Raw genomic sequence first — 212,777 nt, forward strand, 5'->3', positions numbered from 1 at the left:
GATCAAATGAAATAGGCTTTAGGTTGGTTTCATTTACTTCTTTTAGAGCCGTCACATTACCTTTTTGATATTGATTCCCCTACAGGATTTAGGATTAGGAAAAGGGCTATAAATAGGAAAGCGAAGCTGACCGGTTTATGCGCCCGCTAATACTCAATCCTGTTCTTTTGAGATCAAAAAGGTAAGGCTGTAATATTTTAAGTAAACTTATAACTATGCAATGTATATCGGTCAACCATACCGGAATGTTGCTAAAGCGAACGTAAGGCGAAAGCAAATTTTCTGTTTCAATCAATTAAAATTTTTGTTTGCTTTTGGCTTATGTTCAAGACCATTCCAACGAACTGTTTTGACTGCAACATAGTGAAAAGAAATAGGGTGAGGAATGTTGGATTTACACTTAAATTTTCCATTTTACGTCAAATTTGCTGCAATAAATTCCCTATTTATAGGGCTTCCGAGAGCCTTTGCCGAAATTTGCGTCAAATATGTCGAAAAGAATATTTTTTAAATTCCTAAATATGAGTATGTTATAGAACAACAACACCGCTTTGCGTGTTAGCCTCTTGCTATTCATTTTTTCGATTTTATCTCATAAATGAATACTTCTATTTTGTAAATCTATTTTTTAAAATTTGATATTTAAGCAAAATCAAAAAGCAGCTTTATTATGTAAACTAACAAAGAATAAGCTCTTATCCTGGATTGTACTAATTTACTGTCATTGAACTCTTATGGATATTAATAAAAAGGCTCATCCATTAGGTTGAGCCTTTATGTAAAATTAAAGATTATTCAGATCGCTCTAGTTGACCTACTTTCTCCCAATCAGGATCTACCTCCATACTAATAGTTATAGACAGCATACCATTGTCCGTTCTATAAGTAGTCCCTTTTTTAGGTTGTCCATTAATTTCTTCAGGTTTTAATTTAAACATGGCTCCGGTAATAGGATCTACAACAAGCCCAATAACGCCACCAATCAATACATTGCCTAAATACCAAGCATTAAATTTTTTTTCTAAAGTTGTTTGATAAGGTTTATACCCCTCAAGATTGAGTATGACATTATATTCCTGATTTCTTTTCAGTTTCTTTTGAATCGGTGTTTGCCCCATTTCTATTTCATTAATAGATACCAAGGCTTTTTTAGGGTTGGAATTAATTAACACTTCCTGTCTTGATCCGGAAATAATAGTTGCGCAACTGTTAAGTATCAATGCTAAGCAAATAGCTACTACTTTTAAAAAATTATTCATGTTATAATTAATCAAGTTTTAATTCATATTGTTCTAACTTTGAAACATCACCCTTATAGTTATAAAGGTCTATTTTAAGCCGATAACAAGAGCTCCATAAATCAGGTTTCTTCTTATTAGTTACTTTTACGATGTTTGCTCCATTTTTTCTAGCCTCTATTCGTGCTTTATTTAATAGGCTATTAAAGCTACAATCTGTGGAAAATCCTGAATCTTGGAATCTCAATTCTCCTACTTTTACGAGGTTTTCAGGCAAGGGATGTTCGATGTCTAAAAAGGCTACTTCTTCATTGGACGATAATGTTGAATTTGGATTAGTAATATTTGATGAGATTTTTGGACTACAACCGCTTAATCCGATTATAATCGTGGTCATGATAAATAAAATTTCTTTCTTCATAATCATTAGTGTAAGTATTGACTAATAACCGGTTATATACTTCTTAGAAGTTGTTTAATTGAGCGAATATATATAATTCTTCGATTGAAATTTCAAAAAAATGATGTCAGTACTAAAAAAATATTTGATTTTATAATTTTGAAAATCAGTCTTTTAAGCGCTTTGTTTATTTAAACAATGTCCATGAAAAGAATTGCTCTCACGTATTCGTATAAAATACTTAAGAATTAAAGCGAACGTAAGACAAAAGCAAATCTTCCGCTTCAATCCATTAGTATTTTTGTTTGCTTTTGGCTTATGTTCAAGACCATTGCGACGAACCGTTTTGACTGGAATGTAATGAAAGGAAATATGGTGAGGATTACTCGATTTACACCTTCAATTTCATTTTTTACTAATTTTTACTGTAAAAAATTGCCTGTTTATAGGGCTTCCCAGAGGTTTTACTGGAAATTTAGTAAAAAACATTACATAAACAAACTATAAATAATTGAATATCAAGTAAATGAATATTACAACACCGCTCTGCGTGTTATCCTCTTGCTATTCATTTTTTAGTTTTCATTTCTCAAATAAGGGGCTTTCTCTTATCTAGGAATTAATATGAATGCCAATTATCCATACTTTAAAAATAGTTTTAGTCATTCCAGTTTGGTACATAATCAAAAAGAGGAGAAATATCTAATTTTGGTTTGAAAGTAAATAGTTTAAAATGTCTGGCTGGTAAAGATTTTTTTCTAAGAATTAAATTGAATTTGTCTAGATTACCTTTACTGAATTGCTTTTTATACTTCTTTTTATTCGGGACATGAAAGAGATTATCTATTAATTCGAAGTCTTTAACTAAAATTTCAAAAAGGTCTCTAGAGTCTTTATTTAGCTTATTTTTTAAGGTCTCATAGTTTACCTCAGAAAGGTTAAGTTTTTTAAAAGTATCAAATTGTAGATTCGTGTTATATTCCCAAAAGTTAGCTTTGATATTAGATTCAAATTCATTAGTCATGAAAGGAGAAAGAAATACTATTTTTTTAAATTTCTTGAAATTCTCTTTAAATCTTGTACTTTCACTTTTATCATTATATTTGAAATATCGTTCTTTTTTATAGTCTACTGACTTTCCATCAATTTCTATTAATTGATTATCTCCTTCATACTCACCATAGGAAATGTAGAACTTTAATGCTTTAGATGTCTGACCACCTGTAATACATATATCAGTTACAATAATTAATTTTTTTCCTTCTAAGTTTTCTTTTCCAATTCTTTCAAAATTGCTCAACCAATCGAAATCTCTTTTTTCATTCAATTCCAAATGATTCATCAACCTTAAAAAACCATTTTCATCATGGTTATTTTTAATTGGTATTATGATATTTTTAGTTTTGTCTGAGTTATAATCTTTAATTTTCTTTTCAAAATATTCTACCTGATTTTGATTTATAACTTGATGCAACTCAATAACATCTAAGAGAGCGTCATAAAGTCTGGCTATCTTAAAATCATTTTCCATCATAAACTTTGCAAGTTTACTACCTCTAATACTATTCTCATTAAAAATAGTCAGCCAGTCAATTATTCTATGTTTTTGATAATGTAAATAATGGTTTTCGAGTTTACTTTGAAAGTCATGTCTATTTATTGTTGAGAAGCGGCTATTTGCAAGCTTTAGAATTTCTGATTTCGGAAATAATGGAGTAATTTCTTCCATACCATTTAAGTTTCCCTCAGTCTTCTCAAGATTAGATAAATCATTTAAAATAGTTTTTCTCTTCTCTATTTGTTCATGACATTTTAAAATTTCATTTGGTAATCGAATGATATAGAGGTCATCATTTTTGTGGTATAGAAATAGTTTTCTATCAATAAAAGAGGTACTACGAAGTTGGTTTTTAGATACTTTAATAAACTTCTTTATGGGAAGGTCTAAAAAGTATGCATTCTCAAATTTAGTAGTTACATCATCTAGCAAAAAATCAATTTGTTCTTCATCCGTTATATGATTTCTTTTGATTTTTAAAGAAAATTTAGTTGCTCTGAATTTTTTGAGAATATCAACTAATAAAAGTATACTCTTTGGCCTAAACTCCTCTTTTAGACAGTCATTCAAATGAATATCGAATAGTTCCTCAACCGAATTAGTAATGTTATTTTTAGAACGTCTCAGCTTACTATTAATTTCATTTTTGAAAAGTCTCATTGAGTTTTTCAGTATGTCCTGAAATTCTAGTAAATTGCTGTAATCTGTATTAGTCTTTTTATCTACTGCAAAGAGAATATCAAGTTTTTCAGAACTATAGAATTTTTGATGTATTGATAAATAATTTATTAAGGTGTTGTAAATATTTTCTTTTCTAATTTTCAATAATTTCAAAACTGCGGAACTCCAAATAAATTGATAATTGAAGATGTCAAAATCATTTTCGCTTATTTCATCTAAAATTTCAGCGAACTTTAAAATAAATTCAAGTTCTGTAATTTTATCAGAATATAATAATGCAGATGAAGGAATAAATCGATTTTCAATGTTTTTCAATTCAAAATCGAATGCAGTATTTTTCTCTAGAAAATTTGTTTTAATTGATTTTTGTGCTGCAATTTCTATTATGAAAAAAATCTGCTTTTTAAAGTTTTGATAGTTATTTTCTACAATTTCTCCATTGTAATTTATAAACTTTGAATAATCCGAATAAAAAGGAATAATTGGAAAAAGTGAAACGCCAGAAGACTCAAAATTCTCATAGAAAACGGGGTATCCAGTTGAATATTTATCTTTAAATTTAATACTATTTCGTATTACGTCTGAGATGCGTATAATAAAGTTGTAAAAATTTAGAATTTTAATATTATCCAATAAATCTCTAACATTATTCTCTATTTCAAATCCTGACTCTAAATATTCTTCTGTAGAGTATTCTAAATAGTCATATTGCTTTTTTGGTTTTGTTTTTGAAACATTTTTGATGAAAAATTTCTCACCATCTCTCAAAACAATTAATCCATTCATCCCAATAATTTTTAATGGAATAGCAGGATTGGATTTTGGATATAAAACTGCATTTTTATTTTGAACCCATTTATAGAATAGGCTATTCTTATCAAGATTTGATGCCTTTAATACATTTTGTTTTTCCCTATATTCAATAACAGATTCCTCCCTGTTTGATTTGGAAAAAACTAGCATCAAAACAATATCTTTAAATCTAGATAATAAGTGATTTTTGCAATTAAATGTGGAAAGTGGAGAGCCTTGTTTTTCAGCAACTAAAATACCATATAACTTGAAAGAAAGATCAGAATTTTTAAACTTCAGGACTTTGTCTGTCCATCTGAATTGATGATCAAAATTTTTAATTTCACCTTTTTTCGATGAAGCTGAAAGTAAATATTTCCAAACTGTTATAAATTCGCTTTCAGACCTATCAATTACAAAAAGTGTCAAAAACGATATACATTTATAATATCTCTCTAAATTATTTTCGGAATTAAGTAAATGAGCTACTTTATCTTCATCCGCAACACTAAATCTTAAAATGTAATAATCTGCCAATTTATTTAGAAATCTCAAATCATGATTTTGAAGATGAATGATATCATAAATTTCTATAAGTGCTCCTTCCAATTCCAAACGTTCTAATTTTTGAAGTATATCACTAAAATGTGAATGGCTTAGAATAATTTCAGGAGTTTTCAATGCTTTTTCTTTTAATATTCTATCAAATGGAAGCTCAAGATCGATTTTGTATTTATATTTCAAAATGGCAATTAATAATTGATCTACTTTTTTAGTGTTATTTAAATGGAGAAAATTTATGATCAATTCACGCACCCAATCCTGGGATAATTCTAAAGTATTTTGATAGGTTAAAATTGCGTTTAAATAGTTACTAAGTGATAGCTCAGGAAGTTTTGCTAATTTATTTTTCAAATCAAGAAAAATATCAGGGGAATTAGCAGCAAGATCTGTATAAAATAGATAATATAAGGTTCCTCTTCCATCAGGATTGAATGGTAGTTTGTTTGATAATTGACGTTTTATAAATTTTAATCTATCGTCTTCTTCAAATTGACGATAAAAAAACCTTAGATTGTCCTTAAGGCCTAAAGAGCTACTTTCCGCCAAATCAGTCAATTGCTTGATAATCTTTTCAATCTCAATTTCGGAAAGTGAATCTTTTTTTTTGTTCGCTTTACTTAAATCATATTTAGCATCATCTTGATAGCGGCTGTATTCACCTGATTCGACATAATCAGATACCTTTTGTATAGTTGTCTTCGAGTTGTTTATCTCTAGATTGTTTAGAGATAGCCATTGAGTTATATCTGAATTTAGAACTAAAGCTCTTTCTTTAGATTCAACAAAAACGAAGATATCGTCAACAAAACGATAATAAAATTCCCTCTTCTTATTTTTAATAAAATTCTGCTCTATGATCTTATCAAGGCTATTAAGGTAGATTTCTGCAAGATATCTTGCGTAAGCCGGACCTTGTGGAAGTCCTGTTTTGCTATCAGTAGCAATTTTTTTTGATATGAAGATGAGATAATCAACTATTCTCTTGTATTTATTTTTCTCATCGGTATTTAAACTGTTGATTATTGTTTTAGTTGAATGTGGTAATTCTTCAAATAACTTTATTTCCAATCTATCAAGATCAATTCTATCATAGAATTTACTAATATCTAATTTTACTAGATAGTAACCTGAATATTCTGAAGAGAAAAGTATGTTTTCTATATTTTTACTGAACTTCGCCCAATTGACAAACCAATTTTCAAAAAGATTATCCTTATAAAAGTTCCCTTGGAATATGTAACCAAATGAAAAGTCAGATAATTCAGGATAGTATAGTTTATTTAGAATATAGGTGAAGTAAACACTGATAATTCTTATTTGGGTTTCTAAAGTGTATAAAGTTCTTACTTTTTCTTTTTCTTGCCGGAAAAATTGGTAATATTCAACCGTTCCGTAATTTTCATGATTTAAGATTTGGTCAATATTCTTTGAAATAGATTTAAAATTTGCGTTGGATAATTCTAATAATTGGAAGTATAATCTAACTTCATCTTGAGAACTATAATTATAAAGTCCGCTACATATTTGTTTGAATAATTTCTCGTCGAAAGATTCAATGGTGAACTTAGGAATATCAGTTAGAATTATTTTATCGTCTAATATCTCAATAGGTGAAATTATATTGTTTTCTGAACAATATTCACATTTTTCCCCAAACATTTCGCAGGTTACTGGATTAAGAAAGTCTAAATTTTCAATTAACTTACGAGTAATTTCTGGATTGTAATTTTGAATTCTTGAAAAGAATTCATGGAGTAAATCTTTTCCATAATTCTTATTTTCTCTTGTTTTCAAGTGAATTAATAGACCAACCATTATCAATCGACTCTTGTTGTTGAGTCCTTTTTCATATTCTGCCAATAAGGATCTTATATTAGAGCAATTTCTAAGTTTACTCAAAACTTTGTTGAGCTCAATCTCATAAGAAATTTCAGATTGACTTACCTTCAAAAAGTTAGTTTTTACACTTTTTTTAGCAACTTTTTTAAAATCTACTATGTCATTCTCGAACCTTTCTGCGGTGTATACCTCAATGGAGTTCAGGATTTTTAGTTGCTCAGAATAGAAGTCTATCGGGGAATTTTGGTTATAAAGAGGATTATAATTATTCTGGATAAAATATGATCTTACTCCTAATCTATGATAAGATAGAGGTAGTTTTACACCATATCCTATTCCCTTTGATTTGTAGGCTGTTTTCGGTATTTTTGGAAATATTTCAACATCTACGTAATTTGGAATTTTGGGTTTTATAGAGGTCTTAATATAGTTTACAAAATAATATGCGTTTTCCTTAGAAATCAAATCTTCGAATATTACCCATATATGATAACCTCTTCTACCGCTAAACTCTTTTACAAATGGTATTTCTAATCTTTGAAGAAGTATAGCAATTTCTTCAGTAGCGAATTGAACTTTCTCTAGAGTTTCTTCCGTTACCTTTTTGTCTTGTTCCAATTTAGCTTTTACTATATCTATGTCAAAGCAAACCCATTTTACAAAAGCTCTACCGCTTATATGTAACTCTTGATAAGTTAAAAGACTTTGTTTTTCTCCTAACATAGTATCAATCATATTAGGTGAAATTTTGTCTTTTAAAAGATGATATTTTCCTTCCTCATTCTGTACTCCATATTTTTTATCATCAACGAAGAAGAATTTCAGAAGTTTTTCTGAAATTTTTTCTTTTAATTCAATAAGTGAATTATTCATTTTCGAATTCAGATTTTTTTCAAGATAAAACAAAATAATAAATGCTAATATAAAATTTGGAAGGGTTTGATAGGTTAAATCTAATTTTTTCTAACAAACCTTACTTGCTTCAAGGTATAGTTTTCCTATTTTAAAATTTGAATTTAAATCAGAGGAATGGAAAAACTTCTAATAATATAAAAATCAAGCGCCCATTTTTACACGGGCGTTTTTTATTTTATCTAGGTTTATTTAAAGGTTTCTATGAATCAATTCATTTTAATCGTGAGTTAATCGTGAGTTCCAGTCAACGTTAAAATTAGATTTTCAGATTGATAAAATTGGTTTAGGTATATGATTCTTTTAGTACATTAGTGAAAGATGAACTAAAAGCAACTAATCTGATGTTTGATCTTGGAAAACTCTATATCCCTACCATTCTTTCGTTTGATCCATCAAGCAAAACAATATCTTTTACATTACCTGATTTCTTCACTAAAGAGCATTTTGAGCATATTCAGTACTCACTAGAACTTAATATTTTAGGCTCTGATGCTATTATTTACTACTACGGTGAAGATGATACCTATTTATCTCAGGTGCTAGATTTGGATGAAGAGTATATTGCTGCTGGTTCTTTAGAATATGAAAGTTTCGGAGCAATTCAGGAAAAAGCCTTAAAGCAGCTAGAGCATTTTATGCTCGATCCAAAAACAGAATTACTTGATCTTTTTAATCAAAGCGAAGAAGAATTTCCATTGGACTAAAAAAGGCTATTGAAATAGTTCAATAGCCTGTGAATAGGGTATATTATTTCTCTTTTCGTCGCTTTGTTTTGTCTTCTTTTTTTTGTGCCATAAGTTCTTCCAGGTTATTCATATCACTACTGATTTTATTTTCCATCACTCGTGCATAAATTTGAGTGGTCGATAATTTGGTATGTCCTAAAAGCTTGGATACCGTTTCAATCGGCACTCCATTAGATAAAGTAACTGTTGTCGCAAAGGTATGTCTTGCCGAATGAAACGTAATATGTTTTCGAACTCCTGAAGCTTTCATCACTTCTTTGACGTAGCTATTCATCTTTTGATTGGATAAGACCGGAAATAAACATTCATCCATGAGATCATATTGATGATCTTTATATTTTTTTAAAATGCTAGCAGCTTTACTGAGTAGGGGAGCTTTTACAGGCTCATTGGTTTTTGCCCGCCTGGTATAAATCCAATCTTTACCATCCATCCCCTTTACGATATGGTCTTTGGTGAGTTCTTTCAGTTCAGCATAGGTGAGTCCGGTATAACAGGAAAAAAGGAACATATCTTTTACACGCTCCAAAGAGCCACTTTTAAAATAAGTTTCTTCTACTAATTTTAATTCCCGTTCCGATAAAAACTGACGTTCATTCTTTTCAAACTTCATTTTATAGTTCTGAAAAGGATTTTTCTGTATCCATTCCAGTTTAATGGCAAGGTTGATCATCTTTTTAAACCGTTCCAAATGTTTCATTACGCCATTGGTAGAACAGGTTTTTCTTTTTTTACTCGGGGAATAGGTGCGCAGGAAATGTTCGAATTCCGTGATAAATCGGTAATTGATATGTTTTAAGTAGATATCATCTACTTTTCTTTTTTGCTTTAGAAATTCGGTTAGGTATTTAGCAGTGGTATAATAGTTTTTTAGCGTACCCCACTTTAACACCGATTGAATCTGTGAATTGTGATAATCTACGATATCACTCAATTTTTTGTGATCTTCATCAAGTCCGCTGTAAGCAGCTTTAACGGCTTTAGCGCTAATAAGGTTGTCTTTTTCCAACAAACGCTTGTGCGTCTCTAATAATTGGTAGTAAACCTGATCTAAATAACGGTTCATTTGTTTGATGCGTCCGCTAGATCCTCGAAGCCGCCCTTTGGAAGAGTCCCATTCATTCACTGAAGTTTTACGTTGGAGGCTCATTTCGGCTGATTTACCATTGACGGTAATACGGGCATAAATAGAAAGTTTCTCAGCATTTTTACTGATCTTTCTGGTAAAGAATAATACGGAAAAGGTGGTAAACTCTGGCATAAGCTGGTTTTTTAATGAAACAAACATGACTATAGACGAAAATCAAATCAGCCGTTATGCACTCTTAAGGTAAGAAATAAATGAAGAAAAAGCATTCACCGAATCATTCACTGAACAGAACCATAAACTTTGGTTTTAGATGGTATATCCTAAAACAAAAAATCACCGAAAATACTTGATTTCCAGTGATTTTGCTAAAGTTTGGTACTTAGTTCGTCGGGGTGGCAGGATTCGAACCTGCGACCTCCTGCTCCCAAAGCAGGCGCGATGACCGGGCTACGCTACACCCCGTTTTACAATTGTTATTCTCAATTGCGGGTGCAAATATAATAATTCTTTTAGCACCACAATGGAAAGTTTAGATTTTTTATATATTAGTTCATTAAATAGCTTTTAATCCCTTAAATTACAACCAATCTCATAACACCACTCATGAAAAAAACTTTTATTCAATTAGGAATTGTTTTAAGCTTAATCTCTTGCGGCCAGAGTACTGAAGAAAAGGATACTGCAGAGAAGCAGGAAACCCCAAAAAATACAGAAGAAACTCAACAAGAAGTACCAGAGCCAATCCCGGCCGAGACTAATGATAATTACGACACAGAAGTTGTTGTAGAAGGCATTGCTATCCCATGGGGAATCGATTTTCTTCCAGATAATAGTATGCTAGTTGCGGACAAATCTGGTGACATCTATCATTACAAAGACGGGCAAAAACAAAAACTTTCTAATATTCCTGAAGTTTATGTGCGTGGCCAGGGCGGATTACTTGATATCGCTGTACACCCAGATTATGCAAATAATGGTTGGATTTATTTTACCTATGCGTCTTCTGAAGGTGAAGGCGAAGGTGGAAATACTGCAATCGCCAGAGCTAAGATCGACGGTACTCAACTTACCAATGTAGAAGTATTATATAAAGCTGGTCCAAATACTACTAAAGGACAGCATTTTGGTTCCAGAATTAGTTTCGATAAAGAGGGTTACTTATATTTTTCAGCCGGAGAACGCGGCGCTCGTGATGAAAATCCACAGGATATTACGAGAGACAACGGTAAAGTTTATCGCTTAAATGATGATGGTAGCATCCCGCAGGACAATCCATTTGTTGGAGAAGATAATGCTAAAGAAGCTATCTATTCTTATGGGCATCGTAATCCACAGGGAATGATCTTAAATCCTGAAACTGGCGAAATTTGGGTTCACGAACATGGCCCACAAGGCGGTGATGAAATAAATGTTGTAAAAGCAGGTGCTAACTACGGATGGCCGGTTGTTACCTACGGAGAAAATTACGATAGTACTCCTATCACAGACGAGCGTAGCCGCCCAGAATTTGAAGATCCTATTTTTTATTGGCTACCTTCAATAGCACCAAGCGGATTCGCATATGTAACTTCTGAAGAATATCCAGAACTTCAAGGGAATTTACTAGCCGGCTCCCTTAAATTTCAATATTTAGAACTTTTAATTTTAGACGGAAAGAAAATCACCAAAAGAGAGAAATTAGTCGAAAATGTTGGAAGATTAAGAGAAGTTGTTGAAGGACCCGATGGAAATATCTATCTTGGCGTGGAAGGAAAAGGCGTATTGAAATTAGTAAAAAAAGCAGAATAATTAGATTAAACACAAACGATAAACAATGAAAAAGTTATTAAGTATTGCCGTGATTCTGGGAGCTATGGCTTGCAAATCAGACAAAAAGCAGGAAACTACCGAAGAGGAAGAAACCTACACTATCCCGGCAGATAACAGTTCAGCAGAAAAAACACCTTTAGACGAAAGTATCGCCAGAGGTAAAAAAGTGTATTCTCAGCTATGTGTTACCTGTCACCTTCCTACCGGAAAAGGAATCCCGGGAACTTATCCTCCACTAGACGGTTCTAACTGGTTAACAGAAAAAAGAACTGAAAGTATTCGTGGTGTAAAATACGGTATGCAGGGACCAATCACCGTAAACGGTAAAGAATACGATAACGTAATGACTCCTATGGGATTAAGTGACCAGGAAGTTGCAGATGCTCTTAACTATGCAATGAACTCCTGGAGCAACAAAATCGACGATATGGTAACCGAAGAAGAAGTTGCCGCAGTAGAAAAATCTGAATAAAATTTAATTTTTGGGGTAAATAATTAAATTTGCCCCAAATTTTCTCAGATGCTTATAATTGGAATTGCCGGAGGTACAGGTAGCGGAAAGACTACCGTTGTAAATCAAATAATCGACGAGTTAAAGAATGAAGAAGTAGATGTAATCTCTCAGGATTCCTATTATATGGATACCAGCCATCTTAGCTTCGAAGAACGTAAAAAGATCAACTTCGATCATCCAAAATCTATAGATTTCGATCTATTGGTTTCTCACCTAAAGGAATTAAAAGCCGGTAACAATGTAATGCAGCCGGTATATTCATTTAAAGAACATAATAGGACAGGAGAATTTATAGAAGTTCATCCTCGTAAAGTGGTTATCGTAGAAGGCATTCTTATCCTTGCTCACGCCGATATTCGTGATATGTTCGATATCAAAATTTATGTACATGCAGATAGTGACGAGCGTTTGATTCGTCGTCTTAAACGAGATATTGCAGATCGTGGTCGTGATCTGGAAGAAGTGCTTTGGCGTTACCAAACAACATTAAAACCAATGCATAACCAGTTTATAGAACCTACCAAAGAATTTGCAGATCTTATAATCCCTACCAATCGTTACAATACGGTAGCTGTTGATATCGTTCAGACAATTATAAAAGATCGCTTATCCTAATTTTGTATATTTAAGCACATGAAATTAAAAGAACTTCGCAACAAAAGATGGTTTAAAATACTTAGCAATAAATATGTATTGCTGGGGCTTATTTTTGCGATATGGATGTTCTTTTTAGATAGTAATTCCTGGTTTATCCACCACGAACTTAACCAGGAAATTAACGAGCTTAGAGAAAACAAGGACTATTATCAAAAAGAAATTTCTCGAGATAAAGCCATCATTGGCACTTTAGGCGATTCTATAGAATTAGAAAAATTTGCTCGCCAAAAGTACTATATGAAACGCCCCAACGAAGAAATTTACATTATCGAGTACGATACTGTAGATTAATATTGGGCATTTTTTCCCTGTTTTCTTAAAACCACACGATTATGGAGCAATCATTATTTCAGGATTTTGATGAAGTTTCTGGAAAACAATGGAAACAGAAAATTCAGTTTGAGCTAGACGGTGTAGATTATCAAAACCTGGTAACGCATACTTTAGATGGCGTAGACATTAGGCCATTTTATCATCAGGACGATCAAATTGAAGCTTTACAGATAGATTCTTGTAAAGATTGGTCGATTTGCGACCAGATTTTTGTGGTTTCTGAAGAAAAAAGTAATTACCGCGCTTTAAAATTAGTTGAAAAAGGAGCTGAAAGTATCTGGTTTATCATTTCTTCGGAAGAAACCGATCTAAAAAAGCTATTCAAAAACTTCGATTTTCAGTCCACTCCTATTTACCTGAAATTCACTTTTTTTTCTGAAGATTTTCTAAAAGGTTTGCGTAATTTCTTTCAGGATAAAAATGCGAAAGTTTACTTGCAGATCGATATTATTGGGAATTTAGCGTCTTCAGGAAACTGGTTTACTAACTTAGAAAGTGATCATAAAATTTTAGAAGAAATTCTTCAAGATTCGTCGAATTTCGAGTCGGTTATTTCCGTAGATACCATGCTGTATCAAAACGCCGGCGCCACGATTCCGCAGCAATTGGCTTATGCCATAGCACATGCAAACGAATACCTTAATTATATTAATAAAGTAGATTTTCTTTCTTCGGAAGTAAAAAAAGCGCTCAAATTGCAATTTTTAGTGGCCGTGGGGCCAAATTACTTTTTCGAGATTGCTAAAATTAGAGCTTTACGATGGCTTTTTTCAAGTATCGCTGAAGCTTACGGATTCAACAAAGAAGTTTTTATTCTCGCCCAACCTTCAAAACGTAACAAAACACTTTACGATTACAATGTAAATTTATTGCGCACCACTACAGAAAGTATGAGTGCAATTCTTGGTGGTGCAGATGCTATTTTTAATCTACCCTACGATGCGGTTTATCATAAAAATAACGAGTTTGGGAATAGAATCGCCCGCAATCAGCTTTTGATTATGAAGCATGAAGCGCATTTAAATAAAGTAAAAAATGCTGCGGAAGGTGCCTATTATATCGAAAATCTAACCGAACAATTTGCTGAAAAAGCCCTGGCGATCTTTAAGGATATTGAAAACGGAGGCGGATTTTTAAAACAACTGAAGGAAAGCATTATCCAGAAGAAAATAAGAGAATCGGCTGAAAAAGAACAGGCGAAATTCGATGCCGGGGAACTAATTTTAATTGGAACCAATAAATATCAAAATCCGGCAGATAAAATGCAGGATGAGATTCAGTTATATCCTTTTTTAAAGAAAAACCCACGAAAAACCTTGATCGAACCGATTTTAGAACGTCGATTAAGTGAAAAACAGGAAGAGCAGCGATTAGCAACCGAAAAAACTGTAAACACATAATTATGGGAAGAAAAGACCTTAAAGATTTACAGTTGATCGAAAAAAAAATAGGCGAAAAATCTACAATTTCGACCTATAAAACACCGGAAGAAATAAACATCAAATCTTCATATTCCAAAGAAGATATTGAAAATTTTGAGCATCTTAATTTCGTTGCCGGTACACCTCCTTTTTTACGTGGACCTTATAGTACAATGTATGTGCAGCGCCCATGGACGATAAGGCAATATGCAGGATTTTCCACCGCTGAAGAGAGTAATGCTTTTTATCGCAGAAATTTAGCTGCCGGGCAAAAAGGCCTTTCGGTGGCTTTCGATCTGGCAACGCACCGCGGTTACGATAGTGATCACGAGCGTGTGGTTGGCGATGTGGGAAAAGCCGGTGTGGCAATCGATTCGGTTGAGGATATGAAAATTCTTTTCGACCAGATTCCGTTAGATAAAATGTCGGTTTCAATGACCATGAACGGCGCTGTATTACCCATTTTAGCTTTTTACATCGTCGCCGCAGAAGAACAAGGCGTAAAACCTGCGCAGCTTTCAGGAACGATTCAAAATGATATTTTAAAGGAGTTTATGGTGAGAAACACCTACATCTATCCTCCTACTCCTTCGATGAAGATCATTGCAGACATTTTTGAATTTACTTCGCAACACATGCCGAAATTCAACAGCATTAGTATTTCTGGCTATCACATGCAGGAAGCTGGTGCGACAAGTGATATCGAATTGGCATACACACTGGCAGACGGATTAGAATATATTCGTAAAGGTTTAGAAGCCGGAATGGATATCGATAGTTTTGCACCCCGACTTTCATTCTTTTGGGCAATTGGAATGAACCATTTTATGGAAGTTGCTAAAATGCGAGCAGCACGCATGCTTTGGGCAAAACTGGTAAAACAATTCAATCCTAAAAATCCAAAAAGCTTATCGCTTAGAACCCATTCGCAAACCAGCGGATGGAGTTTGACAGAACAGGATCCTTTTAATAATGTAGCGCGGACTTCCATAGAAGCGGCGGCAGCGGCATTTGGTGGCACGCAAAGTTTACACACCAATGCTTTAGATGAAGCGATTGCTTTACCTACAGATTTTTCAGCAAGGATCGCAAGAAATACACAATTACATCTTAAGCAGGAAACATCGATCACTAAAACGGTAGATCCCTGGGCCGGTAGTTATTATGTTGAAAGTTTAACAAATGATATTGCTGAAAAAGCCTGGAAACTAATTGAAGAAGTTGAAGATCTTGGCGGAATGACGAAAGCCATTGAAGCCGGAATCCCAAAAATGCGTATCGAAGAAGCTGCGGCTAGAAAACAAGCCAGAATTGATAACGAAACCGATGTTATTATTGGCACCAATAAATATCGCTTACAAAAAGAAGAAGAATTGCTTACTCTTGAAGTTGATAATCAAAGTGTACGCAAGCAACAAATAGAACGCCTCGAAAAAATTAAGGCAGAAAGAAACGAATCTGAAGTAAAAAAAGCACTCGAAAATCTTACAAAATCGGCTCGAACCGGGCAAGAAAATTTATTAACTTTAGCCGTTGAAGCGGCGAGAAAAAGAGCTACTTTGGGAGAAATAAGCGATGCGCTAGAGGAAGCTTTTGGTCGATATAAGGCAAAAATTCAATCTTTTAGCGGAGTTTATTCTAAAGAAATGAAAGACAACGAAACATTTTTAAAAGCCAGGGAACTTGCCGATAAATTTGCAGAGCAGGATGGCCGCCGACCACGAATTATGATCGCCAAAATGGGACAAGACGGGCACGATCGTGGAGCAAAAGTCGTGGCTACCGCTTATGCCGATGTAGGCTTTGATGTAGATATTGGTCCGCTTTTTCAAACTCCAAAAGAAGCTGCAAAGCAAGCGGTAGAAAATGACGTTCATATTCTTGGGGTTTCGTCTTTAGCAGCCGGGCATAAAACTTTAGTGCCACAAGTTTTGGAAGAACTTAAAAAACTAGGCCGTGAAGATATAATGGTGATTGTTGGGGGCGTGATCCCATCCCAGGATTATCAATATTTATTTGATACCGGTGCCGTAGCTGTTTTTGGCCCTGGCACCAAAATAAGTGATGCTGCAGTACAATTATTAGAGATCTTGATTGACGAATAAGAGATAATTTTAGTTAATTGGTAAACTACCTCAGGACAAGCACGTAATGCATTTTTTGAAAATCGTCTTTGTATCGAGGCAAGCCTCGGAGCATTTAATCTCGATTATCGAGTTAAAATCCTGTATCTCCACAGGATTTTTTTGATTTACAGTAAACTACACATCATTTTTCTTACCTTTAGGGATAAAATTTCATCAATCTATATCCCATGAGAATTCACAAAAGCCTCTTCTGTACATTCTTCTTATTATTTTCGATTTTAAATATATCTGCTGAAAATTTGGATTCAGTTATTGAAGACCCTTCGTACGAATTTGCAAATACCAAGCAATTCAAAATTTCAAAAATCGAGCTTTCTGAGAAGGAAACTAAAATACACTTAGATTGGAATATGCCTGAAGGATCATGGATAAAATGTGGTAGAGATGCTTTTATTCGAAATTCAGAAACAGGCGAAAAACTTTCAATTCTCAGCATAGAAAATGAAGAATTTGATACCAGGATCACTTTCGATGCCTCAGGTGAACATCACAGCGTATTTATATTTCCTCCACTAAAAAATGACGTAGAAAAGATCGATTATAATGATCAGTTTTTTGGGCTTTCTTTACATGAGAAAAAAAAGGAAAAGTCTAAAGATATTCCTTCTGACGTACAAGATTGGATCAATGCCGCTTTGGCACAAGTTAAGGATGAACCTATAGAAAACTATGAATCAGACGAATTTTTCAGTAAAAAACCAGCAAAAATCATTGGGTATATAAAAGGCTACGATCAAAGAAGTGGTTTTGATACCGGAATTTATTACGCTTCTAACGTATTAACTAGAGAAGATTATCCCGTAACCATTGAAATAAAAGAAGACGGAAGGTTTGAAGCTGATATTCCTTTAGTGCATCCAGTAAAATCCAATTTTTTTATTAACGGAAAAGTAGTTAAGTTTTATTTGGAACCAGGACAGACTTTGGGTTTAATTCTTGATTGGGAAGGATTTTTAGAAGCTAATTATAATTATTCCAGAGCTTACCCAAAAGCTTTTATTAAATATCAAGGAAAATTAAGTAGAATAAACAAAGAAGTAAATACTATTGAATTTACCGAATTTGACTACTCCGATTTTCAATCTTCTATTTTAAATAGTGAACTATCGGACTTGGAAGCCATTGCATTAAATGAGAAAGCCGAAAACGAAAAGATTCTTCAGAATTATTTTTCTAATACCGATCTTCTTGAAAAATCGAAGGAAATATTAAGTAACGAAAAAGATCTTATCACAGCTACGAGACTTTTTAATTATGTAATGTCCAGAAAGGAACTTAGAACACAACACCCAGATAATGACTATATAAAAGAAGATGAAGATATCGATTTTTACACGTTTTTACAAGATATAAATCTTAACAAACAAGCTCTTCTAGTGAATAGTAATTTTTCCGAATTTATCAATAGATTTGAATACTCGGATCCATTAAGATATCAATTTAAATATAACAATTTTGTTCCTGAAATTAGTTTCTTAGATTATCTAAAATCGATGGATATCAATCTTTCAGAAGAAGAAGAATATCTTTTAAAAAGTAAAGCTTTAAAACCAGAAGAAATTGAAGAATACAATAAGAAAATAAAAGTTTTTTTCAAAAAATACGCTAAAGAGAGTGAAGCGCATAGAAAAAAATACGTTACTCCATATATTGAAGATCACGTCTTTATCGATTTTATGGAACCCTGGCATAAAAAAGACTCGGTATTACAAAATCAACTTCACCTAAAAAATGATTTGATTTATGACATTACAAAAGTAAGATCTACCAAATTTGATATTCAAATGATGAATGAATCTAAAGTAGCTTACGACTACCTAAAAAATCAAAGTGCTACCATAGAAAACGAGTTTCTGATAAAAGAATTCACCAGAATAATCAAAGAAAAATTTCCAAATCAACCAAAAGAAAAACAAGTTGTAGATGGTGATCCAACTGAAACGACTATAGCTATAAACAATAAAATTATCACCTTACCTGATGGCAAACCAAAGCAGCTATTCTATGATATTGCTAATAATTATAAAGGTAAGATCCTTTTTATAGATTTTTGGGCAACAACATGTGGGCCATGTGTTGCAACCATAAAACATATGAAAGAAACCAGGAAAAAATATAAAGACAACCCAGATTTTGAATTTGTATTTATTACAGATGAGGCACAATCTCCCCTTAAAAATTATGAAAGCTTTACTAAAGAACAAGAATTAGAAAACCTTCATCGCGTAGATACAGATACTTATAATCGCTTTAGACAACTATTCAAATTTAACGGGATTCCTAGATATATTGTCTTAAACAAAAATGGAGACTTAATCGACGATGATTTCGAAATGCATAATTTTGACTATAATTTACCACTAATTCTGAAAAAATATAAGTAAATTCATTTCTGAACTTACAAATTCAGAATAATGGACTTCACAAAAAAAATGCTGCGTGACGATGCTTTAGCCGGCAAAACTATTGTTGTAACCGGTGGTGGTAGCGGTCTTGGAAAATCAATGACCAAGTATTTTTTAGAGTTAGGTGCTAATGTGGCGATTTCTTCCCGGAATTTGGAGAAACTTCAGAATACAGCTTCAGAACTAGAAAACGAAACCGGCGGAAAGTGTTTACCTGTACAGTGTGATGTTAGAAATTATGATGAAGTAGAGCAAATGCTTAACCTAGTTTTGGATGAATTTGGAGAAGTTGATGTTTTGCTGAATAACGCTGCCGGAAATTTTATATCCCCTACCGAGCGACTTTCAGCTAACGCCTTCGATACCATTATCGATATTGTACTTAAAGGAAGTAAAAACTGTACGCTGGCATTTGGGAAGCACTGGATCGATAAAAAAACTATAAATACCTCTATCTTAAATATTGTTACCACCTACGCCTGGACGGGTTCTGCTTATGTAGTACCAAGCGCCACCGCAAAAGCTGGAGTTTTAGCGATGACAAGGTCTTTAGCGGTTGAGTGGGCTAAATACGGCATAAGATGCAATGCGATTGCCCCAGGGCCATTCCCAACCAAAGGTGCCTGGGATAGATTATTACCCGGTGATTTAAAAGATAAATTTGATCTGGCTAAAAAAGTTCCGCTAAAACGGGTGGGCGATCACCAAGAACTAGCAAACCTTGCCGCCTATCTGGTATCCGACTTTTCGGCGTACTTAAATGGAGAAGTAATCACCATCGATGGTGGTGAATGGTTAAAGGGTGCCGGGCAGTTTAATTTGCTGGAAGCGATCCCTGAAGAATTGTGGGATCAGCTGGAAGCAATGATTAAAGCTAAAAAAAGAGGTTAAAACTTTTGCGATTGTTAAAGTTTTTGAAAAACCTGTTAACAAAATGATTTTATAAACCTATAATAAATTGTATTTTTACCTTCAAAAATTGATAAAAATTAATGGGTAAAATCATCGCTATTGCCAATCAGAAAGGTGGAGTAGGAAAAACTACAACTTCAGTAAATCTTGCTGCTTCCCTTGGTGTTTTAGAAAAAAAGGTACTTCTTATTGATGCCGATCCCCAGGCAAACGCCACTTCAGGATTAGGAATTGATGTTGAAGAAATAGAATTGGGAACCTATCAGCTTTTGGAGCATTCTATCACTCCAGACAAAGCGATAATGCAAACCAGTTCACCAAATCTGGATTTGATACCTGCCCATATCGATTTGGTTGCCATCGAAATTGAATTGGTTGATCAAGAAAATCGTGAGTCGATGCTTAAAAAAGTAATCACTCCGCTTAAAGATCAATACGATTACATTTTAATCGATTGTGCTCCTTCCCTGGGATTATTAACTTTAAATGCCTTAACTGCTTCAGATTCTGTAATTATCCCTATTCAATGTGAATATTTTGCATTAGAAGGTTTAGGTAAATTACTGAATACCATAAAAAGCGTTCAGAAGATACATAACAACAAGCTTGATATCGAAGGTTTATTGCTTACGATGTACGATAGCCGTTTAAGACTTTCTAACCAGGTGGTTGAAGAAGTTCAAAAACATTTTGATGAAATGGTTTTTGAAACAATCATTCAGCGAAATGTTCGTTTAAGTGAAGCGCCAAGTTATGGAGAAAGTATAATTAATTACGATGCGTCTAGTAAAGGGGCTACAAATTACTTAAGTTTGGCGCACGAAATTATTAAGAAAAACAGTTAGAGGATGGCGAAGGCTACAAAAAAACAGGCACTTGGTAGAGGTCTTTCTGCGCTATTGAAAGATCCTCAAAACGATATAAATTCAGCCGAAGATAAAAATGCAGATAAGTTAGTGGGTCATATAGTTGAGTTGGAATTATCTTCAATAGAAGTCAATCCATTTCAGCCAAGAACCAGTTTTAATGAAGATGCCTTACGTGAACTGGGAAGTTCTATTAAAGAACTTGGGGTAATTCAGCCAATTACCGTTAGAAAGTTAGAATTCGATAAATATCAGCTAGTTTCTGGGGAGCGCCGTTTTAGAGCTTCAAAATTAATTGGCCTAGAGACGATCCCTGCCTATATTAGAATTGCCAACGACCAGGAAAGCCTGGAAATGGCTTTAGTTGAAAATATTCAGCGCCAGGATCTTGATCCTATAGAAATTGCGCTTTCTTATCAAAGACTTATAGACGAAATTAGCCTTACACAAGAACAGCTTAGTGAACGTGTGGGTAAAAACCGTTCTACCATTGCCAATTATTTACGCCTTTTAAAATTAGATCCTATTATCCAAACGGGAATGCGTGATGGTTTTTTAGGAATGGGACATGGTAGAGCCTTAATTAATGTTGACGACCCTCAAAAACAATTAGAGATCTACGAAAAGATCTTAAAGAATTCGTTATCTGTTAGAGATACTGAAAAACTGGTGAAAGAAGCCAAAAACGGACCTGAGCAAAAATCAGCTTCAAAACCTTCAATGCCGGTAACCTACAAAAAAAGTATTAAGGAGTTTACAGATTATCTTGGAACAAAAGTCGACGTGAAGGTGCAGAAAAACGGAAAAGGAAAACTTACGATCCCTTTTTCTTCTGAAGAGGAATTTAACCGAATTAAAAAATTAATCCAGGGTGAAGAGTAAGCAGCTACTTCCTGTACTGTTATTGCTTTTGTTAACATTTCAGCTTACCGCTCAGGAAGATTCGCTTTCTGTACAAAATCCAACGGTAATTAGAAATCCTGAAGATGCAAAAGATTTAGAAGAAGAACAGGATTATAAACCATATAATGCTTTGGCTCCTGCTAAAGCAGCATTCTATTCGGCTATATTACCAGGATTGGGCCAAATTTATAATGGACGTATCTGGAAAGTGCCATTAGTTTATGCAGGAATAGGTATTCCTGTTTACTTTTATATTGATAACGACCGCCAATACAATCGCTATCGCGATGCATATAAGCAACGATTAGCCGGCCGTGAGGATGAGTTTGCCGGAAGAATATCAGACCAAGGCTTACGAAGCGCACAAGAACTTTACCAGAGAAATAAGGAAATCTCAATATTAGTAGCAATAGGATTTTACGCACTAAATATTATCGATGCCAATGTTGATGCTCACTTACAGCAATTTAATGTTAGCGAAGACCTTAGTTTAAAACCAAATTATAACCTAGATAAATTCACAGGAAAATCGAATTATGGTTTTTCACTGAATTTTAAATTTTAGAAATGAAAATAGCACTTTTAGGATACGGAAGAATGGGACAGGCAATAGAAAGTATTGCCATAGAACGCGGACACGAAATTGTACTGAAAATCGATAAAAATATTGAAAGTTATAATTTGGAAGAAATAGGAATCGATGTAGCCATCGATTTTAGTATTCCAGATGCAGCTTTTAAAAATATTACATCTTGTTTTAAGGCGGGTATACCAGTAGTTTCTGGAACAACAGGATGGTTAGACCAATATGATGAAGCCGTTGAAATTTGCAATAAAAACAATGCTGCATTTATTTATGCCAGTAATTTCTCTTTAGGAGTTAATATTTTCTTCGAGCTAAATAAAAGATTAGCCGGAATGATGAAAAACTTGGATGAGTATGGCGTAGAAATTGAAGAAATTCATCACACCAAAAAATTGGACGCTCCTAGCGGAACAGCAATTAGCTTAGCTGAACAGATCATCGAGGTAAATGACCGTAAAAATGGCTGGCATTTAGAAACCGCTAGTGATAATGAAATCCCGGTTTTTGCAAAACGAATTGAGGATGTTCCAGGGACACATACTGTAAGTTACACTTCAAAAATCGATGATATCGAGATTATGCATACGGCACATTCTCGTGAAGGCTTTGCAAAAGGAGCAGTTGTAGCTGCAGAATGGCTAAATGGAAAAACAGGTGTACATACTATGAGAGATGTTCTTTCTAGCCTTTTTGAATAAAATTGCCGCTTATTTTATCGAATTTCAGCTAAATTCATAAACAAATTTTGTTTAGTTTTTAGATTATAAATAAACTACCTCAGGTTAATCCCATGAGGCATTTTTTAGAAATTATTTTATTTCGAGCTAAAGCTTGAAGCATTTAATCTCGATTATCGAGTAACGAATAGCCTTTTAGGCATACTAACAGGGAAATAATAAGATATGACATTTACAGCGTGGTTTATTTTCTTTCTGGTTGTGCAAATAATTCATTTTGCCGGAACCTGGAAATTATATCAAAAAGCAGGTAGAAAAGCCTGGGAAGCTTTAATCCCAATTTATAATGCGGTGATTTTAATGAAGATTATTCATCGTCCCTGGTGGTGGGTTATCTTGCTTTTTATTCCGATTGTAAATCTTATTATGTTCCCGGTAATTTGGGTGGAGACCCTAAGAAGTTTTGGAAGAAAAAGTACCGCAGATACCTGGTTGGCAATTCTTACTTTGGGATTCTATATTTATTATATCAACTACACTCAAGATGTAAAACATATTAAAGATAGAAACCTAAAACCTGCCACTACAGCCGGAGAATGGGTTAGTTCTATTTTATTTGCTGTGGTAGCGGCAACAATAGTTCATGGGTATTTAATGCAGCCTTTTACCATTCCTACTTCTTCCTTAGAAAAAACACTTTTGGTAGGTGATTATCTTTTTGTGAGTAAATTTCATTACGGTGCTAGAATTCCACAAACACCAATTGCTTTTCCAATGGTTCACGATACAATCCCAGTTGCGGGCATAAAATCGTACACCAACAAACCTCAAATTCCGTATTTTAGATTACCAGGATTTGAGGAAGTTAAAAAGAACGATATTGTAGTTTTTAACTGGCCGGTTGATACCGTAAATGCTTTTCAGCAATATGGCGATGGGAAATATTATTACAAGCCAATCGATAAGAAATCGAATTATGTTAAGCGCTGCGTAGCCACACCAGGAGATTCACTGGAAATTATAGCTGGTAAAATTTATATTAACGGAGAGCAACTTCAATTATCAGAAAGAGCTAAAGCTCAATACTCTTACCAGGGAACCACAAATGGGCAGGAACTTACGCCGCAGTATATGTACCAAATGTATGATATTACAGATGGTTTTTATTACAATAAAGCAACCAACGAGTTTATTATTTCTGCTCTTCCTGAAGAGTCTGAAGAAAGATTAAAAAACAATCCTTACATAAAAACGCTGGAAAGACGTATTTCTCCGGAAGATCAAAAAACGGCAAGCTTATTCCCTAACGATAAGAAAAAACGCTACAATTTAGATTATTTTGGGCCAATCTATATTCCTGAAGAAGGTAAAACAGTAGAAATTACTCCAGAATCTTTACCATTTTATCGCAGAATTATTGAAGTATACGAAGGTAGCGAGATGGGCATAGAAAATAGAATTAGCCTAAACGGAACGCAAGTTCTTTTAAACGGGCAAGCATTGGATTCTTATACCTTCAAGCAAAATTATTACTGGATGATGGGTGATAACCGCCATAACAGTGAGGATAGCCGTAGTTGGGGATATGTTCCTTACAACCATGTAGTAGGAAAACCTGTGTTTATCTGGTTTAGTAAAGATAAGTATGCTTCAGGATTTTTAAATGGTATTAGATGGGATAGAATGTTCACCACCGTTAAAGGTGAAGGTAAACCAATATCCTATCTGCCTTATTTCTTTATTCTATTGGTAATAATCTTCGGATTTAATTACTTCAGAAAACGTAAAAAATCAGATTCTTAAAAAATGAATACTGTTTTATTACATCCGGCCTATTTTGGCCCTGTTTCGCAATATGCTGTGATTACCCAATATGAAAAGATTGTTTTAGAGAACTTTGATAGCTATCAAAAACAGACTTATCGTAACCGAATGTATATTTATGATGCTAATGGTAAATTATTACTAAATATTCCTATAAAACATAAATCCTCACTTACAGGTAAAGCCTCAGATGGAAATCAGCTATACAAGGATGTTTTGATTGATAACTCTTTTGAATGGCAGAAGCAACATTGGCGTGCTTTAAAAGCATCTTACCAAACCTCTCCGTTCTTCGAGTTTTATGAAGATGATATCATATATTTATATGAAAATCAATTTTCTCATCTAATGGATTTTAATTTAAAATGCCAGTCTTTTGTTTTTGATGCCATAAGAATTGAGGCTGAAATTATACAAACTGACGAATATTTTAGAAATCCTACAGCAATGGATAACGGAAGGCATCTTATTTCAGCAAAAAAAGATTTTAATTTTTTATCTGAACGCTACCAGCAAGTATTTGAGCCAAAACACGGATTTTTAAATAATTTAAGCATCCTAGATTTAATTTTTAACCTTGGTCCCCAAAGCTTAGATTTTCTGGAAAATCAAAAACTTCCCGACTTTAATTTTTGAATGAAAAAGTAGTTAGAATAGGATAATGATCTGAATACGGGACTTTAATTCGCTCATAAGAGTTGATTTCAAACACCGTGTCTAAAAGATGAAAATCTATTCTTAAAGGGAAATAATTCAGATTATAAGTACTGCTAAAACCTGCACCTTTTTTTACAAAAGCATCCTGAAATCGATCATTTCTAACATGTTTATAGGTATGAGAAAACGCAGTATTATTAAAGTCTCCACTAATAATTACTGGATAAGCAGATTCCCTGATGGATTGATATACTTTTTCAGCCTGGTTTTGCTGTCTTACAAAACCACTAGAAATATTCTTAACCACTTTCTTCGATTCTTGCTTATCTTTAAAATTATCTACTTCCTGAATATCTTCGGTAACTTTTAAGCTTTGAAAATGGATATTGTACAGTCTGATTGTGTCCTCTTCAATAATTACATCTGTAAAAATCGCATTATTATTATCCCCTGTAAAATCATCTACATTAAAATCTAAAGAGGTTTTACCAATTAATGGAAATTTTGAAAATATAGCCTGACCAAAAGATGACCTTTCAGATCGATATTTGATAAATTTAAACGGATATTTTTTTTCCAGATATTCATTTTTATAATATTCTTCAATCGTTAGTATATCTGGATCTGCTTCATCTATTATCGCATTTATTTTTTCAGGAATATTTTCTTCCTCTGTCCAAACAGATTTATTAAACATCCTAACATTATAATTCATAATAGAATACTGCCCAGCCCCATCTTCACCCGTAAATGGCCATTTATAAAACTTCGAAGCAAAACCAAAGCCAATGATCATAATCAATAAAGACAAAACCATTTGACGTTTCATCCTTAATAGCCAATAAAGAAAGAAAACAAGGTTAGCTATAATTAAAATAGGAACACCTAAGGTTAAAACCGAAATTAAAGGATAACTTTTTGGAGGAATGTAAGGGAGAAAATAAGCTACAATTAAGGCTATAGCTAATAATGAATTTAAAAAGAAAATGAGTTTATCAAACCAGGATAATTTTTTCATCTAGTCTTCTTTGCCTGCCTGAAAAAGAAAATCTTTTTCTGCTTTAGTTAAACTTTCATAGCCACTCTTACTGATTTTATCTAAAATTGAATCAATTTTTTGTTGTTTTTCAGATTTAGACATTGATGAATTTCTTGAAGATGAAGTAGTACCTGTAGTTCTTTTTTTCGATGTGCGATGTACTGTTTTCATATTTGCTTTCTTCTCTTTCTTTTTAAAGAGATTTACAATCCCATCCATCAAACTTTCCCACCACGCTCCAATATCATTACCTTTATGCAGTTGCGTTGTATATAAATAACCTAAGCCGGCACCACCAAGATGCGCTAAATGTCCACCAGCATTCCCCATAGGGATTTGAATAATATCTATTGCAACTAAAGCTGCGGCAATCCACCAAAACTTCAAATTTCCAAAGATCAACAAACGAACATACATATTTGGCGCCTGGGTAGCTACACCAATCAAAACAGCCATTACTCCGGCCGAAGCTCCTACAAGATAAGATTTACCTCCAGCAAAGGCTGGAAATAAATTGTAACTCAGCATAAAAACCAATCCACCAATAATTACTCCTAGAAAATAATAGTTTAAAAGGCGCTTAGGTGAAAAGAAATTCAAAAAATATATTCCAGAGAAATACAAAATCAGCATATTGGAAGCCAAATGAAAAATTCCACCATGCAGAAAAGAGTAAGCTATAATCGTCCAGGGTTTCAGGATAAATTCTGCCGGATCTGATGGTAATACAAACCAGTCATAAAAATCTGCAAATCCAGGAATTTCAAAAAGAGAAAATACGGTATTGATAATTCCAAAAAACAAAAATACGATCACATTTACAGCGATAAGTTTTTCTGTTATTGTGGCCGTATTTATTTTATATCTTATCTTATCTGATGTTCTCATCTAGTTCCACCTATTTTGGTTAAACTGATTTTTCTTCCAGTACCACATTGTTATGAATCCGATAATACCTCCACCAATATGTGCCCAATAGGCTGTATTTGATGGTCCCAAGAGAGTATGTCCTGTTACAGCTGAATATACATTTAAAAGGAAATATCCACCTATTAAATACTTTGCTTTTATAGGAATGGGGATAAACATGATATACAAAGGTAAATTAGGATAAATTACTGCGAAAGCAGCAGTGACTCCAAAAATAGCTCCCGATGCTCCAACCATAGGAACCATAAAAGAGCTTGCCAGATCATTTACAAGAGTGTTTCCGCCATTATACATCATGCCATAGGGCTGGCCATCAAATTGATTTAATAATTCATTGATTTGAGAAACACTCGCTCCGTTTTCGATTAATGCATTGTAAGCCGAATTAAAATCGAGATAAGCGAATAGGATCTGAAGTCCGGCTGCACCAAGACCGGCCGAAAAATAAAGAAATAAAAAACGACTTTGCCCAATACTTTGCTCTAAGAAACTTCCGAAGATATAAAGAGCAAACATATTAAAGAAAATATGCGAAATTCCACCATGCATAAACATGTGGGTTATCACCTGCCAAAACTGAAAATTTTGATTTTCTGGAAACCATAAAGCAAATAAATCATAAGCCCTGTCTCCAATTACCTGGCTTCCAATAAAAAATAGAATATTTGCTATTAAAATTACTTTTACAGATTCAGAAATTCTTCCCATTTAGGTAAACTTTTTATCTAATTCGTCTACAGTTAACGTTACAAATACCGATCTATTAAACGGACTAACATCTGGTTCTTTGCAGGCGAATAAACGATTTACAATATGTTGCTGTTCTGTACTATTTAATAATGTTCCAGATTTCACAGCCATACCCTTTGCCAACGATTTTGCAAGCAAATCTGTTTGTGAAAATCCATTATCTGGAACTTCATTCTCAAAGTCGGATAACAGCTGTTCTAATAAAATACCAACCTCACTTTCACTAATTAAAGTTGGTATCCCAGTGATCTCTACATTATCAACTTCAATATTAGAAAAAATAAAACCAGTTTGTTCTAAAGATTCCTTAATTTCTTTGAGCATTTCCATTTCGTTTGTGTTGAACTGCAACTGTAATGGAAAAAGAAGCTGTTGGCTAACCGCCGCAGAGATCGTAATATTCTTTAAAAGCTCTTCATATAAAATCCTGGTATGGGCACGATTTTGATCGATTACCAAAATTCCACTTTTTAAGGTAGAAACTATATATTTTTTTTGAAGCTGAAAAGTGCCTGCTTCTGGCCCTGAATGATTATCATCAAAAAGTTTCCCGGTTACCTCTTCACTTTCAAATTCTACCTGTTTAAATTGATGTTGATCGTTTTCTGGAGCTGCATTTAATCCTGCATATAAACTTTCCCAGGATTGTGTTGTTTCTTTTTTGAAGCTATGACTTTTCCCTGAACGAATTGAAGTTGTATTTAACTCGTTTTCGAATGGGTTAAAACTACGATCTACTTCGATTTTAGGTATTTCTGCCTGCTTATTTTTATATTCGTAGGGTGTATCTAAATTAGAATCGCGATCAAAATCCAGTACAGGTGCTACACTAAACTGGCCCAAACTATGCTTTATAGCACTCCTCAACATCGCATAAAGTGCGTGCTCGTCGTCAAACTTAATTTCAGTTTTAGTAGGATGGATATTAATATCTATACTCTTCGGATTTACATCCAGATAGAGAAAATAACTTGGATAAGTTTTCTCTTTCAGTAAACCTTCAAAAGCTGCAGAAACGGCATGATTTAAATACGGACTTTTAATAAACCTGTTATTAACAAAAAAGAACTGCTCTCCCCTGCTCCTTTTCGCAAATTCTGGTTTCCCAACAAAGCCTGAAATTTTTAGAATCTCGGTATCTTCATTAACAGGAACCAGCTTTTCATTGGTTTTACCACCAAAAATATTAGTAATTCGTTGCCTATGATTGGTTGCTGGTAACTGAAAAAGTTCGCCACTATTATGAAAAAGTGAAAAAGCAATCGATGGATGCGCCATTGCCACACGCTGAAATTCGTCGATGATATGGCGTAATTCTACAGCATCAGATTTTAGGAAATTACGTCTTGCAGGAATATTATAAAAAAGATTCTTTACACAAAGTGAAGTTCCTTTAGGAGTAACACATGGTTCTTGAGAAGTTACTTTACTACCTTCTATCTTTATACATGTACCAACTTCCTCGTCTTCTGGCTTCGTTTTTAACTCTACATGTGCAATTGCAGCTATAGAAGCTAAAGCCTCTCCCCTAAACCCCTTGGTATTTAAACTGAAAAGATCTTCAGCAGATTTTATTTTTGATGTAGCATGACGCTCAAAACACATACGAGCATCTGTAAGGCTCATCCCGGCACCATCATCTACCACCTGTATTAAGGTTTTACCGGCATCTTTTACTACAACCTGAATATTTTGAGCATAAGCATCTATAGCGTTCTCCAGTAATTCTTTTATAACAGAAGCTGGCCGCTGAACTACCTCTCCCGCTGCAATTTGGTTAGCAACGTGATCTGGTAAAAGTTGTATTATATCACTCATTTAACGAGGATTCGAGAAGATAGACAAATCGAAATCTATAATCCACAAAAAAATAAATATAAGGACAATCGCTACGTAAATAACTCGTTTGTTAATTTCTCTATTTCCTCGATTTCGGCTGGCCTTTCTATCTCTAGACCATTGTGCACCAAAATCTATCGCATTTGTAGCTTCCTTATACTTATTAAATTTCGAATCAAAATCGTAAATATTTCCCGTATCCTTACCGTTGTAGTAACGTGGAGTATAATTATAACGGGCGTTCTTCTTGGTTTTTAAAAAATTGACTCTCAAAATTATTGCTTTAAAACGTGGTACATCAAATTTACTTAAAAGCTTTCTAAAATAGAAGAGCACTTCTATAAAATATAAAAAAGCAATAATAATGCCGCTTTAAAAAAAGCGGCATGTAGATTATGATAGGATACTATCTAAGATTATTAAAATCTGGATTCTTTTCTTAACTGTGCCATTTTAATGGCAGCAACTGCTGCTTCAGTTCCTTTATTCCCGTGTTTTCCACCAGAACGATCTAAAGCCTGTTGCATATTATTATCTGTAAGTACACAGAAAATTACAGGAATATCATTATTCACATTTAATTGAGTAATCCCGTTAGATACACCCTGACATACAAAATCAAAATGCTTGGTTTCTCCCTGGATTACACTACCAATGGCTATAATACCGTCTAGCATATCGTAACTTTCCTGCATTTTTTTGCAGCCATAAGTTAACTCAAAACTTCCCGGTACATTCCAACGTACTATTTTTTTCTCTAGTACACCATGTTCCTTTAAGGTTTCAAAAGCCCCCTGAAACAAACCTTCAGTTACTTTCTCATTCCATTCTGAAACAACAATCCCAAACCGAAATTCTTTCGCGTTTGGGATTGAAGATTTATCGTATTCCGATAGATTATTTCCTTCGGTTGCCATATATGTTTATATGTTAGTTCATCGCCTGAGCCTGACCAATAAATACAGGAGCTTGCTCTGCTTCTTCAGACTCTGGATATTCGTTTTCTAATTTATTAAGATACTCTAAAGCATCCTCAGCATTTCCTAATTCTAGCGCTGTAACAGCAGCTTTCAATAAAAATTTTGGCGTTGTAAAGCTATTAGATCTCATATTCGCAGCTTTAACGTAATAATCTAAAGCCTCTTCTGGTTGCTCTAATTGCATAAAAGCATCACCAATACCACCAGTAGCTAAAGGAGCTAAAACTTCATCATCACTTTTAAAGTCTTCTAAATAATCTATAGCTTCCTGATATTTACCTGTATATAAGTAAGCAAAACCAGCATTATAAGATGCTATATTGGCACTAGGAGTACCTCCATAATTATCAATAATATCTAGGAATCCATACTTTCCTTCACCTCCGTTTAATGCCAGGTTATAAAGTGAATCACTTTGTGTAGCACCTGCATTCATAGCAGCCTGCATGTAATTTTGCGCCTGTGCCATTTCGTTGGCAGCTTCAGCCTTTTTTGGCTCTTGGATAAACTGCTCGTATCCTAGATATCCTAAAACAGCAATTACAACAACACCTAATACAATATAAATGTATTTTTGATTGTCTGCTACCCAGGTTTCTGTACGGCTTGCACCTTCGTCTAGACTATTAAAAACGTCTTCAGTAGTAGAATGTCCTTCTACGTATTCGTTTTCATTTGTTTCTTCTACGTCCTGGATGTTTTCCTTTGGTGGTTTATATCCCCTTTTCTTATATGTTGCCATAAGATATTTTTAATGCGTGGCAAAAATATAATATTTTGTGAAAATTAAAAGGGAATTTATTTGTATTTTTTCAATATTTTAAGCTCTTTCGCTTAGTAAATTCAAGTCTGGCCGACCATTCAAAACCTCATTGATTTTCAATAAATTATGTATTTAAAACAGCTTTCCCTCTTAAATTATAAGAATCTGGAATCATCTTCTTTCGACTTTGATCCTAAGATTAATTGTATGGTTGGGCATAACGGTGTGGGAAAAACAAACGTTTTAGATAGCATTTATCATCTGGCTTTTGGGAAAAGTTATTTTAACCCGATTACCAGCCAGAATATTAATCACGATGCCGACTTTTTTGTGGTAGATGGAACGTTTGAGAAAAACGAAAAGGAAGAGCAGATCTTAGTGAGTGCAAAGCGTGGGCAAAAAAAAGTGATCAAGAGAAACCAAAAGCCTTACGAGAAAGTTAGTGAGCACATTGGTTTTATCCCGGCGGTAATCATTTCACCTGCGGATCGCGACCTTATTATAGAAGGTAGCGAAACCCGTAGAAAATTTATGGATGGCGTAATTTCACAAAGCGATAGTACTTATTTAAATAATCTTATTAATTATACCAAAATCGTTTCACAGCGAAACTCCCTTTTAAAATATTTTGCAGCCAATCATACCTTCGATCGAGACACCTTAGAAGTATACAATCTTCAGCTTAATGACCTTGGATCGAAATTGTATAAAAAACGACTAGATTTTTTAGATGAATTTGTTCCCATCTTTAATACCAGATATGCCGAAATCACTAATAATAAAGAACCAGTTAGTATAGCCTATAAAAGTCAACTTGCAGATAAACCACTATCGAAACTCTTAGAAGACCAACTTCAAAAAGATATGGTTTTGCAATATACCAGCGTTGGAACGCACAAAGACGACCTAAGTTTTGAAATTGAAGGTCATCCTATTAAAAAATTTGGTTCCCAGGGCCAGCAAAAGTCATTTTTAGTAGCTTTAAAGTTAGCTCAATTCGATTTTATTAAAAAAATAAGTGGCGTAAACCCAATATTACTTTTAGATGATGTTTTCGACAAGCTAGACGAACAGCGAGTAGCGCATATTGTAGCTTTGGTAGCCACAAAAGATTTAGGCCAAATATTTATAAGCGATACGCATGCCGAGCGTACCGAAAAAGTGGTAAAAGAAAGTAATCAAACCTATAAAATATTCAAATTGTGAAAAATTGCGGTATATTTTTTTTCATTTTCAGCTTCATTATATTAAGTTGTAATAAACAGGATCCAAGAGAACAGATCCAATTTTTAGAAGGCTACTGGGAAATCGATAAAGTTGAAGTAAGTCCAGATTCTACCATCACTTATAGAATGAGTGAGAATATCGATTATTTTGAACTAAGCGATTCATCCAAATCATCAGGACAGCGTACAAAACTACGGCCGCAGATGGATGGTACATATAAAACCACCAATTCTGCTGAAAAAATTGATCTTAAAATTGAAGAAGATAGCCTTCGAATTTATTATAAAACGCCTTATGATAACTGGAAGGAAACTGTTCTTGAAGCTTCAGAAGAAAACCTGGTTATAAAAAATGATCAGGATAAAATATATCATTACAAAAAATACAGCCCCATAAATATCGAAACCAATGAAGAGGAATAACGAAAATCTAAGTTTAGGAGACGTTTTAAAAGAATTTGTTGAAAAGAACAATCTTGAAAAGGGCTTGGATAAAGTCCATGTTCGGGATGCATGGAACCAACAAATGGGGCCAGCGATCCAAAAATATACCACTGCAATAAAATTACAGGGAAGCACTTTGTATGTTCAGTTAAGCTCTTCTGTTTTGCGCGAAGAATTAAGCTACGGGAAAGAAAAGATCGTTAAAATGCTAAACGAAGAATTAGGGAAAGTACTTATAGAAAAACTAGTTCTTCGGTAAATTAACGAAGTAAGTAAACTACCTCGGCGCGAGCCTCAGGGTATTATTCCCTTTGGCGGCGCCAATAACTTCAGAAAAAAGCATAAAAAAAGCTATCCAAAACCGGATAGCTTTTCTTTTTATTACAAAAAATATTCTTAGAACATTTCTCTACCTGCAAAGTGAAAAGCACCTTCGATAGCAGCGTTCTCGTCGCTATCACTACCGTGAACTGCATTTTCTCCTACAGAAGCAGCGTATTTTTTTCTAATAGTACCTTCAGCAGCATCTTCAGGATTTGTAGCACCAATTAAAGTTCTAAAATCTTCAACTGCGTTTTCTTTTTCTAAGATCGCAGCAACGATTGGTCCTCTTGTCATAAATTCTACTAATTCACCAAAGAACGGACGCTCTTTATGAACCGCGTAAAAAGTCTCTGCATCTGCTGTTGTCATTTGCGTTAACTTCATGGCTACGATTCTAAAACCTGAAGCATTGATCTGATCTAAAATTGCACCAATATGCCCATTTTCTACAGCATCAGGCTTAAGCATGGTGAAAGTTCTGTTTCCTGCCATTTCGTGTTTTTTAAATTTTCAGCAAAAATAATTAATTCTCTTCCAAATACAAGGTTATTAAAACTTTATATCGATTTTCTAAAATTTGACGCTTGTTTCTTGCAAAAGTGCATTTTCTACGCCTCTCATTTGCATATTAACTTCCTCATTTTCAAAATCAAAGTTCAAAACACCAAAACTTAACTGAAAGATCACCTCTCCTTCTCGATACATATTAGGTTCTCCATTAAAATTTTCATAGGCATGCGTCATTCCGCTAGATGTAAAATCGTAAAGCGGAGCTTCTAAACCATCAATATCCATTTTCGAAAATTCTGAAATATGGCGATCACCACTAATAATGATCGGGTTTTTAATTTCTGAACTTACAATTAGATCCAATAAATGCTCCCGTTCTTCTGGGAAATTTGCCCACTTTTCAAAGCGATGTTGGCGGCTTAATACCTGGATGCTACTCATTATAATATTGTAATCTGCCGTGCTATTATTTAATTCATTCTCTAACCAACTCCATTGTGCTTCACCTAAAATTGTACCTTCTCGCCCTTCATTAATAGGATCTCTAAAATAACGAGTATCCAGTAAAATCACTTTTATGGTTTTCCCGTCAGCATTTAAATCCTGTGAATAATAAACGCCTTCTCGATCTCTACGCGAATCATCTTCAGGCACATTCATAAAATCAAGAAATAATTGCTGACTTTCAGCTTTCTTATCCCACTCCTTCCCGGCATTATTACTTCCAAAGTCGTGATCGTCCCAAGTTCCCAACATGACTGTAGAATTTACCAACTGCTGATATTCTTCAACATTATTCTGAAAATCATACATCTCTTTCATCTTCTCCATATCTGGCGTATCGGCATAAATATTATCGCCACCCCAAATAAAAGCATCGGGATTATTGGCCAATATCGGCTGCCAAAGTGGTTGCGGATTTTCCTGATCGTTACAACTACCAAAAACAATGGTATAATCGTACTCTTTTGGATCAATTTCCTGCTCGTCGTTATTAACGACGTTAGAGGTAGAATTACAACCTAAAAGAAATAATAAAACTGAAAATCGTAAAATTTTAAGCATTTTTGTTGTTTTGTGTCCAATAAAAATAAACATTGACCGCCAACTTTTAAAGACCGAAGTTAAGTTTAACGAAATGGTAAATTACCCGTAATTAAACAAACGCTGATCTAGAAGAAAATTATAGTTGAAATAGGTTAAAAAGGATTAAATCTTGATTACAGAGCAAAGCCTAATAAGACATTAAATTGTATCTTTACCAATCTTATGATAGAGCAATATATTTTAGAAATTACTGCGGAATTAGCTAATGCTAATAACATAGTGATCGTGCCACACAAAGGCCCAGATGGCGATGCCATGGGAAGCACCCTGGCCTTAATGCATTTCCTGAAAGATAAAGGACATAATGCTACCGTAATTGCACCTAACGAATATCCAGACTTTCTTAAATGGCTACCTGGCAACGACGAGGTAATTATTTACGAAGAGGATAAAAAAACAGCAGACGAAATTATCGAAAAAGCCGAGATAATTTTCACCTTAGATTTCAATGATCTTTCCCGCTGTGGTGATATGCAGCAGGCCTTAGAAGCAAGTGAAGCGACCTTTATAATGATCGATCATCACCAGGAACCTGCAGATTATGCAGATTATACATATAGTGACACAAGCATAAGCTCTACCTGCGAGATGGTATATCACTTTATTGAGAGACTTCGAGCTAAAAAGAAGATCACTCCGCAAATTGCCAGTTGTTTATACACCGGAATAATGACCGATACCGGATCTTTTAGATTTTCCAGCACTACACCAAACACGCATCGTGTGGTAGCAGATCTTATTGAAAAAGGTGCTAAAAATAGCCAAATTCATCAGGACGTGTATGATACTAATTCTGAAAGCAGATTGCAATTACTGGGGGTAGCTCTTCAAAATTTAAAGGTTAACAGACAGTATAGAACCGCTTATATTAAAATTTCTCAGGAAGAATTAGATACGCACAATTTTAAAAAAGGAGATACTGAAGGTTTTGTAAACTACGGACTTTCTCTTGATGGAATTATTTTTGCTGCTATTTTTATTGAAAATAAACAAGAAGGAATCATTAAAATTTCATTTCGTTCTAAAGGAGACTTTTCAGTAAACTCATTCGCTCGTGCACATTTTAATGGTGGTGGCCATAATAATGCGGCCGGCGGAAGAAGCGAAGTTTCTATGAACGACACCATTGTAGAATTTAATCGATTACTTCCTGAATATAAAGAACAACTTCAGGCATGAAAAAACTAATTTTTAGTTTCTTAATAATTTCAGCAGCAATTTCCTGTAAATCTCCAGAAGCACGTTATCCTGTGAGCCAGAATTCAGGTAGCTACATAAACGAATCTGTAGCACGAAATAAAAAGCTACTGGCGCAGGAAGAATCTTTAATAAAAGAAATTATTGCAAAAGATAGTACCACGAATTACATTGCCAGCAACGGCGGATTTTGGTATTTCTACAATAAAAAAGTAGCTGATTCTATCTCTACCCAAAAACCAGAATTTGGCGATATTGTAAGTTTCGACTATCATATTAAAACTCTGGATGACCAAACGATTTATGCTGAAGGGGAAAAGCCAACAAAGGAATACGCTATAGACCAGGAAAATTTATTTAGTGGTTTAAGGAATGGCTTAAAACTTATGAAAGCCGGAGAAACTGTTACCTTTTTATTTCCTTCGTACAAAGCTTTTGGATATTATGGCGATAAAGATCGTATTGGAACCAATATTCCCATTAAAACAACCGTAACTTTACATAGTATCCAGAAGATAGATTCTATAAACTAAAAATCTTATTTATTTTTACCCAAAATTAAAATTTATATAATGAAGAAATTTAGCCTTTTACTTTTAAGCGCTATTGTTTTGGCTTTTACAGCCTGTAAAGATGATTACCCAGATCTAGAAGACGGGATGTATGCGAGATTCGATACTTCTATGGGACCTTTTATAGCTGAACTTTATTACGACCAAACTCCGATTACTGTTGCTAGTTTTGTTTCTCTTGCTGAAGGAACCAGCACCATGGTAGACAGTACTTATAAAAACAAGAATTTTTACGACGGAATTATTTTTCACAGAATTATTGATGGTTTTGTGATACAGGGTGGTGATCCAACAGGAACCGGTCGTGGTGGTCCTGGATATCGTTTCCCAGATGAAACCATCGATAGTTTAAGCCATGATTCTAAAGGAATTCTTTCTATGGCAAATGCTGGCCAAGGTACAAATGGAAGTCAGTTTTTTGTAACCCTAGCTCCTACTACCAATCTAGACGGAAGACATACCGTTTTTGGTAAAGTAGTAAAAGGACAGGATGTTGTTGATGCCATAGGAAAAGTAGAGACAGATCCTCGTGATCGTCCTGTAAAAGATGTTGTGATCAATGAGGTTGAAATTATTAGAAAAGGAAAAGCAGCTAGAAAATTTGATGCGCCACAGGTTTTTGCAGATGAACTTCAGAAAATTAAAGATGCTGAAGAAGAAGCTGCCAGAAAACTTGAAGAAACAAAAGCCGAAAACAAAGCCATGTTCGATAAATATCGTGAAGAAGCTGAAACTTTAGATAGCGGACTAGGAATTTATATTCTTGAGGAAGGAGATGGCCCGAAACCTAAAATTGGCCAAAAAGTAGGTGTAGATTACGAAGGTTACTTCTTAGATGGTGGCATCTTTGATACCAGCAAAGAAGATGTTGCGAAGAAATTCGACATCTTTAATGAAATGAGAAGTATGCAAGGTGGTTATGCTCCATTAAATATTCCCTACGGTCCAGATGCACCAATGATCGCCGGGTTTAACGAAGGTATTGAACAAATGAAAGTTGGTGATAAAGCTATTTTATATATCCCAAGTCATCTTGCTTATGGTGAAAGAGGTCGTGGACCAATCGAACCAAATACCGATTTAGTTTTTATTGTTGATTTGGTAGATATTAAATAAAAGCTTTTATTTAATAATATAAAGCCTGCCACTTGGCAGGCTTTTTGCTTTTTAGGTAAAATGTTTCATCAACTATCATCTAAATGAGAAAATTTTTCTTTGCCCTTCTTGCGCTTACTTTTGTATCCTGCAATCTATTAAATACAAATAACCTAAATAATGATTTTAGGTGGAAGAATAGAAAGTTTAAAACTCAGAAAAACACTTCGTTAAACTTCAAACCAGAATTGATTAAGATTTATAATGAAGATTCTTATTTCCTGAAAAAATTCTTTGAAAAAGACTCTCAAAAAATTGCAAATAATTTCAATAAAATTCTAATTAAAGATCTTGAAGAAAGAAATTTCAATTTCTCAGCAAAAACTCCAAATTATAAAATTTCAGTAGACACTTTGATTTTTAAAGAAATAGTTAAAAACGAAAATGTCTATACCTATGAAGAAAGAGATTTCTTAGGAATCTATGAGAGATATGCGGTAAATTTCAAAGTAATTGGTAAGGTAGAAACTGTTGATACTTCTGCAGTTATTGAATCTGACATAAGTTTTGAAGCTACACCAAGAGAAGGTATGATTATCAAAAAGTATGTTGCTTACGATAATAAAAACACAAATTTAAACAAGGTATGGAAAAACCTTCTGAACAAATTCAGCTATCGCTGTTACGAACTTATTCAGAAGGAAATTTTATAATCCCTATTTCTTCGGAATATTTTTAAGCACCTCTAGTGTAAAATCCCAAAACTTCTGAGTTGAAGAAATACTTGCTCTCTCATCTGGTGAGTGTGCTCCTCTAATTGTAGGTCCAAAAGAGATCATATCCATATCTGGATAATGATTTCCTATAATTCCACATTCTAATCCTGCATGACAGGCAGCGATATTAGCCTTTTCCCCATGCTGTTTTTGATAAATTTCATCTAAAACCTTAAGAATTGCAGAAGCTGGATTTGGCGCCCAACCAGGATATTCTCCAGATTGTTTCACTTTAAACTTCGCTAGCTCGAAACTTGCCTGCAAGCTATGCGCAAGATCACTTTTTGTAGACTCTACAGATGATCTTGTAAGACATTTTATTTTTGCCTTTCCGTTAGCGACCACTACGTTAGCGATGTTATTTGAAGCTTCAACCAAACCTTCGATCTCTGGACTCATTCTATAAACACCATTATGTGCAGATGCGATCGCTTTTATGATCTCCATCTGATCTTCAACCTTCATTAGTTTTCCACTAATTTCAGCTTCAGAAATACTAATATCCATATTAGGCTCCAGGCTTGCATATTCTTTTTTGATCTCATCGATCCAAACCAACATCTGCTGAACAAAAAAGTTGGTATCTTCTTTATCTACTGTTACAAAAGCTTCACTTTCACGAGGGATCGCATTTCGAAGTCCGCCTCCGTGCAATTCAGATACTCGTAATCCAAAATCACGATAAGCAGTATATAATAATCTGGCTATTAATTTATTGGCATTAGCCAAACCTTTAATGATATCCATTCCAGAATGTCCACCTTGCAGGCCTTTTACTACGATCTTATAGCCAACACTGTTATCAGGAACATTTTCTTCTTCGTATTCACGCAAAGCTGTAATATCGATACCACCGGCACAGCCAATACCTATTTCATCATCTTCTTCGGTATCTAGATTCAATAAAATATCACCTTTCAATAATTCTGAAGAAAGCCCTTTTGCTCCTGTCATTCCTGTCTCTTCATCTATCGTAAACAATGCTTCGATCGCTGGATGTGCAATATCTTCACTTTGTAAAATAGCCATTATCGTAGCAACCCCAAGACCATTATCGGCTCCAAGTGTTGTGCCATCTGCTTTTACCCAATCACCATCTACATACATTTTTATTCCCTGAGTATCAAAATCGAACTTTGTATCGTTGTTTTTTTGATGCACCATATCTAAATGGGATTGTAAAACAACGGTTTTTCGATCTTCCAAACCTGCAGTTGCCGCTTTACGGATTACAACATTACCGGTTTCATCAACCTGGGTTTCCAGTTCTAACTGTTCCCCAAAGTTTTTGATAAATTCGATTACTCTGTCTTCTTTTTTTGACGCTCTGGGCACTTCGTTTAGATCTGCGAAGTTATTCCAAAGTGCTTTGGGTTGTAAATCCCTTATCTCATCATTCATTTTTATATTTTTTGATGTATTTTCAAAAATAACGCTATTTAATTGAGAATTAAAGACAAGAATTATAATAATATCTTAATTTAAAGACTAAAATCAAAAATGGGATCCTTACGAATCCCATTTTTGATGATTTCAGAATAGATTATTTTAGCTTTCGAAAGATAAGATAGGCTTTAGAATTAGTCTTAAAATCATCGATTTTCGAGTAGAATTATTCAATAGTGATATTGAAAGTGATCGTCGCCTGCGCAAACTCATCCGTTTCGTATTCATAAATTAAAGCCTGACTAATCGTATAAGTATCTCCTGAAACAGAATGTCCCGGATATTGACCAATTTCAAAATTAAAATTGCTTTCAGTAAATTCTGAATATACTACCGCATTATCTCCCCAGCCAATCACATTTCCTGCAGCGTCAAACCAATGTCCGTAACCATTCGCTGTAGTTTCAGCAATTAGGTCTCCGTTGCTATTTACCGCATAAAACTGAATTGAATTTCCTATTTCCTGCGCGATTTGATTAGGCTGCATTAAGAAAGCTTCCGCAAGTGCTTCAGTATTTAAAGTGACATTTGTTCCGGTATAATTTTCAGTATCAGCAGGGAACGAAATATCATAACTTAGATCAACATTTTGTGGTTCACCATCTTCAGGAAGATCTACAATTCCCAAAATATTTGTTTCAGCAAAAGAAACCTGATAGGGCCATTGATCGTCATTACTATTATCATCGTCCCATGCATGCGGTGAATATTCGCTTGGAGCACCGGTCACCACAAACCATAGATTTGTTGTATTTTCTGGCACGACAAAAGAAGCAGATCCATCACTATCATTATTCATCTCGCCATAAACACGAGTTCCGTTTTCTTGAAGTGCGACAAAACCATAACGCCAACCAGCGATCGAAGCATCTACAGTATTAAAACCAGCTGCATTGGGAATCCCAGTAAAATCTACGCTAACTTCAGTATTTGCTTCAGGCACATTTAAAGGAATAACATTGTAGCCTGTTGTTTGCGGAGCATAATCTGGACTTACAATATGGCTACCATCTGGTTGACTGGTATAATTATAATTTTGAGCGCCGATAAAGTCTTCTCCATAACTTCTGAGATCGTCCAAATCCCAGGTTACAAATTTTGTTGCTGCATCGTAAATTTCAGCATTTAGATCATCTACGCTTATGCCTGTAATTCGCATATATGCCTGAATTGGATCTTCTGGCTCCTGAGCTTCTCGCCATAAACGACCAATAAAATCCCTACCGTGTAAAGAAGTCCAGTAATAATGAATAAAATAACTGGCGTAGCGATAATCTTCGTGATGAATATGCTTATTATAATTTTCAATATACACGCCAAAATCACCCACGGTAAATGCAAGTTCTGGATACGACTGAAATCCCTGCCATTGTGCGGTTTGCTCCCAGAAAGCATTTCCGCCATTTCCGCCAAAACCATATCTAAAGCCATGACCATTTGCTATATCTGAAAACACCTGGTATTGAAAACTATGACCAATCTCGTGCGCAATGGTATGCCCTACAGGTTGCGCGGTATTAGGACTTATCCATAAAGCACCTATCGTATCATCGTAACCAGATCCTGTAGCCAGCCACTCATCCTGGTAGAATAGAAAGATCATCATTTTATACTCATCAAGATTAGAGTTTCCTACGCCAGTTTCTGCGAAACCTAATTCCCCAATATTTAGCGCATAAAAATCTTCAGCTCGCTCTAAGAGGTCGTCGATATCTACGCGATACGATGCAGGCGTATCTGCAGATCCCGGAGCATTATCACCATAGCCTGCTCCCCAAAAAACTATAAAATGCTCAGATTCACGGCTTCGGTTATAAGTCCACGTGCTTTCAGGATCTTCAAAATCCATTTCGCTAAACTCATTAGGAATGTAAATGGAAAGTTCTCCTTCTTCTGGAGCTGGCTCTTCTTCAGGTTCTTCAACAGGAGTTTCTTCCTCTTCTCCTCCAACAGGTTCTTCAAAAGATTCATCTGAAGAACAATTCACAAAAAACAGATTCAAAAGCAATAGAATCATTAGCTTTTTAAGTAATCTCATAAAAATTTATATTAAGTAGGTTAGAATAAACATCAATATTATAAAGTCTGTTCATTTTAAATTCCTATTATTTTCCCCCATCCTTCGATTAAATTAGCATTTAGAAGAAAACAATTTCTTTATACTACGCTTAAAAATCCTATTTTTGAGATTGTGAAAAAGAAGTCCCAAATAGTATTGGCCATTTTATTACCTATTCAGGTTATCCTTATAAAGTTTTTAGCAGGAAATGAATGGTTTATTGAAATCTGGTATAGTCGCGGAATTTACCCGTACATCTCTAGAATAATGCGTTGGTCGCTTGGTATTTTACCATTTTCCTTTGGTGATGTTTTATATACGCTTCTTGTAATCTTTATTCTTCGCTGGCTTATAAAGAGATTTAAAACTCGGTTTAAAAAGCCGAAAGAATGGATTGTAGAAATGTTTGCGAGTCTCTCTATAGTTTACTTTTGTTTTCATCTATTTTGGGGTTTCAATTATTATCGGCTGCCACTCCACCAGTCTTTAGATATCGACAATGAATATTCTACGGAAGAATTAGTTTTATTAACCGAAAAACTAATTGAACAGTCCAATAAAACTCATCTTGAAATTGTCGAAAATGACTCAGCAAAAGTTGAAATTCCATATTCTAAGGCTGAAATTTTTGACTTTACCGTTAAGGGCTACGATCACATTAAAAATGACTTTCCTGAACTTACTTACACAGGGCGTAGTTTAAAGCGATCTATTTTTAGTTGGCCACTTACGTATATGGGATTTAATGGATATTTAAATCCGCTTACAGGAGAAGCCCAGGTAAACACCACAATATTACCTTTTAAAATCCCAACAACGGCAAGCCACGAGGTTGGGCATCAATTGGGTTTTGCTAAAGAAAATGAAGCGAATTTTATTGCCTGCCTGGTCACGATCAATCATCCAGATCAATATTTTAGATATTGCGGCTTTACCTTTGCGCTTAGATATTGCCTAGCAGAACTTTTTAGAAGAGACCGCGAATTGGGTGAAAAGCTGATAAAAACACTTAATCCCGGCATTCTAAAGAACTATCAGGAAGTTGAAGATTTCTGGCTTCAGCATCAAAATCCTTTCGAGCCTTTATTCCAGACCTTTTACAATCACTTTCTTATCGTAAACAATCAACAGGAAGGCTTACGCAGTTATAGTTATGTAGTTGCTCTACTTGTTAATTATTACGATGACCTGGAAAATGCTTTCTAAATTCATTAAGGGTTTATTAATTTTTTCTTAATTTTCTGCTTTTTAAAATTTCAACCACATTTTAATCAAACCCCTAACATTTATGAAATATAAATTTCTACTATGTTTTCTATTTTTGGGAATTACCAGTTTATCTGCCCAGGAATATTTCCCCACCAACTCGGGAGTAAAAACAACCAACACCAATTACACAGTTTTTAAAAATGCAACTATCCATGTAGACCCCACATCTACCATAGAAAATGGAATGTTTGCCATTAAAAATGGAAAAATAACCGCTGTTGGAAAATCAATTTCTACACCAAAAAACAGCGTTATTATCGATTTAGAAGGAAAAGACGTTTATCCATCTTTTATCGATCTTTATAGCGAATTTGGAATTAAAAAACCAGAGCGTGAAGCTGGTTTTGGAAGATCGGGACAATATGAAGCTACCAGAGAAGGTTTTTACTGGAACGACCATATTAGACCAGAGCAAAATGCTGTAGAAAGTTTTAGCTACGACGCCAGAGAAGCCGGTAAATATCACAATGGAGGTTTTGGCGTTGTAAATACACATGTTGCAGATGGTATTATGCGTGGAAGCGGTGTTTTAGTTGCACTAAATCCAAACGGAACTGAAGGTGATCGTATCTTAAACGACCGCTCTGCCGAATATCTTTCTTTTAGTAAAAGTGTAAAATCTCAACAATCTTATCCATCATCTATTATGGGAGCGATGGCATTGATAAGACAGGTTTACCTGGATGCTAAATGGTATGCTGCAGGAAATACAGATAATAAAGATCTTGCTTTAGAGGCCGTAAACAAAAACAAAAATCTTACAAAGATTTTCGCAACAGATAATCTTTTAGATCAATTAAGAGCCGATAAAATTGGTGATGAATATGGTATTCAATATGCTATTCTTGGTAGTGGTTTTGAATATGAAAAACTAGATGAAATTAAAGAATCTGGGGCTACTTACTTAATTCCTTTAACTTTCCCGGCAGCTTACGACGTAGAAGATCCTTTTATGGCTGAATATGTAAGTCTTGCTGAAATGAAAAGATGGAACCAGGCTCCTGCAAACTTAAAAATGCTTGCTGATGCAGATGTTCCTTTCACCATTACTACAAAAGGTTTAGATCCTGCGAAAGATTTTAAAGAAAACCTATTAAAAGCTATTGAATATGGCCTTTCTGAAGAAGATGCGCTTGCTGCATTAACTACCACTCCGGCTAAAATTATTGGACAGTCTGGAAAATTAGGCGAAATCAAACAAGGGGCATGGGCTAACTTTATTATTACCTCTGGCGATTTCTTTAAAAAAGACTCTAAAATCTTCGAAAACTGGATTCAGGGAGAAAAAACCGTTATAAACACGATGAATACTACTGATATTACCGGTAAGTACGATCTTAAGTTAGACGGGAAAGAATATACTTTAGATATTACAGGTTCTGCTGAAAGACCAAATGCAAAAGTTGAAGCTGAAGATGTAAAAATAGGATCAAAATTAAGCTTTGAAGATAGCTGGATGACCCTATTAATTTCTTCTCCAGATACTACAAAAACTGAATTTATAAGGTTATCTGCAAAAGTACCTTCTGATTCAGATAAAATTAGCGGTAAAGCAATATTAGCTAATGGAGATACTACTTCGTTTACCGCAACTAAACAATCTTCAGAAGAAAAAGCTGATAAAGACAAAAACGATAAAGAAGAAGACAGTAAATTTCCAGAAGTTTTACCTGTTACCTTCCCTAACCAGGCTTATGGTTTTGAAGAAATGCCAGAAGCCGAAGATATCCTTTTTAAAAACGCTACTGTTTGGACAAACGAAGAACAAGGAATTATAGAAAATACCGATGTTCTTGTTAAAAAGGGGAAAATCGCTAAAATTGGTAAAGATTTAAAAGCAGGTGGCGCAACTGTTATAGATGCTACCGGAAAACACCTAACCTCTGGAATTGTAGATGAACATTCGCATATCGCACTTTCTTCAATTAATGAAGGTGGCCATAATTCTTCTGCTGAAGTTAGTATGGAAGATGTAATCGAACCTTCTGATGTTGCTCTTTATCGTGATCTTGCCGGCGGGGTTACTACCGCACAATTATTACACGGTTCTGCAAATCCAATTGGTGGTAGATCTGCAATAGTTCGTTTAAAATGGGGAGCATCTGCACAGGATATGATCTTTGAAGATTCTCCTAAATTTATCAAATTCGCTTTAGGTGAAAACGTAAAACAATCTAACTGGGGCAGCGGAAATAGATTCCCTGTAACCAGAATGGGTGTAGAGCAGGTTTATATGGATTATTTTAGCCGTGCTAAAGAATACATGAAAAATAAAGAAGCAAATCCAGATACCTACCGTAAGGACATCGAAATGGAAACGCTTGCTGAAATTTTACGTGACGAAAGATTTATTAGCTGCCACTCTTATGTACAAAGTGAGATTAACATGATGATGCACGTTGCAGATAGCATGGGCTTTAGAATTAATACATTCACTCACATTCTTGAAGGTTATAAACTTGCCGATAGAATGGCTGAAAGAAATATTGGAGGCGCTACATTCTCAGACTGGTGGGCGTATAAATATGAAGTTGAAGATGCTATCCCTTACAACGCGGCTATTATGCACAGCCAAGGAGTTGTTACCGCTATTAATAGTGACGATGCTGAAATGAGCCGTCGTCTTAACCAGGAAGCTGGAAAAACGATGAAATATGGTGGATTAACCGAAGAAGAAGCCTGGAAACTGGTTACTTTAAATCCTGCAAAATTACTTCATATCGATGATAAAGTTGGAAGTATTAAAGAAGGAAAAGACGCCGATTTAGTGCTTTGGAGCAACCACCCACTATCGGTGTATTCTAAAGCTGAAAAAACAATGATCGAAGGGGTTGTTTATTTTGATTTAGAACGTGATAAAGCTTTAAGAGAAGAGATCAAAAAGCAAAAAAGTGAGCTTATTACTCAAATGCTTCAGGCTAAAAACAAAGGAATGAAAACTCAGCCTGTAGTTAAAAAAGAGAAAATTGAGGCACATTGTAACACTATGGAAGCAATCCGATAAAAATTCAGAAAAATGAAATTATTTAATATCACATTTATACTTGCATTTATTTCTGTTTTAGGATTAAATGCACAACAAATGCCTGCTGCCAAACAATCTGAAGCTGTTAGCATCGTTGGCGCTACCGCTCACATTGGTAACGGTGAGGTAATCGAAAACAGCCTTATCATTTTTGAAGATGGTAAAATCACATCTGTAAGTAAAGCTTCTTCAGCAGCATCGCAAGCAAAAGGCGAAATTATTAATGCTGAAGGAAAACATGTTTATCCTGGATTTATTGCTCCTAATGCCACTTTAGGTTTAGTTGAAATTGACGCGGTAAGAGCTACAGACGACGAGGATGAAATTGGCGAAATGCTACCACATATTCGCAGTTTAGTTGCTTACAATGCAGAAAGTCAGGTAACTGAAACCATGCGTCCTAATGGTGTTTTATTAGGACAAATCGCCCCAAGAGGCGGATTTATCTCTGGAACTTCTTCTATTGTACAATTTGATGCCTGGACTTGGGACGATGCAGCTGTAAAAATGGACGATGGATTGCACATTAACTGGCCAAGCAGCGTTCGTCGTGGACGTTGGTGGATGGGAGAAGATGCCGGCATTAAGCCAAGCAAAGAATACCAGCAGGAGATTATCAAGTTAAGAGGCTTTTTTGCTGAAGCTAAAGCTTATCTGGCCGGAGATCTTAAGGAAAACAACCTTCCTTACCTGGCTATGAAAACTGTTTTTAGCGGTGATAAAAAAGTATACGTTCATGTAAATGGAGAAAAAGAAATCCTAGACGTTATTCAGTTTAAAAAAGATGAAGATTTAAAAGATCTTGTAATTGTTGGAGCTTACGACGGATTAAAAGTTGCAGATGAACTTAAAGCAAATAACATTCCTGTTTTAACAGGAAGACCGCACAGCTTGCCAAATCAGGATGACGATGATTATGATTTACCATACAAATTAGCAGCCGAATTATCTAAAAAAGGTATTCTTGTAGGAATAGAAGGTAGCGGTAGTATGGAACGTATGAATTCCAGAAACCTTCCTTTTTATGCCGGTACAGCAGTAGCTCACGGTCTTGATAAAGAAGAGGCCTTAAAGCTTATTACCAGTAATACGGCCAAAATCCTGGGAATCGATGATTTTGCAGGTACGTTAGAAGAAGGTAAAGATGCTACGCTTTTTATTAGTGAAGGCGATGCTTTAGATATGAGAACTAATATTCTTACCGATGCTTTTATTCAGGGAAGAAAAATTAGCCTTGAAACCAGACAAACTAAGCTTTGGAAACGTTATATGGCAAAATACAAGAGACAGGAAGAAGGAGAATAATCTCTAAAAATTTCCTTTAAATTCAATTAAAAGCTGCTCGAAATCGGGCAGCTTTTTTTGTTATTTTTGTCTTTATGAATACAGAAATTTCGAGCACTCAGAATAAACGCATCAAAAACCTTTTACAGCTTCAGGAAAAATCCCGAAATCGTAAAAAAGAAGGTAAATTTGTGGTCGAGGGATTGCGAGAAACAGGCCTGGCGCTAAAAGGTGGTTTTGACCTTTTAGAAGTATATTTTTGTCCCGAGTTCTTTTCTGAAAATGAATTTAAATCCATTCCTAATTTTGAAAATTCTCATGCCGAGATCATCGAAATCTCTTCAGAGGTTTATCAAAAATTAGCGTATCGCCAAAGTACTGAAGGTTTAATCGCTGTATTCGCTTCAAAAGAAAATGGTCTAAAAACTCTTAATTTCAGTAATAAGAATCCGCTTATTTTAGTTGCTGAAGCTCCCGAAAAACCAGGCAATATTGGCGCAATCTTAAGAACGGCAGATGCGGCAAATGTAGATGCGGTTTTCATCGCCAATCCTAAAACAGATCTTTACAATCCTAATATTATACGATCTAGTGTGGGTTGCGTTTTTACCAATACCATCGCCACGGGAACTACCGCTGAAATTATCGATTTTCTTCAGCAAAAAAATATTTCCATTTACGCTGCGGCATTACAGGCTTCAGAAATTTATACAAAAATAGATTTCACTCAAGCTTCAGCCATCGTTGTGGGTACTGAAGCAACCGGACTAAACCAGGAATGGCGCGATGCGGCAAAGCAAAATATCATCATCCCAATGAGCGGTGCCATAGATAGTATGAATGTTTCTGTAGCGGCGGGAATTCTTATTTTCGAAGCCAAAAGACAACGATCATTTTTGTAGATTCGGCATTTAATTTGCTATTCAATTTTTAAAATTCTCGATTTGAATCCTGAAACTTTATTTTACATTATTGTCGCGCTTATTTTGGCCGACTTTATTTTCGATAAGATCCTGGACACTTTAAATGCACGGCATTTTGACGATCCTATCCCGGCAGAACTATCTGACGTTTACGAAAAGGAAGAATATGAAAAATCACAGCGTTATAAAAAAGAGCGCTATAAATATGGAATCTTAACTTCAGCTTTCTCACTAATTTTAACCCTAGCTTTCCTATTTTTAGATGGTTTTGAATGGGTAGATACGATTGCTAGAGAATTTTCTAAAAATGAGATTGTAATTGCACTTATTTTCTTCGGAATTATAATGATTGGAAGTGATATCTTAACTACGCCATTCTCCTACTACTCTACTTTTGTGATCGAGGAAAAATATGGCTTTAATAAAACCTCAAAATCGACATTTTTTATAGATAAAATTAAAGGATGGCTTTTAATGGCGATTCTTGGTGGAGGAATCTTAGCACTTATCGTTTGGTTCTATCAATTTGTAGGTTCAGATTTTTGGTGGTACGCCTGGATTTTAATTGCTGCTTTTTCAGTATTTCTGAATATGTTTTATGCCAAACTTATTGTACCGTTATTCAATAAACAAAGTCCGCTTGAAGATGGCTCGTTAAGAACTAAGATCGAGAACTACGCTAAAAGTGTAGGTTTTAAGCTGGATAATATTTTTATCATCGATGGTTCTAAACGAAGTACCAAGGCGAACGCCTATTTTTCTGGTTTTGGCAGCGAAAAGAGAATTACGCTTTTTGATACTTTGGTGAATGATCTAGAGGAAGAAGAAATTGTTGCCGTACTGGCACACGAGGTTGGCCATTACAAGAAGAAACACATCATTTTTAATCTATTTGCTTCAGTATTAACTACAGGATTTACACTTTGGTTGTTGAGTTTGTTTGTTGGAAATCCGCTTTTATCGCAGGCTTTGGGTGTAGAAACTCCAAGTTTTCATATTGGTTTAATTGCCTTCGGAATTTTATACAGTCCTATTTCAGAAATAACCGGACTAATCATGAACCTTATCTCCAGAAAATTTGAATATCAGGCCGATAATTACGCGAAAGAAACCTATAATGCAAAAGACCTCATTAGCAGTTTAAAGAAACTCAGTAAAAATAGTCTAAGCAATTTAACTCCGCATAAAACCTATATTTTCTGGCATTATTCACATCCTAGCCTTTTACAGCGCTACCGGAATTTGATGAGTTAGTCTGATTAGATTATTAGACATGAGATTTTAGATGCTAGAGATAAAGGAATTTAAAAATTGGACAGTTTGGTAATTTTAAGACTCTTTTATTAAACAGATTTTTGTTCCCCATAAAGGTTTTTAGCGATTCACCTGAACAGATTCTAAGGAAATTGGTGGAAGAATTAAAGTATATAATGAATCTAAATATTGAACATTGACAGTTAAAATAAAAAAAGCTAAAGCCTGAATATCAATATTGGATGTTTTTAGGACTATATTTTTTTATTGATTATTTGATAACTGATTGTTGTTTATTGCTATGTGAACGTTGTTTATTGAAATTTGTTTATGTATTTTTAAAATATGACAGAGGCAGCTATAGAAAAAGAAAATAAAGAGATCGCACAGCAGTACAAAGAACTGCTAAGGATTAGCTATCAAACTTTGACCGACGAGGATAAAAAACTCATTCGATCGGCGTTTGATACAGCTGTTGACGCGCATAAAGATCAGCGACGAAAATCTGGAGAAGCGTATATATTTCATCCAATCGCAGTAGCTAAAATTGTAGCTTCGGAAATTGGATTGGATGCCACTTCTATTGCCGCTGCCCTACTTCACGATGTTGTTGAAGATACCTCTTATACGCTAGATGATCTTGAAAGAATGTTTGGGGAAACCGTTGCCAAAATTGTAGATGGTTTAACCAAAATTTCAAGCCTTAAAAAAGATAAAGATGTTTCCCTGCAAGCCGAAAACTTCAGGAAAATGTTACTGACGCTTAATGATGATATTCGAGTAATTATCATCAAAATTGCAGACCGTTTGCACAATATGCAAACTATGGACGCAATGCGCAGGGATAAACAATTGAAGATCGCTTCAGAAACGCTTTATATTTATGCCCCTCTAGCACATAGAATAGGCCTTTACAATGTAAAAACCGAGCTTGAAGATCTGGGATTAAAATATACCGAGCCAGAAGTTTATCAGGATATTTTAACCAAGATCAAAGAAAGTAAAGAAGAGCAGGATGCTTATATTACTGAATTCTCTAGGGTAATTCAGGATTCTTTGGATAAGGAAAATCTTGATTACGAAATAAAAGGGCGGCCAAAATCTATATTTTCGATTCGGCGTAAAATGAACAATCAAAATATTAGTTTTGATGAAGTTTACGACAAGTTTGCCATTAGGATTATTTATAAAAGTGACCAGGCAAATGAAAAGTTTTTAGCCTGGAAAATCTACTCGGTCGTTACAGATCATTTTAGGCCAAACCCCACCCGTTTAAGAGACTGGATTTCTTCACCAAAATCTACCGGATACGAAGCTTTGCACATTACGGTAATGGGACCAAAAGGCCGATGGGTAGAAGTGCAGATTCGTAGTGAGCGTATGCATGAAATTGCAGAAAAAGGTTATGCAGCGCACTATAAATATAAAAATGCCGACGAGAAAGAGGAACAGGGAATTGAAGAATGGTTAAATCGTCTTCAGGAAGTTTTAGAAAATCCTACGGTTAATGCTGTAGATTTTGTAGAGCAATTTAAATTGAATTTATATTCAAAAGAAATCTTTGTGTTCACTCCTCAGGGAGATTTAAAATCACTGCCAAAAGGTTCTACTCCGCTCGATTTCGCATTTAGTATTCATACTGAAATTGGAGCACATACACGCGGAGCAAGAGTGAACAATAAACTGGTTCCGTTAAGTCATGTATTAAAAAGTGGTGATCAGGTAGAAATTATTACTTCAGATAGCGCAAAACCTAATATAAACTGGCTGGATTATGCCACAACTGCAAGAGCAAGGGCAAAAATAAAATCTTCATTAAAAGAAGAGAAAAAACAAATTGCTGAAGAAGGAAAAGCTATTTTAACCCGTAAGCTAAGAGCTCAGAAAATTCCGTTCAATGAAAAAACGGTAAACGAGCTTGTGGTGCATTTTCATCTAAAAACAAGTCTGGATCTATTTTACCGTGTTGGAATTGGGAAGATAGATAACCAGGCACTAAAAGAATTTGCTGCTTCCAGAAGTAATGCACTGGTAAGTTATATTAAACGGAAAATTAGTAAGAAGCCAGAGATAAGTCAGGATCTTAACAAAGATGAAATTACCGCTAACTACGATCAACTAGTTTTTGGTAAAGAAGAAGATGAACTGGAATATAAACTGTCTAATTGCTGCAACCCAATTCCTGGTGACGATGTTTTTGGATTTGTTACTGTAAATGAGGGTATAAAAGTTCATAAAATAAATTGTCCCAACGCCATACAATTACAAAGTAATTATGCTTACCGAATTATCCAGGCAAAATGGGTAGATAGCTCTCAGCAAGATTTCAAAGCCGTAATTAAACTAAATGGTATAGACAATATTGGTCTTGTAAGTGATGTAACCCGCGAAATTTCTAGTAACATGCATGTTAATATGAAGAATATTAATTTTGAAAGTGACGACGGAATTTTTAGCGGAAGGATTACAGTAGTGGTTAAAAACAATGCTGTTTTAAATAAAATTATAGACAGGCTGAAAAAAATTAACGGGATAGATAAGGTTACCCGTGAATAATCGCATACCTTTGTGCGGCAGTAAAAAATTATGAGTAAAAAAGTTGTAAATAAGAACGACCAGGCAGTAGTTAAAAACGTATTTACCAAATTTTTGGAAGAAAAAGGGCATAGAAAAACCCCTGAACGTTTTGCCATACTACAGGAAATTTATGATAACGATGAGCATTTTGATATCGAATCTTTGTATATCAAAATGAAAAATAAAAAGTATCGCGTAAGCCGTGCTACTTTGTATAACACCATCGAGCTATTATTGGAATGTGGCCTGGTACGTAAGCATCAATTTGGGCAAAATCAGGCTCAGTATGAAAAGTCTTATTTTGACAGGCAACACGATCATATAATTCTTACCGACACCGGGGAAGTAATTGAATTTTGCGATCCTCGAATTCAATCTATAAAACAAACAATAGAAGAAGTGTTTGATATTGAGATAAACAAACATTCTTTATATTTTTACGGTAATAAAAAAACAACCAATTAAGTATAATTTTCATGGCGGTAGATTTACTACTCGGGCTTCAATGGGGTGACGAAGGCAAAGGAAAAATTGTCGATGTTTTCACTTCAAAATATGATATTATTGCACGTTTTCAGGGCGGTCCTAATGCAGGCCATACGCTAGAATTCGACGGGCAAAAACACGTATTACATACAATCCCTTCAGGAATTTTTCACGAAAACACTGTAAACCTTGTAGGTAACGGCGTAGTGATAGATCCTGTAATTTTTAAAAGAGAATTAGACAATCTTGCAAAACATAATGTAGATTATAAAAGCAAGTTGGTAATCTCTAGAAAAGCACATTTAATCTTACCAACACATCGCTTATTAGATGCAGCTTCAGAAGCTTCTAAAGGTAAAGCAAAAATTGGTTCTACTCTTAAAGGTATTGGCCCAACTTATATGGACAAAACCGGAAGAAACGGAATTAGAGTTGGAGATTTAGAATTAGACGATTTTAAAGATCGCTATCAGGCGCTTGTAGATAAACACGTAAAAATGATCGATTTTTACGACGTAGATGTACAGTATGATCTTTGCGAATTAGAGAAAGAATTCTTTGACGCGGTTAAAGCTTTAAAATCACTTAAGTTTATTGATAGTGAAGAATATTTACAACAAGCGCAAGCCGAAGGTAAAACTATTCTTGCTGAAGGTGCACAGGGATCATTATTAGATATCGATTTTGGTACTTATCCTTTTGTAACTTCATCAAACACTACAGCCGCCGGTGCATGTACAGGTCTTGGTGTTTCTCCTAGACAAATTGGCGAAGCTTTTGGTATTTTTAAAGCATACACAACTCGTGTAGGTAGCGGGCCATTCCCAACCGAACTTTTTGATGAAGATGGTGAAACTATGGGACGTGTAGGTAACGAATTTGGAGCAACTACCGGAAGACCAAGACGTTGTGGATGGTTAGACCTTGTAGCCCTTAAATATGCGGTTCAGGTTAATGGTATCACTCAGTTAATTATGATGAAAGGTGATGTTTTAAGCGGTTTTGATACTTTAAAAGTTTGTACTGCTTATAATTATCGCGGTGAAGAAATTAAGCATCTTCCATATAATATTGAAGAGCAAAATGTTTCTCCTGTTTATACTGAATTAAAAGGATGGTCTGCAGATCTTACCGGAATGACTGAAGCTTCACAACTTCCAAAAGAGTTTAACGATTACGTAGACTTTTTAGAAAAAGAACTAAATGTTCCTATTTCTGTAGTTTCTGTTGGTCCAGATAGAACACAAACTATTACAAGAAAATAGATCGAAATTATCGATTTTTAATACTAAAAAAGGCTGTTGAAAAACAGCCTTTTTTTCTTAATCTATATGGAAAGAACGAAACACTAGGATTCGTTTACGATAAATAAACTTGCAATAGCACTAGCTGTTTCTCCCGTCATTGGCTCGTCAAAAGCCTGAGTAACGGCAGCGGTAACATCTCCAACAATTGGTGAATTACCATAATTGTAACCTACAAGATCTATCCCTGCCTGAGAAGTTACTTCTTCACCAGTATATACATCCTGAGTAACTGCTGGCATTCCATCTCCTCTTTCGCTTCCAGAAATCCATCCTTTAAGACCTCTAATTCTTCTAATTTCTGAAGCGTGCTTAGCCTCTACAGAATGAATTTGAAGCGCAGGCTCTAAATATGGAGTTCCCATTAAAGCTCCTGCCTGGCCTTTATATGCTCTAACGCCTGTATCTTCAAAAGCCTGTGCTAAAACTAACAATTGCGCTCTACTTGTTTCCATAGGTGTGTCTCCTTCATTAAAAGGATCAAATGCACCACCGGCAGTAAAATCGAAGGTTGGAGAATCTATAGAATCTTCAGCTAAAGCAGCTATTAGAAAGTCTACGTGTGCCGACTCATGCTTAGAAATTTGCATAAAAGCAGTTTCTGATCTAGATCCTCCTTCAAGAACTCCAGACTCTAAAGCTTTCAAGTAAAATTCGGCTTCTAAATATTCTAAGGTTAGTGCTAATTGCAGCGGCCCAACATGATCAAAAAACATTGATGTTGCAGCAGTAGCTTTTGTGCTTTTTGAAGCTAATCCAAAAGGTACGGCAGCGATGGCTGCTTTTTTACCAAAAGAGCTTAATGTTCCAAACATGTCTCTTCTGGATGATTTTTTATTCATTAAATTTTCAGAAGAAAATTCATTTAACATCTTTATAATACTCATAATTTTTTCGTTTTAAGTTAGTAGTTTACGATTCGTGCTGTGGTGCTGGTAAATTGTTTGCTGTAAATGGTGTTGCCACAACATTTAAATCTACCACTGCAGAGTAGATATCTGCTGGATCTGCAGCTGGATCTAAACCATTATCATCGATAACATCATCTCCTGCAAAATCTGCAGAATTTACATTTAGTAAAGATCTAATTGCTGAAGCATGTCTGGCTTCTACAGATACTATTTTCCCGGCAATTACTAAATAATCTGCCAGTTCGATACGATCTCCTGCTCCGTTATAAGCACTTACACCTGTATCCTCTAATAACATCGCGGTTGCTAAAACGCTTTCACGACTATCTATATCTATACCGGCTCCTTCTAAATCGAATTCAAGATCGGGCAACATAGCTTCAGGAGTGTCTGCTGTTGCAGCTCCAATCGCTGTTCTAAAAAATTCACGATGAATCACTTCATGATTATAAAGATCGTCGAATAGCTCCTGCTCTTCAGCAGGTGCACCTGCATAATATGCCCCAGATCTTACCGCTGTATAAAATGCGGCTTCAAGCTGCTCTAAGGCGTAAGCATAATTTAAAATTCCTAAATCTCCGCTTCCAAGGTCAAAAACCTCTGGATCTGGATCTGGTTCCGGTTCTGGTTCCATTCCGGGATTAAAATCATCGTCTTCACTACAAGCGTATAAAAGTGTAGATCCTGCAAAGGCAAGGCTACTCATCTTGATAAATCTTCTACGGGAGCTTCCAGATCCTTTATTGTCCTGAAATTCCAACTTCACTACTGGTTTTTTCATAATTAAATCTTATTAGTTTACACTAAACATACGGAGCGAAATACGCTATGGTTTTAATACAATCGTTAATGTTTTATTAAAGCCATTTTCAAAAACCTAATAATTCCCAATTTTTTGAAAGATTTATTAATCATTAAGAAATCATTTCAGCTTGTTTAATATCAAAAAATGAAATATTTTGAATTTCAAACGTTATCATAACTACAAAAGTCATTCTAAGCGATCCAATCATTTTCGCTATTTTTGCACAAATTTTTGAATGTTGAGAAATCTCCTTTATATATTATTTTTACTTATTAGCATAAGCTTAGCACACGCACAGGAAACTGGCCGAAAAATAGATTATGAAAATGATCGCCAGTATCGTGATGAAGAAAGATATCCTGGCGCATTGGTAATGAGTAAAGTAAATAATCAGGTTCATTTTATTCATCAGGGAATTGAAGTTTGGTGCAATAATGCAGTTTTTTATGAAAGTGATAATTTCTTTAAGGCTTATGGGGAAGTTAGAATGAAACAGGGCGATACCGTAAGCATGAACAGTGATTATGCTGAATATAATGGTAATACTCAATTTGCATTTGCCAGCGGAAAAGTAAAAATGGAACGCCCACAAACTACTTTAGAAACAGACACCTTGTTTTTTGACCGGATAAAACAGGAAGCTTATTACAGAAGCGGTGGTAAAGTGACCGATACAGCTAGTGTACTTACCAGCACCATTGGAAGATATTTTTTTGAAGAAGACAAATACACCTTCTTATCGAATGTAAAAATAACAAACCCAGATTATATTGTTAATTCAGATCATATAGATTTTTATTCTGAAAGCGGACATGCCTATCTATACGGCCCCTCTACCATCGAAGGTGAAGAAAGTACCGTGTATTGCGAACGTGGTTTCTACGATACCCGCGGTGACACAGGATACTTTGTAAAAAATTCTAAGATCGATTATGATAATCGAACTGTTCTAGGAGATAGTCTCTTTTTTGACCGGAACAAAAGTTTCGCTTCAGCTACCAATAATATTCAGGTTATTGATACGGCAAATGATAGTAAAGTCACGGGGCACTATGCCGAAGTTTTTAGAGAAAAAGATTCGGTTATTATTACAAAATGGCCTGTTGCTGCAAGCCTTCAGAATCAAGATTCATTATTTATACACAGTGATACACTGCTGGTTACCGGAAAACCAGAAAATAGAATTTTACGTGGCTTTTACGACGTAAGAATGTATAAAACTGATATGAGCGGTAAAAGTGATTCTATCTTTGTGAACCAAAGAGATGGAATTACCAAGCTTATCAATATAAACCCGGGCGAAAACTCACCAACTTCAGTAAAACGAAATCCCGTGTTATGGTCTGGATTCAACCAAATGACGGGAGATACCATTCAAATTATAAGTAATAAGGAAACCGAACAACTAGATAGTTTAAAAGTTTATAATAATGCGTTTCTTATTAATAAGGACAGTATAGATGGTTATAACCAGATTAAAGGACAAATTCTAATAGGTTTATTTGAAGAAAATGAGCTGTACAAAGTTGATATTGATAAAAATACAGAGACTTTATATTACAGCAGAACAGAAAATAGCGACCTTATTGGAATTAGTAAAACCCTTTCCAGTAGAATTGAGGTGTACTTTAAAGAACGGGAAATTGAAGATGTCTACTATTACCAAGCTGTTGATGGTGACTTAAAACCCGAGGAGCAGGTATTAAAAAGCAATAGAACGCTGCAAGGTTTTAATTGGCGTGGCGACGAAAGATTAGAAAAAAAACAGGATTTGTTTAAAGGAAAAGAACCACCTGAACTGGTAAAGATACAGGGTATCCCTTTACCCCAACAAATTGAAAATTTCTTTGAAGAACGTGAAGACGGAGATATGTTGTTAAATGAAAACTCGAGATTAAAACCACAAGATTTAAAAGATAAAGTTCAGGATAGTATTCCTAGCGTACAACCTATGATTCCAGAAGGAGTTAAGGTAGATCCTAATTCGATTACACCATCTGAAGCAAAAACTAACGCAACTAAAAAAGAAAAAGACAGTCTGCAAACCCCAAAAGCCACTTTAAAAATTGAATAAGGATTTTATACAATATCAGGCACAAACATCACTACACCCTTTAGGTTTAGAAGTTATCGATGCCAAAGGATCTTACATTTACACATCAGATGGAGAAAAACACCTGGATTTTGTAGCTGGTGTTTCAGCAACAAGTTTAGGACATTGTCATCCTACTGTGATTAAGGCCATAAAAGAACAGGCAGATAAATATTTGCACGTTATGGTTTACGGGGAATATGCACAAGCTCCGGCAGTAGAATTCTCGAAGCTTTTAGCACAAAATCTTCCAGATCCTTTAAATAAAGTTTACCTGGTAAATTCGGGTACCGAGGCTATTGAAGGCTCCTTAAAACTTGCCAGGCGCGCCACCGGAAGAACAGAAATCCTGGCGGCTAAAAATGCCTATCATGGTAATACGATGGGTTCTTTAAGTTTGATGAATTTTGAAGAACGCCAAAAACCATTTAGACCATTAATTGGGGATATCGATTTTATCGAGTTTAATAACGCCGATGATTTAAACCGAATTACAGAAAAAACTGCTGCGGTTATTTTAGAAACCATTCAGGGCGGCGGCGGATTTATTCAGCCAAAAAATAATTATCTCAAAAAAGTGAAAGCCCGTTGCGAGGCTGTAGGCGCTTTACTAATATTAGATGAAATTCAGCCTGGTTTTGGAAGAACAGGAAAGTTGTTCGGTTTTGAAAATTATGAAGTTGTTCCAGATATTTTAGCAATTGGTAAAGGAATGGGCGGTGGTTTACCTGTTGGAGCTTTTGTTGCTTCAGAAGAACTAATGGATTTACTTTCAGACAATCCAAAAATGGGACATATTACCACTTTTGGCGGAAATCCTTTAGTGGCAGCTGCCTGTCATGCCACTTTAAGAACCATTCTGGAAACTGAATTAATGGCAGCCACTCTAGAAAAAGAAAAACGCTTCAGAGAATTGCTGGTTCACCCATTAATTTCAGAAGTAAGAGGAAAAGGCTTAATGCTTGCAGCCATTGTGAATTCTGAAGAAATCGCCAACAACGTGATCTTAGATTGTAAAGAAAAAGGACTAATTTTATTCTGGCTTTTATTCGAAAAAAGAGCCGTAAGAATTACCCCGCCACTCACAATTTCTATGGAAGAAATAGAAGAAGGATGTGGCATTATAATTGACGTTCTAAACAAAATAAAAAATAAAGCTTAGGTTGTTGATTACTTTGTTAACAACAATTAAAGCGTCTATGATACTTGGTTAAATCCTTTTTTAACTTTAGTAATGTAGAAATCCAGTAACAACTTGCTTATGCAGTTAAGTCATAACGAAGATAACAATTTCTCACTTTCCCGTTTCGAATCTATGTTAAAGACCAATGATGTATTGTTCTTTGATTCGAATGAATTCGAAAATATTATTCATCATTATCTAGAAATAGGAAAGATAAATCTAGCTAAGAAGGCTGTAAAATTAGGCCTTTCTCAGCACCCATCATCAATCAACCTTAAACTTCTTAAAGTTGAAATTCTTGTTTTTGAAGATAAATTAGATCTAGCTGATGGTTTGTTAGCCGAAGTACAGGATCTAGAAGCCAATAACGAAGAAGTTTATATTCAGAAGGCACAAATCTTCTCAAAACGTGACGAGCATCATAAGGCTATTAATGTTTTAGAACTGGCTTTAGATGTGACAGATGAAGCTGCAGAAATCTACTCGATGATTGGGATGGAATATCTTTTTCTTGAAGATTTCGAGAATGCCAAGATCAATTTTATGAATTGTCTTGAAGCCGATGAAGAAGATTACTCTGCCCTTTACAATGTGATGTATTGCTTCGATTTTCTTGGTGAAAAAGAAGAAGCTATCGAATATTTAAACATGTATTTGGATAAAAATCCATATTGTGAAGTTGCATGGCATCAGGTAGGTAAACAATATTTTGATCTAAAAGACTATAAAAAAGCACTTACAGCTTTCGATTTTGCCATTATAAGTGATGAGTATTTTATTGGTGCTTATCTTGAAAAAGGAAAAGTACTGGAAAAACTGGAACGTTATGTTGAAGCTATCGAAAACTATAATGTTACTTTAGAATTGGACGATCCAACTTCTTTTGCATATTTAAGAATTGGGAAATGTTTCGAAAAGTTGGGTAATGATAAACTAGCTTTATCTAATTTTGAAAAAACAGTTCATGAAGATCCTCTTTTAGACAAAGGCTGGATTGCGATTACCGATTTTTATATCAAAAAGAAAAACTTCAAAAAAGCACTGTACTATATCAATAAAGCAATTAATATAGACGAAGAAAATGTGCTTTACTGGAAACGTTATGCAAAAATCAACAATCGCTTAAATTTAAACCGAGAAGCTGAGCGTGGTTATCGTAAAACCTTAGATCTTGGAAATTACGAATTAGAAACCTGGATTAGACGTTGCGATATTTTAATAAATCTTGCTGAATGGGAAACCGCAGTACAAAATTTATTGCAGGCTAACGAATTTTATCCTGGTATCGCTGAAATCGAATATCGTTTAAGTGGTTTATATTTTATGTTGAATAGTCCAGATCTTGCCTATAAACACCTTGAAAAAGGTTTAAAAGCTGATGCTGAATATTATATCATTATCGAAGAACTTTTTCCCGAAATTTTTAAAAGAAAAAGTGTTAAACAATTAATAGATTCTTACCAAAAGGCTTCGTAGTAATTTCCTAACTTTGGGCGAATCTAATTTTTAGGATATGCAAAGAAGCTTACGAGAATACCTTAGCATTACGTTAAAAGGTATGGCTATGGGAGCCGCAGATGTTGTACCCGGTGTATCGGGAGGAACTATCGCTTTTATTTCAGGAATTTATGAAGAATTGATCTCCACCATAAGTGGTGTAGATCTGTCTCTTTTAAAAACCTGGAAAAATGAAGGTTTTAAAGCAATGTGGCTTCAGCTTAATGGCGGCTTTATTGTCTCTCTTTTCTTAGGCATTCTTATTAGCATATTTACTTTAATGCGACTGGCAAATTATTTACTGGTAAATCATCCAGTATTAATCTGGTCGTTTTTCTTTGGTTTGGTTTTAGCCAGTATCTGGTATGTGGCCAGGCAAATTCCTAACTGGAATTTTAAAATCGTTTTAGGATTAATCATTGGCGCTGCCGTTGCACTTTACATTACCTCACTGCCTCCCATGGGAAGCTCAGATAGCATGCTATTTATGTTTATCGCAGGTGCGGTTGCAGTTTGTGCAATGATTTTACCAGGAATTTCAGGTGCATTTATTTTGGTACTTTTAGGTGCTTATCGCCCGGTAACAGAAGCTGCCCATAATTTTGACTTTAAGATTATAGCAATTGTTGGATTAGGTGCTGTTTTTGGGTTACTTAGCTTTTCTAAAATCCTAAAATGGCTTTTTACCCATTACACCAGCATTACTTTAGCTGTTTTAACCGGTTTTATTGCTGGTTCTCTAAATAAAATCTGGCCCTGGAAAAAAGTACTGGAAGTAGCTAAATTTGATGATAAAGAAATCGTAATCAACGAAACTTCTGTTTTACCGTGGAATTTTGAGGGTGATTCTCAATTATTGTTTTCTGTTGTGCTGATGTTAGCAGGATTCGGACTCATTTTTCTTCTGGAAAGTTTGGCAAGCAACCAACCTGAAGAATCTAATGCAACAAACTAGAACACTAACAGATAAACTTTTCCTTATCCTAAAAGGATTAGCCATGGGAGCTGCCAATAAAGTTCCTGGGGTTTCTGGTGGTGTTGTGGCCTTTGTGGCCGGTTTTTACGAAGAATTTATCTATTCCCTTCAAAAAATAAACCTTAAAGCAGGTAAGCTTTTAATAGCGGGAAGATTCCGTAGCCTTTATCATTACGTAAACGGTAAATTCTTAGGACTTTTAATCCTGGGAATGCTTATTAGTTACTTTAGTGTTTCCAAGTTACTAGATTATCTTATTGTTCATTACGAGCTTTATGTTTGGTCTGCTTTTTTTGGAATGATCGTAGGATCTATCTATTACATTAGTAAAGATTTTGACGAATGGAGCCGGCGAAGTATTTTATTTGTTACGTTAGGAATTATTTTTGGTGTAGCCATTAGTATGCTAGAACCTGCACGCGAAAATGATAATTTATGGTTTGTTTTTTTCTGCGGAATGATTGGCGTTTCTGGCATGACGCTTCCTGGACTTAGCGGTTCTTTTATTCTTATTTTATTGGGAAATTATGTGTTATTACTGGTCGATTCGGTTAACGCATTGTACGATACCATGGCCGATATTTTAAGTTTAGACTTCAGCTTTACTTCTAACCAGGCCAGGATGCATTTACTACAGGTAATGATCATTTTTGCCTTAGGATCACTGGCAGGTTTGGTTTCGCTTTCTCATTTACTGGGATTTGTACTTAAAAACTACAAAAAAGATACTTTTGCTACTATTATTGGTTTTATAACAGGGTCCCTGGGGGTTGTTTGGCCCTGGAAAACCAAAACTTATAAAACAAATGATGCCGGTAATTTTTTACTTGATAGCCACGGAGATAAGATTATAGATAATTACAATAGATTTTTTCCAGATTTCACAAATAGCGAAACCTATTTGGCGATATTCTTTATTTTGGTAGGTATTTTTATTGTTCTTGGCCTCGCTTTTTACGAGAAAAGAGAACACGCCAAAAAGACAAAAAAAAGAGCTGGGATATAATAATCCTAGCTAAAAATGAGTGATTTCGAAGAAAAAATCATGTAATAAACACTCAAAAGAGACCAAAAAATGAAAAAATTCGGACTTTTAGGAAAAAACATCTCCTATTCATTTTCAAGAAAATACTTCAACGAGAAATTTGAAAAAGAAAAAATTAATGCTGAATATGTCAATTTTGATATTCCTGAAATTACCGATTTTCCATTAATTATCACTAAAAACCCTACACTTTCAGGAATGAACGTTACCATTCCTTATAAACTGGAAGTGATGAAGTTTTTAGAAGATCTTTCTGAAGATGCTAAAGCAATTGAAGCGGTAAATGTTATTAAGTTTGAAAATGGCGGTAAACTTATTGGCCATAATACCGATTTTATAGGTTTTAGAGACTCTTTAAAACCTCATCTTAGACCTCAGCACACGCATGCTCTTATTTTGGGTACCGGCGGTGCATCTAAAGCGGTGGCTTATGCCTTAAAAACACTTGGTATTTCATACAAATTCGTATCCAGATCACCTTTAGAAGATCAGTTTTCCTATTCAGATTTAAACGAAGAAATTATTCAGAAATATTCTTTAATAATAAACACTACGCCTTTGGGTACATTTCCCGATATCGAAAACTGTCCAGATATCCCTTACCAGTTTATTACAAAAAATCATCTTGTTTTCGATTTAATTTATAACCCATCTGAAACAAAATTTATGAGTAACAGTAAGAAAGGGGGGGCTACTGCTATAAATGGCAATAAAATGCTCCAATTACAGGCGGAAGCAGCATGGTTGATATGGAATTCTTAAAGATTTGATGTTTTTCGTTCTTATCTTGTCATAAAAAATTGGGTTTGCTTGCCCAATTTTCGTGTAGTTGTTATCTTTCAGCTTTAATAACCATGCAGAACTTTAACATTGAAAGATATGTCTCAATCAGATAACGAAAACAAGAAAGAAGAACTTTCTAAAAAAGATACTCCTGAAACTTCTGAAGCCACTCAGAATACGGAGACGTCTACAGAAAGTACAACAGAGGAAAAGAAGGTAGCAGAATCTTTTTCGGAAGAGGTTGAGAATCCAGAAGCTACGACCAACGAGCTTGAAGAAGCTATGGTAGCCGAATCTACTTTCGTTCAGGAAACTGAAGACCAGAAAAAAGCAAACGCTGAAGATACCAACGAAGATGATGATGAGGATCATGAAGATGCCATTATCGAAGAGCATAAAAAAGGAGTAGACGATTCTCTTGCCGAGGATAGTGAAGATGAAAGCGCTACAGAGCGCCACACCATTCCTAAAAAAGATTACCATTCGATGAGCAAAGAGCAACTAACAGATGAGTTAGAGCGATTGCTGAAGAATGAAAAAGTACAGGCAATTAAAGAACACGTTATTGAAATTAGGACCGAATTTAATGCGAAATTCGACGAAGAATTAGAGGAAAAGAAAGAAGATTTTCTTGCCGAAGGTGGTAATATTATCGACTTCCACTACTCTACTCCGCTAAAAAACCGTTTCAATTCGTTGTATTTTGATTATCGCGAAAAAAGAAACAAATACTACCAGCAATTAAAGCAGGATTTAAACGCTAATCTTAGCAAACGCCTGGAGATCATTGAAGAATTAAAAGGTTTACTTGATGTTGAAGAAAACATTAACACCACTTATAACCACTTTAAAGAAATTCAGGACAAATGGCGTACTGCCGGCCCAATCCCTCGTGATAAGTATAACAATGTTTGGAATACCTATCATCACCATGTAGAGAATTTCTATGATTTTCTACACCTAAATCGTGAGTTTAGGGATATGGACTTTAAGCACAATTTAGATCAAAAACTTAAGGTAATAGACCGTGCTGAAGAATTAGCGCAAGAGCAGGATGTAAATCGTGCATTTAGGGAGCTACAAATGCTTCATAAAATGTGGAAAGAAGAATTAGGCCCTGTAGCTAAAGAATATCGTGAAGAAATTTGGGAGCGTTTTAGTAACGCCACTAAGGTAATTCACGATCGTCGCCAGGATTATTTCGAAAATCTGGATAAGGAATTCGAGAAAAACTGGGAGAAGAAACAGCAAATTATCGAAAAGATTCGAGAAATTGCAGATCAGGACTTCAGCAGCCACAACAAATGGCAACAAAAAATTAAAGAGATCGAAGCCTTGCGTGAAGAGTTCTTTAAAGCCGGGAAAGTACCAAGAAGTAAGAACGAAGAAACCTGGGCAGATTTTAAAGAAACAGTAAGACGTTTTAACCGCAAGAAAAATGCATTTTATAAGAATCTTAAAAAACAGCAATACGATAATCTTGAAAAGAAAAAAGAACTAATCCAAATTGCTGAAGACAATAAGGATAGTGATGATTTTAAAACCATCACCCCTCTTATGAAAAAGATTCAGCTGGATTGGAAGAAAATAGGTCATGTACCTAGAAAAGATAGTGATAAGGTTTGGAAGCAATTTAAAGCCGCCTGTAACTATTATTTTGATCGCCTGCATGAGAACCGCAGTGAAGAGAATAAAGAAGAAATGGACGCTTTTGGAAAGAAAAAAGATCTTCTTGATAAAATTCGTTCTTTCGAGCATTCAGGAAATAAAGAAGAGGACCTTAAAACCATTAAATCTTTTATTGCTGATTGGAAAACTATTGGTAGAGTTCCGTTTAACAAGCGTTTTATTGAAGGAAAGTTTAACAAAGTTCTGGATCAGTTATTCAAAAAACTGGATGTAAATCGTACAAAAGCAGAAATGCTGAAATATGAAAATAAAATCCAGGCACTTAATGACGCCGATGATGACAATAAAATTAGAAATGAACACTTTTTCCTTTCTAAGAAAATTGAAGAAACACAGGCTGAAATTAGACAATTAGAGAACAATTTACAGTTCTTCTCTAACGTAGATGACGACAATCCTTTGGTACAGGAAGTACACAAAAATATAGACGATCATAAAGCTCAGCTTAAAGTTTGGCGAGAAAAACTGAAAAAAGTAAAATCACTTTACTAGATTTTATTAAAAGTACAGCATAAAAAAACCGTCGATTAATAATCGACGGTTTTTTTATTTAAAGACTATTCTAATCTATAAATTCTTCGCTTCGTTCCAATACACATCCATTTCAGTAAGGCTCATATCTTTTAGGGCTTTATTGTTTTCAGCAGCTTTTTCTTCAAGATATTTAAAACGACTTATAAATTTCTTATTGGTGCGTTCTAAAGCGTTTTCAGGATTAATTTTTAGGAAGCGGGCATAATTGATCATCGAGAACATAACATCACCAAATTCGGCTTCCATTTTATCTTTATCCGCCTTATCGATCTCTTCCTGCAACTCACCTAACTCCTCCTGCAACTTTTCGAATACCTGCTTAGGCTCTTCCCAGTCGAATCCAACTCCGGCAACCTTATCCTGAATCCTACTCGCTTTAACCAATGCTGGCAACGATCTTGGAACGCCTTCCAAGACACTTTTCTTTCCTTCTTTTAACTTTAAGTTCTCCCAGTTCTTTTTTACATCCTCTTCATTTTCAACCTTAACATCACCATAAATATGAGGATGTCTGGAAATTAATTTTTCACAAATTCCGTTAGCCACATCAGCAATATCAAAATCATTTGTTTCGCTACCTATCTTTGCGTAAAAAACAAGGTGCAACAGGAGATCTCCCAGTTCTTTTCTTACCTCATCAATATCCTTATCTAAAATGGCATCACCAAGTTCGTAAGTTTCTTCTATCGTAAGATGCCGCAAACTTTCCATGGTTTGTTTACGATCCCAGGGACATTGCTCCCTAAGTTCGTCCATTATTGTAAGTAGTCTATCAAAGGCTTTTAGCTGATCTTCTCTGGAATTCATTGTATTTTTTTAAAAGACCAAAATACGATATTCACTTTAGGAAGACCAGAAACAGCTAAGAATTATAATTTCCTAAATTTATAAGAACACCCTTCTATACAAATAGGACCTTTATAAGTAGGAAAATAGATCAAATGATTATCATTTAAAAGTTCTATTCCCCAGTACGATTTATTCTCTGGATATATACTTTGATCTACTTCACAATCGTAACTGAGTTCGATCATTTTTATATCATCATTATAAGGATGTAGCAATATTTGATAAGTACCCGTATCACAATTGTTATAGTGCTGCTTAAATGTTCCATCATCAAAAAACTCGATTATTCGATCCTCTGTTTGAGGTCTCCATTCAGCTTCAGAACCTCCTGTATTTATTTTTGATTCTATATGCTTCCACTTGCCAATAATGGCATCGTTAGTTATCGCCACCAAGGGTAAACTCTCTAATTCCTCTTCTTCGTTATCGCAAGCAACAAAAGCAATTAGACACACTAAAATTAAAAGTAAATATTTCTTCATAGCATATTGGTTTATAACAAGATGCTAAAAACACAAAAAGGTTGCTTAAAAAATATGTTTAAAACTATAGAATATCGACTTTACATAAAGTAAGAAGGATGATGCGAAAACATCATCCTTCTTGTGGCTATAAACAACTTTTTAAATGAAGTGCGGTAGCTCCGCATACCATTAAAAGTTATATTGATAACCACTAAATTTGTATAATATTATATTCGAAACCGTAAACTTTCATAAAAGGGTGTTTTCCCCCTTTTAGCAAGGTTAAAGTGCGTAAAGATTGAATTTAGGATATGCAGAAACTGAGTAATTGTTAGAGTTGCACATCTCTTCGTATTCTTCTTCTGTAGGCATTTCAAAATCTTCAAAGTAACCAGAGAACAATTCTAACTCGGCATAACTATTTAAAATTATTACAAGACTTTCAAATTTAGGCAAGGGAAAAGAAAATTCAAGCTTTGCTTCAACTTTTTCGTGAGCATCAAGAAAAGCTTCAATACGCCTAATCTTATTTCTTGTTATCATTCAGGTTTAGTTAGAAAAGCTAAATGTAAAAAATATTAACATTCACTAAAAAATTCGATTTGCTAAAATTTAGTGAAAATTGCATAAAAATAAAAAACCCTGCTTAAAAAAGCAGGGTTTCACAAATAAGGGTGGAAGACCGGGTTCGAACCGGCGACCTCTGGAACCACAATCCAGCGCTCTAACCAGCTGAGCTACATCCACCATTTCAAATTGCGGTTGCAAATGTAAACTATTTAAACAATTCCGCAAAGAAAAATTTTCATTTAAATTAAATCAAATATCGAATCTACTGCTACATAGCGTTCTACGGTATAACCTTCAGCATATTCAGTATTGATAATTCGGCCTAAATCACGTGCTCTATAGATTACACTATCAAAAAAGTTGTTACTGGATATAGGTGTATTAGGCTCGTCGCTATTAGGATCGTAAAACTGACTTCGATAAGCTTTTACAGATTCCATCTTCTTTTCCATATAACCAGTAACATCTACTACTACATCTGGCTCGATATTTTTCCACTGGATATAATGAAATACCTGCTTAGGCCTCCAGGCTTCCTGCGTCTCTCCATTTAAACTGGTTTCAATACGACGCAGGCCACTTAAAAAGCAAGCATCGCTTACCAATTTAGATCCACGACCATGATCAATATGACGATCGTCTATGGCATTACAAAAAACAATCTCTGGTTTATACTTTCTTATAATTTTTATGATCTCTAGCTGATGTGCTTTATCATTAATAAAAAATCCATCTGCAAAACTTAGATTTTCACGTGCATGTACTCCCAGTATTTTTGCTGCATCTAAAGCTTCCTGATCTCTAATTTCTGCAGTTCCCCTGGTTCCTAATTCTCCTCTTGTTAAATCTAGAATTCCTACCTTTTTACCTCTGTCTATTTCCTTGGCCAAAGTAGCCGAGCAACTAAGCTCTACATCATCTGGATGTGCCCCAACGGCCAAAATATCTAACTTTATCATTTTTCTATTTCAATTATTGCAATAAGGTTTCCCTTTTTATTTTTAGCTAATCGCTTTTAATGCCTGCTCGATATCTGCTATTAAATCTTCTGATTCTTCTATACCTACAGAGAATCTTAACAATCCGTCTTTAATTCCCTGTTTTGCTCTTTCCTCAGGAGTTAATAAACCGTGTGAGGTTTTTGAAGGCGATAAAATGGTACTTTCTACTCCCGCTAAGCTCATCGAAGATTTTATCAATTTTAATTTTTTCTGAAATACTTCAGCATCCAAACTTTCAATAAGTTCAAAAGAAAGCATCCCTCCAAAACCTTTCATCTGCGATTTCGCCAATTCGTGATCTGGATGAGATTTTAAGCCCGGATAATACACCTTAGCAACCAGATCGTTTTCATATAAATATTCAGCAAGAACCTGTGCGTTTTCATTTTGAGCTTTAACACGAAGTCCCATCGTTTTTAAACTTCTCTCCAAAAGCCAAACCGTATAGTCACTTAAATTACCGCCAAGATTCTTAGCCATTTGAAAAACAGTTTCGATCTTTTCTTCTGAAGCAATTACTACTCCCGCAAGAATATCACTATGCCCACCCATATATTTTGTTGCTGAATGGATCACAATATCGACCCCTAAATCTATTGGATTTTGATTTACCGGTGAAGCAAATGTATTATCGATCATACTTACCAAACCTTTGTTTTTCGCTAAATTGGCCACAGCTTTAACATCGGTAATGGTAAGCAAGGGATTCGAAGGAGTTTCGATATAAATTACCTTCGTATTTTCTCTAATCTCGGATTCAAACGCAGCGGGACTGGCATCTTTTGTAAAACTGTACTCGATCTTAAACTTATCGAATTCTTCAGTAATTAAATTACTGGTTCCACCGTACAATGTATTTTGAAGTACCACGTGATCTCCCGTTTGAACATGAGAAAGCAAAGCGGTACTCACTGCTGCCATTCCGCTGCCAAAAATCAGTGCAGCCTCTCCATGTTCTAAAGCTGCCATCTTTTTAGCTAAAGCAACCTGATTTGGGGTATTAAAATATCGCGGATATCGTTTTACCTCAACATCTTCAAAAGCATACGATGTTGCCATATAAAGTGGCGAAACTGCTCCTTTAAATTGTGTATCTTCTAATTCGCCGGCATGCGTACAAATGGTATTAATGCCTTTATATTCTTTTTCCATAAACTTCTGTCCTATTATGGCGACTAATTTAAGAAGTTATGCTTGTAATTACTATAGATTAAACGGCTTTCTATCTCCACTCAATACCCAAACCTCTTAGCGATATCGATTAAGCCTTAAAAACTCTCCAAATTTTATAAGTTTATTAGGATTTCTATTCTTCGCTTTACCACCTGTTTAACAACTATAACTGTGCAATAGCAGTACCTTTAAGACGCTTAAAGAAAAAGAAAAATTATGGGAAGAACAGTTGCAGACCTTTTGGTAAAAATGCTTGTTGAAGCCGGTGTTAAACGTGTTTACGCCGTGACAGGCGATAGTCTTAACCCTGTTAACGATGCTGTGCGCCGTGACGGGAGATTGCAATGGATTCATGTACGGCATGAAGAAGCTGGTGCTTACGCAGCTTCGATGGATGCCGAGTTAGACGGAATAGGTTGTTGCATGGGAAGTAGTGGCCCGGGACATGTTCATTTGGTAAACGGACTTTATGATGCCAACCGATCTGGAAATCCTGTGATCGCAATTGCATCGACGGTAGAAACCACAAAACTAGGTACTGAAAATTTTCAGGAAACCAATGTGACAAAGTTATTTGACGACTGTAGTAAATATTGCTTTATGGCAAACACTCCGGCTCAGGCAGCACATGGATTCCAAAGTGCGATTCAGCATGCTATCCATCAAAAAGGTGTGGGTGTTGTAGGCTTACCTGGTGATGTGGCTTCAGCAGATGCTACTCACATTACCACTTCAGAACAAAACTATTTTACCAGCTCTAAACTACAACCGGGGGATTCAGAATTAAAAACACTCGCTAAAGTAATTAACGAGAATAAAAAAGTAATGCTTTACTGTGGGCATGGCTGTAAGGATGCTCAGGATGAAGTAATGCAGCTTGCTAAAAAATTAAATGCACCTATAGGTTTTAGCTTCCGCGGAAAAATATATTTTGATAAAGAAAATAATCCCTATGCGGTTGGATTAAATGGATTGTTAGGAACAAAGTCTGGGTTTAAAGCAATGCATGAAGCTGATGCTTTAGTGCTTTTAGGTACCGATTTCCCTTATACTAATTTCCTTCCTGAAAAAAATACCATTATCCAGATCGATGAAAAGCCAGAACGAATAGGGCGTCGTGCCAAAGTGAATTTTGGCTATCACGGTAAGATAAAAGATACCTTAGAAGCTCTTCTTCCGCTCATAGAAACTAAAATTGAAACCAAGTTTTTAGAAGAGATGAGGAAAATTCATCAGGAAGTTGAAGAAAAATATTGCAGCTATGTTTTAGCTAAAGGAGAAGATAAAAAAATTCATCCTGAATATGTGGCTGCGATAATCGATGAAATTGCTACAAACGATGCGATTTTTACTGTAGATACAGGGATGAGCGCAGTTTGGGCGGCTCGTTATCTAAAAGGAAAGAAAAACCGCTATTTAACCGGTTCGTTTAATCATGGATCGATGGCTAACGCAATGCCTATGGCCATTGGTGCAGGTTTAGGACATCCAGATCGCCAGGTGATCGCACTTTGTGGTGACGGCGGAATTTCCATGCTTTTGGGAGATTTAATGACGATTAGCCAATATAACATTCCGGCTAAAATTATCATTTTTAATAATGCTTCTTTAGGAATGGTTAAATTAGAAATGCAGGTTGAAGGTTACCCAGAATGGCAAACCGATATGGTAAATCCAGATTTTGCTCTAGTGGCTAAAGCTATGAATATCCATAGCTGGGTAGTTGAAGATCCCAAAGATGTAAAAAAGGCACTATCTGAAGCCTTTGCTCATGATGGGCCGGCTGTGGTAAACATCTTTACAGATCCAGATGCTCTTGCGATGCCACCAGAAATCAATTTCGAACAAATTAAGGGTTTTGCAAAAACAATGGGTAAAATGATGCTTAATGGAAAAACAGCTGAAGTTATCGATACCGCGAAATCTGACATGAAATACCTTAAAGAGATTTTCTAAACGCAAACTATCTCGGGGGCAAGCTCACGAGGTATTAGTTGGAAAAAATTTTTTAATTTCAAGGCAAGCCTCAGGGTATTATTCCCTTTGGCGGTGCCAAAAAAAATTGACCCAGGTTAAGAAGTTCAGTTAAAAATGAGTTAAATGCAACGTGCACGATTTACTTGCACAACAATTCAGTTAATTTGGCAGAAAAGTGAAAATATGAATAGTACAGAAGTTAAAGCATTTGGTGCAAAAACAAATACAGCAGATCTAGAACAACTGCAAATAAATCGTCGTGAAGCTCTTGCAGACGATGTTGAAATCGATATTTTATATTGCGGTGTTTGCCATAGTGACATTCATACCGTTAGAAATGATTGGGGTGGTTCTAAATATCCAGTTGTACCAGGTCATGAAATTATTGGACGAGTAATTAGCGTTGGAGAAAATGTTTCAAAATTTAAAGAAGGACAACTTGTAGGGGTTGGATGTATGGTAGATTCCTGCCAGCATTGCCAGTCTTGTAAAGATGGTTTAGAGCAATACTGTGAAAACGGAATGGTTGGAACTTACAATGGTAAGGACGAACATCTTGGTGGCCACACTTTTGGTGGATATTCTGAAAAAATTGTTGTTGACCAAAAATTTGTTTTAAACGTTCCTGAAAATTTAGATACTAAAGGTGTAGCTCCGCTTCTTTGTGCTGGGATTACAACCTGGTCTCCTCTAAGAAACTGGAATGTAAAAGAAGGCGACAAAGTAGGTGTAATTGGTCTTGGCGGTCTTGGGCATATGGGAATTAAATTTGCGCATGCTTTAGGTGCAAAAGTGGTTATGATCACTACTTCTCCTGGTAAAAGTGAGGATGCTAAAAGATTAGGCGCAGACGAGGTTTTGATCTCTAAAGATGAAGAACAAATGGCTGAACATGCAGGAAGTTTTGATTTTTTACTAAATACAGTTCCTGTTAAGCACGACATTAATCCATATATCGGGTTATTAAAAAGAGATGCAACAATGGTGTTAGTTGGTGCTATAGAACCATTAGAATTCCATGGTGGCGGATTGATTATGGGAAGAAAAAGTGTTGCCGGTTCTTTAATTGGTGGAATTAAAGAAACGCAGGAAATGTTAGATTTCTGTGGTGAGCACGATATAGTTTCAGATATCGAAATGATCGATATGCAAAACATCAACGAGGCTTACGATCGTGTAACCAGTAACGATGTAAAATACCGTTTTGTAATCGATATGCAATCGCTTAAAAACTAATTTGTGTTTGGGTATCGAATTAAGATTCGATAAAATATAACAAAGATTTATAAAACTGCCTTTAAGTTGTGATCTTCGGATTTGTAACTTATTGGCAGTTTTTTTATTCATTAAATTCAAATAAATCATGAGCATATTTTCATCATTATTAGGTAATGCGGGAGCCATAAGCAAAGAAAAATTAGAAGAGAAATATCACAAACTACTAATCCCTTCAGAAACCATTGAAGCTGGATTCAAACTTGTTCGGGATACTTTTATTTTCACTAATAAAAGACTAATTCTGGTAGACATTCAGGGTTTAACAGGTAAGAAAACTGAATATTTCTCGGTTACCTACAAAAGTATTTCCCGCTTTAGTGTTGAAACCGCCGGTAGTTTTGATCTGGATGCCGAACTAAAGATCTGGATCTCTGGAGAGCAACATCCATCAATCTGCAAAAAGTTTAATACCAGTGTAGATATTTATGAAGTACAGAAGATTTTAGCGGCTTTCGTGCTATAATTTTATTTCCTTACAACCTTTTTATCTTCGCTTCAAACCACCATTTATTATTACCATGAAAACGCTTTTCAAAAACATCAAAGAACTCTTACAAATTCGTGATCCTGAAATCAAAAAAGTTTCTGGCCAGCAAATGAAGGAATTGCCTTCTATTAAAAATGCCTGGCTACTTATCGAAAATGACAGGATTTTAGATTTTGGAGCGATGGAAAATCTTCCTGATATTGATGCTGAAGAAATTATTGATGCTACCGGAAAAATAATGTTGCCGTCATGGTGCGATTCTCATACGCATATTGTTTATGCCGGTAACCGCGAACAAGAATTTGCAGATCGTATAAATGGCTTACCATACGAAGAAATTGCAAATCGTGGTGGCGGAATATTAAATAGTGCAAAAACTTTACAGGAAACTCCAGAGGATGAAGTTTACCAACAATCGGCTGCACGTTTAGAGGAAGTAATGAAACTGGGAACGGGAGCGGTAGAAATTAAATCTGGATACGGACTTACCGAAAAAGGCGAATTAAAAATGCTTCGGGTAATTAATAAGCTTCAGGAAAATTATGACATCCCTATAAAATCTACTTTTCTGGGAGCGCATGCGATTCCGAAGGAATACAAAAGCGAACCACCAAAATATATGGATTTGGTGATCAATGAGATCTTACCAAAAGTGGCCGGGCAAAAATTAGCGGAATACATCGATATTTTTTGCGAGAAAGGATATTTTTCTGTCAAGGATACGCATCAGCTTTTAAGCGCAGCGAAAAAATATGGTATGAAACCTAAAATTCACGTAAACCAGTTTAATTCGATTGGCGGAATTAAAGCCGGTGTAGATCATAAAGCGCTAAGTGTAGATCATTTAGAAATGATGACAGATGAGGATATCGAAGCCTTAAAAAATACTGAAACCATGCCGGTTGCACTTCCCTCCTGCTCTTTGTTTTTGGGGATTCCGTATACGCCGGCACGTAAAATTTTAGATGCTGAATTACCCATTGCGCTTGCAACAGATTTTAATCCCGGCAGTACGCCTAGCGGGAATATGAATCTTGTGCTTTCCCTGGCTTGTATTAAAATGAAAATGACTCCGGAAGAAGCCATAAACGCAGCCACCATCAACGGTGCTTATGCGATGGAATTGAGTGATCAGGTTGGAAGCATCACCAAAGGAAAAAAGGCGAATTTAATTATGACCAAAGAAATCCCGTCTTATACCTTTCTTCCTTATGCCTTTGGAAGCAACAATATCGATACAGTTTTTGTAAACGGAAAAGCACTCGACTAATGCAACATATTCAGTTTTATAATTTTGAAGATATTCAGTATAAAATTGCTACTCGTGAAGGCGAAACCAAATTTGGCGAGAAAATTGGTTTTGTAAAAAGTACTGCGGAATTATCGAATCTGAAACAAAAGTATATCCTCCTGGGAATTCCTGAAGATATTGGCATTCGCGCAAATTACGGCAAACCCGGAGCCGCAAAAGCCTGGGATGCTTTTCTAAATTCGTTTTTAAATATTCAGGTAAATGAATACACTTATCCTTCCAATATTGCAATTTTAGGGGAATTAGCTGTAAAAGATTTGATGGACAGTGCATCGAAATTCGATAAAAACAGCCCAGATTTTTATACAAAATTAGGAGAATTAGTCGAAGAAATAGATCAACGATTATCGCCAGTTGTTGAAGCTATCCTTGCTGCCGAAAAAACACCAATTATTATTGGTGGCGGCCATAATAACGCCTACGGAAATATAAAAGGAAGCGCAAAAGCACTAAAATCGGCCATAAATGTACTGAATATCGATGCGCATACCGATTTACGACAGCTGGAACATCGCCACAGCGGAAACGGCTTCAGTTTTGCGAAATCTGAAGGTTTTCTACATCGCTATTTCATTTTTGGATTGCATCAAAATTATACACCACAATATATTTTTGATCAAATAAAGGAAGACGAAAATATCGAATTTCAGCTTTTTGAATATTTAATGTGGAAAGATTCAAATTTCTTTCAAAAATCGCTAAAATCGGCTGCAGATTTTGTGGCTAAAGAGGCATTCGGACTCGAAATTGATTGCGACAGCATTAAAGATTTTCCCAGCAGTGCGCAAACGCCATCTGGCATTCAGCTTGAAGAAATAAGAAGTTTCCTTAAAACCTACAATTTCAGCAATTGTAAATACCTGCATTTATGCGAAGCGGCTCCTTCCGTAGAAAATTCAGGACAGGTTGGTAAAGCACTAAGCTATTTGGTTTCAGATTTTATTTCCGAAGAAAAAATCATAGAATTAAAAATGTAGCAAAAATCTACTTTTTATCTAGTAGTTTTCTTTTAATTATAATAGGAAAAGAATATCTTTTTTCTTCTAAATAGACTTAATCACATCAATCATAAAATTCATCAATCTAAAATGTATTCTTCTATCAAAAACTTAATCATTTCATCTGTTATAAATAATAAATCAAAATTAAGATATTCCATTTTTATTCTCCTAACAGCTAGTCTTGTAATAAGCTGTGTAAAAAAGAAAGAGATGAATGATTTTGTTATTGACGGAGAGATTAATGAAACAAAATTTAAGAATGTAATACTACATACTAACAATACTCAAGATACAGTAAAAATTGTTAATGGAAAATTTCGTTTTAAAGGTGAAGTTTTTCATCCAATGTATGCTGAAATAAAACTAATTGGAGATGAGAAATATTTTCCAATATTTTTAGAATCTGGTAATTTAAAACTAAAATTAGATTCTGAAAATCTAGAAAAATCAGTTTTAAAAAATTCGAAATCAAACAAAGAATACAATAAAGTAAGGGCTCTTAGGGAAGACGATACTTTAAATACGAAATTAATTGAGTATGTTTTTAACCATCCCGATTCCTATGTATCTGCATATTATTCGTATATCATTTCAAGTAAAATTTCTTTGGACTCTACGCAAATATTATATAATAACTTCACACAAAGGATAAAGGAGTGCCATAACGGTAAATGGCTTAAAGAATCACTAAATAAAAGGCATAACACCCAAATAGGCATTAAAATACCAGATTTCAATTTGATAGATTTTAAAAGAGATTCGATTGTTTATTCTGAATTGAAACATAAGAAAATTATTCTTTTTGATTATTGGGCTAGTTGGTGTGTCCCATGTATTAAAAGCTTACCTCATCTTAAGAAAATTCAAGAAAAATATGCTGATAAAGGTTTGGAAATAATCGCTGTAAGCTATCTAGATTTTAATAGAAAACAATGGCTTTCAGCCATTGAAAAATATGAAATAAAGGCCTTCAATAATGTTGCAGCACAATTTATGAATGGTAAAATTGAAAATGACTTTTTTGAAAAGAATTTTTATCATAATGGAATTCCCTTTATTATGCTAGTTGATAAAAAAGGTGAAATTGCAGGCTTATGGAACGAATATTCTCAAGAAAATGAAGATTCTATGGATCGTGTTTTAAAAGAGCTTTTTAATGAATAATATCAGTGTCCAATTTCAAGAATATGAATTTATCCTGAAGATATTAATTTGGATAAACTAATTCTTGTCATACAAAAAATGAAAAAACTACTTTTAATAGGCCTTTGTATCATTCTTACCAGCTGTAGCGATGATGATACGTATTCTGAAATTAACGGAACTTATACAGGATTTTTTGAAAGAGGTGAGCGTACCGGGGAAGTCAGTTTAAGTTTTATTGATGGAATTTATACCGGTGCAACTAAATTTGCAAATTTCCGGCGATTTGTGAAGGAAGCTATGTTGTAAATAACGATACAATCTCTTTCTCAAATGTATGCATTTGGACCGCCGAATTTGACTGGTCTTTGATCTTAAACGGAGACTGGAGGTTTACTTTGCAGGACAATGAACTTATTTTAACGAATAAAATTGGAGATCGATACGTTTTAGATAAAAACTAAGTATAAACTATTCACACAACGCGCATTTGGATTGACCTGTTAGTTTGCCGTTGACATCTGTCTCGTATTTGCAACATTCTTTGAAGCGATTTTTCATAATAGATTTAGAACGCCGTATGCGAGCTTTCGTATTCGCTAATGAAATACCTGTTAATTCTGCCGCTTCTTTTTGTGGTTTTCCATCAACATATACCAGTTTCATGACTTCTTGATATTCCTGTGGCAATTCATTCAAAAATTTATCGAAACAGCAAACTTCTGAAAATGGATGAGAAACTTCTTCAGATTGTTGAAAATCAGGAGTGGAGACTGAAAATTTTGAGTCATTAAAATGGTCGTTTATCTCGTTTCGAATAATCTGAAAGGCCCAGGATTTCAGTTTTCCCGGATGTTTCAGTTTATCCAAATTTTTATGGATCTTTAAAAAAGAAGCCTGTAAAATATCCATAGCAGCATCTTCATTCTTTACTCTCTTCAGAATAAAAAAATAAAATTCTTTCTGATATTTATCCCAAACTTCTCTGGTATCCATAACGATCTTTTTCTAAGCGCAACAAGAACAATTATCGCAATTACAGTTATCGCATGGGCAATTTGCTGCAGCGCAGTTCACGCAATTACACTTATCACATTCACATTGTGTACATTCACATTTACTCATATCTAAAGCTTTTAAATGTAGACTATAATTGCTTTAAAAAGATACAATTTTTAGCAAAAAAATTATCCGTTTCCTTTAAATCCCGGGTAACAGGTCATCCCGCCATCTACATAAATGGTTGTTCCGTTTATGTATTCAGATTCGTCTGAAGCCAACCAGGTTGCTACACGAGCAATATCTTCGGTTTCACCAATTCTATCATAAGGAATAGTTTCTTTCATTTTCTCTCGGCCTTCTTTTGTATCCCAATTATCCTTATTGATATCTGTTTTTATCGCACCGGGAGCAATACTATTTACCCGCACTTTTTTATGCGCATATTCCTGGCAAAGCGTCTTCATTAAAAGTTGAATTCCGCCTTTAGAAGCCGCATAATTTGCATGACCAGCCCACGGAATAATATCGTGAACAGAGCTCATATTAATTATTTTTCCCAAAGATTTTGAAACCTCTGGTCGCATACCACGGCGCATAAATTCTTTAATAGCTTCACGGCAGCATAAAAATTGCCCGGTAAGATTTAGGTTAATCACCGCATTCCAATCATCCAAAGTCATTTCGTGAAAAGCAGCATCTTTTTGCATTCCGGCGTTGGGGATACAAACATCCAGCGTTTCAAACTTGTCGATTGTGGTTTTAAAAAGATTAAGAACATCGTCTTCTTTACTCATATCTCCTTTTACCACTATGGCTTCTCCAGCTCCTTTCTCTTCGCTAATTTTTTGCGCAACTTCTTCGGCCTCTTCTTTACTGGAATGATAATTTATCACCACATTAGAACCTTCTTTGGCCAGCGCAATGGCCATAGCTTTACCAATGCCAGAACTAGATCCGGTAATAATCGATGTTTGGCCACTCAGTTTTTGATTTTCCTTCTGCATAACTTTTTCTTTTAAAGTTAGCCAGATTGAAAGCCAATTTATGTTATTCAGACGTTAATTTCTTATAAACACCATTGCTCCAACCAAATCCGTCTTGCGTTGGATATTCGCCACCACCACTTTCTTTGGATAGATCTTCAACATTATACTTTTCAGTCATTTTATAAGTATTCTTATAAACTTTTTCATTCAAGATTGTCCAGCGTTCTTTAATGGTATTGGCTAATGCTGAAATTTCATAATTCTGAAGTCCTTTGTATGCCATCCATTGCAACGGTGCCCAGCCATTTGGCGCATCCCACTGCTGCCCGCTATGATTTGGCGTACTTACCACACCGCCTTTCATTAAAAGCTGAGATTCGATAATTTCAGCAACCTTTTTTGCTTTTTCTTCTGAAGAGATTTTAAAAAATAACGGATAAACTCCGGCTACAGAAACTACTGAAGTATGTTCACCAGCCGTAAAATCGTAATCCATATAAAAACCTTTTGAAGCATTCCAGAAGTATTTTTCTATAGCACTTGCGCGATCTTCAGCACGTTCTTTGTATTCCCTGGCTTTATCTGGATTTTCGCTGATTAAATATGCTTTTGCGATCGTTTTTTCCAGGTGATATAGTAAACTGTTCAGATCTACCGGTAAAATATCAGTGGTATGAATAGCAGATAAATTGAAGTTTCCATTCGCATCTGGCTTAATCCAACGGCTTGAAAAATCCCAACCCGATTCGGCTGCAGCTCTTAGATTTCGATATACTTCTTCTTCGGTTAAGTCTTCATTCGCGGCGACAGCTTCTTCCGCAGTTTTTATATCTTCACGATAACTTTCTGGTCTCGGCGTATTATTATCATCGTAATATCGATTAAGGATGCTTCCGTCTGACATTCGCACAACACGGTTTATAACCGAATCATTTTCAGAAAGATTTTTGGCGCCTTTCATCCAAAATTGATATTCTTTTTCTAATTCTGGTAAATATTCAGCATAAATACTATCTCCTTTTTCTTCAGCTAAAACATCTAACATCAAGGCATAAAATGGTGGCTGTGATCTGCTTAAATAATAGGTGCGATTTCCGTTAGGTATAAATCCAAATTCGTTAATTAAAAAGGAAAAATTATCGACCATATTCTGAATGGTTTCCACTTCTCCATCAACCTGAAGTCCTAACATCGTAAAATAACTGTCCCAATAATAGATCTCTCTAAAACGGCCACCGGGAATAATGTATGGATTGGGCAAAGGAATTAAAGTTCCGCTTAACTCCTCATCTGCCGGGCGTTTTAAAACCGACCATAATTTTTTGATGTGCGTGCCAATATCTGAAGAATCTGTTTGATATTCTTTTGAAGTTTCTTCTCCGGGAATCTCAAAATTATCCTTTAGAAAGGCCAATATTGTTGAGTCCCCTTTAGTTTTAATTTTCTGATATTCGGTTTTTATACTGTCAATATTTTTCTCTGGAACAGCATCTACAAAAGTTTTACTGTCGCTAAACAGGTTTTCGTTTTGCTGAATATCATAAAAAAGTCCGCCGTATAAATCTTCTGGAGGTAGAATTACGACTTCTTTCTCTTCTACTCTTTCTTCGTTTTTAGTTTCTTCTTTACAGCTAATAAAGCATAAAAAAAGAATGAAAATATATACTGATTTTGGTTGAAATCTTATCATATTTTTAATATTCAGTTAGAACATATATAAATATAAATAAGATCCTTAACTTTTGGGAAGTTAAGAGCGCTTAATTGCCTTTTGACCTCTTTTTACGCGATGTGAACCATTGTAGAAGAGCTGAATAGAATCATTATCCTGTTTTTTTAATCGTTTTTGGTATTGAAGCGGAGCGATAACACGTTCTTCTCCTGATACACCACTGCAGGCTAGAAAAAGAATAATACTTAAGATGCTTAAAGACTTAAAAAACTTCATGTGATATAGCTTGGTTGGTGTATACAATGTTAGCCAAAAGCAAAAAGCAGCAACATACCCACGCAAGGGGATATTTTACAGAATTCAATTGCTTTTAAGGTTAGAACGGGGATTTAGAACATATAAAATGGAATAAAAACAGATTAGTTTTTTAACCAAAATTGGGTTTTATTCTGCTGCAATGCTCTTCAAAAAAAGAAGCTAAGTAGTGAACGTTATTTTACTAATTCTGGATTTGCTTAATGAGTAAGCGCATAAAATTTACATTTTTTGAAGAGCTAGCAGAAAAACTAAAAGCTAAGACAAATAAATTCAAACATTCGATTAGGTACACTAATCGCTATCTAAATCACATCTAATATATTGATTTACAGTATGATTAAAAATACCCAATAGTAGGTATTTTTAATTTTAGATTAAAAAAGAAATCAAGATTCGATAATTAAAAAGCCAATTTTAAGTAAAAATATCACTGCTATAATAGGTTTATTATTTAGGATTAAGGTGTCTAAATTAGCTGTTAAAATGATACTTTAGCCAAAAATTAGCAGCATGGAAATTATAAGTTTTGAACCAAAATATAGTAGGAACTTTAAAGATTTGAATATCGAATGGTTAGAAAAATTCTTTTGGGTAGAACCTCACGATGAAGAAGTTTTAGGGAATCCAGAGAAATACATTATAACACCGGGTGGAGAAATTTTCTTTGTAAAAGAAAACGAAGAAATAATTGGTTGTGTAGCCCTAATGAAGATTGAAGAAAACATATTCGAACTAACAAAAATGGCCGTTTCGCCCAAGCACCGTGGCAAACAAATAGGGCAAAAGCTAATGGCGCATACCATTAAATTTGCCAAAAATCAGGATTGGGAAACGCTTATTATTTATAGCAGTAGAAAACTGGAAAATGCGCTTCACATTTATCGAAAATTCGGTTTTATAGAAATCCCAATCGAAGAAAATAATCCTTACGCACGTGGAGACATAAAAATGAAACTCGGCTTATCTTAAATCTTTGTAAAACAAGCCATTGTTTTATTTGTCTTCTTTAATTTTATGCTACAATCAAAATCAAGCAAAATGAAAAAACTAATTTTAACTCTAGCTACGATTTCAGCTTTAATCGGCTGTAAAAATAACAAGTCTGAAGCTGAACCTGGGGAAATGATTCCTGCTGAAGATAGTACCAGTATGACAGAGGAAATGGTAAACTCTGAAGAAACCAGTATCAACATTACACCTGTTTCACATGCTACAGCAGTAATAAACTGGGGAGATGCTGTTTTTTATACAGATCCAGTTGGTGGTGCCGGTTCATTTGAAAATATGGATAAACCAGATTTTGTTTTGGTTACAGATATTCATGGTGATCACATGAATGCTGAAACCTTGGAAGGTCTGGAACTTGGTGAAACCAAAATTATTGTTCCTAAAGCGGTACAGGAAAAATTACCAGAGTCTTTACAAAGCAATTTACTGGTGATGGCAAACGGAGAAACTAAAGAAATTAATGGCTTTTCTATTGAAGTTATCCCTATGTACAATTTACCAGAAGCTGAAGATGCCATGCACGTAAAAGGCCGTGGAAATGGCTATGTTTTAGAGAAAGATGGTAAACGCTTATATATTTCTGGAGATACAGAGGATATTCCAGAAATGCGTGATCTTAAAAATATTGATGCTGCATTGGTTTGTATGAATCTTCCTTATACTATGCCCGTAGATCAGGCTGCTGAAGGTGTTTTGGCATTTGCTCCTAAAAAAGTATATCCTTATCACTACCGTGGCCAAGACGGACTTGCAGATGTTGAAAAATTTAAATCTCTTGTAGAAGAAAAAAGCGATAGCATTGAAGTGATTTTGCTAGACTGGTATCCAGAGATGTAATTTTTGGCAAAAGCATATAAAAAAATAAGGCTGTGAGTTGATGTGCTCACAGCCTTTGTAGTTTTCTACGTTTATTGATTGATCTTTAGGAAAGGGCGATTTAGTTTGCTTTAAGGGTAACTGGTAATTTGAATTCTTCTACATCTGGATTAACCGGACACTTAATTTTCTTGTAGTTCAATTTTTCCTTGATAAAACGCTCTACAACTTTGTTTTCTGCTTCTACAGATAAGACAACGATTTCGTTATCCTTATTAATTGCAAGAAGAACATTAGCTTTGGCATCTTTCTTAAGATTAAGTTTATGATGTTTTAGTAAAGAAGAAATTTCTATACTCATCATTCTTGGATCTGGCTGAGTAGCCGTTTCTGGATTGTTTGCATTTACAGCTACTGTACTGCAAATTGCGATTGCTAAGGCTAGCAATAAAGATTGGAATCTTTTCATGATTAAAAATGTTTAAAAAGTTAATACACTTAAAAGACGATAGTAAAACAGCTTTTGTTACACAATTCATTGATTTTTAAGATGTTTTTAACGTTTCAATAAAAAAGACCCTAAAATATTGATATAAAAAAAGCTCGCATATAGCGAGCTTTTCTAATAATATGTAAAAACAGATTAAGAAAGTACAGCCTGTACTTTATCTGCTGCTTCTTTAAATTGTACTGCACTAGATACTGCTAATCCACTTTCGTCGATTAATTTTTTAGCAACATCTGCATTGGTACCCTGTAATCTTACAATAATTGGCACTTTAATAGCATCACCCATATTTTTATAAGCATCTACGATACCTTGTGCCACACGGTCACAACGTACAATACCTCCAAAAATATTTACAAGAATAGCTTCTACTTTTTCATCTTTTAAGATTAATCTAAAAGCTTCTTCTACACGTTTAGCATCTGCAGTACCTCCAACATCTAGGAAGTTTGCAGGTTCACCTCCCGCTTGTTTAATAAGATCCATAGTTGCCATTGCAAGACCTGCACCGTTAACCATACATCCTACGTTACCATCTAGATCTACATAGTTAAGACCAACTTCTTTAGCTTCAACTTCAGTTGGGTTTTCTTCACGCTTATCACGCATTTCTGCGTAATCTTTGTGACGGAAAAGTGCATTATCATCTAAAGTAACTTTAGCATCTACTGCTAAAATTTTATCGTCACTTGTTTTAAGTACCGGGTTAATTTCGAATAAAGAAGAATCAGACTTATCGAAAGCTGTGTAAAGAGACATAACAAATTTCGTCATTTCTTTAAAAGCAGCACCGCTAAGACCAAGATTAAATGCAATTCTTCTAGCCTGGAAAGGTAAAATACCTGTTGCAGGATCGATCTCTTCAGTAAAGATTAAATGCGGAGTTTCTTCAGCAACAGTTTCGATATCCATTCCACCTTCAGTAGAATACATAATCATATTGCGACCTGTTGCACGATTTAGTAAAACAGACATGTAATATTCTTCTGGCTCACTATCTCCTGGGTAATAAACATCTTCTGCTACGTATACCTGATGCACTTTTTTACCTTCAGCAGAAGTTTGTGGAGTTACAAGATTCATCCCAATGATTTCTCCTGCGATTTGCTCTACTTCTTTAAGGTTTTTTGCAAGCTTAACGCCGCCTCCTTTACCACGACCACCAGCATGAACCTGTGCTTTGATCACATGCCATCCAGTCCCGGTTTGCTCTGTTAATTCTTTTGCGGCTTTTACAGCTTCTTCCGCAGTTTGGGCTACGATCCCTCTTTGAGTACGTACTCCAAAGCTGCCTAGAATCTCTTTTCCTTGATATTCGTGTATGTTCATAATCAGGTATTTCTTCAGTTTTAATTATGGTACACAAAAGTAACAAATGTAAAAGTATTAGACCAACAAATTTTCCTTAAACATTAAAATAAAGCCCTGTAAATACATAGATTCATTGGGATATCATCACATATTTCCCATAAGACTATAAGGTTATCGTAAATATTAGTAAGTATTTTCTTGTTTCTGCCGATTCTCAACTATTTTTGCGCTTTTATTTTAGGCAGAATTTAAAGCTTCATTTATAAGCATTAAATTAGCTGAATTCGATTTTTTTTTAGAAAACAGAAAAATAATATTGCTTATGAATAAGGGTTTAATTGCACTAGCTATAGGTGGCTTTGGTATAGGAATGACCGAATTTGTTATTATGGGAATCTTACCTGATGTTGCCACCGCCCTGGATATTAGCATTCCTCAGGCAGGACACTTTATTTCAGCCTACGCGTTGGGTGTGGTCGTGGGTGCTCCTCTTTTAACCGGAATAGGCGGCAAATGGCCAGCACATAAAACCTTACTTTTCTTAATGTTGTGGTTTACGGTTTTTAATTCTTTATCTGCCTTTGCAGATAGTTATACCTTATTATTAATCTCCAGATTTTTATCAGGATTACCACATGGTGCATTTTTTGGAATTGGTGCTGTTGTGGCCAGTAAACTGGCAAAACCTGGGAAGGAAGCCAGGGCTATTGCCACGATGTTTACTGGGCTTACTTTGGCCAATGTTATTGGTGTGCCACTAGGTACTTATTTTGGCCATAACTTTAGCTGGAATGTAGCTTTTATGCTGGTTGGTATTGTAGGAATTTGTGCTATTTTGGGAATTAAATTTTGGATGCCAGAACTTCCAAAAAGCTCTCCAGATGGTATCGCAAAAGACTTTAAGGTTCTAAAGAAATTAGAGCTTTGGATGGTTATTTTACTTACGACCATTGGTACCGGAGGTTTCTTTGCATGGTATAGTTATATCGCTCCTTTAATAACAGAAATTGCGGGACATCCTGAAACTGTTGTAAGTTATGCCATGATCCTTGCAGGCCTTGGAATGGTAACAGGTAATTTTATAGGAGCAAAATTGGCCGAAAGCTTCTCTCCAATATATGCGGTGTTAATCTCTTTAATCTTAATGGTTGTTGCATTGGTAGCAAATACCTATCTGGCTTACGATCAAGTTGGTGTTTTAGTAATGACGTTTTTAATAGGGACCATCGCTTTTTGTCTTTCTACACCAGTACAAATGGCGGTGATAAATTCGGCTAAAGGATCTGAAATGCTGGGATCTTCTCTTAATCAAAGTGCTTTTAATATGGGAAATGCTTCAGGAGCTTATTTAGCTGGTTTACCTATCGCTGCGGGTTATGCATATACATCTGCAGATTTAGTAGGTGCAGGTATGGCTAGTGCAGGTATTATAATCACTTTCGTAGTTATTTATATAAGAAAGAAAAATAAAAAAGCAGGGCAAACGGCACAAGCTTAATTCAACAGAAATAACAAATTGTTTGAATTCGTTATTTTTTTAGCATTCTTTTGTTAAGAAAACAAATAGCCCTGTATTTTTGGCTTCAGAAAAAATTAGAGAACAGAAATGACAAATCAAGATCTTCTTGCTATTGCCGCCGAATATGGTAGCCCGGTTTATGTATATGATGCTGACAAAATTGAAGCGCAATATAAACGTCTTACCAATGCTTTTAGCAGCGTTAAAAACCTAAGAATACATTATGCTGTAAAGGCACTTTCTAATATTTCTGTTCTTAAGTTTTTAAACAAATTAGGAAGCGGTTTAGATACGGTAAGCATCCAGGAAGTAAGACTAGGTTTAAAAGCTGGCGTAGATCCTTCAAAAATTATCTTTACTCCAAACGGAGTTTCTCTTGAAGAAATCGAAGAAGTTGCGAAACTTGGCGTTCAAATAAATATCGATAATCTATCTATATTAGAACAATTTGGAAGTCGCCATCCTAAAACTCCGGTTTGTATAAGGATTAATCCTCATGTTATGGCCGGCGGAAATTCCAAAATTTCTGTAGGACATATCGATTCTAAATTTGGGATCTCTATTCACCAAATGCCTTTATTAAAAAGGATCGTCGAGAATACAGGGATGACTATTAACGGAATTCACATGCATACGGGTAGTGATATTCTGGATATTCAGGTTTTTATACAAGCTTCAGAAATTTTATTTGATGCCGCTAAAAACTTTAAAAACCTGGAATTTATCGATTTTGGAAGCGGATTTAAAGTACCTTATAAACCTGGTGATATTGAAACCGATATTGAAGAATTAGGCGCTCAGCTTTCTAAGAAATTTAAAGCCTTTTGTGCTGAATATGGTAAAGAACTTACCCTTGCCTTCGAGCCAGGAAAGTATCTGGTAAGTGAATCTGGAAAGTTTTTAGCCAAAGTAAATGTGATCAAACAAACAACCTCGACGGTTTTTGCCGGTATCGATACTGGTTTTAACCATTTGATAAGACCAATGTTCTACGGTTCTCATCACGAAATTCATAATATTTCGAATCCAGACGGAAAACAGCGATTCTACTCGGTTGTAGGCTATATTTGCGAAACCGATACTTTTGCTTCTAATCGCCGAATTACTGAAATTACTGAAGGTGACATTCTTGCATTTAGCAATGCAGGAGCCTATTGTTATTCGATGTCCAGCAATTTTAATTCTAGATTCCGCCCTGCTGAAATTTTATGGTATCAAGGCGAAGCACATTTAATTAGAGAAAGAGAAACTTTTGATGATCTTTTAAGACATCAAGTAGAAATAGATTTTACAGCTAAAAAGAAAAAATAGCTGATTAGGAAAATCAAAGAATTGCAACTTAACAATTGTTGTTACCTAAAAAAGAGGCAAAAATTATCTAATATTAGCTATTAGTAAAGGTAATTTTTCGCCTCTTTTTCAGTTTTATAAGGCGTTTAAAATGTTAAAATTAGAAAGCCTTTAAGAAACTTCAAGATTATTAGAATTGCTATAAAGCCTCATTATTGCTTCAATTAGAAACAAATTCATATTTCAATAGAATATACATTTAATAATTAAGCAGAATTAAATTAACATAAACTTAATTTTGTCTTATATTTTTATTATATTCGTAAGACCAAACACTTTAACATTGTATTATGAATTTTATAGATCAAGAATTACAGTTCTTTATCCTTCAGTCTTTAGGCTTGCTGGCTATAATTTTCCCAGCATTTTGCATTCTGAGTATTATAAGGAATTCTAATTCATTTAAAAAGAAAATGCGGTTGACGTGGACTTTAGTGGTGATTCTACTCCCTATAATTGGATCATTTCTATACCTATCGATCGGAAGAGAACAAGTTTTAAATACTGAAATACAGTCTAATATTTAAATTGGACTATATCGTTTTCAGTAAACTACCTAGGGACAAACCTTCGAGTATTCATTGAAAACAAATTTTTAATTTCGAGGCAAGCCTAGGGATATTATACCTTTTGGCGGTGCCAATAAAAAACTCCCGATAAAATTGGGAGTTTTTTATTGATCATAATCTATTGTAATTATTTGCTGTAAACCGTATTTTCCTGTTCTGCCACTCTAATAAAAGTAGTTCGTTTAGTTAGCTCTTTTAACCTGGCCGCACCAACATAAGTACAGGTACTTCTAATTCCGCCTAAAATATCCTGTAATGTATTTTCAACAGCACCACGATAAGGAACTTCAACTGTTTTTCCTTCACTCGCACGATATTCGGCTACACCACCGGCATGTTTATCCATCGCAGTAGCAGAACTCATTCCGTAGAAACGTTTAAATTTATTCCCCTCCAGTTCAATAATATCACCTCCACTCTCATCGTGACCGGCCAACATTCCGCCAAGCATTACAAAATCGGCACCAGCACCAAAAGCTTTCGCTACATCACCGGGAATAGCACAACCACCATCACTAATTATTTGTCCGCCCAGGCCATGTGCCGCATCTGCACATTCAATAATGGCAGATAATTGTGGGTAACCAACACCTGTTTTTACCCGTGTAGTACACACAGATCCTGGCCCAATACCAACTTTTATAATATCTGCTCCGGCGATAAGTAATTCTTCAACCATTTCGCCAGTAACTACATTTCCGGCGATAATAACTTTATCTGGATAGTTTTCTCTTGTATTTTTCACAAATTCTACAAAATGTTCAGAATAGCCATTCGCAACATCAATACAAATAAATTTAAGATCTTTAGAAAGTGCTAAAACCGCTTTTAACTTTTTAGAATCTTCTTTTCCTGTTCCAGTACTTACGGCTATGTAATTTTTAAGTGCTAAAGGGGTTTCGTTTAAAAAAGCCTCCCATTCTTTTAAGGAATAGTGTTTATGAATGGCGGTAAACAATTGCTTTTCTGCAAGTTTTTTAGCCATCTCAAAAGTTCCTACGGTATCCATATTGGCCGCCATTATTGGAACTCCCGTCCAGGTAATATTGCTATGCAAAAATGTGTATTCTCTTTCTAAACTTACCTGAGATCTACTTTTTAAGGTAGATCGTTTAGGGCGTATCATTACATCTTTAAATCCAAGTTTTAAATCCTGCTCAATTCTCATTCAACTTTTAATTTGGTTACTCTCAAAAATAAAAGTTAGTTTTTTATAATCTGGGCTTTAAAGCATAAATTTCAGTACTTAATTTTAAAAATCTTCCAACTTACTGTTATTCACCTCAATCCAATACCCATCTGGATCCTTAAAATAAATTTGCTCTACACCATCGGGCCGTGTATTGGTTGTATCTGCTATACCCGCACTATTTTCAAAAGCCACATTTTGTTTCCGAAGAAATTCTATAAAACCAAATAAATTTGAAGTATTAAAAGCTAGATGAACCCCCTTATTTTTCTCGGTTTTCTCATTACTTTCTATTAAATGAATCTGCACATCGTTACTGGCCTTTACCCATTTAAATTTTTCTCCCAAACCAGCATTATATATTTCCTTAAATCCTAAAATATCTCGATAGAACTGAAGTGAAACCTGCAAATCTGCAACTAACAATGCATCGTGATCTTTTTGTAAACCGAAATGATTTTGAGTTTCCATAGTGACCTTTATTTAATTTCTATTGTATACAAAATGCAAGATAGTAGAATTTGAAATTATATATTTTTTGAAGCAATTTTTGAAAATCAATCTCTCTAGAAAGTTTTATTAGATTACTCTTAAAAGAGTTTTTTGCTGAAACCAAAAAAGCTAACTTTACCATTAAAAGCTTAGATCTTGAAGAAAATAGAAATTTTAGAAAAGAAAGTACTATCTAACGAATGGGCTGTTTTAAATGAATATGTTTATAGTTTTGAACGTAAAGATGGCACCAAACAAATACATAACCGTGAAGTTTATGATAAGGGAGACGGCTCTGCCATTATACTTTACAACAAAGAATCCAATAAAATTATTCTAACCCGCCAATTTAGAATCCCTACTTATGTTAATGGCAACCAAAACGGTTATATGATTGAAGCTTGTGCAGGATTATTAGATGGGCTTACACCTGAAGAGTGCGTGGTAAAAGAAACTGAAGAAGAAACCGGTTATAAAATTGAAACGCCAAAAAGATTATTTCATTCTTATATGGTGGCCGGCGCCGTTACTGAAATTATTTACTTTTTTATTGCTCCTTATAATGAATCTATGAAAGTTACCAAGGGTGGTGGCTTAGAAGATGAAGGCGAAGAAATTGAAGTTTTAGAATACGATTTTGATGAAGCCTACAATATGATCTTTACAGGCGAGATAATTGACGCAAAAACAATTATGCTTTTACAGCACATGAAAATTGAAAAAATAATGGAATAATATTCCGATAACTAAAAATTTCGACTAATAATTTTCCGTTTTTAAACGTTATTAACATTTTCAGGAGTATTTTTCCCAAAAAATCCATATATTGCACCCATACCGAAAATAACCCTATTCTAACTAATTATAGTTTTAAGCTCTTAGCGCTTAACTTAACCATCAAATAGGCGAATATGCCACGAATGAAAAAGCAACGAATATTAGGAACCATTTCACTAATATTTGCATTACTCATTTTTGAATTAGATAGGACCGGAGAACTTGTTTTAGTTTCAGGAGCACTTCTTGGCTTAGGGGTAAGTTTATTCTTCATTCCGCTTATAAAAAGAGCTTTATAAACATCCTGTTTATAAGCTTACGTTCTATTTTAAAATCCCATCCTTAAATTGGATTATTGCGGACGGAAAAACTCTTCACTTTTTTTTTAAACATTTAGGAATCAGCATTTAAAATTCCAAAACAATTCTTTATCCTTGCAATAGCTAATTAACCGAACTTGAAAAGTAATGACCAATCGAGCATATTGTGACGAGGAGGAATTTATAAACCTAGATTTCCAAAAAACAGTTTTTAATAAAGGAGAATACGAGTACTGTACGTTTAAAAACTGCAATTTTAATGCTGTAAATTTATCTGCCGTTAGTTTCTCTGAATGCGAATTTTTAGACTGCGACTTTAGTAATGCAAATATTAAAAACACCCAATTTAACCAGGTGAAATTTGAATCCTGTAAACTTATAGGTTTAGGTTTTGATGGCTGCAACGATTTTTTACTTTCATTTCAGTTTGTTCACTGTAGCTTAGATTTTTCTTCCTTTTACAATCTAAAACTAAAAAGTACATTTTTTGAAAGCTGCTCCCTTAAAGAAGTAGACTTTAGCAATAGTGATTTTTCTGAATCTATTTTTAGCAATTGTGATTTACAGGGAGCTATTTTTGAAAATACTAATTTACAGAAATGCGATTTTAAGTCGGCCAAAAATTTCAATATTCACCCTTCAGAAAATCAAATCTCTAAAGCTATTTTTTCTTCAGAAAATTTAAGCGGACTCTTACAAAGTTTCAATATAAAGATTGAATAATATGATTCACGGAACACACAATGCTATAGAAGATCCCAGAAATGCAAACATAAAGATCATGATTAACGATGAATTTTATGATCGCCAGGATGCGAAAATCTCTGTTTTTGACAGTGGTTATTTAGTTGGCGATGGTATTTGGGAAGCTTTTAGATTACATAAAGGACATTTGGCTTTTTCAGAGATGCATTTAAAACGTCTTTGGAGCGCTGCCGCCAGTGTTGGAATGACTTTCCCTTTTAGTAAAAAAGAATTACTGGATAAAGTATGGAAAGTTATCGAGCTTAACCAGATGCAGGATAATGTTCATGTTAGAGTAATGATTACCCGTGGTATTAAAAAAACACCTTCACAAGATCCAAGATTAACCATTAGCGGGCCAAATGTTGTGATTATTGCTGAACATAAAAAAGCCAACCAGGATAGCAAAGAAAAGGGAATTACTTTATTTACAAGTACGATTAGAAGAGGTAGCCCAGATTATTTGGACCCTCGTTTAAATTGCCATTCTAAATTACACGAAGTACAGGCTTTAGTACAAGCTATTGAAGCTGGTGCAGATGAAGCACTAATGTTAGACATTAATGGCTTTGTTAGTACCTGCAACGCTACAAATTTCTTTATTGTTCGTGATAATGAAGTTTGGACCTCTACTGGTGAGTATTGTATGAATGGTATCACACGCCAAAATGTTATTAGAGTTTGTGAAAAACACGATGTGGTTTGTAAACAAAAAAACTTCTCGTTATTTGACGTTTATAATGCAGATGAGGCTTTTGTAACAGGAACTTTTGGCGGACTAACACCTGTTACTAAAATTGATGGTAGAATTATTGGGGAAGGCAAATACGGCGATTTCACAAAAAAACTAAGTGGTTTTTACGAGCAATTAATTGAAGAAGAATGCGCTTAAAAACATCCAATATTAGCAATTAACCAAAATGAATACACCAGATATTAAGCGAATTTGCCTGTGGTCTTGCCCTCGTAATATTTCTACGGCTACCATGTATTCTTTCGCACAACGCAGCGATACTAAAGTTTACGACGAACCTCTTTACGGCTATTATCTAAAAGAAACCAATGCCGCCGCTTATCATCCCGGGGCAAACCAAATTATGGATAGTATGGAATGTAACGGAGATAAAGTTGTAGAGATGATGCTAAATTCACAAGAAAAACCAGTGTTGTTTTTTAAGAATATGACGCATCATTTATTAAATCTGGATACCTCATTCTTAAAAAACGTTACCAATGTTTTGCTTACCAGAGATCCCAGGGATATGATTCCGTCTTTTCATCAGGTGATCAAAAATCCAAAAATGCAGGATGTTGGCTATTTAGCACATACTGAAATTCTTAAAAAATTGGATCAATTAAATGCAAAGACCATTGTATTGGATTCTACTGAAACTTTAAAAGATCCTGCAGCTAAGCTTAGAAAGCTCTGCGATTTTATTGGAGTTCCGTTTGAAGAAAATATGCTTCATTGGGAAGCCGGACCAATTAAAGAAGATGGGGTTTGGGCAGCACACTGGTACGGAAACGTACATAAATCTACCGGTTTCAATAAATACGAACCAAAAGAAAAAGAAATTCCGCATCAATTAAAACCGCTTTTAGAAGAATGTATACCACATTACGAGGTTTTAAAAAGACGCTCTATTTAAATAATTTCAGAAATAATTATATTTGAAATTCGCTCTCTAACTTATAAAACATGCAAGAAAGACTAGACATCATCAACATTTTTAGATTCAATAAAAAAGAAATTGATGATTACGATAAAAAAGTAAAAAGACTAAAAAGGTGGTCGTATTTTATCCTGTTTTACTGTGTACTTGCCTGGTCGCTCATCTTAATTACCATTGTGATGGATTTAGTTTCAAATTCTGCTTTGCTGGTGTGGGAAGAAGCAGGTGTTTTGGTAATGATGGCCATCGTAGCGCTAACATTTTGTTCAAAAATAATGAGTCAGATTCAATTAATTAGTCACGAAAATTTTCTTCTAAAAAAGCCCAAAATTAGCTCAGATTATAACGAAAGTTTTAAAAGTCTTGTAAAAAAGGCCAATCTTAGGTTTTATCCAGAACTTCCATTAGCAATTTTGGGAGTAATCATATTTATTTCAGCTATTCTTATCACCGGCTTTAAAAATATGACTTATAGCGCTACAATTTGGGAATATGCAAAAATTGCCATTGTGCTATTTTTTGTGATTGAAGTTATTTCAATCTTTAAACTACAACAGGGATTAAAACAGAATATTAGCAAAGCTGAATCGTCTAAAGCATGAAAACCGAAGCTGTTACTCCAAAGGAATATATAGAAAGCCTGCCAGAAGATCGACAGCTTAAAATCCAAAAACTAAGAGAAGTTATAACAGCTAATCTCCCTAAAGGTTTTGAAGAAACGATGAATTACGGAATGATTGGTTATGTGGTACCACATTCTATTTACCCAAACGGGTATCATTGCGATGCTGCCATGCCACTCCCTTTTATGAATATTGCTTCACAAAAAAATCACATTACAATATATCATAATGGCATATATGCAGATTCTAAACTTTTAGAATGGTTTATTTCTGAATATAAAAAATATAGCTCTAAAAAGCCCAATATGGGCAAAAGCTGTATACGTTTTAGTAAAACGCAAGAAATTCCGTATCAATTATTTGGCGACCTGGCATCAAAATTGAAACCATTAGATTGGATTGCGATTTATGAGGCGCAAACTAAAAAAAGCTAAGCTTATTGTGTAAAGGAACAGGTTTAACATTAAAGGCAGGAATGCTGTTAAAACCCTCCAAAAATCTGGATTCTTAACAGAATATGTTTTGAATGCCAAGGATTAAATTTTAGGTTTACGGGATATTAATTATAGAAAAAACGACAAAATTTATGTTTAAGTCAAAAAAGATTGCAGGTTTACTTTTTGTTTTTGCACTAATAACTGGATCGGCTGCGATAGCACAAACCCCAGCAATGCCACAACAACAAAAGGTAGATGTAGATGTAAGTGACGCTGAGCTTTCTAAATTTGCGAAAGCATATCAGGGATTACGAATGATGAATCAGGAAGTAAATCAAAAAATGATGAAAACTGTTCAGGATGGTGGTTTAGAAGTTCAACGCTTTAATGAGATTCACCAGGCTAGTCAGGACCCTAATAAAGAAGTAGAAGCTAGTGAAGAAGAGCTTGAAAAGCACAAAACTATTCTTGCTGAAATTGAAGGTATGCAGGGTGATTTTCAGAAAAAGATGGAAACCACAATTAAAGATCAGGGATTAACTTTAGAGCGTTTTGAAAAATTATCAATGGCGCTACAAACAGATCAGGAACTGCAAACCCGTTTGCAAAAAATGATGCAAAAAGGACAGGGATAATTTAATCCAAGATTCGATAATTTAAGCAGCAATTTTTATTGCTGCTTTTTTTATGAAATTATTTAAAATATCATATCAATTTTAAACGCAATTTAACAGCTACACTTTTTACCAAATCTCAGCTTTACGTAAATTGAGTTAAAATAAAATTGTGAAGTCACAGGTATTTAAGATCACATATACTCTACTTTTTTTATGCTGTATCTTTCCTAGTATTTGTGAAGCCCAAACCATGAAACAAAAAGACAGCTTAAAATTTACAAATAAAGAAGTACCAGACATTATTTGGAGAGAAACCTACATTGCACTTTCTCATTATCCAGAATTAAAGGACACTCCAATTACCTTTAAATTCAAAAAAAACATAAAAAAGTCTTTCATGCAGGCTCAACCTAGCTTTTCAGGGATTTTTAAGAATAGAAAAAAAAGAGCCTACTTTATTTTTATAAATGAAGAAATTAAAATTGAAGACGAAGTCTTTACGGTTACCGATGCGCCAAAAGATGTGATTATTGGCTGGATCGCGCACGAGCTTGGTCATATTATGGATTATAGAAACCGAAGCGGAATAAATATGCTGTGGTTTGGTGTAAAGTATCTAACTTCCCATAATTATATTCGTGAAGCTGAAAGAGCTGCTGATACCTATGCCGTAAATCACGGACTTGGCCATTACATCATAGCCACGAAAGATTTTATTCTAAACCAATCCAATCTTTCAGAAAATTATAAAAACCGAATAAAAAAGCTCTACTTATCTCAGGAAGAAATCGTAGAGCTTGTAGAACATCTTGACGAGCTGGAAGAAGAATCTCTGGAAAAAGATTAAAACTAATATTTGTTGGTTTTAAGTTCTTTTTTTACAAATTCCTCAAATTGGGCAAATTTTTCTTCGTTCATTACTTTTTCCATTTTTACCTGTCCGCCTTTCTTTTTATTCGCACCACTCCACTCCGGAAAAATTTCAGGAGGCACTACAGTCACTTTTACACCTTTCAAGGCTTTGCTTCTGGCAACCCCATAATTTTTATTGGCATCTTTCAAACTTTGATCTAAAGCCTCAGCAAGTTCGTCTTCTGATGCAGAAGTTTCTGTACCCAAATACCAAGAATGATAAAATTCGCCATCTTCAAAACGTTTGGCAGCGATGGTAAATTCAGGGATTTTAATATCAAATTTCTCTTCCAGCGCTTTTACCGCATCATTCATTTTATTTACTGAAAGTTGCGAACCAACAACATTCAGAAAAAATTTAGTTCTACCCGTAATTCTAATCTCATACTTTTCTTTATCGGTAAATTTAATGGTATCCCCAATAATATATCTCCAGGCGCCAGAAACCGTACTAATAAGAAGCACATAATCTTTTTCTTCTTCAACCTCGTTTAGAGGAATTACCGGTGCATCATCTGTTAAAGAACCATCCTGATTTATATAATCTGGCTCAAAAGGAACAAATTCAAAATAAATTCCGTTATCCAAAATTAGCTTCATGCTGTGAGTATCTGGGCGCTCTTGTAAGGCCAAAAATCCCTCTGAAGCTAAATAGGTATCGATTACCTGAATTGGTTTTCCCAATAAGGCATTAAAACTTTTCTCGTAAGGCTCAAATGCCACACCACCACTGGCATACACCTGCAAGTTTGGCCAAACTTCATGAATATTTTTTACGTTATGATGTTCGATCACTTTCTTCATCATTAATTCCATCCAGGACGGGATACCACTTAAAGCACCTATATCCCAGCTTTTGGCATTTTCAGCAATCTTTTCTACACGCTTATCCCAGTCGTCTATTTTAGCAATTTCCTCGCCTGGTTTGTAGTAACTACGAAACCAAAAAGGAATATTACTGGCACTAATTCCGCTAATTTCTCCTTCTTCGTGGTCACCCTCATGATGTAAATCTGTAGAACTACCAAGCATCATAATTTCTTTCTCGAAAAACTCAGGTTCCAAGTTGAAATTCGATAAAGCACCAACCTGTTTTATTCCGGCATTTCTAATACTCTCCACCATTTCGTCTGTAACCGGAATTCTTTTGCTGGATTTACCTGTAGTACCAGAACTTAATGCAAAATAATGTGGTTTTCCCGGCCAGGTAATATCTTCTGCACCTTCATGAATTTGTGACCACCAACGCTCATTTAGCTTATTATAGTCGAAATAAGGAACATGTTCTGCAAAAGCTTTTACAATATCTTCTGAGTCTAAGATTTCAGAAAATTTATAGAATTTTCCAAAGGAAGTGTCTTTAGCTTTTTCAAGTAAATTTTTAAGCACTTCTTTTTGAGCTTTGATTGCATCAGGTTCAGAAACAATAGTATCTCTTAAATCAATTAAACCTTTAATAATCGATCCTCTAATTGCCATTTTTTGGTCGTTTTTATTTGACTTTGAAGATAAATAAAACTCAAATTTCAGCGATTCTAATTGATTTCATTTATAAATAATTTAACGCTAAAAAGCATAAAAATCAGCCATCTAACCAATTTCTCATTATGAATCATAAATAATTGCAAATGTTTTCTAACATATAGCTTTTTTAATTTAATTTTTTATTTATTTTGCCCGAATATTATTACGGCCCTCAAACAAAAACACTAATTAGTTAGAATCCTACATTTTATGAGTAAAATTACTACGAAGAAACTATCCAGATATCCTATGGTTTCTTACGACGATGCTTCTGCTGAAGTAAAGGCTATTTACGACGATACTAAAAAAACCCTACAACTTCCTTTTGTTTTAAACTGGTTTAAATGTCAGGGCGGTAATGCTACACTTTTAGAGGGTAACTGGAACAAGTTGAAAAACACTCTAATGAAAGGTGATGTTCCTAACGTTTTAAAGCAATTAATTATCTATAACGTATCAAAATCCAGAGGTTGTAATTATTGTTCTCATGCTCACGGAATTTTTGCAGATAGTATGAGTTCTATGATTTCTGAAGAAGAAGGTTTTAAAGCTACTGAAAACATAGATTCTCCATCAATGCCTGCAAGTTATAGAAAAGCCGTAACTATAGTTACTAAAGCAGCATTACAGCATAGTGAAATTTCTGATGAAGATTTTGCTGAACTTGAAGCCGTTGGTTTTTCTAATGCTGAAATTCAGGAATTAATGGCGCAGGCAGATTTAGTAAATATGCTAAATACTATTGCAGATGTTTCTGGAATCAAAATAGACAACGAACTTTTAGAAACTCCGGAATAATTTACGGCAATTTGCATTAATGTCATCTATTCAAAATAACGTATCGCAACTATACAGAATTACCTACGAGGCTTATTCTAAATTTGCGAACGGAATTAATAGATGTACAAGTTTTCCTGAAATTGGCCTTGTTGTAGAGAAGCATTTAAAGTACATTCTTAATTTTCATGTTATAAAGTTACTTATAGAGAAAGATAATAATCTCTTTGAGTATTCTTTATGCGGAAATGACATTTGGTTCAAACAAAAAAATCTGGAAGATTTAAGTGAAGAAGAATTAAACCTGGCTAAAACAGGTATACCCATTAGAACAAGTAATATCCCTAAAGATATTGCAGATGGACGGCTGGATATTTCTAAGCTTCAAAATCCACAATTATGGGCCTGGCTTTTTAATAAAGATGATCATAAAATGATTATCTCTTTGGTTGCAGATGAAAACCGAATTTTCACCAGCCGAGATATCGATATTTTAAAGCTCGCTGCAGATTGTTTTGATGCTAAATTTAAAGAGCTTAACCTTAAACGGGAATTAGCAAAAAAGAATAGAATTTTAGAAGGAGCGCTTACAACCATTCAGGAACAAAACGCTGAAATCCATAAAATCAATAAGAATCAAAAAAAGATAATTAAAAAAAGGACAGAAGAAATTGTAAAAAAGAATGAAAAGCTTTTAAAAATTTCTGTTCTTAATGCTCACAATGTAAAAGAACCATTATCAAGAATTCAGGGAATCGTCGAGTTATTCGATTTAATGGATGATGAAAGTTGCAGGGAAGAATTGCTACCAAGGTTAAAATCTTCGGTAAACGAAATGGACGAAATTGTGAGAAAAGTTATCGATATGGCTTCTAAAGAATTAATAGAATTAAACGCTAAAAATAAATGACCCCAATTATTTTAGTAGATGATCAACCTATAGCCAACTTTATAACTAAAAAGTTATTAGAAATAGAAGGCTATAAGGACAATGTAAAAGATTTTACAGATGCTTCAATTGCATTCGAGAACTTAAAATCTGAAACTACCGCGATTATCTTCTTAGACCTTAACATGCCGGTAATGTCTGGCTGGGATTTTCTGGAAGCCATGCAAAAAAATGGATTAAGCCATAAAACAATTATTCTTTCGTCTAGTACCAGTGAACTAGATATCGAAAAAGCTAAACAATATCCCTGCGTAATCGATTACGTTGTTAAGCCACTAAATAAGACGAAATTCAATCAAATCTCATCTTATTTAAAAGTGGGATAAATTTTATAAAAATAGTACTAAAGCCACAAAGCTAAGATTTAACTTTGTGGCTTTATTTTTTATATGAATAACAATCAGGAAGAACTACTTAAGCTGGCTTATACAAAAATGCCCTTTGGCAAATACAAAGACTGGTATTTATCAGATATTCCAGAGCCTTACTACGTATGGTTTAATAAAAAAGGCTTTCCTGCCGGAAAATTTGGCGACCAGCTACGCCAAGTTCATGAATTAAAGGTAAACGGAATGGAATTTCTACTAAAGGAGATCAGAAAAAGATATCCTAAAAACAGCTAATTTCAATATTATATAAAATAAAAATTTCTCTATAAACATCGAATTTAAAAAGACTTAAAGAAAGCTTAAATATTAGCATTCAAATTTAGCTGCTTTTTCTATTCTTCTTCGTAATTTAGCGCCCTGAATAATTGGAACGCTTCAAACACTCTTTAAAAATGGCCGAAACCAAGTATATATTTGTTACCGGTGGCGTTTCCTCTTCTTTAGGAAAAGGGATAATCGCAGCATCACTAGCAAAATTATTACAAGCCCGTGGCTTCAGAACCACTATTCAGAAATTAGATCCTTACATTAATGTAGATCCAGGAACTTTAAATCCTTACGAGCATGGCGAATGTTATGTGACTGAAGATGGAGCAGAAACAGATCTTGATCTTGGCCATTACGAGCGCTTTTTAAATGTAAACACCTCTCAGGCAAACAACGTCACCACTGGTAGAATTTACCAAAGTGTGATCGAAAAAGAACGCCGTGGTGAATTTTTAGGAAAAACCGTACAGGTTGTACCACATATCACTAACGAAATTAAAGAACGTATCCAGATTCTTGGTAAGAAAAAAGAATATGATATCGTGATTACTGAGATTGGTGGTACTGTTGGTGATATCGAATCTTTACCATACATCGAAGCTGTACGCCAACTTAAGTGGGAACTAGGTGATGAAAATGCATTGGTTATTCATTTAACTTTAGTTCCGTTTTTATCGGCTGCCGGAGAGCTTAAAACCAAGCCTACCCAACATAGTGTAAAAACTTTGATGGAAAGCGGACTTAAAGCTGATATCCTGGTTTGTAGAACAGAGCACGAACTATCAGACGATATTCGACGAAAACTGGCTATATTTTGTAATGTTAGGCAAGAAGCTGTAATCCAGTCTATCGATGCGCCTACCATATACGATGTTCCAAATTTAATACTGAAGGAAGGTTTAGATACCGTAACCCTGAAGAAATTAGATTTACCAGACGAAACTACTCCTAATTTAGACCAGTGGAATCAATTTCTTGATCGACATAAAAACCCAAAAGCCGAAATAAGAATTGGTCTTATTGGAAAATATGTAGAACTTCAGGATTCTTACAAATCAATCTTAGAAGCCTTTATTCATGCTGGTGCAGAGAATGAAGTTAAAGTTATTGTTGAAAGTATTCATTCAGAATTTATAAATGAGAATACCATCAAAAACAAAATTTCGCATTTAGATGGTGTTCTAGTTGCTCCAGGTTTTGGGGAACGTGGTATTGAAGGAAAAATCGACGCGGTACAATTTGCCCGAGAAAATAAATTACCATTCCTTGGGATTTGTTTAGGTATGCAAATGGCAGTAATCGAATTTGCTCGAAATGTACTTCAGTTAAAAGGTGCCAATTCTACAGAGATGGATCAATCTACCAAACATCCTGTGATCGACATCATGGAAGAGCAAAAAAACATTACCCACATGGGTGGTACAATGCGTCTTGGTGCCTGGGATTGTCATTTAAAAGAAGGATCTGCAATTCATGAGGTTTATGGTAAGGCAGATATTAAAGAGAGACATAGACATCGCTACGAATACAACAACAAATACAAAGAGCAGTTAGAAAAAGCAGGAATGCTAAGCACAGGGATCAACCCTGAAACCGGACTTGTAGAAGTTGTAGAGCTTAAAGACCATCCTTGGTTTGTAGGTGTTCAATATCACCCAGAATATAAAAGTACGGTAGCAAGTCCTCATCCATTATTTGTTGCCTTTGTAAAAGCCGCTTACGAATATTCGAAAAAGAAATCTTAATGCCAGTTTGGCATTAAATAAAATATTGGTCATTTTTTTGACTAATGATAAGGACATCAAATAAAAATCCTTTTTAAGGGTTTAAGTTTTTAGGAAAATATAGAATGGAAGAAAAGAAGATTGATATCCAATCCATCATTGGATTTATTTTAATTGGGGGAATTTTAATCTGGATGTTGTACACCAATAGTCTGGAACGACCTCAAGAAGAAACAAACACACCCGCGAGCACAGAAGAGATTGCATCTCCTGCAAATTCTAATCAGCAATTAGCAAACCAAAACAACGCTAATACCCCAGCAACAGATTCGGCTGCCATTGCACAGGCGCAAAGCAGACTTGGAGCCTTTGGGTATTCGGCTACATTAGCTTCAGCAGAAGATAACACGACGGTTATAGAAAATGATGTATTGCGTTTAGAGGTTGCAAATAAAGGTGGTTATATAGAAGAAGCTGTTTTAAAAAATTACAAAACATACGATTCTATTCCTGTTTACCTGGTTAAAGATGGTAATGCAAAATTCAATCTTAATTTTACCACTACAGATGGTAGAACTTTAGATACTGAAAATCTATATTTTGAGCCAAGTATTTCTCAAAGTGGAGACGATCAGGTATTATCGATGAAATTAAAGGTTTCTGAAACCGAATATCTGGAATTTCGTTACGCCTTAAAATCTGGTGAATATATGACAGATTTCAATATTCGTTCACAGGGACTTGCCAGTACTTTTAATGCTTCACAACCTATTAATCTAAACTGGGAATTAAAAGGTTACCGTCACTCCAAAAGTATCTCTTATGAAAATAAGTATACTGTTTTGGCATACGAATATGAAGGCGATAAATATGACGATCTTGGGCATGGTGATGATGAAGAAACCGATGAGGACATATCCTACATCGCTTATAAGCAACATTTCTTTAGTTCTATTTTATTAACAGACACTCCGTTTAAGAATGCCAGATTCCAGTCAAATAATTTAGTTGAAGACGAAGAGGTTGATACTACATTCACTAAAGCTTTTGCTACTAATTTACCGTTAGAGCTTCAAGGCGGTGAGTTAAATTATAATATGAATTGGTACTACGGGCCAACAGATTATAAACTTCTTAAAGAATATGATAGAAACCTAGATGAAATTGTACCGCTAGGCTGGGGAATCTTTGGATGGATTAACAAATATGTTTTCATTCCTTTCTTTGGTTTCTTAAGTGGTGTTTTACCAAGCTACGGTATTGCAATTATCGTAATGACTATTGTAGTTAGAATTGTACTTTCTCCAGTGACTTATAAATCGTATTTATCTCAGGCGAAAATGAAGGTTTTACGTCCTGAAATTAACGAGATAAACGAGAAGTATAAGGATAACGCTATGAAAAAGCAGCAGGAAACCATGAAGCTGTATAGCAAAGCAGGTGCAAGCCCAATGAGTGGTTGTTTACCGGCATTAATGCAAATTCCTATTTTCTATGCGTTATTCCAGTTCTTCCCAAGTGCATTTCAGTTAAGACAAAAAAGCTTCCTTTGGGCAGATGATTTATCAAGCTACGATGTTATTGCAGAATTACCTTTCCATATTCCATTTTATGGAGAACACGTAAGTTTGTTCCCAATTTTGGCCTCCGTAGCGATATTTATATACATGCAGATGACAACGGGACAAAGCATGCAGGCGAACCAACAACCAGGGATGCCAAACATGAAGTTCTTAATGTACCTCTCTCCTATCATGATGTTATTCTTCTTTAACAACTATGCGAGTGGGTTATCATTATATTACTTTACTTCTAACTTAATTACTATAGGGATTATGTTAGTGATCAAAAACGTAATCGTAGATGAAGATAAGATCCATGCAAAAATCCAGGCAAACAAAGCTAAACCTAAAAAACAAAACAGGTTTACCAAAAAAATGCAGGAAATGATGGAGCAGGCTGAAGAACAGCAAAAACGTAACAAAAAATAATTGTTGCTGAAATTATATAAAAAAGCCATTCAAATCGAATGGCTTTTTTTATTCTTATTTATTCTGAAATCTACTGAGTAATCACTCTGTCAATTCTCTGAATTACGCCATTAACTGCCTGAATATTTGGTGTCGTAATATTAATAATCTCACCATTTTCTAATTGAATTTTAGGACCGTTATCTTCATAGAACCTTAACTGTGTTCCCGCATTAGATGTCACTTGTAAGGTATCTTCAATGGCTTCTGTACGCACATTTTCCTGCGGAATAATATGATTATTTATAATAATTTCCAGTTCATTTTGAGGAACCTCTGCAAGACTAGCAAAATTATTTTCAGCTAAATAATTAGACACAGCTTCTTCTGAAGCCTGAAGAATGGTATATACCGCTTCTTCGTCTTCTAAGCGATCCAGATAATTTTCAGCAGAATATTCAGACAAAATACTGGCAAAACTATCCTCTGAACTTTGCTGACTAACCAATAAAAAATCGGTAAGACTTGGCAGTGATAAAAATGTAGAAATAGGATTTAAATAACCATTATCCAATAAAATATCACCCTGCGCTAAAACAACTTCAGCTTCATTATTAATATAAAAACTATCATCTGCAGTGGCCGTATACATACTCAGCAATCGATCTGAAGCATTCCCCACACCTAAACTTCTAATATATCCATCTGGAAATTGGCTTAAGCTACTTGCCCCAGGCTGCAAATGATACCTAAGATAATTTTCTAAGATATCTAAAGGCACATCACTAATATTGGTATAATTGTTTTCTGAAAGAAAACTATTAAAAGCAGCATTACTTGGCGCAAAGATCTTGTATTGCTGGGTGGTAATATTTAAAACCGAATCTAAGCCTGTAAGATTTAAAGCTGTGGCCAATACCGAATAGTTAGAATTATTCAGGATAAAATTATTTATTGTATTATCTGGAATAACCACATCTCCTGGATCATCCGAAGTTCCACAGGAGCTTGAGGCACAGCACAAAATAAAAATTAGTACGATTTTTGCTAATTTCAGAATAAATTTCATCAATTTTAGTTTTATATAAAGACTAAAATAAGCAGAGAATAATTAATATTTGTGTAATATCTGTTAATATGAAAATCGACAAATTTATGAGCCTTTTTAATTTTTCAACAAAAAGAATTGCCAATAAAATCGTATGCTTAAGCTTAACATTTTTAGCTTTTCAGCATCTTAGTGCCCAAGAAGGGCTAAACTTAACCGATGCACAGGGAAAAAGACATGGTGAATGGAAAGTAAACTTCCCAGGGAGCAGTCAAACAAAATTCGAAGGCACTTTTAATCATGGTAAAGAAACCGGGAAATTCAAATTCTATAAAAAAGGCTACGAAAATCATCCAAGCGCAATTATGAATTTTGAAACCGGCAGTGATTCTATCTCGGTAAAATATTATACTCAAAAAGGCGAAGTAATTAGCGAGGGAATGATGCTAAATAAAAAACGAGCCGGTAAATGGACTACCTATCATCATAAAAGCGACCAGATAATGATGACCGAATATTACAAAAATGATATTCTAAACGGTGTGCAAACTACATATTTCAAAAATGGCAAAGTTGGCGAAAAAACAAATTATGTAAATGGCATAAAAGATGGCCCAAGCCAGATTTATGCTGATAACGGTCAACTTTTACAGGATCTTAATTACAAAAACGGCGAGTTAGACGGCCATCAAACCTATTACAAACCTGATGGGAGCTTAGTTGCTGAAGGTGATTATAAAAATGGAAGACGCATCGAAGATCAAACTAACTCTAAAAATTAGTCCAAAATTCAACGAATATCGATACAATTTTTAAGGTGGCTTTCGCCACCTTTTTTTATTTCGTAATTTTACACACTTTATTTCGACTTTATAAAAGATCAGGTTAAAATAGCCTGATCGATCAAGTTTAAATTCTATGAAAAAAGTTGTAGTAGGACTCTCGGGAGGTGTAGATAGTAGTGTTTCAGCCTATCTTTTAAAAGAACAGGGTTACAAAGTTATTGGATTGTTTATGAAGAACTGGCATGACGATTCAGTGACCATTTCTGATGAATGCCCATGGCTAGAAGATAGCAATGATGCGATGATCGTAGCAGAAAAATTAGGAATTCCTTTTCAAACGGTAGATCTAAGCGAGCAATACAAAGAGCGTATCGTAGATTATATGTTTAACGAATACGAACGCGGTAGAACTCCAAATCCAGACGTTTTATGTAATCGTGAGATCAAGTTCGACGTTTTTATGAAGATCGCCCTTTCTTTAGGCGCAGATTATGTGGCGACCGGCCATTACTGCCGCAAGGGAGAGATCGAAAAAGATGGCGAAAAAATCTATCAACTTTTATCGGGAAAGGATAATAATAAGGATCAGTCTTACTTTTTATGTCAGCTTACCCAGGAACAACTTTCTAAAACCCTCTTCCCTATTGGCGAACTTCAAAAATCTGAGGTACGTAGAATTGCTGCGGAACAGGAATTAGTTACAGCAGATAAAAAAGATTCGCAAGGACTTTGTTTTATAGGAAAAGTACGTTTACCCGATTTTCTTCAGCAAAAATTAAAACCGAAAGAAGGTAATATTGTTGAAATTAAATCTGATATCGAAACCTACAATATCGATATTCCTGAATTTGACTCTAAAATTGAAGAATTAAAATTTCTTGCTCAAAAGCATCAATATCAGCCAAATGATGGCAAGGTTGTAGGTAGACATCAAGGTGCGCATTATTTCACCAAAGGACAGCGTAAAGGTTTGGCCGTTGGCGGAACTCCAGAGCCTCTTTTTGTGATCGACACCGATGTTGAAGAAAATGTAATTTATACAGGACAGGGAAAAAATCATCCTGGAATTTATCGAAAAGCGCTTTTTATCAATGCAGATGAAGTGCATTGGGTGAGAAAGGATCTTAGTTTGCAAGCAGATGAAACCTTGCAGCTAAAAGCAAGAATTAGATATCGCCAACCTTTACAGGATGCGACTTTACACCAAACTGAACACGGAATGTATATTGTTTTTGAAACTCCGCAAGCCTCTATTACAGAAGGTCAGTTTGTTGCCTGGTATGATGGCGAAGAATTATTAGGATCTGGTGTAATTTCTTAAATTGCGGGAAACAAACCTGCAATGTCTACAAATAGGATTACCCAACTTTTCAATATAAAATATCCACTTATCCAGGCCGGAATGGTCTGGGCAAGTGGCTGGAAACTGGCAAGTGCCGTTAGTAATGCTGGCGGACTCGGGATTATTGGTGCAGGATCTATGTATCCTGAAGTGCTTAAAGAACATCTCTTAAAATGTAAAAAAGCGACAAATAAACCTTTTGCAGTAAATGTGCCTATGCTCTATCCCAACGTGGAAGAGATCATGCAAATAATTATTGAAGAGAAAGTACCTATCGTTTTTACTTCTGCCGGAAATCCAAAAACCTGGACAAAATTTTTACAGGATCATGGCATTACTGTAGTACACGTTGTGAGTAGTGTAAAATTTGCCTTAAAATCTCAGGAAGCCGGTGTAGATGCTGTTGTTGCTGAAGGTTTTGAAGCCGGTGGCCATAATGGCCGGGATGAAACCACAACCTTCACTCTGATACCAATGGTAAAAGAAAAGTTGGATATTCCGCTAATTGCAGCAGGCGGAATTGCTACCGGTCGTGGGATGCTGGCAGCTATGGTTTTAGGTGCCGATGCCGTACAAATTGGTAGTAGGTTTGTGGCTTCAAATGAAGCTTCTTCTCATATTAATTTTAAAGAAATGGTGATTAATGCACAGGAAGGTGACACCAAATTAACTTTAAAAGAACTTGCTCCTGTTCGCTTGCTTAAAAATAAATTCTTCGACGATATTCAGGAATTGTATACCAAAAATCCTTCAAAAGAAGAATTACAACAACTACTAGGCCGCGCTCGCGCAAAAAAAGGAATGTTTGAAGGCGACCTGATAGAAGGTGAATTAGAGATTGGCCAAATTTCAGGATTAATAAATACAATAAAACCAGCAGCTGAAATCGTAAAAGAAATCATCGATGAATTCGAAAGTGTGAAATCTCAATTACATCAATTTTAATTAGAGATATCGCTGGTATCTCTTTGCTTTACAGGGTAAGAGATTTCGCGGTAACCAATTTGCCCATTAGGCGTAATTACCTCAATAACAAGCATTATTTCTTTGGCATTATCTGGATTAAAATAAGAAACCTGGGCTGGTTCACCATTTTCGAGTTTTAATTGCGGTTCCCAATATACTACACTACGTAAATCTGGCTCTTCACTTTCAAAACGTTCTTTGTTCTCATAATTTGGCTGATAGAATTCTTTTTCGGGTGAATAACCTTTTATGGTAGTTCTTAAAATGCCTTTAGGTTTTTGAGCTCCAAAGATTCCCTTTTTACCATGCGTATAGATTGAAATAACATCTCCTGTTGGTGGAATTTCCATCGGACTCACAAATGGATAAGCCTGCTGATATAAGCGATTAAAATGTTTCGCAAAACGTATAATTTCAACGCTTTTTACTTCACTAGGTGGAATATTAGGAATTAGCGGATAATTTAGATTATTCACTACCATCCCATCCATCATTAAAATTGTGGTGCCACCGCCCCCCATAACTTTTGCTTGCAGAGCGCCACCCGGTTCTTCAATATCACGCTGAATCCTAATATCGTCTGGAAAATTGAACATTAAAACGCTATAAAGCCCAAAAGACCAGTCTTTTTCTTTATCCTGAATATCTTTGCCGTTTATAACCACATCTGGTTTACCGGCAAGTTCTGCGGTTTTCTGGCGTTCTTCCGTCATTTGATAAGCTTCCAGAATAACTTCATCTAATTGGTTTATTCCTTCAGCTAATTCATACGAAAACTGCCTTTGTTGTTGGCGCTGTTCATAATTCACAATTTCAGAAAAAATACTATCTGGTTTTTCAATTTTAAGTCTGTTTTCAAAATCTACCGGTAAAATTTCGGGATCATTAATATTAATTTCAAAATTCCTTTTGTTACCACCTTTTTTACTCTGGATCACGATCTCCCGTGTTTCTTCATTTAAAAAATCGATATTAAAAATAAATCTTCCCAGGTTATCAGTTTCAAAAGTTTGTATAACAGGTTGATCTCCCAAAGCCATAAACGATAATTCTACGCCCTCTTTTGGTTGATTAAAAATAGCGCCGTTAACCTTTCCATCTATCGCCAGTACAGGTTCTTGCTGGTAATCTATAGAAACACCGGTAGTGTCGTATTTATATTTTCGCCATCCCTGGGTTAGCAGCAGCGCATCTATATCTCTTAAACGATAAATATCATCTCGATTAAAATAAAGCCCAGGATGTTCTACTTCTCCACGAAGCTCTGAGGTTAAATAAAAATATGGAATTATAGAATTACGCCTTTTTTGCTCTTTACCTAAAGGATCTTGTGAAATTGCCAGCACAGATATTTCAGCGTCTATAGCATTTCCCATACTATCTTTAACCTGAATATTCAGGTTTGTTTTTTCACGTGAATTATATTCGTTTTTGTTGGTATTTACTTCAATAGAAAGAGGTTCACTGCCAGTGTCGTTAAAATACAAACGCTCGGCTACAGGCTTTTCAAACTCATCGATTAAAGTAAAACAAATAATTCCTTGAGGAAAACCTTTAGATGGTAATGAAGTATTGAATTGCCCATCTTTTACCGCTCCTTTTATATCAAACAATTTAATCCCCCTAAAACTACTGCGTATAATTACAGAATCTGTTTTATTTGTGGTAGAAGCAATTAAACTAATCCTATCCCCGGTTCTTCGGGCAGAAACAATACTTCCTTTTTCTAAAACTTCGGGCAACGGATATTCGCTTGTATTTAAGTTGATATTCGTAAGTTTTGCAACATATTTTTCAGAATTTTTAGGCTCTAATACCGCCACGCCCATTCCAAATTTGTTGGTTTTAAATTTAGTAATCGTATCGCGATCTTTGTTAAGGATAATTCCTTCAGCATAAATCCCGTCACCTTTAAAATCCAATGCTTTTATTCCCAAAAAATTAATTGTTCCGGCTAAAAGATTACCGCTTTCTGGCAGGATTTGGAGATCAACCTTACTTTCATCTAAACCAACAGTTTTTCGCGCCGTAAATCCGTTCTCGGTAAGCATATGAATCCCTACATAATCTGGTTTTTCTTCTAATTTATAGCTCAGTTTGTAAAATCCATCATTTTCTTTTATTTCTACGGAATCCTTCTTTGCAGTATTAAAATCTAAACCGACTAATATTTTACGTTTCTGAAGGCTGTCTAATTGCTTTGGATTAAACATAGCTTCCAAAAAAATTTCACCTTCTCTATCTACAATATTGATATTTTGAATTCCTACATCGTCCTTAGGCTGATATGGAAAAATCCTGAAGTATTTTGAAAAAATAAAATCATTACTAAAATTACGGTTCCACCTAGTGTACGCCCTAATTTTGTATAATCCGGGCGGCATTTTTTTAGGAATCTCGAAGTGATTATTGCCACTTCCATCTACAATTTTCACCAGTTTCTGATTAATTATTTGCTTCTCTGGCCCTATAAGATCTACATGAAGCACGCCAGATCGTTCAGATGGTTTATGATCTACTGCGTTTGCCACTAAAGCTTTAAACCACATGGTACTGCCAGCAGCATAATTTTCACGATCAAACTGAAGATAAATTTTCTCTGCATAGGCTGCCTTAGATAAAATTCTATCGTCCTGAGCAAAGCCCAAATTCAAAAATGCGAAGAAGATGACTATAAATGAGTAGTTTTTTGATTGCATAATAATTGAAAATTAGGTTAGATAGTTAACCCGAAACAAAAACTGTGCTAAATGCATTAACTAATGTTACTTTATTTTAAAAATTATGAAATAAAGTAGAATTTACACACAAATACAGTTAATTCATTTACAATTTATTACAATAAAAAACAGTCTCAAAAAATATAGGTCGAAATTCGATAAAATCGACTATTATTTTTTGAGACTTTAATTTGAGATTATTCTATAGTTATAAATAACTTTCTAATAATTTTGAGAAGCTATTCCCGTTAGAAAAGCCATTCCGCCTAGGAATACGAAGAATACTATAAAGAGTACAATCATAATTACGTAAAGCAACAACATGCCTTTTGCCCAATTTCTGCGCGTGTAATTAAGGTCGCTCCCAAAGGCCCATACTAAAAGCATTATTATTCCTATAAATGGTAATCCTGCTACAAAAATGTATAATGCCCATTTTTGTGGAGTTATTAAAGTTGGTTGTTTTGATTGGTTGTAAACTTCCATGATCTATAGATTAGGTAAATTAAATATATCCTGCAAGCTAATCAAAAAACTAAAATTTATAGAGGGAGAAGTTAGATAAAAAAATACCTCGTTCAATTAGAACGAGGCAATGATATAATTTATTAAGATTTAGAATATTACACTATAAATCTAATATCTTTTTCGATATCTGGATGTAAACTATAAAAAACGGGGCAAGTTTTAGCCGCATTTTCTAAGATCTTCATTTCTTTTTCATCAAATTTCTTAGGCAATGTAAGCACAACTTCAATCTTAGAAATTCTGCGAGGCTCTGCAGCCATAGTCTTTGTAACTTCAGCAGTAGTTCCTTCAATAGAAATTTCCATTGCTTCGGCTTTTATTCCCATAATGGTAAGCATACAGGTAGCTAAAGCTGTGGCTACAGTATCTGTTGGAGAAAAGGATTCGCCCTTCCCATGATTATCTACCGGGGCATCTGTTATAATTTTAGTCCCGCTTTGCAGGTGTTCTGCTTCAGTCCTTAAACTCCCTAAATATGTTACTTTGGCTGTCATCGGCTATTTGTAAAGTTAAATCTGGATTAATTTGAAGAATATAAACCGCTTTATTTCTGAAACCGCCGCCAGGCTGTGGTTCGTATAAAAACTTGTTCTCGTTATATTCTGTAAAACCTTTATAATCGCTAAACGAAGCATATATATCTTCTGAAGCTGCTAAACGAAGTAAAACATCCATTGTTAGATCGTAACCTCTTACCGCATATTGATTAGGTGTTACACCAAATTCTTCCTCGTATCTGGTAATAAAATCTTCAGAAGCTTCTAAACTATATTCTTTATCCACCGATGGGTAATGGAAAAATAATTTCCCAAGATCTTCATTTGTGATACTTTCGTTATCGTAACTATCATTTTTATTGGTGGTAAACAAAGTTATATCCAACTCGTCTCTTAACAATCTATTTAATGCTGAAACCGTGCTACTTATCACCCCAACACTACTGGATTCTATAATCACCCAGTTTTGTGCTGCTGGAAGCAATGTATTTCTTAAACTTTCTTCGGAAACATACCCATCTACAGCATTTACTGATCGTGATGCCGGGAAAATCTGTTTCAGCTTATTTTTAATCTCGTAAGATTTAGCATCTGAAACGATTATTATATTTTTCCCTTCTCCAAATTTCTGAAGATAATCCAACATCGTACTACTCATGGTCTCCTGAGTTGGACGGGCAATAAATAGATTATTACCACCACGCATTTCCTTATCTGAAAGTGGTGTGAAAACCGGAATATTCCTATTTCTTAAACGCTCGGCAGCAGCCTCTGTAGTAGATTGTAAAAACGGACCTATAACCGCATCTACATTATCAAAATTATTCGTATTGATGATATTAGCAACTTCTGAAGCATTTCTTTTGGTGTCATATACTTTAACCTGAGTAGAAATTCCTAAATCTTTTGCATCGTTAATCGCCAATTTTGCACCGCTGTAAAAATCAAGACTAATTCTTAAAACCCGGTCGTCTAAAACAGCAGCATCATAAGCCGCATTACCAATTGAGTCTACCTGAATTTTATCTAAACTATAAGGAAGCATAAAAGCAAGACTCTTCGGACTAAAATTAGAAAGGGAATCTTTAAGGTTTAATTTTTCGCCCTGTAATTCTTCTGCTTCATTAGAAAGAGTTGGTTCTACCCAATTTTCAGGATCCTGCTCTTCTGGATTCGGAACTTTTAAGATCATTCCCCACTCTAAACCTTCCTGTTCTACAATAGGATTTAAAGCTAAAATTGAATCCTGAGTAACATGAAATCGTTGCGCTAAGCCAAATAATGTCTCTTGTGGCTTAACTTCATAAAACTTAAAGTTTTTATCTAAAAGTACTACGGGATCTGGAGAAACATTGGTTCCTACCCTAAGCATAATACCAGGCTGTAAAACATCTACTGTGGGATTTAAAGCTTCTAATTCTTTTACTGTTAGTCCATATTTTCTTGCAATACCAAATTTGGTCTCTTTAGGCAAAACGACATGTTCTCTAACTTCATTTTCATTAAATTTCTGGCGAATTTCTTCTTCTGAAGCATTATTTGGTTTGGCAACAATTCCCTTTAATTCTCTATAAACAGGAATACGAATAGTTTCGCCTTTTTGCAGTTCTCTAGAATATAACTGCTTATTGTAACGCTTAATCTCTTCTTGCTCTACATTATATTGTTGAGATAGTCGAAATAGATTTTCTTTCTTTTTTACCGTATGCTGCTTAAACTCGACCGGATCTAAACCCACCGAACCGGTTTTAGCTGGCATCCCTTTATCTCTTTTTCCTAAAGGGATTACCAGCTTTGAAGACTCTTCGATACCATCTTTAGAATCGGGATTATATTTATAAATATCTTCTTCAGAAACATTATAATCCTTAGAAATACTGTAAACAGTCTCTCCTTTCTTTACCGTGTGATATTTAAATTCCTGCGAAGAAGCAGAAACACTTATCATACAAAAGAAACAAATTAAAAAAAGGTATCTCATTTTATTGAATTTTAGACTTTATAGGTTCAATACAAATTCTATTCCCATTCGATCGTCGCTGGTGGCTTAGAACTTATATCATACACTACCCTATTAACGCCTTTTACTCTATTTATTATTGTATTCGATGTTTTTTGTAAAAACTCGTATGGTAAATTTACCCAATCTGCGGTCATACCATCTGTAGATTCTACCGCTCTTAAAGCAACAACCTGCTCGTAAGTACGTTCATCTCCCATAACTCCTACAGATTGTACTGGTAATAGAATCGCACCGGCCTGCCAAACATGATCGTAAAGATCCCAGTCTCTAAGCCCCTGAATAAATATGTGATCTACTTCCTGTAGAATTCTTACTTTTTCAGCAGTGATATCACCTAAAATTCTAATCGCCAAACCTGGCCCTGGGAATGGGTGACGGCCTAAAAGTATTTTATCTATACCTAACTCAGCTCCAACACGTCTTACCTCATCTTTAAATAACATTCTTAATGGCTCTACCACCTTAAGTTTCATAAAATCTGGTAAACCACCTACATTATGATGTGACTTAATAGTTACTGAAGGTCCATTAACCGAAATCGATTCGATAACATCTGGATAAATAGTTCCCTGTGCTAAATAAGTTACGTCTTTTATTTCGTGCGCCTCATCATCAAAAACTTCAATAAAAGTGTTTCCTATTGCTTTTCTTTTTTGCTCTGGATCACTTAATCCTGCTAAAGCCTCAAGAAAACGTGCAGAAGAATCTACTCCTTTAACGTTTAATCCCATGTCTTTATACTGGTGAAGAACATCTTCGAATTCATTTTTTCGAAGTAAACCATTGTTCACAAAAATACAGTAAAGGTTTTTGCCAATAGCTTTATGTAAAAGCATTGCCGCTACTGTAGAGTCTACACCACCACTAAGTCCTAAAACAACTTTATCTTCACCTATCTTCTCCTTTAACTCGGCTACAGTAAGATCTACAAATGCACCAGGCGTCCAGCTTTGCTCTACTCCTGCAATATGCACTAAAAAGTTCTCCAATAATTGTTTACCATCAGTAGAGTGATAAACTTCTGGATGAAACTGAATCGCAAAAGTTTCTTCTCCATCAATTCGATAAGCTGCATTTAATACATCTGCTGTACTGGCTAATCTTACCGCATTTTCTGGTAATTCTTTTATCGTATCACTATGGCTCATCCAAACCTGAGAGTTCTCTTTGATTTGATCAAAAAGTGGCTCGGCATCCTTAATTACAGATAAGTTTGCTCTACCATATTCTCTGGTTTCAGAAGGCTCTACCTTACCGCCATGAAAATGTGCTAGGTACTGGGCACCATAGCAAACAGCCAGTATTGGTAATTTTCCTCTTATTTGAGACAAATCAGGATGCGGAGCATCTTCTGCTCTTACTGAAAACGGACTTCCGGAAAGGATAACCGCTTTAAAGCCTGAAAGGTCTTGTGGAACTTTGTGAAATGGGTGAATTTCGCAGTAAATGTTTAATTCTCTTACGCGTCTTGCAATCAATTGCGTATACTGCGAACCGAAGTCTAAGATGAGTACGTTATTTTGCATGCGCAAATCTTTTTCGCTCATAATATATTGTTATTCAACGTTTTAGTTTTAAATGATGTGTGGTAAAGTGAAAAATAAACCCAAATTACCACACATTTGTGTTACACTTCATTATCTTTGTAAATGTCAATAAACAAAGATATTAACCCGATATTTTAATTAAATATCACATTAATAGAATTAATGAAAATAACACCAAAATTGCGCAAACATGGTCGGGGTAATTACTCCGTCCTAATTCACGTTCACGATGGGGGCAAATATCCAATTGAACGCCCTACCGTGAAAGGGGTCAAAATTACTAAAAATGATTTTAATAATGATGGCAATGAACACTTAAAAAATTGGGTAAAAAGTAGCTGCAAAGAATATAAGTTATTTAACCATCTTATATCTGAAAAGATAACGGCACTTCAAATGAAGTATTTAAAAGCTTCAGCCCAACAAATTGATGAATACAGGCAAGACCACAAGCAAATTAACCAGACGAACTTTATTGAGTATAGCGAAATTATTATAAGAAATATATACAACGGTGCGACCAGAACCAACTTAACTAGCGGTTTAGTTAAATTTCAGAAATATATTGAAGAAAATTATGATGGTAATATAAGTTATGGTCATATCAATAAAGACTTCATTAATAGATATTATAACTGGTTATTGAATAAACATTCTGCCACCTCGGCAAATCAATACTTTGGTACATTCAGAACATTATATAATAAAGCAATTAATGGTGATGACGACAAAATAAAGGGCAAAAGTGATTTATTTGACGGCTTCAGATATCAAAGAAATAAAACAGTGAATGAACCATTAACAGAAGATGAACTTGAAGCCTTTAAAAACTTGGATTGCGGTAAAAATAGAAAGTGGAAAATTGCCAAAAATATATGGTTATTTCAATTTAGTCAAGCATTGAGGGTTTCAGATGTTATATTACTTAAATGGGTCGATATCAAATATAAAAACGGCAGTTTTATTCTGGATAACTTCACCAATAAAACTAGTGAAAGAATTGTAAGGAAATTAAGCCTTGAAAGTCTTGAATTATTCTTATATGGTATTGATCGTTATTACCCCCACATCATTGATGAAATTAATAACATTAATAATAAAATTAAGAAGCATAACACCAAAATAAAAGAAATTGAAAACAACGGCACACCTAAAATTAATGATGGTCAGTTATTAGAATATGTTATTCAAAATAATATCAATAGTGAGCAAATAAGACTATTAAAAGAAGCTGCCGAAATTGATAAAAAGAATATCAAAAAGCTTAAGAAAAAAATTGAAAAGCAAATTGATAAAAAAAGTAATTTATTTAATGATGTATTAAAATCATTGAGGGTAAAGCACAATAAAGACTACATTTTTGACCAAGCTAATGAAAAGGGTATTGACCGCAATAAGCAAGATAATGAAACTAGAAAAAAGAAAAATAGTATTATTTCAGCCTATGACGGCATGTTAAAAAGAATGGCTAAACAAGCTGGAATTGAAACCAATATGAAAAGTCATGCCAGCCGTTATACTGCATCATCATTGATGTATAATAGTGGTGTATCAATGAATCATATAAGTGAATATTTGACCCATTCAAGCCACAAAATTACTGAAAAATATATTAAAAGATTAGGTGTTCAAAATGATAGCATTGGTGACTTTTTAAATGATCGATTGAAGTAATGTAAGTTTCTTATGGGGGGTAACACTTACCCCCTTTTAAAATACTCCTTAGCCATTTCCCTACCTTTTTTGAAGCTTTCAAAAAGTCCGATACCAGTTTCAAACTTAAGCCCCCTTAAATCTTCATAAATCATATCACTATCGTTAATAGAAGGATATACATAAGCAACACCATCTTTAACCACTCCAACCGATTTTATACCCATTATATCCTTACTATGTTCACCAATGGTTATACCGTCATAAGTGAAATTATTGCATATAATATAACAGTCAGTGCCATTGGTGATAGGTGTGGGGGAATAAATAACCTTATATATCTTCAGGCTTTTATTCTTTATAATATAAACGGAATCACCTGCCCCAGCATCTTCAATTTCTTTATAATCATTGGTGAAGCTACATAAGGGTAATTGTTCTTGTATATCACCTTCCCACAAATTCAATGTAAATTTAAAATCTTCATTCATATCATTGGATTTATTCCAAATATAGGAATTATTCCATTTCTTACAATTAAACATTTACCTGTCTCTTATTTCCTACCTAAACAACTGTATATCAATTTTTTATAATACTTTTAATAATCTAACCAAATATTAATAATTATGAATAAGGAACAAGAAGATTCATTTTGGCGTGGTGTTGCTGGTCATAATGATGGCTCACTTGAAGGTCAAATGGGTTGGGATTCAAGTTGGGAAAAAAATAGAATTGAACAACAAGAACGTGATAGACATTACGAAAAAGAAAGAAGAATTCGAGAGCAAAAAGAAGCCGAAGCCAAAGCACAACAAGAAAGGGAAGCACAAATAAAAAGGCAGAAGGCAGCAAAAAAGCCGAAACCAGCGGTAAAAAAACCGTCTGTAAAGACATCCACAAGTAATGGCTGGCAAAGTCTAATTGGTTTTGCTGGGTTTATTGTACCTGCTATTTACGTATTTAATCTGAATAGTGATAATACAGAAGGATTGATTCTAGGTGCTATTGTGGGGGTTATATGTGGCTATATTGCATATAAGCTTTATCAATTAATAATATTCATTTTAATTGGTATAATCGCAGTTTATCTTTATACATTATACAAACAGAATAATTAGATTCTACTATAGCAAACTAAAAAACAATCAATAAAACCTATTATTATCTATTCTTATGAGGGTAGAATGAATTATTAGGGGTAATGTGGTGGTGTTATATAGATTGAAGTAAGAAAGCTTCTTAGAAACGCTTAAAATGATTAATAAACTTAGACTTCTTTTCCAGCTTCTTATTTGATTTGATAGTTTTGATAAGTAAAATGATGGCAAAGATTAAAATAATAATGCCAATTGTGAGGGCAAAGTAATAAATTGGGGTAACATCCTGCATATCATTAAGATTAAAAAAGAGAGCATTTGGGGTTTACTCTCTTTATCTAACAATAAATTAACCAAGGTATATAAAATATGAAGCAATTTTTATCAAACCTAGTGTAATTAATTAGATAAAACATTAAACAAAATTATTTTATAATTAGTTTAACTCATGTTTAAAAAGCAATGTGGGGGTGTACGTACCCCTACAATACCACCCCCACAAGAATTTTGCGATTATCAAATTATCTCCTTTTAGCATTAAGATATTTGATAATAGCGATTAGATAAATTATCACTACCCCAAATAGTGATATAGTAAAGATAATAAATTGATTTGAAATTATTTAGGGGTGTTTTCACCCTTTTTGAGAATTATATATAAAAGCAATGTGGGGGCATCACCCCCCACATCTAGTCAAATTAATCATTTATTAAATCACTTCAATAAACAATAACCGCAAATATACAATTATTATTTATTCATATACTTCTTAACTTTCTGCACGGTGTTAAGACTAACACCACTTCGGCTGGCTGTATCTCTTAAGCTTTTCTTTTGCTTCAATAAGCTGATAACTTGGGGGTATTTTGATAGAAATTCATCTTTATCTTCGGTACTACCCTTCTCACGCCCCTTATATGTTCCTTTCAATTTTGCCAGTGCAATACCTTCTTTTTGTCTAACTAACATTGTTTCACGCTCCATTTCGCTTATGTTAGCCAATACACTTATAATAAGCTTAAATGCTGGGTTGGGCTTATTCTTTACCCTACTTTCAATACCCAAATTATCAACCTTTACAATGACTTCTTTATTGTCAAATAATTGAAGGGTAGTTAATATATCTAACAGGTTACGCCCCAGCCTATCCACGGCATGAACGCTTATATAATCAATTTCACCAGCTTCAATGGCTTTTATTAGCATTCTACCTTGTCCACGTTTATTGAAGGGAATAGAACCGCTACAAACGTCTAAAAACAGGCGGTCATTGGGGTGTTCTTTTTTCAACTGTCTTTCATGTGATTGACTTGCTGTTGAAACCCTAATATATCTTGCTCTCATAATAGTATATTTTAAAGCCCCCACCGTTGAAGTGTGAGGGCATGAAATTAATAATTAAAATTTGTAACCGTCTATTTTTTCAATTCTTTCATCAATCACTTCTGCCAGTTGGTCAAAGTAGATATTGGTGAAGATTTCATCAACCTTTTCTTCAACCATATCAATCAACCTAACGGTGTAAGTATCGTTATAGGCAAGGGTAATAAATACCCATTTCTTATAATGCCAGCCATTAACTTTTAATAGCAACCCACCATCATTGAAGTTAATCTTTTTACTAACACCCCAACTAAAATAAACACTTCCAGTTGATTGAAGTAATTGAAGTGTTTCTTCAACATTAAAATTTCTTTCGATAAAGCTTTCTAAATTTTTCATTTTTTAAATGATTTAATTAATAATGATTATTTGACTACTTCAAAGATAAGGCATTCTTTCCAATGTACCAAATTTAGGATAGGTTATTTTGATACATCTATAACATTAGTAAAAGCGTTGAATAATAGCCCTACAGATATACCCCTGTTAGGGCATGACCTAAAAATGATACATTACTAATTTATTGCCCCATAACATCTGGGCTTCTGGTCTTATTGGTGGTTAAAATGTGGTGGTGAAAAAGTTGGTGAAGTGTGTGAGGGGAAATGTAAGGGAATATGTGGGGTGGCTCGTGTGTGAGGTTATAAAGGCGTTAAAACTAACAATTATAAAGAAAAATCCATATTTAGGTTAACATATATAACCTTTTATCTTTAAAAATGGCAATATTGTAGTTATAAATATTGATACAACTAAAAAAATAAACAAAAACAATGTAATACCTATAAAAGTGGTATCATTTTTAAAATCGTTTTTATATTTTTCTTCATTCCATTTGATTTTAGTTTGGTCAGTATCTAATAGAGTGCTAATATATGAGACATCTATTTTACTAATTCGACTACCCTCAACACTTAAATAAACAGCAATCCAAATGAAAAGAAAACACGCAATACCCAATGTTATTAAATTCCAAATCTGTTGATAATCATCCATTGTGGTAAAGTCTATTTTTGAAATGAGAAATGATAAAAATGCAAAAATTGAAAGTAGCAACCATCTAAGAAAATTAAAGTTTTTTGTTACCCTCAATTTTTCTTGTTCATAAAGCTTACTAATTGCTAAATCCCTAGTACCCTCATATTTATTTAATTGTCTTTGTAAATATTCTATCTTTTCATCCCTGCTTAAATTCTCCATAAAAATGATTTAAGTTAATAAATAAGTCAATAAAGCACCTAATAAAATACCTATTGTTGTACTTATAAAATTACTTATAACTGGATGAGATTCTAACCAATGGATAAAACCTGAAGGATTAAGATTTTTTTGTTCTTGTTTAATAAACTTGTCTACCCCCATTATCATCGCCTTTCTGAAATTATCCCCATCGGTATAAACGTGTTTTATTCTCACTCCGTCACTCGTATGTATTTTAGTAGTATCTCTATTCAATATACCGTACACCAGTAATTTATTGCAAATTTCATTAAGTTCTTTGTCATCATTAGTAAGCTTAAAGAATGATTTTGTTTCAACCATTTTTAAAATACCATCCACATTCTTTTTTTCTGAATAATTCTTACTAATCAATAGAACTTCTCTCATAATTTTTATTTAGTAGCCCCCATAACAATGAAGCTATGAGGGTCTGGTTACATCAATTATTTATCTTTAAACAAATGGTCAGCCAAATTTCTTCCCAACTGTTGTAGAAATGTCACCACTGGAATAATAATTAAATTTATAGCTGTAGTGATAATAAATAAATGTAATGGATTTTCAAGAATTTCTCTTAAGTCTTCCATTATAGTATGTATTAAAAACAGATTTGAAACCTGTTTAAATTAATAGTTGATCAGTTCCAATGTTTAATAATACCCCTCAATTTGAGTTATATTATAATTGCACCTAAATCAACGTTTTACAATTTCAAAATTATATATTTTATCAACGTTCTATAACTTCCAATTCTTGTTATTTATAAACAGGTAATGTTAATAACTGTTTGATTGTATATCAATTAAAAACCCCCACAACAATTAAGCTATGAGGGCTTACACCATTAGGTTAGGTTGTCGGTGCTATATTCTTTTACCAATCACTGGTACTGGTTGTGCTTACAGATTCCTTAATTGATAACATTGTAGCTTTTATGTTATCTTCAAGGCTATTGGTTAAATCGGTGAAGATGGGTTTAGATAAATCTTTCATCTTTTGTCTTTTCTTTTTCCCCATCAATCCCTTCTTTAATAGATTATCCAGATAAGCATTATATACTTCAATCTTATCTTCTTTTACACCTGTAAAATCAATCATATCAAATATTAAATCAAATTGCCCTTCCATACTATATTGTGTGGCTTCTGCTGGTGGTATGATATCAGATAAAGTATAAATGATTCTGTATTTATTTTCTTTTATATTAACTTCAATGGTATGGTTGAATTTATTGGTTATTGTTTCTGCAATGAATTTATTATTGGGGTATAGTTCTTTTATATTATTCTTATAGGTTATAGAATTAATTCCCTTCACTATTATATTCCCCCCATCTTTATCATTCATTTGAATTACATCTTGTGCTGAATTATAATTTAATGCTATCCACTTATTGATATTCTCAAATATTTCATCTTTATTTTTTCCCTCGGCTTGAAATATCCCTGTGATTGATTTGGTTTGGTTGGTGTATTCTTGTGCATTAGCTGTTATGCTTGTTAGAATAAGGGTAATAATGGTAATTAGTTTTTTCATTTCTTTATTTATTTCGGTTGAAGTTATCATATTTATATGAATTTATTTTACGGTTATCCGTAGTATGGTTTTTGGTGTGCCGTTATTGCTGGCATATAAGAAGAAACCCCCACAGTGTAGGGCTTGTGAGGGTTTATAAACAACTTAGTTCAATCTCGGACTAGAATAGTCAGGGTCTTTAACATCTTCTATTTCCTCATATGGTTCTAATGTTATATCGGTTCTTGAACCTTCTTTTTCCTGAACCAATTTTTCCTGATCACTTTTATATAAAAAATACTTATCACCAAATGTTACAATCAACAAACCACCATTAGGAATTGAAACTTCCCATTTAAGTATATTATTATCATTGCAAAATAGTTGCTTGCAATAAAATAAATTATCTTTCTTTAGCATTACTTCAAAAACCTCATTAACATTATTACTATCTTGGGTTTTTAGGTATTGCCAGAATTTATAAATATAATATGTTTCCATTTAAATGTATATTTGATTAGTTATATGAATATAGTTTATCTCTATGCTTTTCAATAAATTCTTCAGATACAAATTGATGTACTTTAATATAGAACCAATTTACTTCATCCTTATGTTTTTCAATGAAGTCTTCAGATAAATTTTGATAGATGCTAATATTAATCCAATCTACCTTATCCATATGCTTTTCAATAAAATCTTCAGATAGGGTTTGATCTTTTGATATGAACCACCACAATACCTTATTTTGATTTCTTTCAATACAGGCTTCAGATAAATTTTGGTGAATACTAATGTAACCCCAATTTACCTTATCCGCATACTTTTCAATGAAGTCTTCAGATAGTTCATTATCCTTATAGAATGATTCTTTTTTAAATCCCAATTCAAATTGGTGTTCGTTCTCTGGTGTTATCCAACTCATTTTGTTTTTCATAAACACGTATTATTTTAAATAGGTTATTCCCATTTAAAAGGTTAATAAAATAAATTTTTAATCTTAAGTAATTAATGATATTGCCTGTTACGTAAAGACAATGCAAAGATAAAATCAAATTTATCATATATCCAAATAATTTTGATTTTTATTATTAATAAACTAATTAATGTGTCATTTATTTTATTTTAATTTAATTAAAATAAGTTTTAAGTTAATTAAATTGAATTTAATTTAATTAGATTAACAAACTAACTGTTAGGTATAAAACAATAGAATTACTGCTAATGATGAGTAATAGATGTATTTTAACGTTATTAGGATTGTTTATAAAAGAACTACTGATTGAAACATTTACTGAAAACTTAAAATTTAATTGAATTATCTTTAATTTATTTAAAACAAAAAAGGAACTCCATTTCTGAAGCTCCTTTAACAAAATATTTAATATTTAATAATTTATATCAATCTGTACGTTACGTTAAAATAAATTTTTCGCAACTGTTGACACCATCTCATTTTTCACAGTTTCTTTGTCGTCAAGTTGAGAATAATGTCTATTTTGACTTGACGTCTGCTTAATCCTACTCTTTTTCGAATTAAACAATTTAAAATAATTAATTATCATAAAGAATTAATTTAGTTATAAAGATAATTTTTTTAACGGACTTCTCATATATTAATAATAACTTTTTAAAAACTAGCTCTATTTTCAATGGTTGAAACTCTGGTTTGGGTTGAATTTATTTCTTCCACGCTCACTTGTGGTGCTGGTAAGCTTAGGTTAGCTTCTGCAACTTTGCTGGCTAATAGGTCATAATTGATAAGCTGACCAGTTACAATGCTGCTATTGTCAAGCATTCCACCTGAAGCAAACTTTCGCCCACCACCAGCTACATTTATAGCACTTAATAATGGTGCAAACATTCTGGTACTTCTTTTATTTATTACGGCTTCATTTCCTTCAAGTTCTCCAAATGGTGTTTGTATACCACCTGCTGCATGGCTTGCCCCTTTTAGAAGCCCACCTTTTGCGAATGTTGGTTGCTTTTTCTTTTTGAATGCATTTTTAATGCTTGAAACAATACCAACTGTTTGTGCCACATAACCAGCAATTAAGGGAATGTTCCACGGAAAAGGCGCACTTGCAGCCGTTTCACTCAAACCTTTAGCATTGTTAGCCGTTGATTCTGCAACCGCTTGTGTTTGTTTGCTCTGCATCATTGCGTTATCAATACCCCATTCTTTAATGGCTAAGGCTTGCTTTGCAATTAAGGCAGCTTTAGCAACTGCCGTTTCTTGACCAAATAATGATGCAATTTGGTCAACAGTTTGCTTTTTTGCATTTAGTTTATCCTTTTCCGCTTGAACAATGGCATCAATTTCAGCTTGCCTTCTATTCTTTTCCTTCTCGGCTTCAGCATTGCGAATTTCGGTTAGTTCATCATTCTTTTGAATTTCCAGATTTTTAAGAAGTTCCCTTTTCAGTCCTTCATCTTCTGTAATATTTTCAATTTCCTTTTCTAAATCGGCATACCTTTTTTCAATTGAAGCTTCTGTTTTAATTTCAATTTCTTCTTTTTCCTTATCGGCAAATTGTTTTTTTAATTCATCAAGCCTGTTTTGTCTTTCTTGCTGGGCTGCCAGTTCATTATCAGTTATCTGTTTATTCTTTTCCTGCTCGGCTTTTATCTCATCATTTCTTAAAGAATTTCGATTTGTTAAACTCTCGGACATTTGCCCTGTGATACGTTCTTCAACTTCTAATATTTGGTTACGTGCTTCAGCTAAATTTTGTTGGGCTTCAATATCATCTTTATTGATTTCCAACATTTGTTGGTAACCTGCTATCTTTTCATTTACAATGGCTTTTTCTGCTGCTGCTTGCTCTTGAAGTAATTGATTTAATTGTTCGTTGGCTGCTGTACGCTGGGCAACGGTTAAAGTTTCGTCATCCCTTTGTTGTCTTAATAATTCAGCACGCTTTTGGTATTTTAAAGCAATTTCTTCTTGTTTGGCATCTAACCTATCCAATTGTTGTTCAAACCTTGCCACCGCTGCTGCATCACCAACAATACCAGATAAACCTTTTTCACCAAGTTTATCAAATGTTTTACCAACACTATCACCCAAATTACTAAAGGTTGAAGCCACTTCACTTGCAGCTTCCCCCATAGAATTATAAAGGGTCTTGCCCGCATTTGCTGCATCCTTACCAATTTCAGCAATTTCATTCCTGGTGTTTTTTAGATTATCGGTTAATTGATTAATTGTACTTTGGTCACCACTACCAAATATGGATTTTTCCCATATCAATTGCGCTCCCAAAAAGGCAGATTTAATGGTATAAAATGCGGTTTTTAATGGTGTTAATGCTAAGGTGATAAGGCTTGAAATTACCTTACCCATTGCATCAAATCCACCAGTTGCATCATAGGCAGCTTTTACCCCATCAACAATTGAAGATATTAATGGTTGAAGTACAGAAGAAACGGCATTCATTGCGGTTTGCACCACCAACATTACACGCCTGTTTTTACTTAATGCATTTGTGAGGGCTGCAAAGGCTGCAACGGCTAAACCAATACCAGCTGCTTTGAGTGCAGAACCAAACGCCCTTACACCTATCTTAGCTTTATTAATACTTGCAGTGTAGTTACCAACATTATTTTTTTGCTTGGTAATTGCATCAGTATTTTCTTTGGTAAGGTTTGTATTTTGGTCAATCCTATCATTAAGTTGTTTTAGAAGCTTTTGACCGTCTTCGGTTTCTGTGTTGATTTCATCCCTTATACGTCTTAAAGCTTGGTTTTGGTCTTTAGCTTCTCTAATTGAATTAACTTCTTTGTTTAATTCTTTTTGTAAAGCATCAACCCCACCAGATACGGCTTGAAGGGTTTTTATCTGACCATTATATTCTTTTCGTAATTTCTTAAGGTCAGCTTCATTTTGAATGAAGGTTTGTGATGAAGTATCACCAGCAGCTTTTAAAGCTTTCTGGGTTTGGGTCAATTCATCGATTGATTTTTTTGTTTGCTCTAATTCATTTAATAACTTTTTAGGGTCAATTGAAAGTTCAGCGATTTTAATTTTTTCAGGCAATTCATAGTATTTTTTTTATAGTGTTATAAGCTTTATTCGCTTGGTATTTCGTTTGTTTCGTCAATTACGTTAACCGTCATTGTATCGGTATCGGTTGCACCAAATTCATCTGTTACGGTTAACTCAATTGTGAATGTACCATCATTTTGAAACTCATTAGGTATATTCAATTGTGCGGTTACATTATAAGGGTAATCAATTGTACAAGTATGACCGCTTGGGGCTTGAATTATCACCCACTGATAACTTACAATTGTTGTATCATCGGTGCTATTTGATGCATTCAGATTTGCAAAAAATGGTGGTGTTTGTTCTTGTCCACTATATATGGTTACATTTACATCAGCACCAGCATTTGCGGTTGGTGCAATATTTACATAAGCATCAACATGCACTTCAAATGTTCCAATTTCATCACCATAACTTTCACTCCCTGCATCTGAAATTTGATATTCAAATACTGCCGAATGTTCTGAAGTTGTATTAGTCTGGTCAATTACTTTTACATCCCAATCACTTATAAGTATTGTTGAATCATTTATAATTTCATCACTACCGTTAAATAATTTAATATCAGCATTATAACCGCTAATGAATTTCACCGCCAGTGGTGGGTCATTTTCTGGGTCAGAATATGGTGGGTTTGAACTGGTTGTTAAATAATTAATTGAAACACTTCTTTCATCACCGTAACCCATACTATAAGTATATGTACCTAGTGTTTGTGGTGGTTGATTTGTACTGAAGTCATTGATTTCAATAAGTGTGGCTTTGCTCTTTTGATTCCCAGCTTTATATTGAAGCTTATTTAAATAGTAATACTTACCAGATTGAATCAAATATTTCAATTTGAAAAAATCTAAATTGTATATATCAATATCATTTACATATACATCAGCCGTAACTTCTTTAAATGAATTAATTGCCAATTGAAAAGCCTTATAATAAACATTCAGAAAATATTGCATTTCCATGTTTTGAAGACTTAAATAAGGCACGTCACCTGAATAAGAAACAGCAGTTGAATCATCAAAAAATGTAGCTGTTAAATTTCTATTCACCTTCTTTAATCTAAAGGTTGAAATGTCAGCTTCTTTAGGTGTTATTACGGTTGTATCATCTTCATCTTTTTCTTCCCAAGTTTCCACTAAATACAAGGGTTGCCCCCCATAAGTTCTATTACTTACAGGTATTGTATAAGGTGAACTAAATAATATTTTTTCAGCATCGGCATTACTATTATTTATTGATAAAACACCATCATGTGTTGGTAGTTTTATATCTTCAGCATATTGATAAGAAGCTTTATTTGTTTGGGCATATTTTACAGAATAATCTTCTTTGGTAATACTTACAAGTTTATCACTCCAATCTTCAGCCCCAGCCCTATCATTTAATAAGTCTTCAAATTGAATAAAAGAATAATCGTTGCTCCCTCTTATTGGTTTAAGAATAAGCCCATATCGTTGCATTATGTCCTTCACCACATCAATAACAGGTGTATCACCCATCATTTCACTAAAGTCTATTAAATAGCCCCCTGTGACTTCATCAATGCTTACATCACCGCTAACTGAATAACTAACATAATATTGGTTATCAATACTACTTTCACCACCTTCTGGTGCTTGGTTATATTCTGAATTACTACCAGATATTTTAAAGTATAATTCATCACCTTCATTTACACTTAAATTGATTGTAACTGTACTTGAATTTGTGCCGTTTTCTAAATGATAAGATTTTATAATTCTACCATTATAAATGGTCTGGAATTGATTATAACCATTGGTTGAAGTATATGATAGATCAATCGTTATTGATGTTCTGAATGTATTATTGAAGGTTAGTAAATAACCATCTGAAAATGTAATTCGAGAATCAACAAATGATGTATCATAATTTAAGATTTCATCAGCATTAAAAATGTAATCATAACTTCTGGTATTTGATGAAGCTACATCTGTTACATACCCACCAATTGAAGTGTATTCTGGTTGTATATTTTCAACTTGGTAACCAATTGGTGGTGTAATCACTTCAGTTAAATAATCATTATTTTCATTAAAAAAATCACCGAAATAATTAACACCAGCTTCTTTAAAAATTTTATCCCAAATTGTGTGGGTATAAATACTTGGTACTTGTCTATCTACTTTGATACCATACCTTCCCAGCCCAAAATCACCAAGCGCATAAATATAACCTTCACTATTATTAAATGAATTTGTGTAATTATCAACGGTTAAATAATGATTCAAATCTGAATAATCTAAATCACTTAGGGTTTTCCCTTTTATACGTTCTGCAAGGTCTATAAGACCATCATAAATCACCACTTCATAATGTTGGGTGGTAGCTTGAATAACCGCCAAACCATTCACAATTAATGGTATTCCATCAACTGTGTAAGAACATGGCAATTCTTGGTAAGGCATTCTTGAAGTATTACCCGATACCCCAAGAAAATTAAAAATTCGTTGGTTATTGCTTGTCTTTGGTAACTTAATTGTATTACTGTAATTCGATTGCCTATCTTCAGCAGTACCCAAATCATTTATTTGTAAAGTTCTGGTAATTGAATTTGGTATAATATCAACCACTTCACCAGCAATTGAAAGTATTTCATTCATTATAATTTTTGCGTTTGTACTTCTGGTAACTCAATTTGTAAACTTACCTTATTTTTTCCCCTTTTATTACTGTATTGAATATTGCGGTTGGTAACTTTAACATCTAACCATTGACCAACTTGAAAGGGGTTTTGCTCGCTCCATAATTGCACGAATGGGCTTGTCATTAGACTTTTTAAATGTTGGTAGTCATTCTCATCAACCATTGTTTTAATTACCATTTCTTTACCAGCTTCTTTGCCTGTTATAGCTGTTTGCCCTTCAGAATTATCATATATATTGCTGAAGTTATTGGTGGCCACTCTATCAATTTCACTTGCTTCAATAGTTTCATTAAAAAATTTGTCAAATAACCAATAAGAATAAGCACCTTCACTATTTAACCATTTCAAATAAACACCACATTTGCTGGCTATTTTCCTTACATCAATTGATACACTATTATTACCATTTATTGCAATATGTAAAGGGTTGCCCATGTCGGGTAAATTCATTGGTAAATCAGCAAATCCCTTGTCTAAATAAAGTCTATAACCAGAATTTTCTTCAGTAGTAAATTCAATAGTTTCTTCAGTTCTTTGGTTAGTTATTACCATTTTATCACCTTCATTTAAATAATTAAAAGCAAATTCACATGGGTAACCTTCAAAGTATTTCAATTGGTAGTTTACACCGTCCGCACTTGGCAATAATAGTTGGTAATTATTAGTAAAATTTCTATCCCCAAATTGCTTAACAGATTGATTAAATGTGTAAGTTTTTTCAATTGTTTCTTCATTTCCTTCACCATAATAACAAGTGATTTCAATTGAAATTTCTTTCATCAAATTATAATCAGGAATGAAAAAATTATTACCATTCATATCAACCAAATCTTTAAATTTATTGTTGAAATATGACTTGGCTACACTTTTTAAATTGAATAAATATTTACCGTCATTTGATGGGTAAATTGTGAATAAAAAATCACCATTATTAATGTTAATTACTGCCCTATCATTTTCTAAAAAATCAGGTTGAAAAATGATAAAACTATCATTGTGTACAGGGTAATTTGGTGTTATGTCTTGTGTAAAATTTATCATTCTATTTCTTATATTTTTGACTTATACTCATTATCCTTACTGTTATTTCATCAACAAAAAGCTGTACATGAAATTGACTAACTTTTTGAATAATTTCATCCATTCTTTGGGGTGTTAACACTTGCTCATAAATTGGTAAATGTGACTTATCTGAAGTACCGTTTTCGGCTATTTTTTTAGCTATTGCCCACGCCAAACCTGAAGCTTTTGCACTTGCTGAAGCTGCCAGACCTTTGTTAATTACCCACTCTTTAATGGCTTGCACTGGTGGCATTTTTCCTGCTGGTCTTCCTGCCAGATAACCGTAACCAAATAATTGAACCGCATTACCATTATTTGAATAATCAATTTGTAAACCTTCAGGAAATTCACCAGTAACCTTTTTACCTGAATTTTCATAAACTTCAATTATATCTTCAATCAGTTTATCTACCTCTATTTTTAATATATCATAGCTTGTATTAATACTCATTACTTATTGAATATGATACAATTACCCCATCAAAATTTTGATTGAAAAGGTTTATAATTTCGGTGGTGTTCCAGCTATCAATATTCAAATCACTGCATCCAAATGAATCTGTAATCAGATTTAATTTTTCTTCAATTAATGGTCTTATTGTTTCTTCAAATCTCACTTGGTAGTCATCACCAAATTTTGATTGTTTCACCAACATAAAAGTGCCATTATATGAAGTGCTTAAAAGATTTGAATATTCATCAAATTGATCATTTTTTTGAATGGGGTCTAAGAATAGAAATATCTTTTCTAAATCGGCACTACCCCTATTTAAATTTTGAAAATCTCGCCTTGCATAAATAAATTCAAAGTTGTTTGTTTCAGCTATATTTTTTAATTGGTTATACACTATCGTTTTTTGTTTTTATCTTATCCATATCCGTTTGAATATCCGCTTTTATACGGTCAAGTCTAAGCTTGTTGAATACGGTTATATACTTAAGGTCAAGTACTTGTTGAAATTTCAAAATATCACCCCCAGCCAATGAATCAACCGTTGGTAGAATTCCCAATTTGCCTAACCTTTTTGAACCTTCTACCATTTCCCATTTTGTATCATGGTGCTTTGGTGTAAGTTCCCTTTCTTCCATTGCCAGCAGATTTTCAAGCTGCTTAGTTATAGAATTTAAAAGGGCATAAAATTCAGTCACTTTTAGCTTAAGAAATTCATCTTCACTTAGCCCATGCATATACTTATATATATGTGGTAAGGCATCTTCATTGCCGAAATTCTGTTTAATTTCTTCTACTTCACCAAGTGTTAATTCATAAATTTTATTCTTAGTTTCAATTGGTTCTAAGTTTTTTAAAAGCTTGCTGTATTCTTCAATTAATTCAGGTGGTTGTTGAAGAAATTCTTTCAAAGTATAATTCTTAATTTCTTCCATTAGTAATTGACAAATTTTAAATTGAATTGGTTATTTCCAGCATGGGTTTGGGCTTCTCTGGCAATGGCTAGACTCATCACGATATCGTCGTGAAAACCTTCTGTAGCTTTGTAAGTTGCCTTACCACTTGGTGTAACAATCATAGTAAATACATCAAGTTCTTCTTTCAGATTTTGGTCATTGGGGCAAATAATATCTTTACTACTAAAGGCATTAATTAGCTTGGTAATAATATTATTCTTTGATGTGTGTGAAGTTAACCAAGGCTGTATATTCTTAACCTTATAAATACTCTTTAAGTCATCGTAAATTACTTGCCCCATGTTATTCACCTCTATCAGTGTGTTTTGGGGCTTCCAAGCATTTAAATTGGTAACAAGTCTTTCTTTTAATTGTGGGGCAGTAACTTGGTTGAAGCGGTCAAAGTATACTAAGTTACCTGTACTGTCTACAACTGAAAAAACGGTATAATCATTTTTCAAAGCCAAATCAATACCAGCAAAATAAATTTCACCTTCTTTTGGTAATAATTGCATTCTACCACTGCAACATTCTTCTATATTTTCAATAACTGCTGCCCCATCAACAAATTCAGCTAAATATTCTTGGCCAAATGCTGTTGGTGTAAGGCTTGCTTTTGCGGTTGCTACAACGAATTTTGAAGTATGGGGGTTATCCATATAATTAAAATGGAATGACTTAGTTGAAGTTTCTTTTGTCTTTTTTCCATCTAAAAATTTTTCATAAAACCAGTTATTCTTTCCTTTTGGGGTACTTATAATCAATACTTTTTGCCCAGAAGTTGATAACATCGGAAATATAACTTCATCAAAGGTTGTTTTTTTAATGAATGCTGCTTCATCCATCACCAAAAAATGTACAGTTTCACCCCTTAAGGCGTTTTCTGCACCAGCCGAACGAAATTTTATAACTGTTCCATTGGTAAAGATAATTTCAGTATCACCTTGGGCAGCCTTGTGACTTGCAACAAATGGTGCGTTGGTAAGAAGTTTAAGTATTTCTTTATAGGCTTTATTGGCTTGTGATTGAAATGGTGTAACCCACATAATAACAACGTCATCATGTTCTAATGCCCATTTAATTGCTTGGTTTTGTGCAAGCGTACTTTTCCCTGTTTGTCGCCCAGCGCAAACAACGGTAAATAGATAACTTAAGTCATCACATGAATGATGTACTTCAAGCTGTTTAGCATGTGGTGTATATAATTTAACGTCCACTTATCTATTCTCATCTTCTCGCATTTTGTTATTCATTACCAGTCTAATTAAAGAACTAACGCTTAAGCCTAAATTATCAGCATAATTGGTGATTTTAGATTTAAACTTTTCATCTGTTCGTATGGTAATTTTGGTTTCTTTTTTACTCATAAAATGTAAGTACTTTGTAATAAGTATGTACTTACACCTTAAAAGTCATCAGAATCTTCATCTTTTTTTTCTGTAACATCAATGACATCTTTTGTGGTTTCTTCCAATTTTGCAGCACCACCAAATGAAACTTTAAAAGTGTTACTTACTTCAACTTTTTGGCTCTCGTAACTACCTGTTAATTTGGCAATAGTATCAACACTTTGGTTTAAATCTCTGGTTGTTATTATCTGTTTAAGTCGGTTGAATTTTGCCTTGTCTTCCTCGGTTAATTCATCTGCCATGGCTAAATTCATTAACTTAAAGTAAGTCACGCTTACATCTTCCAATTGACTAACTAACTTATCACGCATTTTACTATATTTCTTTTCCATTTTACTTTCTACATATTGAACATATTTAGGGTTATTTTGCTTTGCCCATCTGGTTGTATTTGCATACGACATATAAGCACCTTCACCCCTTTTGGGGCGTTTTTTAATACCATTTACCAACATATAAGCATCAACATTGCTGAAGCAAGTATAATAAGCATCAATAAGCTGTTTTTGATAACCAGTTTTACATTTGATTGCTCCCATAATTAATAACCGTTTACATATAAATAAGCTTCTTTATTCCTACGTTTTTTAAGCCCTTTAGATTTTTTACCCCCAGCATATACCCACCGTTTAAATTCATCTTGAATTGTGTTATCTGAAGGGTTTTCATTCACTTTCTTCAATAGTGTACTCTCACTAAAGTTACCCTGTCCAACGTTATAAGTAAATGATACTAATGCATCAAATTGGTGTTGGTTAATTGATGAAGTAACCAGTTTTGATACCCACTTTTCAAATGGTCTTAAAATAAGTTTCAACATCGTTTCACCTTCGGCAAGTGTAATTGGGTCATCAGTTATTTTAACTCGCTTATTATTTGGATAAAATGTGAAACCATAACCAATTGTTGGTATTCCAGCAGAATCAAAGTAAGGGGCGTTTCTCCACCCCTCACTTTTTTTTAAATGATTTAATCCTTTTTCACTTAATCTCAATTTTCATAGTTCTTTTTCTTTTGATGTTATTCAATCGGCATTATACCTTTCATCCCCCCTGTTATAACTCTACCTAGCATCTTGTTTCCATCTACACTATAAGGGTGAACTCCGTCTGAAATATATAAATCACGATTTAAACCATTAATACCTGAATTAGCGTTTACATCTATTATTTGACAAGAAAAAATGTTTGCTACTTCCCTAATCATTTCCGATTTAATATATTCTTGAGTAATAAAATTAGCTGGGTCAATAAACCCTTCATCACCCCGACCGCTTGCCCTTCCTGGTAATGGGGTTGCAATAATTATTAATGCTTGTGGCATCCAAGCTTGCATTTTCATTATTGTCGAAGCCATACCACCTTTCAAAGAATTAATATTATAATCACCATTATATTTGTTATAATATGTAGAATTTGCCCATTCTGGGTCAGTAGTGTCATTTTCAACCCATTCTAAATTAGCTGTGTTATTTACATCGTCATTAGTACCACCTTTGATAATTACTGCATCGATAGTACTTTTAATTGATTGTGGGAACATTGTGGTAATTCTTAACCAAGATGGGTATGCACCTCTAACTGGTGTCGTTCCTGCTGGTACAGTAACATTACCCTCATAGTTTTCATAATTATATAAATCATTCCTTCCAACATTATTACCAGTTGCATCTATAAAGGATACTGCACCACCTGTATTATTCCATGAGTATCTTTGACCACCTATACCACGTCCATATAAATTTGCAGCCTGTAAATTATTTGCAGTAATTGTTCCCCATTTGTTTAGGTCATTATAAGGGTAACTAAAATCACCGCCAGAAATTGCTGTTATTGAATCACCATATAATGCAATATTTTTATCCTTCCATTGACTTTGTTGACTATCTATTGCAATTTCTTTAATTTTATAAATAGATACTCTATAATTAATAATCACACCAGTTTCATAAGTACGTATTTCAAGTCTTTCAGCATCTTCAGGTATAGTTAATTCAAACAGAATACCATCATTAAAATTCCTATTATTTACATCATAAAATTGGTAATAACTACCATCTGACCTGTAAACATAAATACTAAATCTTCCTGTGTAATTACCATTAAACTCAAATGATAATTTTTCACCTAAGTAATCAGAAATTGTGAAAGGGTCAAAAGTTGCTGTTCTCGGTGCAACATAATTATTTAGCTCTTTAATAACAGTTAATTTTGTAATACCGTTTAATATGGTATCATTCAACCTAGCTTTTTCGATAGGTTCAGAAAGTTTTCTTACTTCTGAAATTATACATGTATATTCAACATCGGTTACACGTGTTCTAACTTGTAAATTTTGTTCTATGTCTGTTGTAACATATTCCCAAGAAATACCAGAACTAAAATCATTACTATCTTCAAAAAATTTTACTGATTGCGTACCGTTTTCTGAATCATTTGTATAAAATTCAACTCCATAAGGTAATGATGCATCTGAATAAAATTCAATAACATATGTTTTATATCTTTCTAAATCTAATAAAGGTAGTACCGCTGAAATATTAGCTATTGAAGTTCTTCTATAAATTTCTATTGGGGTATCTTCTACTTCTAAGGTATTAGTAAGAATTGAATTTAAATCTAAAAATTCATTCTCCAAACCAGATATAGCATTATTAGTTTCACCTATTTTAGAAAATATATCTAAAATGTATTCATCGTAATTTTGAAACAATGATATAGGATATTTACTACCAACCACCAATGATGGCAGAGCAATTAAAAATTCACAATTTTGGTTACCTGAAGTATTGTTTATATCAATCAAAAATGATTCACCACTATCAGTATAGTCAGTTGAAGCCACCATATTTTCCCTAGATTGTACAATCCACCCTTCACCAATTGTTATTGAATTTTCAACCCCACTACTAATTATGTTTGAAGTGAGAGAAATTGGTGAATAAACATAAGGATTAATATTCCCTGAAATTGATTTATAGATAAAACCACCAGAATATGATTCACCAGATAATGCATTGAATTTTGCTCTCATTTGGAATCTTGCCCCTGCTGGTACACTTACTCTCATTTGTTGACCGAAATATTCTGAATCTTCAATTGAATAATTAGCATCATTGTTTATAATTTTCAATTCGTTCTGACCATTAAAATTAATCAAATGTGAATTTTTAATTTTATTCAGAGTTTGTACTAGTCCTCTAAATTTTGAAAACTCATCATCTTTTATTGGTTGTTTACTTATATATTCAACATTTCCAGAAGCACTATTCGACCATTTCCATATCCCATTATTACCACCATCATTAGAAATTGAAAATTTCACATTATTTAGAATAGAAGAATTAGAATGGTTTGAATAATAGCTTGTAGCTTCGATTTTTGTCTCAAAATCTTTGGCTATTTCGCCAATACTAATATCCTCAAACACTTCATTTATATGGGTTAAATTTTTCCTTATATCTTCACCCAAATTGTCGAATAATATCGGTATTAAAACATCAATAATTTCTTCCCTAGAAGTAAAAGATTGACCGTTTACCAAGACTTCATCCACTGGTGTTGCACTCAAAATTTGATGGCGCACATCATAAATATTATATATACCTATACTATTTTCACCCAAGGAAATTGCTTGATAAATTCTTGGGAAATTCTTTCCATTTAACTGAAAGTATTTTTCATCATTTACAAATTCAATTTTATACATTAAACATTAAATATTAATCTTTGCCATTGCTGGCTTATTATTTTAAATTATCGGGTAATTTTACTTCAGAATGTTGCTCGTAGTAAGCAAGCTGTAGCCCCAACTTATTGACCAAATCGGTCAGTTTTTCTACTTGTCTTTTCAAATTATCGATTGAAATTTCTAGTTCAGATTTTTCAAATTTCAGTTCACTTTTTTCACTTTTTAATTCAAAATTTTCTTTTCCTACTTTTTCAATTTTGCCTTCTAAACACTCAATTCTTTTTACTTGAATTTTATCTTCAGCTTCTTTTCGCTTTGCGTAGTCATCTAACATTGTTTGATATAATTGAAGATTCTTTTCAATCACATCTGTACTGCTTAAATCAACCTCTTTTTCTTTCGCTTTTAGATTGAGTTTTTCAAATATTTTGTCTTTGTAAACACCTAATAATAAGGTTGCAATTGGTACTACAAATGGCAATAGTTTGATTAAACTATCTAAGGTTATAATTGCTATTGGTATAAGTTCAATCATCTCTTAAAGTCGTTTATTTTGGCTTGGCAAGAATGTGAATTTCACATTGTTGAAGCTATTGTTATCGTTATTAATGTGGCTTTCATTTTGTCTTGCCCATACCTCGAAAGTTGAAGCATTTTGATTTAAATAACCTTCAATTAATTGCCATTTCATTGCTGCATCTTGGTTGTTTTGGCTTACCAAATCTTTTATCATATTGCGGTCAACTTGTTCACCATCTTGGTATTGCTTTTGTACCATTCCAAATGGTGTAACTGAATTATTTATTTCGTATAAGTAACGACTATATGTATAGTCAGCCAGAAGTGATTTAACGCCCTCATGTTGAACTGTATAACCATCTTTATCTTCATACTGGCAACCTTCAATTAAGTCACTGTAATCAGCTTCATTTGCGTTTTTTTGAAGGTCAAAATAAAAGCCATTACCCAGTGTTTTTTTCAAATCAATTAAAGCACCAGAAATGCATTGTTCAACTTTATTTACATCGTAGTTATTACCTATATTTTTAAGGTTGGCAAAGTCTTGGTGTGTTAGTATATTATTCATTTACTTGGTTGTTAATTAGGTCAATACGCCCTTTAATTGGGTGCTTATAATTATTCATAATTGAAGTGAAAATCTCTTCAATTTTCATGCGCTCCTCTTCCCTTTCCTGCCACATTATTTGCATGATACTTTTATATAATTCACCAGAATTTCCAAAAATTCCAGAATCACTTGGGTTGATTAAACTGATAGGTACGTTAAAGGCTTTTGCAATATTTTTTTCAACTTGACTTTCTGAATATCTGAATAATTCATCGTTATGTTCACTTGTAAGGTCTTGAAGGTTAATTTGTTCATTAAGGTCACTGCTGGCATCTGGTGATTCTAATAATATCACACTATTTGCATTTTTACTACCTCTTACTGCATCCAAATTATTTAAGAATGTTCGTCTGTCTTCAGGTGAATTAAATGGTTTGGTGACCAAAAGTTTAGTATTTAAAAAACCATCATTTGAACCTTTTTGGCGAAATTCTGAAGCTTGAATTTCTGAAACCATATCGTTAATTACACAATCGGCATCGGACAAAGAATATATTTCATTGAAGTACTTTTGCAAATGAATAATTTGCCCCTTATACTTGCTTATCCCACCAGCATTTTCAATTTGTGATTTAATTATTTCTTCATTTAAATTAAATCTATCAACCACCTGTATTGCATTAGTATCTATTCGCCCTTGTTGACCATCCCAATTGGAATAAACAAGATATTTACCAGAATAATCAACGTCATCCCTTTTCCCAACACGCACGTTTTTTGATGGTACACTTTCAATGGCAGAAATTTCACCTAGTAAATTGAAGCTTAACCAAATAAATGCATTATTGTGTTTCACATATTCCCTTACAGAAGTTCTAATTACATCGTTAAGTGTTTGACCTTTTGAATTGACAATCACATGACCATTCGCAACACCTTTTCCAATGATGGCTTTTGCGCTTTTATCTACTGCATTTTTTGCCGTAACACTGGCATTTAGAAGGTGCTCTAAAGTGTTTGGATAAAGGTTATCTAACCCCCAATTGAAGCACTCATTACGCAAATTTTTACGTACATCTAAGACATTATGTTTAATTTCATTAAAGTGAATTTTCATTAATCATTGGTATCTTCTTTTTGTGTTATTATCCTGTCAATAAATGAAGATTTACTACCACCAAATTCAGCTTTTACATCTGGGTATTTTTCACGTAATTCACTGAATTTATACTTCATTAAATGTTTTTTTTGCGCTTCCTGATCTTCATTTAGTTCAATAACTTCATCTTCTTTAACCTCTTTATTTTCAACAGTTAACATATCTTCCCAATTGTCAGGATATTTGCTAAAAAGCTTAATTCTTTCCTTATTTATCCTAAGAAATTCAATTGCTAATTGGTCAGTGATAATGTTATTATTTATGGTACGGCTATCACCTTTTTGAAGACGGTAATAGGCATTATTTTTAAGTTCAAAATTGCTCATATTGTGGTATCTCTTTAATTTAAGAATCATTTCATTTAAAGAACCACGGCAGCTTACACAAACATTACCACCTAACGCTTCAGTATAAAATTTCACAATCACCTTCAAATTTTCGTTGCTGGTCATAATGTGAAATGGTAATTTTAAGATGTCTTCTATGTTCAATTGAAATGATTTTAATATCACAAGTAAAAGCAGAATAAGGGGTTAACTCATCTGCTTTAATCTTGCTATTTTATAATGTTATTTTTATGCTACTGAAGCAAATAAAGCATCAAATGAAGCTTTTGAAGTTGCATAATCAGTTTCTAAGAATATTGAATATGGGTAATCTTCGTATTCACCTTCATAAGTTGAAATTGTAAAAGTTATACTACTCGCATTTTCTCCACTATTCATAGTCATTTCTGAAAGTTCAAGCCCACTTTTCCAACCTAAAACTTTAAATGCGTCTAATTGATCTACGCCTTTATATTTCGTTTCAATAACTACAACGAATCTACCTTCTTTAATTTCTGCTGCCCTCTCTGCCGTAGAAGCTGAAGGTGTCATTAATCTCGCTAAAAATGAATGTGAAAAACCATCTAAATTTTCAGCATCTGGTGTAAATTCTGAAGCTAAACTTCCAAGTCTTTTACCCCATTCTAATTTGTAACCAGTTGCTCCAGATTTCAAGGTTAAATTGGTAATAGTTGCCCCATTTGATGTGCTTGCGCCAAAGTCTATGTCATCGTAATTAATTAGAATTGCGTTATCAAGTACACCTGCTTGTGGTGCATCAACACATTTATCAAATTCAATGTCTCCCGACAATTTGTTTATGCATGCCATGTTTTTTAAAATGTTTATAATGATGGGGGCATGGATAGCCCCCATTTTATTTTATTGTTAGACCAGTCCTAATTGATTAGACTGATAATGTGAATTCTACGATTTCTTGAGGGTTAACGATTTGAACACCGTCTTTACCTCGGATTTTAAGGTGTGTTTTGTCGGTAACTTCATCTAGTACCATTTTAATGTTCTCGGCATCAGCTTCAGAATCTACACCTACCACGAAATTTGAACCGATTGAAGCAAACATTCTTTTTGTTTCTGCAAGTCCTCTAACTTTCATTAAAGTTGCACCACTTCCACCAATGCGGTATTCACCGTTTTTGTGTTCTGGCTCGTAGTGATATAAGTTTGCTTTCTTTTCTGCTTTGATGTACAAATCAAAAATTTCATTACCTACAAGAATTACAAAACTTTCACTCTCTCTTACATCAATTGGGGCTGCATCCCTCATTTCGTCCACAAGGTCACGTACATTATCAATTGTAATTTCAGTTGCTGAAGTAGTGTTACCATCTACAACATCACTATTTGCATCAATTTTTTTGATGAAACCATCAAAAAGTGTGTAATTACTACCAGCAGTATCACCTTGCCATCTAGTCAATTCCAAAAACTTCTGTACTGAAGCTAATTCACTGTCTATCAATGCTTCTTCCCATGCTTTAGGTGCATCATTATTCATGCTCCCTGGTGCAAGTTCAGTGGCTGGAAATTTAGTTTGTAAGTCATCATTACACCATGTCTTATGCTCGGTATAAGGCTTTACGCTAAGTGTAATAGTTTCACCAGTTACATCACCAGTTGGGTTAACACATGTACCAGCTTGTGGGTTAGCTTCTGAAAATAAATAAGGTATTTCTGTACTACCTTTTACGTTAGTGATAAATCTTGCAAATTTACCAGTATCACCACCACTAAAAAGGGTAGCTGTAAGCACTTCTTTTTGTCGTGCTATGTAATCATTAAAATTGGTTAAATCATATGCCATTTTTAAAAGGTTATTTTTTCTTTTCTGTTATTTTCTCTTTTGAAGTGCTGACCTCAAAGAGTTATTTTTATTGTTATTTAATTTTTGAACTTCGTTTGGCTCATTTTCAATTTCACTTCCGATTGATTTTTTTAATGCTTTGATTTCTGCATTAAGTTTTTCTTCTTTTTCGTTGAATTTTGCTTCAGCCTTTTTCAAGATTTCAGCTTCTAATTTTTTCAGAATTTCTTCAAAGTCAATTTCATCTTCATCAGCATCTTCAGAAGTTTCGATTTCAGTTTCTTCAACTGCATTGGCTTCATCTTCAGAAGTTTCAGTTTCTTCAACTTGTTCTTCTGGTGCTGGTAAAATTTCTTTTACTTTACCATCTTCTATTAAGATTTTTGAACCATCTGGCATTAAAATTTCATCACCTTCAGCTTCTACGGCATCACCAATTGAAGGTGTATCACCTGTGTTTAAATCTGGAAAAGTGACTTCATTACCATTACTGTCTTGAAGCGTTAAAGCATTGATTTCTAAATCTTTTTCAACGTCTTTTTCTAAATCGCTACCGCTAATAAATGATGCAAGTGCCTTCAAAAACTTGTCAGTTTTCGTCATTTCTTTTTCGTTGTTATTTTTCTCGTTATTATAAAATGCCACCGCTTTTATTGAAGTGTAACTGCCTGTGGCAAAGCCCATTTTAACTGCATTGCTGGCAGATAAAAAGGTTTCTTTTTGTAGTAATTTTTCAACCGTTTTTTTGTCGATTGAGGTGTAAACAGAATAGAAATTGATGAAGTTATTTTCAATCTCTTTTAATTGTTTTGCAACATATTCAAAATCAGAACTATTGCCCTGCATTTGCGCCCAAGGCAAATGAATCATAAAACGGTCTTCACCTTCTGCCAATAGTCTTTTATCACCTGCCATAAATATGCTGGCAGCAATAGAATAAGCCATTGTGGCTTTTGTTGTAATCGGTAATTGAAGATTTCTTAAATAGCTATAAATCGACTGCCCTTCATCAACTTCACCACCTACAGAATCAATGATAACTTCAACGCTGTCAGGCTTTTTGAAGCTTTTAAATTGTCTAATTACATCAATCAATGAAGTATCTTCACCAATTACACCGTTAATAAATATTGTTGCTTTTCTGCTCATTAATGATAATTAGTGAGCGCATTATAAGTTGTATGTACATTGGTCAAATTGGTGAACAATGACCAATAAAAAACCCCCACAAAAATCAATCTGTGAGGGTTAAAAAAAACTATATATCAATTAATTAAATCAATCTAACATTTCAATTAGAAATTCAATAAAAGCTTCAAGTACTTTTTCGGCATCTTCATTTTTTTCATTCATAACGGTTGGGGTTAATATTTTTGTTATTTACCATTTTTTCAATGGGCATTTTTCTTTCGGCACTCTTATTTTGGCTGGTAAGTAACATTTACACTCACCGCAAAGCATGCCTTTTATTTCAATTATATTATCACCGTCAAAATGGGCAATGCTTTTGCTGTATCTTTTCAATGGGCAAGCTTCGCAAATCTTTACACGTTCTTTTTCAGTTTCGGTAAGGGCAGCACCAGTTAAATGCTTCCCCCACCCTTTCATAATATTACTTATCTTCATCTGTCTTGAAGAATTTGTAATTTTTTAAATCGGTATCATAAATACTTTGTTTATCGGTGCTTTCTATACTCCTATCTCGCTGATCACTTAATAGATAAAGACCAAATTTCACCATTTCATCTTGCACCTTCTTTTGGTTATTTACGACTTTATAGGGGTAATAAATTATAAGGTAATAAGTCATGTATATAATTGAAATATATGGTGTAACCAAAATGGTAAGTAAAGTGATAATGGCAAGCCAAAGAATGTTGTTATATAATATATTTTTTTTCAGATTTTTCATTTTTTTAATTTATTATAATTTCATTTTGAAGAAATTCAGTTATTTCTTCAATTATTTCTTGTTGTTTTTTTTCGTTGGTTGTTTTGAATTTTAATGCAACTCGAATTTCAATTTCTACCGTTTTTCCTTTTGTTTTGGTTTGAACTTTGCGCAACATTATGTTCATTACTTTACTTTTCGCCCAAGCGTTTGACCAACTTAACTCGCTGTATTTCAATAGTTTTTCTTTTATTTTTTTTGTCAATTGGATATCACCTAAATCATATTTTTTTTGACCTACAGAAACAAAATCAATGGCGTAATTATGGGGTAAAATTGGTACTATTTTTATCATTTAATTTTTTCATTCATTTTTGATATTATTCGCCTTACCGTGGTAGTGCTTATGCCGTATTTCTCGGCTAATCGCTGGTATTTTTCCATTTTAGTGCCTGATAAAGTGAAATAGACTTCGTAAATTTCTAATTGTATTATGATGCTGGGTGAAATATGCCCATTATTCATCAACTTTACTATAGTGGTTACATTATTATTAATCAGTTGGTAATTAGTCATTTAATTTGGGTGTGTACTTTTTAATTATTTTTTCTATAGGGTGGTCACTTTTTATTTCAATAATTTCACCGTACATTTTTTTGATGCGTGAAAAGCACATACTTTCTTCAAAAAATCGTTGAAAAATGAAGCGGTGAATAGGGTTATCAATTTTTTCTAAAGTGCTATTATATAGGTTTTTATCTTCAATCGCTTGGTGGTCATCTGGTGCATAAAGAATTTCATTTATTGTAACATCTTCATTTTCATCTTTCTCAAAGTCAGCAGAATAAGTTGGTATTTTATTTTCGCTTTTTAAAAATCGAATTAAATTATTCCATACGGTGGTGTAAGCATAACTATAGAATTTAGAATGTTTGGATGAATCAAATTTTAAGCTTGCTTGGTGTAAATGCAAATAAGCTTCACTTATAAGTTCTTCACGTAGATGATGTGGGTAATGCAACTTACCTATAACGTGGTGAATGATTTTTTTACATTCATCGCTGTTTATATCAATTTTTTCGTTCAATTTAAGCGTAGTTAAGTGTAGGGTGAGTGCCTTGTTTGAGGGCAATTCTTAGATTATAGTAGTTCATTTTTAATTTTAATGAAGCTTCTTTGATGCAACTGTATATTTTACCACTTTCACTACATTTCACTGGCTTGGCGTTGCCGTTTTTACCAAGCATACTACCAACACTTTTGCGGTGTTTTGCTCTGAAAGACCATTTACCATTTTTTCCCCCACCTCTTTGATTTAAAGACAATGGATTTGCGAGGAAATTCTCGTTTAGAAGTTCAATTTCTTTGGTGTAAGCTTCTTTTTCGCTGGTGGTAATAAGAATATCATTGCGTTTAAATGATTGATAGCCATATTGTTGCACGTTTGTAAGAAATTCGGTCTTTTTCAGGTGGTCAAGCTGGCTTGGGTGTGTTATTCCCTGCCCAATGTAATTTTCATAGCGGTATCTGTCTTTTGGGAATGCTGGATTGAAACTAAAAACACCGTAATAAATTTGTTGTGTTAAAGTGTTAATTGTCTGATAAACAACATAGTTTAGTTCATTTTCTTTAATTTTAAATTTTTCATTTTTTGCCATTTTAATTAGTTATTATTTATTGTGTTATGGCAGCTTTTTCGCTGCCTACACTTATAACTAGTTGACTAAATCAAAAAGGTCATTTTATTTTTAATTTGAAATGTTAAAATGTATTGAAAAGTAAATTGGTATAGATTTTTTCAATAATAAATGAATTGAAATAACGCTTTTTAAAAGCTTTTCAGAAACTTTTGGCATAAGATATTGGTAAGTTGAAGAAATGGTTGGAAATGGCTTGAATAAGCCAAATTGGATAGGTTTACACCTTTTTATGAATTAAATATTGAAGAACTATAGATTATTAAATTGAGATATTACTATTTTTAATTTTTTAATAGTTCTTATCCCTATCGGGAAATTGAGATAGTTTGTATATAATTTAATTATATCTAATAATTGAAATAAGAAGAAATAAGAAACTTTAATTACAAATTGGTATAAGTTATTTAATTAAAAATTATAGTTCAATTGGAGTAATAAGAATAAGTAAATTGAGATAGTTTAAGTATTGTAATTAATTACATATATAAATAAGTTTAATAATTATATCTTCAATTGAGATAATGATATTAATAATAAATATAATTTCTATAAATAATATTCAATTGATAAACAGATTATAATATAAATAATACTACTTCAATTTTTACATATAATAATATTATATATATACTCTAATATATGTCTTATATATATCTAATTTTTTTTTTAATAATAATGTAATAAAGATGTAATATAGAGTTTAGTGTAAAAGTATATGGTCACGATAAAAACTAAAGTGGTCAGGATAAAAACTAAAGTGGTCGTGATAAAAAAGTATATGGTCACGATAAAAACTAAAGTGGTCAGGATAAAAACTAAAGTGGTCATTTCTCACTCACATCACCAATTTCTTCAACCAGTCACCCTACTGGTAGCATTAAAATTGAAAATCTTAACATTCACCAAGTTGTCAAATTGAAAAAAACAAGGGTATAATTGAGTTAACGAAAAAAAAATGGTCGTTTTTAAAATGACCCACTATTTATTATTAAACAACTCAATAATGAAAAATATAAACCTTAACAAATTAGAAATTATTAATAGTAAGTATAATAATAATCATTTTATTAAGTCTTATCCAATTTTAAACGAATTACCAATATCACCAGCTAAAATTAAATTACTTGAATTGATTTACTCGTATCAATCAAATGGGCAACAATTTAATATGAGTTACGCCAATATAAGCAACATTCTAAAGATAAAAGTAAGCACAATTGGTACATACATTAATAATCTTAAAGAAGCTGGCTACATCACTACAACAACCATTTATAATGCCCAGAAACGAGGAAGCCTAACCATTATTAATTTAAATGTTGATTCAATTATAAGTGAAATTGAAAATATTATTAAACAATATGATGACCAACTAACCACCACCACAAATAACCAACCAGCACCGAAAAATGAAATGGTTGAAACCCCAGCAAAACCAGCAAATGAAGAACCAAAACAAGAAAACCAACTGCAACCAGAATATGAAGCGGTAGAACAACCAATACAAGCCCCAGAAGAACCAACACAAGACCGCTTTGATGCTTTATTTCCTGAAGATGAAGATGATAATGAACATATTTCAATTAAGTCTGTAAATAGGGTAATAAATGATTCTGAAGATGCTGAAGAAAAAGAAGCCCTGAAATATGTTGAAGACTATGAAAAGGAAATGAATAGTATATCTGAAGATGAGCAATATTTAATTGATTTAATAAATAATGAAGATGGTGGTGTATTTTTTGACTTAAGTGTGTTATCAGTTGATGAAATTATTGAACATTATAACGATAATTTAAATGATAATTTGAAAAATTCAACAATACTATTAAATGTTGTTGATCAATTAATTAATAAGGATATAATAACCAAGGTAACTGGTGAAGACTTTTCAACTTATTTAATTCTAACTTCAGAAAAAAAACAACTTGAAAAGGTTGCCGAAATGGAAAAAGAACTGGTATAATTGAAGTAATAAATAACCAGTTAATTGAGCATAAGAAGTGAATTAAATAAATTATATCCCAACATTCCATCAACCACAAAACGCATTGATAAGGTGATTGACCAAGGGCATTTAAAAAACTTCATTCATTTAAATTTTGATCTCAATTTAATAACGCTGGTAAGGATTGAAAAGGATAAAATTAATTGGAAAAATATAAGTTTCAAGACTATTTATAATAAAAGTAATAAGATGTAATTTTGACAATTCCCCCATCACTAATGATTGCCATTTCAGACATAATTTATTCGATTGAAACGGTGGGGGAATAATTTAAATATTAAAGAGTTGAGTTAAGTTTAATTAATTCATTCATAATTTGTTGTTTGAACCCCCATAGAAATATGGGGGTTTTTTAATGGGAAAACTTTAATGTTTACTAGCTATTTAGATATATAAATCACAAAAATATTATAAGCAAATCCCACACAAAACCCACACATCACATTTTTATGTTGAAGAAATGTCAGTATTTATGGGGTTTTTCAAGCTTTATAAATTTGCATGCGCAAAATTAAGAATTTGAACTAAAAATAAAATACAAACCACGATTATTTTATACTTACCATTATCGTCGCAAAATATCAGGTTTTTGCCAGACTGTTATGATATATTTTCTTAAACTATAATTAAAGTTTACTATTTGGACTTATTGCAATATTGCTATTAAGCTTGTAGATCCTTTTGCATTTTAAATTTTTTATTATTTAATTTGTTTTAACCAAATTTTAACTTTCGTTATAAACCCCCGAATTATGACTAACCAACAGGAAGAGGAGTACATGAACTCACTACATCCTTCCCGATCTGTTTTAGAACTAATCTATTATATAATGACGGTGATTTGTGTGGTAGGAATCGTATTTATTATTTTTCAGCTTTTTTAAAAAACTTAGTTCTAAAATTGCTAATTTTATGGTATAACCTCTTTATACTATGAAATATCTAAGTGCAATCATTTTCTCCATAGCCATTATTATTGCTGCCTGGTTTTTAGGCAATTCTTACGTAGATAGAGCTAATCCAGATGGCACCATTTCGGTTACCGGTGCGGGTAGCGAAAATTTCACTTCAGATCTTATCGTTTGGGAAGGCCGGTTTAGCCAAATGAGCGAAAATCTTGAATCAGCCTACAACCAGCTTAATCAGGATAAAAATACCGTAAAAGATTATTTAATCGAAAAAGGAATTAAAGAAGAGAATATCGTCTTTAATTCAGTACAAACTAACGAGCAGCGTGAACAAAAATATCAAAATGGAAATTACGTAGGTAGTATCTTTAAAGGTTACCAGCTTTCACAAAGTGTGAAAATCGAATCGAATGATGTTGAATTGATCGAAAATGTCTCCCGAGAAATAACCGAATTACTGAATAAAGGCGTTCAGTTTAATTCTACTCCGCCTCGATATTATTACACTAAACTTGCCGATCTTAAAATTGAAATGATCTCTAAAGCCACTGAAGATGCACGAGTACGCGCTGAAAAAATCGCAGAAAATTCTGGCGGAACTTTAGGTGAACTAAAAAGCGCTAATATGGGAGTTTTCCAGATCACAGGGCAAAATAGTGGCGAAGATTATAGCTGGAGCGGCGCCTACAATACTGCCGATAAACGTAAAACTGCAAGCATCACTATGCGTTTGGAATATGAGATTGAGTAAAATTCTTATTTTAAGAATAATTATAAATTAAAAAAGCTTCAGGTTTTACATGAACAACCTGAAGCTTTTTTATTTCTATTTAATTCTGAAATTCTTTCAGAAAAAATAAAGCTATTTCATCGATTCTAAGATCTTATCGATATCATCTTCCGTAGTATCGGGATTGATAAAACAAAAACGAGCTATGGTTTCCTTTTTCCATTTTGTTGGTGTCACTAAAGCAAAACCAGAATTATGATTTTTATACGTCCAATCTTTATATTGATCTGGTGTCCAATCTTTTCTTCGGAATAAAACTACAGACAAACTGGAAGGTCGTACCACTTCAACATGATCGCTGTCTTTTATTTTTTGTTCAGCTATTTTCGCCAGTTCGATTCCGCGTTCAATTGCCTGCTTATATTTATCGGTTCCGTGCATTGCCAAAGAAAACCATAAAGGCATACCTCTTACACGGCGCGTCAACTGAATTTGATAATCTGCCGGGTTAAAGCCCTGTGCGCCTTCATCTTTAAAGATTTCTAAATAAGCTCCTTTTTGAGAATGTGCATTTTTCGCATGCTCTAAATTCTTATAGATTACCGCTCCACAATCGTAAGGAGAAAATAACCATTTATGAGGATCTATTGTGATACTATCGGCTTTTTCGATTCCGTTGAATAAATGTCGAACCGAATTTGCGGCTAAAGCGCCACCACCATAAGCACAATCTACATGAAACCAAACATTTTCCTTTTCGCAAACATCTGCGATAGAATCTAATTCGTCTATAATTCCCGCATTCGTTGTTCCGCCTGTAGCTACCACCGCAAATAAACGCTTTCTATCTTTTTCTTCCAGCTCGTCGATTGCTCTACGGAGTTCTGCTCCTGTAATTCTTTCATCATGATTATCGATCATCACCACATCGGCATCGATCACTTTTGCCATCGCCTGTACCGAGCTGTGCGCACCATCTGAAGTCAATAACAACCCACGCACACTTACATTATCTGAAGATCTTCTTCGCCATTCTTCTCTTGCCGCCACCATCGCAGATAGGTTTGCCGCCGTACCACCACTGGTAAAAACACCAAAAGCGGTATCTGGTAAACCAGTAAGCGAAACCAGCCATTTCATCGCCTGGTTTTCACAAAAAATTCCGCCGGCACCTTCCATCCAGTAAGCGCCATGAATACTGGAAGCCGAGGTTACCAAATCGAACATGATCGCGGCACGTGTTGGCGCAGCCGGTACAAATGCTAAATGCCTTGGATGATCGATAGGCACACAGGCTTTTACCAAGACATCTTTAAAAAGTTTAAAGGCATTTTCGCCACCAATCCCATTTGGAGTGATGGTTTCACCAACTATTCGTAATAATTCGTCTTCTTTTTTAGGAGAGCCAAGCTCTGGCGTTACATTCGAGATACGATCTATGGTATATTTCATAACGTCCAGCGTCATTTCTACCAGATCCATATCTATCGTATGCATTTTATTTTGTTCCAAAAGTGAGGATTTTAAAATGTTGTTCTAAGGGATTTAAATGTTCAAAAAGTGTATCCAAAAGTTCCTGTCCATAGACCGCATAAACTTCAGAGAAATTGGTTTGTCGCTCTTGCAAACTTCGATTTGGAAAAAGCTGATTTTGTAGATCTGCTATTCGGCTTACTTCATCTTTCAACTTTCGTTTTTGCGCTTTTAGCAATCGCTTTTCTAAATGATCTAAACCTTTTAACTGCTTTACTTCCTGTGCTTTTACTGCGCCTAAGAAAGATTTATCGGTTTTTTCGGCCAGCTCGTACATTTCTTCGAACTGCTTTTGCAAATGTTCTTTTTGTTTACTGAAATCTATATCGATATTCGATATTTTACGCACCTTTCTATTAATCAGTTCGTGTTGCTTCAGAAATAATTCTTTATTAGAAATATCTAATTTCTCTCGCTTTTCTTTTTGTTTTTCTGATTGAAGTAATGCCGAATTTCGTAATAAAAGCATCGGAAAAGGCACATTTTCAGCTTCAAAATAGTCTTTTAACTCTAACCAATAGGCTAATTCTCCGCCACCACCGATATAGCATAAATTAGGAAGAATCACTTCCTGATAAAGCGGACGCATCATCACATTCGGACTAAAATATTGCGGATTTTCATGCAATTCTGCCAAAATCTCGTCTTTAGTCCATTCTATTTGCTTCTCGTGCACATAATACTTCCCGTCTCGCTTAATTATACGCTCACGATAACCATTATTCAGATAAAATAAATTGATCTCGCGTGGATTTACCTGAACATTATAACCAAGATTCGATAATTTTTCGGTCTTTTCTTTTGTGTTTTCAAACGAACGCTGTTCCAGCAATTCATTTTCAGCATAAGGAACAAACAGCTTTTTTAAATCGGCTTGTTGCGCTCCCATGATTACCAAACCATATTGCTTAAAAAGCTCGTTGGCCAGGTAACGTGTTGCTTCAGTTAAATTTGTATGTTCTAAATAGGCATTTTTGAATAAAGATTTTAGATAATCTGCATTATTACCACCGCCAATTTCTGCTGAAAAAAGTTCGAAAACCTCATCTAAGCCTTCCGTAGAAAGATAACCTACCGCATCAATTTCAGCTCCTTTTTCAGTAGAATTCCACTGAAATTTCTTTCCATTTAAATTAAAATAATTGATCTCGGCAAAATCGTGATCTTCTGTAGCCATCCAGTAAATGGGTACAAAATCATAATCTGGATGCTCTTTTTTGAGGATTTTCGTAAGATTAATTACTGAAATGATCTTGTATAAAAAATAAAGCGGCCCGGTAAATAGATTAAGCTGATGCCCGGTAGTGATCGTAAACGTTGTGCTTTTAGAAAGTGCCTGGATATTAGCTAAAGTAGCTTCAGAAACGTCAAAACCTTCGTATTGTTTTTGAAGACTTTCTACTAAAACCTGCCTGTTTTCCGCAGAAAAACTTTGCTGCTTTTCTTTAATTTGAGCTTCGAAATTTCCAATTTCAGGAAAACGATTATAAAATGGGGACAGTTCTTCCTTTTTATCCAGATAATCCAAAATGAGTTTGGAGAAATAATTGGTTTCGGAATACGAAATACAATCTATCGGCATACACTTTTTTTGAGGTTGCAAAGATACCGAAGATATAACTTTTATCAACTAAATTTTAGTTAATTCGCCCGTCTACCCTATCTTTACTACCATAATTTTAACCCCTCACGTATTTATGAAGAATAAAATACTATTAATTACCTTCACTTTTTTAAGCTTTTTAAGTCTAAAAGCACAGGTAAAATCACCATCAGAATTTTTAGGATATGAACTTGGTAGTCAGTTTTCACGCCATGCAGATGTTGTAGATTATTTTGAATATATCGCAGAAAATTCTCCATTGGTTACTTATCATACCTATGGTAAAACCAACGAAAGACGACCACTTACCTATGCGGTGATCTCTACAGAAGAGAACCTTGGAAATATTGAAGAAATTAGAAAAAATCATTTACGCCAAACTGGTATTTTAGACGGTAACCCCACTACCGATAAAGCTATCGTTTGGTTAAGTTATAATGTACACGGTAATGAAGCTTCAAGTACAGAAGCTTCGATGAAAACACTTTATAACTTAATTACTGAAAAGCAAGATTGGTTAAAAAACACCATCGTTATTATAGATCCTTGTGTGAATCCAGATGGTCGTGACCGCTACGCTAACTGGTACAACCAGGTAAGACAAACGCCATTTAGTACGTCACAAGATGCTGCAGAGCATTACGAGCCATGGCCAGGAGGTAGACCAAATCATTATTTGTATGATCTAAACCGTGATTGGGTTTGGGCTACTCAGGTAGAAACCAGAAGTAGATTAAAAATCTACAACCAGTGGATGCCGCATATTCATGTAGATTTCCACGAACAGGGAATTAATAATCCTTATTACTTTGCTCCTGCAGCCGAGCCATTTCACGATATTATCACTCCGTTTCAAAGAGATTTCCAAACGAGAATAGGTAAAAACAACGCTAAATATTTTGATGAAGAAGGTTGGTTGTTCTTTACCAAGGAACGTTTCGATTTATTATATCCAAGTTATGGCGATACTTACCCAACGTACATGGGAGCTATTGGGATGACCTACGAGCAAGCAGGACATGGACAAGGCGGACTTGGAATTGAAACCGACCAGGAGAGTACCCTGACTTTAAAAGACCGAATTGCTCACCATTTTACTACAGGAATTTCTACAGTAGAAATGGCTTCTAAAAATGCGGAAGAACTTGCTGAAGAATTCAGTACTTACTTTAATAATCTTGACAGAAAATACGAAACTTTTGCTCTTAACGGAGATAAAGACAAAATTGCAGATCTAAAAGAATTATTAGATCGTCATGAAATCGAATATTCTACCGCTAATAAAGGAGAAAAGATTTCTGGATACAGTTTTACAGATAATAAAGACGGAAGTTTAACTACTACAGATCAAACTTTACTGGTTAGCACTCAGCAGCCAAAAGGTCATATGGTTGAAGTTCTTTTTGAGCCTAAAACCAAACTGAACGATTCAATTACATACGATATCACAGCCTGGAGTTTGCCTTATGCTTATGGTTTAGATGCCGTTGCAAGCTCGAGAAGCTATTCAGGAAAAAATACTGCGGAAACATCGAATATTAGCAATACTGTGAATGCTGAAGGTGCCGGTTACATTGCAAACTGGAACAGCTTAAAAGATGCCGAATTTCTTGCTGCTTTGCTTAAACAAAATGTAAAAGTTAGATTTAGCGAGCTTCCTTTCACTTCTGCAGGGAAAAAATTCAACGCCGGTAGTTTAATTATTACTAAAAGTGATAATCAAAAATTAACCGATTTCAACGAAATTGTTGTTGAAACTGCTAACGATTTTGAAAGAGAATTGACGGTGGCAAACACAAGTTTTGCCAGTAGCGGTCCAGATTTTGGTTCTCCAGATGTAAAATTAATCGGAAATCCAAAGATCGCGATGTTACGTGGTGAAGGGACTTCTTCTCTTAACTATGGTGAGATCTGGTATTTCTTTGAGCAGGAATTAAACTATCCGGTAACCGCAATTGGCACAGAATATTTCAATAGGATCGATCTTAGTTCTTATGATGTTTTAATTGTTCCAGAAGGTTATTATGGTAGCGCTTTAGGAAATGCCGGAGTAAATAAAATTAAAGATTTTGTTCGCGGTGGCGGTAAAATGATCACTATTGGTAGATCTGTAGGCTACTTTGCTGGTCAGGACGGTTTCAGCATTAAAAAAAATCGTGTTGAAGAAAATAAAGAAGACGCAAATTCACCAAATCTTACTCCGTATAACATGAGAACCAGAGAGCGCATTAAAGGAAACAGCCCTGGTAGTATTGTTAAAGCTACAGTAGATAATACACATCCTCTTGCTTTTGGATATGATGATACTTATTTCAGCTTAAAATTAAGTAGCAGCAATTTTGGATTGCTTAGTAACGGGTACAATGTTGCTTACATGCAGGAGCCAAAAGTTGTTTCAGGGTTTGTTGGTAGCGAAGCTTATAAAACTCTGGAAAATTCGGTAGTTTTTGCTCAGGAAAATATGGGCAGAGGTAGCGTAATTTATATGGTAGATAATCCATTGTTCAGATCATTCTGGCAAAACGGAAAATTATTTTTCGCCAACGCTTTATTTATGGTGAAGTAATTTTCTAGATTCTAGAGATTAGAGATTAGAGTCTAGACTTGCTGAATGCTGAATGCTGAATGCTGAATGCTGAATGCTGAATGCTGAATGCTGAATGCTGAATGCTGAATGCTGAATGCTGAATGCTGAAAATTAAATTGTAAAAAATGACATTCAAAAAAATAATTACTTTTTTGTGCTTTTTGGTAGTTTGTACGCTAAATGCGCAGGAAGATAATTCGCTAAAGGTGAACTTTGAGAGTTTTACCTTATCTAATGGTTTAACGGTAATTCTACACACAGATCATTCAGATCCCGTGGTGGCCGTAGCGTTGACTGCGCACGTAGGATCGGCCAGAGAAATTGAAAATCGTACCGGTTTTGCTCATTTGTTTGAGCATTTATTATTTCTGGAATCTGAAAACCTGGGAAAAGGCGGACTCGATAAAATGAGTGCAAGAATTGGTGGTTCTGGTGCTAATGGCTCTACCAGTCACGATCGAACCAATTTTTTCCAAACCGTTCCTAAAGATGCTCTGGAAAAAATGATCTGGGCTGAAGCTGATAAATTGGGATATTTTATCAATACCGTAACCGACCCCGTTTTGGCCAAAGAAAAACAGGTGGTAAAAAATGAAAAACGCCAGAGTTACGATAACCGGCCATACGGCCATACCATGTATGTGATCGATAAAAATCTTTATCCAAAAGATCATCCTTACAACTGGCAGGTAATTGGTAGTTTAGAAGATTTACAAAATGCGACGCTTCAGGATGTAAAAGATTTCTATAATAAATGGTACGTTCCTAACAACGTGATCTTAACGATTGCCGGAGATTTTGATAAAGAACAGGCAAAACAATGGGTTCATAAATACTTTGATGAAATCCCTTCAGGAGAAAAGATCGAAAGACAGGAAAAGCAACTGGTAAGTCTGGAAGAAAGCAAAAAACTGTATTACGAGGATAATTTTGCACGTTTACCAGAGTTAACTTTGGCCTGGCCTAGTGTATATTCTTATCATGAAGATTCTTATGCCCTTTCTATTCTTGCTGAATATTTAAGCAGCGGAAAAACCGCTCCCCTTTACAAAAATTTGGTCGAAGAAAAAGAGCTAACAGGATCGGTTAGAATGTATAATTACACCTCTGAACTTGCTGGAAAATTATTACTTCAGGTAAGGGCTTACGACGGAAAAGATTTAGATAGTGTTGCGTCTGCGATCGATGAAACTTTTGCTGAATTCGCTAAAAATGGAATTTCAGAAAAAGATCTTAAGCGTATAAAAGCGGGGCAGGAAACAAGTTTTTATAACAGCATAAGCAGCGTTCTTGGAAAAGGCTTTCAATTAGCCCAATATCAGATATTTGCTAACGATCCTAACTTTATCAATAAAGAAATGGATAAGCTTTTGGCAGTGACCAAAGAAGATGTAATGCGAGTTTTTAATAAATACATTAAAGATCAACACTACGTGGCGACGAGTTTTGTTCCTAAAGGTGAAATTGAATTAGCTTTAGAAAATTCTGAACCTGCTGAAGTTGAAGAAGAACAAATCGTTGAAGGTGCTGAAGAAGATTTTGATGCCTCGCAAAAAGCCGATTACGAAAAAACGCCTTCCAGCTTTGATAGAAGTGTAGAACCACCTTATGCTGCTACACCAGAACTTACAACTCCTGAAGTTTGGAAAGATTTTATGCCTTCTGGAATGCAGATATACGGAATTACGAACAGCGAAGTTCCTTTGGTTAAATTTGAATTTCAGATGGATGGCGGATTACTTTTGGAAGACCCAAACAAAACGGGAGTTTCTAATTTACTGGCAGAAATTTTAGGAGAAGGAACTGCAAATAAAACTCCAGAGGAATTAGAAGAAGCTATTGCTTTACTGGGTGCTAATATTAGAATTAATTCTAGTAAAACTCAAATTAGTGTTTCTGGAAGTACTTTAGCTAAGAATTTTGAAGAGACCATCGCTCTGGTTGAGGAAATACTTTTACAACCAAGATGGGACGAAGATGAATTTAAACTGGCCAAACAAAAAGTACTTAGCCAGCTGGAAGAAGAAAAAGCAAATCCTAATGTGATCGCAAATCTTGAGTTTCAAAAACTTATTTACGGGGAAAGAAGCTTACTTTCTAAAAACACTTTAGGCACAAAGTCCAGCGTTGAAGCAATTAACCTTAAAGATCTAAAAAACTATTACGAAGAGAATTTAACGCCGCAACGTACAAAGTTCCTGGTGGTTGGTGCTCTAAATAAAGAAAATGCTACAGATGCTTTAAAGTCACTTTCAGCAAACTGGCCAGCAAAGAATGTTCAGCTTCCTAAAATTTCAGAACCTCAACTTCCGCAGAAATCTAAGGTTTATTTTTATGATGTTCCGGGAGCTAAACAATCTGTTTTTAGATTTGGAGCTCCAGCAATGGCAGCAACTAACAAAGATTTCTATCCTGCTGAAGTAATGAATTACCGCTTGGGTGGTGGTAGTTTTGCTTCACAACTTACGCAGCAATTACGCGAAGGAAAAGGTTATACTTACGGAATTAGATCTGGATTTTTTGGAGATCAGTATGTTGGGCCGTTCATGATTTCAACTGGAGTAAGAACCAATATCACAGACGATGCTGCCAAACTAGTACAGGAGATATTGCAGGATTATTCAGAGAATTTTAATCAGCACGACCTTGATGTAACCAAAAGTTACATGATTAAAAGTAATATGCGAAAGTTTGAAACGCTAGATGCAAAACTTAATATGCTTAGCGAAATAAGCAATTACGATCGTGATTATGATTATATAAAACAACAGGAAAAATTGGTGAAAGATTTAGACATTCTTGACATTCAGGATCTGGCTAAAAAATACATTAATCCAAACCGGATGTATTATCTAATTGTTGGTGATGCTGAAACACAGCTTGAGAAACTAAAAGAACTTGGTTACGGGGAACCTATTCTTATAAACCAGGAAGAATAATTACCAAGATTATAAAAAAATGAAGCCCGATTTTCAGATAAAAAATCGGGCTTTTTTTATGCTATTTTAAGCTTAACTATTTCTCTTCAAATTCCTTTTCTTTCTTATCGTAATATTCTTTTAGCGTATAAAAAGCTTTCTTTTTGTTGCCTTTATCATCAATTAAACCTTTACGATTCCATCCTTCCTGATATTTAGGATTATTACGTTTTGGAGATCTAAAATCTACCAGAATCCAAGGCGCAAGCCCCATATAATTATCTGGCATATTTTCCATCATTTTTAGCGTTTCTTCGAAATACCATTCTTGGAATTCTTCACTCCATCGAGTCTCTTTATCGGCATGAAATCCACCTTTAGATCCTGCACCGGTTTCGCTAAAAAATAGCGGTTTATTGTACGCTGTTTCCCATTTCGATTTTACTTTAGCATGAGGCAAATCACCATACCAGCCCAAATATTCGTTTACAGAAACAATATCTGTATACTCTCCCAGTGGATCGTCGATATAGTTTGTTCCGCGGTTATAACCAACTTCTAAAGCAGCAGAAATCATTCTTGTATCATCTTTCTCTTTAGCGTGCATCACAAGATTTTTCATAAACTCGGTTCTGGCTTCGCTAACCGGGGTTTCATTTCCTACAGACCAAATCACCACTGAAGCTTTATTTTGATCTCTAATAATCATTTCGTCTAACTGCTTCTTCGCTTTTTCTAGTACGGCATCGCTTTTAAAGTTGATCGTCCAGTACACCGGAATTTCACTCCACACTAAAATTCCTAAAGAATCTGCTGCACGGGTCATATATTCGTTATGCGGATAATGCGCCAAGCGAACCATATTTGCATTTAGTTCTTTCGCCCAACCTAAAAGTTTATGAGCATCGGCAGTGTTTGTGGCTCTGCGGATTTCAGGAGCAATTTCTTCGTGAATACAAATTCCGCGCATAAAGATCTTTTCCCCATTCAGCAATACATCTTTTCCTGAAACTTCTACTTTTCTAAAGCCTATTTTATCGGTTAAGGTATTTTCACCCAAACTAAATTTGACCTCATAAAGCTTCGGATTTTTAGGTGACCATAATTCAAGTTTCTTTGCATCGAAATTAAAAGAAGCTTCAGAACCGCTAATATCAACTTTCTCTTTAAGACCAATTTCAGGAATTTCAATAGTAATTTTTTCTTCGGAAGCTGAATTCAGTTTAAAGTGACCTGAAATTGTAAATTTCTTACGCTTCTTTGCTTTTTCTATATCCTGAGACTGCTCTAAATGCAAAGCATACTGCTGAATAAAATTTTGTGGTGTAATCACCAATTTCACATCACGGGTAATTCCGCCGTAATTCCACCAATCGGTATTTAAGGTTGGAACTTCATCTGCATGACGCTTATTATCTACTTTTACCACAAGAAAATTTCCTTTATCCTGAAGCAATTCCTGCGGAACTTCAAAATTAAAAGGTGTAAATCCACCTTTATGCATTCCAAGTTTTTTCCCGTTCAGATACACATGCGCCTCATAATTTACCGCACCGAAGTATAAAAAAAGACGTTCATTTTCCTCTAATTTCGGTTTATCAAAATCCCTTTGATACCAAACTGTCCCTTCGTAATATTTAAAAACATCGTCCTGAGAATTCCAATCTCCTGGAACCTGAATTGTATAGTCATCACTATAACCATGCTCCTTTCTATCGGTTTTGCCATGTGGCTCTGGGTTATTCCAATAGGCTTCAGGATCTTTTTCTCCCTTCTCGGTATATCGATAATTATAAAAACCAGTTTCATAAGGATCGATAATGTAATGCCAGGTGCCATTTAGCGAAACCTGCTTACGATTATGTGTATTTACGATTAAATTTTCCTGGGCAAATGCCGAGGCACAAAGCAATACTAAAAAAGCAGCAATAATTTTTTTGAATATCATTTAAGACAGAATTTGATTAAAATATTTCAGGCCGAAGAAACTCAACCTGAATAATAAATGTAAAATTTACATTTACTAATATAAAAAAATTACGCTATTCTGAATCGATATATAATAAAGCTATTTAAAAATTATTACTGAAAATATCGAATATCAATAAAGCTAATATTTGAAGATTTTGAGTCTGATTTTTTTAATCTGAAACAAGTAAACTACCTCGGGGCAAGCCCACGAGGCCTTAGTTGGAAACAAATTTTTAATTTCGCGGCAAGCCTTAGGGTATTATTCCCTTTCGCGGAGCCAATAAAAAACCTCCTACTAATTTCTCAGTAGGAGGCTTTTTATTTAGGTTGAAATCTTATTTACGAACAAACTTTCGCTAAAGCATCGGAAATTTTATCCTCACCTTTGCTCATTTCTATCACTTTTCCGTAGGTTTTAGAATCTTTTAGAACGCTTAGAACGGTTTCAGCAACAGCCTGACGTGGAATTTCAGATCCTACTTCATCTGGGGTTTCGGTCATTAAAACCTTTCCGGCTTCATCCTCATCGGTTAAAAGAACGGGACGTAAAATCGTATAATCTAACGAACTTCTTTTCAGTTCTAAATCGGCATAATGTTTTGCGGTGTAATACGGTTTCATTCCGTCTACTTTTCCCCAATACGAACGATCATCGCTATGCGAAGCGCCTACCATTACAAAACGCTTTACACCGTGTTTTTCAGCTTCATTAATCGACTTGATCGCGCCATCCAAATCAATTTCCATTGTTTTATCGTGACCGGTTTTTCCGCCAGATCCTGCTGTAAACACCACAGCATCGTAGTTTTTGATCACTTCGCCAATAGCTTCAGGCGTATTTTCTAAACTTTCTACCACCGTACCAACGCCCATTTCTTCAAAAAGTGGCTTTTGTTCTTCTTTTCTAATGAACGCGGTAGGTTCAAAATCTTCAGAAGCACGCATCGCTTTGGAAATTCGTTGTCCAACTTTTCCGTGTGCTCCAATAATTAAAACTTTCATATCAATTTTTCTTTTTCGTTTATTTTCAAGTTAATTTTTCTTTCAGAGAATCTGTTTTAAAATTCTATTAAACTTTGCTGCCTTTTAGGTTACTTCTTGCAAAAATTACTGCTGCGGAAGCGGTTGCGAAAAAAGCCATTATATAAGCCATAGTAACCGGGGAACCATTGTCTTCTCCAAATAAAGCCAGTAAAACTGAAGATAACACGCCACTTCCATACTGAAATGCTCCTAAAAGCGCAGCGGCGGCTCCCAACATTTCCGGGGCTTTATCGAGCGCGGCGGCATTGGTACAGGCGGCGATAATTCCGTTCATTGAAAAGAAAAAGAATACCGTACCGATCACCGCGTAAATTCCGCCAATCTCAAACTTCACCAATAGCGCTAATGCGATTCCCGCTAGCATTGCTACCGAAGTTGCTATTTTCAGCAAATTATCCAGTGAATATTTTCGCACCCAAATCCTGTTAGCGATACTGAAGCCCATTAGACCTAAAATATTGATCGCAAACAACCAACCATAATATTCCGGTTCCACATCAAAATAGGTGATATACACCGCCGGCGAACCCGTGACGAAAGCGTAAACTCCCATATAGAAAAAGGTAACACAAAGCGTGTAGACCATAAAATCTGAATTCTTAAATAGTCGGCCATATTTTTTAAAGGTTTCCAACAACGAAGTTTTGGCTTGTTTTTCTGGCGGAAGGGTTTCCGGCAAACGCTGAATCGCAATAAACATCACCGCGCCAAATGCTGCCAATACCCAAAAAACCACCGGCCAGGTACTGAATTTTATAATTTGACCGCCCAACAACGGACCGGCAATCGGAGCGATCGCCATCACCACCATTAAGGTTGAAAGCATCTCGGCTGCCTGTGTACGATCGTAACGATCGCGAATCATCGCTCGCGATAACATTGGTCCCACGCACGCACCAAAAGCCTGCACCACCCGAGCCGTAACGATCTGAAAAATAGTTTCTGAAAACGCACAACCTATAGAACCGATAATAAATAAAATGAGTCCGATTCTTAAAGGCTTTTTTCTCCCGATTCGGTCGCTTATAGGTCCCCAAATGATCTGCGCCAAAGCAAAACCAATCAAAAATCCAGAAATGGTTAATTCTACATCGCCTTGCAGATCTTTGTGCATTTGCGGCATCGCCGGTAAATAGATATCGGTAGAAAGTGAGGTGAACGCCATCAAGGCGCCTAAAACACTTATAAAATAAAGTTTTCCTACTTCGTTGGTATCGTTTGCTGTGGTTGGGGTGTTTTTCATTTAGGGGTTTAAAATGCTGTTTTAAATTATTTAATAATTAGTATTTACTTTTTTTCATTGCCAAAAAAAGTAACAAAAAAGTCTAGGCTTATTTTTAATTCCTTGAATTGTGGAGAAAAAATTTCTGCCTGCGCTAGGAAAACCGCTACGCTAATTCCTAGCTCCACATCCTACGCTGAAATTTTTCCTAACAATTACTACTGAATTAAAAAGTAGACCAATTTCAAATGACAAATAAAAAGTACAAGAAGACAGCACAGGCGCAAAACCTAAAACTCGATCAAGAAAAACAAAAGAAGGTAATAAACCTGTTATTCCCTCCTTTTGAAGTTCAACCAACCTATTTTTCTTCTTCAAATGCTACTTCGTCTTGCCAAATCGCGTCGCCTTCTGCAATGTTTGGTAGGATAACCAGGTGACTCATTACATTATTTTTTACCGCGCCGTGCCAATGTGAAACTCCGGGTGGGCATTTGATTACGTCGCCTCTTTTAATTTTTTCAAGCTCTTGTCCTTTGATTTGATGATAACCTTCGCCTTTGGTCACGACCAAAATTTCGCCTGCAGGATGAATATGCCAATGGGTTCTTGCGCCGGGTTCAAAAGCTTCGGTTACCAGCATCATATCGTATATCGAATCTTGCATCACGTGTGGTTTTACCCAAACATTGCCGGTATTATTTTCTGCGGAAGCTAAAGCGCCTTGCTGAATTTCTTCAACATTTACCGTCGGTTGTTTCTTATTTTCTTCGGTTTGCGTTGTTGAAGTTTCCTGCTTACAACTTATAAAAAACAGTATTAGCAATAAGCCGACATTGGTGATTTTGAAGGCATTTTTTAGAAACATAAAAGCTGATTTTGGTTGAATTAATCTTCTAATTTTTTCAATTCCTTCGCCGGAATTCCACCGACCAATGTTCGTGGCGGCACATCTTTGGTCACCACCGCTCCTGCAGCTACCACCGAATGTTCACCGATAGTTACGCCCGGTAAAATATTCACGTTAGAACCAATCCACGCATTTTTCTTGATCGTCACTTTCCCCGGAACCAAAGTTTTGCGCTCCTTCGGTGAAATGGGATGATTTTCTGAAGTGATACTCACTCGCGGGCCGATCATTACTTCATCTTCAATTTCGATTCCGCCTAAATCGAGCATCGAGCAATCGTGATTGATGAACACGCCTTTTCCTAAAGAAATATTCTTACCGTAATTGGTATAAAATGGCGGATAAACCGTGGTGGTTTCATCTAAATCTTTTCCGATCAATTCGCTAAATAGTGCTCTGCCTTTTTCAAGATCGTATGCTTTGTTGAAGTCTTTTAAAACTTTAAAGGCTTCGCTCGCAACTTCAGCCAATCTTGGCATATCGGGATCGCTCATCGAAACGCTTTCTTGATCTCTCAATCTTTTGATGATTGCATCGCGATCTTCAGCAGGTTTATGTTCTGTGTTGTTTTTCATTTTTCAGAAATTATCTATTTCAGCAACTGAATAATTTTCAGCATAAAAAAACCTCTCCGTAATTCTATAAAATGAGCTCCGGAGAGGTTTAGTTTTAAAGTTTATTAAACTTCAATCTTATTGAAATACAGGCATTTGATTTGCATCGCCGTAATCTTTGATCTCTTCAACATTTTTCAAGGTTGTCATATCTTCTTCAGAAATCTCAAAATCTACATCTGCGTTGTTGAGCATATGCTTTGATTTTGTGGTTTTTGGCAATGGTAACACGCCTAATTGCAGGCTGTAACGAATTGCTAATTGCGCAACGCTTACATTGTATTTGTCTGCCATCTCTTTCACGGTCTCGTGATCCATCAACACACCGTGACCAAGTGGAGAATATCCTTCGGTTAAGATGTCGTTTTTCTGAGCAAACTCGATTAATTCGCTTGGCGTTTTACCAATATGAACCAAAATCTGGTTTACCGCAGGTTTTACGTGACCTTTGTTTAGGATGTTTTCGATATCAGACTGTTCAAAATTTGACAATCCGATCGCTTTGATCTTTCCTGCTTCGTAAAACTCTTCTAAAGCTTTCCAGGCTTCTAAGTTTCCTTCGTCATAATTCCCGCCACGGAAATCATTCCAAGGTTGCGGACTGTGAATGATCATTAGATCGATATAATCTACATCTAATTTTTTAAACGACTCATTGATCGCTTTTTTAGCGTCGTCGTAAGTCTTTTCTTCAGCAGCCAATTTGGTGGTAATGAATAACTCTTTACGGTCGATTCCGCTTGCTTTTATTCCTTTACCAACACCTTCTTCATTTTGATAGGCTTGTGCAGTATCGATATGGCGATACCCTAATTTTATGGCTTCTTGTACAGCTTCACTCACATCGTCGTTATCGACCATCCAAGTTCCTAAAGCTAATTTTGGTATTGCTACTCCGTTATTTAAAGTGAATTTTTCTTCTAAAATCATAATCTTCTTTTTTGGTTAAACTTATTTTTATTTTTAGTACTGTCTACTCATCAAAAGAATAGCCCGGCTTTTTGTACAGCGCTTCGATATTGGGTTTGATCTCTTTATCGTAAACCGCATCTTTCCAATCTTCTTTCGGAATATCTTCGATCGCTACCGAAACCGCTTCGTCGGGATTCTCGGTATTTTCAGTAATTACTTTGGTAAACAAATCGGCTAGTTTTTGCTTGTTTTCTTCCGATTGTCCCGCTGCTATTTTTAAATGTATATGTGGCATTTTCTTTTTCTTTTCTATTTTTTTCTGCGGAAATTATTCTTCTACCAATTCGAATTTGGCTTCTTTATTTCCTGAGAATTTTAAATGTTTCACATCGGCTTCGTCGATTTTTCCAACGCTCACCAATCCGCTACTGTATTTAAAATCTTTGTAGAAAATCGCGATATCTCCCCAAGGCGAATAATACGTAATATCTCCTGCTGAAGGATCGTAACCCGCCGGCGCACCTTGCGTAGAAAGCTTTGGCTTTGGGTAAAAAATCTTTTCGTTACTCGCGTAATCTTCCAATTCTACCGTTAACGGCAGTTGCGCAATAAGATCTTTTGCTGTGGCATTATCATATAAAGTCGCCATTAACTCAGTTTCTCCTATCGTTATTTTTAATCTCATTTTCTTACTATTTTCTTGTTGATCCTGAGCCGAAACCGAACTTGTAAAAAACCCGATCAAAACGACCAAAATCGATACTATTCGATATGTTTTTAAACCTTGCATTATTTACCGAAAAAGAAGGGTAAAATGTTATACACTCTCTGAAACAGTCAACCTAATGTTACTGCCTAAATTCCTTATTTCTGAAAGCTGATTTTTATCTTCTACTTCACCAATTTTGATTAGTCCCGTGTGGGATGCCGATTGTTCTTCACCAGCATATAAAATCGTAAAGTAATTATCGGCTAAACAAATGTCGCCGTTGGTCCAGCCGTTGTGTTTATCAGCTTCGTCAAAAGCTAATGGAGCAGGAATAATTCCGCAGTAATCAAATTCGTACTGGTCTAGATTTACCGTGTATGGCAATTTTGAAAGTACATCTTTTGCTGTTGTAGAATTGTTGAATTTTGCTTTGAATTTTTTCTCTCCTAGTTTAAGAATTACTTCGGTTGCTTTTTGCTGATCCTGACTCATTTTTGTTTTGATTTCTGTAAACAAAATTAGCAAGAATCACCCTCTTAAACTTAAGCTTTTCAAACTGAAAACTATGGAAATCAAACATCCTTTTAATTTAACTATTTTTAACTAATTACTGATTTACAGTCACTTAAAATCGCGTTAAGCTTAACTAAACTTTAAGAAAACCAGGTATTTTTATAAATTTCAACACTCCTAAGGCATTTGATTTTTATAATTTTTATTAAAATTTAAAAGCTATAAAAACAAAACCCCATTGAATACGATCAATGAGGCTTCGAAAACTAATAATCAAAATTTTTGAAGTTTTATTAGAACTCCGCTTTTATAATTATTTCACCTGAACCGTTGCCGCTTTTGCGCGATCGCTGATCATTGACCCTAAATACGGACTGCTGCTGTATTTTGCACGATAGGCTTCATCGATCTTCTCGTTGATCTCTTCGCCTTTGATCGGTTCAAATTCCACATCTTTTTCGATGCCTGCAGCTTTTATTTTCCCGGCTTTTTGGCTTAAAGCTGATTGATACCAGCGTGAGCTTGTACCGTTATACGCTCGTACATATAAATTGCCTTCAACCTCAACAGACCAGATCCAGGTTAGGGTTCCGTAGGTTTTTCCATCGGCACGAAAAGGTGCGATATGAAAATCATTCTCTGCTGCGATTATTTTAATTTCTTCTGCTGTTAAACTCATCGTTCTAAATTTTCAGTTAAAAAATGAATTCAGATTTAGAGATTTTCGCTAAAAAATGACTCTAATTTATCGAATGGGATGTAGTCTTTATCGCCACCATCGTAAAGATCTGTGTGCACTGCATCATCGATAATCATCAATTCTTTTGGCTCTTTTGCAGCTTTGTAAGCATCTTCACTAAAGTAACGTGAATGCGCCTCAGATCCTGCAATAATTAAAATTGGTCGTGGCGAAATTTCATCGATATACGTTAAAAGCGGCATATTCATAAATGAAATTGAATTGGTCGCCGTCCAAGAACCGTTAGAGTTGATAGAACGTGGATGAAAACCTCTGTCGGTTTTATAGAAATCGAAATAATCCTGAACAAACTGAGGTTCGTCTCCGTTAATTTCGCTTGGTAAACCTTGCGGAGCCATTGCTACTTCTCCGTTTTCAGCATCTTTCCAACGCTGTAAACTCATTTGTTCTAGTTGTTCTGCACGTTGCTCTGGCGTTGTAGAATCAAAATATCCTTTCGCATTTACGCGAGACATATCGTACATACTTGTGGTAGCAACTGCTTTTACACGTTTATCTGCAGCAACAGCGTTTAATGCAAAACCTCCAAAACCACAAATCCCGATAATCCCGATTTTCTCACGGTCAATATTATCTTGAATTCCTAAGAAATCGATCGCAGCGCTAAAATCTTCTGTATTGATATCTGGTGAAGCTGTATTACGAGGTTCGCCTTCGCTTTCACCGGTATATGAAGGATCAAAGGTTACTACCGCATAACCTCTTTTTGCAAATTCGTTAGCGTATAAACCTGAAGCTTGTTCTTTTACCGCTCCAAAAGGTCCGCTGATGGCCAAGGCGGGTAATTTTTTATCACCTGCATTTTTTGGTAAATAAAGGTCGCCGGCTAAAGTGATTCCGTAGCGATTTTTGAAGTTGACTGAAGTACGAGTAACTTCGTCATTTAATTCGAAAATATAACCATTTTCTGTACTCATTGTATCTGTTTTTGTTGTTGTAGTATTTGATTTTTCTTCTGCTGAAGTTGTTTTCTTTTCTTCTTGATTTTGATTGCAAGAGAGTCCTAAAACCGAAAGGACGATCACTGCTAAAACATTAATTTTCTTCACTATCTATTATTCTTGTTTTAATTCTTTAATCTTTTTGGCAGGAATTCCCGCATAAACGCTGTTAGGTTCAACATCTTTATTGACCAAAGCTCCGGCTGCAACTACTGAATTTTCACCAATGGTCACTCCGGGTAACACCGTTACATTTGCGCCTAGCCAGGCTCCTTTTTTAATGGTCACTTTCTGCGGAACCATCGTGTTTCGTTTTCCGATTTCTGTAGGGTGATTTTCCGAAGAAATATTCACACGCGGACCAATCATTACATTGTCTTCAATTTCAATTCCGCCCAGATCCAGAAAACTACACGCGTGATTGATAAATACGTTTTTTCCCAATTTGATGTGCCTGCCGACATTGGTGTAAAACGGAGTGAACAAAGTGATGGTTTTGTCGACTTCAGTGCCTATGATCTCTCCCAGATATTTTCGTACTTCATCTAGACCTTCAGCATTATTCAGTTTTAGATTTAAGCTCATTGTTTCTTCAACTGCTACACGAACATCTCCATAATCAGGATCATCCATCGGGATCACTTCATTAGCCAGTAATCGCTCGAAAATATTTTTCTTAGTTGCACTCATAAATTATCGAATCTTAGTTTTTTTATTGAGAAAGATGAAATGCCGGAATTCATAGAATTACCGGCATTTTTTAAACATACAATTTGAGGTTTATTTTTGGTATTCCTCGTCAGAAACTTTTTCTAACCAGTCTACCACTTTACCGTCTTTTTCTTCCTGAATCGCAATATGACTCATTGCTTTGTTTGCTGATGCGCCGTGCCAGTGTTTTTCTTCTGGTGGAAACCAAACTACATCACCAGGACCAACTTCTTCGATCGGGCCACCTTCACGTTGTACCCAACCAGCACCAGAAGTGATGATCAAGGTTTGACCGGCAGGATGCGTATGCCACGCAGTTCTTGCTCCGGCTTCAAAAGTTACCAATGCTCCGGCTCCTTTTGTAATGTTTTCTTTTTGCCCGTATAAAGGATCTAATCTTACGCTTCCGGTAAAATAATCTTCTGGTCCTTTTACAGAATCGATGTTTTTATTCTTCGTGATATCCATAACATTTTATTTTTTGATTCATTCAAATTACAAAATTTGAGATGAATTCTGATTTATAAAATAACTCGTGCGTTCATCGAGTTTAATTACTTTATAGTTTGCATATCGATTACGTAACGGAATTTCACTTTTCCTTCGTCGATATTTTTGTAAGCCTCGTCTACTTCAGTAGGTTCAGCTTTAATTACTTCTACTTCAGGATAAATATTATGTTTGATCGAATAATCTAACATTTCCTGAGTTTCCGGGATTCCGCCGATCAATGAACCATACACTTTTCTATGTGCAGATTGCATTACTAACGGAGAAACCGGGATGCTTGAGTTTGCCGGTAAACCAACGATCGCTAGTTCACCACCGTCCATTTTTAGCATTTTAACGTACATCATCGGGTCGTAATCTGCCGGAATTGTACTGATGATAAAATCGAATTTATCTGATAATGCTGAAAAATCTTCAGTCGATTTTACATTTACATAATCTACCGCTCCAAGACGTTTTGCATCTGAAGCTTTTTCGTCGGTAATATCAAAAACAGTAACCTCTGCCCCTAGATCTACCAAATATTGAACAGCCATATGACCTAAACCTCCAAAACCGGCAACACCAACAACATCTCCTTTTTCAACTTCACTAAACTTAATTGGTGACCAGGTAGTGATTCCCGCACACATTAATGGCGCAGTACGTTTAATATCGGCTCCTTTTGGTACGTTGATCGCAAATTCATCTGAAACGGTTATGATATTGGAATATCCACCCTGAGTAATCTCCCCTCCGTGAAAACGATCTGGAAAACCGTAAGTAAATACTGTACCTTTTGCACAATATTGCTCTTTACCAGCTTCACAGTATTTACATTCGCCACAAGAGTTTACCATACAACCTACGCCTGCGTAATCACCAACTTTAAAATCTTTCACATCGTTACCAACAGCAGTTACTTTACCTACGATCTCGTGACCTGGAATAACCTGATTAGGCCCATTTTTCACCATAAAGTCACTATGGCAAATCCCTGCATATAAGATTTCAATTTCGATATCGCTGTCTCCTACCGGATAACGTTCAAACTCAATCCTTTCAAAATTTGAATTGGCTTTAGTTGCTAAACCAATGGCAGGAATAGCTTCGCTTTGCTGAGCGAAAGACATTGCTGATACCATCAACAACATCAGACTGAATATTCTATTTTTCATTTTATATGAATTTTTAAGTGATTTTGAGTTATAATTTAAAAGGTCGCTGCATCGATCACGTATCTGTAACGTGCATCTTTATTCTCTACTTTCTCCCAGGCTTCGTTAATCTCTTCTGCATTAATAATTTCTATTGTAGGTCTTATACCATTATCTGCACAGTAGTTTACAACCTCCTGAGTTTCTGGAATTCCTCCAATTAATGAAGAGTTGAAATTAACTCTGGCAAAAGCCAACATAAGGTTATTCAATGTGATTTCAGATTTTTCTGGCATCCCTACAAAAGTGAATGTTCCTCCAGGTTTTAAACACATTACATAAGCAGCTACATTAAATTGATACGGAATGGTAGAGATCATATAATCTAGCGTCTTGTTGTAAGCCTGCATATTTTTAAATTCGTCATCTACAACAATCACTTCTTCTACACCCCAAGATTTGATATCTTCTACTTTATCTTCTGAAGTCGTAAAGGCATAAACTTTAGCTCCTTTAGAAACTGCGATCTTAACTGCCAAGTGCCCTAAACCACCAATTCCTGCAACACCTACTTTATCACCAACTTTAAATTGCGCACGCATTAATGGAGAATAGGTAGTTATCCCGGCACAAAGTAAAGGTGCAGCTTCTTCGAAACTTATATTATCTGGAATATGTACCGCAAAGTGATCTCTTACTACCAATTTATCTGAATATCCACCTTGAGTAATTCCGCTTGGTTCAGTTTCAGAAGGCATTCCGTAAGTAAAAACTGTTTTTCCGTGATCACAAAAATGCTCTTCTCCGGCTTTACAACTATCACATTCTAAACAGCTATCTACCATACAACCTACACCTGCGCGATCACCAACTTTAAATTTGGTTACATTTTTACCAACAGCAGCTACCACACCTACGATCTCGTGACCAGGAACTTGTGGATATATTTGCTCTCCCCAGTGTCCTTTTTCCTGGTGAATATCTGAATGACAAATACTGGCAAATTTAATATCGATAAGAATATCATCGTCTCCAACAGGTCTTCTTTCAAATTCCCACGGACTTAATTTTCCTGATGCGTCTTTTGCTGCGTAACCTTTTGTTTTTACTGTTTCACTCATAATTTTTCTTTTCCTTTTTATTCTTTTCCCTTATTATTTTTTAAATTTTATAGAATGGTATATCCACCATCTACTGCGATAGATTGACCTATCACATAAGTCGATTCTTCACCGCATAGCCAAACCGCAGCGTCTGCAACTTCTGAAGCTTTCCCTAAACGATTGATTGGTGCAGCATTAATAGAATCTTCTCTTTTAAGATCGCCACTATTCACCATATCATTAACCATTGGAGTTTCGATCGTACCGGGACAAACCGCATTAATACGAATACCTTTTGAAGCATAATCTGCTGCTGCACTTTTGGTGATACCAAGAATTGCGTGCTTTGCAGCGACATACGGAGTTCTACCAGGAACACCAACTTTACCTGCTAAAGAAGAGTTGTTAACGATCGCTCCAGATTGTTGCTTTTTCATTTGGATAAGCTCGTGTTTCATACACAACCAAACTCCTTTTAAATTTACATTTAGGATCTTATCGTAATCTTCTTCGCTAGTTTCTGTAATATCCTGAGCCGGAATTTGAATACCTGCATTATTAAATGCAGCATCTAATTTTCCGTAAGTTTCAACAACTTTGGCAATCGCTTTTTCAACTTCTGCCTCGCTAGAAACATCACACTGAATCGCAATTGTATTTGCTCCGTTCTCATTTAATTCAATCGAGAGTTTTTCTGCAGCTTCCATATCTACATCTAAAATGGCAACAGAAGCTCCTTTTTCAGCAAAAATTCTAACTGCTGCTTCGCCCATTCCTTTTGAACCACCGGTAACCAGTGCTACTTTATCTTTCATTTTTTTTATTTTTAACTCACCTCATCAAAGCTTTAAATTGAAGCAATGATTAAATCAAATACGTACTCTTTGACCTCTATATTAGAGATCTTGTTTATTAAAATGCTATCTTATTTTGTATAAACTGAATCGGTTACAGCTTCCATCCATTCTACGATACCTTTTTCAGTATTCGGAACGATGTACATTTGCTGCACGCCGGTATCTTCGCTTGCTCCATGCCAGTGTCTTGTATTTGGTGGACATTTAATCACGTCGCCTTTTTCCATAATTTCTTTTGGCTGACCTTCTATTTGGTGATAACCTTTCCCGTCGGTAATAATTAAAATTTGACCACCTGGATGCGTATGCCAGTTACTTCTTCCGCCTGGTTCAAAATATACATTTCCAACTGCAGTGGTATACGTAGAATCTGGAGCTACCAAACCGATATTGTATGCATTACCGGTGAAATTTTTGTCTGGTCCTTTATTTCCCTTCGGAAAGATAAAATCAAGTTCACTTTCTTCTGAAGTTGAAGTTTCAGTTTGTGTCGTTTCTTCTGAAGTTGTTTCGCTAGTTTCTGTTGAAGCATTCTCTTTACAGCTTCCTAAAAGCAACACACTAAATAGTGAACTTGCTAATAAGGAGTTTCTAAGGTTGATCTTTTTCATAGTTGGTCGTTTTAGATAGTTTCTATTAGTTTTGAAATCTTATACAAAGATAGTATCGAAACCTCTCTTCCGAATAATGAAATTCAAATCAAAAACTAAGAAATTCAATCTAGCAGTCTTAAAATTTATAATATAATTTCGTAAAAAAACGTTAAAACAAAATCATCCAATCATCTTAATGGCAAGGATTTAAAATATGAAAGTAATTAATAGATCACAAAATATGACTATTCAATTTGAGTAGTTTTCGATTCAATTTTATAATAATTCAAATCTTTAAGTCTAATTTTCAGGATAGTTTGAATATATTAATAATAAAAGTTGAATTTTCGAGAGTCAATTCTCATTTCTCTCACTCTTCAGCAGCATATACTTGCTTAAAATTTCAGGATAACTGCTTTCAGCATTAAATAATTCATCGAAAAAATCACCCCTGAAAATCTGCAATATCAGCTTTCAGTATTATAAAAAATTAAGCCTAAAAATATCGAATATTGATTTTAAAACTATACCAAAGATTTACGAAAAGAACCCGGATTGGTTCCCGTCGCTTTTTTAAAGAAATTATTGAAATAGGTTGGATAATCGAAGCCCAGCGAATACGCAATATCATTAATACTCCAATCTGTATGCAGCAATAAAGCTTTAGATTCGTTTATTATTCGGCTATTAATATGTGAAGTGGTAGGATGACCAGTAACTTTTTTTACCGCCCTGTTTAGATAATTTACGTGCACGGCCAGATTACTCGCATAATCTTTTGCAGTACGTAATTTTAGCGGCTGATCGATACCTTCTATAGGAAATTGTCGTTCTAAAAGCTCCAAAAACACATTGGTAAGTCGGGACAATGCATCCTGATTTTGCTGAAAATTTTTAGATGGTTCTAATTTTTGCGCCTCGTGTATAATCAAATTAATATAGTTACGAATTACATCGTCTTTTTGACTATAATCGCTTTGTTGCTCCCTAATCATGTTCTCGAACATCGAATTTAAGAAAACACGTTGTTCATCTGAGATTCGCAATACCGGTGTACCATCTAACTTGAATAATGGTGATTGCTGCAACAATTCAGATCGCTCTGATAACATTAAAAAATCTTCTGAAAACAAGCAGGTGTAACCAACATATTTATTAGAAAGTGTTTCCCAGGAATACGGAACATGAGGATTCCCAAAAAACAGAACGGTTTCACCATCGGTCTTAAAACTTTTATCGGAATAATGAATTACACTTTGCCCGGTAGTTAAACAGATCTTGTAAAAATCCTTACGGCTATAAATCTTGGTTGAAGAGCTATCATCTTCAATCCTAAATACATTAAAACCTTTTAATTTTAATTCGTTATTAAACTCAGATACCGATCTTTTTGATGTTGCGCTCATACTGCAAAATTAAGAATTTCAAATCATCTTAAAGGAAATGACTTTCATAATTTTGTATTAATACTCAAATAATCAGAAAAAGTTTCAAACTGAAATTCGATAATTTCTAACAAAAATTTTATCACTCACCGTTAATTATTAAATATTATTTATATTTATGATAAACTTCTGCTTATGAAGCGAATACTATTTGACAGATTAGATAATTGGTTCAATACTTCCATAGTATTTACTTCTATAGCGCTATTATTTACTTCGGCTACTTTTGGAGAACGTCTAGGAGTTTATGAAATCATTATTGATAGAGCTTTCTTTATTTTACAGCTGATCTATTTTGGGAAATTTTTCATTTTTAAGCGAACGATAAACTGGAACAAAGCCGGTATTAATATTCGGCTAAAATGGTTTAAGGATGCACATATTCCATTTTCAGATATAGCTAGATGTACTTACAATAATGAAACCTTAGAAATTATAAAATCTAATGGCAAAACCTACAATTTTGATCTTTCTAAAATTCATAACCAAGATCAAGAAAAATTGATAGCTATATTTAAGGGGCGTCTTCCGAACGCTCAATTTCATATTATCTAATAATAAATCATTATTTATGAAAGCAATTTACTTTACACTGGCATTACTCTTATCAATAAATATTTGCAATGCAAAAATATTTTATGGCAACAACGATAGTATTAAAAAGTCGGTAAATAAGCCTTCTTTTACTGCATTAACAATAACTCGCATTAGCCATACCGGTAATAAAAAAGAACAGCTAAAAATGACCAAAAACGAAAATGGGGATTGGAATGTTGATTATATAACATTTCAAAACGATCAAAAAATGATTAATCTTGAAACCCTGCAAAATGATAATCTCTGGTTTGAAGTCTTAAAAACTAAAGTACATTATTTACCAGACTGGAAAGATATTCAATATAAATTTTCAACATTTTTGGAAGCCGATCTTGGAAATGGAACTGAACTTTTTGAAGATAGATTTTTCGTCTTAGGAGAATCGTACGAAATTGAAATCTGGACGGATAAGGATCAAAAATATAACAAGATAAGTTATACTTCGCCTGAATCTTACTACAAAAAATTCCCAGAAGTAGATGAAACAAAAGCTGTTGCTATACTAATCGGAATTTTTAAAGATCAATATCAAATTTTTGAGTAAACTACCTCAGGGCAAGCCCGTAAGGCATTTTTTTGAAAACCCTCTTTGTATCGAGGCAAGACCTCGAAGCATTTAATCTCGATTATCGAGTAAAACTAAATTCAAACAACCAATTAATCGATTATATTCTCTCTAAAACATGAATCTATATAGCACTTGCACGCATTGCAAAACAGATATAGCTATAAAACAAAAAGCTCCTACCCGTGGAGATTTTCAGATGAAATATGGAAATAGTTTAGAGCTAAAATGTGAGCACTGCGGAGAAAACCAAAATGTACATATTAACAAAATACGAGCTAAAGAAAGTAAGCTTATTTTATTAAGTGGCTTTATTTTAAGCCTAATTGTAACTGCGTTTCTTTGGAATTTTTACGGCGCAATAAGCACAGTTACCATAGTAATTCCGGTTTTGGTGTGGTATCAACAAATTAAAAATACAAGATCATTTAATCACTATATGATTAGAAGAACATAAAAAAAGCCACCTTTTTAGGTGGCTTTTCAATTTTATTTCAATTTCTAATTAAGCTTCACAGCTTGAGCAATTTACAATATTCGATACAAATTCTTTAGAAACACTCTGGCTTCTTTGATAATATAAAGTTTTTACCCCTAATTTCCAGGCTTCGATCATTAACTGGTTCACATCTCTTACAGCTACTCCCGCCGGAATATTAAGATTTAAACTCTGTGCCTGGTCGATAAATTTTTGTCTTACCGATGCCTGCTGAATAATTTCAAGCTGACTAATTTCTTTAAAGGTTTTAAATATATCTTTTTCTTCTTGAGTTAAGGTTTCTAAATGCTGAACACTACCGTGATTTAACATAATGCTTCTCCAGGTATCTTCATTATCCAGACCTTTTTCCTCTAGCAATTGCTTAAGGTATTTGTTCTTACGCATAAAGTTTCCTTTGGCAAGACCAGCTTTATAATAATTACTACTGAAAGGCTCGATTCCTGGTGAAGTTTGCCCTAAAATTGCCGAAGATGATGTTGTAGGTGCAATGGCCATTAAGGTAGTGTTTCTTAATCCATAACCTTTAAGCATTTCTGGCTCGCCATAAATGGTAGCCAACTCTTTACTGGCTTTGGTAGCTTTTGCGCTAATATCTTCAAAGATCTGGTGTGTTAGACCTTTTGCTCGCATTCCTTCAAAAGGAATTCTGTTTTTCTGTAAATAAGAATGCCATCCCATCGCTCCTAAACCAAGCGCACGGTGATTCTTTGCAAACCTGTTTGCTGAAGCTAAATAGTGATTCCCTTCAGTTTTTGCGATAAACTCCTGAAGTACTCCATCTAAGAAATAGATCGCTAACTTTACGGCTTCAGTATCTTTCCATTCATCATAAAGCTCCAGGTTCATCGATGATAAACAGCAGATAAATGATTCGTCTTCCGTAGAAGGCAAAGCAATTTCAGAACAAAGATTACTAGAATGGATTGTTCTATTTTTATCCTTATAAACCTGTGGCTTAAATCGGTTAATATTGTCTTTAAATAAAATATATGGTAAACCTTTTTGCTGGCGGCTTTCTAAAACCTTAGCCCAGATTTCACGTTTTTCCATATCGCCTTCGATCATTTCCTGCATCCAGTAATCTGGCACACAAACACCGTAGAACAAATTCTGAATAGGATTCCCAATACTCTTAATTTCTAAGAATTCTTTAATATCTGGGTGATCGATATCTAAATAGGCTGCAAAAGCACCACGACGAACACCTCCCTGAGAAATGGTATCCATTGCCGTATCAAAAAGTTTCATAAAACTAGTTGCTCCACTACTCTTTCCGTTATCGGTTACCGCACTTCCACGACCGCGTAATTCTCCAAAATAACCAGAAGTACCTCCGCCAATTTTAGTTTGCATAATCACTTCGCCAAGCTTATGGGTGATCCCTTCGATATTATCCGGTACGTAAACGTTGAAGCAGGAAATGGGCAAACCACGTTCGGTTCCCATATTTGCCCAGATCGGCGAACTTAAACTCATCCAGCCGCGCTCGATCATTTCGATAAAAGCTTCGGCTAATTCTGGTTTATAAAGTCTTCTGGCTGAAGCGTTGGCGATACGTTCTATAGCAGATTTTACCGTTTCACCTTTCAACAGATAACCCCGGTTAAGGATCTGCTGACTTTCGTCGTTAAGCCACCAAAGTCTCTTGTTTTTGGGTTCGTCTGCAATTAAAGGTTGGGTTTCTACATTGGTTGTCATGGGAGGTACGGGTTTTTAATAGTTGGCGATTATTTTTAAAAAAGGTCTGATGCGGTAATACTTTTATCGTGCTTGGTATAATCTACGGGGCGTCTTGCGAAGAAATCATCCAGGCTATTGGCAAAAACTTCTTCTTCGAACCAAAGCATTGGCTGGTATTCGGCTGCTGTAATATTGTATTGCTTTGGAAGCCCAATGCTCTTTAAACTATCATCTAACCTGAATTTCATAAAGTCCATCAGGTTCTTTTTATTGATGGTTTCTAACTGACCGTTTTCAAAGATCCAATCGATAATTTCTTCTTCAACTTCAATAGATCTTGTAACAACATCTGTTAATTTCTGAATCATTTCTTCGTTGAAGTAATCTGGATATTCTTCACGAATCTGGTTAATAATATAGATCCCCGCATTGGCATGAATTTGCTCGTCTACCGAAGTCCATGCGATAATATTGCTTACATTCTTCATCACCCCCTTAAAACGGTTAAAGGATAGTACGATCGCAAACTGACTAAACAGCGATACATTCTCTATTAAAATAGAAAATAATATCAGTGAGGAAACATAGTCTTTAGGATCTTCAGCCTTTGTATGTTCCAGGGCTTCGGTAAGGTATTCGATACGTTTTTTGATTGCGGGTACTTCTACTACCTTTGCAAACTCGTTGTTATATCCTAAAACTTCCAGAAGCCTCGAATATGCCTGCGAGTGTCTAAATTCACACTCGGCAAAAGTACTTCCCAACCCATTAAATTCCGGTTTTGGCAGGTGCTTGTACAAATCCCCCCAAAACGATTTCACGGCAACTTCGATCTGTGCAATTGCAAGCAAACTTTTCTTTACCACATCCTTTTCACCTTCGTTTAGATAGGCGTGAAAATCCTGAACATCTGCGGTAAAATCTACTTCAGAATGTACCCAAAACGATTGGTTAATGGCATCTGTAAAATCTAAAACTCCCGGATACTCAAAGGGCTTATAATTTAAGCGCTTATCAAAAATACTCATACTGCTGTTGTGTTATTAGTGAAACAAAAAACCAAAAGCACAAAATGAAATGGAAGGATTTTATCGCTAAAAATTCTATTAAAAATTAACGAATCTTGGTATCCACGACCATTACTTTTTATGCGAAAGTAAAAGTCATTGAAACGAAATAAGGTGTTCTGGCTTATCAGCAACGCTAATTTACAGTTGCGCAACAGCTCATGATTTACACATGATTCCCCTTAAACTTTATTTTTTGTCGTTCAATAATCTCAGATCAAAATTACAATCTAAGCACACATTTTTTTCAAAATAATCTTTATACTTATTCACAATTTTGTGAACAATTTAGAAACTACTGATTTTTAAAGTTTTACATTTTATGTTGTAAAAAACTGAAAATGAGAATGTTAATTTTTTAACAACCATCAATTGTTTACAAAAAATATAGACTTTAAATCACTAAAGCCTTTGATAATTAAAAAAATAAGGAGATGTACTTTAAAGGAAAGTTGCGCCTAAGCGACGCGCAAATATAGAAAAAGCTGTGATTGAAATTCGTTATTTAAAACTTAATTTTTTTGAAAATTTAATGAGCTAAAGTACTTGCTTAATTTTAAACCTTTTAAAGCTTTTAGTTATCTAAAACAGGAAGTGGTTTAGCTTCAAATTGAATATCTAAATCTATAATTTTAGATACGGTTGGTGCAAATTGATTGGTGTAATATTGCTTTTTCCTGGTTATTTCGCCTTTAGGCTTAATTTCATTTCCAAAAGCCATGATCCAGGTTTGATCTGCATCTTTTATTGAAGTTCCATGTCCTCGCCATGTATCGTTTTCTCCAATTCCCGTACCACGACCATGATCTGTAGTGATTAAAATACTTGTTTTACCTTTATAATAGGTATCTAAATTTACAAACTCCCAAACTTCTCTAATCATTTTATCGGTTTGATGAGCAGATTTTAAATATTCGTCGTACCGACCATCGTGAGCAAAATCATCGGTTTCACCATAAGCGATATAAAGAACATCAGGCTTTTCGTGCTTTAAAGCTTCCATTGCATAATTATGTGTAAAAACATCGAATCTTACCCCAGCCCAACGTTTTGGTGTTTCCTGCTGAATTTTATCTAAAAACAGTGCTTTTTCTGAAGGGTTTTTAGACAACGAAGATCGATATCCTGCATTCACCGGAATTTCACTGCGCTTTTCATTCAGAATAAAAGGAAAAACATCCCAGCTTCCAAAGGCCAAAACTTTACCGCGATACTTCTTACTAAAATTCGCAATTTCCAGAATGGTTTTATTTGGATTGTAAATTTTATCGTTACTATTTATATGATCATCATCTGCTTTACCGGTTAGAATTTCATTATAACCGGGATAAGAGAAAATCATGTTATTGGTAAGATTCACTTTATTCCCTTCCCATCTATTTCCTAAGATCACACCTTCTTTTGCAATAAAATTCCATACAAAAGGAAACAACTTTTCCCGGCGTTCTTCTTTAGTTTTAGCCCAAAACTCATCTTTTAAACCAGCTGCATTTTCTACAAATCGATTGTTATTGATTAACAAAGAATCTGCCCCTCCAAATAATTCCTGCCATCGCAGACCATCTAGCGTTATAATTACTATTTTATTACCTTCCTGTGCCTGTAAAGAAATACTGAACAGAAAAAAACTATAAACGAGAATTTTAAGATCTAATTTCATATCGCTAAAATAAGATTAATTAGCAGTGAAACTCCAAAACAAACACTATACAATTGTTATTAAATAAATAAGCGCAAGCCAAGCCGTTTAGATTTTACACTGCTCAAACAGTTTAAAAACCTTAGATTGGAAAAAAATTAGTACTTATTAAGAAATTCTAATGGCATTTTAATCTCGATATAAAGATTTTTTAATAATCCCATTCTATTTTCGCAAGCAGCTTAAGGAATGTTATAAAATCCTGAAGCTTTAGAAAAGAACGCAACTTTTAATTACATTTACTGATTCGAAAATCTATATCGATCATTTTTAAATAGTTACAAAACATTCATTTAGAATATGGCCAAAAGTTCAATTTCTCCCTGGACTAAACTATGGAATCTGCTAAAGCTCGAAAAGCGTGATATTTTACACGTCTTATATTATGCGCTTTTTGCAGGTCTTATTAGCTTAACCCTACCTCTAGGAATACAGGCAATTATTAATCTTATTCAGGGTGCAGAGGTATCTACCTCCTGGATTTTATTAACCTGCCTGGTAACGCTTGGTGTTGGTTTTAATGGTGCTCTACAGGTTTTACAATTAGATCTTGTAGAGAATATACAGGAAAAAGTATTTACTCGCGCTTCATTCGAGTTTATTTATCGTTTCCCAAAAATGCGGGTAAGAGAACTGGAAAATTACTATCCGCCAGAATTGTCCAATCGATTTTTTGATGTCTTAACGCTTCAAAAAGGATTACAAAAACTGCTACTGGATTTTCCTGCAGCGGTAATCCAAATCGTTTTTGGGCTTTTACTGCTATCTTTTTACCATCCGTTTTTTATTGCTTTTGGAATTTTATTAGTGGTTCTAATTTATATCATTTTTAAGTTTAGTCTTTCTAAAGCGGTAAACACCAGTATTCTTGAATCTAAAAAGAAATATCATATTGCGTTTTGGATACAGCAGGTAGCTGCGAATTTTAGAACATTTAAAATTTTTCCAGACGAATACGAACAGAATAAAAACAACACACTGGTTCAAAAATATTTAGAAGACAGGCAGGCGCATTTTAGCACCGTAAAAAATCAGTACAAGCAAATGGTAGTTTTTAAGGTAATTGTAACCTTAGGACTCTTATTAATTGGTGGTTTACTTGTGCTTAACCAACAAATGAATATTGGACAATTTGTTGCTGCTGAAATTATTATTGTACTGGTAATTAATTCCGTAGAAAAAATAGGGCTTAGCCTGGAAACAATTTACGATGTGGTAACCGCTGTTGAAAAAATAAGCGAGGTAACTTCTAAAAAACTGGATCGTAAAACAGGAGTTAACGAAAACGACGTGAATATTTTTCCTATTAAAATTGAAGATCTTCACATCGAAAAAACCGTTGTACCAGATCTGATAGTTAACCAAGGAAACCTAATAAACATTGTAGGTGCAGAAATTGTGGTAAATGATTTTTTCCATTATCTCTCTGGAATGAAGAAAACCAAAAAAGGTAGGATCTATTTTAACCGCGAAGAAATAGCAAATGTGAATTTGGACAACTATCGTAATAAAATTGCTCTGCTATTAAATACCGACAGTATTTTTGAAGGTACCATTTGGGAAAATTTAACTCTTAGTAATCCTAATATGAGTTCAGACAGGGTTTACCAAATGCTGGAAGACTTTAATGTCTTGGATCATGTAAATAAATTACCAGATTCACTAAACACCTACATATTTTCAGGAAGTACCCAAATTGGTGCAAAAACAGCCAAGAAAATATGCCTTATTAGAGCATTATTAAAAGACCCTGAGTTTTTAATGATCGAGAAAGGATACATTCTTTCAGAAAACGATCAAAAAGCATTGATGAAACACATCAAAAGAGAAAACACTTGCGTTTTCCTTGCCGATGACGCGCATCAATTAGACGAATTTGAACCTCTTTACCTAGAACAGAAATAAAAAATTAAACAATAAAATGCTTAATCTTTCTAATACAAAATTGGGCGAAAAGGTAAACTTCGAGCAATTCAGTGCCTTTTCGCTGATCGTGAAAAGAAGTCATCACAAACTTCTTTCCAAGATCTTATTAGGAACTTTTGTGTTTTTACTAATTCTACTGTTTTTTCCCTGGACGCAAACCATTAGCAGTAGAGGTTATGTAACTACCCTAAAACCTGATCAAAGACCCCAAACCTTACAATCTCCTATCCCGGGACAAATCCAAAAATGGTATGTTCAAGAAGGTGATTATGTAGAAAAAGGTGATACGATTTTACATATTGCTGAAGTAAAAAATGAATATTTTGATCCGCTTCTTGTAGAAAGAACAGGCGATCAGCTAACTTCAAAAACAAATTCACTTGAATCTTACGGGTTAAAAATTGAAGCTCTACAGCGCCAGTTAGCCGCCATACAACGTGAAAGGGAACTAAAACTAGAACAAACCCGAAATAAAAGAAAACAGGCTGAACTTAAAATTAATAGCGATAGTATATCTTTAGAAGCTGCAAAAGTAAACCTAAGTATTGCAGATAGGCAATATACTCGAATTGCAGAGCTTTATGAAGAAGGACTTAAATCGAGATTGGATCTAGAAACCAAACAATCTAAATTTCAGGAATCTCAGGCCAAGGTTATCGATTTAGAAAACAAATTATTAAGCAGTAAAAATGAATTATTGAATGCGATTATGGAAGTAAATCGTATTGAGGCCAATTATATCGATAAAATCAACAAAATCGAAGGAGAAATATCCACAGCTAATTCTTCAAGATTCGATGCTGCAGCACAGGTTTCTAAATTAGAAAATTCACTTTCTAATTATCAAATTCGTAAAAACCTATATTATATACGTGCTCCCCAAAATGGTTATATAAACCGGGCATTAAAGCAAGGTTTGGGAGAAACTTTTAAAGAAGGTGAGAAACTCGTTACCATTATGCCATCTAATATCGATATTGCGGTAGAAACTTATGTAAAACCTATAGACCTACCATTAATACATATTGGTGATCATGTAAGGGTGCAATTTGACGGTTGGCCTGCTATTGTATTTAGTGGTTGGCCAAATGCTTCTTACGGTACTTACGGTGCAAAAGTGGTTGCTATAGAAAATTTTATAAGCGAAAATGGCAAATATCGTATTCTACTTTCACCAGATCTTAAAGAAAGAGATAAACACGAATGGCCAGAAGCACTTCGTGTAGGATCTGGAGCCAGAACTTTAGCTTTATTAGACGATGTGCCTATTTGGTATGAATTATGGCGAAACTTAAATGGATTCCCACCAAATTATTATACCAGCGAAGAGAAACAAAAAGACGGAAAGAAAAGTGACTCCAAAGATGCTAAGAAGTAATATGCGAAAGATAATTTGTCTTTTTTACTTTTCGGTTTTTGGAATTTTCTTCGGAAATGCCCAGGAACAGGAATCAGAAATTTTCACCTTAGAAGAATTTCTGGCCATGGTAAAGCGGCACCATCCTATCGTGGCACAGGCCAATTTAGAACTTTCTGGAGCCGAGGCGAAATTATTAAAATCCAGAGGTGCTTTTGATCCTAAGCTTGAAGGAGGAATGAAAGAAAAAAACTTTCATGGAACCGAATATTATTCACTATGGCATGGTACTTTTAAAATCCCAACCTGGTATGGGATCGATCTTAAAGCCGGTTACGAGCAAAATGAAGGTTATTATTTAAATCCAGAAAACACAACGCCAGATGATGGTTTATGGAGTGCTGGTGTTAATATTCAGTTGGCAAGAGGTTTGCTTTATAACGAAAGAATGAATAACCTAAAACAGGCAAAAATCTTTCAGCAGCAATCTCAATTAGAGAGAAACATTTTGGTGAACCAGGTACTTGCAGATGCTACAAAAGCCTATGCAGATTGGGTTTATTATTTTCAAAACACCTCGGTTTACGAAGAGTTTTTAGAAAATGCCATTATAAGGTTTGATGGAATTGCGACTTCTAGCCGCTTGGGAGAAACACCTGCAATCGATACGGTAGAAACCATGATCACGGTAAGAAATCGAAGATTGGAATTAAAACAGGCTCAACTTAAATTACAAAAGGCAAAACTGGCATTAAGCAATTATCTATGGATAGAAAATATTCCTATAGAGCTTGAAGATCGTATGCAACCCCAGCCAGAAACTCTGGATTTTACGTCTGTTTTAGGCATCGAGCAATTATTGGGCAACGCCACAGATATCGAAGATCACCCAAAAATAAGATCACTGGGTTACGATCTTGATGTTTACGACCTAGATATTCGATTAAGAAGAAATAATCTTTTACCAAAAGTTGATGTTGAGTATAATTTTCTTTCAGAACAAATTGATGAGCCAGATTACATCAATACCAATAATTACAAAGCAGGAGTAAAAGTTAGTTTCCCATTATTTTTACGGAAAGAACGTGGAGATTTAAAACTTGCAAAGGTAAAAAGAGAACAAGCCGAGTTTAAACTTTCTGAAAGTGCATGGAAACTAAGCAACAAGATAAAAGCCACAGAAAGAGAGATTTTAAGCTTACAAGAGCAAATGGGCATCGTTTCTAACATCGTAGATGAAAGCGCCATTATGGTCGATGCAGAAAAACGACTTTTCGAAATGGGTGAAAGTTCCATTTTCTATATCAACACGCGAGAAAATAAACTTATAGATTCTATTCTAAAAATGAATAAAATTAATAACGAATTAAATCTTGCAATCGCTAAGCTTTTCGAAACGCTTAGGATAGAATATGAAAATCAATAATTCTTCTATTTAGAACAAAAAAATATACCTGAAAACATACAATATCAGGTGTGTACAGGATAGATTTTCGATGATTTTTTTAAAAATTACAAATCGAAACTCTAAATTCCTGCCACATGATCAAAAAGATCATTTTTCTATTCTTTTCTTTTTTCCTTTCTTCTTTTTGCTTCTGCCAGGATTCTATTTATTGGCACAACAAACCCAGAAAAATCCATTACCAACCTAACGGAAATGCTTTTGAATTGGTTAACGGTACGCGAAAATTTAATCGCGCGCTGTACGGAACCAATACAGGATTTCGTGTAGAAGCCGGCGATTTACCGGAGTTTGCAATATATATGCCGGGAATGGGCGGTAATTTTCAATTGGGAATTCTTGCTGCGGAAAATAGCAAATGGATCACCAAAGCCGATAAGATAAAGACATCCTATATTCCAGGAAGAATGGAATATATAATTGAAGATGAATTCTTGAAAGGCGGAAAACTTCAATTACAAATTCTTGCTTTAGCCGATGCTGAAGGTTTTATTTTAAAAGTAATTCCTGAAAATATTTCTGCGGAAGTCAATTTGGTTTGGGTTTATGGTGGTGCCAGCGGAAAGAAATTTCATCGTGATGGCGATATTGGTGCCGATCCTGAATCTGTTTTTTATCTGCAACCTGATTATTGCGAGCATAATTCCTTTAAAATAGATAAAAATTCATTTCACTTAGATTATGCCTGGGATAGCAAAAACAAGGAAACCCGAAAAGTAATGACCGGCGTCTTTCCTGAAGCTGAAGTGAAATTAGCCGATGTAAATCATTTGGAAAATCCGCTTAATTTATGGAATTCTACTGCGGAAGATTTACCGGTGCTGGCAGGAAAAATAACTAATTTAGAAACTGAAATTTATTGGGAAATCGGAAATCAACTTCAAGTTGAAAATAAATCACAAACTGATCTGCAACAAGATTTTGAAAAAGCTTTATCAAAAGCTGAAGATTTAGCCAACCGAGTTCAGCTAAAAACACCCGATCCTTATTTGAATACGCTGGGCGGAGCTTTAGCCACTGCTGCCGATGGTATTTGGGAAGATCCTGCTTTTTTGCACGGCTCAGTGGCCTGGCGAATGCACCTCAACGCCTGGCGTGGCGCTTATGTGGCTGATCCGCTAGGTTGGCACGATCGAGCAAAAACACACTTTTCAAGCTATGCGAATTCTCAGGTTTTACAACCAGAAACCGGTCCGGTAGTTCCTGATACCTCAAGACATTTCGCTCGGCAAAAAGAGAAAATCGGGACTTCGATGTTTAGCCGTGGCTATATTTCCCGCAGGCCTAACAAAAATACCATTGCGCATCATTACGATATGAACTTAGTGTTTTTCGATCAGTTACTCAAGCATTTTCAATGGAGTGGCGATAAAGAATATATCAAAGAAATGTGGCCGACGTTAAAGCGTCATCTTGCCTGGGAAAAACGAAATTTCGATACAGATGGCGATGGACTTTATGATGCTTACGCTGCTATTTGGGCGAGTGATGCTTTGCAATATTCCGGTGGTGGCGTGGTTTATACTTCGGCTTACAATTATAGCGCCAATAAAATGGCAGCGAAACTGGGTAAAATTGTTGGTGAGAATCCAAAACCTTATGAAGAGGAAGCTGAAAAAATTATCAATGCGCTTCAGCAACAATTATGGATCAAGGAAAAAGGAATTTTTGCGGAATATAAAGATCTATTAGGCGAACAAAACTTACACGAACAACCGGGTATTTGGAGTATTTACCATACGATCGATGAAGCAGTTCCTTCAGAAAAACAGGCGTTACAAATGCTGAATTATGTCTCCACTGAAATTCCACATATTCCCGTAAAAGCTGAAGGTTTAGATCGAGAATTAGAACTTATTTCTACCACCAATTGGCAACCTTATACCTGGTCTGTGAATAACGTGGCTTTAGCAGAAAACCTACATATGGCTTTGGCCTATTGGAAAGGTGGTAATACTGAAAAAGCCTTCGATCTTTGGCAAAGTGCGTTGATCGAAAGTATGTACTTAGGCGCTTCTCCGGGCGGTTTTCAGCAGCTTTCCTCTTATGATGCGATTCGTGGAGAATTGTACCGCGATTTTGCCGATCCTATCGGGGTGGCGGCTCGTAGTTTGGTAGAAGGTTTATTCGGAATTCATCCTGATGCGTTAGAAAATGAATTGAAAATTACTCCGGGTTTTCCTGAAGATTGGAACGATGCTTCTTTGAAAATCCCAAACGTTTCGGTAGAATTTCATCAGAATAGAAAATCGAAATTGTATAAAATTCAGCAAAATTTATCGAAGCAATTAGCTTTAAAAATGGAAATCGGCATTACTTCAGAAAAAGTGGAAGAAGTGCTGGTCAACGGAAAAACAATTCCGCTGAAATGGAAAAAAGAAGCCTATAATTCGCCAAAATTAATTATTGAATTTCCTTATGCTGAAAATTATACAGTTGAAATCAAGCAAAGCGGAAATCGCTTAGAAAAACCTGAATTTTCTGGCAAAATCGCTTCCGAAGAAACTTTACAATTAAAGCTGAATAAGGCTAAAATCGTTGGTTTTGACGATCCGCAAGAGATCATTAAAGACTATGATTTAAATTTAGGTGAATTTCAACTAAATTCAATTACTGGAAATAAAAGCTTCTTTGTACAATTACAACAAGGCGAACAAAGCTGGTGGAAAATGATTTCTGTAGAAATACTTCCAAAATTAGAGATTCTTGAGCAACAAATTTCAGGAAATCACTTGCGGTTGAGTTTACAAAATAATACATCAAGAACTATTGATGCTGAATTAATGCTGAATTCAGCGAAAAAGAGTCAGCAAGATATTCAGTTAAAGGCTCAATCTAAAACCTTGATTGAAATTCCGTTAGCATATGTTGTTTCAGGAACAAATCAGCTTCAGTTAGAATCAAAAAATGAAACTTATGACTTAGATTTTCAAAATTGGGATGTAAAAACTTCAGCAAAATCAAAATTTGAACTGGTTAATTTAAATTCAATTTTTAATAGTGAAGTCAGCGATATTTTTACCGATCAATACCAAGAGCCGCGACCTTTACGCCCAACGCTGCAATTACCTACCACTGGAATTGGTAATTGGTGTTATCCGTGGATCGCTGAAGAAGTTCATATCGACGATTCCGGTTTACGTAAAAAAGCAGGCGAAAAACACCAAATATCGACTCCGCAGGGAATTCCGTTTCAAACGCCCTCCGCAGAAAATAAACAAAATATTGCTTTTGTATCCCAATGGGAAGTTTATCCCAAAGAACTTGAAATTCCGATTTTCGGGAAAGCTTCGCACGCTTATTTAATGATAGCGGGTAGTACAAATCCAATGCAAAGCAGATTTGTGAATGGCGAAGTAATTGTGACTTATCAGGACGGTTCAAAAGAAATTTTAGAACTCAAAAATCCTGAAAACTGGTGGCCGATCGAGCAGGATTATTACGTAGACGGCTATGCGTTTACTACTGACGCGCCAAAACCACCTCGGGTTTATTTGAAAACCGGAGAAATCACGCGTGATTTTAAAGATTATTACAACATTCACGGCTATTCCAACAAAGGAATTGATGGTGGCGCAGCTACGATTTTAGACCTTCCGCTTAACCCGAAAAAGAAGTTAAAAAGTCTCTCTTTCAAAGCCCGAGCAAATGATGTGGTGATCGGATTAATGAGTTTAACACTTAATAGAATTTAAAGATGAAATTTAAGCTAACAACAAAAAATATACTTTTTGGTTTAATCATATTATCATTTTTTGGTTGTGAAGAGAACACTAAAAAAGAGCAGGCCAAAACCTCTAAAATCGATCGTAAAACTGTAATTACTCGAAATAATGTACACGTTAACCAATTAGACACCTTGGCCTCGTTAAGTGTGGGGAACGGAAGTTTTGCCTTTACCGTTGATGGTACGGGATTGCAAACATTCCCGGATATGTTTCAATATGGCGTTCCGCTGGGAACAGAATCGGAATGGGGTTGGGATTCGTTCCCAAATTCCGGCGATTATAAGTTTAAAGAAACTTTAGAAGATTATGATCAATATGGTCGCAAGGTGAGTTATTCTGTTCAGGGAAAGGAAGAAAGAGCAAAAAAAACAGTCGAATTTTTTAGATCGAATCCGCATCGTGTTCAGTTAGGAAATCTTGGTTTTGATCTACTAAAGAAAAACGGCGAAAAAGTTCAACCGCAAGATATTACCGATATTCAGCAAGAACTAAATGTGTGGACAGGAGCAATTACTAGTACCTTTAAGGTAGAAGGAATTCCGGTGGAAGTCAAAACACTTTGCCATCAAGAGGAAGATATTATTGGGGTTGAAGTAAATTCTGAATTAATTAAAAACGAACAATTAAAAATAAGACTTCGATTGCCGTACCCTACCGGCGGATGGACCGATTTAGGTACAAAATGGGAAGCTAAAAATCTAGATTATTTAAGTGAAATTTCAGTAATTGAAAAAAATCACGCAGTAGTCACTCGTCAAATGGATTCATTAAAATACGATATTGGTTTCAATTGGAAAGGAAAAGCGAAATTTTATAAAAAAGAAGCTCAATATTTTGAATTGATTCCGCAGCAAAACAAGTTTTCGTTTACCTGTCAGTTCACTAACAAAGCTATCAATAAAGAAACTGATTTTGCTTCCGTAGAAAAAAGTAGTAAGAACGGTTGGGAAGCATTTTGGAAGAGCGGCGGAATAGTCGATTTCTCTGAATGTACCGATAAACGTGCACCTGAATTAGAACGTCGCGTGGTATTATCGCAGTACTTGACCAAATTACAATGTACCGGAGAAATCCCGCCACAGGAAACTGGATTAACCTATAATTCCTGGTACGGGAAACCGCATTTAGAAATGCATTGGTGGCACGGAGTTCATTTTCCGTTATGGGGAAGACCAGAGTTGCTCGAGAAGAGTCTACCCTGGTATGATCGTGTTTTCAAAAAAGCCAAACATTTAGCAGAACGACAAGGCTTTAAAGGTGCGAGATGGCAAAAAATGACTGATCCTTATGGTGATGAAGGTCCATCGTCTGTGGGGGCATTTTTACTTTGGCAACAACCGCATTTTATCACGTATGCAGAATTGATGTATCGTGCAGATTCTACTGCCACAACTTTAGAAAAATATAAAGAACGAGTGTTTGCCACAGCAGATTTTATGGCATCGTTTGCGCATTTAAATGAAGAAGGAACTTACGATTTAGGCCCGGGTGTGATTCCCGCGCAAGAACGTTTTCCGAAGATGGAAACATTTAACCCGACATACGAATTAGCCTATTGGAACTGGGCATTAACTACGGCGCTAGATTGGAAAGAACGTTTGGGGGAAGAACAACCTACAGCTTGGAAAAAAGTAGCTGAAAATTTATCGCCGCTTCCTATTCAAGAAGATTACTATTTAGCTACTGAAAATGCGACAGATTCTTACACCAACTCAGAATATTTAACCGATCATCCTTCTGTATTAGGAGCTTACGGAATGTTACCGGTAACGCCAATGCTCGATAAAGAAATTATGAATAACACCTTTAATAAAGTTTGGGATATCTGGACCTGGGAAGATACCTGGGGTTGGGATTTCCCAATGACAGCAATGGCCGCAGCGCGATTGGGAAAACCTGAAAAAGCAGTAGATGCACTTTTTATGGATGTACAAACTAATACCTATTTAAAAAACGGACATAATTATCAGGAAGAGCGCTTAACCTTATATATGCCAGGAAATGGCGGTTTACTTACTGCGGTAGCAATGATGTGCGCCGGTTGGGACGAAACCAACGAGAAAAACCCGGGATTTCCCAACAATGGCAAGTGGAATGTTAAGTGGGAAGGCTTGAAGAAAATGCCTTAAAATTCATCGAATATGGGCTCATCTAGATTTTCAAAATTAATCAGAATTCCTTTGAAATGTTTCATTTTGGCATTTCTGATCTTATTAATTACAATAGTTTCTTGTAAGGCCAAGATGAATACTCCAAGAATGTTGATTTCAAAAGAAATACAGGATTCTATTCCTGTTTTATTGACGGGAGAAGGAGAAATGCCAGCCACCTGGATCGATAAAATTACCGGACATCAAATAAAGAAATTGACTTCAGAAGGAACCAATTACAGTTTCTATTTCCATAATAATCCGTTTGTAAAAGCTGAAAATAATGCAGATTGGTTAATGATTTTTCACAAGAGAACACGTCTTGGCAATCAATATTGCTCATTAAATTTAACCACGCAAGAACAAAAAGCCATCACTACCAAAAACGGCAAAAAACGTGGCGAGATTGTAGGAACTAAATCGAGAAAAGTATTTTACACGTTAAATGATAGTGTTTTCGCAAGTCATATCGATACGCAAAAAACCGATTTTATAAAAAAACTTCCGGAAGGTGTTAGTGTTGGCGTTAACACGATAAATGCTTCGGAAAAATTGCTGGGCGGAGTTGTAGCCACAAAAGAGGAAGCTGAATTATTTAGAAAAAACCCTAATAAATCCAGCTATTTTAATTTAATCTATGATGCGCATTTACCTCGGCATTTAATGAAGATCGATGTTAAAACAGGAAAATTAACCAAGCTTTACCAAGAAAATGCCTGGCTTAATCACGAGCAATTTTCACCAACAGATCCTAATTTATTAATGTATTGTCACGAAGGTCCCTGGCATAAAGTAGATCGTATTTGGACGTATAATTTGAAATCGGGAGATACGACGTTAATTCATAAAAGAACGGTGCATCGAGAAATTGCCGGACACGAGTTTTTTAGTCCTGATGGAAAAACCATTTGGTTCGATTTGCAAATTCCGCGTGGTGAAACATTCTATTTAGCCGGAAAAAATATTGAAACCGGAAAAGAAACTCGGTATCAATTAGAACGAAACGAATGGTCTATACATTATACTATTTCACCAGATATGAAAACATTTGCCGGCGATGGTGGCGATAAATCTCAGGTTGCCAGAGCAGATGACGGCCAATGGATTTATCATTTCACACCTAAAGGAAATAAATTGGTTTCTGAAAAACTGGTGGATATGAGCAGGCACAATTATAGTTTAGAACCTAATGTGCACTTTTCACCTGATGGAAAATGGATTATTTTTAGAGCTAATTTTGAAGACGAGACTCAGATTTACGCTGTAGCTATTGAAAAGCATAAAGAATAATTTTCTAATTCTAACCTCTAAAAATTATTCTTTCCTCTATTTATTGATCAAATTCTCCAATTCTGCTTCAGTAATAGTTATTGCAGTTCCGTGGCGAGTTCCTTTTGGGAATGTGATTTGATCTGAAATATCTATCCAATTTTTTAAATCTGTTGAAGCAACGGCTCCGTATTGATGATCTGTATATTTATCAAAATACACGATGTATTGATCTTCTACTTTTAACATGGTTGGACCTTCTGCCCAATATTTCCCTGTAATTGGTTCGCTGGCATCGGTATAAGGACCGATTAAATCTTCAGCAAACGCAACTTTTAAGTTCTTTTGTGCAGGCTCTCTGGTTTCATCTTTTAAGATCATAACATACTTGCCATCGTGCCAACTAATACTGGCATCGATCACATTAAACCCAGGCTCATATAAAAGTTTAGTTTCAGAATAATCTTTAAAATCTTTTGTGGTTACATAATACATACGATGATTGTATCCACTATCCATATTAGATTGTGTTTCAGGAAATTTACCCGGAATTGTTGTTGCCCAGTAAATCATATATTCATCATTTTTCTCGTCGTATGTGATTTCTGGAGCCCAGCAATTTCTGGCGGTTTCTTCGTCTTTCATCACAGGAATTAATTCTTGTTGTGACCAATTAATTAAATCTTCAGAAGAAGCATAGCCAATCCCCCGTTCTGTCCAACCCGTTGTCCAAACCATATGATATTTACCATCACCGCCTTTTATGATACAGGGATCACGCATCAATTTTTGTTCACCAACTTCAGGACTTAATAAAGACACATCGTTATTTAAAGTTTCCCATTTTAAGCCATCTTTGCTATAGGCATAATGCAAACCATCTTTTCCATTTCTTTTAAAATAACTGAATAAATAAACCTTTTTTTGCGCATTACAAGAGGTAAAAAAACAAATAAGCAATAGAAAACTGAATGCCTGATTAAATTTCATGGAGTTTAATTTTTATAATGATGCAATTTTAGCCAGTTAAGTAAGCTGGTTGGCCAGGTATTATTGGTAAGTTGTCTTCCCATCCCAAAGCCGTGACCACCATTCTCAAAAATATGAATTTCAGCGGGAACATTGTTTTCCTTCAGAGCTTTTAAATACTTAAGGCTATTTTCTACCGGAACGGCATGATCGTCCATCGCATGAATCAAAAATGTTGGTGGGGTATTTTCTGAAACCTGAGTTTCGTTAGAAAAATGTTGTACTAATTCTTCTGAAGGTGTTTTTCCCAATAATTGCCCTCTGGAACCTCGATGGGTAATTTCATTGGTTAAACTTACAACAGGATAAACCAATATTGAAAAATCTGGTCGTGCACTTTTTTCTATTTCCGCAGAATAAACTTTTTCATCAAAGTGTGTAGAAAGCGTTGCTGCCAAATGCCCGCCTGCAGAAAAGCCCATAATCCCGATCTTGTTAGAATCAAGATTCCATTTTTCTGCGTTAGTTCGTAAGACTCTTACAGCGCGTTGTGCATCCATCAATGGGCCTACAGATTTATCTTCCATGATTGCATCTGAAGGTAAACGATACTTTAATACGAATGCTGAAATTCCTTCAGAAGCCAGCCATTCTGCTAGTTTAAAACCTTCCTTATCGATCGCCAAATGACTATAACCGCCACCGGGAAAAATAATTACCGCACTTTTTAACGAATCTCCCTTTGCTAAATAGGCATAAAGTTTTGGTTCTTTAACTTTGCTTACGCCGGTTAATTGATCGCCATCAAACTTTTGCTCTTCCCGGTATTCATTATTTTCAATACTTCCGGGAATTTTCCCTTCCCAAAGATCGATTTCAAAATCCTGGGCTTTACTAATAAAAGCACTAAACAAGAGGAATAGAATAATTAATTTTCGCATACTTAAGATTGAATTCTATAAACTTCAGCTCCTGCCAGTAAAAAGCAGCCTAAACCATAATCTTCAAAATCTGGAATCTTTTTATAAGATAATGGTTGCCCGTCTTTTGGCTCTTTTCCTGTAGACTGTACCCAACCTAAAAATCCGTTTTCGTGAAGACCATCTTTTATCATTGCATTCCAGGCTTTAGTGATAACCGGCATGTATTTATCTTTATCTAAAATTCCGTTATTTACGCCGTAAGCCATCCCATAAACGAATAATGCAGTACCAGAAAGTTCTTTGCCTCCAAAGTGGCCCTCGTCATGTAAGCTTACATTCCAAAAACCATCTTTACGCTGTACTTTTACTAAGGCTTCAGCCATCGCTTCAAGATCTTCTTTGTACTGTTCTTCATGTACAGTACCTTCAGGAATAATGGATAATACTTTTGCTAAAGCTCCTATCACCCAACCGTTTCCTCTACTCCAATAAGAATCTTCTCCATTGGGTTCAGTATAAGGCGGATCAAAATCTGCATCTCTCCACCATAGTCCATCTTTTTCATTAAATAATCCATTTCCGCCGATAGAATTTCTAGTATCCATATACATTTGATACATTTTTTCGTAGTAACGAGAATCTTCCTCTAAAACGCCCATTTTCGCAAATACCGGCATTCCCATTTGTATTGCATCTATCCAATCCCAATCACCAGTTTGCGGTGTAAACAAAAACTTTTGCATACAGGCTCTGGTATTTTTTAATTTTTCTGGATCTGGTTGCAAATTGTAAAGATCAATATAGGTTTGCGCAGCACAGTAATCGTCTGCATTACGGGTTTCATTACCACTTCTAAATCCCCATTCGTGAAAATTTGCCCAGTCTAAAGCGTATTTATAATATTCCTCTTTTGGCATTATTTCGTGCAGCGCCATTAACCCCTCGTAATAAACGCCACGCGTCCAAATGTTACTTGGCCGTTCTTTATTGGTAATAATAGTTTTACCAACATCTGGCCATTTTTGCATAAAATAAGCATTGGCAAGTTCCATATCTTTTAAAACCTGATCACGATCGATTTGCTGAGCAAAACCAATTTGTGCACAAATGAAAAGGCAAATAAACAGACTAATATTTTTCATAGTAATTTCGGATTATTTTAGGGTTTTTAGGGGAATAAGTTTAACAGGACTAACTAATCCTGAAGGCATAGGATCCCATTTGGTAGCATCAAATTTTTCGTAATCTTTATTTACCATATTAATTTCGTAGAAGGTTTTCCATTCTTCTCCTCTCATTTCTTTAGCTCGCAATCTATTAGCGGCAAGATTGGTTACTTTTACGGTTAATTTATTTTCTCCTTCTTTTAAATCTTTTAAAACAAGCTCGAAAGGAACTGACCAATACCGGCCAACATACTCGTCATTCAACCAAACCTGGGCACTTTCTCTAACATCTCCAAGATCTAATTTCCAATATTCTACACTTTCATCTGGATTTTTAAAAGTGGTTTCATAAATGCCTGTTCCAGAAAAATTAGCGGCTGTTTCATCGATTTTCGTCCAGCTTTTTAATTCTGAAAGCTCATTGGGTCTTGGCAATTCTGGTCCTCCATTCTCAAAACTAAGGCTCCAGTTTTCTAAAACAATAGCATCTCCAGCGGTTTCAAAATAGTCCAAGGCTGGTGCATCAAAACTTTCAGCTGTTTTTACAAGTAGAGATTGTCCTGGTTTTATTTGAAGTCTTACCAGCAATTTATTTTCTGAGGTTTTAGTCTCTGCAATTCCCAGATTTTGATTTAATGGATCTAAAATTAAAGCTGCTTTTTCTTCGGAATTTAGTGGAATAAACTCATCAATGCTTCTTGAAGTATGGTTGACCAAAAAATAGATCTTACCATCTTCATCGGCTCGTCTAATGTATTTGAGTCCGCTTTGCACCAAAGTCTCAGGATTAATATTGGATGATTTCAGGCTGGATTTTACATCCGCTGAAATTGTAATTTTCTCGTTTAATTTTTTCAGCTTTTGGTTCGCCGTCTTGTAATCTTTAAATCCTGGAACACTTTCTGGTTTGGCTTCAAAAATAATATTGGCCCCGGCTTCCTGCAGTTCTACTAACTTTTGCATTGTTTTAAGCGGAATAAACTTAGCTTCAGGAATAATTAAACTTGAAAAAGTTCCGCCAGGTAATTTTAATTTCCCATTTACAACTTTAGCCTGCTCGATAAAACGATCTGAAATAAAATCGATTCCGTAGCCATTTTGCATCAAATTGGTAGATAATTTATAAAAAGACGTATGCGTTAACCATTCTTCTAAAGAATGAATTTTAAGCTGAACAAACAGATTTGCATCGTAATACGAATTCCAGATATCATAAATAGGCCAATACACCAGATTTTCATTATCTGCTTTACCTTCTTGCAACATCGATTGCACATTGGTTAAGTAAGAAAATAATCCAGGAGCATCTTTCCAAATAGTATTTTTTGGACTAAAATTTACAGAAGCATAAAACTTCCAACCCGGCCAACCGGCGCGCTCTGGCGAATAAGTTGAACCATGTAAAAACATATGATTTACGCCATTAAGTAATAATTCTTCAGCCTCTGGTTTTGTTTGTGAAAGTGCTGTTTTAAAATGCTCACGAAGCCAGGTAAAAGACTCTGAAGAAATTAAAGGTCTACCCGCCACATGACCTGCTGAAGATGAAAATTTAAGCATCACAGGATCTGCATCTCCTTTTCTAATATTTGCAGAATCTCTCCTAAACCCGGGAATATCAAAAGGCATTGAGCCAAAAGTTTCACATTCTGGTATATCTGCCGCGGCATATAGATCTATTAAATTTCCGGGAGAACCGTGCGCCTGCAACCTGCTTTTCATACCATTGTCGTTAGCCCAGCCCGTCCAGGGATTATCAAATTCTTCCAATAAAATATCAGAAATTGTCTCTCTAAAATCGGCTTTCACTCGGTTTCCTATTTCATCATCTTCTTTCAGCAATAACTTATCCAGATGCTTAACTAAATTATAACCTCTTCTTTTTTCGAATTGCTGAAGGAAGTCTTTGGTGAAATCTGTTCCATAAACCTCGTAACTATCATTAAAAATTGCCCTTGGTTTTTCACTAATCTTAGCAAAAGCTTCATTAAAAGGTTTTAAATAATTGTTTAGTGCATATTTCGAAAAATGATCTAATGTAAAACCTGCGCCACCGGGAGCAGCTCGTTTCACTTTTTGCCCGGTTTTACCAAGAAATAAAGCATAAATTGTATAATTCTGCCTTTTCGCTTTCCATTTTAATTCGGTGTTATTTTTAACATTTTCGGTAATAATTTCTGAACCACCATCTTCATTAAAGGCAACCACGGCTTGAAGAAAAACAGGATTTTTTTCGTCTTTTGGAAGTAAAGAACCTTCAAAAGTTTCTCCTTTTTCGAGTTCTATTTTATTCACCACTAATTTTGAAGCCGCATCATCTACACTTACCTGCTTACCACCATACGGCCAGCCGGTTCCTAAAACCATATCGACTCCTAAACCCAAGCTGTCACCGGTTTTTATGGTAAAATCTAAAATTTCAAGATATTCTGGAGAAAGAAAATCTAAAAAATGATCTTCTTCACCTTTTGCGCCATAAATTGGCGTAATTTCTACACCGCCCAGTCCGGCTTTTTCAAATTCGATTAAATGCTCACGGATATTTTTTTTGTCTACCGCGCTTCCCATCCACCACCAACGCGTCCAGGGTTTCATTTCCTTTTGCTGCTCTGGCCAATATTGCTGATTTTGAGCGCTTAAACTTATACTGCTAAGAATTATTGCTGAAAACAATAAATCACGAAAAATCTTCATTATAAACTTCAAATTTTGAAAAACCGAAATCGTTTTCTCATTAAGTTGTGAAAATAGCCGAAATCCTTGCAGCAAGCATCCTGTCCTATCCTGAAAAACACTGAATAAAAAGGCTAATTATTTTTCTCAACATCTTTCCCGACGGCAGTTGGGACTCCGGCTTCTTCGCCGATAATTAGATTATCAACAACCACATTTTTGGTATTGGTGATCGAAGTTCCATTGTTGGCTTTGCTAACTTTTATATTCTGAAGGTGAAGGTTTTCAACTTTACTTTCTTCAAATCCCTGGATTACCACTGCTGTTCCCGTGGCTTCTTCACATGTAATATTATTGATATAAATATCGGAAATTTTTGAGTTATGTCCCTCACCTTCGCCGTGATAAAATGAGGTTATATAAAAAAGATCTTCAGTTTTATCGAATTTCAGGTTATCGATATAAATATCTTTGATATAACCACCACGATCTGGATTGGTTTTAAAATAAATTCCGCGTTTTAGGTAGCCGTGCGCTTTGCAATTCTGCACGAATACATTTCGCACGCCGGCACTCATTTCACTCCCGATTACAAAAGCGTGTAAACCTTTCAGCAAGCAGTTTCGCATCACAATATTTTCTGAAGGTGTGGCGGCATTTGCTCTTCCTTCATCGTCTCTACCGGCTTTTATCGCTACGTTGTCATCGCCATTATCGAAAGTAACGTCTTCGATTAAAACATCGCTCGTATATTCTAAATCGATGCCGTCGTTATTACTGTTGTGCGAATCGTAAGACAAGCCGCGCAAAGTGGCGCTTTTACATTTTAGCAAATGAATGCACCAAAACGGCGCATTTTCAATTCTTATATCTTCAATTAAAATACTTTCTGAATTTACCAATTGCAATAATTGTGGACGCAAATAACTGCCTTCTCCAAATTGTCGATCTTGAAGCGGAGTCGAATTATGATTCATCTCCCTACTTTTTTGCTTTGCAGGATCTTCTTTACTTTTCCAGCTTTGCCAGAATTCTTTTCCGTTTCCGTTTATGGTTCCACTTCCGGTGATGGCAACGTTTTTTAAGTTATTGCCATAAATTAGCGGACTATAATTGTATAACATCGTCCCTTCCCAACTGGTCAACACCATTGGGTAATCTTTAGGATTGGTGCCGAAATTCAGCAATACGCCTTCAGCTAAATGAAGTTCCATATTACTGATTAAATGAATTGGCCCTTCCAATTGATATTCGCCTTTTGGAACGATTAATTTTCCACCGCCTTTTTTTTGAAGTGATTTTATAGCTTTATCAAAAGCTTTTTTACTGTCTTTTGCTGAATTTGGTTTCGCTCCATAATCTAAAACCGAAACCTCAACTTCAGGAATTTCAGGCAACTGAATTCGGTTGACGATCTCATCAATTCGAGTTTGTTTTTCTTCCGAAGAAAGCTGAGCAAAATTCAGCATCGGAAAAAAAACCAATAAACTAACTAAAAACTTAAGTTTATTCATCCAAAAAATCTTCCCGAATAGGATTAAACACATCGATTAAAACTCCGGGTTCCAGGCATTCAGCGCCGTGTTCGGTATTTGGTAATACAAAAAAACCATCGCCGGCTTCTAAAACTTTAGAGTCTCCATTAATCGTAATTTTGAATTTCCCGGAAGCCACATACGACCCCTGTGTATGAAAATGATCGTGTAAAGCTCCAATCGCACCTTTTTCAAATTTCACTTTCACTAACATTAACTGCGGATTATAACCGATGAATTTTCGGGTAATACCTTCCGCAGCATACTCCCATTCGCTCTCGTTGTCTTTGAAAAAAATTGGTGGTGTGTACATTATAAAATTTCTTTTTTAAGGGTAGATTCTTTGATGTATTTCTTTAAAGGTAAATCTTTTTTAGCGATTTCCTGTAGCGCCAAAATGGCGACCAAGGTTGCGCCTTTCTCAGATAAATGTGTGTTATCGCTTTTTCCGTCGGGATAATAAGCCACTTCTCCCGGCTCAAAATGCAAATGCAGATCGGCCGACTCTTCCGCTCCAAATTTTACTTCTAACTGCTCGGTTAACCATTGCATATCGATAAACGGAACATCCAGATCTTTAGCAACCATTCTAACCACCAAAGGATATTCACCATGCGTATCGACCAAAGTTCCTTGTTCATTAAAATTTCTACGAACAATCGAGCTCATTAAAATTGGCGTTGCGCCTTTTTCCCGAGTTTCCTTTACGTATTTCTCTAAGTTATAACGATATTCGGTAAACGGATGGGTAAATCGATCTGGCGACTTAATTTTCTGGTCGTTATGCCCAAACTGAATGATCACAAAATCACCCGGTTTTAATTTATCATAAACCGTTTTCCATCTTCCTTCACCAATAAAACTTTTAGAACTACGCCCATTCACCGCATGATTTTCTATTTTAATTTCATCGTTCATTAACTCAGACAACATTTGTCCCCAGCCGTGTTCTGGGTTTTCGTCCGGATTCTTTTTATCGGCCATTGTAGAATCGCCGATAAGATATAATGTTTGCGCTTTTACCGAAATCACCATCAAAAAAATGGCTAAAAAACTAACTAATTTTGATCTCATAATTGTATAATTTGGGCATTCCCCATATCCCATTCGGGCTAAGTGTCAGGCTCTCGCTACTCGCTTTTTGCTTAGCCAAAAAAAGGCCAAACAAAAGAGCTTAAACACGCTGCTCGATCCTTAATGCGATTAAACTTACTCGTTAGGATTCCAGTCGTTTTGGTTTCCCGAGAATATATTTTTAATGGTATATTTTTTTAACTCAGCTTCAGTGAGTTGATGCGACCAGGCTATACGAGTTTCAGGAGAAGCACCTTTGCCTTTGCTTTGATATTCTGCGTAATAAGTTGTTTTTTCTTTCTGCGGAAACATTTTATCGCCCGTCCAAGGATCCCAGCCTTTTTCAACAATATGTTCGCCTAAAGTTGAGTTGATAAAAACCGTTTTTGCATAAGAGCGCCAAGGTCTTCCTAAATAAACTTTGTCTACACCATCTTTCGCAATTAACTCGCTATCAAAAAATACATATCCAAATTCCTGATTTGCCGGAGTTGCAGCTGCGGTGACATAAGAATTCGCCAGACTTTTAATCGTACACTCTTCAAAAACACAGGTAGCTTGACCAAAAATAAAATCGGTTGTTCCTTCGATATAGCAGTTCTTATAATATTGACGGCTGCCCTCTGTTGCCGTGTATAATGTGTCCTGGCATCCTAACAAATTACAGTTTTCAGCCATAAATCGATCGCCTTCTACATGAAGCGCCACCGCCTGTCCACTTTCACACCAGGTATTTTGAATCGTTAAATTTCTAAAATGAATATCATCCCCCTGAACTAAAACGGTGTACGAAGTAAACGTATTTAGTTTTTCTCCGGTAACTTTATCGATCTTCCCCGAATAATCATTCCCCTGAATAATCGTTCCCTCTTGGCTCTCACCAATTAAACTAAGCTGATGCTTCCAGGTTGGGATTATAATTTTCTCGTTGTAAACTCCATTTTTGATAAATATTTCTACTTCACCCGGACCTAAGTCCCGAGTGGAATTTACTGCTTCATGAATGGTTTCAAAATCACCTGTTCCGTCCTTTGCTACTGTGATTTTAAGATAAGGTTCCTGTGCTGAAGCAATTTGAACAGCGAAAAAAAGTATCCATATTTTAAACAATCTTAATATCATTATTCTCTAAAAATTTTATTCAAAAAGGAAACAGTATAATCTAAAGTCGGTTGAAACCAGGGCTCTAATAACCAAAAAGAATGCGGAGAATTCTCCAATGTATGTACTTCAGAATAGATACCATATTTATCCATTATTTTGATCATATCGTCACGCCCGGCATGAAATCTTGGCATCGAACTATTGATAAACAAAGTTGGTGGCGTTTTTTCACCAACATATTCTAAGGGAGAAGCCTCTTTCCAATTTTTAGGATTTTCAGTACGAGAGCCATCTAACCAAAGTCCGGCAATTTCACCTTCAGCATTGGCTTCAGGATGAATAAAAGAAACAATTCCGTCTATATTTACGATCGCCTGAACTTCCGAAGATATTTCTTCACTCTGCTCATGGTAGATTTCAAAATTTGGAGTCAAACCAACCAATGTTGCCAATTGCGCCCCGGCAGAAGTTCCTAAAACTGCTATTTTATCTGAGTCGATATTGTAGGTTTTCGCATTAGATTTTATCCAGCGTATGGCATCTTTAATATCGATCACTGCGGCAGGATACACTGCTTCCTGACTCAGTCTATAAGCAACAGTTACTGCTACAAATCCATTTTCAGCAAGATTTTGCGCCATGATACGCTGATTTTCTTTGCTTCCGGAAATCCATCCACCACCGTGAATCAACAAAATTACAGGCGCTTTTTCTTCCGCACAAAAAACAGGTCGGTAAATATCTAATTTGAGTATTGAGCTTGCTGTTTCTTTATATTCAATATCTTCTTCAGCAATAATATTTTCAGAAATTAGAGGCTTAATAGATTTTATAAACGGATAATCCTTTTTATATTTTTCTACAGTTGTGGAAATGGTATAAGGCCGCACCTCTACCTTTTTTTGGGCAAAGGTGCTTTGGCCTAAAACCAAAATTACAAACACAACAATGAAATTTTTAGTCACTTTTTACTTATTCAATTCTAAGCTAGCCAAAATAAATGGCCCTGTTCCTTTGGGATCGTTAGAACGAATTTTTTCATTCACATAATATTCAAAAGATGCATCGCGATAGGGGTCTCCGCCAAGACCCGCAACCGCACAACACTGGTTGAGATTTACAGTTCCGTCTTCTTCAACAGTGATTAAATTATCTAAAATTCCCTGATAGGTTTTTTCAGCTTCATCTAAATATTTCTCTGGTAAATAACCATTATTAACAGCTTTAGCGAAAGTATATACAAACATAGACGATCCAGTAGCTTCAAGGTAATTCCCCTCTTTATCACCTTTATCCAAAACCTGGTACCAAAGTCCGGTTTCCTGATCTTGAACTTTTAATAAAGCTTCAGCATAACTTTCTAAATAACCAATTATTTTTTCTCTTCCGGGATGATCTTCTGGCAAATAATCTAAAACATCGACCATTGCCATACCGTACCAACCCATTGCTCTAGACCAGAAATTTGGTGAAGTACCGGTTTCTTTGTTGGCCCATTTTTGCTCCTTACTCTCGTCCCAACCGTGATATAAGAGTCCGGTTTCTTCATCTAAAGTATGTTCCTGGATAAGATCGAACTGGCGTACAATTTCGTCGTAAGCTTTCTGTGCTTCCTCATCTTCACTAAACATTTGGGTATAATGCGCATAAAAAGGTTCCGCCATATATAAACCATCTAACCACATTTGGTGTGTATATCGTTTCTTATGCCAAAATCCTCCATCTGAAGTTTTTGGCTGGCCATCTAATTGCTTTCGTAAAGTATCAGCTGCTTTTTTAAAGCGATCCTCTTTAGTTTTTGGATATAGATACAGTAAAACATCTCCAGATTTTATCATATCCAGATTATATTTTTCAATATCGTAAGTTTTTATAGTCCCATTATCCTCTATTAAAACATCGGCATAATCATAAATATAATTATAATATTTTTCTTTTTTGGTTTGTTGAAAAACACCTTTAGCTGCTGTTAAAACCAAACCATTAGTGTAACTCCATCTAGCTTTATCTACAAAATCCAGCTTTGATGCTTCTGGAAATCTTTTTATTTCTGAAAGCAACATACGCTCAGACCATTTAAGATCTTTTGAAATACCTTCTTTTGTAGTTTCAATATTAGATGTTTCAGCGGCATTTTTGTTTTCATTTTTGCATGAAAACATCACTAAAATAATCATTAAAATTGCTAGCGAACTTAAAGCAAGACTATATTCTCTTTTCTTCATTTTAATTTAATTTACCGTTTTCCTGAAGTGTATTTAAATGCTCATCTAAACTTTGCACAAATTCCTCTTCACTTGCCAATCCATTTTTTTCCTGCTCCCAGGCTGCTAAAATGTAATAGGAAACTGCATTTGTAGTTGGTTTAAAGATCACTAGATGATCATGTGGCCCTTCCTGAATTTTTTCTACTTCTGAAGTTTTATAAAATATGGCCATACCCAATTGATCTTCGTCACTTACCAGTGTTTGTGTACCATAGGTTGCGATATAACCCCACTCGCCATCTTCACTCTTCTTCTCCGTTAAAGGAATATCTTCAAATTTTACAATTCCGGTAGTTAGCCCCTCTATTTCTGCGGAAGGTTTTAAATCTATCTTACTAAATCTTCCTTCAGGATAAATACTGAAAGTCGCATCCAAATCAATAGAATCTTCACCGGTTACCCAATCATCATAATCGATGAAAACTGATGATTTTTTTTCGCTATTTTCTACTGAAGCTATTGTATTTCTTACGTTTCTAAAATGAGCAACAGAATCGTTCATGTATCTCCCATAACCGCCAAGTCCTACAGATCTTCCCGCTTTTAAAATATCCTGCCCCCATCCTGAGTCGTGGTGGTAATCTTCATAATTTTCCTGCCCAACATAAGGCAGCACAATAGTATCTTCTTTCTTTCCCCAAATATCTATAGCATTTCTCCAATCCAGATAAAATCTAAATCCAACCTGGCTATTTTCCCATCCTGGCCCTTCGTACCGAATATAATAAGCATGATCGCTATGGCCTTCTGGCAACTGTAACGAATCGACATTCATAAACTCGCCACCACCAAATTTCTCTGGTTTCCAATCGTCACCTTTTCTAATAGATAACTCGGCGTAAGTTTTTGCATTTTTATCTGGTTTTTGCCAGGAAGTTTTGGTTTGCGATTCTTCAGTTTCAGTTTGAGTTTGGTCGTCTTTCTTTTGGTCTTTACAAGCAGTAAAGATCAAAATTGAGGCAAGAAAGGCTGGTAAAATAATTCTTTTCATAATTTACTGGTTTTGGATAGGTATAAAGTCAAAGAGAAGCGTGTATTTACATGCTCCTCTTGTGACTAACCAATCAACTTAAAATAATCTAAACATCTACTAACTTAAATAGGATACTGTTTAAAGTTCGATTTATTTCTCTATTTTGATAATGCGGGTTTTAGGTTTATTCTTTTTATTAGCATAACTCAGTTTAACCGTATCTTCTTGCAAATCTTCTTCTTTTTGAAGCTTTAATTGAAAATCTGCTTCTTTTGAAGTATCAATCGTTTTCGTAGTAAAACCAATATAATTAACTACAACTTTAGAATCTGCCGGAATATGCATTTCAAAATTTCCCTTGGCATCGGTAGTACTTCCATAAGCAGTATTAGGAACAAAAAGATTTACGCCTTTCAGGGCCTTTCCTTCTTCTGAAGTAACGGTACCAGATATAGTTTTAAATTCCTGTGCATTTATTTGGTTAAACAAACCCATCCCCAGCATTACTAAAAATACCATTAAAAATTTGCTGTAATTTCTATCATTCTTTCTCATCGTTCATCCAGATTAATTAATTAGTAATTTATTTTTTGTAGTTAATATAGAACTACATTTTTTCGCCATTGATGATTACATTTTCGTAATTGACAGGATCTGCATCAGTAATTTTTTCAGCAGTATCTGCACCATCAATAGTTATATTTTTAAGATTAATATTTGAAACTTTAGATCCTTCACGGCCAGCGATTAAAATTCCGTATTTACCTGCATTTTTCACCGTCACGTCTTCCATGTAAATATTAGAGATTTCAGGAAAAAATTCTCCATCCTGATTATCATAAATTCCGTAGTGAAGATTTACTTTAAGCATGGCTTCTTTTACCTGGCCAACCTTTACGTTTTTCACATAAACGCCATCTACAAAACCTCCTCTTAAAGTATTGGTCTTAATCCTAATGGCTCTATCTAAATTTGGACTATCCATCGTACAGTTTCTAACAAATACATTTCGTACACCGGCTGAAATCTCACTTCCCATCACTACTCCACCGTGGCCATCTTTCATTTCGCAATCCTCTACGATGATGTTTTCACTAGGAATATTTACCCGGCGGCCGTCGTTATTTCTACCAGATTTAATGGCTATACAGTCGTCTCCTGTATTAAACAAACAGTTCTTAATATGTACATTCTTAGCATATTCTGGATCACAACCATCATTATTTGGACCATGGCTATTTACGGTCACACCATCTACCGTGATATTATTCGATTTTATAGGATGAATTACCCAAAATGGTGCATTGGTAAAAGTCACTCCTTGAACGAGAACGTTTTCGCAACTAAAGGACTCAAAGAAAGTAGGACGTAATTGATGTCCCTCTCCAAAAACACGATCTGCAACAGGAGTACCCTCTTCATTCATTTTTCTTAATGAAGGTAAGTTATGATCATCTTTTTGTTGCGGTGTTCCCTCTTTATGCCCGTATCTTTCGGCACCACACCACGGCCACCAGTTTTCATTATCGGCCTGCCCGTTAAATGTACCTTTGCCTGTCACGGCAATATTTTCCTGTTCGAAAGCATAAATTAACGGCGAATAATTCATTAGCTCTACACCTTCGTAAGAAGTATGTACCACTGGCAAATAATCCTGCTTTTCTTTGCTGAACAATACTTCTGCTCCTTCTTCTAAGTGAAGGTTTACGTTACTTTTTAAATGAATTGGCCCGGTTAGAAATTTCCCTGAAGGAACAATTACCATCCCGCCTCCTGCTTCGTTACAGGCTGCGATGGCTTTTTTAAAAGCTTCAGAATTTTTTGTTGTTCCATCGGCAACCGCACCATAATCGAGTACATTAAATTCTTTATCCTGAAATTGTGGAATTTTGATCTCTTTTAAAATGGCTTCAGCTTTATCCCATCCTTCCAAATCCTGGATTTCCTCTGTTTTAACTTCAGCAACATTTTCACTTTCCTTTTTTTCATTTTTACATGAAAACAGGATAGCACAGGATGCAAAAATCAATATTCTTAATCTTGAAATCATAAATTATTAAAATTACAGGTATATTTTTGTAATCGATTGCACTAATTTAAAGTTTAATTATCAATATGCCAAAAAATTCAACTTAAAAATAAACATTTTCTAGTTATGAAGTTTAAAAATAATAGATAATTACCTTTTAAACACCCATAATACCTAGAAGGTACTCTGGTTTTTAAATCTAATTCTTATATTGTGAAATATTTTATTCGAAATAAATTTAATACTACTTCACACTAAATGGCTGAAAAAGTTACCATTTATGATATTTCTAAAAAGCTTAAAATAAGTGCAGCAACGGTCTCACGAGCATTAAATGATAATCCTAAGATTAGTGCAAAAACACGTGAGCTGGTTTTAAAGACCGCTGCAGAAATGAATTACAAGCAAAATAGATTGGCGCAGGCTTTAAAAAGTGGTCGTACCAATAATGTTGGGGTTATTGTGCCGTATATTAACAGGAGCTTTTTTTCTAGTGTAATTCGTGGTATCGAAGAAGAACTTTCTCCGCATGGTTATCATGTAATTATTTGCCAGACTCATGAAGATGTGAATAATGAAATTAAGCAAATTGATACGCTTTTAAATACTCAGGTAGACGGTATATTTATGTCGGTTGCTAAAACCACACAAGATACTTCTCACATAAAAAAAGCACTTGCTGAAAATACACCTTTAGTATTTTTTGATCGTAAAAAAGAAGTAAAAGGTCTAAGCTCTGTAGTGATAGATGATTTTAGAGGAGGTTATCTTGCTACTGAACATTTAATTAAACAAGGTTGTAAAAAAATTGCTCATTTTTCTGGCGATCTTAATGTTGAAATCTATAAAAACAGGCATCAGGGTTATCTAAAAGCTTTGAAAGATAATGGAATCACACCTTTAAAGCGTTTTAGTCTTCAGGTAAATAGTAAACTGGAATCGGGAATTTCAGCAATTAAAGACTTATGGGAGTTTGATGAAAAACCAGATGCTATTTTTTCTTCCAGTGATTATGCTGCTTTAGGCGCTATTCAGGAATTAAAACAAATGGGAATTAAGATTCCAGAAGACGTTTGTGTGGTTGGTTTTAGTAATGAGCCTTTTACAAAATATATGGAGCTTCCTATTACTTCTGTAGATCAAACTCCGCTTGAAATGGGAAAGATAGCTGCTCAGGTATTTTTGGAACAAATAGAAGGAAGCCAGACACTTACTGTAGAAAAGCAAGTTATACTGGCTCCCAAACTTTTTGTTAGAAATTCTTCTAATAGGAATTTATAAAGAAACGCCGCGTTTCCACGGAATAAAATCGTTTTGATTATTTTGATCGGCCTTAGCTATGGTTTCTCCACTAGCTACTGCGATAATATATTCTAAGATCTCTTCTCCCATCTCTTCGATGGTCTTTTCTCCTTTAATTACGGCTCCAGTATCGATATCTATAATATCTGGCATCCTACCTGCTAAAATCGAATTAGAAGCTACTTTAATTACGGGAGCAATGGGATTACCTGTTGGTGTTCCTAAACCTGTTGTAAATACCACAACATTAGCACCAGAGCCCACCATGGCCGTTGTACTCTCTACATCATTACCCGGCGTACAAAGCAAGTTTAAACCTGGTTTTGTAACATATTCACCATAATCTAAAATATCCTGAATTGGTGAAGTTCCTCCTTTTTTCGCTGCTCCGGCAGACTTCATCGCATCAGTAATTAAACCATCTTTGATGTTTCCTGGAGACGGATTCATATCGAATCCCGAACCAGAAGCTTCAGCAGCATCTTCGTAGGCTCGCATTAATTCTAGAAATCTTTTCGCTTTTTCGTCATCAACACAACGATTCACTAACTCCTGCTCTACTCCGCATAACTCCGGAAATTCAGATAAAATTGGAGAACCGCCCAGAGCCGAAAGTAAATCTGAAGCATATCCTAAAGATGGATTTGCTGAAATTCCTGAAAAGCCATCTGAGCCACCACATTCTAAACCTAATTTTAGTTTAGATAATGGAGCCGGTTTTCGTTGAATTTCGTTCGCTTTTTTAATTCCGTCGAAAGATTCCCGAATAATCTTATTCAGCATATCATCAATGGTTCCTTCCTGCTGCTGCTCATAAATTAAAATTGGTTTCTTCAAATCTGGATTAATGGTATCCATCGCTTTTTGAAAAATATCGATTTGAAGATTCTGGCAGCCTAAACTTAGTACCGTCGCACCAGCTACATTAGGATTGTTTACGTATCCCGCCAACAGTTTGGCTAAGGAAACCGAATCCTGACGAATACCGCCACAACCTCCCTGGTGAGTGATAAAACGAACCTCGATATTATCGAATATTGCATCCTCTTCTTCAGGCTCTTCTTCGCTGAGTTCGATATTATTTCCGCTAATTAAATTCCGTAGTAATTTTCGCTGTTTACTGGATTTATGAAAGGAAAGTTCTTTTTCAAAAACATCTTTTAGCAATTCTACATTTCGGTTCTCACAAAAGACTAACGGAAAAAACAACCAAGTATTTGCAGTTCCCACCTGTCCATCTTCACGATGATATCCCAAAAAGGTTCTGTCTTTCCATTTAGAAATATCTGGCGCAGTGTACGAAACAGTTTCTGTTCTACCAGTAGTGGTACTGGCTTGATGTTTTACATTATCTACAGTAAGCACATCTCCTTTTTTAATAGTTTCAGTAGCTTTTCCTACTAAAACACCGTACATATAAATCTTACTTTCTGGCTCTAGATCGACCATTGTGATCTTATGTTTTGCCTTTACATCTGAAAGTATGATAACATCTTCCCCTTCAAAATTTATGCTATCACCCTGCCAAAGATCGGTTAAGGCAATCGCCACATTATCCTGTGGATGTACTTTTATTAGTTTGCTCTTCATCCTTCTAATTTTTTATGCTGAAAATGTTGAGGCTAAACCTTAGCTTTTTCAGTAAAATTTTTATATCCTTCTTCTATACCTTTAGATTCTATAAGTTCTAAGGCTAGTGCTACTTTATCCTGAAGCTCTGGAACTGTAGTTAAATCTACGTCCCAAAACTTTTCGTTACTTAATATGGCATAGCTAATCTCTTGATAACTATGATTCTCCCAAATTCGTTTAATTTCATTAATCACAGATTCATCATCGTTTACTGGTAAAATCTGGTTATTCCAATCGCCTCTGTAAAATCTTATTAAACAAGCAAATGCGAATACTAAATGCAAAGGTAATCGATTACAGTTTGTTTGAAAAACAAGTAAACTTGGCAATACTCTCACTTTAAATTTAGAAATTGAATTTAGCGCGATACTGGCCAGCTGATGTTTTATAAATGGATTTCTGAAACGATCTAAAACCTCTTCAGCAAATGTTTTTAATTCTTCTTCTGAAAGTGATAAAGTTGGTATAATTTCTTTGAAAATAGCTTCTTTTACGAAAGCTCCGGTGAATGAATCGTCTACGGTTTCTTTTACAGTTTCATTTCCGTAGAGTATAGAAAATGGAACCATCGTAGTATGCGCTCCATTCAAGATTCTAACTTTTCTTGTTCGATATGGCTGCATATCTTTAACCACCACAATATTCTCGTCGACCTTATCAAAAGGAATCTTAGCTTTTAGCTTCTCGTCTCCCTCGATCACCCACAGTAAAAAAACTTCAGCAGAAACAATTAATTTATCTTCAAATTCAAGCTGACTCTGGTAGGATTCGATATCATCTTTTGGATATCCAGGAACAATACGATCTACCAAAGTGTTATGAAAACTATTACTGTTATCGATCCAGGAAATAAATTCATCTTCTAATTGCCATAATTGGGCATATTGGAGGATAATTTTTTTCAAGGTATCGGCATTGTAATTAATCAATTCACACGGAATTATAGTTAATCCTTTTGAAGCATCTGCATTAAAATGTTTGAATCTTCTATACAGTAAAGCCGTTAATTTTGCCGGAAAACTTTTATGCGGAGTACCTTCTAGTGTATCTGAATCGTCATAAGCTATCCCAGCTTCAGTAGTATTCGAAATAATAAATTCCAGGCTTTCTTCTTCAGCTAATTTTAGATATTCTTCGTAATCTTTATAAGGATTTATTCCTTTCTGAATACAGGAGATAGTTCGTTGCTGCTGAATTTCTTCTCCTTGTTTCACCCCTTTCATAAAAAGGTTATATAAACCGTCCTGATCATTCAGCATTTCAACTAATCCACCAGCTAAAGGCTGAATTACTGCAACACCAGCATTGAAATTAGCTTCCTTGTTCAATTTATCTATAACATAATCTACAAAAGCGCGAAGAAAATTTCCTTCCCCAAACTGAACTACCTTAATTGGTAAAGCCTCTGTAAGTTTTGCGTTTTCTCGAGTTAATTTTTCCATCTTTAAATTCTTATCTTATTCAAATAATTTTGGCAGCCAAAGGCTAATTTCAGGGATATAGGTTACTAAAAGCAATACGATAAACATGACGACATAAAGTGGCAATAAAGGTTTCATTACTTTTTGAATCGTCGTTTTTGCGACTCCTACCCCAATAAATAATACTGCTCCTACCGGTGGAGTACATAATCCTACACATAAATTCATTACCATGATCATCCCAAAATGAATAGGATCTACGCCTAAATTTTGCATTACAGGTAATAAAATAGGCGTAAAAATAAGTATCGCCGGAGTCATATCCATAAAGGTTCCCACAAATAAAAGAAGTAGGTTTATTATAATTAGAATTACATATTTATTTTCACTTAAGCCTAATAAAAGATCACTTACGGTTTGTGGAATATTCTCGAAAGACATTACCCAACTCATACTCATCGATGTTGCTATAAGTAGTAACACGATTGCTGTAGTTCCTACTGAACTTAAGAAAATATTGTAAAGCTTCTTCAGGTTGATTTCGCGATAAATCGTAGCTAGAATTAAGGTATAAAGCACTGCAATCCCTGAAGCTTCTGTAGCCGTAAAAATACCAGACACAATTCCTCCAATAACAACCACAAGTAATAATAAACTTGGTAAAGCATCTAAAAAGCTAACCGCAATCATTTTAATACTAGATTTTGAGCCTGCAGGATATTTTTTCTTTTTAATCCATACCGATGCCACCAACATTAAAGCCAATCCCATTAAAATTCCTGGAATGTATCCGGCAAGAAATAAACTTGCAATAGAAACCCCTCCACTGGCTAAGGAATAAACAATAAGTACATTAGAAGGCGGAATAATTAATCCAGTGGTAGAACTGGTTACATTAATCGCAGCACCAAATTCCTTGGAATAATTTTCTTTTTCCATGTGCGGACCTAAAATCCCACCAATAGCTGAAGCCGCTGCAACGGCAGAGCCAGAGATCGCTCCAAACAGCATTGCTGCAATCACGTTTACGTATATGAGTCCGCCAGGAAGTGAACCAATTAATGCCTTTGCAAATTTGATGAGTCGGTTGGCAATGCCACCCTGATTCATAATTTGTCCTGCCAGTATAAAAAATGGAATAGCCAGTAAAGAAAAACTATCCAAACCGGTAGCCATACGTTGGGCAACCGTGGTAAATGCCGCAATAGATTCTATAGAAAATAAAATAGTAACCAAACAGGAAATCCCAATCGACCAGGCAACCGGTACGCCTATACTCAATAAAATCACGAAGGAAATAACCAATATTAGTATTTCTGTAATCATAGCAAGTATTTTTTAGGATTAAAGATTTCGTTGAGCTTGTAAATAATAATTAGCACTCCACTTATTGGAATCACCATATACACCACTGATAGTGGAAGATGAAGCGCTGCTGAATTCTGTCCAAGCTCGATATTCATAAGTACTAAATTTCCACCACCGATTATTAATACCGTCACACAAAAAGCGATAATTAGGATATTGATAAAAATCATCAATTTTATACGATTTTCAGGATTTAATTTAGGTGGTAAAATATTGATTGATAAATGTTCTTGTTGCCCTGAAGCATAAGCCGCTCCTAATAGACCTATCCAGATTAAAAGATATCTGGCAATCTCTTCGGTAACTGAACTTGGGTTTTGTAACACATATCTTGAAAATACCTGCCATAAAACAGCCAGTACGATAAAGCTCATTAGAAGCACTAAAGCCCCTCCCAGCAATTTGTCTAAAACTTTTTTCATAATATTATTCTACAGCCTGTATAGCTTCTATGGTTTTCTTCATTACAGGATCTTTCTTAAATTCTTCGTACATGGGCGCAACCTTCTCTCGAAAAGCTTCCTTATCTGGATAACTTACTTCTACTCCCGCTTTTTGAATTTCTTCTAAAGCATGTAGCTCTGCCTCACGCCATATCTTTTTCTCATATTCAGCAGATTCTACAGCAGCTTCCTTAAGCCAGTCTTGTTGTTGATTACTAAGCTTATTCCAAATTACTGTACTAACAATTAGTTCGTCTGGTAATGCTGTATGTTCATCTACCATAAAATATTTACAAACTTCGTAGTGATAAGAAAGATAAAAACTAGGCAGGTTATTTTCAGCACCATCAACGATTCCTTGTTGTAAAGCGGTATATAATTCTCCCCAACTAATTGGCGTTGGTGAACCTCCTAAATTCTTAACCATGTTCATGGCAGTTTGACTTTCCATTACCCTAATTTTCTGTCCAGCCAGATCATCAGGATTTTTAATTGGCTCAGTACTATAAAAGCTTCGGCTTCCAGCATCGTAAAAAGTTAAACCTCTCAAACGATTTCGTTCACTAGCAAGTAAGAGCTTTTGACCTATCTCTCCTTCCAGAACACTAAATCTATGTTCCCTATCACGAAAAAGAAATGGTAAGCCAAAAACTTTTAGTTCTGGAGCAAAATTTTCCAGAACTCCGGTAGAAACCTTTGTCATTCCAAGACTTCCGATCTGTAATAGTTCTAAGCATTCACGTTCAGACCCTAATTGCTGATTAGGATAAATATCGATGGTCATACTACCACCAGATTTCTCTTCAAGGCGTTGTGCCATAAAAACCATTGCTTTATGTACAGGATGTGAAGTATCCAGACCATGCCCCAAACGAATTACTTTAGTTTGATCTTCAGCTTCACAGCCCGCAATGAAAAGCAGGCCGATCGACATAAAAAATACCAGGTATTTCTTCTTCAATAGTTTCATGGTCGTAATGTTTTAACGATGCTAATCGCTTCTGCTACTTTCAATTTCACTTTCTCATAATCGAAAGTTCCAGCATCATTTTTTATAAAAAGCTTTGATCCAATCCCCACACAATGTACCCCGGCTGTAATCCATTCCTTTAGATTCTCTTCTGTAGGGGAAACACCGCCAGTCGGCAT

Annotated in this window: 193 protein-coding genes, 2 tRNA genes, 1 pseudogene and 1 riboswitch; of the genes and pseudogenes, 84 read left to right on the forward strand and 112 right to left on the reverse strand. The window is 34.9% G+C overall.

Features of this window, described 5'->3' with window-relative positions:
* Positions 1-791: 791 nt before the first annotated feature.
* The 3 genes from IIF7_RS10620 to IIF7_RS10630 all read right to left on the reverse strand — a co-directional run bounded on the left by IIF7_RS10620 (position 792) and on the right by IIF7_RS10630 (position 7,945).
* Positions 792-1,259 (reverse strand): PEGA domain-containing protein, encoded by a 468-nt coding sequence (locus tag IIF7_RS10620; protein ID WP_084841674.1) that lies wholly within the window; start codon positions 1,257-1,259, stop codon positions 792-794.
* A 7-nt stretch (positions 1,260-1,266) separates the two neighbouring features.
* Positions 1,267-1,659 (reverse strand): hypothetical protein, encoded by a 393-nt coding sequence (locus tag IIF7_RS10625; protein ID WP_245801616.1) that lies wholly within the window; start codon positions 1,657-1,659, stop codon positions 1,267-1,269.
* Positions 1,660-2,296: 637 nt separating this feature from the next.
* Entirely contained in the window at positions 2,297-7,945 is a 5,649-nt protein-coding gene (locus IIF7_RS10630) for a reverse transcriptase domain-containing protein (protein ID WP_084841676.1), read from the reverse strand.
* Between the two features lie 383 nt (positions 7,946-8,328).
* Here IIF7_RS10630 and IIF7_RS10635 point away from each other — a divergent pair, with 383 nt between their 5' ends.
* Positions 8,329-8,691: a hypothetical protein gene (locus IIF7_RS10635; RefSeq protein ID WP_084841677.1), complete on the forward strand. Its 363-nt coding sequence runs from the start codon at positions 8,329-8,331 to the stop codon at positions 8,689-8,691.
* A 43-nt stretch (positions 8,692-8,734) separates the two neighbouring features.
* Here the strand turns inward: IIF7_RS10635 and IIF7_RS10640 are convergent, their stop codons facing one another.
* Together IIF7_RS10640 and IIF7_RS10645 are read right to left on the reverse strand one after the other, a co-directional pair.
* Entirely contained in the window at positions 8,735-9,994 is a 1,260-nt protein-coding gene (locus IIF7_RS10640; RefSeq protein ID WP_084841678.1) for a site-specific integrase, read from the reverse strand.
* 216 nt (positions 9,995-10,210) lie between these two features.
* A tRNA-Pro gene (locus IIF7_RS10645) sits at positions 10,211-10,285 on the reverse strand.
* A 141-nt stretch (positions 10,286-10,426) separates the two neighbouring features.
* On the opposite strand from IIF7_RS10645, the gene IIF7_RS10650 reads away from it, so the two are divergent.
* The 14 genes from IIF7_RS10650 to IIF7_RS10715 all read left to right on the forward strand — a co-directional run bounded on the left by IIF7_RS10650 (position 10,427) and on the right by IIF7_RS10715 (position 25,513).
* A complete protein-coding gene (locus IIF7_RS10650) occupies positions 10,427-11,611 on the forward strand; it encodes a PQQ-dependent sugar dehydrogenase (RefSeq protein ID WP_084841679.1) in 1,185 nt (394 codons plus the stop codon).
* Positions 11,612-11,636: 25 nt separating this feature from the next.
* The gene (locus IIF7_RS10655; protein ID WP_084841680.1) at positions 11,637-12,104 is read left to right on the forward strand and encodes a c-type cytochrome; all 468 of its coding nucleotides are present in this window, start codon (positions 11,637-11,639) and stop codon (positions 12,102-12,104) included.
* A 48-nt stretch (positions 12,105-12,152) separates the two neighbouring features.
* Complete coding sequence (gene udk / locus IIF7_RS10660; RefSeq protein WP_084841681.1) at positions 12,153-12,761, forward strand: uridine kinase; 609 nt, start codon at positions 12,153-12,155, stop codon at positions 12,759-12,761.
* Between the two features lie 18 nt (positions 12,762-12,779).
* Positions 12,780-13,094 (forward strand): FtsB family cell division protein, encoded by a 315-nt coding sequence (locus IIF7_RS10665; protein ID WP_084841682.1) that lies wholly within the window; start codon positions 12,780-12,782, stop codon positions 13,092-13,094.
* A gap of 41 nt (positions 13,095-13,135) precedes the next feature.
* On the forward strand, positions 13,136-14,536 hold the full coding sequence (locus tag IIF7_RS10670; RefSeq protein WP_084841683.1) for a methylmalonyl-CoA mutase subunit beta: 1,401 nt from the start codon (positions 13,136-13,138) through the stop codon (positions 14,534-14,536).
* A gap of 2 nt (positions 14,537-14,538) precedes the next feature.
* Entirely contained in the window at positions 14,539-16,662 is a 2,124-nt protein-coding gene (gene scpA, locus IIF7_RS10675; RefSeq protein ID WP_084841684.1) for a methylmalonyl-CoA mutase, read from the forward strand.
* A gap of 209 nt (positions 16,663-16,871) precedes the next feature.
* Positions 16,872-19,088 carry a TlpA family protein disulfide reductase gene (locus tag IIF7_RS10680; RefSeq protein ID WP_084841685.1) on the forward strand — a complete coding sequence of 739 codons (2,217 nt, stop codon included), beginning with the start codon at positions 16,872-16,874 and terminating at the stop codon, positions 19,086-19,088.
* A gap of 30 nt (positions 19,089-19,118) precedes the next feature.
* Positions 19,119-20,000, forward strand: coding sequence for an SDR family oxidoreductase (locus tag IIF7_RS10685; protein ID WP_084841686.1), 882 nt, complete (start codon positions 19,119-19,121; stop codon positions 19,998-20,000).
* Positions 20,001-20,101: 101 nt separating this feature from the next.
* Positions 20,102-20,866: a ParA family protein gene (locus tag IIF7_RS10690; protein ID WP_084841687.1), complete on the forward strand. Its 765-nt coding sequence runs from the start codon at positions 20,102-20,104 to the stop codon at positions 20,864-20,866.
* A 3-nt stretch (positions 20,867-20,869) separates the two neighbouring features.
* A complete protein-coding gene (locus tag IIF7_RS10695; protein ID WP_084841688.1) occupies positions 20,870-21,769 on the forward strand; it encodes a ParB/RepB/Spo0J family partition protein in 900 nt (299 codons plus the stop codon).
* On the forward strand, positions 21,759-22,355 hold the full coding sequence (locus IIF7_RS10700; RefSeq protein ID WP_084841689.1) for a DUF5683 domain-containing protein: 597 nt from the start codon (positions 21,759-21,761) through the stop codon (positions 22,353-22,355). Before IIF7_RS10695 ends, IIF7_RS10700 begins: the two co-directional genes overlap by 11 nt.
* 2 nt (positions 22,356-22,357) lie before the next feature.
* Positions 22,358-23,074 (forward strand): 4-hydroxy-tetrahydrodipicolinate reductase, encoded by a 717-nt coding sequence (dapB, locus tag IIF7_RS10705; protein WP_084841690.1) that lies wholly within the window; start codon positions 22,358-22,360, stop codon positions 23,072-23,074.
* Between the two features lie 204 nt (positions 23,075-23,278).
* Positions 23,279-24,856 (forward strand): signal peptidase I, encoded by a 1,578-nt coding sequence (gene lepB / locus IIF7_RS10710; RefSeq protein ID WP_084841691.1) that lies wholly within the window; start codon positions 23,279-23,281, stop codon positions 24,854-24,856.
* A gap of 3 nt (positions 24,857-24,859) precedes the next feature.
* The gene (locus IIF7_RS10715) at positions 24,860-25,513 is read left to right on the forward strand and encodes a WbqC family protein (RefSeq protein WP_084841692.1); all 654 of its coding nucleotides are present in this window, start codon (positions 24,860-24,862) and stop codon (positions 25,511-25,513) included.
* Here IIF7_RS10715 and IIF7_RS10720 read toward each other — a convergent pair.
* The 7 genes from IIF7_RS10720 to IIF7_RS10750 form a co-directional block, all read right to left on the reverse strand.
* Positions 25,503-26,552 (reverse strand): endonuclease/exonuclease/phosphatase family protein, encoded by a 1,050-nt coding sequence (locus IIF7_RS10720; protein WP_084841693.1) that lies wholly within the window; start codon positions 26,550-26,552, stop codon positions 25,503-25,505. The two genes, IIF7_RS10715 and IIF7_RS10720, sit on opposite strands and share 11 nt — an antisense overlap.
* Positions 26,553-27,461 carry a rhomboid family intramembrane serine protease gene (locus tag IIF7_RS10725; RefSeq protein WP_084841694.1) on the reverse strand — a complete coding sequence of 303 codons (909 nt, stop codon included), beginning with the start codon at positions 27,459-27,461 and terminating at the stop codon, positions 26,553-26,555.
* Positions 27,462-28,211, reverse strand: a complete 750-nt coding sequence (locus IIF7_RS10730) for a rhomboid family intramembrane serine protease (protein ID WP_084841695.1) — start codon at positions 28,209-28,211, stop codon at positions 27,462-27,464.
* Positions 28,212-30,071, reverse strand: coding sequence for a DNA mismatch repair endonuclease MutL (gene mutL, locus IIF7_RS10735; RefSeq protein WP_084841696.1), 1,860 nt, complete (start codon positions 30,069-30,071; stop codon positions 28,212-28,214).
* Positions 30,072-30,365: a hypothetical protein gene (locus IIF7_RS10740; protein ID WP_217806684.1), complete on the reverse strand. Its 294-nt coding sequence runs from the start codon at positions 30,363-30,365 to the stop codon at positions 30,072-30,074. It lies immediately after the preceding gene.
* Positions 30,366-30,511: 146 nt separating this feature from the next.
* Positions 30,512-31,009: a 6,7-dimethyl-8-ribityllumazine synthase gene (gene ribH / locus IIF7_RS10745; protein ID WP_084841697.1), complete on the reverse strand. Its 498-nt coding sequence runs from the start codon at positions 31,007-31,009 to the stop codon at positions 30,512-30,514.
* A 13-nt stretch (positions 31,010-31,022) separates the two neighbouring features.
* A complete protein-coding gene (locus IIF7_RS10750) occupies positions 31,023-31,814 on the reverse strand; it encodes a tetratricopeptide repeat protein (protein WP_084841698.1) in 792 nt (263 codons plus the stop codon).
* Positions 31,815-31,961: 147 nt separating this feature from the next.
* Here IIF7_RS10750 and recF point away from each other — a divergent pair, with 147 nt between their 5' ends.
* Genes recF through IIF7_RS10765 form a run of 3 tightly spaced genes read left to right on the forward strand, consistent with a single transcriptional unit; the run spans position 31,962 to position 33,764 of the window.
* Positions 31,962-33,041: a DNA replication/repair protein RecF gene (gene recF, locus IIF7_RS10755; protein WP_084841699.1), complete on the forward strand. Its 1,080-nt coding sequence runs from the start codon at positions 31,962-31,964 to the stop codon at positions 33,039-33,041.
* A complete protein-coding gene (locus IIF7_RS10760; RefSeq protein WP_084841700.1) occupies positions 33,038-33,484 on the forward strand; it encodes a lipocalin family protein in 447 nt (148 codons plus the stop codon). Before recF ends, IIF7_RS10760 begins: the two co-directional genes overlap by 4 nt.
* Positions 33,471-33,764: a DUF721 domain-containing protein gene (locus IIF7_RS10765; protein WP_084841701.1), complete on the forward strand. Its 294-nt coding sequence runs from the start codon at positions 33,471-33,473 to the stop codon at positions 33,762-33,764. The genes IIF7_RS10760 and IIF7_RS10765 overlap by 14 nt, the downstream gene beginning before the upstream one ends.
* 137 nt (positions 33,765-33,901) lie before the next feature.
* Here the strand turns inward: IIF7_RS10765 and IIF7_RS10770 are convergent, their stop codons facing one another.
* Both IIF7_RS10770 and IIF7_RS10775 read right to left on the reverse strand, forming a co-directional pair.
* On the reverse strand, positions 33,902-34,321 hold the full coding sequence (locus tag IIF7_RS10770; protein ID WP_084841702.1) for a nucleoside-diphosphate kinase: 420 nt from the start codon (positions 34,319-34,321) through the stop codon (positions 33,902-33,904).
* Positions 34,322-34,399: 78 nt separating this feature from the next.
* Positions 34,400-35,404: an alkaline phosphatase D family protein gene (locus IIF7_RS10775; RefSeq protein ID WP_245801617.1), complete on the reverse strand. Its 1,005-nt coding sequence runs from the start codon at positions 35,402-35,404 to the stop codon at positions 34,400-34,402.
* Between the two features lie 204 nt (positions 35,405-35,608).
* Between IIF7_RS10775 and IIF7_RS10780 the strand changes: the two genes are divergently transcribed.
* The 4 genes from IIF7_RS10780 to IIF7_RS10795 all read left to right on the forward strand — a co-directional run bounded on the left by IIF7_RS10780 (position 35,609) and on the right by IIF7_RS10795 (position 39,023).
* The gene (locus tag IIF7_RS10780; RefSeq protein ID WP_084841704.1) at positions 35,609-36,625 is read left to right on the forward strand and encodes a DHH family phosphoesterase; all 1,017 of its coding nucleotides are present in this window, start codon (positions 35,609-35,611) and stop codon (positions 36,623-36,625) included.
* Entirely contained in the window at positions 36,622-37,176 is a 555-nt protein-coding gene (gene gldI / locus IIF7_RS10785; RefSeq protein ID WP_084841705.1) for a gliding motility-associated peptidyl-prolyl isomerase GldI, read from the forward strand. The genes IIF7_RS10780 and gldI overlap by 4 nt, the downstream gene beginning before the upstream one ends.
* Positions 37,177-37,215: 39 nt before the next feature.
* Positions 37,216-38,331, forward strand: coding sequence for a peptidylprolyl isomerase (locus tag IIF7_RS10790; protein WP_084841706.1), 1,116 nt, complete (start codon positions 37,216-37,218; stop codon positions 38,329-38,331).
* 83 nt (positions 38,332-38,414) lie between these two features.
* Positions 38,415-39,023, forward strand: a complete 609-nt coding sequence (locus tag IIF7_RS10795; RefSeq protein ID WP_084841707.1) for a hypothetical protein — start codon at positions 38,415-38,417, stop codon at positions 39,021-39,023.
* Positions 39,024-39,026: 3 nt separating this feature from the next.
* Here IIF7_RS10795 and IIF7_RS10800 read toward each other — a convergent pair whose 3' ends face one another.
* The gene (locus tag IIF7_RS10800) at positions 39,027-40,487 is read right to left on the reverse strand and encodes an aminoacyl-histidine dipeptidase (protein ID WP_084841708.1); all 1,461 of its coding nucleotides are present in this window, start codon (positions 40,485-40,487) and stop codon (positions 39,027-39,029) included.
* A 211-nt stretch (positions 40,488-40,698) separates the two neighbouring features.
* Positions 40,699-42,570: a DUF4859 domain-containing protein gene (locus IIF7_RS10805; RefSeq protein WP_084841709.1), complete on the reverse strand. Its 1,872-nt coding sequence runs from the start codon at positions 42,568-42,570 to the stop codon at positions 40,699-40,701.
* 153 nt (positions 42,571-42,723) lie between these two features.
* Between IIF7_RS10805 and IIF7_RS10810 the strand changes: the two genes are divergently transcribed.
* From IIF7_RS10810 to IIF7_RS10845, 8 genes are all read left to right on the forward strand, one after another.
* Positions 42,724-43,797 (forward strand): DUF3810 domain-containing protein, encoded by a 1,074-nt coding sequence (locus IIF7_RS10810; protein WP_084841710.1) that lies wholly within the window; start codon positions 42,724-42,726, stop codon positions 43,795-43,797.
* Positions 43,798-43,879: 82 nt separating this feature from the next.
* A complete protein-coding gene (locus IIF7_RS10815; protein WP_084841711.1) occupies positions 43,880-46,864 on the forward strand; it encodes an amidohydrolase family protein in 2,985 nt (994 codons plus the stop codon).
* A 12-nt stretch (positions 46,865-46,876) separates the two neighbouring features.
* Positions 46,877-48,190: an amidohydrolase family protein gene (locus tag IIF7_RS10820; protein WP_084841712.1), complete on the forward strand. Its 1,314-nt coding sequence runs from the start codon at positions 46,877-46,879 to the stop codon at positions 48,188-48,190.
* Between the two features lie 74 nt (positions 48,191-48,264).
* Positions 48,265-49,071 carry a TrmH family RNA methyltransferase gene (locus tag IIF7_RS10825; protein WP_084841713.1) on the forward strand — a complete coding sequence of 269 codons (807 nt, stop codon included), beginning with the start codon at positions 48,265-48,267 and terminating at the stop codon, positions 49,069-49,071.
* 42 nt (positions 49,072-49,113) lie between these two features.
* Entirely contained in the window at positions 49,114-50,346 is a 1,233-nt protein-coding gene (locus IIF7_RS10830; RefSeq protein ID WP_084841714.1) for a M48 family metallopeptidase, read from the forward strand.
* Positions 50,347-50,691: 345 nt separating this feature from the next.
* Positions 50,692-52,902: a RelA/SpoT family protein gene (locus IIF7_RS10835; RefSeq protein WP_084841715.1), complete on the forward strand. Its 2,211-nt coding sequence runs from the start codon at positions 50,692-50,694 to the stop codon at positions 52,900-52,902.
* A gap of 30 nt (positions 52,903-52,932) precedes the next feature.
* Positions 52,933-53,388, forward strand: a complete 456-nt coding sequence (locus IIF7_RS10840) for a Fur family transcriptional regulator (protein WP_084841716.1) — start codon at positions 52,933-52,935, stop codon at positions 53,386-53,388.
* 11 nt (positions 53,389-53,399) lie between these two features.
* Complete coding sequence (locus IIF7_RS10845) at positions 53,400-54,674, forward strand: adenylosuccinate synthase (RefSeq protein WP_084841717.1); 1,275 nt, start codon at positions 53,400-53,402, stop codon at positions 54,672-54,674.
* Between the two features lie 83 nt (positions 54,675-54,757).
* Here the strand turns inward: IIF7_RS10845 and IIF7_RS10850 are convergent, their stop codons facing one another.
* Both IIF7_RS10850 and IIF7_RS10855 read right to left on the reverse strand, forming a co-directional pair.
* The gene (locus tag IIF7_RS10850; RefSeq protein WP_084841718.1) at positions 54,758-55,600 is read right to left on the reverse strand and encodes a ferritin-like domain-containing protein; all 843 of its coding nucleotides are present in this window, start codon (positions 55,598-55,600) and stop codon (positions 54,758-54,760) included.
* Between the two features lie 25 nt (positions 55,601-55,625).
* Positions 55,626-56,405 (reverse strand): ferritin-like domain-containing protein, encoded by a 780-nt coding sequence (locus IIF7_RS10855; RefSeq protein WP_084841719.1) that lies wholly within the window; start codon positions 56,403-56,405, stop codon positions 55,626-55,628.
* 259 nt (positions 56,406-56,664) lie between these two features.
* Here IIF7_RS10855 and IIF7_RS10860 point away from each other — a divergent pair, with 259 nt between their 5' ends.
* The 7 genes from IIF7_RS10860 (at position 56,665) to IIF7_RS10890 (ending at position 66,186) form a co-directional block, all read left to right on the forward strand.
* Positions 56,665-58,503 carry an OstA-like protein gene (locus IIF7_RS10860; RefSeq protein WP_176218936.1) on the forward strand — a complete coding sequence of 613 codons (1,839 nt, stop codon included), beginning with the start codon at positions 56,665-56,667 and terminating at the stop codon, positions 58,501-58,503.
* Positions 58,496-59,683, forward strand: coding sequence for an aspartate aminotransferase family protein (locus IIF7_RS10865; protein WP_084841720.1), 1,188 nt, complete (start codon positions 58,496-58,498; stop codon positions 59,681-59,683). The genes IIF7_RS10860 and IIF7_RS10865 overlap by 8 nt, the downstream gene beginning before the upstream one ends.
* 99 nt (positions 59,684-59,782) lie before the next feature.
* A complete protein-coding gene (locus IIF7_RS10870; RefSeq protein WP_084841721.1) occupies positions 59,783-61,180 on the forward strand; it encodes a tetratricopeptide repeat protein in 1,398 nt (465 codons plus the stop codon).
* A 37-nt stretch (positions 61,181-61,217) separates the two neighbouring features.
* A complete protein-coding gene (locus IIF7_RS10875) occupies positions 61,218-62,156 on the forward strand; it encodes a DUF368 domain-containing protein (RefSeq protein WP_084841722.1) in 939 nt (312 codons plus the stop codon).
* Positions 62,143-63,183 (forward strand): DUF368 domain-containing protein, encoded by a 1,041-nt coding sequence (locus tag IIF7_RS10880; RefSeq protein WP_084841723.1) that lies wholly within the window; start codon positions 62,143-62,145, stop codon positions 63,181-63,183. Before IIF7_RS10875 ends, IIF7_RS10880 begins: the two co-directional genes overlap by 14 nt.
* Positions 63,184-63,252: 69 nt before the next feature.
* Positions 63,253-63,984 (forward strand): shikimate dehydrogenase family protein, encoded by a 732-nt coding sequence (locus tag IIF7_RS10885; RefSeq protein ID WP_084841724.1) that lies wholly within the window; start codon positions 63,253-63,255, stop codon positions 63,982-63,984.
* A 117-nt stretch (positions 63,985-64,101) separates the two neighbouring features.
* The gene (locus IIF7_RS10890; RefSeq protein WP_084841725.1) at positions 64,102-66,186 is read left to right on the forward strand and encodes a DUF349 domain-containing protein; all 2,085 of its coding nucleotides are present in this window, start codon (positions 64,102-64,104) and stop codon (positions 66,184-66,186) included.
* 75 nt (positions 66,187-66,261) lie between these two features.
* Here IIF7_RS10890 and mazG read toward each other — a convergent pair whose 3' ends face one another.
* From mazG to IIF7_RS10920, 6 genes are all read right to left on the reverse strand, one after another.
* Positions 66,262-67,035 carry a nucleoside triphosphate pyrophosphohydrolase gene (gene mazG / locus IIF7_RS10895; protein ID WP_084841726.1) on the reverse strand — a complete coding sequence of 258 codons (774 nt, stop codon included), beginning with the start codon at positions 67,033-67,035 and terminating at the stop codon, positions 66,262-66,264.
* 62 nt (positions 67,036-67,097) lie between these two features.
* Entirely contained in the window at positions 67,098-67,559 is a 462-nt protein-coding gene (locus tag IIF7_RS10900; RefSeq protein WP_084841727.1) for a hypothetical protein, read from the reverse strand.
* Positions 67,560-67,823: 264 nt separating this feature from the next.
* A complete protein-coding gene (locus IIF7_RS10905; RefSeq protein ID WP_084841728.1) occupies positions 67,824-68,084 on the reverse strand; it encodes a hypothetical protein in 261 nt (86 codons plus the stop codon).
* Between the two features lie 129 nt (positions 68,085-68,213).
* Positions 68,214-68,289 (reverse strand) — tRNA-His (locus IIF7_RS10910).
* 61 nt (positions 68,290-68,350) lie between these two features.
* Positions 68,351-69,067, reverse strand: a complete 717-nt coding sequence (gene bshB1 / locus IIF7_RS10915) for a bacillithiol biosynthesis deacetylase BshB1 (RefSeq protein ID WP_084841855.1) — start codon at positions 69,065-69,067, stop codon at positions 68,351-68,353.
* A 45-nt stretch (positions 69,068-69,112) separates the two neighbouring features.
* A complete protein-coding gene (locus IIF7_RS10920; RefSeq protein WP_084841729.1) occupies positions 69,113-70,264 on the reverse strand; it encodes a trans-sulfuration enzyme family protein in 1,152 nt (383 codons plus the stop codon).
* 237 nt (positions 70,265-70,501) lie between these two features.
* Between IIF7_RS10920 and IIF7_RS10925 the strand changes: the two genes are divergently transcribed.
* The 7 genes from IIF7_RS10925 to IIF7_RS10955 all read left to right on the forward strand — a co-directional run bounded on the left by IIF7_RS10925 (position 70,502) and on the right by IIF7_RS10955 (position 77,792).
* Complete coding sequence (locus IIF7_RS10925) at positions 70,502-72,241, forward strand: thiamine pyrophosphate-dependent enzyme (RefSeq protein WP_084841730.1); 1,740 nt, start codon at positions 70,502-70,504, stop codon at positions 72,239-72,241.
* Positions 72,242-72,445: 204 nt separating this feature from the next.
* On the forward strand, positions 72,446-73,498 hold the full coding sequence (locus IIF7_RS10930; protein WP_084841856.1) for an NAD(P)-dependent alcohol dehydrogenase: 1,053 nt from the start codon (positions 72,446-72,448) through the stop codon (positions 73,496-73,498).
* Between the two features lie 127 nt (positions 73,499-73,625).
* A complete protein-coding gene (locus IIF7_RS10935) occupies positions 73,626-74,003 on the forward strand; it encodes a PH domain-containing protein (protein ID WP_084841731.1) in 378 nt (125 codons plus the stop codon).
* A gap of 55 nt (positions 74,004-74,058) precedes the next feature.
* Complete coding sequence (gene hutI / locus IIF7_RS10940) at positions 74,059-75,297, forward strand: imidazolonepropionase (RefSeq protein ID WP_084841732.1); 1,239 nt, start codon at positions 74,059-74,061, stop codon at positions 75,295-75,297.
* Entirely contained in the window at positions 75,297-76,316 is a 1,020-nt protein-coding gene (locus tag IIF7_RS10945; protein ID WP_084841733.1) for a formimidoylglutamase, read from the forward strand. The genes hutI and IIF7_RS10945 overlap by 1 nt, the downstream gene beginning before the upstream one ends.
* 234 nt (positions 76,317-76,550) lie before the next feature.
* Positions 76,551-77,504 carry a TlpA disulfide reductase family protein gene (locus IIF7_RS10950; protein ID WP_176218937.1) on the forward strand — a complete coding sequence of 318 codons (954 nt, stop codon included), beginning with the start codon at positions 76,551-76,553 and terminating at the stop codon, positions 77,502-77,504.
* Between the two features lie 78 nt (positions 77,505-77,582).
* A complete protein-coding gene (locus tag IIF7_RS10955; protein WP_084841735.1) occupies positions 77,583-77,792 on the forward strand; it encodes a hypothetical protein in 210 nt (69 codons plus the stop codon).
* Between the two features lie 162 nt (positions 77,793-77,954).
* Here the strand turns inward: IIF7_RS10955 and IIF7_RS10960 are convergent, their stop codons facing one another.
* The 4 genes from IIF7_RS10960 to IIF7_RS10975 form a co-directional block, all read right to left on the reverse strand.
* Positions 77,955-78,479, reverse strand: a complete 525-nt coding sequence (locus tag IIF7_RS10960; RefSeq protein ID WP_084841736.1) for a sigma-70 family RNA polymerase sigma factor — start codon at positions 78,477-78,479, stop codon at positions 77,955-77,957.
* Positions 78,480-78,670: 191 nt separating this feature from the next.
* Positions 78,671-79,489 (reverse strand): SDR family oxidoreductase, encoded by an 819-nt coding sequence (locus IIF7_RS10965; protein ID WP_084841737.1) that lies wholly within the window; start codon positions 79,487-79,489, stop codon positions 78,671-78,673.
* A 43-nt stretch (positions 79,490-79,532) separates the two neighbouring features.
* Positions 79,533-81,161 carry an alpha,alpha-trehalase TreF gene (treF, locus tag IIF7_RS10970; protein WP_084841738.1) on the reverse strand — a complete coding sequence of 543 codons (1,629 nt, stop codon included), beginning with the start codon at positions 81,159-81,161 and terminating at the stop codon, positions 79,533-79,535.
* Positions 81,162-81,221: 60 nt separating this feature from the next.
* Positions 81,222-81,419: a hypothetical protein gene (locus IIF7_RS10975; protein ID WP_139801307.1), complete on the reverse strand. Its 198-nt coding sequence runs from the start codon at positions 81,417-81,419 to the stop codon at positions 81,222-81,224.
* Positions 81,420-81,971: 552 nt separating this feature from the next.
* Here IIF7_RS10975 and IIF7_RS10980 point away from each other — a divergent pair.
* Together IIF7_RS10980 and IIF7_RS10985 are read left to right on the forward strand one after the other, a co-directional pair.
* The gene (locus IIF7_RS10980; RefSeq protein ID WP_084841740.1) at positions 81,972-82,430 is read left to right on the forward strand and encodes a GNAT family N-acetyltransferase; all 459 of its coding nucleotides are present in this window, start codon (positions 81,972-81,974) and stop codon (positions 82,428-82,430) included.
* Positions 82,431-82,499: 69 nt separating this feature from the next.
* The gene (locus tag IIF7_RS10985; RefSeq protein ID WP_084841741.1) at positions 82,500-83,306 is read left to right on the forward strand and encodes an MBL fold metallo-hydrolase; all 807 of its coding nucleotides are present in this window, start codon (positions 82,500-82,502) and stop codon (positions 83,304-83,306) included.
* 100 nt (positions 83,307-83,406) lie between these two features.
* Here IIF7_RS10985 and IIF7_RS10990 read toward each other — a convergent pair whose 3' ends face one another.
* Together IIF7_RS10990 and sucC are read right to left on the reverse strand one after the other, a co-directional pair.
* Positions 83,407-83,754: a hypothetical protein gene (locus tag IIF7_RS10990; protein WP_084841742.1), complete on the reverse strand. Its 348-nt coding sequence runs from the start codon at positions 83,752-83,754 to the stop codon at positions 83,407-83,409.
* Positions 83,755-83,928: 174 nt separating this feature from the next.
* The gene (sucC, locus tag IIF7_RS10995; RefSeq protein WP_084841743.1) at positions 83,929-85,122 is read right to left on the reverse strand and encodes an ADP-forming succinate--CoA ligase subunit beta; all 1,194 of its coding nucleotides are present in this window, start codon (positions 85,120-85,122) and stop codon (positions 83,929-83,931) included.
* A 304-nt stretch (positions 85,123-85,426) separates the two neighbouring features.
* Between sucC and IIF7_RS11000 the strand changes: the two genes are divergently transcribed.
* The 3 genes from IIF7_RS11000 (at position 85,427) to IIF7_RS21210 (ending at position 88,500) form a co-directional block, all read left to right on the forward strand.
* Positions 85,427-86,602, forward strand: coding sequence for an MFS transporter (locus tag IIF7_RS11000; RefSeq protein ID WP_084841744.1), 1,176 nt, complete (start codon positions 85,427-85,429; stop codon positions 86,600-86,602).
* A gap of 108 nt (positions 86,603-86,710) precedes the next feature.
* Positions 86,711-87,934 carry a diaminopimelate decarboxylase gene (lysA, locus tag IIF7_RS11005; RefSeq protein WP_084841745.1) on the forward strand — a complete coding sequence of 408 codons (1,224 nt, stop codon included), beginning with the start codon at positions 86,711-86,713 and terminating at the stop codon, positions 87,932-87,934.
* 329 nt (positions 87,935-88,263) lie between these two features.
* Positions 88,264-88,500 carry a PLDc N-terminal domain-containing protein gene (locus tag IIF7_RS21210; RefSeq protein WP_084841746.1) on the forward strand — a complete coding sequence of 79 codons (237 nt, stop codon included), beginning with the start codon at positions 88,264-88,266 and terminating at the stop codon, positions 88,498-88,500.
* Positions 88,501-88,669: 169 nt separating this feature from the next.
* Here IIF7_RS21210 and IIF7_RS11015 read toward each other — a convergent pair whose 3' ends face one another.
* Positions 88,670-89,710 carry a GMP reductase gene (locus IIF7_RS11015; RefSeq protein ID WP_084841747.1) on the reverse strand — a complete coding sequence of 347 codons (1,041 nt, stop codon included), beginning with the start codon at positions 89,708-89,710 and terminating at the stop codon, positions 88,670-88,672.
* 84 nt (positions 89,711-89,794) lie between these two features.
* On the reverse strand, positions 89,795-90,202 hold the full coding sequence (locus tag IIF7_RS11020; RefSeq protein ID WP_084841748.1) for a VOC family protein: 408 nt from the start codon (positions 90,200-90,202) through the stop codon (positions 89,795-89,797).
* Between the two features lie 177 nt (positions 90,203-90,379).
* Here IIF7_RS11020 and IIF7_RS11025 point away from each other — a divergent pair, with 177 nt between their 5' ends.
* The 9 genes from IIF7_RS11025 to IIF7_RS11060 all read left to right on the forward strand — a co-directional run bounded on the left by IIF7_RS11025 (position 90,380) and on the right by IIF7_RS11060 (position 96,261).
* Positions 90,380-90,958: an NUDIX domain-containing protein gene (locus tag IIF7_RS11025; protein ID WP_084841749.1), complete on the forward strand. Its 579-nt coding sequence runs from the start codon at positions 90,380-90,382 to the stop codon at positions 90,956-90,958.
* Between the two features lie 185 nt (positions 90,959-91,143).
* Positions 91,144-91,299: a hypothetical protein gene (locus IIF7_RS20840; RefSeq protein ID WP_176218938.1), complete on the forward strand. Its 156-nt coding sequence runs from the start codon at positions 91,144-91,146 to the stop codon at positions 91,297-91,299.
* Between the two features lie 168 nt (positions 91,300-91,467).
* Complete coding sequence (locus IIF7_RS11030; protein WP_084841750.1) at positions 91,468-92,043, forward strand: pentapeptide repeat-containing protein; 576 nt, start codon at positions 91,468-91,470, stop codon at positions 92,041-92,043.
* 1 nt (position 92,044) lies between these two features.
* Positions 92,045-92,956, forward strand: coding sequence for an aminotransferase class IV (locus IIF7_RS11035; protein WP_176218939.1), 912 nt, complete (start codon positions 92,045-92,047; stop codon positions 92,954-92,956).
* A gap of 28 nt (positions 92,957-92,984) precedes the next feature.
* Positions 92,985-93,713: a sulfotransferase-like domain-containing protein gene (locus tag IIF7_RS11040; protein WP_245801618.1), complete on the forward strand. Its 729-nt coding sequence runs from the start codon at positions 92,985-92,987 to the stop codon at positions 93,711-93,713.
* Positions 93,714-93,763: 50 nt separating this feature from the next.
* Positions 93,764-94,339 carry a hypothetical protein gene (locus tag IIF7_RS11045; RefSeq protein ID WP_084841751.1) on the forward strand — a complete coding sequence of 192 codons (576 nt, stop codon included), beginning with the start codon at positions 93,764-93,766 and terminating at the stop codon, positions 94,337-94,339.
* Complete coding sequence (locus IIF7_RS11050; RefSeq protein ID WP_084841752.1) at positions 94,336-94,794, forward strand: DUF1801 domain-containing protein; 459 nt, start codon at positions 94,336-94,338, stop codon at positions 94,792-94,794. The genes IIF7_RS11045 and IIF7_RS11050 overlap by 4 nt, the downstream gene beginning before the upstream one ends.
* 152 nt (positions 94,795-94,946) lie before the next feature.
* Positions 94,947-95,432 carry a DUF4168 domain-containing protein gene (locus IIF7_RS11055; protein WP_084841753.1) on the forward strand — a complete coding sequence of 162 codons (486 nt, stop codon included), beginning with the start codon at positions 94,947-94,949 and terminating at the stop codon, positions 95,430-95,432.
* 232 nt (positions 95,433-95,664) lie between these two features.
* Positions 95,665-96,261 carry a hypothetical protein gene (locus IIF7_RS11060; protein ID WP_084841754.1) on the forward strand — a complete coding sequence of 199 codons (597 nt, stop codon included), beginning with the start codon at positions 95,665-95,667 and terminating at the stop codon, positions 96,259-96,261.
* 2 nt (positions 96,262-96,263) lie between these two features.
* Here the strand turns inward: IIF7_RS11060 and IIF7_RS11065 are convergent, their stop codons facing one another.
* Entirely contained in the window at positions 96,264-97,805 is a 1,542-nt protein-coding gene (locus tag IIF7_RS11065; protein WP_084841755.1) for a GH3 family domain-containing protein, read from the reverse strand.
* A gap of 255 nt (positions 97,806-98,060) precedes the next feature.
* Here IIF7_RS11065 and IIF7_RS11070 point away from each other — a divergent pair, with 255 nt between their 5' ends.
* The 6 genes from IIF7_RS11070 (at position 98,061) to yidC (ending at position 103,947) form a co-directional block, all read left to right on the forward strand.
* Positions 98,061-98,648, forward strand: a complete 588-nt coding sequence (locus tag IIF7_RS11070; protein ID WP_176218940.1) for a carboxymuconolactone decarboxylase family protein — start codon at positions 98,061-98,063, stop codon at positions 98,646-98,648.
* Between the two features lie 19 nt (positions 98,649-98,667).
* On the forward strand, positions 98,668-99,537 hold the full coding sequence (locus IIF7_RS11075) for a histidine kinase (RefSeq protein ID WP_084841756.1): 870 nt from the start codon (positions 98,668-98,670) through the stop codon (positions 99,535-99,537).
* Entirely contained in the window at positions 99,534-99,902 is a 369-nt protein-coding gene (locus IIF7_RS11080; RefSeq protein WP_084841757.1) for a response regulator, read from the forward strand. The genes IIF7_RS11075 and IIF7_RS11080 overlap by 4 nt, the downstream gene beginning before the upstream one ends.
* Before the next feature lie 63 nt (positions 99,903-99,965).
* The gene (locus IIF7_RS11085) at positions 99,966-100,199 is read left to right on the forward strand and encodes a DUF3820 family protein (RefSeq protein WP_084841758.1); all 234 of its coding nucleotides are present in this window, start codon (positions 99,966-99,968) and stop codon (positions 100,197-100,199) included.
* A 158-nt stretch (positions 100,200-100,357) separates the two neighbouring features.
* Positions 100,358-101,977 (forward strand): CTP synthase, encoded by a 1,620-nt coding sequence (locus tag IIF7_RS11090; protein ID WP_084841759.1) that lies wholly within the window; start codon positions 100,358-100,360, stop codon positions 101,975-101,977.
* A 104-nt stretch (positions 101,978-102,081) separates the two neighbouring features.
* The gene (yidC, locus tag IIF7_RS11095; protein ID WP_084841760.1) at positions 102,082-103,947 is read left to right on the forward strand and encodes a membrane protein insertase YidC; all 1,866 of its coding nucleotides are present in this window, start codon (positions 102,082-102,084) and stop codon (positions 103,945-103,947) included.
* Between the two features lie 70 nt (positions 103,948-104,017).
* On the opposite strand, the gene IIF7_RS11100 is transcribed toward yidC, so the two are convergent.
* The gene (locus tag IIF7_RS11100) at positions 104,018-104,995 is read right to left on the reverse strand and encodes a fasciclin domain-containing protein (RefSeq protein ID WP_084841761.1); all 978 of its coding nucleotides are present in this window, start codon (positions 104,993-104,995) and stop codon (positions 104,018-104,020) included.
* Positions 104,996-105,063: 68 nt separating this feature from the next.
* Here IIF7_RS11100 and IIF7_RS11105 point away from each other — a divergent pair, with 68 nt between their 5' ends.
* The 3 genes from IIF7_RS11105 to IIF7_RS11115 all read left to right on the forward strand — a co-directional run bounded on the left by IIF7_RS11105 (position 105,064) and on the right by IIF7_RS11115 (position 108,046).
* Positions 105,064-105,756, forward strand: coding sequence for a toxin-antitoxin system YwqK family antitoxin (locus tag IIF7_RS11105; protein ID WP_245801619.1), 693 nt, complete (start codon positions 105,064-105,066; stop codon positions 105,754-105,756).
* Positions 105,757-105,892: 136 nt separating this feature from the next.
* Positions 105,893-107,080, forward strand: coding sequence for a tRNA 2-thiouridine(34) synthase MnmA (gene mnmA, locus IIF7_RS11110; RefSeq protein WP_084841762.1), 1,188 nt, complete (start codon positions 105,893-105,895; stop codon positions 107,078-107,080).
* A 21-nt stretch (positions 107,081-107,101) separates the two neighbouring features.
* Positions 107,102-108,046, forward strand: a complete 945-nt coding sequence (locus IIF7_RS11115; protein ID WP_084841763.1) for an NAD(P)H-dependent flavin oxidoreductase — start codon at positions 107,102-107,104, stop codon at positions 108,044-108,046.
* Here the strand turns inward: IIF7_RS11115 and IIF7_RS11120 are convergent.
* The 5 genes from IIF7_RS11120 to guaA form a co-directional block, all read right to left on the reverse strand.
* Positions 108,043-110,766 carry a hypothetical protein gene (locus tag IIF7_RS11120; protein ID WP_139801308.1) on the reverse strand — a complete coding sequence of 908 codons (2,724 nt, stop codon included), beginning with the start codon at positions 110,764-110,766 and terminating at the stop codon, positions 108,043-108,045. The genes IIF7_RS11115 and IIF7_RS11120 overlap by 4 nt on opposite strands.
* A gap of 243 nt (positions 110,767-111,009) precedes the next feature.
* Entirely contained in the window at positions 111,010-111,273 is a 264-nt protein-coding gene (locus IIF7_RS11125; protein WP_084841765.1) for a hypothetical protein, read from the reverse strand.
* A gap of 137 nt (positions 111,274-111,410) precedes the next feature.
* Positions 111,411-111,809 carry an OsmC family protein gene (locus IIF7_RS11130; protein WP_084841766.1) on the reverse strand — a complete coding sequence of 133 codons (399 nt, stop codon included), beginning with the start codon at positions 111,807-111,809 and terminating at the stop codon, positions 111,411-111,413.
* Complete coding sequence (locus tag IIF7_RS11135; RefSeq protein ID WP_245801620.1) at positions 111,769-113,793, reverse strand: LysM peptidoglycan-binding domain-containing protein; 2,025 nt, start codon at positions 113,791-113,793, stop codon at positions 111,769-111,771. Before IIF7_RS11135 ends, IIF7_RS11130 begins: the two co-directional genes overlap by 41 nt.
* A gap of 38 nt (positions 113,794-113,831) precedes the next feature.
* Positions 113,832-115,361: a glutamine-hydrolyzing GMP synthase gene (gene guaA, locus IIF7_RS11140; RefSeq protein WP_084841862.1), complete on the reverse strand. Its 1,530-nt coding sequence runs from the start codon at positions 115,359-115,361 to the stop codon at positions 113,832-113,834.
* Between the two features lie 183 nt (positions 115,362-115,544).
* On the opposite strand from guaA, the gene IIF7_RS11145 reads away from it, so the two are divergent.
* Positions 115,545-117,056 (forward strand): tyrosine-type recombinase/integrase, encoded by a 1,512-nt coding sequence (locus IIF7_RS11145; RefSeq protein ID WP_084841767.1) that lies wholly within the window; start codon positions 115,545-115,547, stop codon positions 117,054-117,056.
* Positions 117,057-117,082: 26 nt separating this feature from the next.
* On the opposite strand, the gene IIF7_RS11150 is transcribed toward IIF7_RS11145, so the two are convergent.
* Positions 117,083-117,526, reverse strand: a complete 444-nt coding sequence (locus tag IIF7_RS11150) for a hypothetical protein (protein ID WP_139801309.1) — start codon at positions 117,524-117,526, stop codon at positions 117,083-117,085.
* A 138-nt stretch (positions 117,527-117,664) separates the two neighbouring features.
* On the opposite strand from IIF7_RS11150, the gene IIF7_RS11155 reads away from it, so the two are divergent.
* Positions 117,665-118,156: a hypothetical protein gene (locus tag IIF7_RS11155; RefSeq protein ID WP_084841769.1), complete on the forward strand. Its 492-nt coding sequence runs from the start codon at positions 117,665-117,667 to the stop codon at positions 118,154-118,156.
* 730 nt (positions 118,157-118,886) lie between these two features.
* On the opposite strand, the gene IIF7_RS11160 is transcribed toward IIF7_RS11155, so the two are convergent.
* The 30 genes from IIF7_RS11160 to IIF7_RS11310 form a co-directional block, all read right to left on the reverse strand.
* Positions 118,887-119,480, reverse strand: a complete 594-nt coding sequence (locus tag IIF7_RS11160) for a recombinase family protein (RefSeq protein ID WP_084841770.1) — start codon at positions 119,478-119,480, stop codon at positions 118,887-118,889.
* A 54-nt stretch (positions 119,481-119,534) separates the two neighbouring features.
* Positions 119,535-119,858 carry a hypothetical protein gene (locus tag IIF7_RS11165; RefSeq protein WP_084841771.1) on the reverse strand — a complete coding sequence of 108 codons (324 nt, stop codon included), beginning with the start codon at positions 119,856-119,858 and terminating at the stop codon, positions 119,535-119,537.
* 351 nt (positions 119,859-120,209) lie between these two features.
* Positions 120,210-120,719, reverse strand: a complete 510-nt coding sequence (locus IIF7_RS11170; protein WP_084841772.1) for a hypothetical protein — start codon at positions 120,717-120,719, stop codon at positions 120,210-120,212.
* Positions 120,720-120,728: 9 nt separating this feature from the next.
* Positions 120,729-121,127 (reverse strand): hypothetical protein, encoded by a 399-nt coding sequence (locus IIF7_RS11175; protein WP_084841773.1) that lies wholly within the window; start codon positions 121,125-121,127, stop codon positions 120,729-120,731.
* Positions 121,128-121,183: 56 nt separating this feature from the next.
* Positions 121,184-121,327 (reverse strand): hypothetical protein, encoded by a 144-nt coding sequence (locus tag IIF7_RS20845; RefSeq protein ID WP_176218941.1) that lies wholly within the window; start codon positions 121,325-121,327, stop codon positions 121,184-121,186.
* Between the two features lie 286 nt (positions 121,328-121,613).
* Positions 121,614-122,276, reverse strand: coding sequence for a DUF4468 domain-containing protein (locus IIF7_RS11180; RefSeq protein WP_176218942.1), 663 nt, complete (start codon positions 122,274-122,276; stop codon positions 121,614-121,616).
* A gap of 144 nt (positions 122,277-122,420) precedes the next feature.
* The gene (locus IIF7_RS11185; RefSeq protein ID WP_084841775.1) at positions 122,421-122,756 is read right to left on the reverse strand and encodes a hypothetical protein; all 336 of its coding nucleotides are present in this window, start codon (positions 122,754-122,756) and stop codon (positions 122,421-122,423) included.
* Between the two features lie 16 nt (positions 122,757-122,772).
* Positions 122,773-123,180, reverse strand: coding sequence for a hypothetical protein (locus IIF7_RS11190; protein WP_139801310.1), 408 nt, complete (start codon positions 123,178-123,180; stop codon positions 122,773-122,775).
* Positions 123,181-123,885: 705 nt separating this feature from the next.
* A complete protein-coding gene (locus tag IIF7_RS11195) occupies positions 123,886-126,294 on the reverse strand; it encodes a coiled-coil domain-containing protein (RefSeq protein ID WP_084841777.1) in 2,409 nt (802 codons plus the stop codon).
* 32 nt (positions 126,295-126,326) lie between these two features.
* The gene (locus tag IIF7_RS11200; protein ID WP_084841778.1) at positions 126,327-128,927 is read right to left on the reverse strand and encodes a PKD domain-containing protein; all 2,601 of its coding nucleotides are present in this window, start codon (positions 128,925-128,927) and stop codon (positions 126,327-126,329) included.
* Complete coding sequence (locus tag IIF7_RS11205; RefSeq protein WP_084841779.1) at positions 128,927-130,012, reverse strand: hypothetical protein; 1,086 nt, start codon at positions 130,010-130,012, stop codon at positions 128,927-128,929. The genes IIF7_RS11200 and IIF7_RS11205 overlap by 1 nt, the downstream gene beginning before the upstream one ends.
* Before the next feature lies 1 nt (position 130,013).
* Positions 130,014-130,484, reverse strand: coding sequence for a hypothetical protein (locus IIF7_RS11210; protein ID WP_084841780.1), 471 nt, complete (start codon positions 130,482-130,484; stop codon positions 130,014-130,016).
* On the reverse strand, positions 130,474-130,881 hold the full coding sequence (locus IIF7_RS11215; protein WP_084841781.1) for a hypothetical protein: 408 nt from the start codon (positions 130,879-130,881) through the stop codon (positions 130,474-130,476). The genes IIF7_RS11210 and IIF7_RS11215 overlap by 11 nt, the downstream gene beginning before the upstream one ends.
* Positions 130,874-131,419, reverse strand: coding sequence for a hypothetical protein (locus IIF7_RS11220; protein WP_084841782.1), 546 nt, complete (start codon positions 131,417-131,419; stop codon positions 130,874-130,876). The genes IIF7_RS11215 and IIF7_RS11220 overlap by 8 nt, the downstream gene beginning before the upstream one ends.
* Positions 131,419-132,657: a phage terminase large subunit gene (locus tag IIF7_RS11225; RefSeq protein ID WP_084841783.1), complete on the reverse strand. Its 1,239-nt coding sequence runs from the start codon at positions 132,655-132,657 to the stop codon at positions 131,419-131,421. Before IIF7_RS11225 ends, IIF7_RS11220 begins: the two co-directional genes overlap by 1 nt.
* Positions 132,658-132,807, reverse strand: coding sequence for a type II toxin-antitoxin system RelB/DinJ family antitoxin (locus tag IIF7_RS11230; RefSeq protein ID WP_084841784.1), 150 nt, complete (start codon positions 132,805-132,807; stop codon positions 132,658-132,660). It lies immediately after the preceding gene.
* 38 nt (positions 132,808-132,845) lie between these two features.
* A complete protein-coding gene (locus IIF7_RS11235) occupies positions 132,846-133,388 on the reverse strand; it encodes a hypothetical protein (protein WP_084841785.1) in 543 nt (180 codons plus the stop codon).
* A gap of 2 nt (positions 133,389-133,390) precedes the next feature.
* Entirely contained in the window at positions 133,391-133,843 is a 453-nt protein-coding gene (locus IIF7_RS11240) for a lysozyme (protein WP_084841786.1), read from the reverse strand.
* 26 nt (positions 133,844-133,869) lie between these two features.
* The gene (locus IIF7_RS11245; RefSeq protein WP_084841787.1) at positions 133,870-136,557 is read right to left on the reverse strand and encodes an SGNH/GDSL hydrolase family protein; all 2,688 of its coding nucleotides are present in this window, start codon (positions 136,555-136,557) and stop codon (positions 133,870-133,872) included.
* Between the two features lie 37 nt (positions 136,558-136,594).
* Complete coding sequence (locus IIF7_RS11250) at positions 136,595-137,074, reverse strand: hypothetical protein (protein ID WP_084841788.1); 480 nt, start codon at positions 137,072-137,074, stop codon at positions 136,595-136,597.
* Positions 137,075-137,077: 3 nt separating this feature from the next.
* On the reverse strand, positions 137,078-137,626 hold the full coding sequence (locus tag IIF7_RS11255; RefSeq protein WP_084841789.1) for a DUF6712 family protein: 549 nt from the start codon (positions 137,624-137,626) through the stop codon (positions 137,078-137,080).
* Positions 137,619-138,725, reverse strand: coding sequence for a phage portal family protein (locus IIF7_RS11260; protein ID WP_084841790.1), 1,107 nt, complete (start codon positions 138,723-138,725; stop codon positions 137,619-137,621). The genes IIF7_RS11255 and IIF7_RS11260 overlap by 8 nt, the downstream gene beginning before the upstream one ends.
* Entirely contained in the window at positions 138,725-139,219 is a 495-nt protein-coding gene (locus tag IIF7_RS11265) for a hypothetical protein (protein WP_084841791.1), read from the reverse strand. Before IIF7_RS11265 ends, IIF7_RS11260 begins: the two co-directional genes overlap by 1 nt.
* A gap of 123 nt (positions 139,220-139,342) precedes the next feature.
* The gene (locus tag IIF7_RS11270) at positions 139,343-139,924 is read right to left on the reverse strand and encodes a hypothetical protein (RefSeq protein WP_139801312.1); all 582 of its coding nucleotides are present in this window, start codon (positions 139,922-139,924) and stop codon (positions 139,343-139,345) included.
* A 76-nt stretch (positions 139,925-140,000) separates the two neighbouring features.
* Positions 140,001-140,918 carry a hypothetical protein gene (locus tag IIF7_RS11275; protein ID WP_084841793.1) on the reverse strand — a complete coding sequence of 306 codons (918 nt, stop codon included), beginning with the start codon at positions 140,916-140,918 and terminating at the stop codon, positions 140,001-140,003.
* A gap of 27 nt (positions 140,919-140,945) precedes the next feature.
* Positions 140,946-142,067, reverse strand: a complete 1,122-nt coding sequence (locus IIF7_RS11280) for an ATP-dependent Clp protease proteolytic subunit (protein WP_084841794.1) — start codon at positions 142,065-142,067, stop codon at positions 140,946-140,948.
* A 231-nt stretch (positions 142,068-142,298) separates the two neighbouring features.
* Positions 142,299-142,544, reverse strand: coding sequence for a hypothetical protein (locus IIF7_RS11285; protein WP_084841795.1), 246 nt, complete (start codon positions 142,542-142,544; stop codon positions 142,299-142,301).
* A 290-nt stretch (positions 142,545-142,834) separates the two neighbouring features.
* On the reverse strand, positions 142,835-143,164 hold the full coding sequence (locus tag IIF7_RS11295; protein WP_084841797.1) for a hypothetical protein: 330 nt from the start codon (positions 143,162-143,164) through the stop codon (positions 142,835-142,837).
* Positions 143,165-143,377: 213 nt separating this feature from the next.
* Complete coding sequence (locus tag IIF7_RS11305) at positions 143,378-143,896, reverse strand: sigma-70 family RNA polymerase sigma factor (protein WP_176218943.1); 519 nt, start codon at positions 143,894-143,896, stop codon at positions 143,378-143,380.
* Between the two features lies 1 nt (position 143,897).
* Positions 143,898-144,467 (reverse strand): hypothetical protein, encoded by a 570-nt coding sequence (locus tag IIF7_RS11310; protein ID WP_084841800.1) that lies wholly within the window; start codon positions 144,465-144,467, stop codon positions 143,898-143,900.
* 1,045 nt (positions 144,468-145,512) lie between these two features.
* Here IIF7_RS11310 and IIF7_RS11315 point away from each other — a divergent pair.
* From IIF7_RS11315 to IIF7_RS11320, 3 genes are all read left to right on the forward strand, one after another.
* Complete coding sequence (locus tag IIF7_RS11315; protein WP_176218944.1) at positions 145,513-146,472, forward strand: helix-turn-helix domain-containing protein; 960 nt, start codon at positions 145,513-145,515, stop codon at positions 146,470-146,472.
* Between the two features lie 794 nt (positions 146,473-147,266).
* Positions 147,267-147,398, forward strand: a complete 132-nt coding sequence (locus IIF7_RS21140) for a hypothetical protein (protein ID WP_262508192.1) — start codon at positions 147,267-147,269, stop codon at positions 147,396-147,398.
* A gap of 49 nt (positions 147,399-147,447) precedes the next feature.
* Positions 147,448-148,173, forward strand: a complete 726-nt coding sequence (locus tag IIF7_RS11320) for an SIMPL domain-containing protein (RefSeq protein WP_084841802.1) — start codon at positions 147,448-147,450, stop codon at positions 148,171-148,173.
* Between the two features lie 111 nt (positions 148,174-148,284).
* Here the strand turns inward: IIF7_RS11320 and IIF7_RS11325 are convergent, their stop codons facing one another.
* A complete protein-coding gene (locus IIF7_RS11325; RefSeq protein ID WP_084841863.1) occupies positions 148,285-149,649 on the reverse strand; it encodes a pyridoxal phosphate-dependent decarboxylase family protein in 1,365 nt (454 codons plus the stop codon).
* Between the two features lies 1 nt (position 149,650).
* Positions 149,651-151,267: a bacillithiol biosynthesis cysteine-adding enzyme BshC gene (gene bshC, locus IIF7_RS11330; protein ID WP_084841803.1), complete on the reverse strand. Its 1,617-nt coding sequence runs from the start codon at positions 151,265-151,267 to the stop codon at positions 149,651-149,653.
* Between the two features lie 115 nt (positions 151,268-151,382).
* Here bshC and IIF7_RS11335 point away from each other — a divergent pair, with 115 nt between their 5' ends.
* Both IIF7_RS11335 and IIF7_RS11345 read left to right on the forward strand, forming a co-directional pair.
* Positions 151,383-153,854, forward strand: coding sequence for a M14 family metallopeptidase (locus tag IIF7_RS11335; RefSeq protein WP_084841804.1), 2,472 nt, complete (start codon positions 151,383-151,385; stop codon positions 153,852-153,854).
* Between the two features lie 146 nt (positions 153,855-154,000).
* On the forward strand, positions 154,001-156,814 hold the full coding sequence (locus IIF7_RS11345) for a M16 family metallopeptidase (protein WP_084841805.1): 2,814 nt from the start codon (positions 154,001-154,003) through the stop codon (positions 156,812-156,814).
* Positions 156,815-156,890: 76 nt separating this feature from the next.
* Here IIF7_RS11345 and IIF7_RS11350 read toward each other — a convergent pair whose 3' ends face one another.
* The 18 genes from IIF7_RS11350 to IIF7_RS11435 all read right to left on the reverse strand — a co-directional run bounded on the left by IIF7_RS11350 (position 156,891) and on the right by IIF7_RS11435 (position 172,705).
* Complete coding sequence (locus IIF7_RS11350; protein ID WP_084841806.1) at positions 156,891-158,741, reverse strand: glycoside hydrolase family 2 protein; 1,851 nt, start codon at positions 158,739-158,741, stop codon at positions 156,891-156,893.
* Between the two features lie 362 nt (positions 158,742-159,103).
* Positions 159,104-159,766 (reverse strand): SDR family oxidoreductase, encoded by a 663-nt coding sequence (locus tag IIF7_RS11355; protein WP_084841807.1) that lies wholly within the window; start codon positions 159,764-159,766, stop codon positions 159,104-159,106.
* A 67-nt stretch (positions 159,767-159,833) separates the two neighbouring features.
* Positions 159,834-161,051: a multidrug effflux MFS transporter gene (locus IIF7_RS11360; protein WP_084841808.1), complete on the reverse strand. Its 1,218-nt coding sequence runs from the start codon at positions 161,049-161,051 to the stop codon at positions 159,834-159,836.
* Between the two features lie 340 nt (positions 161,052-161,391).
* Positions 161,392-161,898: a cupin domain-containing protein gene (locus IIF7_RS21075; protein WP_084841809.1), complete on the reverse strand. Its 507-nt coding sequence runs from the start codon at positions 161,896-161,898 to the stop codon at positions 161,392-161,394.
* 20 nt (positions 161,899-161,918) lie between these two features.
* Positions 161,919-162,515: a sugar O-acetyltransferase gene (locus tag IIF7_RS11370; RefSeq protein WP_084841810.1), complete on the reverse strand. Its 597-nt coding sequence runs from the start codon at positions 162,513-162,515 to the stop codon at positions 161,919-161,921.
* A 117-nt stretch (positions 162,516-162,632) separates the two neighbouring features.
* Positions 162,633-163,484: an aldo/keto reductase gene (locus IIF7_RS11375; protein ID WP_084841811.1), complete on the reverse strand. Its 852-nt coding sequence runs from the start codon at positions 163,482-163,484 to the stop codon at positions 162,633-162,635.
* Positions 163,485-163,527: 43 nt separating this feature from the next.
* On the reverse strand, positions 163,528-163,761 hold the full coding sequence (locus IIF7_RS11380; protein WP_084841812.1) for a tautomerase family protein: 234 nt from the start codon (positions 163,759-163,761) through the stop codon (positions 163,528-163,530).
* Between the two features lie 33 nt (positions 163,762-163,794).
* Complete coding sequence (locus IIF7_RS11385; RefSeq protein WP_084841864.1) at positions 163,795-164,151, reverse strand: cyclophilin-like fold protein; 357 nt, start codon at positions 164,149-164,151, stop codon at positions 163,795-163,797.
* Between the two features lie 132 nt (positions 164,152-164,283).
* Positions 164,284-164,667 (reverse strand): cyclophilin-like fold protein, encoded by a 384-nt coding sequence (locus tag IIF7_RS11390; RefSeq protein WP_084841813.1) that lies wholly within the window; start codon positions 164,665-164,667, stop codon positions 164,284-164,286.
* A 334-nt stretch (positions 164,668-165,001) separates the two neighbouring features.
* Positions 165,002-165,367: a DUF2255 family protein gene (locus IIF7_RS11395; protein WP_084841814.1), complete on the reverse strand. Its 366-nt coding sequence runs from the start codon at positions 165,365-165,367 to the stop codon at positions 165,002-165,004.
* A gap of 35 nt (positions 165,368-165,402) precedes the next feature.
* Positions 165,403-166,497: an alpha/beta hydrolase gene (locus IIF7_RS11400; RefSeq protein WP_084841815.1), complete on the reverse strand. Its 1,095-nt coding sequence runs from the start codon at positions 166,495-166,497 to the stop codon at positions 165,403-165,405.
* A gap of 6 nt (positions 166,498-166,503) precedes the next feature.
* Positions 166,504-167,079: a DapH/DapD/GlmU-related protein gene (locus IIF7_RS11405; RefSeq protein ID WP_084841816.1), complete on the reverse strand. Its 576-nt coding sequence runs from the start codon at positions 167,077-167,079 to the stop codon at positions 166,504-166,506.
* Positions 167,080-167,169: 90 nt separating this feature from the next.
* On the reverse strand, positions 167,170-167,568 hold the full coding sequence (locus tag IIF7_RS11410) for a (R)-mandelonitrile lyase (RefSeq protein WP_084841817.1): 399 nt from the start codon (positions 167,566-167,568) through the stop codon (positions 167,170-167,172).
* A gap of 86 nt (positions 167,569-167,654) precedes the next feature.
* The gene (locus IIF7_RS11415) at positions 167,655-168,767 is read right to left on the reverse strand and encodes an NAD(P)-dependent alcohol dehydrogenase (protein ID WP_084841818.1); all 1,113 of its coding nucleotides are present in this window, start codon (positions 168,765-168,767) and stop codon (positions 167,655-167,657) included.
* 35 nt (positions 168,768-168,802) lie between these two features.
* On the reverse strand, positions 168,803-169,867 hold the full coding sequence (locus IIF7_RS11420) for an NAD(P)-dependent alcohol dehydrogenase (protein ID WP_084841819.1): 1,065 nt from the start codon (positions 169,865-169,867) through the stop codon (positions 168,803-168,805).
* Positions 169,868-169,914: 47 nt separating this feature from the next.
* Positions 169,915-170,664, reverse strand: coding sequence for an SDR family NAD(P)-dependent oxidoreductase (locus IIF7_RS11425; RefSeq protein WP_084841820.1), 750 nt, complete (start codon positions 170,662-170,664; stop codon positions 169,915-169,917).
* Positions 170,665-170,774: 110 nt separating this feature from the next.
* Positions 170,775-171,317, reverse strand: coding sequence for a cupin domain-containing protein (locus tag IIF7_RS11430; RefSeq protein ID WP_084841821.1), 543 nt, complete (start codon positions 171,315-171,317; stop codon positions 170,775-170,777).
* Positions 171,318-171,823: 506 nt separating this feature from the next.
* Positions 171,824-172,705 carry a helix-turn-helix domain-containing protein gene (locus IIF7_RS11435; protein WP_084841822.1) on the reverse strand — a complete coding sequence of 294 codons (882 nt, stop codon included), beginning with the start codon at positions 172,703-172,705 and terminating at the stop codon, positions 171,824-171,826.
* Between the two features lie 174 nt (positions 172,706-172,879).
* On the opposite strand from IIF7_RS11435, the gene IIF7_RS11440 reads away from it, so the two are divergent.
* The 3 genes from IIF7_RS11440 to IIF7_RS11450 all read left to right on the forward strand — a co-directional run bounded on the left by IIF7_RS11440 (position 172,880) and on the right by IIF7_RS11450 (position 174,363).
* On the forward strand, positions 172,880-173,299 hold the full coding sequence (locus tag IIF7_RS11440; protein ID WP_084841823.1) for an EbsA family protein: 420 nt from the start codon (positions 172,880-172,882) through the stop codon (positions 173,297-173,299).
* A 16-nt stretch (positions 173,300-173,315) separates the two neighbouring features.
* Positions 173,316-173,885, forward strand: coding sequence for a hypothetical protein (locus tag IIF7_RS11445; protein ID WP_084841824.1), 570 nt, complete (start codon positions 173,316-173,318; stop codon positions 173,883-173,885).
* A gap of 139 nt (positions 173,886-174,024) precedes the next feature.
* Positions 174,025-174,363, forward strand: a complete 339-nt coding sequence (locus tag IIF7_RS11450; RefSeq protein WP_084841825.1) for a hypothetical protein — start codon at positions 174,025-174,027, stop codon at positions 174,361-174,363.
* A 48-nt stretch (positions 174,364-174,411) separates the two neighbouring features.
* Here the strand turns inward: IIF7_RS11450 and IIF7_RS11455 are convergent, their stop codons facing one another.
* The 3 genes from IIF7_RS11455 to IIF7_RS11465 all read right to left on the reverse strand — a co-directional run bounded on the left by IIF7_RS11455 (position 174,412) and on the right by IIF7_RS11465 (position 178,815).
* Positions 174,412-176,106 carry a ribonucleoside-diphosphate reductase subunit alpha gene (locus tag IIF7_RS11455; RefSeq protein ID WP_084841826.1) on the reverse strand — a complete coding sequence of 565 codons (1,695 nt, stop codon included), beginning with the start codon at positions 176,104-176,106 and terminating at the stop codon, positions 174,412-174,414.
* Between the two features lie 35 nt (positions 176,107-176,141).
* The gene (locus IIF7_RS11460) at positions 176,142-177,116 is read right to left on the reverse strand and encodes a ribonucleotide-diphosphate reductase subunit beta (protein WP_084841827.1); all 975 of its coding nucleotides are present in this window, start codon (positions 177,114-177,116) and stop codon (positions 176,142-176,144) included.
* A 143-nt stretch (positions 177,117-177,259) separates the two neighbouring features.
* A riboswitch (adenosylcobalamin-variant (AdoCbl-variant) riboswitch) is annotated at positions 177,260-177,355 on the reverse strand.
* A gap of 374 nt (positions 177,356-177,729) precedes the next feature.
* Positions 177,730-178,815: an alkaline phosphatase family protein gene (locus IIF7_RS11465; RefSeq protein WP_084841828.1), complete on the reverse strand. Its 1,086-nt coding sequence runs from the start codon at positions 178,813-178,815 to the stop codon at positions 177,730-177,732.
* 339 nt (positions 178,816-179,154) lie between these two features.
* Between IIF7_RS11465 and IIF7_RS11470 the strand changes: the two genes are divergently transcribed.
* From IIF7_RS11470 to IIF7_RS11495, 6 genes are all read left to right on the forward strand, one after another.
* Positions 179,155-180,759, forward strand: a complete 1,605-nt coding sequence (locus IIF7_RS11470; RefSeq protein ID WP_084841829.1) for an ABC transporter transmembrane domain-containing protein — start codon at positions 179,155-179,157, stop codon at positions 180,757-180,759.
* Positions 180,760-180,775: 16 nt separating this feature from the next.
* Positions 180,776-182,158 carry an HlyD family secretion protein gene (locus tag IIF7_RS11475; RefSeq protein ID WP_084841830.1) on the forward strand — a complete coding sequence of 461 codons (1,383 nt, stop codon included), beginning with the start codon at positions 180,776-180,778 and terminating at the stop codon, positions 182,156-182,158.
* Position 182,159: 1 nt separating this feature from the next.
* Positions 182,160-183,563, forward strand: coding sequence for a TolC family protein (locus IIF7_RS11480; protein ID WP_176218945.1), 1,404 nt, complete (start codon positions 182,160-182,162; stop codon positions 183,561-183,563).
* A gap of 116 nt (positions 183,564-183,679) precedes the next feature.
* Complete coding sequence (locus IIF7_RS11485; protein ID WP_084841832.1) at positions 183,680-187,297, forward strand: DUF4450 domain-containing protein; 3,618 nt, start codon at positions 183,680-183,682, stop codon at positions 187,295-187,297.
* Positions 187,298-187,299: 2 nt separating this feature from the next.
* On the forward strand, positions 187,300-189,459 hold the full coding sequence (locus tag IIF7_RS11490; RefSeq protein WP_084841833.1) for a hypothetical protein: 2,160 nt from the start codon (positions 187,300-187,302) through the stop codon (positions 189,457-189,459).
* Between the two features lie 129 nt (positions 189,460-189,588).
* A complete protein-coding gene (locus IIF7_RS11495; RefSeq protein ID WP_217806685.1) occupies positions 189,589-190,770 on the forward strand; it encodes an oligogalacturonate lyase family protein in 1,182 nt (393 codons plus the stop codon).
* Positions 190,771-190,806: 36 nt separating this feature from the next.
* Here the strand turns inward: IIF7_RS11495 and IIF7_RS11500 are convergent, their stop codons facing one another.
* The 13 genes from IIF7_RS11500 to IIF7_RS11560 form a co-directional block, all read right to left on the reverse strand.
* On the reverse strand, positions 190,807-191,739 hold the full coding sequence (locus IIF7_RS11500) for a glycoside hydrolase family 43 protein (protein WP_084841835.1): 933 nt from the start codon (positions 191,737-191,739) through the stop codon (positions 190,807-190,809).
* 5 nt (positions 191,740-191,744) lie between these two features.
* Positions 191,745-192,659 (reverse strand): alpha/beta hydrolase, encoded by a 915-nt coding sequence (locus IIF7_RS11505; protein WP_084841836.1) that lies wholly within the window; start codon positions 192,657-192,659, stop codon positions 191,745-191,747.
* Between the two features lie 2 nt (positions 192,660-192,661).
* Positions 192,662-193,783 carry a glycoside hydrolase family 88/105 protein gene (locus IIF7_RS11510; RefSeq protein ID WP_084841837.1) on the reverse strand — a complete coding sequence of 374 codons (1,122 nt, stop codon included), beginning with the start codon at positions 193,781-193,783 and terminating at the stop codon, positions 192,662-192,664.
* Positions 193,784-193,795: 12 nt separating this feature from the next.
* Entirely contained in the window at positions 193,796-196,501 is a 2,706-nt protein-coding gene (locus tag IIF7_RS11515; protein ID WP_084841838.1) for a glycosyl hydrolase, read from the reverse strand.
* A 113-nt stretch (positions 196,502-196,614) separates the two neighbouring features.
* Positions 196,615-197,994, reverse strand: coding sequence for a glycoside hydrolase family 28 protein (locus IIF7_RS11520; protein ID WP_084841839.1), 1,380 nt, complete (start codon positions 197,992-197,994; stop codon positions 196,615-196,617).
* On the reverse strand, positions 197,987-198,328 hold the full coding sequence (locus IIF7_RS11525) for a cupin domain-containing protein (protein ID WP_084841840.1): 342 nt from the start codon (positions 198,326-198,328) through the stop codon (positions 197,987-197,989). Before IIF7_RS11525 ends, IIF7_RS11520 begins: the two co-directional genes overlap by 8 nt.
* A complete protein-coding gene (locus IIF7_RS11530) occupies positions 198,328-199,089 on the reverse strand; it encodes a rhamnogalacturonan acetylesterase (RefSeq protein WP_084841865.1) in 762 nt (253 codons plus the stop codon). The genes IIF7_RS11525 and IIF7_RS11530 overlap by 1 nt, the downstream gene beginning before the upstream one ends.
* A 135-nt stretch (positions 199,090-199,224) precedes the next feature.
* Positions 199,225-200,211 carry a pectinesterase family protein gene (locus IIF7_RS11535; protein ID WP_084841841.1) on the reverse strand — a complete coding sequence of 329 codons (987 nt, stop codon included), beginning with the start codon at positions 200,209-200,211 and terminating at the stop codon, positions 199,225-199,227.
* The gene (locus IIF7_RS11540; RefSeq protein WP_084841842.1) at positions 200,211-201,158 is read right to left on the reverse strand and encodes an alpha/beta hydrolase; all 948 of its coding nucleotides are present in this window, start codon (positions 201,156-201,158) and stop codon (positions 200,211-200,213) included. Before IIF7_RS11540 ends, IIF7_RS11535 begins: the two co-directional genes overlap by 1 nt.
* Before the next feature lie 3 nt (positions 201,159-201,161).
* Complete coding sequence (locus tag IIF7_RS11545) at positions 201,162-202,418, reverse strand: glycoside hydrolase family 88/105 protein (RefSeq protein WP_084841843.1); 1,257 nt, start codon at positions 202,416-202,418, stop codon at positions 201,162-201,164.
* A 1-nt stretch (position 202,419) separates the two neighbouring features.
* Positions 202,420-203,451 carry a DUF4861 family protein gene (locus tag IIF7_RS11550; RefSeq protein WP_084841844.1) on the reverse strand — a complete coding sequence of 344 codons (1,032 nt, stop codon included), beginning with the start codon at positions 203,449-203,451 and terminating at the stop codon, positions 202,420-202,422.
* A 132-nt stretch (positions 203,452-203,583) separates the two neighbouring features.
* On the reverse strand, positions 203,584-203,988 hold the full coding sequence (locus IIF7_RS11555; protein WP_084841845.1) for a carboxypeptidase-like regulatory domain-containing protein: 405 nt from the start codon (positions 203,986-203,988) through the stop codon (positions 203,584-203,586).
* Positions 203,989-204,040: 52 nt separating this feature from the next.
* Positions 204,041-205,483, reverse strand: coding sequence for a glycoside hydrolase family 28 protein (locus IIF7_RS11560; RefSeq protein ID WP_084841846.1), 1,443 nt, complete (start codon positions 205,481-205,483; stop codon positions 204,041-204,043).
* Between the two features lie 237 nt (positions 205,484-205,720).
* Between IIF7_RS11560 and IIF7_RS11565 the strand changes: the two genes are divergently transcribed.
* Positions 205,721-206,743 carry a LacI family DNA-binding transcriptional regulator gene (locus tag IIF7_RS11565; protein ID WP_084841847.1) on the forward strand — a complete coding sequence of 341 codons (1,023 nt, stop codon included), beginning with the start codon at positions 205,721-205,723 and terminating at the stop codon, positions 206,741-206,743.
* Here the strand turns inward: IIF7_RS11565 and IIF7_RS11570 are convergent.
* The 6 genes and pseudogenes from IIF7_RS11570 to IIF7_RS11595 form a co-directional block, all read right to left on the reverse strand.
* On the reverse strand, positions 206,738-208,354 hold the full coding sequence (locus IIF7_RS11570) for a UxaA family hydrolase (protein ID WP_084841848.1): 1,617 nt from the start codon (positions 208,352-208,354) through the stop codon (positions 206,738-206,740). The genes IIF7_RS11565 and IIF7_RS11570 overlap by 6 nt on opposite strands.
* Before the next feature lie 32 nt (positions 208,355-208,386).
* Positions 208,387-209,838: a tagaturonate reductase gene (locus IIF7_RS11575; protein WP_084841849.1), complete on the reverse strand. Its 1,452-nt coding sequence runs from the start codon at positions 209,836-209,838 to the stop codon at positions 208,387-208,389.
* Between the two features lie 15 nt (positions 209,839-209,853).
* On the reverse strand, positions 209,854-211,143 hold the full coding sequence (locus IIF7_RS11580) for a TRAP transporter large permease (RefSeq protein WP_084841850.1): 1,290 nt from the start codon (positions 211,141-211,143) through the stop codon (positions 209,854-209,856).
* A complete protein-coding gene (locus IIF7_RS11585) occupies positions 211,140-211,607 on the reverse strand; it encodes a TRAP transporter small permease (RefSeq protein WP_176218946.1) in 468 nt (155 codons plus the stop codon). Before IIF7_RS11585 ends, IIF7_RS11580 begins: the two co-directional genes overlap by 4 nt.
* A gap of 4 nt (positions 211,608-211,611) precedes the next feature.
* Complete coding sequence (locus IIF7_RS11590) at positions 211,612-212,598, reverse strand: TRAP transporter substrate-binding protein (protein WP_084841852.1); 987 nt, start codon at positions 212,596-212,598, stop codon at positions 211,612-211,614.
* Positions 212,595-212,777: pseudogene (locus tag IIF7_RS11595) on the reverse strand (bifunctional 4-hydroxy-2-oxoglutarate aldolase/2-dehydro-3-deoxy-phosphogluconate aldolase); the annotation flags it as partial. The gene IIF7_RS11590 and the pseudogene IIF7_RS11595, both read right to left, overlap by 4 nt.

Source organism: Zunongwangia atlantica 22II14-10F7 (assembly GCF_002094855.1).
Lineage (GTDB): Bacteria > Bacteroidota > Bacteroidia > Flavobacteriales > Flavobacteriaceae > Zunongwangia > Zunongwangia atlantica.

Bases quoted from the DNA above. Each gene is read 5' to 3' on its own strand.
- IIF7_RS11000 (WP_084841744.1), top strand. From the start codon at position 85,427: ATGAATAAGGGTTTAATTGCACTAGCTATAGGTGGCTTTGGTATAGGA.
- IIF7_RS11570 (WP_084841848.1), bottom strand. From the start codon at position 208,354: ATGAAGAGCAAACTAATAAAAGTACATCCACAGGATAATGTGGCGATT.
- IIF7_RS10715 (WP_084841692.1), top strand. From the start codon at position 24,860: ATGAATACTGTTTTATTACATCCGGCCTATTTTGGCCCTGTTTCGCAA.
- IIF7_RS11390 (WP_084841813.1), bottom strand. From the start codon at position 164,667: ATGAGTCAGGATCAGCAAAAAGCAACCGAAGTAATTCTTAAACTAGGA.
- guaA (WP_084841862.1), bottom strand. From the start codon at position 115,361: ATGCAAAATAACGTACTCATCTTAGACTTCGGTTCGCAGTATACGCAA.
- IIF7_RS10670 (WP_084841683.1), top strand. From the start codon at position 13,136: ATGGAGCAATCATTATTTCAGGATTTTGATGAAGTTTCTGGAAAACAA.
- IIF7_RS10635 (WP_084841677.1), top strand. From the start codon at position 8,329: ATGTTTGATCTTGGAAAACTCTATATCCCTACCATTCTTTCGTTTGAT.
- IIF7_RS11150 (WP_139801309.1), bottom strand. From the start codon at position 117,526: ATGAATGAAGATTTTAAATTTACATTGAATTTGTGGGAAGGTGATATA.
- IIF7_RS11270 (WP_139801312.1), bottom strand. From the start codon at position 139,924: ATGGCATGCATAAACAAATTGTCGGGAGACATTGAATTTGATAAATGT.
- IIF7_RS10920 (WP_084841729.1), bottom strand. From the start codon at position 70,264: ATGGAAAAAGAATATAAAGGCATTAATACCATTTGTACGCATGCCGGC.
- IIF7_RS11260 (WP_084841790.1), bottom strand. From the start codon at position 138,725: ATGAAAATTCACTTTAATGAAATTAAACATAATGTCTTAGATGTACGT.
- gldI (WP_084841705.1), top strand. From the start codon at position 36,622: ATGAAAAAACTAATTTTTAGTTTCTTAATAATTTCAGCAGCAATTTCC.
- IIF7_RS11275 (WP_084841793.1), bottom strand. From the start codon at position 140,918: ATGGCATATGATTTAACCAATTTTAATGATTACATAGCACGACAAAAA.
- scpA (WP_084841684.1), top strand. From the start codon at position 14,539: ATGGGAAGAAAAGACCTTAAAGATTTACAGTTGATCGAAAAAAAAATA.
- IIF7_RS11200 (WP_084841778.1), bottom strand. From the start codon at position 128,927: ATGAATGAAATACTTTCAATTGCTGGTGAAGTGGTTGATATTATACCA.
- IIF7_RS10805 (WP_084841709.1), bottom strand. From the start codon at position 42,570: ATGAGATTACTTAAAAAGCTAATGATTCTATTGCTTTTGAATCTGTTT.
- IIF7_RS11190 (WP_139801310.1), bottom strand. From the start codon at position 123,180: ATGAGTTGGATAACACCAGAGAACGAACACCAATTTGAATTGGGATTT.
- IIF7_RS11210 (WP_084841780.1), bottom strand. From the start codon at position 130,484: ATGAGTATTAATACAAGCTATGATATATTAAAAATAGAGGTAGATAAA.
- IIF7_RS11205 (WP_084841779.1), bottom strand. From the start codon at position 130,012: ATGATAAATTTTACACAAGACATAACACCAAATTACCCTGTACACAAT.
- IIF7_RS11435 (WP_084841822.1), bottom strand. From the start codon at position 172,705: ATGAGCGCAACATCAAAAAGATCGGTATCTGAGTTTAATAACGAATTA.
- IIF7_RS10945 (WP_084841733.1), top strand. From the start codon at position 75,297: ATGCAACATATTCAGTTTTATAATTTTGAAGATATTCAGTATAAAATT.
- IIF7_RS11325 (WP_084841863.1), bottom strand. From the start codon at position 149,649: ATGCATACGATAGATATGGATCTGGTAGAAATGACGCTGGACGTTATG.
- IIF7_RS11015 (WP_084841747.1), bottom strand. From the start codon at position 89,710: ATGAGAATTGAGCAGGATTTAAAACTTGGATTTAAAGATGTAATGATA.
- IIF7_RS10750 (WP_084841698.1), bottom strand. From the start codon at position 31,814: ATGGCAACATATAAGAAAAGGGGATATAAACCACCAAAGGAAAACATC.
- IIF7_RS11590 (WP_084841852.1), bottom strand. From the start codon at position 212,598: ATGAAACTATTGAAGAAGAAATACCTGGTATTTTTTATGTCGATCGGC.
- IIF7_RS11475 (WP_084841830.1), top strand. From the start codon at position 180,776: ATGCTTAATCTTTCTAATACAAAATTGGGCGAAAAGGTAAACTTCGAG.
- IIF7_RS10975 (WP_139801307.1), bottom strand. From the start codon at position 81,419: ATGAAGTTTTTTAAGTCTTTAAGCATCTTAAGTATTATTCTTTTTCTA.
- yidC (WP_084841760.1), top strand. From the start codon at position 102,082: ATGGAAGAAAAGAAGATTGATATCCAATCCATCATTGGATTTATTTTA.
- IIF7_RS11440 (WP_084841823.1), top strand. From the start codon at position 172,880: ATGAAGCGAATACTATTTGACAGATTAGATAATTGGTTCAATACTTCC.
- IIF7_RS10685 (WP_084841686.1), top strand. From the start codon at position 19,119: ATGGACTTCACAAAAAAAATGCTGCGTGACGATGCTTTAGCCGGCAAA.
- IIF7_RS20845 (WP_176218941.1), bottom strand. From the start codon at position 121,327: ATGGAAGACTTAAGAGAAATTCTTGAAAATCCATTACATTTATTTATT.
- IIF7_RS11160 (WP_084841770.1), bottom strand. From the start codon at position 119,480: ATGAGAGCAAGATATATTAGGGTTTCAACAGCAAGTCAATCACATGAA.
- IIF7_RS11360 (WP_084841808.1), bottom strand. From the start codon at position 161,051: ATGAAAAACACCCCAACCACAGCAAACGATACCAACGAAGTAGGAAAA.
- IIF7_RS10985 (WP_084841741.1), top strand. From the start codon at position 82,500: ATGAAAAAACTAATTTTAACTCTAGCTACGATTTCAGCTTTAATCGGC.
- IIF7_RS10620 (WP_084841674.1), bottom strand. From the start codon at position 1,259: ATGAATAATTTTTTAAAAGTAGTAGCTATTTGCTTAGCATTGATACTT.
- IIF7_RS10780 (WP_084841704.1), top strand. From the start codon at position 35,609: ATGATAGAGCAATATATTTTAGAAATTACTGCGGAATTAGCTAATGCT.
- IIF7_RS11345 (WP_084841805.1), top strand. From the start codon at position 154,001: ATGACATTCAAAAAAATAATTACTTTTTTGTGCTTTTTGGTAGTTTGT.
- IIF7_RS11310 (WP_084841800.1), bottom strand. From the start codon at position 144,467: ATGGCAAAAAATGAAAAATTTAAAATTAAAGAAAATGAACTAAACTAT.
- IIF7_RS10835 (WP_084841715.1), top strand. From the start codon at position 50,692: ATGACAGAGGCAGCTATAGAAAAAGAAAATAAAGAGATCGCACAGCAG.
- IIF7_RS11530 (WP_084841865.1), bottom strand. From the start codon at position 199,089: ATGAGATCAAAATTAGTTAGTTTTTTAGCCATTTTTTTGATGGTGATT.
- IIF7_RS11045 (WP_084841751.1), top strand. From the start codon at position 93,764: ATGCAAGAAAGACTAGACATCATCAACATTTTTAGATTCAATAAAAAA.
- IIF7_RS11405 (WP_084841816.1), bottom strand. From the start codon at position 167,079: ATGAGTGCAACTAAGAAAAATATTTTCGAGCGATTACTGGCTAATGAA.
- IIF7_RS11375 (WP_084841811.1), bottom strand. From the start codon at position 163,484: ATGATTTTAGAAGAAAAATTCACTTTAAATAACGGAGTAGCAATACCA.
- IIF7_RS11165 (WP_084841771.1), bottom strand. From the start codon at position 119,858: ATGAAAAATTTAGAAAGCTTTATCGAAAGAAATTTTAATGTTGAAGAA.
- IIF7_RS11280 (WP_084841794.1), bottom strand. From the start codon at position 142,067: ATGAGCAGAAAAGCAACAATATTTATTAACGGTGTAATTGGTGAAGAT.
- IIF7_RS10665 (WP_084841682.1), top strand. From the start codon at position 12,780: ATGAAATTAAAAGAACTTCGCAACAAAAGATGGTTTAAAATACTTAGC.
- IIF7_RS11555 (WP_084841845.1), bottom strand. From the start codon at position 203,988: ATGAGAAAGAATGATAGAAATTACAGCAAATTTTTAATGGTATTTTTA.
- IIF7_RS10650 (WP_084841679.1), top strand. From the start codon at position 10,427: ATGAAAAAAACTTTTATTCAATTAGGAATTGTTTTAAGCTTAATCTCT.
- IIF7_RS10905 (WP_084841728.1), bottom strand. From the start codon at position 68,084: ATGATAACAAGAAATAAGATTAGGCGTATTGAAGCTTTTCTTGATGCT.
- IIF7_RS11070 (WP_176218940.1), top strand. From the start codon at position 98,061: ATGAGTAAAATTACTACGAAGAAACTATCCAGATATCCTATGGTTTCT.
- IIF7_RS11535 (WP_084841841.1), bottom strand. From the start codon at position 200,211: ATGATATTAAGATTGTTTAAAATATGGATACTTTTTTTCGCTGTTCAA.
- IIF7_RS11075 (WP_084841756.1), top strand. From the start codon at position 98,668: ATGTCATCTATTCAAAATAACGTATCGCAACTATACAGAATTACCTAC.
- IIF7_RS11170 (WP_084841772.1), bottom strand. From the start codon at position 120,719: ATGGAGAATTTAAGCAGGGATGAAAAGATAGAATATTTACAAAGACAA.
- IIF7_RS11430 (WP_084841821.1), bottom strand. From the start codon at position 171,317: ATGAAAAAGATCAACCTTAGAAACTCCTTATTAGCAAGTTCACTATTT.
- IIF7_RS10855 (WP_084841719.1), bottom strand. From the start codon at position 56,405: ATGAAAAAACCAGTAGTGAAGTTGGAATTTCAGGACAATAAAGGATCT.
- IIF7_RS11130 (WP_084841766.1), bottom strand. From the start codon at position 111,809: ATGACAGCCAAAGTAACATATTTAGGGAGTTTAAGGACTGAAGCAGAA.
- IIF7_RS11560 (WP_084841846.1), bottom strand. From the start codon at position 205,483: ATGATTTCAAGATTAAGAATATTGATTTTTGCATCCTGTGCTATCCTG.
- IIF7_RS10925 (WP_084841730.1), top strand. From the start codon at position 70,502: ATGGGAAGAACAGTTGCAGACCTTTTGGTAAAAATGCTTGTTGAAGCC.
- IIF7_RS11155 (WP_084841769.1), top strand. From the start codon at position 117,665: ATGAATAAGGAACAAGAAGATTCATTTTGGCGTGGTGTTGCTGGTCAT.
- IIF7_RS11065 (WP_084841755.1), bottom strand. From the start codon at position 97,805: ATGGCAATTAGAGGATCGATTATTAAAGGTTTAATTGATTTAAGAGAT.
- IIF7_RS10765 (WP_084841701.1), top strand. From the start codon at position 33,471: ATGAAGAGGAATAACGAAAATCTAAGTTTAGGAGACGTTTTAAAAGAA.
- IIF7_RS11515 (WP_084841838.1), bottom strand. From the start codon at position 196,501: ATGAAGATTTTTCGTGATTTATTGTTTTCAGCAATAATTCTTAGCAGT.
- IIF7_RS11040 (WP_245801618.1), top strand. From the start codon at position 92,985: ATGAATACACCAGATATTAAGCGAATTTGCCTGTGGTCTTGCCCTCGT.
- IIF7_RS10775 (WP_245801617.1), bottom strand. From the start codon at position 35,404: ATGCTTAAAATTTTACGATTTTCAGTTTTATTATTTCTTTTAGGTTGT.
- IIF7_RS10955 (WP_084841735.1), top strand. From the start codon at position 77,583: ATGAAAAAACTACTTTTAATAGGCCTTTGTATCATTCTTACCAGCTGT.
- IIF7_RS21210 (WP_084841746.1), top strand. From the start codon at position 88,264: ATGAATTTTATAGATCAAGAATTACAGTTCTTTATCCTTCAGTCTTTA.
- IIF7_RS10820 (WP_084841712.1), top strand. From the start codon at position 46,877: ATGAAATTATTTAATATCACATTTATACTTGCATTTATTTCTGTTTTA.
- IIF7_RS10725 (WP_084841694.1), bottom strand. From the start codon at position 27,461: ATGAGAACATCAGATAAGATAAGATATAAAATAAATACGGCCACAATA.
- IIF7_RS10720 (WP_084841693.1), bottom strand. From the start codon at position 26,552: ATGAAAAAATTATCCTGGTTTGATAAACTCATTTTCTTTTTAAATTCA.
- IIF7_RS11185 (WP_084841775.1), bottom strand. From the start codon at position 122,756: ATGGAAACATATTATATTTATAAATTCTGGCAATACCTAAAAACCCAA.
- IIF7_RS11180 (WP_176218942.1), bottom strand. From the start codon at position 122,276: ATGAAAAAACTAATTACCATTATTACCCTTATTCTAACAAGCATAACA.
- mazG (WP_084841726.1), bottom strand. From the start codon at position 67,035: ATGAATTCCAGAGAAGATCAGCTAAAAGCCTTTGATAGACTACTTACA.
- IIF7_RS10965 (WP_084841737.1), bottom strand. From the start codon at position 79,489: ATGCAGAAGGAAAATCAAAAACTGAGTGGCCAAACATCGATTATTACC.
- IIF7_RS11495 (WP_217806685.1), top strand. From the start codon at position 189,589: ATGTTGATTTCAAAAGAAATACAGGATTCTATTCCTGTTTTATTGACG.
- IIF7_RS11545 (WP_084841843.1), bottom strand. From the start codon at position 202,418: ATGAAGAAAAGAGAATATAGTCTTGCTTTAAGTTCGCTAGCAATTTTA.
- IIF7_RS10825 (WP_084841713.1), top strand. From the start codon at position 48,265: ATGAATACAGAAATTTCGAGCACTCAGAATAAACGCATCAAAAACCTT.
- IIF7_RS11035 (WP_176218939.1), top strand. From the start codon at position 92,045: ATGATTCACGGAACACACAATGCTATAGAAGATCCCAGAAATGCAAAC.
- IIF7_RS10770 (WP_084841702.1), bottom strand. From the start codon at position 34,321: ATGGCAGGAAACAGAACTTTCACCATGCTTAAGCCTGATGCTGTAGAA.
- lysA (WP_084841745.1), top strand. From the start codon at position 86,711: ATGACAAATCAAGATCTTCTTGCTATTGCCGCCGAATATGGTAGCCCG.
- IIF7_RS11425 (WP_084841820.1), bottom strand. From the start codon at position 170,664: ATGAAAGATAAAGTAGCACTGGTTACCGGTGGTTCAAAAGGAATGGGC.
- IIF7_RS11510 (WP_084841837.1), bottom strand. From the start codon at position 193,783: ATGAAAAATATTAGTCTGTTTATTTGCCTTTTCATTTGTGCACAAATT.
- bshC (WP_084841803.1), bottom strand. From the start codon at position 151,267: ATGCCGATAGATTGTATTTCGTATTCCGAAACCAATTATTTCTCCAAA.
- IIF7_RS11030 (WP_084841750.1), top strand. From the start codon at position 91,468: ATGACCAATCGAGCATATTGTGACGAGGAGGAATTTATAAACCTAGAT.
- IIF7_RS10850 (WP_084841718.1), bottom strand. From the start codon at position 55,600: ATGAGTATTATAAAGATGTTAAATGAATTTTCTTCTGAAAATTTAATG.
- IIF7_RS10800 (WP_084841708.1), bottom strand. From the start codon at position 40,487: ATGAATGATGAGATAAGGGATTTACAACCCAAAGCACTTTGGAATAAC.
- mutL (WP_084841696.1), bottom strand. From the start codon at position 30,071: ATGAGTGATATAATACAACTTTTACCAGATCACGTTGCTAACCAAATT.
- ribH (WP_084841697.1), bottom strand. From the start codon at position 31,009: ATGGCAACCGAAGGAAATAATCTATCGGAATACGATAAATCTTCAATC.
- IIF7_RS10630 (WP_084841676.1), bottom strand. From the start codon at position 7,945: ATGAATAATTCACTTATTGAATTAAAAGAAAAAATTTCAGAAAAACTT.
- IIF7_RS10655 (WP_084841680.1), top strand. From the start codon at position 11,637: ATGAAAAAGTTATTAAGTATTGCCGTGATTCTGGGAGCTATGGCTTGC.
- IIF7_RS10790 (WP_084841706.1), top strand. From the start codon at position 37,216: ATGAAGAAATTTAGCCTTTTACTTTTAAGCGCTATTGTTTTGGCTTTT.
- IIF7_RS11380 (WP_084841812.1), bottom strand. From the start codon at position 163,761: ATGCCACATATACATTTAAAAATAGCAGCGGGACAATCGGAAGAAAAC.
- IIF7_RS11450 (WP_084841825.1), top strand. From the start codon at position 174,025: ATGAATCTATATAGCACTTGCACGCATTGCAAAACAGATATAGCTATA.
- lepB (WP_084841691.1), top strand. From the start codon at position 23,279: ATGACATTTACAGCGTGGTTTATTTTCTTTCTGGTTGTGCAAATAATT.
- dapB (WP_084841690.1), top strand. From the start codon at position 22,358: ATGAAAATAGCACTTTTAGGATACGGAAGAATGGGACAGGCAATAGAA.
- IIF7_RS11100 (WP_084841761.1), bottom strand. From the start codon at position 104,995: ATGAAATTTATTCTGAAATTAGCAAAAATCGTACTAATTTTTATTTTG.
- IIF7_RS11105 (WP_245801619.1), top strand. From the start codon at position 105,064: ATGAAAATCGACAAATTTATGAGCCTTTTTAATTTTTCAACAAAAAGA.
- IIF7_RS11385 (WP_084841864.1), bottom strand. From the start codon at position 164,151: ATGAGATTAAAAATAACGATAGGAGAAACTGAGTTAATGGCGACTTTA.
- IIF7_RS11085 (WP_084841758.1), top strand. From the start codon at position 99,966: ATGAATAACAATCAGGAAGAACTACTTAAGCTGGCTTATACAAAAATG.
- IIF7_RS11470 (WP_084841829.1), top strand. From the start codon at position 179,155: ATGGCCAAAAGTTCAATTTCTCCCTGGACTAAACTATGGAATCTGCTA.
- IIF7_RS11565 (WP_084841847.1), top strand. From the start codon at position 205,721: ATGGCTGAAAAAGTTACCATTTATGATATTTCTAAAAAGCTTAAAATA.
- mnmA (WP_084841762.1), top strand. From the start codon at position 105,893: ATGAAAAAAGTTGTAGTAGGACTCTCGGGAGGTGTAGATAGTAGTGTT.
- IIF7_RS11460 (WP_084841827.1), bottom strand. From the start codon at position 177,116: ATGAGTATTTTTGATAAGCGCTTAAATTATAAGCCCTTTGAGTATCCG.
- IIF7_RS11485 (WP_084841832.1), top strand. From the start codon at position 183,680: ATGATCAAAAAGATCATTTTTCTATTCTTTTCTTTTTTCCTTTCTTCT.
- IIF7_RS10625 (WP_245801616.1), bottom strand. From the start codon at position 1,659: ATGAAGAAAGAAATTTTATTTATCATGACCACGATTATAATCGGATTA.
- IIF7_RS11585 (WP_176218946.1), bottom strand. From the start codon at position 211,607: ATGAAAAAAGTTTTAGACAAATTGCTGGGAGGGGCTTTAGTGCTTCTA.
- IIF7_RS11295 (WP_084841797.1), bottom strand. From the start codon at position 143,164: ATGATAAAAATAGTACCAATTTTACCCCATAATTACGCCATTGATTTT.
- IIF7_RS10890 (WP_084841725.1), top strand. From the start codon at position 64,102: ATGTCTCAATCAGATAACGAAAACAAGAAAGAAGAACTTTCTAAAAAA.
- IIF7_RS11055 (WP_084841753.1), top strand. From the start codon at position 94,947: ATGTTTAAGTCAAAAAAGATTGCAGGTTTACTTTTTGTTTTTGCACTA.
- IIF7_RS11410 (WP_084841817.1), bottom strand. From the start codon at position 167,568: ATGGATATCACGAAGAATAAAAACATCGATTCTGTAAAAGGACCAGAA.
- IIF7_RS10795 (WP_084841707.1), top strand. From the start codon at position 38,415: ATGAGAAAATTTTTCTTTGCCCTTCTTGCGCTTACTTTTGTATCCTGC.
- IIF7_RS10845 (WP_084841717.1), top strand. From the start codon at position 53,400: ATGGCGGTAGATTTACTACTCGGGCTTCAATGGGGTGACGAAGGCAAA.
- IIF7_RS11135 (WP_245801620.1), bottom strand. From the start codon at position 113,793: ATGAGATACCTTTTTTTAATTTGTTTCTTTTGTATGATAAGTGTTTCT.
- IIF7_RS11420 (WP_084841819.1), bottom strand. From the start codon at position 169,867: ATGAGTGAAACAGTAAAAACAAAAGGTTACGCAGCAAAAGACGCATCA.
- IIF7_RS11265 (WP_084841791.1), bottom strand. From the start codon at position 139,219: ATGACCAGCAACGAAAATTTGAAGGTGATTGTGAAATTTTATACTGAA.
- IIF7_RS11220 (WP_084841782.1), bottom strand. From the start codon at position 131,419: ATGGAAGAAATTAAGAATTATACTTTGAAAGAATTTCTTCAACAACCA.
- IIF7_RS11090 (WP_084841759.1), top strand. From the start codon at position 100,358: ATGGCCGAAACCAAGTATATATTTGTTACCGGTGGCGTTTCCTCTTCT.
- IIF7_RS10880 (WP_084841723.1), top strand. From the start codon at position 62,143: ATGCAACAAACTAGAACACTAACAGATAAACTTTTCCTTATCCTAAAA.
- IIF7_RS11445 (WP_084841824.1), top strand. From the start codon at position 173,316: ATGAAAGCAATTTACTTTACACTGGCATTACTCTTATCAATAAATATT.
- IIF7_RS11575 (WP_084841849.1), bottom strand. From the start codon at position 209,838: ATGGAAAAATTAACTCGAGAAAACGCAAAACTTACAGAGGCTTTACCA.
- IIF7_RS10875 (WP_084841722.1), top strand. From the start codon at position 61,218: ATGCAAAGAAGCTTACGAGAATACCTTAGCATTACGTTAAAAGGTATG.
- IIF7_RS11120 (WP_139801308.1), bottom strand. From the start codon at position 110,766: ATGCAATCAAAAAACTACTCATTTATAGTCATCTTCTTCGCATTTTTG.
- sucC (WP_084841743.1), bottom strand. From the start codon at position 85,122: ATGAACATACACGAATATCAAGGAAAAGAGATTCTAGGCAGCTTTGGA.
- IIF7_RS11145 (WP_084841767.1), top strand. From the start codon at position 115,545: ATGAAAATAACACCAAAATTGCGCAAACATGGTCGGGGTAATTACTCC.
- IIF7_RS11505 (WP_084841836.1), bottom strand. From the start codon at position 192,659: ATGCGAAAATTAATTATTCTATTCCTCTTGTTTAGTGCTTTTATTAGT.
- IIF7_RS10960 (WP_084841736.1), bottom strand. From the start codon at position 78,479: ATGGATACCAGAGAAGTTTGGGATAAATATCAGAAAGAATTTTATTTT.
- udk (WP_084841681.1), top strand. From the start codon at position 12,153: ATGCTTATAATTGGAATTGCCGGAGGTACAGGTAGCGGAAAGACTACC.
- IIF7_RS11255 (WP_084841789.1), bottom strand. From the start codon at position 137,626: ATGAATAATATACTAACACACCAAGACTTTGCCAACCTTAAAAATATA.
- IIF7_RS10870 (WP_084841721.1), top strand. From the start codon at position 59,783: ATGCAGTTAAGTCATAACGAAGATAACAATTTCTCACTTTCCCGTTTC.
- IIF7_RS10690 (WP_084841687.1), top strand. From the start codon at position 20,102: ATGGGTAAAATCATCGCTATTGCCAATCAGAAAGGTGGAGTAGGAAAA.
- IIF7_RS10980 (WP_084841740.1), top strand. From the start codon at position 81,972: ATGGAAATTATAAGTTTTGAACCAAAATATAGTAGGAACTTTAAAGAT.
- IIF7_RS11580 (WP_084841850.1), bottom strand. From the start codon at position 211,143: ATGATTACAGAAATACTAATATTGGTTATTTCCTTCGTGATTTTATTG.
- IIF7_RS11285 (WP_084841795.1), bottom strand. From the start codon at position 142,544: ATGAAGATAAGTAATATTATGAAAGGGTGGGGGAAGCATTTAACTGGT.
- IIF7_RS10640 (WP_084841678.1), bottom strand. From the start codon at position 9,994: ATGCCAGAGTTTACCACCTTTTCCGTATTATTCTTTACCAGAAAGATC.
- IIF7_RS10695 (WP_084841688.1), top strand. From the start codon at position 20,870: ATGGCGAAGGCTACAAAAAAACAGGCACTTGGTAGAGGTCTTTCTGCG.
- IIF7_RS11490 (WP_084841833.1), top strand. From the start codon at position 187,300: ATGAAATTTAAGCTAACAACAAAAAATATACTTTTTGGTTTAATCATA.
- IIF7_RS11250 (WP_084841788.1), bottom strand. From the start codon at position 137,074: ATGATTGAACTTATACCAATAGCAATTATAACCTTAGATAGTTTAATC.
- IIF7_RS11370 (WP_084841810.1), bottom strand. From the start codon at position 162,515: ATGAAAAACAACACAGAACATAAACCTGCTGAAGATCGCGATGCAATC.
- hutI (WP_084841732.1), top strand. From the start codon at position 74,059: ATGAAAACGCTTTTCAAAAACATCAAAGAACTCTTACAAATTCGTGAT.
- IIF7_RS10990 (WP_084841742.1), bottom strand. From the start codon at position 83,754: ATGAAAAGATTCCAATCTTTATTGCTAGCCTTAGCAATCGCAATTTGC.
- IIF7_RS10860 (WP_176218936.1), top strand. From the start codon at position 56,665: ATGTTGAGAAATCTCCTTTATATATTATTTTTACTTATTAGCATAAGC.
- IIF7_RS11520 (WP_084841839.1), bottom strand. From the start codon at position 197,994: ATGAATAAACTTAAGTTTTTAGTTAGTTTATTGGTTTTTTTTCCGATG.
- IIF7_RS11050 (WP_084841752.1), top strand. From the start codon at position 94,336: ATGAAAACCGAAGCTGTTACTCCAAAGGAATATATAGAAAGCCTGCCA.
- IIF7_RS11235 (WP_084841785.1), bottom strand. From the start codon at position 133,388: ATGGGAGCAATCAAATGTAAAACTGGTTATCAAAAACAGCTTATTGAT.
- IIF7_RS11500 (WP_084841835.1), bottom strand. From the start codon at position 191,739: ATGAAATTTAATCAGGCATTCAGTTTTCTATTGCTTATTTGTTTTTTT.
- IIF7_RS21075 (WP_084841809.1), bottom strand. From the start codon at position 161,898: ATGTTTCTAAAAAATGCCTTCAAAATCACCAATGTCGGCTTATTGCTA.
- IIF7_RS11355 (WP_084841807.1), bottom strand. From the start codon at position 159,766: ATGAAAGTTTTAATTATTGGAGCACACGGAAAAGTTGGACAACGAATT.
- IIF7_RS11125 (WP_084841765.1), bottom strand. From the start codon at position 111,273: ATGGAAGTTTACAACCAATCAAAACAACCAACTTTAATAACTCCACAA.
- IIF7_RS20840 (WP_176218938.1), top strand. From the start codon at position 91,144: ATGAAAAAGCAACGAATATTAGGAACCATTTCACTAATATTTGCATTA.
- IIF7_RS11230 (WP_084841784.1), bottom strand. From the start codon at position 132,807: ATGAGTAAAAAAGAAACCAAAATTACCATACGAACAGATGAAAAGTTT.
- treF (WP_084841738.1), bottom strand. From the start codon at position 81,161: ATGATAAGATTTCAACCAAAATCAGTATATATTTTCATTCTTTTTTTA.
- IIF7_RS10930 (WP_084841856.1), top strand. From the start codon at position 72,446: ATGAATAGTACAGAAGTTAAAGCATTTGGTGCAAAAACAAATACAGCA.
- IIF7_RS11395 (WP_084841814.1), bottom strand. From the start codon at position 165,367: ATGAGTTTAACAGCAGAAGAAATTAAAATAATCGCAGCAGAGAATGAT.
- IIF7_RS10935 (WP_084841731.1), top strand. From the start codon at position 73,626: ATGAGCATATTTTCATCATTATTAGGTAATGCGGGAGCCATAAGCAAA.
- IIF7_RS11320 (WP_084841802.1), top strand. From the start codon at position 147,448: ATGAAATATCTAAGTGCAATCATTTTCTCCATAGCCATTATTATTGCT.
- recF (WP_084841699.1), top strand. From the start codon at position 31,962: ATGTATTTAAAACAGCTTTCCCTCTTAAATTATAAGAATCTGGAATCA.
- IIF7_RS11175 (WP_084841773.1), bottom strand. From the start codon at position 121,127: ATGAGAGAAGTTCTATTGATTAGTAAGAATTATTCAGAAAAAAAGAAT.
- IIF7_RS11525 (WP_084841840.1), bottom strand. From the start codon at position 198,328: ATGTACACACCACCAATTTTTTTCAAAGACAACGAGAGCGAATGGGAG.
- IIF7_RS11315 (WP_176218944.1), top strand. From the start codon at position 145,513: ATGAAAAATATAAACCTTAACAAATTAGAAATTATTAATAGTAAGTAT.
- IIF7_RS11455 (WP_084841826.1), bottom strand. From the start codon at position 176,106: ATGACAACCAATGTAGAAACCCAACCTTTAATTGCAGACGAACCCAAA.
- IIF7_RS11550 (WP_084841844.1), bottom strand. From the start codon at position 203,451: ATGAAAAGAATTATTTTACCAGCCTTTCTTGCCTCAATTTTGATCTTT.
- IIF7_RS11415 (WP_084841818.1), bottom strand. From the start codon at position 168,767: ATGAAAAATAGAATATTCAGTCTGATGTTGTTGATGGTATCAGCAATG.
- IIF7_RS11465 (WP_084841828.1), bottom strand. From the start codon at position 178,815: ATGAAATTAGATCTTAAAATTCTCGTTTATAGTTTTTTTCTGTTCAGT.
- IIF7_RS11480 (WP_176218945.1), top strand. From the start codon at position 182,160: ATGCGAAAGATAATTTGTCTTTTTTACTTTTCGGTTTTTGGAATTTTC.
- IIF7_RS11245 (WP_084841787.1), bottom strand. From the start codon at position 136,557: ATGTATAAAATTGAATTTGTAAATGATGAAAAATACTTTCAGTTAAAT.
- IIF7_RS10950 (WP_176218937.1), top strand. From the start codon at position 76,551: ATGAATGATTTTGTTATTGACGGAGAGATTAATGAAACAAAATTTAAG.
- IIF7_RS10815 (WP_084841711.1), top strand. From the start codon at position 43,880: ATGAAATATAAATTTCTACTATGTTTTCTATTTTTGGGAATTACCAGT.
- IIF7_RS21140 (WP_262508192.1), top strand. From the start codon at position 147,267: ATGACTAACCAACAGGAAGAGGAGTACATGAACTCACTACATCCTTCC.
- IIF7_RS10730 (WP_084841695.1), bottom strand. From the start codon at position 28,211: ATGGGAAGAATTTCTGAATCTGTAAAAGTAATTTTAATAGCAAATATT.
- IIF7_RS11060 (WP_084841754.1), top strand. From the start codon at position 95,665: ATGAAACAAAAAGACAGCTTAAAATTTACAAATAAAGAAGTACCAGAC.
- IIF7_RS11080 (WP_084841757.1), top strand. From the start codon at position 99,534: ATGACCCCAATTATTTTAGTAGATGATCAACCTATAGCCAACTTTATA.
- IIF7_RS11115 (WP_084841763.1), top strand. From the start codon at position 107,102: ATGTCTACAAATAGGATTACCCAACTTTTCAATATAAAATATCCACTT.
- IIF7_RS10900 (WP_084841727.1), bottom strand. From the start codon at position 67,559: ATGAAGAAATATTTACTTTTAATTTTAGTGTGTCTAATTGCTTTTGTT.
- IIF7_RS11020 (WP_084841748.1), bottom strand. From the start codon at position 90,202: ATGGAAACTCAAAATCATTTCGGTTTACAAAAAGATCACGATGCATTG.
- IIF7_RS10840 (WP_084841716.1), top strand. From the start codon at position 52,933: ATGAGTAAAAAAGTTGTAAATAAGAACGACCAGGCAGTAGTTAAAAAC.
- IIF7_RS10680 (WP_084841685.1), top strand. From the start codon at position 16,872: ATGAGAATTCACAAAAGCCTCTTCTGTACATTCTTCTTATTATTTTCG.
- IIF7_RS10885 (WP_084841724.1), top strand. From the start codon at position 63,253: ATGAAAAAATTCGGACTTTTAGGAAAAAACATCTCCTATTCATTTTCA.
- IIF7_RS11350 (WP_084841806.1), bottom strand. From the start codon at position 158,741: ATGATATTCAAAAAAATTATTGCTGCTTTTTTAGTATTGCTTTGTGCC.
- IIF7_RS11335 (WP_084841804.1), top strand. From the start codon at position 151,383: ATGAAGAATAAAATACTATTAATTACCTTCACTTTTTTAAGCTTTTTA.